Source organism: Enteroscipio rubneri (assembly GCF_963929405.1).
Lineage (GTDB): Bacteria > Actinomycetota > Coriobacteriia > Coriobacteriales > Eggerthellaceae > Enteroscipio > Enteroscipio rubneri.
Window position 1 is genome coordinate 1 of sequence record NZ_CAWVIN010000001.1, and the last position, 230686, is coordinate 230686.

Here is a 230686-nt window from a genome sequence, read left to right on the forward strand (position 1 = left end):
ACGCGCTATCTCAGAGTTGTTCGAGATTCGTGAAAATGAAGGCTGCAACGCCGCGTGCATCGCCAAAGCGATGAACATCGATAAGAGCTACCTGAGCCGCATCATCGCAGCGCATGAGAAAAGCGGCTACCTCGTCAAAACGGCATCCAGCGTTGACAAGCGTTCGTACGAGTTGCACCTGACCGACAAAGGCTCCAGACGGGCGGAGGAGTTCGTCAAGATGTCCAACGAGGATGTAGCAAGGATTCTCGCCCCGTTGGCCCCTGACGAGCGAGCGCGCGTGGCAGACGCTTTGAATACGATAATAGAACTGCTCGGCAAAGGAGACGATGTACAATGAAGATAATCCCCTATTCTCCCGAATACAGAGACGAGTTCGTCGAGTTGAACCGGGCTTGGATATCGAAAATGTTCGTCATGGAGCCCGAAGATGAACGAGAGTTGAGCAACATCGAAGGATACATCCAGGCTGGTGGACAGATATTCTTTGCGCTCGATGACGACGGTGCCGTTATGGCTTGCTGCATGATCGGCCCTCGGGAGGATGGCGATTGGGAGATCATGAAGTTCGCTGCTAAGGGGATGTACACCGGAACCGGAGCGGGGAGTGCCTGCTTGAGAGCGTGCATCGATTACGCCCGGGAAAGAGGGGTCGACAGGGTTATTATCGTGACCAATACGAATTGTGTGCAGGCAATCCATTTGTATAGGAAGTTCGGTTTCGTGGAAATGCCCGTGGACAAGGAGAAGTTTCCCTTCGATCGAGCGAACATCGCATTCGAGCGTCGTTTCTAGCCCGTCAGGCGTCCTTGCGGAGGTGCACCATGTCTCGGAGTTGGATGCCGTCTTCGAATAAGGGATGGTCTCGTTGCGGTGCGAGGTGTGGGAGCTGCGTCGCTTGTGCTCGACGACCCGCCCTCACGCGCTTTCCAGTATAACCCCCCCGGGGGGGGGGTTAATGCGGGCTTTCGGATGGCCCCTATGCGCGCTTCTTGCGGAACTTGGCGGCGGCCAAGACGAAGAAGAGCGCGATGAATCCCCAGATCATAGCAAGGTCGAAGCCGACGCTGGCGAAATCGGCGCCGCGCAGCATGATGGCGCGCAGCGCGTCCACGCCGTAGGTGATGGGGAAGCATTGGCTGAGCACCTGCATCCACTCCGGCGCGCTTGCGAGGTCGAACAGCCCTGACAGCAGGATCTGCGGGACCACGAACAGCAGCATGAGCTGGATGACTTGGAACCCACTTTTGGCTAGGCCCGACACCAGCAGCCCCAGCGTGACCGAGGCGAGTGCCATCGACACCACCACGAACGCGACGAGCCAGACGGGTCCCTCGTTGGGGAAGCCGATGAACGCGAGCGCGATGAACAGGACGACCGCGGCCTGCGCGAGCGCCAGCAGGCCGAAGCCCGCGGTGTAGCCGCCGAGGATCTGCGCCGGCTTCACGGGCGTGGCCAGAAAGCGCGTCATGGTGCCCGCTCCGCGCTCGTTCACGAGCGACATGCCGCTGGTCAGGAACACGAAAGCGAACACGAAGATGCCGATGAACACGGGGCCGTAGAAGTCGAACATCTTCCAATCCTCGGTGCCGTGGAGATACGTCGTCTCGACGTCCTGCACGGGAAGGTGGGCCGCCATGTCGAAGTCGAGGCCGTCGAGCTTTTCAGCCAGCGGGCTTGCGGCGGCTCCCTGGACTGCAAGTGCCTCCTCGATGGCCGCCTTTCGCTCCTCGACGTCGGCTTCCATCTCGTCGGCCGCTTCCTGCTGCGCCTCGCTCAGCGCTTTCGCCACGACGTTCGCCGCTGCGGCCGTCTTCGCGGAGTCGCTCCCCTCGGCCCACAGCTCCAGCGTGGCGTCGTCGCGCATTCGCAGCACGGCGTCGGCTTCGTTCGCGCGCAGCAGGCGCTCGGCTTCGGCCTCGGTGGTGTCGACGATGCGGGCGTCCTGGCCTTCGAGCGCTGTTTGGAAGCTGGCCGGCAGGTCCACGGTGGCCAGCCGCGGCTCGTAGGCGTCGGAGCCCAGCAGCACCGACAGCAGCCACAGCACCACGATAGGAGCCACGAACAGCAGGGCGAGCGTGCGCTTGTCGTGCGCGAACTGCGACAGGACGCGCCGCGCGATGGCGAAAGCGTTACGCATGGGAGGCCTCCTTTCGCTCGCCGCCAGCCAACGCGAGGAACGCGTCCTCTAGGTTCTCGGCGCCGGTCTGCGCGAGCAGCGCGGACGGCGTGTCGTAGGCGATGACGCGTCCGTTGCGCAGCATCGCGACATCGTCGCACTGGAGGGCCTCGTCCATGATGTGCGTGGTCACGAGCAGCGTGACGCCTCCGGCGGCGAGCTCGCGGAAGCGCTCCCAGATGCGCCGACGGTGCTCGGGATCGAGGCCTACCGTAGGCTTGTCCAGCACGAGCAGGTCGGGGCGGTGCAGCATGGCCACGCCCAGCGACAGACGTCGCTTCATGCCGCCCGAGAACGCTCCCACCAGCCTGTTTCGATCGGAGTCGAGCCGCGTGAAGGCCAGCATGTCGTCGATGGCATCGGCCAGCTCGGGCGCGCGCAAGCCGTTGAGCGTGCCGAAGAAGCGCAGGTTCTCCACGGCGGTCACGTCCTCGTACAGCGCCGTGTCCTGCGGCATGAAGCCGATGCGTCGGCGTGCCGTGGGGTAGGGCGCCTGCTCGCCCAGCACCTGCACGGTGCCTGCGGTGGGAACCAGGATGCCCATGACGAGGTTGACCATCGTGGTCTTGCCGCAACCCGACGGCCCTAGCAGGCAGACGATGCGTCCTGCTGGAACGTCGAGATTCACCTGGTCGAGCACTGTCTTTCGCCCATCGCCTAGCGGTGTTTTGCGCCCGAAGCGCATGGTCGCGTCGGAGAACGCTATCATCGGCTGCTCGTGTTCCATGAAGGGTCCTTTGCGGTCGTTTGTCCGTTTCTGCTATCATAAATCAAACAGGTTGTTGGAAAAAAGGAACAAGGGCGGAAGGCCTGTCGGATTATCGCGCCGCCGCACGTCGGAAAGGGGCGCCCATGGCCCGACCTCGCAAGGATTCGCCCGGCCCTTCGGCGGAGGAGCGCCTGCAGAAAGCGTTCTGGGAACTCATCGAAGAGCAGCCGCTCGAGCGCATGACGGTGGGCGACCTGACGGCGCGCGCGGGATGCAACCGCGGCACCTTCTACTATTATTACGATGATATGTACGAGATGCTCGACGTCATGATCGACCGGAACCTGCCTAAGCAGCTGCCGTCGTTCCTGTTGCAGCATTTCACGGGCGAAGCCCCGTCGGCGGATCACGATCGAGAGCTCGCGATGGCCCTGCGCACGTTCCAACCCATGATCGACCGGCTGTGCCTGCTGCTGGCGAACGCGTCGTCTGCCCTTGTCGCTCGGCGCGTGAAAGGAGCCATCATGGAGTTGTGGGCGGCAGAGCTCGGCGCGGGCGCCGAAGCCGCGCTCGCGGGCGACGCTCGCATCGTGCTCGAGTTCGTGGTCAACGGCATCCTCGGGCTCATGGCGTATCGGGCTGAAACGGGGATGCGCATATCCGTCGAGGAGATCGCGCGCGTTCTGGTTCCCGCGTTGCCCGACGCCCTCGCGCCTATACTCAGGCGCATCGTGGAGGCCGACGCGTCCCTGCCTGAGTTCGTCGGCGTTACAGCCGCTTCGCGAAGCAGATGAGGCGGTTCGCTTCCTCGAACCCCGCGTGGAGGTGAAACGCCAGGCTGGCCGCGTTGTCCAACTCGCAGTCGCTGGCGAATTCGGTGCAGCCGCGCTCCTTCGCCCACGCTTCGCAGGCGCGCAGCAGCTCGCGCGCGTGCCCCCGATGCCGGCGCGCCTCGTCGACGTAGATGCCCTCCAAGTACCCGACGGGGCTCGAGGACGTGCCTTCCACGTAGTCACGGCGCAGCTGGCACTGGGCGAAGCCGCAGGCGTCGCCCTCGTCGTGGCAGTCATCGCCGAACAGCAGGAACACCGCCGCCTCGTCGCCCTCGATCAACTCGGAGAACTCCGGCTCCAGGTCGGCGGGCGCGTGCTCGGGCCACAGGCGGGAGGCGAGCCGGGCTGCGGCTGCCAGGTCGGACGGCTGCGCTTCGCGAATCATGGGTGCCTCGCTTTCGACGTGCGCCGCACGGGCGCGGCAACAAGGGTATGATGGTCGTCGTCGGATACGGTAGCAGAAACGCAGGTGACTTGTCTTGGATGGTTCGGTGCTGGTGCAGGGGTTCACCATGGGGCTTGCGTACGTCGCGCCCATCGATATCGGGTGATCGGGCTGCAACGGCCTGCCAACGAATGCGCGGCGTCGCACGCCTGCGCGTCACGTGCCCGCGGGCCGTTCGCTAGGATGGGCGGCATTGTTCCCTGGTCGTTTTGATCGGGCCCGATCGGCTCCGGTCGGAAAGGACGCTGCCATGCTCACCATCGGATGCCATCTCTCGGACAAGGACGGATACCTTGGCATGGCCAAGGCCGCCGTGTCCATCGGGGCCAACACATTCCAGTTCTTCACGCGCAACCCGCGCGGCGGTGCGCAGAAGGCGCTCGACCCGCAGGATATCGCCGCGTTCGAGGACTATGCGCCCGAACACGGCATCGAGGTCATCCTGGGATATGCGCCCTACACGGCGAACCCGGCCAGCGCCGACCAGCGCGAGCACGATTTCACGATGATGGTGCTGGCCGAAGACCTCGCGCGCATGGCCGAGACGCCGCAAGCGATGTACACGCTGCAACCTGGCAGCGCGCTCGGCAAGCCGGTGGACGAAGCACTGGCAAGGGTTGCCGCAGCGCTCAACGACGTGATCACGCCGTCGCAGGAGACGCTCGTGCTCGTGCAGACCATGGCGGGCGAGGGCACGCAGGTGGGCAGCACGTTCGAGCAGCTGGCGCGTATCCTCGACCAGGTTAAGTTCGACGACCACGCGGGCGTGCTCTTCGACGCCTGCCGCGCGTGGGGCGCCGGCTACGACCTCGCCGGCGACCTCGACGGCGTGGTGGAGGAGTTCGACCGCGTCATCGGCCTCGACCGGTTGCGCGCCATCCACCTCAACGACTCGAAGGACGCTCTCGGCTCTCACAAGGACCGCCATGCGCCTATCGGCGAGGGCGAGATCGGCTTCGACGCCCTGGCGGCGCTCGCGAACCATCCGAAACTGCGCGACGTGCCGTTCTACCTGGAGGTGCCCGACGCGACGCTCAAGGAGTACGGCGAGGCCATAGAGAAGTTCCAGAAGGCCCGCGCCTCGGCCTGAGCTCGCCGCTCCATATGCTACTATAAGCGTCACGATTAAACCACCGGAAAGGATGCGGCCAATGTTCACCATCGGATGCCACCTCTCGAGCGCCAAGGGCTACCTCCACATGGCGAAGGACGCCGTGTCCATCGATGCCAACACGTTCCAGTTCTTCACGCGCAACCCGCGCGGCGGGCGGGCGAAGGCCATCGACCCGAAGGACGTGGCGGCGTATGCGGCCTACGCGCCGGAGCACGGCATCACGCGCATTCTGGCGCACGCGCCCTACACGCTGAACCCCGCGTCCGACAAGCAGCAGACGCGCGACTTCGCGCTCATGGTGCTGGCCGAGGACCTGGGGCGCATGGAGGAGACGCCGCACCAGCTGTACAACATGCACCCCGGCAGCGCCACGGGCCAGACGCACGAGGCGGCCATCGCGAAGATCGCCGACGCGCTCAACCAGTCGCTTCTGCCGCACCAGACCACCACGTTGCTGCTCGAGACGATGGCGGGGAAGGGCAGCGAGGTGGGCGGCACGTTCGAGGAGCTGGCGGCCATCATCGCGCAGGTTGACCTGGCCGACCACGTGGGCGTGTGCCTCGACACGTGCCATGTGTGGGATGCGGGCTACGACATCGCAGGCGACCTCGACGGCGTGGTGGAGGAGTTCGACTGCGTCATCGGCCTCGACCGGTTGCGCGCCATCCACCTCAACGACTCCCAGAACGCGCGCGGCTCGCGCAAGGACCGCCACGCGCGCATCGGCGAGGGGCAGATCGGCCTCGAGGCGCTCGCCGCCGTCACGAACCATCCGAAGCTGCGGGACCTGCCGTTCTACCTGGAAACCCCCAACCCCGAGCTGTCCGGCTTTGCCGAGGAGATAGCGCTTCTGCGCGAGATGCATGTGGGGTAGAGGCTTGGAAGCGTTTTAAACCTTTCTCGGGCGAATGCTCGCATCGTCGCATGCGTGTGCGAGATCCGCTGCTGTTCGGGCGGTGCCCGCTCATGCGCTGTCAAGCGAAACTCACGTTCGCGTATTTTTTCAGAGAAACCCTCTTGACCCTCCCCGTGCAGGAGGCTGTTGAATGCGATGAGAAGGAGGTGAGAACCATGTTCTACATAGGAGAGTTCTCGAAGATGGGCAAGACCACCGTCAAGACGCTGCACCACTACGACCACATCGGGCTTTTGCGTCCCGCCGCCGTGGACGGCGCGACGGGCTACCGCCTGTACACCACGTCCCAGCTCGTCGACCTGCACCGCATCCAAGCGCTGCGGCAGGCGGGCCTATCGGTGGACGAGGTAGCCGCCATCGAGGACGGCGCCGACCCGCGTCCCATCCTCTCACGGCGCCGTGAGCTCGTCGAACGGGAACTCGCCGCGCGCCAGGAACGCCTCGCGCGCATCGCATTCATGCTCTCAGACGAAGGAAAGGGGTTTTCCATGAACCACCAAGCCACCATCAAGGATCTGCCCAGCTGCATTGTGTTCTCCAAAACCATGACCGTGCCCGACTTCTCCGCGTACTTCGAGGTGATCCCCGCCCTCGGCCGCGCCGTGAAGGCGGCGAACCCGAACCTCAAATGCGCCACGCCCGAATACTGCTTCATCACCTACCTCGACGGCGAGTACAAGGAGCGCGACATCACCATCAAGTACAGCGAGGCCGTGGAGGAGTACGGCGTGGAGTCGGACGGCATCGTGTTCGAGGAGGCGCCGGCCGTCACCGTCGCGTCCGTGATGCACCGCGGCCCCTACGCCGATCTGCCGCGCGCCTACGCGTTCGCGATGAACTGGATCGAGCAGAACGGCTACCGTGTGTCCGACCTCGCCCGCGAGAGCTACATCGACGGCATCTGGAACTGCGCCGACGAGTCCCAGTGGCTCACCGAGATCCAGGTTCCGGTGGAGAAGAGGTAGCGTGCGGCTGATCGGGGGGGGGTGCGTCGCCCCCCGATCAGCTAGTCTTCGAGGATCCCGAACCCGTAGTGCCGACGGGGTGCCTACCTCCTATTTCATCAGCATCTTCAGCAGCCTCATCTTCGTATCGTCGAAGGGCGGGTTGCGGATGGGCAGCTCCAGCCAGGTGCCTTTCTTGAGCGTCGATTTGTAGTGCGTGAAGCAGTCGAATCCCGCTTTGCCATGGTAGGCGCCCATACCGGAGTTGCCCACGCCGCCGAAGCCCATGTGGTTGTTCGCCAGGTGGATCACCACGTCGTTCACCGTGGCGCCGCCGAAGGGCAGACGGGTGAGCACACGGTGCTGCACCTGCTTGTCGTCGGAGAACACGTAGCAGGCGAGCGGCTTCTCGAAGGTGCGCACGATGTCGAAGGCCTGGTCAAGCGAGCGGTACGTGAGTACGGGCAGCACGGGTCCGAAGATTTCCTCGCCCATGACGGGGTCGTCGAGCGTCACGCCCCGCAGGCACGTGGGCTCGATGCGCAGCGTCTCGGGGTCGCCGTGGCCGCCGAACGCCACTGTCGCGTCCGGGTTACGGTTCTCGATGAGCCCCATAACGCGCTCGAAGTGGCGCTGCGAGATCATGTGCGGCCACTGCTCGCACGCCAGGATGTCCTGCCCGTAGTACTGATGGAAGCACGCGTCGAGCTGCGACACGAAGTCGTCCACGACGTTCTCATGCACGAGGAAGTAGTCGGGAGCCACGCACGTCTGCCCTGAGTTGATGCCCTTGCCCCAGGCCACGCGCTGCGCCGCGCGCTTCACGTTGGCGGTCTCGTCCACGATGCAGGGGCTCTTCCCGCCCAACTCCAGCGTGACGCGCGTGAGGAACCGTGCGCCGGCCTGCATCACGGCGTGGCCGACGCGCGGGCTGCCGGTGAAGAACAGCTTGTCCCAGCGAACGTCGAGCAGCCAATCGTTCATATCGCTCGAACCGGGGAATCCGAAAACGTATTCGGGGGGAAACAGGCTGGCTACCATCTCCAGCAGGAACCCGCTCGTGGCAACGGATGTTCGCGAGGGTTTGAGCGCGACGCAGTTGCCGGCGGCGATGGCATCCACCATCGGCACGAGCGCAAGCTGAACGGGGTAGTTCCACGGCGAGAGCACGAGGGCCACGCCGAGCGGGCTGGGGTAGACCTTCGACGTGGAGCGAAAATGCACGATGGGCGTGCGTACGCGACGGGGGCGCGCCCATCGACCGAGATGCTTCAGGCACGTATTGATCTCCTCGTATACGAGGCCGAGTTCGGTGGCGTAGCCTTCGAACGACGACTTTCCCAGATCTTCGGCGAGTGCGTCGAGCGCGCGCTGCTCGTTCGCTTTGAGGTAGGCCTTCAGCTTCACGAGGGCCTGACGGCGGTAGTCGATCTGCATCGTGGCGCCCGTCGCGAAGAAATCTCGCATGCGCTGCGCCTGGGCTTCGACGTCGGCGATGCTTTCAAAGGTGGAGGAGGTGGTCATGATCTCGCCTTTCTATCAGTCCGCATGCGCTACCGAGCAGACGCGCCGAACGCCGCATCCAGTATTTCCAGGGCGTCTTCCAGGGTGATCTCGGTTACGTTGTACAGCGCGGCGCCGTCATAGCGGGCCTGCTTGGCCACGGCGGGCAGCTGATCGCGCGCAACGCCCAGCTCGGACAGCGTAAGCGGCACGCCGTAGCGCTCGTGGTACAGGTCGTTCAGCGAGAACAGGTGCTCGCTGAACGCGCGGTCTCGCTCTTCGCCAGATGCGTCCGGACTCAGGCCTGCCGCGCGGGCGGGTGCGAGGTGCGGCAGCAGCTCGCCGTAGAGCCCTTTGTGGATGCCGCGCTTCACGTTGAATGCCACGCAGTGGGGAAGGAGCATCATCATGGCCTGGCCGTGCGGGATGTGGCAGAGGCCGCCGAGCGAGTGCCCGAGCGCATGCACGATGCCCACCATGGCGTTGCTGAACGCCGCCCCCGCCATGAGCGATCCGAGCGCGAGGCTCGTGCGCGCATCGACGTTCGCGCCGTCGCGGCAGGCCGTGGGCAGGTTGGCCGCGATGAGCTCGATGGCCTTCACCGCGAACGCGTCGGACACGGGGTTCTTCTGGATGGACGTGTACGCCTCCACGGCGTGCGTGAGCGCGTCCATACCGGTGGTGGCCGTGAGCTTGGGCGGCAGCGACGCCGTGAGCGCCGGATCGAGGATGGCCGTGTGTGGCACCAGCTTGTAGGAGGTGAACGAGAGCTTCGCATGCTTCTTCGTGTCGGCCACCACGGCCACGAGCGTCACCTCGCTGCCGGTGCCGGCCGTCGTGGGCACGGCGACGAGTGGCGGCAGGTCGGCGTGGAGGATCTCGGAGCCCTGCAACGTGGCGAAGTCCACGCCCTCGCAGGCGAGCGAGGCGGCCGCGCCCTTCGTAGTGTCGATGACCGAGCCGCCTCCGATGGCTACGAACCCGTCGCAGCCGCGCTCGGCGTAGAGGCGCGCCACCTCGTTCACCACGTCCATGGACGAGTCGGGCGGCACCTGGTCGAACACCTCGTAGGCCACGCCGGCCGCGTCCAGCACGTCGGTGAGCTTGGCGGCCACGCCCAGCTTCACCAAGCCCGCGTCCGTCATGACCAGCGGGTGTGCCACGCCGCGGTCCGCCAGTTCGTCGGGCAGCTTGTCGAGCGCATGCGCTCCGCAGACGATCTTGGTGGGGCAGCAGAATTCGAAAGCGTTCACCGGGTTGTTCCTTTCTCGATAAGGCTCAGCTTCGCGGGGCGGCGACGGCGCCGCGACGGTACGCCGCGCGCCAGCCGAAGAAAATTTTCAGCAGCGCTGTGAACAGATAGGTGAGGGCCACGCCCATGTCGTTTGGGCCGCGCGTGGAGAACGCGCGCTGGGCGAGGGCATCTTTGAGCGTCATGTTGCCCGAGAAGCACGCGAATGCATACGCGAGGGAGCGGAACGCGATGACGTAGTCGATGGTGACGGCGTCGCCCGACGTGGTCAACCCGCTCCCCGGCTCCACATCGTAGGCTACGATATCGGGCGGCACGCGCCTGAACGTGCCGCGAGCGGTTCGTTCGCAGAAGGCCGCCAGATTCGTGCCGTTTACGGCCAGCATGAACGTGCAGCCGGAGGTTACGTAGCCGATCTCCGCCCGAATGCTCGGCGACACATGTCTGAACAGGTTGACCAAGTGCGGAAGAAGGCGCAAGAGTACGCGCACGTAGAGCGTTTGGAAGCGATGGGCTGCGCCGAGCGGGCGGGTCGAAGGTTCGGACATGGCATGCTCCTTGCGTACGAGATAACGGCAGTATGATAGCGCTGCGACGATCCGACGACGTGAAAGCGCGCGGTAAAAGCAGACGGCGCTTCGACGTGCGGGCATGGTCGGCAGGCGATCGGAGTGCGCGGGGAGTACGGAGCAGGGATGCGCGTACACCAAACGGTGTAATTCCATGACGCGAAGATGACAATTGAGCACAGGGCCAGCAGATCAAAAGTCGCCGTGATACAGTTGCGCCATCAATTTCGAGCAGTGATCCGATCATAGACCACCACGATTCCAAGGAGCGTGAACCACATGACCGATATGCACGGAACCAATCCCGGCGGCAGTCCTGTGCCCCCGCCGAGCGATGAGCATGCTCAGCATACGACGCAGCCGGACCAACAGACGTACGGGCAGCAGCCATACTATCAGCAGCCGCATCCGGCGGGTGCCGTCACGGTGCAGAAGAAATCGCACGGGCTGCGCACGTTCCTGCTCGCGTTCTGCGGCGCCGCGCTCGCGTGCGTGATCGGTCTCGGCGGCTTCGCCGTGTGGCAGTCTGTGTCAGGCGCCTCGAATGGCGGCGGCAACGATTCGGGCGGATCATCCACCCAGCTTGGCTCGTCCACGTCGAGTTCGATTGACGCCAAAGACGCTCAAGCCGATCAAACGCTGGCCGAAGCGGTGGCGAGCAAGTCCCTGCCGTCCGTTGCCGCTATCGACGTGTATGCGAACCAGTCCAGCATGTCGGGCATGTACGGCTTCGGAGCAGGCAACGGATCCGGCTCCGACACGCTTACGCAATCGTCGCTCGGCAGCGGCGTCGTGCTCACCGACGACGGCTACATCATCACGAACTACCATGTCATATCCGGCGGCGACGCCTTCAAGGTGACTATCGAAGGCGACACCTACGACGCGGAGGTTGTAGGCAGCGATCCCAGCTCCGACATCGCGGTCATCAAGGCCAAGGATGCGAGCGGCCTCAAGGCCATCGAGATCGGCAACTCCGACGACCTCGTCATCGGAGAATGGGTCATGACCATCGGCAGCCCGTTCGGCCTCGAGCAGTCCGTGGCCACCGGCATCGTGTCGGCTACGAGCCGCTCGCAGATCATGGATGCCGGCACCGACGAATACGGTCAGAGCTCCGGCGAGACCACTATCTACCCGAACATGATCCAGACTGACGCAGCCATCAACCCCGGCAACTCGGGCGGTGCGCTCGTCGACGCAGACGGCAAGCTCATCGGCATCAACACGCTGATCACGTCCTACTCCGGCAACTACTCCGGCGTCGGCTTCGCCATTCCGGTGAACTACGCGGTGAATCTCGCGCAGCAGATCATCGATGGCAAGACACCGACCCACGCGCAGCTCGGCGTGTCCCTGTCCACGGTGAACGCCCAGAACGCCCAGCGCTACGGCCTGGCCGCTGACAGCGGCGCGTACGTCGCAGCCGTGAGCGAGGGTTCCGGCGCAGCCCAGGCCGGCATCCAGGTCGGCGACATCATTACGAAGTTCGACGGCCAGAACGTGGAATCCGCAAGCGACCTCATGCTGGATGTTCGTTCCAAGAACCCCGGCGACAAGGTGACGCTCGACGTCAACCGCAACGGCGAGACCAAGCAGGTCGAGGTCACGCTCGGCTCCGACGAGAGCGCGCAGAGCGCCTCCACTCAGCAGAACAGCGGTAATGGGTCGATGCTCGAGCGCCTGTTCGGCGGTGGAGCATCGAACGATAAGGCGGCGTAAGCGCGCGACCGCATCGGTTCAGCACGCAACGCGAAGGCCCTGGATCATGCGTCCGGGGCCTTCGTTCGCTTCGGATCCGTCACGATCGATGGCGTCATGAGCATGGAGCAGCGCAGCGTCTGGTCATTGCGTGGAATGACCGAAAAGGGAGGCCGAGGGCGAGCCGCCTTTTCCATTTTTCGGGTAAGATGATCGGCGCAAGAACGAAGCGATCGTCGAAGGGGTTGGTCGGATGTCAGAAGACTGCCGGTACAAGCGCGTGCTGCTCAAGCTGTCGGGAGAAGCGCTGGCGGGTGATGTGGGCTATGGCATCGATCCGAAGGTGGTCGACGATCTGGCCGATCAGATCGCCGAGATCGTGCGCGGTGGCGTGCAGCTGGCAGTCGTCGTGGGCGGCGGCAACATTTTCCGCGGTCTGGCCGGAAGCGCCGAAGGCATGGATCGTGCGCAGGCCGATTACATCGGCATGCTGGCAACTGTTATGAATGCGCTGGCTCTTCAGGACGCTTTCGAGCGCCACGGCGTCTTCTCCCGCGTGCAGAGTGCCATCAACATGCAGGAAGTGTCCGAGCCCTACATCCGGCGTCGCGCTATCCGCCATATGGAGAAGGGGCGCGTCGTCATTCTGGCCGCCGGCACCGGCAACCCCTATTTCACCACCGACACGACGGCCGCCCTGCGCGCCTGCGAACTCGATGTCGACGTGCTCATGAAGGCCACGAAAGTCGACGGGGTATACGACAGCGATCCCGAGAAGAACCCGAACGCCAAGCGGTTCGACCGCATCAGCTACATGGACGTGCTTTCGAAGAGCCTTAACGTCATGGACTCTACTGCGACATCGCTGTGCATGGACAACAATGTTCCTATGATCGTGTTCGATCTGACCGTGAAGGGCAACATTTCACGCGCTTTGAAGGGCGAAAACGTCGGAACCACGGTAGAATAGGGTCGTCGGCTCGCGTCCCCGGGGCGGGCGCAAGGCAGGGTCTAGGGCGAAAGGAATCGGAATGATCGACGATATTATGCTGCAGGCCGAAGAACGCATGCAGGGCGCGCTCCACTCGCTGGGCAACAACTTTTCTTCCGTGCGCACGGGACGTGCGAACGCCATGGTGCTCGATCGCATCAGAGTGGATTACTACGGCGTGCCCACGCCAGTGAACCAGATGGCAGGCATCAAGACGCCGGATGCGCACATGCTGGTCATCGAGCCGTGGGACAAGGGCGTGCTCGGCGCAATCGAGCAGGCCATCCTTGCGAGCGACTTGGGCGTGACGCCGTCCAACGACGGATCCGTCATTCGTCTCCCGTTCCCTACGCTCACCGAGGAACGCCGTCGTGATCTGGTAAAGCAGTGCAAGGGCTACGCCGAGGAGGCGCGCGTCGCCGTTCGCAAGGCGCGCCAGGAGGCTAATGCTGCCATCGAGCGCGCAGTCAAAGAGGACAGCCTTCCCGAGGACGATGAGCGTCGTGCCCAGTCCGAGGTGCAGAAGCTCACGGACAAGTACGTGGCCGAAATAGACGAGGCTTTCAAGAAGAAGGAAGCCGAAGTCATGGAGATCTAGGGGTTCTGCGGGCCTCCGGCCCGCGGAATTGCTCGACGCTGCGAAGCGTCGGGGCTTCCCATCTCGCGGCGAAGGCGATAGCTCGCGTACCGAAGTACGCTTCGCCATCGCCTTCGCCGCGATCTGGGGCACCGCGGCGCTTCTCGCTGACTTACTGCGCCGACCTGCAACTGCAAGATCAACCTGGGTGCTCGACGTGCGACCTGAAAGCAGTGCTTCCTTGAACAAGCCGCTCGACTACATATTCCCGAACCCTCCCGCCGGCCTTGATCCGACGCGGCTCGACCCTGCGGCGGTGCCCGAGCACGTAGCCGTCATCATGGATGGCAACGGTCGCTGGGCCAAAGAGCGCGGCAAGAACCGCCTGTTCGGCCACAAGGCCGGCATTGAAGCGGTGCGCGAGACCATCCGGTGCGCGTCCGACGTGGGCGTGCGCTACCTGACCATCTACTCGTTCTCGTCCGAGAACTGGAAGCGGCCCCAAGACGAGGTCATCGGCCTCATGAACCTGTTTGCCACCACGATGCTCGCCGAGGTGGACGGCCTGCACGAGGAGCACGTGCGCGTGATGACCATCGGGCGCACCGACGAGCTGCCGAAGAAGACGCGCGACGCGTTCGCGGAGGCGTGGGAGAAGACGAAGGACAACGACGGCATGACGCTCGTGGTGGCCGTGAACTACGGCGGCCGCGTGGAGATGCTGGACGCCATGCGCTCGCTCATGGACGAGGCCCATGCCGCGGTGCGTGCCGGCCGCGCGCCCGAGGAGCTGACCGAGGAGTCGTTCGCCCGCCACCTGTACACCGCGGACATTCCCGACCCCGACCTGCTCATCCGCACGAGCGGTGAGATGCGCGTGTCGAACTTCCTGCTGTGGCAGATCGCCTATTCCGAGTTCGTGTGCACCGACGTGCTGTGGCCCGACTTCGACCGCTACGAGCTCCTGCGAGCGCTCTTGGAGTTCCAGGGGCGCGACCGCCGGTTCGGGGCGGTGAAGTAAGTGGCTCAGCGGCCCTCACGTCATCCCAAGCGAAGGCCGCAGGTCGGCGGTGAAGGGTCCCGCTCTGCACCGGTCGAGGATCCCGCTGCGGGCGATGATCCCAAGCGCACGGGGCGCATCAAGGATTTCGCCTACGAGAAAACGCCTAAGAAGCTGAAGAACGCCACCGACTTGCAGGTGCGCTTTCGCACGGGCTTCGTGTACGTTGCCCTGTCGGTGCTGTGCATTCTTGTCAGCGATTGGACTACGGTGGCGTTCCTCGTGGTTACGGCCGGCATCACGGCCGGTGAGTTCTACTACATGCTGCGGTCCGACGCGAAGCTGCCCAACGAGATGCTCGGCATCATCGCGGCCATGCTGTATCCGCTCAGCGTGTTCCTCTTAGGGCTGGACGGCGCACTGTACGTGAGCCTCGCGCTGCTGCTGGCGCTCATCATGTGGTACGTGTTCTGGATGCGGGCACGCGTCCCCGACGTGGGCGTGAGCTTCTTCGGCGCCGCGTACTGCGGCATGCTGCTGTCGGGCCTTGTCGTTGTTCGCACGGCGCTGCCCCAGCCGTGGGGCGGGGTGCTGGCGCTCGGCATCTTCTTCAGCGTGTGGGCGAACGATTCGTTCGCGTATCTCGTGGGCAGCAAGTTCGGCAAGCATAAGCTGGCGCCGCGCACGAGTCCGAAGAAGAGCTGGGAGGGCTTCATCGCCGGGCTCGTCGGGTCGGCGGCGTTCTGGTGCCTGATGACCCTCATCCCGGGCGTGACGATGTCCATTCCGCAGGCGCTGCTGTTCGGTTTGATCAGCGGGCTTATGGGCGTGCTCGGCGATTTGGCCGAAAGCCGCATCAAGCGCAACTCGGGCTTCAAGGACTCCGGCACCATCATGCCGGGTCACGGCGGGCTGCTCGATCGTTGCGACTCGCTGTTTTTGGTGGCCGTCACCTCGGCCATCCTGCTGCTCGGCTTCGGCTGCATACCGTATCCGGTTCCGCTGGTCTGACGGAATGCGATGCTGCTGCGGCTGTCCTCGTCGACGTAAGGACGACTTGTTGAACGTGCGTATATGTAGGAGGCGCGCATGAGGCGCATCGTTGTGTTGGGCTCCACGGGTTCCATCGGCACGCAGACGCTCGACGTGGCGCGCCGCCATTCCGACAAGCTGAAGGTGGTGGGACTCGCCGTGAACGCGCGGGCCGACGACCTGTTGACGCAGGCGCGGGCGTTCGGTGTGCGCCACCTCGCGGTGGGCGATACGCGCCTGGCGGGCGAGCCGATTGCCGACGACCTGTTGGCGCAGGCGCGCAGCGGCGCGGCACCGGTCGCGGATGCGCCGTCGTCGCTGGCCCAGGCTGTGGCGCGTCGCAACGCGGGCGGGGAGGGGTCGCTCGGGTTCGGTGCCGACGCGGTGGTCGGACTCGTGCGCCTCCCCGAGGCCGACATCGTGGTGAACGCGCTCGTGGGCGCCGCCGGCCTCCGTGCCAGCTACGAGACGCTTGCGGCGGGCAAGGTGCTCGCGCTGGCGAACAAGGAGTCGCTCGTGGTGGGCGGCGACCTCATCATGCCGTTGGCCGCCCAGGTCGATGCGCAGCGCCGTGCGGCCGGCTTTGCTCCCGATGCCGGCCCGGCCGGCGCCCTCATGCCTATTGATTCGGAGCACGGGGCCATCTACCAGTGCCTGATCGGCGAAGATGCGCGGGAGGCGAGCCGCCTGTGGGTGACCGCTTCCGGCGGTCCGTTCCGCGGGCGCACACGCGACGATCTTCGGGACATCACGCCGGCCCAAGCGCTTGCACACCCGACATGGAACATGGGGGCGAAGATATCCATTGATTCCTCGACGTTGATGAACAAGGGACTCGAGGTCATCGAGGCACACCATCTGTTCGCCATGCCCTATGACAAGATCACTGTGGTCGTGCAGCCGCAGAGCGCTATCCACTCCATGGTGGAGTTCGCCGATGGCAGCGTGAAAGCGCACCTGGGCACAACCGATATGCGCATTCCCATCCAGTATGCGCTCAGCTACCCCGAGCGTTGGGACGCGCCGGTTGCGCCCCTCGATTTCCGTGCGCTCGGTTCGCTCGAGTTCGCTGCACCGGACGAGGATACGTTCCGCTGTCTGGCGCTTGCACGCCATGCGGGTGCGGAAGGCGGGACGCTGCCGTGCGTCATGAACGCCGCAAACGAGGTTGCCGTTGCGGCGTTTCTTGCCGAAGAGGGCAGCTATCTGGGTATCGCGGCATGCGTGGAGGCCGTCATGGAGGCGCATGAGCGCGAGGGCGTTCAGCGCGTGGAGAGCCTCGACCAGCTTGAACAGATCGACGGTTGGGCCCGTTCATGCGCCCGCGCTTGGATTGCCGATCATTGAGGCGCGTTGGCTCCGGGCGTATGTCGGCGCGTCTGCCCTTCGTTGTGGAGCGCGCCCTTTGGCTGCGGGGCCTTGGCGCAACGATCCAGTGTGGCGGTTTCGTCTCCCACTTGTAGGTTTTTCCCGAACGCCGGTTCGCGCCTGACGGCCTTCCGTATAATGGCGCCATGCGCGCTGCGAACGCGTGCGGGACATGTTTTCCTCGCATTCGAAAGGATACGAGTATATGGATATCGTTTTGATGATTCTCTGCGCTACGGCGGTGCTCGGCTTCCTCGTGTTCATCCACGAGGGCGGCCACTACCTGGCGTCGCGTGCGTTCGGCGTGCGCGTGACCGAGTTCATGCTCGGTTTGCCCGGCCCGTCCATCGGCTTCACAAAGTGGGGAACCAAATTCGGCGTGACGCCCATTCTGTTGGGCGGGTATGCGAAGGTGTGCGGCATGGAGCCCGGCGAGATGAGTCCGCACCTCGAGGCGGCGCTCGCATCCCTGCACCGACGCGGCACCGCGAATATGGAGGACGTAGCGCGTGACTGCGGCATCACCGATGATGAGGCGTACGAGGCTCTCGAAGAGCTGGTCGAGTGGGGAAGCGCGACAGGACCCACGAAGAAAGATCAGTTCAACACGTATCGGGCTCCAGCATTCCAGCCAAGCAGAAGGCAGATCAAGGCCGCGCAGGATGCGGGCGAGCCCTTGCCCGAACCATACGCGCTCGGTCAGGCGCGTTCCGTAGCGGATCCGCATGCCCTGTTCGAGAGCGAGTACAAGCAGCAGTACCGCAGCTTGCCGTTCTGGAAGCGCTCGGTCATTCTCGTGGCGGGCGTGGGCGTGAACCTTCTGTTCGCCATCCTAGTGTTCGTGGTGCTGTACTCGGTGCTTGGCTTCGACGTGCAGAACCCGGAGACGGGCGAGATTGCCCATATGGCTTTGGATCCTGTGCGTTCCGTCGAGATGGGCTTCATGTACATTGGCATGGTCGTGCAGGCGGTGGCGGGGCTGTTCAATCCTGCCACGGCGGCCGAGACGGTGTCGAATTCAGCGTCCATCGTGGGCATCGCCGTGATGTCGAAGGATGCGGCCATGCTCGGTTTCGAGAGCTTTCTACTGTTCACAGCAATGATCTCGGTGTCGCTCGGCATCATGAATCTGTTGCCCATCCCGCCGCTTGACGGCGGGCGCTTCGTCATCGAGGTGTTCCAGAAGCTGTCGCGCAAGATGGTGTCCATGAGGGCGCTGAACTATCTGTCGGCGGCGGGCATGGTGCTGTTCCTCGGCTTTTTTCTCGTCATGGTCAACCAGGACATCCAAAGGTTCGTATTCGGCAACTGGTAAAGCTTCGGCATTCCGCAGCCGCTGCATTCCAGGCGAGCTGACGGCAGGTTCGTTGCGGGCCGTTCCGCCGCGCCGCCGTTCGGACGCGCTTCTGCCCGAGTTCGCGTTCGGACGTTTTTGGGGCAGACTTCGTGAACAGAGTTCGGTGCGGGCCGTTTCGGCGGTACAATAGTCCGGCATGCGCTTCAAGTGCATGTCAGACGAACCGAACGGGGAGCCGCAATGGGCAAGCCAAACGAACATACTCGCCAGGTCATGGTGGGCGATGTGCCGCTGGGAGGCGGCGCGCCTGTTGTCGTGCAGTCCATGCTCAATGCGCCCGCTGACGATGCGGCTGCCAATCTCGCGCAGATTGAGGAGCTTGACGCTGCAGGCTGCGAGATCGTGCGCATGGCCATTCCGCACCGGCGCGATATCGACGTCTTCGCCCAGGTCTGTTCCGCGTCGCCCTTGCCCGTGGTGGCCGATATCCACTTCGACGCGCACATCGCCGTGGAGGCTGCTCGCCGCGGGGCCGCGAAACTGCGTATTAACCCCGGCAATATCGGAGGCCTCGACAAGACGCGCGCCGTGCTCGATGCGGCGGGCGAGGCGGGCATTCCGATCCGTATTGGCGTGAACGCCGGATCGCTCGATGGGGCGCTTGCCGCGCGCGACGATCTGACGCTACCGCAGAAGCTGGCGCGGTCGGCCGCCGACTACGTGCGCTTCTGCGAGGACGAAGGCTTCCGCGATCTTGTCGTGAGCGCGAAGGCGCACGACGTCATGACCACGGTGCGCACCTACCGCCTACTCGCCGAGGAGCTGCCGCACGTGCCTTTGCACATCGGCGTCACGGAGGCGGGCACGGCCTTCCAGGGGGCCATCAAGAGCGCCTGCGGCCTTGGGATTCTGCTTGAGGAGGGTATCGGCGACACGCTGCGCATCTCGCTCACGGACGATCCCGTGCAGGAGATTCGCGCGTGCTGGACGCTGCTTGCGTCGCTCGACCTGCGTCGACGAGCCCCCGAACTGGTTAGCTGTCCGACGTGCGGGCGTTGCCAGGTGGATCTCATCGGGTTGGCCCGGGAGGTGGAAGATCGCATCGCGCATCTCGACAAGCCGCTCAAAGTGGCGGTGATGGGGTGTGTGGTTAACGGCCCGGGTGAAGCTGCCGACGCCGATATAGGCGTGGCTTGCGGTGCGGGTTCGGGCGTGGTGTTTGTGCAGGGAACCGTCGTTCGCAAGGTGGGGGAGACCGCCATTGCGGACGCTTTGATGGAGGAGATAGGAAGGCTATGACGAACGCGACCAATATCATGCGCATGAGCGAGCTGTACGTGCCCACGCTCAAGGAGGATCCTGCCGATGCCGAGATTGCCAGTCACCGTCTGCTTTTGCGCGCTGGCATGATCCGCAAGACGGCGTCGGGGGTGTACACCTTTCTGCCGCTCGGCAAACGGGTCCTCGCCAAGGTGGAAAATATCGTTCGCGAGGAGATGGACGCCATCGGCGCGCAGGAGATCATGATGCCGGCGCTTCAGCCGGCGGAGCTTTGGTACGAGTCGGGTCGCTGGAACGACTACGGGCCCGAGCTTATGCGCCTTGCCGATCGCCATGGCCACGAATTCTGCCTCGGGCCCACCCATGAGGAGCTGCTCACCGCTACGATGCGCAACGAGCTGCGCTCTTACAAGGAGCTGCCGCTTGCGCTCTACCAGATTCAGGTGAAGTTCCGAGACGAGATTCGCCCGCGCTTCGGTCTTCTGCGCAGCCGCGAGTTCATCATGAAGGACGCCTACAGCTTCCATGCCGACCAGGAGTCGCTCCAGAAGACCTACGACGACATGAGCGCCGCCTACGAGCGTATCTGCAAGCGCATGGGCCTTGACTTCCGTCCGGTCGAAGCCGATTCGGGCCAGATTGGCGGCAGCGTGACCTGCGAGTACATGGCGCTCGCCGAAGCGGGCGAGGCGGAGCTTGTGCACTGCGCGTGCGGCTATGCGGCCAATGCCGAGGCTGGCGACTGCCTAGCGCGCCCGACCGTCTACGATGTGTCGAAGATGGAGAAGATCGCCACGCCTGACGTGCACACCATAGCCGAGCTGGCCGCATTCCTCGACATTCCCGAGTCGTCCACCGTCAAAGCGCTGTCCGGAAAGAACGCCGAAGGCCAGCTCGTCGTCTTGTTCGTTCCTGGCGACCACGACCTCAACGAGCTGAAAGCCGCTCGCGCAGCCGGTGGTTTCGAGCTGCTCACGGATGAGGACATGGAGGCCTTCGGGCTGCATAAGGGCTCGATGGGACCCGTGGGCCTGCCGCAGGAGGCTCGCGTGATCGCTGCGCGCAGCTTGCAGGCGGTTCCCAAGTGGGTGGTCGGAGCCAACGAGGAGGGATTCCACTATGTAGGCGCCCGTCTGGGCGAGGATTTCGATGTGGATGAGTGGGCGGATCTCTGCACCGTCCAGCCGGGCGACAGCTGTCCGGAGTGCGGGCTGCCGCTCGAAGGCGCTCGTGGTATCGAGGTCTCGCAGGTGTTCCAACTTGGCGACAAGTACTCGCGCGCGATGGGTGCCACGTTCATGGATGAGGACGGCGAGGAGCGACCGTTCCTTATGGGCTGCTACGGTGTGGGCATCTCGCGTTCGATGGCTGCCATCGTCGAACAGCACAACGACGAGAACGGCATTTCCTGGCCGCTGCCCGTCGCGCCGGCGCACGTGTGCGTCGTGCCGCTCGTCGTAGGGGACGACTTCGTGCATCCGGCTGCGGAGAAGCTGGCGGCGGAGCTGTCGAAACTGGGTCTAGAAGTGGTCATCGACGATCGCAAAGAGCGCGCGGGCGTGAAGTTCGCCGACGCCGATCTGATCGGCTGGCCGTTGCAGGTGATCGTCGGCAAGCGCAGCTTGTCCGAGGGCAAGGTGGAAATCAAGCGCCGCAGCACCGGCGCTCGACGCGACATCGATCTCGTCGCGCTGCGGGACGGCCTCGCTTTCACGCTGCGCAACGCGAAAACCTGGGGCAACGAGCTGAGCCTGTTCGGCCAGCTGTTCGAATAGGAAGACATCAAGCCGGTACCTGGTGAAAGGGGAGAGAACCTCGTGCAGCGCGACATCAACGCTGTCCTGTTCGATTTGGATGGGACGCTCGTTGACACCTACGATCTGATCTTGGCTTCGTTCCGACATGCGACGAAGACGGTGCTGGATAAGGTCATCCCCGATCAGGAGCTCATGTGCAAGGTAGGTCAGCCCCTTGTCATGCAGATGTGGGATTTTACCACCGACCAGGCTGTGCACGACGAGCTCATGGCGTCCTACCGCGCTCATAACGCACGTGTGCACGATGACCTCATCAAGATATTTCCCGGCACCGCGCCTGCGCTCGGGCGCCTGAAAGAAGCGGGCGTGCCGCTTGGGGTGGTCACGTCGAAGCGGCACGAGGCCGCTATGCAGGCGCTTGAGCGCTTCGATTTGGCTGGGTATTTCGAATTTGTCGTGAGTCCAGACGATTGGCCTGAGTACAAGCCCGCTCCCGGTCCCGTGCTGCATGGCTGCGAGCTCCTTGGGCGTGCGCCGCAAGAGTGCCTCTACGTGGGCGACAGTCCTTTTGACATGCAGGCGGGCAACGGAGCGGGATGTCCGACGGCTGCAGCGCTTTGGGGTATGTTCCCGCCTGCGGCATTGCACGCCGAGCGTCCCGTCTTCATGTGCGCGGATATCGCCGAAATCCCCTTGCTGGTGCACTAGCCTACTGCACGGCTTCAAGTGCTCGTGAGTGGTTTCCGTTCGCCGCTCTGCTCCTGCCGCTCGATCGATGGGCTTCGACGCTCGTGTCCGTTCGTCGGGAAATGACGCCTCGGCTGCATGGTCTTCAGGAGAAACAGCCTGTTCGTCTTTTAAAGTAGGGTCGGTAAGGGACTACGTACGCAGCACCAGCAAGAATCGCGCAGCTGCTGCGGATGATGGCATCCGCACGCTTCAGCGCACTTGAACGGAAGGTTGATCGCCGTGTTGGATTCCAGTCGACTCTCAGACGAGGAAGCGAGCGCCATGTTCGAACAGCTCGGCATACCAGAAAAGGCACAAGCAAGGAAAGAGCCCCAGCCTTCTCCGCGAGCCGCATCGAACGATTCCGAAGTTGCCCGTTTGCTCAGGGAGCTCTATCGCTCCGATGTCGGAAAACACCCCACCCGCAACGTGTAGCGGAGAGCGGTCGGCATGCCGCGAGCCAGTATCGGCATCATTTCGCGTGCAGCCGCGAGTTCCTGCTTCAGCGCCAGGTGAAGCGCAGGTTGCGAATGCTCTGAAACGGAAGAGCTGCCGCGCTTTGTGACGAGCCGGTCATGGGTCGTCTCTCTTTCGCCCACATCATGCCGTGCGCATTGCCCTTTGCGCCGATTTAGTGCATCATGGTTTCAGGGCCGGCTGCAGCGCGGACGGCTATCTTCGGCAAAAGGAGGCTCTCATGGCGAATTTCGGCGATGGTTTCAAGAATATCTTCTTGGCCGGCATCGGAGCGATGGCCATTACCGGCGAGAAGACCAAGGAACTGGTGGATCAGCTCGTTGCGAAAGGCGAGCTGACGGTCGATCAGGGAAAAGAGATCAATAGCGAGCTCAAGCACAAGGCGGAGGACGCCTTCGGTACGGCACGCGAAAACGCGCTCGAGGCGTTCATGGCGACGCTCACGCCCGAGCAGCGCGCCGAATTCGCGGCGAAGGCGGCCGAGCTTGCCAAGAAGACGGATGTAGAACAGGCTGAGCAGGCTGAGGTGGGCGATGCGTCTCCCGTGGTCACAGGCGAAGGCGATGGCTCCTCCGCAGCGCCGACGAGCGCAGCCGATTCCCAGACGACTGGCGCATAGCGTTTAGCGCCGTACGCAGAGCAGGCATTCATGGGGGAGAACACGCTGCTCAAATACTTCTTCAGCTCCGGCGCGGATATCGATCCCGAGGATCGGTTCCACCTCAATCGCAGAACGAGGACGCGCCGGCTGAAGGAGATATACTCCATCCTTCAGAAACATCGCTTTCTCAAAGGCTTCACGCCCGAGGAGTTCCGCGCCATGCTGGAGGACTTGGGCCCGAGCTTCGTCAAGATCGGGCAGACGCTTTCGACGCGCTCCGAGATACTGCCGAAGGCGTACTGCGACGAGCTGGCGAAGCTTCAAATGGAATGCGATCCGCTTCCGTTCGACCAGATACTGGCCGCCATCGACGACATTTACGGCGATGCGCGCAGCGAGCTGTTTTCGCACATCGATCCGACGCCGCTTGGCAGCGCTTCGCTTGCGCAAGTGCACAAGGCGCGCCTCGCGAGTGGCGAGACAGTGGCTGTGAAGATACAGCGCCCTGGCGTCAAGGCGACCATGGCGCAGGATATCGACATCATGCGCATGGTGGCGCGCCTCGCGTCGCGCTACATGAAGGACGAGCAGATGCTCGACATGCGCGATGTGGTGGAGGAGCTGTGGGCGACGTTTCTCGAGGAGACCGATTTCGCGCGCGAGGCGGCCAACCTGCAGGAGTTCGCCCAGAACAACGGACAGGTTGCCTTTATCGACTGCCCCAAGGTCTATCCGGAGCTGTGCAGCGAGTACGTGCTTGTCATGGAGTACATCGATGGCATTCCTATCGTCGCCGCCGATCGTCTGCGCGCCGCCGGCTACGATCTGGAGGAAATCGGCACGAAGATCCTCGACAACTACGCCACCCAGATTCTCGACCACGGGTTCTTCCATGCCGACCCGCACCCGGGGAATCTCCTGATCCGAAACGGCAAGATCGTCTACATCGATCTCGGCATCATGGGCAGGCTCTCCCCTCGCGACCGAGCGGGGTTCGGAAACATCATCCAGGCCGTTGGCATGGAGAACGCCAAAGAGCTCAAAGACGCGCTTATGTCTTTCGCTATCGCGCGCGACAACGGTGCGATCGACCACCCGCGGTTCTTAGCCGATCTGGATCTACTGCTCAAAGACTACGGGTCGTGCGACGTCGCCGACATTGATGTCGGCCAGTTTCTGAGCGATGTGCTCACGCTTACGCGTGCGAGCAAAGTCACGCTTCCTTCATCCATCACGAGCGTGTCGCGCGGCATTGTTACCCTCGAGGGCACCATCGCGCCCTTCATCCCCAACGAAAATGTCGTGTCCATCATCAACGCGCATATCCGTCACTCGAAAAGCTCCCAGGACAAGCTGGTTGAGGCGATGGAGGAGCTTGCGCTTGCACTGCGCTCGTCATCGAAAGGCGCGTTCGAGGCAGCCCAATATTCGGGCGAGTCGCTCAAAATGCTCTCCCGCGGTCAGTTGAAAATGAACATGGAAGTGATCGGTTCCGACGCTCCGTTGTCGCGCCTCGGGATGATCATGAACCGTTTGACAATGGGCATCATCATCGCCGGTCTGTTCATTGGCTCGAGCATGCTCTCGTTGTCGACCATGGAGCCGCGCCTGCTTGGCGTGCCTATCCTTGCGTTCTTCGGCTATCTGGGTGCCGCCGTGCTGTCCATATGGGTGGTTGTGGATATCTACCGACGGAAATAGCATCCGAGCCCGGTTCTGCTTAGTTCGGTATAACAGCAGATCAGATATATGAAAATGCTTGTGATCGATCCGTCGCAACCAAAAGTTGCCGAAAATTCCAACTGAAAGCGGTCGCGGCTCGTTTCTCGCAACCGTAGTCTTTGGGGTAGGCTATGATGAACGGAACGAGAAAGGGCTCGCACCATGAACGTCGAGATCGCACAGCGCCTATCGGCGCGCCGCAAGCAAGCAGGGCTATCCCAGGAGGCGCTGGCCGAACGGTTGGGAGTGTCGCGGCAAGCCGTGTCAAAGTGGGAGCGCTCCGAATCGTCTCCCGACACAGACAATCTTATCGCGCTCGCGCAGCTGTATGGAGTGTCGCTTGACGACCTGTTGTATGTGGACGACGAGATGCGCGACGACGTGGCGTTCGAGGCCGCGGACCGCGCTGCCGGCCGGGAGACCGAAGCGGGAGCTCCCGCTTCGGGCAACGCGACGTCCCCTCCCGCGTCGTCGGCCGCCGTGCCGGAAGCTTCCGACGGTGCGGAGGATGCAGCCACGATGGACGGCAAAGCGCAGAAGGTGCGCATCGGCTTGGGCGGCATCCACGTGCTCGATGGCGACGACTACGTGCACGTGTCATGGCGCGACGGCGTGCACGTGAAGGATTCGAAGAAGGGCGACGAGGTCCACGTCGGGTGGAACGGTATCCATGTGAAGGAGGGTGCCGGCGCGAGCGCAGACGGCGCTCGCGAGGAGGACGGTGCCGAGGGCGACGCGGATGGCAAGCCCGGCAGCCGGTGCACGCTCGAGGACGACGAGGGCAGCCAGGTGGTCATCGACGGCGACGGCGTGGTGGTCAACGGTGAGCGCTTCGACAGCTGGCGCGACGCGCACGAGCGCTACGGTCACGGCCATATCCACGAGGAGCGCTGGAACGAGCCGTGCGGCTACACGGTGAACGGCGAGCGTTTCGACACGCTCGAAGAGGCGAGAGCGAAGTTCGGCCCCGAGGTGGGCGCATCCATTCCCGTGCGCAAGCATTACCTGCGTGCGTTCGAGAAGGAATGGGTGAAGTTCCCGTATCCGCTCGTGGTGATTGTCGTGTATCTCTTGCTGGGCATCCTGAACGGCGCATGGGCGATGGGGCTCTTCCTGTTCCTCACCATACCGTTGTACTACATGGTGGGCCATGCGATCGGTCGCAAGCGCATTGCGCCGCTCGTATCGGGAGCGTATCCCATCCTGGTGGTGGCCTGGTTCTGCTGGATGGCGTTCGTGGAGAACGCCCCGCACCCGGCTTGGGTGGCGTTCCTCACCATTCCGCTGGTTGAATGGCTCGTGCACAGCCTTTCGCGCTGGTGGCGCGACCGCAAGCGCGAGAAGGCAGCCGAGAAAGACGCTCCCATCGACGTCGAGGCGAAGTAGCGGTCGACTGCGTTCCGCTCCATGGCGTGCCTGGTGCAATGCGAGACAACTCTCACCAGTTCCCTTTCTGTGGGTGCGTTGCCAAAAAACAGGCCGGTTTGGCACGGTTTCCACCAGCGTCGGCGGGCTTTGGATGCTAAGTTTTTTCGTGACCTGGGAAAACAGCTGTCAGTTTTCTCGATGGCAGCTGCTGTCTCGGACCGTCGCAGGCGATTTGTGCCAAACCGGCCTGTTTTTTGGCAGTGGGTCCGATCGCGCTTTAGTCGGCTAAAGCATGCGGCCCTGCTTCGCTGGCCCGATTTCGCGGACTTGCTTGCAGCAGAGGTCCTTTGTACCCGAGCATAAAGGAAGCGGTCGAGGGCCTACCGGATAGCAGGTTGGGCGCGCGGTGCTCGAATGGCGTACAATGGCCTGCATCGGGCGTGCGACTGGGGGGGGGTGCGCGGTATGGTGAGTTCCTACATTGCCTGGTACCTGTTCCTGGCCGGGGCGGGCGGCGGCGCCTATGCTATCGGGGCGACGGTCGATCTTCTGCTTCGGTTCCGTAGTGGCTCATGGCTGAGCCGGGCAAGCGCCATCACCGATGCGGGTCTGCTTGCCGGTCCCGTGCTCGTGGCGATCAGTGCGGTGTTCCTGATGCTCGATCTGGGGTCGCCGCAGTTGGCCTTCCAGGTGTTTCTTGCACCCACAGGCAGCCTGCTATCGGCTGGTGCGTGGTCTATCGCGCTGTTCTGCCTGACGGCGGTGGCGGCGCTTTTTGCTGGTGCGGTGGACGGAGGCAGGGTGATCAGAACCGCCGAGGCTGCACTCAGCGTGATCTCCGCCCTGCTTTCGGCGTTCGTCATTGTGTACGCTGGCATATTTCTGTCTCTGTACCCGACAGTGCCGTTTTTGAACACGCCGCTCATCCCCGTGCTTTTCGTCGCTTCAGCGCTGGCTACGGGAGCCGCCGTTCTTATCACGATCGGATTCGTCCGCTCGGCGCGCGATGACGTGTCTGACGGGTTAGGCAGTTTGGTCAAACTCGACGCCGCGCTGGTGGCTGTGGAAGCGATCGTTCTCGCGCTTTTTATCGGATGCGCCTGGGAAGCGGGCGACGCACAGATCCGATCGGTCTTCGAGCTCGTTTCGGGTTCATGTTCGCTGTTCTTCTGGTTCGGTGTGGTGCTCGCTGGACTCGTCGTTCCGCTTTCGGTGGACATTATCGTCGCGGGTACGTCCTCGACTCCGATGCTTGCGATGGGGGCGGCATGCACTCTTGTGGGCGGACTCTGCCTTCGGTTCGCCCTTCTTTTCGCTGCGCAGAGACTCTGCCTCGTGGACATGAGCGCCCTCGTCTACTGGATGTAGTGTTCAGGCACTTCTGTCATTGCGATATGTGATACTATGACAATCACTATGATAAAGCAATCACTGGAAAAAAGAGAAGTTGCGGCCGACGCTATGGGAGCGTTCCAGGTGGACGAGAAGAGCGGCGTGCCCCTGTGGATTCAGATCCGCAAGCGGCTCGTGTTCCTTATCGCCTCCGGGAAGTACGAGCGTGGCGAGCGGCTGCCCTCGGTACGCGAACTGTCCGTGCGCCTGGGCGTGAATTACAACACTATCAACAAAGTGTATCAGGACCTCGAGCGTGACGGGTACATACTTACGAAGCGTGGACGTGGCACATACGTGTCGGATCTCAAGAGCGTGGAGCTCTCAGCGGTCGATGGGGACGTCGAGGCATTGGCGGCGGACTTCGTGCAGCAGGCGCTTGCTCGGGGTATGACGTCGGAGGACATTCACGATCTGGTGAGCGAGCAGATACTGCTGCTGGGAGCCGATGCTCGGACGTAGGACAGTCGAAGGACGAGGGGAGCTGCCGTGCGCAGCAAAACGAAGCGGGAGGGCCAGAAGCAGGTCGATCAGGCGGTCGCGCCCAAGAGCGTAGCCGCGTCGGCCGGGCGCAGGACATCGCGCAACAGCGTGTACGTGTTCGCTGCGGCCCTGTTTCTTATCGTTGCTGGGACCATGCTGGCGATAGGATGGAGTGTGCTCTCCTCGGGGTTGGTGATAGCCGCATTGGCTATCGGCGCCCTGGTTGCCTTCAGCGTCCGCATCGCGCCCCAGTGGGAACGCGTCGTCATCCTTCGCTTGGGCAGGTTTCACCGTGTCGCAGGGCCGGGGCCTTACTTCGTTATTCCGGTTATCGAACATGCGGCTTCGCATGTGGATCAGCGCATGGTCACCACGCCGTTTTCGGCTGAGGAGGCGCTGACGGCAGACCTCGTGCCGCTCGATATCGACTCCGTGTTGTTCTGGCTGGTGTGGAATCCCAAGGACGCCTGCGTGGAAGTGGAGGATTACGCATCCGCCGTATGGTGGGCCGCGCAAACGGCGCTGCGCGACGCCGTTGGGCGCATCAACCTGGCCGAGGTAGCCACACGGCGCGAGCAGCTGGACAACGAGATCAAGGAGATACTCGACGAAAAGACGCGATCATGGGGTATCACCGTGGTGTCCGTGGAGATTCGCGATATCGCCATCCCGAAGGATTTGCAGGATGCCCTGTCCAAAGAAGCTCAAGCTGAGCGCGAGCGCAACGCTCGTCTGCTGTTGGCCGAAATAGAGAAGGACATATCGGAGATGTTCGTGGATGCGGCGGCCGTATATGATCGAAACGACAAGGCGCTGCAGTTGCGTACGATGAATCTCATCTACGAGAGCGTGAAGGAGAAGGGCGGCCTCGTGATAGCTCCGAGTGCATTCGGCGAGGCGTTTAACAATATCGAGGGCTTTTTGAAGTAATGTATTGCCGCGGTTCAAGCACGCGGGCTGTGGCGCTTCGCACGCCGGCTGACGAAAGGCCGAGCACATCGTTTCCCTCCCACGCAACAAGGGTTTGCGCGAATCGCGTGCTCATTCTTCATGCTCAAGTTAGAACAATCGAAGTGATTGACTGTTATACTACCATAGTGTACCTTGACAGTAGACACTAGTGCGGTGTCGGAGGGGCATCCGCATATCGTCGGATGCCGAACGAGTGCAAAGGGGGTAGCACTATGAGCGCAGACGGCACAACGATCACACGCAGAGGCTTCGTGGCAGGGGCGGGAGCTGCCGCGATAGGCGCAGGCCTGGCTGGAAGCATGGCAGGATGCGCGCCCAGCGGATCGAAGGAGGAAGAGCAGGCTTCGGGCATAGGCCAGATCGCCTACGACCCAGAAGCGGGCGACTGGATTCCCACAGTCTGCAACATGTGCTTCAATGCATGCAGCATCTTGGCTCATGTGATCGACGGCGTGGTGGTGGAGTTGAAGGGCAATCCCGATAGCCCCATCGGTCGAGGGCATATCTGCGCCAAAGGTGCTGCGGGCATCATGACGCTCTACGATCCCAACCGAATCACGAAGCCTATGAAGCGCACCAATCCGAAGAAGGGCTTCGACGAGGATCCGGGCTGGGAAGAGATCAGCTGGGACGATGCCTGGACCGAAATCGATGGAAAGTTTAAAGAGGCTGCGGCAGCGGATCCGAAGTCGATAGGCGGCAGTTCAATGGTCGCCAGCCTCAACGGCAGCACCTGGCGAGGCATGGCTATGGGATGCTCTTATGGGGCCTCCGAAGGGTTCCTCTCGGATATTTGCGGGGCGGGCATCCATGTGGTCGAGAACATGTTTACCGCGACTGGAAACGCCATGCCCGACTACCAGTATTGCCGCTATCTGATCCAGTTCGGCACCCAGGCGGGGACGGCGACGCGTCACGGCTTCAATATGACGGCAGAGCGCTTCGCCAAGCTGCGCTCGGAAGAGGGCCTGCGCTTGGTAAGCTTCGATCCGCACATGAGCGCCGGCGCCGAAAAGGCGGATCTATGGGTTCCCGTGCGTCCCGGCTCGGATGCCGCTGCAGCCTTGGCCATGGCAAACGTCTTGGTGGAAAAGGGCCTCATCGATCGCGACTATCTAATCGAGCGCACCAATGCTCCCGCATTGGTCGACCCTGCCACTCAGCGCATCCTGCGCGCCAAGGATACTAACAAGGCGCTATTCTGGGATGAGGTGGCCAACGCCGCAAAGCCTTACGACGAGTGTGAAAAGCCTGTTCTCGAAGGGGACTTCGAAGTGGACGGCGTGTCGTGCCGCACAGCCTTCAGCGTGTACGAAGAGCATATCAAGGATATGACGCCCGAATGGGCCGAGGAGATCACCACCGTTCCCGCCGCAACGCTGCGCCAGGTAGCGGAGGAGTTCGGCAACGCTGCGAGAAGCGGCGACACGATCGAGCTCGATGGCAAGACGTTCCGTCACCGCCCCGCCGCCGTCGATATCTTCTCCGGCATCTCCCGTCACAAGCATGCCATTTTAAGCACCTGGAGTTGCTTGATGCTTAACGTATTGGTTGGATCCTCTAACTCCGTCGGCGGCCACCTCGGCTACGCGCCGGCCAACCATGGTTGGAAAGAGGGCAACCCCACGGCGGGGTTCGCGCCGAGCATCTGGGCTGAAGATGGATTCATCGAGGGCACGAGCTTCTATCCGGCAACGCGGTCTTCGTTCTATGACCATATTCGCAACAACGATTACTCGCCCACGACCATGGGCTTGATGGAGCTTCAGCCGCTGTCCGAAGACGGGCATTTCGTCCATGTTTGCCAGAGCGATCCGGATCGCTATCACACGACGCCCATCAAGAACCTCTTCTGGTACGCATGCAACCCCATCAAATGGTGGGGCAACGCCGATGAACAGGCTGAGGTCTTCAAAAAGATGGACTTCGTCGTTGGCTGCGATATCTACCTCAACGATATGTCTCTGTTCACGGACATCATGCTGCCGGAGGCGTGCTATCTCGAGCGTTATGACGTGCTGCCTCAATGGTGGCTCAACCACCGTCAGCCGGGCGGCCTTGATGTGCCATGGGGTATCGAATTCTGGCAGCCCGTGGTTCCAGCCAAAGACGACGCTCCTGGTTACATGGATATCTTCGGCGAGATGTGCTATCGCGCCGGTGCTGAGTCCAATGCTGCGTTCATCGGCACGCTCAACGGGATGTACCGACTGAAAGAGGAGTATGCGCTGCCCTTGGATCAGAAACTCGACCCCGAGAAGCTCATCGACAGCATCTTCAAGTCCTACATTGATGAGGAACACGGCATCGATTGGTTCCGCGAGCACGGCGTGTACACCCGCGACCGCGCTGTTGACGAGGTCTATATTTGGGATTCGGAGACCCCGGGCCGTATACCGTTTTACTGGGACTTCATGTTGGAGGCCAAGGATAAAGTCGAGGCGAAGGTTGCCGAACTCGGCATTCCCTGGGAGACGGAGGACTACATCCCGCTTCCTGAATGGAGGCCGGGTGTGGATTTCTATGCCGACGACCCAGCTTACGACGTTTTTCCCGTGTACTACACCAACGCCTCGAACACCGACAGCTGGAGCGTCGAAAACGCGTGGCTCAATGAGGTGAACGAGGGCGACGGCGCCACCTACTGCATCGAGATGAATACCGCCACCGCTGCGGCCAAGGGCCTTGCGAGCGGCGACGAGGTGAGGCTCACCAGTACAGCTGGCTATCAGGTGGAGGGCAAGCTTGTGGTGACCGAGGGTATCCACCCCGAGTGCGTCTCGTCTGTTGTGGGCACCTGGGATTGCAAGTCCAAGTCCATGACTATCGCCCAAGGGAAGGGAGTCAATCTCGTGAGCTTGATTCCAGGAACGACGGCGGAGCGGCTTGACCATGTTTGTTCTGCGTTCGATCAGCTCATCCGTGCCAAAATCGAGAAGATCGCGTAAGGAGGGAGTGAATTATGGCTTATGGAATGCTCATTGACTTGAAGAAGTGCATCGGCTGCCATGCATGCGCCGTGGCGTGCAAGGAGGCGCACGGCACTCCTCCTGCGGTGACGCGCTCGCATGTGAAGCGCGAGTTCGAGGGGACGTATCCCAACGTGCGCAAAACGGCGGTCCCCATGCTTTGCAACCATTGCGAAACCACGCCGTGCATCGAGGCGTGTGCGGTGGAAGGCGCTACGTACAAGCGCGACGATGGCATTGTGGTCATCGATAAGGAGAAGTGCATCGGCTGCAAGGCTTGCGTCGCGGCCTGCCCCTACGGCTCGCGCTACTACATCGAGAGTGCGGACGGTTACTTCGGATCCGACCTCAACGAGTACGAGCAGGTGGTGTACCCCTCGATGCCCCAGGGCACTGTCGACAAGTGCACATTCTGTGTCGAGCGTATTGATGCCGGCAACGGTGAGCCGCAAGCGTGCGTGGCTGCTTGTCCGGCGGGGGCTCGCGTGTTCGGCGATTTGGACGAGCTACGCAAGCAGGCCGAAGCGGAAGATGGCTTTCAGCTGCTTCCTGACGAGGGTACGAACCCATCGGTGTGGTACCTGCCGGCCAAGGTGAACGAGTAGACTTCCCCCTCCCGACGGCGGCCCGCCTCCCGGGCCGCCGTCATCTAGATTGTGCTTCGCTGCTCGTTCTGCGGTGGGGAAGCGAACCCGTTCGTTGAAGGAGGCGCGCCATGCCGTGCACATCTGTTGTGGAGCCGGGTTCGAAGGCGGCTGCATGCGTGCAGATGCCGGTTCGCAGGTTCGACGGAGGCACCGGTCGTTTCATTGACCGCTCCGACGCCGTTATTCAGGAAGCTTACCTGTCTGTGCAGGTGGACGGCGTTTTTCATCATGAGACGACGTGCTCGCCTTGGGATATAAAGGAACTGGTGGTGGGAGGTCTGTTCGCGGACGGCACGATCGACGGCGCCGAAGAGGTGCTCGGCGTTGCGGTTGACATTGATGCTGGCGTCGCTTCGGTGCGTCTCTCGCAAGGCTCGCTCGGCGCGCCCGATCGGGCCATAGCGGAGAAGCCTGCAGAACGGCAAGGGCGTGCATTGGCGATGACGGTAACGCCTGTTGAGGTCAACCGGCGCATCGAGCTGTTGGAGGATCGCTCACTGCTGTTCCGGCGCACGGGCGGCGTCCACAGCGCCGTGCTCACCGACGAGCGCGGCATCATCGCCTGGTTCGAGGACATCGGGCGGCATAGCGCCTTTGACAAATTGGCAGGATGGTGCCTGCTTAACCGGATGGATGTGGCGGATAAGGTGCTGCTGTTCTCCGGGCGCATTCCTCGGGAGATCGTGGTCAAAGCGGTGCGGCTCGGCTGCCCGGTCGTCGTGTCACCGGGCGCGCCGACCGACCTCTCCATAGCCCTCGCTGAGCGCGGCGGACTTACGCTCATCGGGTTCGGCAAAAACGGCTCGTTCAACGTATACTCCCATTCCGAGCGCATCGCTTTCTGAGCGGGGTAGGCTTCGAGCGATCCTCGCAGCTGCCCGGCCCGGCAAAGCGAGCCCGGTCGCAGTTCCGATGCGGCGGAGTGTAAACGACCCCGCACTCCTCGTGAAGTGCGGGGTCGTTTGTTCGATCATGTTGGACCGGCCGGCCCTGTGCTTACTTGGCAAAGCGGCTGTAGTCGTAACCCTCACCTTGGCGAACGGTCTTCTTGCCGGCGTCGACGCTCTTCTGCTGCGCGCCGTTGCTCTTACTGCGGGGGGCGCTGGAGCGCTGGGCGCCCTTTCTCTCGAGGCGCAGCTTAGCGCTTTCAGCGTTGCGGCTGCGACCGCCCTCGCGCTTGTCGTTCTCGAAGCGACGTCCCTCGGCGCGGCTGCCGCGGCCGGGTCGGTTGTCCTGCGAGCGCTTGTCCGTGCTCTTGCCGGCGGAAGCCGTATGCCCGGCGCGCGCAGAGTCGCTCCGCGGCCCCTTCCCGTACTTCGGCTTCGAGCCCTTGTAGCCGCCCTTGCCACCCTTTTTGGGCTTCTGCAGCACCGACGCGTCCAGCTTGTAGTTCTCCAGATCCATGAATGGTATGTCCTTGCCGATGAGCCGCTCGATGTCCTTGAGCGTGCGCGTCGACTCGCGCGTGACGAACGAAATGGCATAGCCCTGCTCGCCCGCACGGCCCGTACGGCCGATGCGGTGCACGTAGTCCTCGGGCATGTCGGGCAGATCGAAGTTGATCACGTGGTCGACTTCCGGCACGTCGATGCCGCGCGCCAGCACGTCGGTGGCCACGAGCACCGACGTCTTGCCGCGACGGAAGTTCTCGAGCGCACGACGGCGCTGTCCCTGCGACTTGTCGGAGTGGATGGACTCGGCCTTGTAGCCGGCACGGCACAAGGTCTCTGCGCATTCCTCGGTGCGGAACTTGGTGCGGGCGAAAACAATGATACGCTCCGAGCCCTTCTCTTCAAGTACGGCTTGCAGAAGCTCGGGCTTCTTGTGGTTCAAGACGGGCATCACGAACTGTTCGACCGTCTTGGCCGTTTCGCCCTTGTGCGCAATCTCCACCACGGCAGGGTCGCGCAGCAGCGAACCGAGGTTCTTCTCGATGGAGCGGTCGATGGTGGCGGAAAACAGCAGCGTCTGGCGGCATTCCGGCGTGGCGTTTACGATGGTGGTGACATCGGGAAGAAAGCCCATGTCAAGCATGCGGTCGGCCTCGTCCAGCACGAGCGTTTCCACGCTGCCCAGATCGATAACGCCGCGATCCATGAGGTCGTTCAAGCGTCCGGGCGTGGCGATGAGCACATCGGTGCCGCCGCGGATCTCCTTGATCTGCGGACCGTAGGGCGTACCGCCGAACACGGTGGTCACAAAGTGGCCGGTCTTGCGGGAGATCTGCATGGCCGTACGGGCGATCTGCTGGGCGAGCTCGCGGGTGGGGCTGACCACCAATACGCGCGGAGCGCGGTTGCGGCCGCGCACGCGAGGCAGCGTGCTCAGCGTGGGCAGCAAGAACGCAGCGGTCTTGCCGGTGCCGGTGCTGGCGGCGGCGATGAGGTCGCGGCCCTCCAAGACCAGGGGGATGGACTGCTCCTGCACGGGGGTGGGCTGGTCGTATCCCAGCTTCTCGACGGCAAGAAGCGCGTCTTTGGACAAGCCGAGGTCGGCGAATGCGGTCATATTCGTTTCCGTTTCTCTTCGACGGGCATCCGCCCTCTGCGGCATGCCTCGTGGTTGCACCCGCTCCTGCGGCGTGCTTGCGCTTGACTCGAGCCGCTTTCTGCCATCCGTAAGCGTCATAGGCGCGCATAAGAGAAACGAGAAAGAATTTCGCGTGAAGCGGTTGTCCAGTATGAAGGTTGGCGGAGGCCGCGTCGCCTAGAACGCTCGAAAGGACGCAGCTTGTGCGCGAAACTCCACAACTGCGGCGATGTTCGCGATGTGCATGGGCGGCCCATGCACATCGCGAACATCGTGCGAGTATTGCTCTCGTCCGGTTCTCGTTCGCCGTCCGGCCTGACCGCACGCATCGTGCATGGCGAATCGCTGAAGATGGGCGCCGTCGTCATCCGACGAGCGCGGCATCTGCCATAATGACCCCGACGACGAAACCATTGCCGGCTCGCCCCCCCTCACGGTGCGGCGGCCGCCGAATCACGAGGACAACATGGCAGACTACATAGAGGGCAAGCGCCCCATCATTGAAGCGCTGCGCACGCAGGTGCCCATCAAGTGCGTATTGCTGGCGGACAATGCAAAGCGCGATAGCCTGGTGGAGGACATCCTGCGCAAGGCGAAGCGCTTCGACGTGCCGGTAAAAACCGTGCCCCGCAAGCTACTCGACGAGGTGTCGGATCGCGGTAGCCACCAAGGCGTTATGGCGGAGACGAAGCCCTACGTCTATGTGGACATTACCGAAATCGAGCGCGCGGCCGCATCCTACGCCGACGAGCACGGCGGTCGGGCGCTCGTCGTCATCCTCGATCACCTCACCGACGCCGGCAACCTGGGGGCCATCGCGCGCAGCGCCGAGTCCGTGGGCGCCTGCGGCCTGGTCATCCCCAATAAGCGCAGCGCGCGCGTGGAGGCTTCGACGTACAAGAGTTCTGCCGGCGCCATCGCGCACATGCCGGTCGCGCGCGTGCCGAACCTCATCCAGGTCATGGCGCGCCTCAAAGAGCGCGGCTTTTGGATAGCCGGGGCGAGCGAGCAGGCCGACGACATCATCTGGCAGGCGAACCTCAAAGGTAAAATCGCGCTCGTTATGGGCAACGAGGCCGAAGGCCTGTCCCGCGTGGTGAAGGAGAGCTGCGACTTTCTGGTGAAGCTGCCCCAGGAGGGCGAGGTGGCCTCGCTCAACGTCGCCCAGGCCTCCACGGCGTGCATGTACGAGTGGCTGCGGCAAAATTCGTAGGTTGAACTCGTGGCGAAGCAACGAAAAAAACTGTTGATCGTAGACGGGTACAACGTGCTGCGCTCGGGTAGCCGCTATCGCGACATAACAGGACCCGATTACACCGACGACTCGTTCAACACAGCCCGCGAGGAGCTCGTCAACGACGTGATCGGATACGCGGGGCGCGACTGGCGCGCCATCATCGTGTTCGACGGCGGCCGCAACGAATTCTCTACCGGCGAAGCCGAGAGCGTGGGCGGCGTGCGCATCATGTTCAGCCCGTCCGGCCAGTCGGCCGACAAGGTGATCGAGAAGCTCGCCCACGACGCACGTGAGCGCCAGGTGGAGACGCTCGTCGTCACGAGCGACGCCACCGTCCAGGACACTGTGTTCGGTGGCGGCGTCGATCGCATGAGCGCGGACGGGTTCTCGCACGAGGTGTCCATGCTCTACGAGGAGGCGCGTCTCGACGAGACGCCCAAGGTGGCCGAGAAGAACACCGTAGCCGCTCGCATCGACGCGGACACGCTCGCCAAGCTGAAGGCGCTGCGCGACGAGGCGTAGCCGGTCGGGCCACGAGCGGGTTGCGGTCCCGTGCCGGTTTCGTGAATTCCAGACACATCTGCAATAACTGTCGGGTTACGGTCAGCTTGTCCCGAACTGTCGGTTGTTCCACAACACTGTGTTGGTTATCATGCGGAAGGGGAGAGTCGCACAGTGTGACATGGCCGAGCTGGACGGAGCGTGCGAACGGGCGATGGATCGATTCATCCACTTCATCATAGCCAAGCGCAAAGCGGTGGTCGCCTTCTTTCTTCTCGCCGCGGTAGGCTGCGCCGCTCTCATCCCCTTCGTTAAGGTCAACTACGACATGGCGGACTACCTTCCTCCCAGCGCGCAGTCTACCAAAGCGGTCGCCATCATGGAGGAGCAGTTCGCGCAGGACATGCCGAATGCGAACGTGCTCGTGCGGGATGTGGACGTGCCTCGCGCACTCGCGCTGAAAGACAAGATTGCCGCAGTGGAGGGCGTTGAATCCGTCCTGTGGCTCGATGACGCGGCCGATGTCGCCGTGCCGCTCCCCATGCTCGATGCGAGCACGGTGGAAACCTACTATCGGAACGGCAATGCGCTGTTCCAGGTCACGGTTGCCGAGGGGGCCGAGAGCGACGCCGTTCCCGCACTGCGCGCGCTCGTCGACGAGGAGGGCGCAGGCAACGCCGTTTCGGGCGATGCAGCCGATACTGCGCAGATGCGCGCGAGCATGATCGAGCAGGTGCTCGTTGCCGTGGCCATCCTCGTGCCCGTCATCGTGCTGCTCCTGGTGCTATCCACGTTGTCGTGGATCGAGCCGGTCCTGTTCATCGCAGCCATCGGCGTATCCATCCTCATCAACATGGGAACGAATATCGCGTTCGGCGAGGTGTCCTTCGTCACGTTCTCGGTGAGCCCCATCCTCCAGCTTGCAGTGTCGCTCGATTACGCCATTTTCCTCCTGCACGCGTTCGCAGCCGAGAGGGGCCGCACCTCCGATGTCGCGGAGGCGATGGCGCGCGCCATGCGCGCTTCCATGCCCACCATCGCGGCGAGCGCTACCACTACGCTGTTCGGCTTCGCAGCGCTCGCGTTCATGCAGTTCCAGATCGGCGCCGATCTGGGCATCAACTTGGTCAAGGGCATCGTGCTCAGCTTCGTCACGGTCATGGCCCTGCTGCCGGCGCTCACGCTTCTGCTCTACAGGATTATCGACAAGACGGCCCATCGGCCCTTGCTGCCGTCGTTTCGCAATGTGGATCGCGGACTGCGCAAAGTGCGCATTCCGGCTTTGCTCGTCGTGCTCGTACTGCTCGTGCCCGCGTTCCTTGGACAATCGCACACAGTGTTCAGCTATCAGAACAGCGTTCCCGATCCGAGCCTGCGCGCCGGTGCCGACGTACAGGCGGTGAACGAGGTCTTCGGGAAGCAGAACGCGATCGCCGTGCTCGTGCCACGCGGTGATGTCGCGGCTGAAGCGGCTCTGTCGGACAACCTTGCGCAACTCGACCATGTGACCTCGGTCCTCTCGTACGTGTCGGTTGTGGGCGCTGCCGTGCCTGAAGAGTTCCTCGATCCGAGTGTGACCGAGCAGTTCTATTCGACGGACTTCGCGCGCATCATCGCCTATGTGGATACCGAGGTGGAGGGGGATACGGCCTTCAGCACCGTCGAGGCTGTCCAGCATGCTGCCGCCCAACACTACGACGAGTTCTACACGGCAGGGCAATCCGCGAACCTCTACGATATGAAGAACATCGTGGCCGTGGACAACGTGGTGGTGAGCCTCGTGGCCATCGTGGCCATCTTCTTCGTCGTGATGATCACATTCAAATCCCTTGCGCTGCCCTTCGTGCTGCTGCTTGCCATCGAGGCCGGCATCTGGATCAATCTGGCTATCCCGTATTTCACGGGAACCGAGGTGAACTTCATCGGATACCTCGTCATCAATACGGTGCAGCTGGGCGCCACGATCGATTACGGTATTCTGCTGACCACGCATTATCTCTCCCACCGCCGCGTTGCGCCCGCACGCGAGGCGGTGAAGCGCGCGCTTGGCGAGACGTTCCCATCGCTGCTTGTGTCGGCCGGCATATTGGCTACCGCGGGATTCGCGCTCGCCTTCTCTTCGTCGATCTCGGCCGTGTCCAGCTTGGGGCTGCTGCTCGGACGCGGGGCTTTATTGTCGCTCGCTCTGGTCACGTGCCTTCTGCCCGGGTTGCTTATCTACCTCGATCCCGTCATCCGCCGCGCCACCTGGCATGCGAGCTTCTTTAAGCCGGATGCGGCGCCTACCCTGCCTTCGAGTGAAGGAGATGCCTCATGAAGAATCGTCGCTTTGCGTGCACCGCCCTCGTCGCGTGTTTGACCGCCGCTCTTTCGATCACGTGCATTCCTGGCGCGTTCGCGCTCGCGCGCGACGGCGTCGCCGAGGGAGCGAACGCCGCCTCCGACGCGAATGCTGTCTCGGAAGCGAGTGACGCCTCGGAATATGCTGCATCGTTCGAGAAGTCCGAGGTGGTGTACGCGAATCTGGCAACGGACGGCGCGCCGCAGGCGGTCTATATCGTCAACCGCTTCGACGTATCCTCGCCCGGCATGATCGTCGACTACGGGGACTATTCCTCGGTCCAGAACCTGACGGCTGAGGCCGAATTAGAGCGCACGGGCGAACGGACGGCGTTCGAAGCCGAGGAGGGCGCATTCGCCTACCAGGGCAACGCTGCCCAGACGACGCTTCCGTGGAATGTTTCGCTGAGCTACGAGCTTGACGGACGCTCCGTTCCGGCCGCAGAGTTGGCCGGTGCGTCGGGTGAGCTTTCTATCCATGCGTCCACGGCGCGCGCCGACGAGGCAGACCCCGCATTCTACGACAGCTTCATGCTGCAGATTACGTTCACGCTTCCGGACGAGTCGTGCTTTGACGTGGCCGCTGAAGGCGCGACGATCGCGTGCGCCGGCCAGAGCACGACGGTGGCGTTCACGGTCCTTCCCGGCCACGACGGGGACTTCGAATTGACGGCGCACGTCGACGGCTTCTCCATGGACGGGGTGCAGATCGTCGCGTTGCCGTACTCCTCGGTAATGGAGCTGCCCGACGCGGAGGGGATGGCGTCGGATATGGAGGGCCTTTCGGATGCGGTGAGCAGGCTGTCGGAGGGCACGGAATCGCTCGCGGCAGGCGTCGAGGAGCTTTCGGGCGGCGTTCGCGGCCTGTCGTCGGGCGCGGGCGAGATCGGCGCAGCGCTGACGGCGCTCGACGGGTCGTCGGCCGATATCGTGACGGCTTCGGGTGCGATCGGGGATGCTCTGGCCGATGCTGCGAACGGTCTTTCCAATGCGGATTTCTCGCAGCTCGACCAGCTGGGCATGCTGCCGGATGTGCTACGCGGGCTGGCCGACGGCTTGGACGCGCTGCAAGTGAGCGCGAGCAGTCTGAAGGGCGGCTACGATGCGGCGCTCGCGGCGCTAGATTCGGCCGTGTCGGCCATCCCCGGTGATGTGACCGAGGCCGAGCTTGCGAGCCTGCGAAGCGCCGCCTCGTCTGGCGGGACGGCCTCCGATGTCGCCACCGTGGACAAGCTCGCGGAGGCATACGCCGCGGCGCAGGCCGTCAAGGCTTCCTATGGCGATGGTGCGGCGTTCGCAGGCGCCGGGCAGCTGGTGGGTGCCCTGGCTGCCGACGCTTCGGTCGAGGGATCCCTGGCCCAGCAGGCCGCGCGCCTCCGCGCGCTCGCTTCCCAAATGGAAGGCTCCTTCGATCCGGCCCAGTTCGAACAGCTCGCTCAGCTGGCGGACGGCCTCGAACGGTTGTCGGGCGAGTACGGCGCGTTCCACGACGGCCTCGCCCGATACGCAGCGGGTCTTTCGACGCTCTCGAGCGCGTATGCGCAGTTCCAGTCGGGTGCTTCATCGCTGGCCGGAGGCTCCGATCGGCTTGTGGGGGGAGCCTCCGAGGTGGCCGGCGGCATGGCGGAGCTGAACGAGGCCACAATCGACCTTCCTGAGACCATGCGCCAGCAGATCGAGGAGGCGATGGCCGACTACGATTTCCCGGAATTCGATCCGGTGTCGTTCGCATCGAGCGAGAACCCGAACGTGAGCGCCGTCCAATTCGTCATGGCCACGCCTCCCATCGAGGCGCCGGAGGCGGAGCCGAAAGAGGAGCCCGAGGCTGAGCTTTCGATCTGGGATCGCTTTATTGCGCTTTTTCAAGGATAATCAAGAAAGTATACTCATATGGTCACTATATCGCTATTTTCTTGAGCCGCACCCGTAAGGCTGGATGTGTAGTGACGCTGTCGGGTGTGTTTGCATAGTCTTCTTGGTTCGGCGGCGATTTGGGGCCCCTTTAGGCTCCGACATCTACTTTCCAGCTGAGGTTGGCTGGACAATGCAGAGCGGCACGAAAACGGATGCGTCATTTCGTGGCACAGATTCGAAGGTATGCAAATTCTTCTAAGCTCATTGACAAGAGGGAAAGGAGGGTGGGCGGCAAAACACTAGGTCAGAATTTCAGGAGTTGTGAAAAACTGAAGTTAACGTTAGATGGGTTTTGCATAAGCCCATATTTGTGCCGCGTTCTTCTCCATCCGCTGGTAAGCCACCATTGATTTGACGCAGGATGTCGTGACGCGCTGTTCTACGCCATGCCAATCCTGGTATGACGGCGGGCTTCCTCATCGACATGAATTGTTCGTGGCGGCTGGGATAGTATTAGGCGCGTTCCTCGATGCCGTGCTGGATGATGCGCAGCAGCAGATCCGACATCTCGTCGGGCGACTGCGGCGTGCCTTTCTCCAGCCAGTGCGACAGCATACCGAGCGCTCCCGACACGGCAAACAGGTACATATACTCCAAGCTGTCGGGAGTGCTCACGCCCTGCCTATCCGAAGGCTGAAGGTCGACGAGGTGCGCCAGCTCCATAATCTGCCGCTGGAATCCGCCGTCGCTCTCCTCGAGGAGCATGAGGAACACCTCGGCGTTGTCTTGTGCGTACTCGAGCACTTTGACCACGCTCGCCGTACGCGGCTTGTCGTCGGCCAGAAGATGCGCTTTCAGATCGGCAAGCGCATCGTTCTCGATACTCTGAAGCAGGTCATGAGGGTTGCGGAAGTGGGCGTAGAAGGTGCTTCGGTTCACGTCGGCCCGCTCGCAGAGCTCCTTGACGGAGATCTTGGAGACGGGGCGCTCCTGCACGAGCTGAACGAGCGCTTGGGTGAGTGCGCGCTTCGTGTACCGCACGCGGCGATCGACCTTCTCTGCGGCCACAACACACCTCCTAGTCGTCCTCGCCGTACATACAGCAGCGCGCTTTGCCGCTGTGTTTGGCGCGATAGAGCGCACGGTCGCTGCGTTTGACCAGTTCGTCAATGGGAAGGCAGGGGTCATCCGTCGTCGCGATGCCCGCGCTGCCGGAAAGCGCGACGGTGATCTCGCTGTGCGCGGATTCCAGCTGCAGCCGTTCGAGCGCTTCCTCAACCCGCTCGCGGGCATGCTCGGCTGCCGACCCGGCCAGCACCACGGCGAACTCGTCGCCGCCCCAGCGAATGACCTGGCCGTCGTCGAATGCATCTTTCAGCAAGTCGGCTGCGAACATCAGGGTGCGATCTCCCGCGTCGTGACCGTAACGGTCGTTAACCTCTTTGAACCCGTCGAGGTCGATCGTCGCGACCGCCAGCGGCGTGCGCTGCATGCCCGCCATGTCGCGCCCTGCGAACTGTTCATGGAAGAAGCGCCGATTGAACAGGCCTGTCATGTAGTCGGTTCGGGCGGCTTCGAGCACGCGTCGTTCCAGTTTCCGCTCGAGGGTGGTCTCGCGCGCGATGCGCATCTTTCCGGTCTTGTTGCCGAACACGTCCACAATGGGCGATTCGGCAGAAACGAATGTGCGCACCTTGCCGCCGATGCGCGCGGCGAATTCGCTCGTGCCGGGTCGTGCGATGTTGGAAGGATCCTCGCGCGCGACCAGTTCGACCGGCCAGGATTCCACGCGTTTTCCCACGACGAGTTCGGGGCGGATGCCGAACTGCTCCTCGGTGGCACGGTTCACATTGAGGACGATGCCGTCGGCATCCTCGATGGTCACGGCAAAGGGGATGGCGTTCAGCACGATGTCTAGCTCGTTGGCGATGTTGCCCAAAGCTGTGACGTCGTGGGCTATGCCCACGGTGCCCATGACGGTGCCATCCTCGTCGAAAAGGGGCGTCTTGTACGTTTTGAACTGGCGCATGCCCCGGGGCGTCTTCACCTGCTCGTCGAACAGACACGTGCGTCCGGCGCGCATCGTCTCTTCCTCCGACTCCAGGCACACGTACTCTCCGGTAGTGTATTCTTCTGGGCTGATATCCCAAATGTAGTAGTGGCCACGACCTTCGACCTGCTGCTTTGTCTTGTCGACGACGGAGCAGAAGGCGTCGTTCACCTTGAGATGCGATCCTGCGGCGTCTTTGAACCACACGAGATCGGGGATGGAGTCGATGGCGGTATCAAGGTAGGTGCGCGCGAGGTTCAGATCCGCGGCGGTTTCGGCGGCCTGCTGCAAGCGTCCGAATTCAAAGGCCAAGCGGGCCTCGTCGAGGGGGGTTGTCCATAGTGCGTCGATGAAGGTGAAGTCTTCGGACGTCCACGCGGCCGCATCAGAGGCGTCTGCGATGACGGCGACGGTCCCGAACCGGTCCATACGCTCGGCACGTCGCCGCTCTTGAAGTGCGCTGAGATCTGCGGCTGGGCGGAAGGCCTGCGGGTCATTTTCCGCGTCATGGGGCGCAAGCGAGCGCGCATCGACAACGGCGATGGAGCAGGAGCAGAATGCAGCGGCATCCAGCGCATCGCGACGTAAAACCTCGTGCTCGAATCGGTCGAGGGGCTTGATGCGCGCTATCGCTTCTGCGGTTTGGTCGTCGCAGCCGAACAGGCAAATACGCAGCGTTTTGCGATACACGATACCCCCCCCCTTCTATTTGAGCGGTTTACCCATTGTATCGCACGATCACTCTCGAAGGGGCCCGCATGCGCCGGTTTCGGGCCCATCTGTTTTCGATTCGACACGATATCCGATGCTTCGCAAGTGGATGCAACCGTCGGTTGCGTAAAATGAATACCGGACATGCTGGTGCAACGGGCGATGCAACCGTAGCCTGGGGGAGAGAGGAACGCATGACAGAGAAACCGAGAAAGGGATCGTTCATGAACGTCGAGATCGCCCAGCGCCTCGCAACGATGCGGCGCGAGAAGGGGTATAGCCAAGAGGAGCTTGCAGCGCAGTTGGGACTGTCGCGGCAGGCGATTTCGAAATGGGAGCGAGCTGAGTCGTCTCCCGACACGGGCAATCTTGTGGCGCTTGCCAAGCTCTACGGCGTGACCGTGGACGAGCTTCTGCGCGTGGAGGAGGACATCGAGGACGACGTGCGCTTCGAGGAGCGCGACCGAGATGCCGTCGAAGCGGGAGCGACGAGGGGTGCGCAGATTCAGGCGCAAGAGGCGGCCGTGCGCGCCAACGAGGCGGCGGTGCGGGCTGCCCAGGCTGCCGTGGCTGCTGCCCAGGCGCGTGCGACGGCAGAGCAAGCGCAGACGGAGTCCCTCGAGCAGGCGACGTCCTCCGGCAGATGTCGGCGACCGCCTGCCCACCTCCGCCATCCGGTCAGCCCGTCCAACCGCAGCCTCAGCAGCCGTATCGTGCGCAGCAGCCCGGCGCCGAGCACGACGCGGGCGGCCATCGAAAGCGCGGGCCGTGGACGACCTTCCCCTATCCGGTGCTGTGCGTCATCATATTCCTTGCGCTCGGCTTCCTGTGCGGCGTGTGGCATCCAGCGTGGATCGTGTTCCTCACCATTCCGCTGTACTACTGGATCGCCCACATCATCGAGAACGACCCGAACTATCGGGCCGATCAGCGCTAACGGAAGGCGGGGGCGGACATGACAAGGCTGACAAGGGAATCGACGACGAAGATAGCGCTGATCATCGTGCTCGGAGCGCTGGCGATCGGGCTTGTGGGGCTTGGCGGCTGGAGCGGCTGCTCGGCGTTCGGGGCACGGTTCGGAACGGCGACCGCGCAGGGGAGCGCGAGCATCGACGCTCAGGAGGTGGAAAGCCTCGACATCGGGTGGGGGGCGGGCGACGCGCGCGTGGTCGTGGTCGACGACGCCGATGCGAACGGCCGCATCGAACTGGTGGAGACGCTGGTGGGCAGCGCACCGCGCGGGCAGCAGATGCGCTGGGGTGTCTCGGGCGGCACACTGCATGTGGAGCAGGGCTCGGGATTCTCGTGCAGCGCGCTGTTTGGGCGGCGGGACCTCGAGGTGCGCATACCGAAGAGCGCGGCGGAGCGGTTCGACGCCGTCCGGCTCTCGGGCGCGTCGGGGTCGTTCTCGGCGGAGGGCATCGGCTGCCGCACGCTTGACGTGGAGCTGGCTTCGGGCGAGATGGATGTGCGCGGCATGCGGGCTGAGGATCTTGCGGTTGATGTGGCGAGCGGAAGGATGAACGTAGCAGGCGAGTTCGGCCGAAGCGTCCGCTTGAAGACGGCTTCGGGGGAGGCACGCGTATCGTGCGAGGGGGCGTGCCCACAGGATCTCGTGACCGAGGTGGCCAGCGGATCGGTCGTCGTGGCCTTGCCCGAAGACAGCGGGTTCACGGCGCGCGTCGACAAGGCGTCGGGGTCATTCAGAAGCGATTTCCCGTCATCGCAGGGCGGGGGCGTCGTGGGCGACGGTTCTGCCTCGTTCGACATCTTCATCGCGAGCGGCAGCTTCGCGATCGAGAAGAGCTAGGGGTTCAGCGCGGCCCGGCGTGCGGGCGGGCGCGGCGCGTGCGCACCGGGGCGCCCGACGGCGCAGACCGCGCGCATGCCGCATCCGCGCGGTTTCCGGCTGCGCGCCCGTCCCGCGCGGGGAGCGCGTGCAGGGGATCACCGTTCCCATGCGACGCACGAGGGCCGAGGGACGGCGATGCGCATCTCCTCGATCGGCCGGCCGTTCGCAGTGAGCGCGAACAGGACCACCTCGTCGCTGTCCTGGTTCGCCACGGCCAAGCGATCGCCGGCGGGGGAAAGCGAGATGTGGCGCGGCCCGCGCCCGCCCGATGGGTAGTCGGCCCGCGCCGATGCGCTCCCGCTCCCGTCGATGTCGAACAGCGCGATCCGGTCGCTGCCCCGCACCGATACGTACAGGCGGCTCCCGTCTGGCGAGAACGCAGGATGGGCCGCCAGAACCGCGCGGCCGCTTCGCGACGCGTCGCCGCGCGCCGTCGGCAGCTCCAGACGACCGATCCGCTTCCAGTTCAGCCCAGTCCGATCGAACCGGAACAGCAGTACGTCGTTCGCGAGTTCGTTCACGAGGGCGGCCACCGGAAGGCGCGGATGGAACGCGAGCATGCGCGGCCCCGAACCGCCGGGCACCCTCACGACCTCGGCCGGGGGCATGTCGAGCGCGCCCGCGGTCCCCGCTCGGTAGAGCGTGACGGTGTCGCAGCCCAGATCGACGACGGCGAGCAGGTCCGTTCCCGGGACGAAGCTCGCAGAATGCACGTGCGGCGCGCTCTGCCGCTCGCGATTCGGCCCGCCGCCCGCATGGTGCACGGACGGCAGTCCTCCGCGCGGATTTCCGTCGGATGCGAGCAGGCACAGGCCGACCGATCCGCTCTGGTAGTTCGCACCGTACAGGCAGCGCCCGTCCGGGTGGACGGCGACGAAGCACGTCCCGGCATCCGCCGGCGAAGAGCACGCGCCGCGGCAGACGAGCGATCCGTCGCCTTCGATCGCATAGGCGGCAAGGCAGCTCCGATCGTCCAGTTCGTGTGCGGCGTAGAGATGCCGTCCACGCTGTGCGACGAACGAGGGGTTCGGCGCCTTCCCCGCCTCGCGCACGATGCGCAGCGAGCCCGCCTCCTCGTTGAAGGCGAGCTCGAAGATGCCGCCGGCCCTGCCGTCCGTGTACGTTCCCGCGAACAGCGCCTGCTCAGACCTCTGCGCCGTCATGCCGCCTCCTGCGCGAGCTCCTGCTTGTCGAGTACCTTGAATCGCCGGTATAGGCGCAGCGTTGCCACCTTGTTCCACATCGTGATGAGCGGCCCCGTGAAGAACGCGGCGATGATGGTGAACACGCCGATGGGCCCGCCGGCTATGATGGCGATGATGGCCACCGTGATGTCCTGCGTCATGCGCACGGGCGTGTAGGTGAAGCGCGTGCGCGCCACGATGACGGGTGCGATGGCGTCGATGGGCGCCACGCCCATGCGCGTCTTGAGGTACAACGATACGCCCAACGTGAAGAAGAGCGTTCCGACTACGAGGTATACGCCTGCGCTCACGAACCCCGAGGGTTGCCAGGGAAGCAGGTGGTAGGCCCAGGTGAAGAACTCGATCAGATAGCCGACGGCCACCATGTTGATGATGGTGCCCAATCCAAGTTGGTATTTGTCGAACCTGAATACGGCTACGAGGATGATCAGGTTCACGATGAGCTGGAACGTACCGAAATCCATCCCGATGCGCGCGCTCAGCCCCAGGTTCATGGCCGTGAACGGATCGACGCCGACCCCTCCCACGCGGCAGATGGACGTGCCCAGCGCGATGCACACGATGCCCAGGCACGAGAACAGGAGCTTGCCCTTCAGGTTGTACGTGTGCTTCAAATCCAGCCACTTCGCCATGGCGCGGCGCTCCTCTCGTATCCGGTTCCCGCCGTTGCCCGAAGCCGATGCGAAGGCAGGTGCGATCGAGTCTCGCATAGGGCCCGGGGCTCGCAAGCTGCCCCTCGGCCCTCCGTTGCGCAGTTGTTAGCGGCTGGTGACGCGAACGTGCCGCTGCATGTGTCGTCTCGCCGTGCGCGTTAGAAGCGCTTCGCCCTTCCTGCACTCGGGTTCCGGGCATCTCGATCTCGCCTGGGCGCGCACGCCCTTCGGCGCGTCGGCACGCGTCTCGGTGGACGAGGCCTCGCCGGTGGAGTGCACGATCTCGTTCGGCCTGCTGGCAGGTCTGGCCGCACTCGTGCTGGGCTGCGCTGTTCCTACTGTTCGACCTGGGGCGCATCGACCGGGTGGAGGCTCTGTTCCTGCGTCCGTCGCCGACGTATCTGACGGTCGGTTCCTATGCGCTGGCGGCTTTGGCGCTTCTCGGAGCGTTTTTGGCGGCGGTGCGGTTCGCGTATCTGCCGTCCATCGTGCGTTCCGTCATGCGGGCGGCCGAAGCACTTTCGGTGTTGGTGGACATCGTGGTCATGCTGTACACGGGGTTGCTGCTGCAGGATGCGGCCGGTGTGGTGTTCTGGCATTCGCCCCTCGTCCCGGTGCTGTTCGCGCTGCCGTCGCTCTCGTGCGGTGCGGCCGTCCTGCCGATCGCCGCGTTCTTCGCGGAGCCGGACGAGCGGGTGAACCGCATGGCGCGAAGTAGCGCTGCCCTGCCTGCTATTGTTGTAGCTGATCACATGCCGTGCGCTCGTTTGCGACGTGCCGCTTCGCGGTACACCTCATCGTCGGTTCGCATCCCGATGACGATTACCAGCATCACCCCGTCGCGCTCTTCGAGCTTGTAGACGATGCGCACGCCATCGCGTTTGAGCTTCGCCTTGAGCAGGCCGGTGAGGTCGGTTCCTCCTTTGCTGCCGAGGGGCTTGCCGTAGCCGGGTTCGCTTCCGCTTGACGGGCGCGGGTTGGCTGCGATCTTGTCCAACGCTTTCAGGACGCGAAGGCGTACCGAGCCGTCGAGGCGACGAAGGTCGTCGAGCGCCTCGGGCAGGTACTCCCGGGCCCACGGCATTATTCGAGCTCCACGTCAGGAAGGGTATCGACGTCGACCTGCGTCACACCGAGCTCCTGCAGTAGCTGTTCATGCGTGAGGCGAGGCTCGCCTTCGTTTTTCGCAAGCCGTCCAAGCGCCTCCTGCAGGAGGTAGAGATTCTCCGAGTCCTCGGAGAGCCGGTCGTACTCTTCGGGAGAGACCATGACGGCGGCGGGAACGTTGTTCCTCACCACGATGACCGGCGCGCCTGTCCGCACCTGGTTGAAAGCGTGCCCTGCCTTACCTCGTGTGAAGTCACTGATGGGGATTATGTTGTTGAGAATGTCTGCTGCGTATCCCATACTGAACCCTTTCAAGATTTATGAATGAAAAAAAGATAGCAGATTTTCATCTATACTGCAACTTTGCGAAAAGGCGGTCGACCGTAGTTGAAACGAGAGTGTGTGCGAAGCGGGCAGTACCTTGATGGTGCCGAGCGACTTCAACGAGGCCTTCGTACCAGAGACGTCCGACAGGGAAGGCGGGCGCGAAGGCGAAGCCGGTTGAAGCAAAGGCGGAGTAGTCGAAGACCGCATCTTCTGGAATCCAACCCTCTCTTTAACGCGGGATCTCTTCGTCATGGCAAAAAATTCTCGGATTCGGAAGATCTGGGTTGCCCCACGGCGGTGTTCGAGAAGGCTCTCTAGCAAAGGACCAGGTCGCCCGAAAGAGCTTTATGCAAAGGTCGGGCGATTCTTCCGAATTCGAAGATTAGTTGCCATTCGTTGCACGATTCGGCGCGCACTGATGGCAGCACGCCCGCTCCTGGATGCCCCGCTTCGCGAAGCGCGTGGCCGAGAAGGCCCGCGAGCCCTTCTACCGCGACGCTGCTGCCTACCTGGGTGCGATCGTCACCGTAGGCTTGCGGCTTTCGCCGGCTGGATGACGCACGAGGGTTGGGAAATGGCGATGCTTGCCGCTTCGCGCAGAGCGCCGGACCCTTCGGCGCGTGCGACGGCCGTCCCGCAGGTCCGAAACCCCCTCCGCAACCAAAAATTTTCCGCCTCATCGTCCCAGCTAAACACAAGAATCAACAGCAAATCCCCACAGTTCGTAAAAATTTTTCTTGACTTGGCCTCGCTCCGCGTGTATTTTCGGAACTTGCGACTTTTTCGCAATTTTGCGGGTGCACATGAAGGAGGAAAAGCCTCGTGGCTCAAGGAAAAACGACTGATCAGACCAGGCTTTACAGGGATCGACGCTCGTTCGCGAAGATTCCGGACGTCATGGACGTCCCCAACCTGATCGCCATCCAGACGGACAGCTTCGAGTTCTTCAAGGGCGAAGGTTTAGCGCAAGCGTTCCAGGACATCAGCCCCATCGAGAACAACACCAAGGACATGTGCGTGGAGTTCGGCAAGCACGAGTTCGGCGAGCCGAAGTACACGGTGGACGAATGCAAGGAGAAGGACGTCTCCTACCAGGCGCCGCTCTTCGTCGAGATACGCTTCATCAACCGCGAGACGGGCGAGATCAAGGAGCAGGACGTCTTCATGGGCGACTTCCCGCTCATGACTCCGCGCGGCACGTTCATCATCAACGGCACGGAGCGTGTCGTCGTCTCCCAGCTCGTGCGCTCGCCGGGCGTCTACTTCGCCTCCGAGCGTGACAAGGCGTCCGACAAGACCCTGTACAACGCCAAGGTCATCCCCAGCCGTGGCGCATGGCTCGAGTTCGAAACCGACAAGCGCGACATCCTGTCGGTGCGCATCGACCGCAAGCGCAAGCAGCCGGCAACACTGCTCGTGCGCGCCCTCGGCCTGGCCGAGACGCGTGAGGAGATCATCGAGCTCCTTGGCAACTCCGAGATGGTGCTGCGCACGCTCGACCGCGATCCGGCCACCACGAAGGAAGAGTCGCTCATCGAGCTGTACAAGCGCTTCCGTCCCGGCGAGCCGCCCACCATCGACTCCGCCCGGACGCTGCTCGAGGGCCTGTTCTTCAACCCGCAGCGCTACGACCTGGCGAAGGTTGGCCGCTACAAGATCAACAAGAAGCTCGGCTTCGACCCGGATTACGAGGCGTCCACGCTCACCGACGAGGACATCGTGCGCACGATGCAGTACATCGTTGCGCTTCACGAAGGCGACGAGGGCGTCCAGACCGACGACATCGACCACTTCGGCAACCGTCGCATCCGCACGGTGGGCGAGCTCATCCAGAACCAGTTCCGCATCGGCCTGTCCCGCATGGAGCGCGTCGTGCGCGAGCGCATGAGTATGCAGGAGCCCGACGAGATCACGCCGCAGAGCCTCGTGAACATCCGCCCCATCGTGGCGGCCATCAAGGAGTTCTTCGGCTCCTCGCAGCTGTCCCAGTTCATGGACCAGACGAACCCCGCCGCTGGCATCACGCACAAGCGCCGCCTGTCAGCCCTGGGCCCCGGCGGCCTGTCCCGCGAGCGCGCCGGCTTCGAGGTGCGAGACGTCCACACGTCCCACTACGGCCGCATGTGCCCCATTGAGACGCCTGAAGGTCCGAACATCGGCCTCATCGGCTCGCTGGCAACCTACGCCCGCATCAACCCCTACGGCTTCATCGAGACGCCGTACCGCCGCGTCGTGGACGGCAAGGTGACCGACGAGATCGACTACCTCACCGCCGACGAGGAGGAGAACTACACGATCGCGCAGGCCAACGACCTGTTCAACCTCGAAACGCGCGAGTTCGGCACGTTCGACGAGAACGGCGAGTTCCACAAGGCGGCGCGCGTGCTGTGCCGCACGAAGGACGCATCCGGCACATTCGGAGAACCCGACGAGGTGCCGCCCGTGCAGGTGGACTACATGGACGTCTCCCCGCGCCAGATGACGTCGGTCGCGACTTCGCTCATCCCGTTCCTCGAGCACGACGATGCGAACCGCGCCCTCATGGGCTCGAACATGCAGCGTCAGGCCGTGCCGCTGCTGCGGCCGAACGCGCCGCTTGTGGGCACCGGCATCGAGCATCGCATCGCGGTCGACTCCGGCGAGATCCTCGTCGCCCAGAACTCGGGCATCGTGGACTACGTGGACGGCCAGACCATCATCATCTTGAACGACGACGGCGAATACGACGAGTATCTTATCCCGAAGTTCCAGCGTTCGAACCAGTCGGGCTGCATCAACCATCGTCCCATCGTTCGCAAGGGCGACGAAGTGCAGGCCGGAGACGTGCTTGCCGACGGCCCCAGCTGCGACGGCGGCGAGCTTGCGCTGGGCCAGAACCTCATGGTCGCCTACATGCCGTGGGAGGGCTTCAACTACGAGGACGCCATCATCGTGTCCGAGCGCGTGGTTGCCGAGGACCTGCTCACGTCCATCCACATCTCCGAGTACGAGGTGGATGCGCGCGACACGAAGCTGGGGCCCGAAGAGATCACCCGCGAGATCCCCAACATCTCCGACGACATGATCTCCGACCTCGACGCCGACGGCATCATCCGCGTGGGCGCCGAGGTGTTCCCGGGCGACGTGCTGGTGGGCAAGGTCACGCCGAAGGGCGAGACGGAGCTCACGGCCGAGGAGCGCCTGCTGCGCGCCATCTTCGGCGAGAAGGCCCGCGAGGTGCGCGACACGTCGCTCAAGGTGCCCCACGGCTCCGGCGGCCGCGTCATCGGCATGAGCCGCTTCAGCCGCGATGCCGGCGACGAGCTGGCCCCGGGCGTCAACGAGCTCGTGCGCATCTACGTGGCTCAGAAGCGCAAGGTGCAGCAGGGCGACAAGCTGTCCGGACGCCACGGTAACAAGGGCGTCATCTCCCGCGTGCTGCCGGTGGAGGACATGCCCTACCTCGCCGACGGCACCCCTATCGACGTCATCCTGAACCCGCTCGGCGTTCCGTCCCGTATGAACGTGGGACAGCTTTTGGAGAACCACCTGGGCTGGGCCGCGAAGTGGGGATGGTCCGACGAGGAGGAGACGGAAGAGGTTGTCGAAGGCCCCATGCATGTGGCCACGCCCGTGTTCGACGGCGCCACGGAAAAGGAGATCTCCGACGCCATCGAGAAGGCGAACCGTAATCTTATCAATTACAACCACTACAAGTATGGCGAGAAGGCGCGCGACGAGTTCGTGCCGCAGCTGTCCCGCACCGGCAAAACGTGGCTCTACGACGGCCGCACGGGCGAGAAGTTCCGCGAGCCCATCACGGTCGGCCAGAGCTACATCCTGAAGCTCGGCCACATGGTGGACGACAAGATCCACGCGCGCTCGACCGGTCCTTACAGCCTGATCACCCAGCAGCCGCTGGGCGGCAAGGCGCAGTTCGGCGGCCAGCGCTTCGGCGAGATGGAGGTGTGGGCGCTCTACGCCTACGGCGCCTCCAACGTGCTGCAGGAGATACTCACCGTGAAGTCCGACGACACCGCCGGCCGCGTCAAGTCCTACGAGTCCATCGTCAAGGGCGAGAACATCCCGGCCGCCGAGGTGCCCGAGTCCTTCAAGGTGCTGGTGAAGGAAATGAAGTCGCTCTGCCTGAATGTGGAGCTCGAGGGCCACGATCATCAGGCGATCGACGTGACGCGCGAGATCGACGGGCAGGAGGACGCCGACCGGGCGCTCTTCGAGGCCATCGCCGCCGACGCGCGCAAGACCGAAGAAGACGACGCGGCGAACGCGCTCGACAACATCGCCGCCGAGCTGGGAGAATTGATGGGCGATACCACGAACGAAACGAACGACCTCATCGGAGAAGGGGAGGAGCTGTAAATGACGACGGAATTCGACGTCACTAATTTCGACGCCCTGCGCATCTCCCTCGCCAACGCCGAGGACGTGCGCGGCTGGTCGCGCGGCGAGGTGAAGAAGCCCGAGACCATCAACTACCGCACGCTCAAGCCCGAGAAGGACGGCCTGTTCTGCGAAAAAATCTTCGGCCCGACGAAGGACTGGGAGTGCGCCTGCGGCAAGTACAAGCGCGTGCGCTTCAAGGGCATCGTGTGCGAGCGCTGCGGCGTGGAGGTCACGCGCAGCAAGGTGCGCCGCGAGCGCATGGGCCACATCGAACTGGCCGCGCCGGTCAGCCACATCTGGTACTTCAAGGGCTCGCCCTCGCGCCTGGGCTACCTGCTGGACATCCCGCCGAAGGAGCTGGAGAAAGTCCTGTACTTCGCGAGTTCGATCATCACGTCGGTGGACAAGGAGGCCCGCGAGGAGGATGCCGATGAGCTGCGCGACGAGCTGGCCGCCGACCTTGAGGAGCTGGACGCCGAGCGTGACCGCCTCATCGAGGCCACGCGTAAGCTGTCCGCGGACTACGTGCCCGAGGACGACGACTTCGTCGACGACGTGGACGAGGACGAGCGCATGAGCCCCGAGGAGGTCGACGAAGAGATCGCCGACATCTACGAGGAGTTCAACGAGCGCAAGGCCCTGCGCCAGGACGCGTTCGACGCCTTTATGAAGATCGAGCCGAAGCAGCTCGTGCCCGACGAGGCCCTGTACCGCGAGATGCGCCTGAACTACCGCGACTACTTCACGGGCGGCATGGGCGCCGAGTCCGTGCGCGATCTGCTGGACGCCATGGACCTGGCCGCGACGGCCGACGAGCTGCGCGACGTCATCGCCAACGGCAAAGGCCAGAAGCGCGCCAAGGCCATCAAGCGCCTCAAGGTGGTCGACGCGTTCCTGAAGTCCACGAACAAGCCCACGGATATGATCCTCGACGTCATCCCGGTGATCCCGCCCGACCTGCGCCCCATGGTGCAGCTCGACGGCGGCCGCTTCGCAACGTCGGACCTCAATGACCTGTACCGTCGCGTCATCAACCGCAACAACCGCCTCAAGCGCCTGCTGGACCTGGGCGCGCCCGAGATCATCGTCAACAACGAGAAGCGCATGCTGCAGGAGGCTGTCGACAGCCTGTTCGACAACGGCCGCCGCGGCCGTCCCGTCACGGGTCCGGGCAACCGTCCGCTGAAGTCGCTTTCCGACATGCTCAAGGGCAAGCAGGGCCGCTTCCGCCAGAACCTGCTGGGCAAGCGCGTCGACTACTCCGGCCGATCGGTCATCGTCGTCGGCCCGCAGCTCAAGCTGCACCAGTGCGGCCTGCCGTCGCAGATGGCGCTCGAGCTGTTCAAGCCCTTCGTCATGAAGCGCCTGGTGGAGCTTGAGTACGCCGCCAACATCAAAGCCGCCAAGCGCGCCGTCGACCGCGGCGCCAGCTACGTGTGGGACGTGCTGGAAGAGGTCATCACCGAGCACCCTGTGCTGCTGAACCGTGCCCCCACGCTGCACCGTCTGGGCATCCAGGCCTTCGAGCCGGTGCTCGTCGAGGGCAAGGCCATCAAGCTGCACCCGCTCGTGTGCACCGCCTTCAACGCAGACTTCGACGGCGACCAGATGGCCGTGCACGTGCCGCTGGGCGCCGAGGCGCAGGCCGAGGCCCGCGTACTCATGCTGTCCGCCAACAACATCAAGTCGCCGGCACACGGCCGTCCGCTGACCGTGCCCACCCAGGACATGATTATCGGCCTGTACTACCTCACGGCCGCTCGCGACGGTTTCGAGGGGGAGGGCCGCGCGTTCATCGACTTCGACGACGCCATGAACGCCTACGACGCCCGCGCCGAGCTCGACCTGCAGGCCAAGATCTGGGTGCGCCTTGCCAGGGACACGCAGGTGGCCACGGCCTACAACGTGTTCGAAGAGCACAAGGCCGGCGAGCGCATCGAGACGACTATCGGCCGCATCACGTTCAACAACGTGCTGCCCGAGGACTACCCGTACCTCAACTACGAGATGAACAAGAAGGAGATCAGCCGTCTCGTGGAGGACGTGTGCAACCGTTACGAGCTTTCCCGGGTGCCGGCAATTCTCGACGGCCTCAAGGACGCGGGCTTCCACTACGCCACGCGCGCCGGCGTCACCGTGTCGGTGTACGATGCCACCGTGCCGCCGAACAAGGCCGAGATCTTGGCGAAGGCTGATGCGAAAGTCGCCGCCATCGACGAGGACTACGAGATGGGTCTTATGAGCCCCGACGAGCGCCATAAGCAGGTCGTCGACATCTGGAACGCCGCCAACGAAGAAGTTGGCGATGCTATGGCCGAGAACTTCGACAAGTTCAACCCCATCTACATGATGGCGTTCTCCGGCGCTCGAGGCAACATCAAGCAGATCCGCCAGCTTGCCGGCATGCGCGGCCTGATGTCCGACCCGAAGGGCGAGATCATCGACCGACCCATCAAGGCGAACTTCCGCGAGGGCCTGTCGGTGCTGGAGTACTTCATCTCCACGCACGGCGCCCGCAAGGGTCTGGCCGACACCGCGCTGCGCACCGCCGACTCGGGCTACTTGACCCGCCGCCTGGTGGACGTGGCCCAGGACGTCATCATCCGCGAGATCGACTGCGGCACCGCCGATGGCGTGCCCTACCCGCTGCACAACGAGAAAGGCGATCTCGACGAGAACCTTATCGGGCGCTGCCTGCTCGAAGACGCCGTGGGCACGAATGGCGATGTCGTGTTGGCTGGTGACGAATACATCACTGCGATGAGCCAGCTTCAGGCTATGGAGGATGCCGGCGTGACCGAGGTCGTCATCCGCACGGTCATGACCTGCCACGCTGACCACGGCATCTGCCAGAAGTGCTACGGCTGGGATCTGGCCACGTCGCGTCCGGTGAACATCGGCACGGCGGTGGGCATCATCGCCGCTCAGTCCATCGGCGAGCCGGGCACGCAGCTCACCATGCGCACGTTCCACACCGGCGGCGTCGCCGGCGAGGACATCACCCACGGTCTGCCCCGCGTCCAGGAGCTCTTCGAAGCCCGCAAGCCCAAGGGCCTCGCCGTCCTCGCGGAGATCTCCGGCACGCTGCAGATCGCAGGCGACAAGCAGTCCAAGACCCTCACGATCCACGACCAGCAGGGCAACTACCGCGAGTACGTGGTGAGCGCCCGTGCCCAGATGGTGCCGGGTGTCGTGGACGGCTGCGAAGTGAAGGTGGGCCAGCAGCTCACCAAGGGCTCGGTGAACCCGCACGATCTCTTGCGCCTCACCGATCCGAACACGACGCTGCGCTACATCGTGAGCCAGGTTCAGGGCGTGTATGTGAGCCAGGGCGTGGACATCAACGACAAACACATCGAGGTCATCGCGCGCCAGATGCTGCGCAAGGTGGCCGTGCTCGACGCTGGCGATTCCGACTACTTGCCCGGCCGTCAGGTCAACCGCTTCGAGTTCGACAAGGCGGCGAACGAGCTTATCTCGGAGGGCAAGGAGCCGCCCGTGGGCCAGCCGCTGCTGTTGGGTATCACGAAGGCGTCGCTGGCCACCGACTCGTTCCTGTCGGCAGCTTCGTTCCAGGAGACGACAAAGGTTCTTACCGACGCCGCTATCGAGGGCAAGATCGACCATTTGGCCGGCCTCAAGGAGAACGTTATCATCGGCAAGCCCATCCCGGCTGGTACGGGTCTTGCGCGCTACCACGAGGTGGGGCTCACCTATAAGGGTCGTCCGGTCGCGGGCGTGCAGGGCGAGACGCTGCCCGACTTCGCCCCGGAGGCGCTTCGCGAGATCGAAGACCTGCTGCCGCAGCCGCAGGATTGGTCGCTCGACGACGGCTACCTCAACATGGGTTCGAACTATGGCAGCTACTACAGCGGGCTTTCGCTCGGACGCCGCGGACCGCAGCTGTCCGACGAGGATGCGCGCCTGTACATCTACGACGATCTGGGCGTGTCGCAGCGGTGGGCCAACAAGTTCAGCGAGGCGGGTATCGAGACGGTGGCCGACCTCGTGGGCCATACCGAAGAGGATCTGCTGCGAATCGAGGGCATCGGCGTGAAAGCCATCGAGGAGCTGAAGGAGGGTCTGGCCGAGCATGATCTTTCGTACATGATTGAAGACGACTTGGCCGCCACGAGCGACGATATGTCGCAGCTGCTCGACATGGTGTTTAGCCCAGACGACACCATCCTGATCGGCGGCGACGAGCCCCCTACCTTCAACACGGAGGGCGAGGACATGCTGGGCGAGGCCCTGCCGCCCCGCTCTTACCAGCGCAACCTGGAAGAGCTCGACGCGCTTCTGGGCTCGGTGGGGTCGCTCGGCTTCGGCCTGACCACGAAGGAGTCCGAGGAAGCGGCCAACGCCTCCGAAGACGACGAGATCGAGGAATAGCGGAAACTGGGGGCGCGCTGAGGCGCGCCCCTCTCTGTTGGGAGCCTTCGGAGCGGGGCTCGCCGGGCAACGCCCAGTCGCTCGGACGGTCCTGAGCTCGCGCGAACAGCCCGCCGGGCTGTTCGGCTCGTGCGGAACTCGCTTGGTGGGCACTGTCCGGCGAGCCCCTTCGCGAGTCTTCTGCAATCCTGGTCGGAGGCGGCACAAGCCGCCGAAACCGAAGGATCCCATGCGGCGACAGCAGGACGTGGCCCCCAACCTGCGAGAGGCGGTCAGGCCGGCTTTTGCTGGGCAGGGTTCAACTTGGAAGGGATAGCATGTCCGATAAAACCTATATACCCTCGGGCGAGGAGGCGCCTGCTTCGCAGATCGGGTCCACGCTCGAGGCGCTTGCGGCCACTATCGCGGGCCGGCGCGGAGCAGGAGAGGAAAGCTACACGTATCGCTTGCTTACGAGTTCGCCCGACGAGGTGCTGAAGAAGGTCATGGAGGAGGCGGGCGAGGTGGCGCTTGCGGCCAAGGACGTGGAGGCCTGGGCAACGTCGTCTTTGGCAGCGGCGCTTGCGGCGGCAGGAGCCGACGGCGCGGCCGACGAGTTGGCCGTACAGCTGCCGCCCGAATACGATGCAGCCATCGACCATTTGCGCTATGAGGCGGCCGACATGGTGTACCACCTGCTCGTCGTGCTTGAGCGCTACGGCATTGATCTCGATGAGTTCGCGGCGGAGCTCAACAACCGCATGACAGACGCCGAGCGTCCCAACGGCGGCGTCCGTTTGCATGAAGAGCATGTTGAGAGAGGAAAGTAACATGGCACGACTTTTCGGAACCGACGGGGTTCGCGGTGTGGCCAACACGCAGCTCACGTGCGACCTCGCGTTCAAACTTGGCCAGGCGGCCGTGGCGTTCCAGGGGACCACCATCCTCATCGGCAAGGACACGCGGCTTTCGGGCGATATGCTGGAGTCGTCCGTGGCGGCCGGCATCATGTCGATGGGCGGCACGGCGCTTCTGGCCGGCATCATCCCGACGCCGGCCATCGCCCTTCTGGTGCGCGAGCTGCATTGCGACGGCGGCATCGTGATCTCCGCTTCGCACAATCCGCCGGAGTACAACGGCATCAAGCTGTTCGACGGGCAGGGTTTCAAACTGCCTGACGCGGTGGAGGACGAGATCGAGGCCTTCGTCGCGCGCGGCGGCGCGGCGGCCGACGAGCTGCCGGCCGGCGACGCCGTGGGCGTGGCCCTGCCGGTCGAGGATGCGTGCGAGCTCTACGTCGCGCATGCCGTGTCCACGGTGGCCGACGAAGGCATCGATTTCGCGGGCCTCAAAGTTGCGCTCGATGTGGGTCATGGCGCATCGTGCATGACGAGTCCCGAGGCGCTACGTCGCCTCGGAGCCGAAGTCGCGGTCATCAACGAGGAGTTCGACGGCACCGATATCAACGTGCGGTGCGGTTCCACCCATCTCGAGCCCCTGCGCGAGCTGGTTGCCGCGACTGGCGCGGATGTGGGCATCGCGCACGATGGCGACGCCGACCGCGTGATGCTGGTGGATGCCGAGGGCAACGAGATCGACGGCGACGTGGTGGAGGCCGTGTGCGCTCTCGACCTCAAGGAACGTGGACTCCTTGCCGGCAACACCGCCGTGTCCACGGTCATGTGCAATCTCGGCCTCGCCCATGCGATGCGCGACGCGGGCATCGAGCTCGTCCAAACGAAGGTGGGCGACCGCTATGTGCTTGAGGCCATGCGTGCGGGCGGGTTCGTGCTGGGAGGCGAGCAGAGCGGCCACATGATCTTCCTTGAATACAACTCCACCGGCGACGGCCTGGTCACAGCTTTGCAGTTCCTGGCTGCATGCAGGCGCAGGGGGAAGTCCATCGCCGAAGCCGCCGCGGTCATGACGCGCTTCCCGCAGACGCTCGTCAACGTTCACGTGAATGACAAGCATGCCGTCGACGGCAACGCAGCCGTTCAAGCCGCCGTCAGCGCGGCCGAGGCCGAGCTGGGCGATTCCGGTCGCGTACTATTGCGCCCCTCCGGCACCGAACCCGTTGTTCGCGTTATGGTGGAGGCTGCGAGTGCCGAGGAGGCCGACCGCCACGCGCGCGCCATCGCCGACGTGGTCGAGCGCGAGGTCTAGCAAGGCGTCCCTCGCCATGCTCTCTGCCTCTTCGGAGGGCGGGTCTCGAGCGAATGCTTGCTATTTGCGCTCCAGCGAGCAGCCCTCGAAAAATCCGGAGGGCTGCTCGCCGTGACGTGTAAATCCGCGACGCGTCCTCAAAAGCGCGGGGCGCGCCGCGAAGATCCTCGTTGCATGACTGGTCGATCCGTTCGGCTATCCGAGCTGATGCTTTTACGTATCTCCGAGCGCAGAGGCTGCGTGGGACGAGGGGATAGGAGGTGTCGGACGGCGCTCCCATCACCTCGCAAGGAACCCTAGCGCACGAACTTTGCCAACAGGCGCACGAGCAGGCTCGGTTTGCGGCTTTTGGCCCCTGGGGCGGGATGCTTCGCGAGCGTCTGCTCTGGAGCGCTGGCCGGGATCGTGCCCGTTCGGGGCGGCTCGATCTCGTCGGCTTCGAGCGCCGGATGCGTTGCGGGCTGTGATGCATTCTGTGCACGAGGCGCCTTGGGCGACTGCGTCGCGGGCGATGCTGCACTCTGCACCGATACGCGCGCCGCCTCGGCCGCCCGCGCTGCCGCAAGCGCCGCCGCCTCGGCCGCGGCGGCGGCATCCAGCGCTGCAACTTCGGGCTCCGTGCTTGAAACCGCCAGGGTATCCTCGGCAGCCTCGTTCGCTGCCATGAGCTGAGCTGCGCGCCGACGCGCAGCGTCGCGGGAAGCCTCTTCTTCCGCAGCCTCAAGCCTGCGCTGTTGTGCGCGCCTGATCAGGAACTCCTGTGACTCGAACAGCTCTGTGACGCCGTCGTCGCTTTCTTCGGCGAACGCACCAAGAGGCGTGTAACTCTTGTCCGGCATGAGCTCGCGCAGTTTGGCGGTGTCGCGCATGCACAGATCCAGGTAGCCGACGATCTGGTCACGTAGCTCGTCGTCGAGGATAGGCCAGGCTATCTCGATGCGCTTGTCCATATTGCGCGTCATGAGGTCGGCGCTTGACAGGTACAGCTTCATGTTCTCGCGCGGACCGAATCCGTAGATGCGGCTGTGCTCGAGCAGCCTGCCCACGATGGAGATCACCCGCACGTTGTCGGTGAAGCCCTCAAGCCTCGGCACGATGCACGAGATGCCGCGAACAAACAGCGTCACCGGCACGCCTGCCTGCGACGCTTCGACGATCTTCTCGATCACATCTTTGTCGGTGACGGAGTTCGTCTTGAAGTAGAGCCCGCACGGCTCTCCTGCCCGTGCTCTCTCGATCTCATGGTCGATGCCTGCGATGATCATTGGCTTGATCTGCAGCGGAGCAACCCAGAGGATGTCATAGTTATCGGAGGTATTCTCCAGTCCCATATTGCGGAAGAACTCGGTCGCGTCACGGCCGAACGTCTCGTCGGTCGTGATGAACGACAGGTCGGTGTAGAGCTTCGCTGTCTTCTCGTTGTAGTTGCCCGTGCCCAGCTGCGTGATGTGCTGCAAGCCGCGCTCTGTCTGGCGCGTGATGCAGCAGATCTTCGAGTGCACCTTGAAGTCGCGGAAGCCGTAGATGACGTTGCAGCCGGCCTCTTCGAAACGCTGCGACCACTCGATGTTGTTGCTCTCGTCGAATCGCGCGCGCAGTTCGAACAGCGCAGTCACCTCCTTGCCGTTCTCGGCTGCAGCGATAAGCGCTTCGGCGAGGTGCGACTGGCTGGCTAGGCGGTACAGCGTGATCTTGATGGAGATGACCGACGGGTCGCTTGCCGCCTCCCGCAGAAGCTGCACGAAGGGATCCATGCTCTCGTAGGGGTACGACAGCAACACTTCCTTCTCGAGCACCTGGTCGATGACGGGACGGTTATGGTCGAGGCAGGCGGGCCATTGTGGCGAGAACGGCACGTTTGTCAGTGGTGCGCGCTTCTTTTCCGGCAGGCGTCCGGGAAGCCCGAACGTGTAGCTCATGTCGAGCGGGACCGTGGTTGAGTACACCTGATGCGGCTTGAGGTTCAGCCGCTTGAGCAGGAGCTTGCCGACGGTTGACGAGAGCGGTCGCTCGCTTTCTAGCCTCACGGGCGCCAGACGAGCGCGCTTCTTGAGGATGCGCTTCATGTGCTCGCGGTAGTCCTCGTCGCTTTCGTCGGTGCCCTCGGTGGCGTCGAGGTCGGCATTACGCGTGACGCAAATGACGTTGGTGTGCTTGACCGTGTACATCGAGAATATTTCGGCGGCCACCATCTCGATGGCATGTTCGAGCAGGATGAACTGCATGCCGGACCCTGGCAGCGCGATAACGCGATCGCACTGCCGCGGCATGGGCACGAGGCCCAGCGTCACGCCTTCGGCGCCGAGATTCTTGGCCTTGTCGGTTTTGGCCGGCTTCTCAACCCCTTTGCTCTTCTTGGCGCTCTCTTCTTCGTTGAGGCGCACGACAACGTAAAGCGCGCCGTTCTCAAGGTGGGGGAACGGGTGACGCGCATTGATGATCTGCGGCGAGAGGAACGGCATGACATTTTTGCGCACGTGTTCGGCAAGGAAGGCGCGCTGCTCTTCGGTCAAATCCTCGGGGCGCAGGTGATTCACGCCGTGCTCGGCGAGCAGGTGGCGCACCTGCTCGAACGTGCGCTCTTGGATGGGGTAGAGCTCGTGGCATCGTGCGTAGATGGCGTCGAGTTGCTCGGAGGGGATCATGCCGGACTTCGAGTCGATGATCTGCTTCTTTACAAGCGACAGGTCGGTCAGGCTGCCGACGCGCACCATGAAGAACTCCTGCAGGTTGCTCCAGAAGATGGAGATGAAGTTCAGGCGCTCAAGCAAAGGCACCGTCTCGTCGGCACCCTGGTCGAGCACGCGCTCGTTGAACGTGAGCCATGATAGCTCGCGGTTCTGCATGTAAGGGGCAGCCTTCTGCGCCCCAGCGCTTTCGATGTCTTCGGGCGATCGCCCATCGGGTTCGGCCTGCCGTTCGACGCCAGTGGCGCTTCCAAGGCTGTTCGATGCGTTATCCGATGATGCTGCCGATTCCGAGCCGATCGATGATTGCTTGGCTTCCATGGGCGCTCCCTTCCCGTGCTCTCCCCGTGCCCCTTCGGACCCTCTCGTGCTAGCTCAGCATGCGCTCAATGAGATACCCCTCGCGCACGCCGTATTTGCAGATCTCAAGACGCTCGGCGCCCAGCTCCTCGAAGAGGGCGAGGAGGATGACGCAGCCCGGTACGAGCGTGTGTATGCGCTCCGCTGATGCCTTGAGCGCGGTGTGCGCGAACGTGTCGGGATCCTCATGACACCATTCCAGTATCGCACGAATCTCGTCCGCCGTCATGGATTTCGGCCGGACGATGTCGCCTGCGGCCTGCGCCTGCATCTTGGCGGCGGCGCGAACGCTGCCGCCGATGCCGTAGAGAACCGATGCGCGATAGGCCCGCGCATCCGGAAGCGCTCCCAAACGCGCGCGCAGGCGGCAGGCAATGGCCTCCGACTCTGTAGCGGTCGGCAAGATGCCTCGCACGTAGCGTGCGAATGACGAAAGCGACCCTTGGCCCATGCTTGCGTTGTCGAAGTCGCGTCCTCCGTCAATGCGCGTGAGCTCCGTCGAGCCGCCGCCGATATCCACGAGAGTCCCCCGCTCCACCGTGCGGTCCCACGTTGCGCCCACGAAGCCGAGATGCGCTTCGTCCTGCGCGGATAGCAGCGCGATGGAGAGCCCGGAGCGCTTCTCGATGGCGTCCACGGCCTCCTGGCAGTTCGAAGCATTGCGCAGCACGGCAGTGGCGAAGACATCGAGTCTTCTGCAGTCGAAGTACCGCGCGCGCTTCGCATGGCCCCGCAGCACGCTCGCCGCCTTCTCGATGCCTGCTTCCGTGAAGACGCCGTCGGACACGTAAGCAGCCAGGCCCGCCATTACCTTGTCGTTGATAAGGCTTTTGAAGCTCTTGGGCGCACAGTCTCCGGGGCCGTTCCCCTTCACCTCGTACACGACGAGGCGGATCGAGTTCGATCCAAGGTCTATCACTCCGTAGTTCGGCATAGCGCCATCCTGTCCGGCCGGTCGTATCGGCGTGGCGAGTCGGGTTCGCTTCCTTTCCATTGTAGACAAAAGCGGCCTTCGCCGGTCAGGGTTTTCGAATCCGACGATTATGTTTTACCGAATTTTGACGAAAGCCGCCGAAGTGCGCATTGCCGACGTGCTGCAAACCTGATCCGGTCCGGGATTCTGCGACGAGGGAAGGCGAGCTTGGGCGCATCTCGATGAGGAGGCCGATATCCGCACGTGATCGTAAGGATGCGCTGGGTTGGCCTCAAGCATCTACGTGCAGGAGGCCCGCAAGGCTGTGCTATGATGGGGTCTTGATCTCGGAAGAGGGGAGACCGACCCATGCTGGAAACCGTGGATTTCTCGCTGGAACCGTTGGCGAAAGAGGAGTACAAGGTTCGTCGCGACAAGCTCATGGAGCAGCTCGTGGTTCTGCAGCAGCAGGCGCGGCAGCAGGGCGTGGGTCTCGTTGTCTTGTTCGAGGGCTGGAACGGCGCCGGCAAGGGCAGCCGCATCTCCGACCTCATGTTCAATCTCGATGCGCGTGCGACGTCCGTGGCCGTGACGGAGGATCTCGATATCGAAGCGGCCCGCACGTTCGCCGGCGCACCCTACGGCGTGACGGGCTTTTATCCGGTCATGCAGAAGTTCTGGGAGGAACTCGGTCCGCGGGGCAACATCACATTCTACGATCGCGGCTGGTACACGGCCGCGACGCAGCACATGCTCTACACCGAATTCGGGGACCTGTCCCTCGACGAGGTACGCGAGAAGCATAAGGGCGCGGACGACACCCGGAAGGACAAGCGCGAGAAGAAGGGACCGGCGGCGCTCGTCGCCCAGGCGCGCGATGAACGGCAAAGCGACGCGCTGCGTCGCTATCTCACATCCGTTGCGGATTTCGAGCAGCAGCTTGTCGACGACGGGTACCTGGTGGTGAAGTTCTTCGTCCATGTGACGCAGGAAGCCCAGGAGAAGCGTCTTTTGCGCTTGCGCAACGATCCGGCGACGCGCTGGCGCGTCAGCAAAGAGAAGCTTGCGAGTGCGCGCAACTACGCCCAGGCCTATCGGCTCTACGACAACCTGTTGGAGGGCAGCGACTTCTCGTACGCCCCTTGGCATCTGCTCAATGGCGAAGACAAGCGCCGCGCCAATCTCGAGATCGCTGAAACCTTGGTGCTGGAATTGGAGAAAGCGCTCTCGGCCCAACCCGACGAGGATGCCTCCGCGGCTGCGGCCAAGGCGCAGGCGAACTCCTCGGGCGCGATCGAGGAAGCGCCGCTGTTTGGCCGTCCGTCCGAGGAAGAGGCGCGCATTCGGAAAGAGGCCGAGCGCGAAGCCGCCGAGGCGAGCGCCCGCGCTCCGCGCGCCTCGAAGTTCCGCCTGATCGAGAAGCCTCCTCGGCTCGACGAGGTGGACCACTCCCTTATCCTCGATCCCGATGCGTACAAGGTCGCACTTAAACGAGAGCAAAAGCGGCTGAACCGGCTTGAGATGGAGATGTACCAGAAGCGCATTCCTCTTATGATCATGTACGAGGGCTGGGACGCTGCTGGCAAAGGCGGCAGCATCAAGCGCGTGGCGCAGGCGCTCGATGCGCGCGCCTACACGATCTTCCCGAGTCCCGCGCCTACAAAGCCCGAGCTCATGCACCCCCACCTGTGGCGCTATTGGACACGCCTGCCAAAGGCGGGGCACGTGGGCATATACGATCGCAGCTGGTATGGGCGCGTGCTGGTTGAACGCGTGGAGGGTTTTGCTGCGCCTTCCGAATGGGCGCGCGCCTACGACGAGATAAACGAGTTCGAGCTTGAACTTGTGCGTTGGGGAGCCATCCTCTTGAAGTTCTGGGTGGACGTGAGTCCTGAGGAGCAGCTGCAGCGTTTCCATGATCGACAGAACGATCCGGCCAAGCGGTGGAAGATAACCGATGAGGATTGGCGCAACCGCGATAAGTATCCCCAGTACAAAGCAGCAGTAGAGGATATGTTCCGCCTTACATCCACACCGTTCGCCCCCTGGATCGTGCTCGAAAGCGATGACAAGCGTCATGCGCGGGTCAAAGCGCTCAAAATAATCAACGAGGCCCTAGAAGCGCGCTTGCGCGAAAACTGAGATCGCGTTACTATGGGCTGCAACACTTGAGCGACCGTGCGCTTTCGAGCGCTTGAACAAAAAGGGGTAATCAGCATGTCGATATTTGGATTCGATGTTCCCATGGAGGCCATCTGGATTATCGTGGCCGTCATCGTGCTCATCATCATCGCGTTCATTGCGAAGGGATTCATCGACGAGATGAAGAAGTAGGCGTACGGGCCCTGTCGGTCGCGATAATTGCGCTTTTGTTTGCATTACGCCCCCTTTCCGGGGGCGTTTGTTTATTATGATACCGATCCGGCAAGGTGAGCCTGCAGAGGCAAGGAACGTCTCGCGGCATCCCTTCCACGACGATCGTTCGAAAGGTGGATATGGTCGAATCTCGACAGCATCCCGATCCTCCCCGGCGTGAACGTCCGGCGCGGGATCGTTCTGACGCGAGAGCCGGCGCCCCGGCGCCGCGCAGCGTGCGGCCTGCGGCTGGTCCTGCGAAGCCTGGGCATGTGGCAGGCGGAGCCGGTGCGAGTCGTTCTGCAGCGGGCCGACAAAGCGCGACGCGGCCCGTCGCTCGCCAGGGGGCGCATCGGGCCGCAGAATCACCGCAGGGAGCATTCCGCGCAGTGCAGCCGGGCAGTAGGAGGGGAATGGGCGCAAGCCGGCATTCCTCGGGAGCGCCTCGTAAGAAGGGCGGTCCGTGGCGTGTCGTATTCTGGATTGCGCTCGTTGTGCTCGTGGCGTCGCTTGCATCGCTTGGCGCTCTTATCTTCAGCTACTGGCAGGGGCAAAGCTCCTATGAAGAACTAGCCGAACAGGAGTTCACGGCGCCCGACGACATCGAAGGCGCGAGTCTGGCTGATTTTTCCGTCGACTGGGATGCATTGCGCGCGATTAATCCTGATATTGTGGGTTGGGTGTTCGTGCCCGGTTCGGAGATAAACTATCCCATCGTGCATACGGCCGACAACGAATACTATCTTACGCACGACTTCAAAGGGACCGAGGGCTTTCTTGCCAAGCACGGCGCCATCTTCCTCGCGGCTGAGAACGAGGGCGATTTCTCCGATCCGAACAACCTCGTCTACGGCCACAACATGCGCGACGGCTCCATGTTCGCCTCCATCACCGGCATGACCGACCAAGCGCGTTTCGACGAGCTTCGCACCGTGTACATCCTCACGCCACAGGGAAACTACCGTCTGCGGACGTTTTCGCTCGTGCATTGCGCGGCCGACGATCCGCTCGCTCAAATGACGTTTTCGAGCGAGGAAGAGCGCGTGTCGTACGTCCAGGACAAGATGGACCGGTCGGTGGTCCAGGCCTCTGACATTCCAGCTGCCTCTGACACGACGAAGACCTTCGCATTCTCCACATGCGACAGCCTTCCCACTGACGGGCGCTACGTGCTGTTCGCATCCGTTGTAGAGAGTACGTTCGCTGCTTCCGCAGATGGGGGCGCAGCTCCTGTCGACCCTGACGACCCTGCAGCCGTCGACGGCGCGTCGAAGGAGGCGACTTCGTGAGCGGATCGGTGCTACCAGGTGGGCGTCCCGACCGCCCGGAAGAGGAGTGTGCCGTGTTCGGCGTGTTCGCCCCCGGCGAGGACGTTGCCCGCATGGCCTGCTTCGGGCTGCAGGCGCTGCAGCACCGCGGGCAGGAGAGCGCCGGCATCGCCGTGGGCGACGGCGAGACCGTGATGGCGGCGAAGGACCTGGGCCTGGTGACGCAGGTGTTCGACGAGGCTACCCTCGCGGCGCTCGAGGGCTTTGTGGCCGTGGGCCATGCCCGTTACTCCACGAGTGGCGGTGCCGCGTCGTGGGAGGCTGCCCAGCCGCACATCTCGGCTATCGACGACGTGCTCATTGCGCTGGCGCACAACGGCACGCTTGTGAACACGAGCCGCCTGCGCGCCCGCCTCGTGGACGAGGGCGTGCAGTTCCGCTCGAACACCGACAGCGAAGTGGCCGCGAAGGTTATCGGCCAGGTGACGCGGGCCACGCACCACCTGCGCAACGGCATCCGCCGCGCCATGGAGGATCTGTCGGGCGCCTACGCCATGGTGCTGGCCAGCCCCGACTCGCTCTACGCGTTCCGCGACCCGAACGGCATCCGCCCGCTGTGCATCGGCGAGCTGCCGGACGGCCGCGGCTGGGTGGTGTCCAGCGAGACGTGCGGGCTGGACATCGTGGGCGCGCGCTACGTGCGCGACGTCGCCCCGGGCGAGATCGTGCGTTTCAACGAGGACGGCATGCACGCTGAGCAGGGCGTTCCCGCAGGCAGGCCGGCCGCGTGCATCTTCGAGTACGTGTACTTCGCCCGCCCCGACAGCGTGATCGACGGGCAGAGCGTGTACCAGGCCCGCCGCAGCATGGGGCGCATCCTGGCGCAGGAGGCGCCCGTGGAGGCCGACCTCGTGCTGGGCGTGCCCGACTCGGGCGTGCCGCCGGCCCTCGGGTTCGCGGCCGAGAGCGGCATCCCGTATGCCGACGGCATCGTGAAGAACCGCTACGTGGGCCGCACGTTCATCGAGCCCACCCAGGCCATGCGGCAGCTGGGCATTCGCCTGAAGCTGAACCCGCTGCGCTCGGTGATCGAGGGGCAGCGCCTCGTGGTCATCGACGACAGCATCGTGCGCGGCAACACTTCCAAGAAGCTCGTGCAGATGCTGCGCGACGCGGGGGCGGCGGAGGTGCACCTGCGCATTGTGAGCCCGGAGGTCAGGTGGCCGTGCTTCTACGGCATCGACACCGACACGCGCGACCAGCTTATCGCGGCGAACATGACGCTTGACGAGATGAACGCGTGGATCGGCTCGGATACGCTCGCGTTCATCTCGCTCGCGGGTCTGCGAGCCGCCGTGCCCGACGCGCGGTGCCAGGGGTTCTGCGATGCCTGCTTCACCGGGGACTATCCGGTGGCCGTTCCCGAGGCGGCGGCTCGCAAGAGTGGTGCGACGATGAGGCGTGACGCGAGCGAGGATGCCTGATAAGGTGTGCCAAGTGCGTTGCGCATACATGGACACTGTGGAAAAGACGGCACTCGTTTTTGGGTAGCCGAGCGAATGAAGGGGGCGGCAGCACGCCAGCCCAGGATGCAAGGAGCAAGAATGACCGAAAGAATAACCGTGAGCCCGGCCGATGCAGACGATGCTCCCGCGATGCCCAGCTGGATGGACGAGGAGGCCACGACCTACGCGCAGGCGGGCGTAGACACGGCCGAGGGCGCGCGTGCCGTGGACGCCATCAAGGGCGTCGTGCACGACACGTACCGGCCCGAGGTGGTGGGCGACATCGGCGGTTTCGGCGGACTGTTCTCCATCGCAGCGGCCAAGGACATGGACGACCCGCTGCTGGTGAGCGGAACCGACGGCGTGGGCACGAAGCTCAAGGTGGCCCAGCTGGCCGGCAAGCACGACACGGTGGGCATCGACCTCGTGGCCATGTGCGCGAACGACATCCTGGCCACGGGCGCCGAGCCGCTGTTCTTCCTGGACTACGTGGCCATCGGTAAGCTCAAGGCCGAGAACGTGGCCGAGATCGTGGCGGGCATCGGCGAGGGCTGCAAGCAGGCCGGCTGCGCGCTCATCGGCGGCGAGATGGCCGAGCACCCTGGCGTGATGGATCCGGACGACTACGACCTGTCCGGCTTCTGCGTGGGCGTGGTGGATCGCGCCAAGATGCTCGATCCGACGGCTGTGCGCGAGGGCGACGTGCTGATCGGCCTGGCGTCGAGCGGCCTGCACTCCAACGGCTACTCGCTGGCGCGCAAGGTGTGCGTGGAGGGCAAGACCCACTACGAGCTGCGCATCGAGCGCGAGGAGCTGGGCGGCGCCAGCCTGCAGGACGCGCTTCTGGTGCCCACGCGCATCTACGTGAAGCCCGTGCGTGCCGTGCTGGACGCGTGCCCCGGCGCCGTGCGCGCACTTGCGCACATCACGGGCGGCGGCATTTCCGAGAACCTCGACCGCGCGCTGCCGAAGACCTGCGACGCCGAGGTGGACCTGGGCACGTGGCCGGTGCCTGCCATCGCGTCGTTCGTGTGCGATGCGGCGCATCTCGACGAGGCCGAGGCGCTCAAGACGTTTAACATGGGTCTCGGCATGGTCTTGATCGTCGACCCCGAGCGCGCCGGCGAGGTGGAGGCTGCCCTGGCCAAGGCCGGCGAGGCCACGTACCGCGTGGGCCGCATCGTGGCCGGCGAGGGCAAGGTCCGCTACGCGAACGACGGCGCGCTGTACGGGTACGAGGAGTAAGGCCCAAAGAGGGCAACGGTTCGGAGATTCCGTACAGGCGCCCTCCGCGCCGATGCGGCATGAAACCATCGGAAGTCTTGAGCCGTCTCACGGCGAGGATCGAGGAGGACTTTTCGCAAAAGGCCAGGTCGTTTCGAGGGACTTTACGCTGAGGCCAAGCGATTCTTCCGAATTCGATGATTTTCTGCCACCTTCGGTCTATGGGCGTTAACGGGGATCGATCGGCTCCTCTTAGAAGCCGTGGTGGAGCTTGGGCCTGACAGCCTTCCGAACGCGGCAGAACCTAGGCTCGGCAGTCTGCCCGAATGAGGTGAGGGGGCGGGTCGAAGCGAAGGAGATGAGCATGGAGAAGCTTAAGATCGGGGTGCTGCTTTCCGGCGGCGGCACGAACCTGCAGGCCATTATCGACGCGATTGCGGACGACGGACTGCCGGTGGAGGTCGTGCGGGCAGTATCGTCGCGGCCGGACGCTTACGGCATCGAGCGCGCGAAGGCGGCGGGCATTCCCGTGACCGTGCTCAACCGCGACGTGTACGCCGACCCGGAGGCGGCCGACGCGTGCATCGTGGCTGAACTGCGCGAGGCGGGGACGGAATACGTGGTCATGGCGGGTTACATGCGCAAGGTCACGCCGGTCATGCTGGGCGCGTTCCCGAACCGGGTGCTCAATCTGCATCCGGCGTTGCTGCCCTCGTTCAAGGGTGCGCATGCTATTCGCGAAGCCTTCGATGCGGGCGTGAAGGTGACGGGCATCACGGTCCACTTCGCGAACGAGGACTACGACAAGGGCCCCATCGTGGCGCAGCGCGCCGTGGAGGTGCGCGAGGACGACACGCTTGAGTCCCTCGAGGCGCGCATCCACGATGCCGAGCACGCGCTGTACCCCGAGGTGCTGCGCCTCGTGGCCGAGGGCCGCGTGAGCGTGGGTGAGGACCGCAAAGTGCATATCGCCCCTGCCTGACGTTCGCTTTCCCTGTCCGGTCGTGCGAATGCGCGTCTGACGTGTAGGTCCCCTCTTCCGGCGCGCGGGGAGGGGCATGCGGTATTCGGCCGTGTCCAGCGCGCAGCTTGCAATCGTGTTTGTCGATCGTAAGGAGCCCTGCTCATGAACAAGGAAACGCTGCAAATCATTGTCGACGACCTGCGGGCGGGGCGTACGCCCCGGCTCTCGCTCGAGGATTTCCCGTGCTTCTCGGCCGAGGCGCTCGAGGGCAACCAGCATGTGGACCCGTCGTACCTTGACGTGGTTGCCGCGAGCTTGACTGCAGCCGATGCCCCCACGTTCGAGCGCGCTCTGCGCGCGATGGAGGAGGGCGACCTCGCCTGGCTTGGCTTCAAGGTGGTCTACGACGCTGCCGAGGCCCAGGCCAACACCGACAACGAGGTGACGAAGAAGTACGGCGACGTGGGCTCTGCCGATGGCGAGCCGCTCGTGTTCTTCTGCAACGACGCCAAGGAAATCGTGGCCTCGCGCCCGTTCAGCCCGCGCGATACGTTCCAGATGAAGGACGCCACGCGCGGTCCCTCGATGCATAACGAGCAGTTCGAGGGCCTTACCTGGCTCTCCGTGCCGTTGTTCGACCAGGTGCAGGTGTGGCTGCTCGGCGCGTCGGACGCCGCGAGCGAAGTGGCGGCGCTTGCCGACCACGTGGGCTTCTCGGTCACTGTGGTGGACTACGATCCCGCCTATCTGAGCGAGGCACGCTTTCCGCGGGCGCGCCGCATCGTGCTGCCCGGCGGCACCTTCGACGGGCTGGCCGGGCTCGCCTGCGCGCCGGAGGACTACGTGTGCGTGCTCACGCGCGGCCACATGTTCGACCCCGAGGGCTGCGTGTGGGCAACCAGGCATCGCGCGCACTATGTGGGCATGATGGGCTGCAAAGGCAAGAACGATACCGTGCACGGCCTTGTGCTGGCCAAGGGCGGCACCGAGGAGGACTGGCAGCGCGTGAAGCGCCCCATCGGCCTCGAGTTCGGCGCGAAGACGCCCGCCGAGCTGGCCATCGCCATCGTCGCCGAGCTGGTGGACGTGCGCTACCGCGAGCGCTACGGCGAGGAAGCGCGCGAGCGCCACGAGAAAAGCCTGGGCCGGTAGGAATCGGGGTCACCCGGCTGCTTCGGAGTATTTTCCGCAGCTCATCGCCTTGCAGAGCAGATCGTTGGCGCGGCGTGACGTTTCGACCAGCTGCCGCCGCTCTTGGTCGGTGAGCGCTTGCAGTTCCTGGGAAATGCGCTGGTCGACGAAATCGAAGTAGTCGAGCAACAGTCGGGTTCCCGCACAGGTGAGCGACACGGTGACGGTGCGGCGATTCTCCTCGTTATGGCGGCGCTCCACATATCCGGCTTTCACCAGAGGCTGCACCGCCCGGGTTGCCTGCTCTCGCGAAACGGCGATGCGCTGGGCCAGCTCGCCCATGTTGGCGGCCCCCAGCTCGTTGATGGTGCACATGATCATGATTTGCGACTTGGTGAGATCCGCTTGTCCGGAAAACAGCGTATGCTTTATGAGTCCTTGATACGCGAAGAAGGCGCCGATGATCTCCCCGTGTTCCTCGCGCTGGGTGAGGGTGTCGCTGCCATCGTCTCTCGAATCCCTTGAACCGCGCTTCGAAGCAATCATGGAATTTTCCTCCGTGGCCGTTGCCATATCGAAGATGTCTACTATAATAGCGGAACATCAATATTTGATTTATATCAAGTATAGCACGGATAGAGACAGGTTGCTTGCAACAGCCGAGAAACACATTGCAAGCATTGCCGAACTATCGAAGGCTGCCAAACCAGGCAGCCTTTCTGTATCGGAAACCGTATCCGGTCGGGCGGCCGGACGGAGGGAGAGCGCACTTCATGGGTCTTACAAGAAAACAAGCGGTCATGGTGGCGGTGATGTTGGGCGGTACGTTTCTTGCCGTCTTGAACCAGACGCTGCTGTCGCCTGCGATTCCGTCCATCATGGCCGATTTCGGCATTTCGGCGCCCACGGCGCAATGGCTGATGTCGGGCTATTCGTTGGTGGAAGCCATCATCATCCCGCTGTCGGCGTACTTGATCGGGCGATTCTCCACCCGCAAACTGTTTATCACGAGTTTCGCGCTGTTCGCCGCGGGTAGCGCGCTGGCTGCCTGGGGCCCGGACTTCGTCGTGGTCATGGCGGGTCGCATCCTACAGGCCGCGGGCACAGGCGTGGTCATGCCCATGGTGTTCACCGTGATCATTCTGCTGTTCCCGCGCGAGAAGCGCGGCGTCGCCATGGGCCTGATCGGCCTGTTGATCGGCTTCGCGCCTGCCATAGGGCCTGCAGTTTCGGGCTTGCTGGTGGACTCTGTGGGCTGGCATGTGCTGTTCATGATCGTGACGGTGCTGGCCGTGGTCGTGCTGGTGCTAGGCGTATTCGCGCTGGAGAACTACGGCGACTTCGAGCGCACGACACTCGATGTGCCGTCGGTGCTGATGAGCTCGGTTGGCCTGGTGTGCTTGCTCTACGGCCTGTCGTCGTTCTCGTCGGCTGGCAACCTTGCCGTCCCGGCGGCGTTGATCGTGGCCGGTGCGGCGGTGCTGGCGCTGTTCGTCCGTCGTCAGACGAAGCTCGACAACCCCATGCTGCAGGTGGGCGTGTTGGGGACCGTGCGATACCGCATCGCCGTCATCTGCATCGTGACGCTGCAAGCCGTGCTTATCGGCCTTTCGTCGGCCCTGCCGCTGTTCATCCAGAACGTGTGCGGCTATTCCGCCACCGTCAGCGGCTTTATCGTGCTGCCAGGCGCGCTGTTCGGCGCGGTGATGTCGATGTTCGCCGGGCGCATCTTCGACAAGCGCGGCGTTCGCGGCGTGGTGGTAGGCGGCAGCTTGGTGATGCTGGCGGGCGCGGTATGTCTGTTCCTTCTGCCGGCCGCCGCGGGCGTGCTGTTCATCGCGGGCGCGAACGCCGTGCTCATCTTGGGCTTGCAGGCGTCTATGACCCCGCTCAACACCTGGGGCATCAATTCGCTCGACAACCGCGTCATCCAGCATGCGAACGCGCTTTCCAACACGTTGAACCAGGTGGCGGCTTCGTTCGGCACGGCACTGCTCATATCGGTGTCGGCCATGGGCTCCGTCGTGGCCCCGCAGGCGGGCGCGGCCGAGCAGCTGTACGCGGGCTATCACCTGTCGTTCGCCGTCGTCATGGTTCTGGCCGTCTGCTTGCTGCTGGTGGTGCTGGCGTTCGTGCGCGACAAGCGGAGCGCGCCCGCGAAAGCGGCGCCTCAAGCCGTTGCGGCCCAAGACGATGATGCGATTCTGGTGAAAGCTGCGATGAATCGCGACGCAAGCTGGATTTCTCAGACGGCTTCCGTCCGCGAGGCGCTGCTTGAAATCGCGAAGGCTGATACGAGCGGGCTGCCCGTGGTGGACGCCCGCCAGCGCGTGGTCGGCTTTATCTCCGACGGAGATATCATGAACTACCTGGGAAAAGACGATAGAAGTGTGGACACGGCGCTGTTCATGTACCGCTTCGTCGACGACGAGAAGCTCCAGTCGCGCCTGGCGTCGCTGCTCGACAAGAACGTGATGGAGCTTGCCACCAAGCGCGTCGTCACGGTCGAAAGCTCGATGGACTTGGGCGAAGCCTGCCGCGTGCTGGCTGAGCGTCGCATCAAGAAGGTGCCCGTGGTGGACGGCGGCAGGCTGGTCGGGGCGCTCAGCCGTCGCAACATCGTCCGGAACGTGGTCGAGGGTCTCTCGTAAGGGGGGGATCCGCCTGCGGATCGGCATCGTGTCGCGCGCAAGCCGCAGGCGTCGCGGGCATTGCGGTAGCCGATGAAGCTACGAGCGTCGCGCGAATGCGGGAATCGTGTCCGGTGTCGGGATTATTCCGAACCGCCCTTCTCGGGCAGGCGGCTGTCATGGTATTCTGCGCAACAGAGAGACGCGTCGTGACTGACGGGCTAACGTGGGGCACCACGGGGAAGCGGCGCGCACATACAAGCCGACCGTCTGGGCAAGCCGTTCGAATAGGAGCAGCTTGCCTTTTTTCATGCATGGGCGGCGGACGGAGCGGACGGCTGGCGAACGCGAAAGACAAGGAGAGCTGATGCACAAACTCATCGAACTGTTGGAAGGCAACCCGTACCCCGGACGGGGCATCGTGGTCGGCAAGGACCGCGTATACTATTTCATCATGGGCCGCAGCCGGAACAGCCGCAACCGCATCTTCGTGGAAACGGACGACGGCATCCGCACCGAAGCCCACGACCCGGCCCTGCTGGAGGATCCCAGCCTCATCATCTACCACCCGGTGCGCGCAATGGGCGATGCGCTCGTGGTCACCAACGGCGATCAGACCGACACCATCGTGGATGCCGGCGATTTCCGCGCCGGCTGCATGGCGCGCGAATTCGAGCCGGACGCGCCCAACTTCACGCCGCGGATCTCGTCGATCGTCTACGCGGACGGCTCGTTCGAGCTCTCCATCCTGAAGCACCAGCCATCGGGCCGCTGCCTGCGCGAGTTCTTCGCCTACGAGGGCTGCGACGAGGGTACAGGCTACTTCATCAGTACGTACCAGGGCGACGGCGATCCCCTTCCCACCTTCGCAGGCGAGCCGGTGGAAGTGGTTCTCCCCGAACCCGACGCGATATGGCGCGCGCTTGACCCAGACAACAAGGTGTCGCTGTATGCCAACGTGGCAGGTAGCGTGACCTTGTACAACAAGAACCTCGGCGACTAACGAAGGAGACGCAAACCCTATGAACGAGCTGGAATTGAAGTACGGCTGCAATCCCAACCAGAAGCCCTCGCGCATATTCATGAAGGATGGCTCCGATCTGCCCATCGAGGTGCTGAACGGCAAGCCAGGCTACATCAACTTTCTGGATGCCTTCAACTCCTGGCAGCTGGTGCGCGAGCTCGCGCAGGCCACGGGTTTGCCGTCGGCTGCATCATTCAAGCACGTGTCGCCGGCAGGTGCGGCGGTGGGCCGGCCGCTCTCTGATGTCGAGCGGCAGGTGTACTTCGTGGACGAAAGGGGCGACCTCAGTCCCATCGCCTGCGCCTACATTCGCGCGCGCGGCGCCGACCGTTTGTGCTCGTACGGCGATTGGGCGGCCTTGAGCGAGGTGTGCGACGCCGACGTGGCCCGTTACCTGAAGACGGAGGTGTCCGACGGCATCATTGCCCCCGGCTATACCGACGAGGCGCTCGAGATTCTCAGGACCAAGAAGGGCGGCAAGTACAATGTCGTGCGCATCGATGCGGACTACGTTCCCGTCGAAGCCGAGCGCAAGGACGTGTTCGGCATCACCTTCGAACAAGGTCGCAACAACTTCGAGATCAACGAAGCGCTGCTGGAGAATGTGGTGACCGAAAACAAGGACGTGCCCGCATCCGCCAAGATCGACATGATGGTGGCGCTCATCACGCTGAAGTACACGCAGTCTAACTCCGTGTGCTATGTGAAGGACGGCCAGGCCATCGGCGTGGGCGCCGGGCAGCAGAGTCGCATCCACTGCACGCGCCTGGCGGGGAACAAGGCCGACAATTGGTGGCTGCGCCAGCATCCGAAGGTGCTCGGCCTGCAGTTCGTCGACGGCATTCGCCGGCCCGATCGCGACAACGCCATCGACGTGTACACCTCCGACGAGTGGGAGGACGTGCTGCGCGAGGGAGAATGGCAGCGGGTGTTCGCCGTGAAGCCCGAGCCACTGACCGCTGCGGAGAAGAAGGAATGGGCTGCCACGTTGGAGGACGTGACGGTGGGATCCGACGCGTTCTTTCCGTTCGGTGATAACGTGGAACGCGCGCGCAAGTCGGGCGCGGCCTACATCGTCGAGCCGGGCGGCTCCATCCGCGATGACAACGTGATCGAGGCGGCGAACAAGTACGGCATTGCCATGGCCTTCACGGGCATGAGGCTGTTCCATCACTAGGCTGCTTGCGGGTGCAGGAGCCCGCGTTCGCCGGAGCCCCTTGCGCCTTTGGCAGTCGGGGCTCCGGCGGAGAGGTTTATGGTTGTTCTTTGACGGGAAGGCAACGCGCCTGTCCTGCCTTCCGTCACCCCGTTGCCGTTTTGTATAGTGGCCCCATGAAGAAATCCGAAGCGCTCAAAATTCTTGGGCTAGTCGACGGCGCAACCGACGACGAGGTTAAGCAGGCCCATCGCAAGCTGGTGATCGCGCATCATCCCGACAAGTTCCCTCTTGAATCAAAGGAGCGCGCCGATGCCGAGGAGTTGACCAAGCGCATCAACGAAGCGCGCGATGTGCTGCTCAACCGCTCATGGACGCCTGAGTTCGATCCGCGCCGCGACCCGCGGCCCTATGCGGGCAATCCGTTCGCGCATCCGACCGCCGCGCCACAGCCCGGTGCGCCTCGGGACGGATGGGATCCGTTTGCCGACTGGCCGTTCGGCCAAGGGCAGCCGACCTCTTCCCAAGGGGGCCGTACCGCTTATGTGTGGACCTCGTGGGACGGCAGTCGGACGGCGGACGGCGGAACCCCGGGCAACATGCCGTTTGACTTCGACCCATTCGATCCGTTCGCGCCTTTCCGAGCTGCGCGCGAGCAGCAGAAGACGCCGCAGGAGCGGCTCGATGAGGCGCGAACCGCCCTCGGGCGCGAGGTCGGCATCGTCGTGGCGAAGGCGGCGGCCCTCGTCGTGCTCGCGCTTGTCGGCTCGGCGGCAACAGGGTTGTTCCTGTACGTGGTCGCATCGTTTGTCTACGGTCTGTGGAAACGGTTCGGTTCATGCCTCATCGGGCTGCTGCTGCCTATTGCCCTGTTTGCGATGCCGTTCGTGTTCCTCATCGCGCCGCGTCAGGGGGCCGTCACCATCGGCTTGGCCGTGTTCTTCCTCGTGGCCGTGCTGTTCGATGCGTCGAATCTACGCGATCTCGTGCGCTCCTATCGGACGGCCCGCTCGGCCATTCGATAGCAGATCTCGCTGAAAAGGCGTGCGTGCTGCTTCACATGCGCCGCTTTCGAATGCGCGCTCGCGTCCCGTTGCACCCGCACTGGGCGAATCCATGTTTGCGGCGGTTTCTTGCGCCTCCGCTGCGCCTTCGTCGCTTGCGTTCGCGCCCGCTTGTTGCGTCCGGCCTTCTGCTGGCCGGTGAGCGCATCGCCTCAGATCGGCCGCGCGTGCGATCGTGCTATACTGACCTCTGCTCAATGCCGTTTGCCTACCACGGAAAACGGGTTGGGAACAACCCGCCGGGAAAGACGCGGAAATTCGTTGAATTTCCGAGTGAAAGGGTATACTGCCTGTGGCGAACCGTCGTCGCGCACGAACGCGGCCCCGCCTACCCCGTGCTCCCGAAGGAGGAGGCAAACGATGATAGTGCTCGAAGAGCCGTACGTGTCCGAACCGCTGGCTGCTTGGCTGGAGGAATCACAGCATCCGGTGCTCGATAATGCCGTCTCTCGCGAGCAGGGAGAGGGCAGGGCGCTCAACATCGTGGCGGAGGACGAGGCCGTTCGCCGGATCGACGGGGGCGAGCGCGTGTACACGAACTCTGAGAACGCCCTCGCGTGGATCATGGACAACGTTCACAACGAGAGTCTTGTGCGCGGCATCGGACTGTTCAAGGACAAGGCGGCTATGCGTGCGGCACTGGCACCGCTCGATCCCGACCTGTTTTTCAAAACCTGCTCGGTGGACGAACTGTTCAAACTCGACTATGCCCGGCTTGATCCGCCGTTCGTTTTGAAGCCTTCCGTCGGATTCTGCAGTGTGGGCGTGTACGCTGTGCAGAGCAGGGAGGATTGGGAACGGGCGCTCGCCGATATCGCTCAGAACGCCTCCGCCTGGCACGACTTGTATCCCGAGAGCGTCATCGGCGCCGGGTCGTTCATTCTCGAAGGCTATATCGACGGCACCGAATACGCCCTCGATGCCTTTTTCGATGAAACAGGCGCTCCTCATGTCCTCAACGTGCTGCGCCACGATTTCGCCTCGTCAGAGGACACGAGCGATCGTCTGTACATGACAAGTCCGTCCATCGTGCGGGAGACGACCTCCCTGTTCACCTCGTGGCTCAACCGCGTAAACGCGCTCGTGGGCGTTCGCAACTTCCCGGTGCACGTCGAGGTGCGCGTTGCGGACGGGCATGTGTGCCCCATCGAATTCAATCCTCTGCGGTTCGCAGGACTCGGCGGCACCGATCTGAGCCTGTACGCTTACGGTTTTCGCACCTACCAGGCATTTCTCGAGGATGATGTACCCGATTTCGATGTAGCGTTCGCCGACAAGGAGGGAAAGGTGTACTCCATGTCGTTGCTGAATCCCCCGCAGAATGCGACGGGCGGCGAACGGTTCGACTATGACGCGTTTCTCGGCCGGTTCTCGCACGTGCTGGACATGCGTCCGTTCGATCTGAACCGTGTCGGCAACTACGGCTTTCTCTTCCTCGAAACCGACGCAGACACTGCCGATGAGTTGACGTTCCTGCAGCACTCCGACCTGGAAGAGTTCCTCCGCTAGCGCGGAGGACGCGACGGGTCGGAGAAGACCGTGAAGCTTTCCATACGCAATCTGCTGATCGGCCTTGTCATCGTCATCGTGCTAGCGGTGGTGCTGTTGCGCGGTGACCAGCTGGTTGAGCTGGTGGAGACGATGAAAAAAGGTGCGGCCATCCCGCTTATCGCGGCATTGTGCACGCAGCTGGGCAAGTACTTCGCGCAGAGCTTCGCCTATTCGTTCGCATTCGAGGCGGTCGACGAGCATATGGATCCTCGCTCGACGCTGCCGCTCGTGTTCGGCACGTTCTTCATGAACACCATCGCGCCCTCGCTCAACCTCGCTGGCACCACGCTCGTGGTAGACGACGCTCGCCGTCGCGGCATCGCGCCGGGAAAGGCGACGTCGGCGGCGTTGCTCATGCAGATAACCGTGGACTCCGGGTTCGCCACCATCATGCTCATCGGATTCGCCATCCTGGCGGCTACAGTTGGTCTATCGCCGCTGTGGTTTCTGCTTGGACTGGTGGTTATAGCCCTGGTCAGCGTTATGGTACTCATCCTCGTGCTCGGCAGGAAGCGTCCCGCGCTCGTGCTGCGCATACTGCGACCGATCGAGCGGCTCGTCGACCGTATTCGCGCGCGCTTCAAGAAGCCGCCGCTCGATTCGTGGGTGGAGCGGGCTGTAGCTTCGTTCTCGGATGCGGCAGGGCTCATCGGGCACAATCCGAAGACGACGGCCAAGGTGTTCGGCTGCTCGATCGTGGCAAGTTCGTGTGAGCTCGCCTGCTTCTGTCTGGTGGGCGTCGCCTTCGGCGTTACGTACCCCGAGGCTCTCATCTGCGGTTACGTTGTCGCGACCCTGTTTGCCATGATCTCGATCACCCCGCAGGGTGTGGGCGTGGTCGAGGCGGCCGTGGTGGTGGCGTTCACCTCGTTCGGCGCGTCGAGCGCCGCAGGACTTTCGATCGCGCTTGTGTACCGGGGCATCGTGTTCTGGATGCCGTTTCTTATTGGGGCAGTGCTCATCCAGACGACGAAGACGTTCCGCCATGATGCGAAGCGCACGGCGCGCAATCAGAAGAGCAAGGATCGCCTGAGCGGGACTGTAGCCGCCGCCAAGCAGATCGATGCCCATGTCGAAGGACCTCGGGACGCAACGGGCGGTCCTCAGGCCGCTGCGGGCGGCCCCGAGGCGCAGCGACCGTCTGCGGCCGAAGCGGATTCCGGTGCGAGCTCTGTTGCCGATCCGTCTAAAAGCGCCGCTCCGCACGCTCGGTGACGTTTCCCGGCGTCGCATAAGGCTCATATAACAGTCCTTGACCGATTTCGTATCGCATCGAACGACTCAATGGCAAGTTCATGGTTCGCGGGTTGGAATCATGAACTACAATGGGCAGGTTAATGCACGGCGGTGCGTACGGTTGGACCGCTTCGACAGGAAAGAGTGGGTGAGGGACGTGGGGATTCGCACGATCATGCGCGCATGCGTGCCATGCGTGTTTGCAGGCTTGATGGCGTTGACCGGCTGTTCGGCCGGGTCGAACGAATCGAGCGATGCAGAGCCTGCTTCGGCGCTCGATCCATCCAGCCCGGTGCAGATAGAGCTGTGGACGTATTACAACGGCACGCAGCAGCAGGCGTTCGAGGATTTGGTCAAGGAGTTCAACGAGGGACGTGGCAAAGAACTGGGCGTTGTTGTGACAAGCTCGAGCCAAGGCGGTGTGAACGATCTTGCCGCTGCCGTGACCGATTCGGCGCAAGAGCTCGTCGGCTCCGAGGCGATGCCCGATGCCTTCCTTTCGTATTCGGACACCGCGTCGGTCATTGACGGCCTCGGCCGCGTGGCGGATTTGGCGGGTTATCTGACCGATGAGGAGAAGGCGCTCTACGTCGAGTCCTTCCTTGATGAGGGCGATATCGACGGCAACGGATCCTTGAAGGTATTCCCGGTGGCGAAGTCCACCGAGACGCTTCAGATCAACGCCACCGACTGGCAGGTTTTCGCCGATGCGACGGGCTCCACGCTCGAGGAGCTTTCGACGATCGAAGGCATCACGGAGGTGGCGCAGCGCTACTGCGAGTGGACCGATGCCCAGACGCCGGATGTTGCAGGCGACGGCAAGCCGTTTTTCGGTCGAGATGCGATGGCAAACTATTTGATCACCGGCTCCAAGCAGCTCGGACACGAGCTGTTCGATGTGGAGGGCGGGGTCTGCACGTTCGATATCGACCGTGATACGATGAAGGCGCTGTGGGACAACTACTACGTTCCCATGGTGCAGGGCTGGTTCTCGGCTGAGGGCAAGTTCCGCTCGGATGCCGTGAAGACGGGCGACCTCCTCTGCTATGTGGGCTCGTCATCATCGGTTGTCTACTTCCCGCAGACCGTCACGTTGGACGACGAGACCAGCTATCCCATCGAGTTGGCTGCGCTTCCCGCTCCGACATTCGCCGATGGGGAGCCGTGTGCACCTCAGCAGGGTGCAGGGTTCGTCGTGACGAAGTCTGATGAGAAGCGTGAGACGGCCTGCGTGGAATTCCTGAAATGGTTCACCGCCAAAGAGCAGAACACCGGCTTCTCTGTGAGCGCGGGGTACATGCCCGTGACGAAGGAGGCGCTAACGCTTGAGAACCTCGAGGCTGCCGCATCCGGTTCGGATGGTTCTGAGAATTACTCGATCAACCTTCCGGCTACGCTCGAGACGATTGAAACAGGCGTGTATGCGAACCGTCCATTCGACGGCGGGGTGGATGCTCGCGCCGTGCTCGAGAGCGCTCTGTCCGACAAGGCGACAGCCGATCGCGAGGCTGTCGTGAGCGCCGTCGCTGCGGGTGCAAGCCCGGAGGAGGCTGCGGCGCCGTTTTTGGAGGATCGCGTGTTCGATGAGTGGTTGGAGGATCTTACGGCGCGCTTGAAGGCGACGACCGCCTAACGGAGGGGTGCGTTTGTGCGAGGAAGGGGCCGGGGCGACGACATGATCTGGGGTTCTCGGCACGGCGAAGGCTCACGGCACGGATTGACCTTTAAGGTCCTTGTCGTCGTGCCCTTCTGCATCGCGCTAGCAATCCAGGTCGTCGTGTGCGCGTTCGTCCTTGCGCGAAGCGAGATGCTCGGCCAAATGGAAGACGACGCCTACGATCTGTTCTCGGAGCGCGTCGCGAGCAGTGCGGGCTACCTGGAGAACGACATGATCTTCCGCTGGTCGGACTTCGAAGAAGCGTCCGATCAGATAGCCTCGAAGATCGATGTCGAGCTGGCGGCGCGCGGCGCGACGGCGTCTGACATCAAAGCTGGCGGCGACCTTGCCATTTCGCTTGTTGGCACCGTGAGCGACGATATGCTGCTGTTCGCGCAGCGGGCCGAGGTGGACGGCGTGTTTTTGGTGCTGGCGAACGGAGAGGCCGAAGGGCGGCAAGATGCGCGCACGGCCTTGTATGTGCGCGACTCGAACCCGAAGGTCAGCGTCGCGAATCGTTCCGATCTGCTGTTGGCCGCCTGCCCTATCAGCATCGGCCGAGAATCGGGGGTGGCGCTCGACAGCCAGTGGTCGGCTACGTTTCCTCTTGCGGCCGAAGGGGACGACCGCAGCGCGTTTTACTACAAACCCTTGCGAGCGGCTGAGCAGCACCCGGATGCCGATGTGAATGATCTTGGCTATTGGGGGCGGCCGGTGGACTTTGGCTGGGTGGGCACGTCGTCGATCACCTATAGCCTGCCGATCAAGGACGCGCAGGGCGGCATCGTCGGCGTGCTGGGCGTGGAGGTCCGCCTCGATCGCGTCGAGTCCTTCTTCCCCTATGTCAATTTGAACGCCGAGGGCGAGGGCTCGTATCTGCTGACAGTCACCGACGAGGAGGGCTTCACGCGCGATGACGGGGTAGAGCCCGCCGAGAGCGTCGAACGTTCCTATGAAGTGCTGGCGGCAACAGGCGCGACTCAAAGCCTGTACGTGGAGGACGGCTCGTTTACGGCACTGCTCGACGAGCAGAAGCGTATGGTAATCGATGCGCCGTCCGATCCGTCGCCCGACATGCGTGCCGCGGCGAGCGCCGCCGAGATCATGCTCTACGACAGCACTTCGCCGTTTGCCTCGGAGCATTGGGCGCTCGTGGGGCTCGAACGGCAGAACGACCTGTTCGTTGCTTCGCACTCGCTCGCAAAAAGCCTGATCGAAGTGTTCGCCGCCTCGCTGCTTATTGGGCTGGCGGTGGCCGCGCTCACGGCATGGCTGTCATCGTCGCGCCTGCGCCACCTTATGGCCGAAGTGCGCAAAACGAAGCCCGAACAGCCCATCTCTTTTACGCCGACCGGTATCGTGGAGGTGGACGAGCTTTCGGATTCCATCGCCGCGCTTGGCGCGGAAGTGGCGTTGTCCGCATCGCGCCTCTCGCAGATACTGCGGCTGTCTGATCGCGGCATTGGAGCGCTTGAGTACAGCCAAGAAACCGGTTCGATCACCTATACTGACGGCTTCTTCTCCACGCTCGCGGTGCTCGAACCGCCCGACAGCCCCCGTTTCAACCCGCGCCGCATGGCCGAAAATCCACCCTCGGCTGAAGAGTTCGAGACACTTATGAGGGGTTATGTTCCCTATATCGAATCCGAGGCCGAGGGGCGCTATCTTATTTCCGGCCCTCATCGGGCAGCATGGGTGCGTCTCGTTGTGGTGGTCGACGACGAGAGGAAGCGGACCTACGGCCTCGCAGAGGACGTGACGCAGGAGATCGAGACCCGCCGGCGCATAGAGCACGAGCGCGATCACGATATTCTTACCGGGTTGGCGAACAGACGTGCGTTCGAACAGTCCGTCAAGGAGCTGCTCGATCAGAATCCGCCTTCATTCGGTGCCATGCTCATGCTCGACCTCGATAACCTCAAGTTCATCAACGACACCTATGGCCATGATTGGGGAGACCAGTACATCAAAGCGGCCGGCCGAGCCGTCGAGGTTGTGTTCAGCGGGAAAGGCTGCTTTGCGCGCATATCCGGCGATGAGTTCCTCGTATTCGTGGACGCGTGCGCCGATCGGGACGAGGCTGAGGCGCTGCTCGGAGAATTCCGTCGCGCCCTCGATGCGAGCCTTCTCGAGGCGCCCGACGGCAAGGTGCTCAAGGTTCGCGCATCCACCGGAGTTGCCTACTACCCCTCCGACGCTTGCGAGTACGTGCAATTGCGCGAGTACGCCGACTTCGCCATGTATTTGGCGAAGAACAGCCGCAAGGGCGAGCTCATCTCCTTCGATCGTCAAACCTACGAAAAGCAATCGATCATGGTGAACGGTCGCGAGGAGCTTAACAGGCTGCTCGACGAGGAGCTGGTTGACTACCATTTCCAGCCCATCGTGGATGCGCGGGCGGGCGAGGTGGCCGCGTATGAGGCGCTCATGCGCCCGCTGCTCGACACCATACCGACACCCGATCTCGTGCTCGCACTCGCCCGCTCTCAGTCGAAGCTCTACCGCGTCGAGCATATGACGTTCTTCGGAGCGCTCGAGGCATATGCGCGCTGCAAGGGAGACCGCAGTGCCACGCTGTTCGTCAACAGTATCGCCACTCAGCGCCTTTCGGCCGATGACGAAGCTGAGCTGGTTGAACGGTTTGACGGTTTGCTCTCGCGCGTAGTGATCGAGATCACCGAAAATGACTACAGCCGCGAAATGGCCATGTACAAGGAGGCGCTTGCGCATCGTTTCGGCGCCCGCCTGGCCATCGATGATTTTGGCAGCGGCTACAACGGCGAGACATCGCTGCTTGATTATCAGGCCGACTACGTAAAGCTCGACATGGAGATCGTCCGGGATATCGATACGGTCAGGGATCGCTGCGATATCGCCAAAAATCTCATCAGCTTTGCGCACGATCGCGGGATCCGCGTCATTGCCGAAGGTGTCGAGACCGAAGGCGAACTGCGCGCGCTCATAGCGCTCGGTGCTGATTACCTGCAAGGGTACCTGCTTGCGCGTCCGGCCCCGGAGCTGCGCGACATTCCCGAGGACATCAAACGCCTCATCCGCTCGCTCGTCCGAACAGGCTGACGGATGGGGGCGTTCGAGAAAGAGGGACGCGAGCCGCATGCTGTCCGGTGATGCGCTCGGAGGGTTGGGGTATACTCAAATGCGGAATCGCGCGCCCGCCGGCAGACGGGCTGACCGAGGAGGATCGCATGTCGCTGGTTGAAACCCTGCATATGTCCACCGTTTCCAAGACGCCGCAGCGCGTGGAGGTGGTTTTGCCAATAACCCCCGATCTTTATCAGCCGCACGGCTTTCTGCACGGGGGCGTTACCATCGCCCTGCTCGAATCTGCGGCCAGCTACGGCGCCGAATGCCACACTGACTTCAGCAAGGAGCTTCCTTTCGGCATCGAAGTGACCGTGCGCCATCGCAAGAGCGGCAAGGAGGGCATGCTGCGCGGCGTGGCCGAGCTGGACCGAGTGGAGACGTCCGGACATACTGGTTCTGTCAAGCAGTTTTGGAACGTGGCCGCCTACGATGACGTGGGGGACGTGGTGTCCGACGGCGTTATCGTGACGAAAGTTGTCAGTCTTGAGCGCCTAGCCCAGAAGGAGCGCGAGCTCGCGGCGGCCAAAGAACGCTAAGAAGGCCGGCTGGAGCGGGCCTCGGCTCGGGGGCCGTAGCGATTGATGGGGTGCGACTGGATGGCGGCGTAGAGCGATTCGTGGACGATATTCCAGAAAGGGTTCGCCTTGTCGTTGAGCAGCGTCTCGCGCTCATCGCTCTCCAGGCAGAACGCGACGGTCGACAGTAGGTGGCGCGTGCACAGGGAGGCGAGCATGCCCCTCGTCGCGTCCGGCATGTAGCGCCCGCCCAAGATGAACTCGATATCGCCTTCGACGGCCGGATAGTACAGGTCCGTCAGACAGTGCCAGAACTCGAGTTCGCGGATATCGAACAGCTTGCGGTAGAAATCCTGCCGCCCAAGGGTGCAGCGCGCAAACGCTTTGAGAAACTTCGAACAATCGAGCGTCCGAGCGCCGGTTTCCACGTGCGCATAGTACGCGAGCGGCGTCTCGATGCACCGCTTCGACTCGAGGGGCAGGCACACCAGCTCGTTGTCCGGCAATGCGGCGCGCAGCTCCGCATCGAGATCGGTGCGGAGCACCCAGAGCGCAACGTCGTACTTGCTGGAGAAATGGTAGTAGAACGTGTTTCGGTTTATGTCGAGCCTCGCGATTATGTCGGCGATGCGCACGCGGGCAAGCGATGTTTCCTCGACCATGGAAACGAAGGCGTCAGCAATGGTCTGTCGCATATTCCGTTTCATAGAGCCTCCTTGGGGCAGCCATGCGTTTCCATTATAGACAAAAACCGAATCCATATGAGATCGGAAGACGTTGATCTTCGTTTCGTTTGATTCGCTCACTTCGATCGAGTGCGTCGATCGATTTATTCTCGTGCCAAATAGATAAAAACAAATTTTGACTATTAAATGGCCGCTTGTAAGAAATCATACTCTTCCTATAACCGATGGGATCATCGGCGAATCGCACTTTGCAATTCGATTGAGGAGGTACGTATGGAGGATGTCAAGCGTCCGCTGGACGGGGTCAAGGTCGTCGAGATGGCGACGTTTATCGCTGTTCCCGCCGTGGGCCGCATCTTGGCCGACATGGGAGCGGAAGTGATCAAGATCGAGTCCTCAAAAGGCGATAATCTGCGCTTCACGGCGCCGAACGAGGGTCGTCCGAGCGATCCGTTCGAAGACACGAACTTCGATTTGGAGAATGCCAACAAGAAGGGCATCGTCTTGGATATGCGCAGCGAAAAGGGCAAGGAAGTGCTGTTCAAGCTGCTTGATGAGGCTGACGTGTTCCTGACCAACTGGCGTCCGCAGGCGCTTGCCCGCCAGAACCTCACCTACGAGAGTCTCAAGGAGCGCTTTCCCGGCTTGGTGTACGCGAGCCTGACGGGCTATGGCGACAAGGGTCCCGATAAAGATCTGCCCGGGTTCGACTATACCGCGTTCTTCGCGCGCTCCGGCTGGGCAGGCTCGCTGTATCAGAAGGGCACCGTGCCCACCAACCTCATCCCCGCGCTCGGTGATCATCAGGCTGCGCTCGCGCTGACCGCCGGCGTGCTGGCGGCGCTGCTGCGCGCCTCCAAAACCGGTCAAGGCGAGAAGGTTTCCGCAAACCTGCTGCATACCGCGGTGTGGGTCCAGTCGTTCCAGATTCAGGGTGCTCAGTACGGCACGGAGTTCAACGGCGTGCACTATCCGTTCGATCGTCGCGACAATCCGCTTCCCTACCAGCCCGCCGTCAAGACCAAGGACGATCGCTTCCTGCAGGTCATGGGTCCCAACTACGGCATCTACTTCCCGCTGATCATGAAAGCCATTGGTCGCGAGGACCTCATCGACGACCCGGTCCTGAGCAATCAGAAGAAGATGCAGGACGAGGGCCGGGTCGGCGAGATGTACGACATCGTGCAAGAGGGCTTCCAGCAGAAAACCGCCGCGGAATGGGCCCCTATCCTCACCGAACTCGATATTCCCTTCGCGCTGTGCAAGACCTACGAAGAGGTTGTGGACGACGAGCAGGCGTGGGCAAACGACGTGTTCTACAAGATGGACTATCCGCGCGGCCCCAAAGCCCTCGTGCGCACGCCCATCGATCTGGAAGAGACGCCGCTTCCGCCCTATGAGAAGGCTCCGCTTCTGGGCGAGGACACCGAAGACGTGCTCAAGGAGCTCGGCTATTCCGACGCGGACATTTCGGCAATGGCTAAAGAGGGCGTCGTGATGCAGGGCGCACGCAAGTAACGGCATCGACGCAAACGAAAGGGGGACCAATGATCACTGAGCAAAGCACTGCCGAGGAGAAGCTGCCGGCGAAGAAGGTGCTGGCAAACATCGCCGATCGGGTGTACGAGGACGCGATCGAGGCGAAGGCCCGCGGGGAAAAGGTCGGCTGGATATCCTCGAATTTCCCTCAGGAGATTCCCGAAACACTGGGCTTGCACTGTGTCTATCCGGAAAGCCAGGCGGCCGCCATATCAGCGAAGGGCGGGAGCCTTCCCCTGCTCGAGCATACCGAGGGGGACCTGGGCTACTCCAACGACCTGTGCGCGTACGCCCGCATCAGCCTGGCGTATGCCGATCTGGGGGCTTGCCCGAACGGCGAGCGCGAAATGCCGCTTCCCGATTTCGTCCTGTGCTGCAACAACATATGCAATTGCATGATGAACTGGTACGAGAACATCGGGCGCATGCTGAACATCCCCGTCATAATGATCGACGTGCCGTTCAACGACAAGTACGACGTGGACCAGAAGCGCGTCGATTATATGAAAGGCCAGTTCGACGACTGCATTCGCCAGCTGGAGGAGATCACCGGCAAAACCTGGGACGAGAAAACGTTCCTGAAGGTATGCGAGCGCTCCGTCAAAGTGGGCGAGGCCTGGCTCGAGGCCACCACGTACATGTGCTACAAGCCCTCGCCGCTCAACGGTTTCGAGCTGTTCAACCATATGGCTGTGGCGACGATGGCGCGCGGCAAGCAGGAATCGCTCGACGGGTTCTTGCAGCTTATCGAGGAGTACAAGCAGTTCGTCTCGGAGCACAGGTCCACCTTCAAGGTGGAAGAGACAAACCGCGTCATGTTCGAGGGCATTGCGTGCTGGCCGTTTTTGCGCGCCACGTTCAGCCCGCTTAAGAACTCCGGGACGAACGTCACCGCATGCGTGTACGGGCCCTCGTTCGCCTTCACCTACGACAACACCGACGAGATGATGAAGGCGTATGCGGGCGTGCCGAACGCCATCAACCTCGAACGCGCCACCGAGCTGCGCAAGAAGCTGTGCCTTGACGGCAAGGTGGATGGCGGGCTGGTGCACATCAACCGTTCGTGCAAGATGTGGTCGGGCATCGCCCCTGAAATGGGTCGCCGCATATCTCAGGACCTCGACATCCCCATCGTCACCTTCGATGGCGACCAGTCGGATCCGCGCAACTTCAGCGAGGCTCAGTACGACACGCGCGTCCAAGGCCTGGTCGAGGTCATGGAAAGCAACAAGAGGGGAGCGTAAAAGACATGGCATGTATCGATACTCTCCTAGCCGCCTTCGCCGAGGTGGCCGTCGATCCCGACGCCCAGCTTGAGAAGCACCTGGCAGCGGGCAAGCGCGTTGTCGGCGTCGGCCCGTACCATGTGCCCGAGGAGCTAGTGCACGCCGCCGGCGCCGTGCCGTTCGGCGTGTGGGGGTGCGTGGGATCCTCTGTCGAGGCGAAGAAGTACTTCCCGCCGTTCTACTGCTCGCTGTGCCAGATGACGCTGGAGATGGGTTTGACCGGCACGCTCGACAAGCTGTCGGGCATGATGATCACCGGACTATGCGACACGCTGCGCGCGTTCTCGCAGAACTGGAAGGCCGGCATGGGCAGCAAGGTTCCCATGATCTACGTCACCAATGCGCAGAACCGGTTCATCGAAGCGGGCCGCCGCTACACCGTAGAGGCGTATGCCGAGGTCAAGCGTCGTGTTGAAGAGTGCTGCGACGCGCTTGTCACCGACGAGGCCCTGGCGCGCTCCATCAAGCTGTACAACGAATGGCGCGCGACGATGCGCGAGTTCGTCGCGCTGGCCGGCCAGCATCCGGCCGAGGTGAGCGTGTCCGCCCGTTCGTCTGTTATCAACGCTGGGTACTATATGGACAAGGCCGAGCATATGTCGATGGTACAAGAGCTCAACGCAGCGCTTGCCGCAGCACCCGTTTCGCTCTCCGGCTATAAGCCCATCGTGCTCTCTGGCATCTATGAGGACATTCCGGCCATCACGGCCATCCTCGAGGAAAACGGGTTCGCGATCGTCGCCGACGACATGGCCAAGGAGTCCCGAGCGTTCTCGCGCCAAGTGCCCGAGACGGGCGATCCCCTTGAGGCGCTGGCCGACGGCTGGTGTGCGCTCAGAGCCGACACCGAGCTGTTCGACCCGAGGAAAGAGCATATCGAACAGGTGGTCGAGCTCGCCAAGGACAACGCCGCCGCCGGCGTCGTCATCCTACTGGCGAAGTTCTGCGATCCCGAGGAATTTGAGGCTCCGCTCGTGAAGAAGGCGCTTGGGAAGGCGGGCATTCCTGCGGTGACCATCGAAGTGGACCAGTCGACCGAAAGCTACGAACAGGCCCGCACGCAACTGGAAACGTTTGCGGATTTGCTGGGGTAAGCACGATGGAAGGCACTTCGCCCCCGCGCGGTTTGCGCCGGGGCGAAGCGGAAGAACCGCTGCAAAGCCGCGGTGGAAGATATCTTTGCAGCCATCGTTCATCGTCCGCTTGGGGGCGAACTGACTGAAAGGAGAGCACTATGTCTTCTGGTTCTGTCAAAGATGGAAAGGGCGGATTCCATTACGCCTACCTGATTGTGGCGGCGGGCATCGCCATCACGTGCATACCTTGCGCGCTCGTTCTCAGCTGCGCGGGTATCTACTTCACGCCGGTCAGCTCGTATTTCGGCGTTTCGAAAGCCGAATTCACGCTGTATTTCAGCTTGCTAAACCTGGCGATGATGGTCATGCTGCCCATTGGGGGAAAGCTCATGTCGAGGTTCGACGTGCGAGCGGTTCTTTCCGTCTGCGTCGCGATCGACGGGCTTACGCTCATCGCCATGTCGTTCTTTTCGGCGGTGTGGCAGTTCTATCTTGCGGGCATTCTGCTGGGCATCGGCACGGCGCCGCTCATCTACCTGGCGGTTCCTTCGCTCATTAACGCTTGGTGCAAGAAGAAGGTCGGCTTTTTCGTCGGCCTGTGCATGGCGTTCACCGGTATCGGCGGCGTCATCTTCAACCCGGTGGGAACGGCGTTCATCGCTGCGGGGCCCGAAGGGTGGCGCACCGGATACCTGGTATTCGGCATCATCGTCCTGGTGGCCACGCTGCCGTTCACGATCTTCGTCGTGCGCTCGAAGCCGGCCGACAAAGGGCTCTCGCCGTACGGCGCGCAAGAGGCTTCCGCGGCAGAGGGTGCACCGAATCCTGCCCCAGTCGAGTTGGGCGTATCGGCCGGCAAGGCCATGAAGACCACGGCGTTCTTTGCCATCGCGGCGTTCGGTTTCCTGATCACGGTGAACCAGACCGTCTATCAGTTCCTCCCCTCGTATTGTCAGTCTTTCGAAGGCACGCTGCCTCAGATCGCCGCGCTATCCGGAATGATCGCTTCGGCATGCATGGCCGGCCAGGCTATCGGCAAGGTTATCTTGGGCCTGGTGAACGATAGAAGCTGCAAGGGGGGAATGGCGCTGGGCATTTGTTCGGGCGTCGTGGGTGTCGCGCTCATGTGGTTCTTGCCGGCACAGGCGGCCGTCCTGCTTGTAGGCGCGTTCCTATTCGGGTTCGTGTACGCCTGCACAACCGTGCAGACGCCGCTGCTCACCCGCACGGTATTCGGTTCGCGCGACTACACCAACATCTATTCGCGCGTGTCCATGGCCGGCGCGTTGGGCGGCGTAGTGGCTGCCACGTTCTGGGGCTGGATCGTCGATTTGCCGAACGGCTTCTCCATCATGTTCGCTATGAGCCTGGCAATCATGGTCGTGAGCTTCCTTTTGGGCCTGTTCGCACTGACGCGAAGCAAGAAATTGGAAAAGACGGCCGACTAGGCCGGGTGCGAGGCGTCTCGCTGGTCGTGCGCCTCGCAGGTACACCTGCCGCGACCTGCACCGATGCAGGCACGGCTCTGACAAGAAAGGCACGCAATGGACTTCTCCCTCACCGACGAGCAGGAGCTTCTGATCGAAAGCATCCAAGAGTTCTGCGAGCGCAATCTCGACGAAGACAAGATTTCGGCCATGTTCGAGAACCATGGCATGAGCGACGAGCTGATCAAAGCCTATCTGGAGGCCGGTTTCGGGCTCATGGGCATTCCTGAAGAGCTAGGCGGCGTGCCCTGCGACCGGGTGACGTTAGGTATCCTCACCGAGGAGTTCGCCCATTGCGCCGGCACCATCACGCCATTTCTCAACAACACGCTGGCCATGTGCGACATGATCGATTTCGGAAGCCCCGAGCAAGTTCGGATGTGCATGGACGCCTATCTGGAAACAGGCAAGCCTATCTTCTCCCTCGGCTTTTCCGAGCCGGGTGCCGGATCCGACAACGCATCCATGACCTCGGTCACCAGGAAGCAGGCCGACGGCACCTATGTCCTTTCTGGGCAAAAGACGTGGGTGACGCAGGGCGAGGTGTTCCCCTACGTGTTCGTGGTGTCCAAGGATGAGGATCCCTCCCCCGAGAACCGCTCCATGTCCATGTGGCTGGTGCCGCTGGAGTCCGAAGGGCTGTCCACCGCGCCGCTTGAGAAGCGCGGCCAGCAGATCATGCCGTTTTGCGAGATGTATTTCGACGACGTGGTGCTGACCGAGGACATGCGCGTAGGCGAGGAGGGCGCCGGCTTTAAGAACCTCATGAAGAACTTCGAGATGGAGCGTTCGCTCATCGTGGCGCAGTGTCTCGGCTGCGCGCAGGCCTGTATGGACGATGCCGCTGCGTACGCGAGCGATCGCATCGTGTTCGGCAAGCCTATCGCATCCTACGAGCTGATCCAGCAGAAGCTCACCGATATGGAGATCGCACTGGAGAACACGCGCAACATGCTGTACAAAACGCTGTGGAAGATGGACCGAGGCGAATCTATCCGCATCGACTCCGCGCTGCTCAAGCGCTACGGGGCCATGCAATGCGCCTGGGTATGCAGCGAGGCTGTCCAGATATTCGGGGGCCTGGGATACACCACCGAGACGCGCGTGGGCCGCATTGCGAACGATGTGCGCGGCATGCAGATCGCCGGCGGCACCGACGAGATCATGGTCTACATCGCGGGACGCCAGCTGGCCAAGAAATACGCCCGCAAGTAGCGCGCGACCGGTTTCGCCCGTTCGAACAGGAAGGCATGCCATGGGATGCTCACCGCTGTACTTGGGAATCGATGCGGGATCCACCGCTTCGAAGTGCGTAATCGTCGACGGGGCGGGAACGGCGGTCGCTTCGGCCCTGCACACCTCAGGGGCCGGAACCGTCGGGCCCCAGGTGGCGCTCGACAAGGCGCTTGCACAGGCGGGCGCCGGGCAATCCGAGGTGCGCTTCGCGTGCGCCACGGGTTACGGGCGGCATCTGCTGCCATGGACCGATATGCAGATGTCGGAGCTTTCATGCCATGCGAAAGGCGCGACTCGATTGTTTCCCGCCGTCCGTACGGTAGTGGATATCGGAGGGCAGGATGCCAAGGTCCTGCGCATCGACGAGCGGGGCCGGCTGGAGAACTTCGTCATGAACGACAAGTGCGCGGCAGGAACGGGCCGTTTCCTCGATGTGATGGCCTCGGTGTTCGGGTGTACGGTGTCCAAGCTGTCGGAATACGATGCGCAAGCCCAAAACATCGCGTCCATTTCATCGACATGCACGGTGTTCGCCGAATCGGAAGTCATCTCCAAGATGGCCGCCGGCGAGCCCATCCCCGATATCGTGGCGGGCATCCATGCGTCGGTGGTGGAGCGTACCTACGGCCTGATGCGCCGCTTGGGCGTCGAGCCCGACGTGGCCATGACGGGCGGCGTGGCGCTTAATGACGGGCTGCGCAAACGGCTTGAGGCGCGCATCGGCCGCCCGGTGCGCACATCCACCCTATCACAATTCAACGGTGCTTTCGGCGCAGCTCTTTACGCGCTCGAGAAGTGCAAGGACAAGTGATTCGGCCATGGTGGCGAGCTGCGATCGGATATCGGGCGAGGCCATGGAGCTGGCGAATAAGAGTTTCCCCCCGCTCACGCTCGCGCGCGCCCTGTTCGAGGGATACGCGCGCAATCCGCATAAGCCGATGGCCATCGGGGCGAACGAGAGCGCGACCTATGCCGACGCCTACCTCATGACGAACGATTTGGCCTGGCGGCTGCGTTGCGAATGCGGTGTCGAGCCTGGGGACACCGTGGTGCTGGCGGCGCCGAACCTCATTGCTGTGCCGTGCATCATGGCCGCCTCGCAGATGTGCGGCGCGCGGCTGGTGCACCTATCGCCGACGCTTGAGCGCGACGATTTCGAACGCTGCACGAACATGGTGGATCCTCGCGTGGTCGTCGCCTCGAATGAGGCGCACTGCGCCTATGCGCGCGAGCTCTTTCCGAATGCGAAAGTGCTGTCGCTGGGCGGCTTGGATGCTTCGGTCTTCCGCATCGAAGATGCGCCGAGGATGGCGTCGCTCAGCAAGGCCTGGGAGTTCCCCGGCTATCCGGGCGAGACCGAGATCGTGCTCTTCTCGTCCGGTTCCACCGGCGCGCCGAAGGCCATAGTCAACCGGGCCTCGTCGTTCTCGCGCAACGCCTGCGCGCTTCAAGAGGCCTTGTCCCTGTCGGAGGACGACGTGCTGTACGTGCCGGTGCCCTTCGCCCACGTGTTCGGCATCGTGGGCGTGTACGCAGCCCTGCTTGCCGGCGCGACGATCGTGACGAGCGCAAAGTACCGGCCCGAAACCGCCTTGTCGCTCATTGCGGACACCTGCGCGACGGTTCATTTCGGTGTATCGACCATGTTTCTGCGCGAGTTGCGCGCGAACCAGGATGACGACTGGGATCTGTCGACGCTGCGGACTGGCCTTGTCGGCGGCGCCAGTTGCCCCGAATCGGTGTTGCATGAATTCGAACGCCGGTGGGGGTGCCGCCTTATGCAATCGTACGGCATGACCGAGACCGCCGCTACGTTGACGGTCACTCCGCTCGAACTGCCCGTGTCCGTCCGTGCTCGCACCGTGGGTGCGGGGGTAGACGGCGTTCGGATCGAGCTGGCTCCCGACACCCGCGAGATACTGGTGAAGACCCCGACGCTCATGGTGGGCGTTATCCAGGACGACGGTGGGTATCGGCTCGATCTCGACGAGGAGGGGTGGCTGCACACGGGCGATGTGGGCGCGTTCGATGAACATGGGCTTCTGTCCATCGTCGGGCGCATCAAGGAGATGATCATCCGCGGTGGCGTGAACATCTTTCCGGCGGAAGTAGAGGCCGTCTATCAGGCGAATCGCGACGTGTCGGAATGCTGCCTTGTCGGTTACGACGATCCCGAATTGGGGGAGCGCACATGCTTGTGCGCCATCGCGAGGCCCGGCTCCGACGCGTCGACGCGCGAACTGAGGTCGTATGCGGTCGGGCGTATCGAGAAGTGCAAGATCCCAGATACCGTTCTGAAGATGGATCGGCTCCCTCATTTGGCAAATGGTAAAATCGACAGGATCGCATTGATGAACCACGTGAAGGGCGCGCTTGAGCGCGCAAACCGAGCGACGCGCGAGCGCGAGCGATAAACGGCAATGGGGCGGACCATGGATATCTCAGAATCGTATAGCCAAGTTATCAAACTCGTCGACGAATTCTGCGACGAGCATTTCAACGAGGAGCGTATCCGTCAATGGATTGAGTCGCGGGGCGTACCCAACTCGCTCTACGACGCGTTCTTCGGAAGCGAGCTGGGATCCTATGTGATGCCCGTCAATGCAGGAGGGCGTGCATGTCCGTTCGACGAGCGCGTCGCGGTGACCATGCAGCTTACCCGCCGTGCCGGAGCGACGCTGCCGTTCCTGTCCGATATGATCTCCATGGCGTTGCTGTCCACCATGAGATCGCTCTCGCAGCGCGAGATCGCCGAAGACCTTCTTCCACGCAGCGGCCGCGTGACGTTCTCGCAGGCGTTTTCCGAAGAGGCTGCCGGCAGCGACGCGTCCGCCGTGAAGACCGTCGTGTCGCTCGAGAGCGACGAGATCGTGCTGGACGGCCGGAAAACGTTCGTATCGAACGGGCAGTTCGCATCCGATACCCTCGTGCTGGCATCCGATCCCATCTTCGGGCGCGCCGACGGGGGCCTATCGCTTTGGCTCGTGCCCCTCGATACTCAGGGCGTGTCCACGTTTCCGCTCAATACCGTGGGGCAGGAGATGCTGGCTCCGGCGATGATCTCGTTCGATCGGGTCGTGCTCGATCCGAAGTGGCAGATCCAGTCTGAGGGCAAGCTTGCCTCCATGCTCAAACGCCAATACGAGCTCGGACGCATCCTCGTGTGCGCATCCAGCCTTGGGCTGGCGCGCGCGGCGATGGACGATGCCCTGGGCCATGCAGCCTCCCACATGGTAAAGGGCCGGCGTCTGAGCAGCCTGCCGCAAATCCAGGAGAAGCTCGCCGATATGGAGGTTCGGCTGCGTTCAATGGAGTCCCTCGTGTACCATGCCGCCAAGCTGGCCGGCGACGGAGGGGACGAGGCGCGTCTTGCCTGCGCGCTCATGAAACGCTTCGTGCCGAAGGCCGCCACTGATGTCGCATCCGAAGCGCTGCAGATATTCGGCGGAGCCGGCTACACCGATGAGACGCGCGTCGGGCGCATCTGGCAGGATTGTCGAGGTAACCAGATCGCGCAGGGCACCGACGAGATCATGGTAGGCCTGATCGCGAAGCTCCTCGTCTCCGAGGCTGTGCGCGACGGCGCGTAGCGCCCAGGCGGGACGGCTTTCGGATTGACGGATGCCCGTTTCCTAGGGGCGCTCGCCTACGACGAAGGCCAGGGAAACGTGCTCGTCGTGGGAAATCGAGACGTGCACGCTCGTATCGGCGGGCAGTGCGTTTGCAAGGGCGCCCCGCATGCGCACGTGCGGCTGCCCGCTGTCGTCGGAGAGCGTTTCGATGTCGATCATGCTCGCGGTTTCCGCCCAGCCGTTAAACGCCTTGATGGCGGCCTCCTTTGCGCAGAAGCGCCCCGCGAAATAGTGCAGAGGGTTCGCCGATGCCAGCGCCTCGTCGCGTTCGGCTTGCGTGAACGTCCTACGGAAGAACGCATCGTCCCAGGCTCCATCAAGCGCCGCCAGCCGCTCGTGCTCCAATATGTCCGTGCCTATACCGATGATCATCCGCATGCCTTTCTGCTGCCGTAGCGGCTCGTACCGCCATCCCGAAAGCGCGCAGAGTCGCTCTGCCCGAGTTCCGTGTTCTGCCCGAGACGAACATGCGGCCGAGCCCGATCGATCGATTCTCTCATGCTTTCGTGCGCGTGATCAGCTTATCGAACCGGTCTTGGATGCGCAGCACATGAAACGTCATCTGGATGCAAGCGATAGTCTCGGCATCCTTGAAGTCGCGTCCCATGATCTCGCGGATCTTGCCCAGCCGATAGTACAGCGTATTCTTGTGGATGAACAGTTTCTGGGCCACGGCTTCGGGATCGGTGGGGTTCTGCAGGTATTCGTAGAGGGTGAGCGTGAGATGCGTGTCGTTTTCCCGGTCCGTGTCGATCACGTGGACGAGCGGTGGATAGCGGTAAGAATACAGAAGCGGCCCGTCCATGACGTTCGCCACGATGTCGAGCAGGCGGTACCGCGGGAACGGGTACACATGCAGGTCCGGATCTACTCTACGGCCGGTGGTTATGGAGCGGCGCGCTTCGGCGATGTAGCTCGGGGTGCGCTCAGGATTCAGGTAGATGCTGCTGATGCCCACGTCGATGGCGGAATCGGCGAGCGCGCGCCTGAGGGCGCCTTGGTCGCACAGGCTCTCTTCGTGGATCTCGTCATCGCTCGAGAGGAACACGATGTCGGCTTCGTCGACGACGTATATGCTGTTCGGGACGAGCGGGTGCAGCCGCCGTGCCAAGGCGTTCACGCGTTCTGCGGGAATATAGTCGTGCGAGAGGTCCACGAACAGGATGTGCAGGTACTTTTTCAGACGATATCCGAAGAATGAGAACCGCAGGCGCAGCTGGTCGGCGTCTTCTGGGTACGTGCCCTCTTCGAGCTGGCGGAACAGATGCGTGTAGTACAGCGATTTGTTCAGCAGGTACGCGTTGCTCTTCTGCATCTCGATGCTGACGATCTGGGCGATGGCGGGGATCATGTCGATGCGGCTTTGACGCAGGCGCTCGTTTTTCGTGAAGAAGCTGATCGACCCGATGATATGGTCGCGGCTGTGTATGAACGAGAAATAATTTGTGTGCACGTTTCCCTCGTCGTCGTGCCAGTCGAACACTTCGAGGTCGCTGGGCTGATCGGGCGTGATGAGGTTCTTGCGCTTCATAAGGTCGAGGGCGTCTTCGGGAAGCCATCCCGACGTTTTGTCCGCATCGTCCGCAACCCAAGCGGGAAAGTCGTCCGAACTTGCGAGGAAAGAAAGCGACGTGTCGAGGATGGATGCCGGCGTACCGATGATGCTTGCCGCCGCATTGACGATCCGCGTGAGCGAACTTCCGCTGTTCACGAGCGCGGTGAGCTCGAGCACGGCCTCCTTCTTGCGCTGAAGCTCGCGAAACTCGCGCGCGATAAGCTCGAAACCGTCGAGCCATTCGTCGTGGCGCCTCATGAGCACGACCGACGACCGGGGCGTCAGCGGCTTCAGGGGCTCGTCGACATGCAGGAAGAACAGGCGGTCGTCGATAAACTCGTCAGGCAGCTCGTTGAAGGATGACACCGCCGCGAAGAACGCGACGTCTTTGTCATGCAGTGTCATCTTCATGGGAACGGAAAGCAAGGCTATGCCGACGAAACGACGATGAATAATCGAGACGCCTTTCAATTCTATTGTGCTCGAGTCCAATAGCGAAACGATCTCTTGAGCTTCCATAGATCCCCCCCAAAAGCCTGCAAATATCCAAAGAATCTTTCATAATATCCTAGCAAACACGGCCGTTCGCTCTGTCCGCAAACGGGAAACATGTGAAGAAAAACGTCCTTGATTTGTGCTTGAATCCAATGACACTGCCTGCACGGGAGCGCATGATGCACGGAGAGAAAGCCTCGGCCTCTCAGCGGCTTATTCTGTAGGGGAGCGAGAGGGATCGGGGAAGTATGCAAGGAAGGAGTTCGAGTATGGCTGAACAAAAAGCTCCGGGCGTCGTCAAGTCGATCGAATACGATGGAGAGACGTTCGAAGTCCCTTTCGCCAAGGGCAACCCCGGCAAGTCTCGCGAGGAGCTTGACGAGATCAAGCGTGAGCTACGCGAATCGGGCGAGTCGAGCGATGGCGAGATGGTGGCGACGATGGGTTTCTGTGCGCCGTACCAGCCGCGCACGTACCTGACCGAGTTGCCCGGCGTGATTTGCGAGCGCGACCAGGCGTGCGTGCTGCGTGACGGCATGATCATCTACGCAGACATCTACCGTCCGGCCGCTACCGCCGAAAAGGTGCCGGTTATCTGCGCTTTCGGGCCATTCGGCAAGAACCCGAGCGAGGGCATGGATTCGTGGCAGCTCATGGGCGTACCGCCAAAGACGGTGTCGCAGTATTCCAAGTTCGAGTCCCCCGACCCGGGCTACTGGTGTCGCAACGGCTACGCGGTGGCCAACGTCGATCCGCGCGGTGTGGGCAATTCCGAGGGCGACGTGTACCTGTGGGGGCGCCAGGACGCGCAGGACGGGTACGACTTCATCGAGTGGGTCTCTCAGCAGGAATGGTGCAATGGCAAGGCGACCATGCTCGGTAACTCCGGCGTGTGCATGAGCCATTGGCGCATCGCCGCCCAGCGTCCGCCCCATCTGGCCTGCCTGGCCGCATGGGAGGGCCAAGGCGACCTGTACCGCGAGTCCTACTTTTGCGGCGGCATCCCGAACCCGGACTACGAGACGCACATCATCGAAGCGCTGGCAGTGAACAACTACATCGAGGACACGCCGGCGATGGTGGCGAAGTATCCCCTGATGAACAATTACTACCGCGACAAGATCGTCGATTGGAACAAGATCCGCATCCCCACGTACGTGACAGCCGGCTGGGTGCACCATCACCTGCGCGGGGCATTCGAGGGCTTCCGTCGCATCCGCTCGCCCAAGAAGTGGATGCGCGCCCATCGCGATTTCGAGTGGCCTGACAGCTACAACCCCGAGAGCCTCGAGGATCTCAAGCGCTTCTTCGATCGCTATCTCAAAGACATCAACAACGGCTGGGAGTTCACGCCGCGCGTGCGCATCGACGTGATGGACGCCTACGACTACGACTACGCGTCCAAGCGCCCGGAAGAGAGCTTCCCGCTCAAGCGCACTGAGTACAAGAAGCTGTACTTGAACGCCGCCGACGGCGATGCGGGTTACGAGCCGTTCGCTGACGAGTCCGAAGTGGTGTACGACCCGAAGACGGAGACGACGAGCTTCAACTTCCGCTTCGAGGAAGATACCGAGATCACGGGTTTCATGAAGCTGCACCTCAACGTTGAATGTCGCGGCCACGACAACATGGACCTGTTCCCGTGGATCATAAAGCTGGACCAGGACGGCAACTATGTGCCCATCCGCGTCATGGGCGCTCCGTTCCGCGGCGCATGGGGCTTCTTGCGCTGCAGCCATCGCGAGCTCGACCCGCAGTACGCGAGCGACTTCCAGCCCGTGCACGCGCACACGAAGGAGGAGCGCATGAAGCCTGGCGAGATCGTGCCGGTGGACATCGAGTTCTATCCGCATTCCCGCATATGGCACAAGGGCGAGCAGCTGTCCGTGGTGGTAGCCGGCCGCTTCGTTAAGACCGAATGGTTCCACGATACCGACATGAACCATGAGACGGACAACGGTGACGGCATGCACGTCATCCATACGGGCGGCCGGTACGACTCGTACCTGCAGATCCCGGTCGCGCCGCCGAAGTACCGGGTCGGCGATTACGTGTACCGCGGTTAGCGGCTTGCCGGCATGCGGCGGGGCTCAGGGAGCTTCGCTGCATGCCTGGCGGATCCGGGGCGCATTTCGAAAGGGTGATGCGCCCGGAGCGTCTATCGGCGCGGCCCGTGCAGGCGGGCGCGCCCTCAAAACTTGGAGGAAACAATGACAGAAGGCAAGAAGTTCAACGCCTGGATCCCGAATTTCGGGGCGAAGGGTTGGGGTATCACTCTCACGTGTTTTGTGTTCTTCATCTTTTACACATTCTGGAATTCGGTGACCAACACGCTGTTCGGCATGTTCACCGAGCAGTACGGTTGGCAGCAGACCGACATGTCCTACGTCATCACCATCGCCGGCTGGATATCGCTGCTCGCCGTCGTGCTGTTCGGCGCGCTCGGCCGCAAGATTGGCGCGAAGATGGTGAGCGTCATCGGGCTGGTCGGCAGCGCTGTCGGCTTCATCATCCTGGCGAACATGACAAGCTTCGGAATGTTCGCTGCAGGCGTTATCGTGTTCTACTTCTGCATGGTCGCCTATGCGACCATCGGTGTGGGCATGCTGGGCTCAAGCTGGTTCCCGCGCACGAAGGGCGCCTTCATGGGCATCGCCACCATCGGCATGACGTTCTGCTCCGCCGCCCTGAACCCGATCATCCTCGGCTTCGTGGGCGCCGGCCTGGGCGTGTCGGGCTTCTTCTGGGCTTGCGCCGTCGTCCTGATCGTCATGGCCGCGGTCGTGCTGTTGTTCGTGAAGAACAATCCCGAAGAGGCGGGCGCCTATCCCGACAACGACAAGTCCATCGGCCGCGAGGAGCTCGATGCCGAGTTCAAGGCCGCCATGGAATACAAGAAGACGAGTCCCTGGACCACCGTGAAGGTGCTTAAGACCCCGCAGACCTGGCTTATCGGCCTGGGCACCGGCATTCCTATGATGGTGGGCGCCGGCGTCATTGCCTTGCTCGTTCCCACGCTGGCCGCATACGGCCAGGATCCGATGTTCGGCGTGGTGCTGCTCAGCTCCATGTGGCCTATCGGCCTGCTCGGCCATTACCTGATCGGCGTCCTCGACCAGAAGATCGGCACGAAGAAGACTACGCTCACTGTGATCTGTATTTTGGGCTTGGGCGGACTGCTGTGCTTCCTCGGTGGTACGAATGCGATGGTCTGTGGTGTTGCCACCGGCATGTTCATGTTCGGCCTGTCCGGCGCAGCGAACGTGTGCATGTCCATGACAACCTCGATCTTCGGCCGCGCCGACTTCGAGGTGGCGTACACCCCCATCCAGGTCATCTTCAACGTGCTGAACTTCGCTGGCGTGTCTGTCATGTCCACCGTGGCCGCCATCTTCGGGCCAACCACGGTCATGCTGGCCGTGTTTCTCATGTGCATCGTGGCCTTCGCGATCGCCTTTGCGATCCCGTATCGCCAGATCGCCTCCAAGATTCGCGGCGATGAAGAAGTTGCTTACGCGGCACCCGCCAAGTAGGGTCGCGCGACCATCGATGAGTCGCCCGCCCTAGCAGCTGCACGGCACTAGGCGGCTCATGTCAACCCCCTTATGGAATTCCCGCAACGGGACACCGATTCGAAAGGAACGATCATGAACGAATTTCAGGAAGAAGTCGTGGGCATCCTTAAAGACAAGGCCGCCGAGATCTTCGGCTCCGACCCCTCCGCACTGTCCGCCGACACGCGTTTCGTCGAAGATCTGCACTGCAAGTCGGTGAACATCGTGCAGTTCGCCTCGACGCTTGAGGACGAGTACGAGGTGGAGGTGCCTTTCATGGAACTCAACAAGGCGAAGACCTTCGGCGAGGCTGCCAAACTCATCGACGACAAGCTTTCCATGTAGCGAAATCCCTACCCTGATTGAAAGCGCGCGTTGCGCCGGCCCGTCCTTCTGGCGGGCCGGCGTACGGACGGCCCCTGCGCACGTACGCCCGCCGCCGCAGCCTCCGCGCACCCGGCACGACGCGGGCCGGCGCGCTCCCCGAAGAAAGGAATCCCCATGACGGCGTTAATCGAGAAGCTCATTGAGGACGCGAAGGGCGCTCCCAAGCGCGTGGCACTGCCCGAGTGCGAGGCCGACAACACCCTGCTTGCCGCCCGGCGGGTGCTCGACGAGGGCGTCGGCATCCCGGTGCTCATCAGCCCACGCGGCGTGATCGAGGAGACCGCTGCGCGCGCGGGCGTTTCCCTCGACGGCATGGAGATCGTCGACAGCGCCGACGAATCCGCAGCTGATGCGCTGGCTGAGCGCTATATGGCGGGCGGTGCGCGCCTCGTCTCCGCCAAGGGCGCGCGGCGCAAGATCAAGGACCCGATGCACTACGCTATGATGATGGAAGAGCTGGGCGATATGGACTGCACGTTCTGCGGCCACACCAACACCACCGGCGATGTGCTCATGGCCGCGCAGACGATCATCGGCTTGCAGGAGGGTGTCGACGTTCCCAGCATTCTGGCCTTGGTTGAAACTCCAGGCTTCGAGGGTCCCGAGGGCGACGTGGTCTGCTTTTCCGACTGCGGCTTGAACCCCGAGCCGTCCGCTAGCGAGCTCGCCTCCATCGCGATCGCCGCGGCGGACGGGGCCCGCTCACTCATGGGCTGGGAGCCGCGCGTCGGCTTTCTGTCGTTTTCCACCACCGGGTCCGGCGTCGGTGAAAGCGTCGATCGGATCGAGGAGGCGCTGCGGCTGGTGCACGAGCGTCGCCCCGACATCTCGGCCGACGGCGAGTTCCAGCTGGATGCTGCCATCGATCCTGTGGTGGCGGCAAAGAAGGTCAAGCACGAAAGCGAGGTGGCCGGTCGCGCCAACGTTTTCATCTTCCCTGATCTGAACTCGGCTAACATCGCCGTGAAGCTGATCCAGCGCTTTGCACATGGCGCTGCATACGGTCACAACCTGTCGGGCTTCAGGCGCCCTGTGGCCGACTCCTCGCGTGGCGCGACCGTGCAGGAGATCGTCGGCGACATCGCGATGCTCGTGCTGTCCGCGCGCTAGACGTTCGGAGGTAGCCGGTTATGCGCGAGGTGGATACCGAATTGATGAAACAGGTGGTGTTATATCTGCGCAAAGGTACGGCGCGTGCTTTGAGCGGGCGCATGCTGTCCGGCATGGAAGTGCCGCCCGATGCGGCAGAAGGCCGCCATGCTCCCTACTGGGTGCACGAGGCGCGCGTCGGGGGCGCCAGACCGGTGCTCTTCGAGGTGCACGGAGGCGGGTTCGCGCTCGGCGATGCCCGTAAGGAGGACGCCCTGCGCGCCTGGGTGCGCGACAGCTTCGACATCCATGTGGTGGGCGTCGAGTACCGGCTGGCGCCGGAGCATCCCGCACCGGCTGCGCTACAGGATGTCGTGGCGACCATGGCCCATATCGCGCGCGGGAGCGTGTGCGATGCGGATGCGTCGAGGTTCTACCTGCTGGGATACAGTGCGGGCGCGAACCTGGCGCTGGCCACTGCCTTCGTCGCTCAGGCGCGCGCCGATTTCAAGGTGGCCGGCTTGGCGTTGCACTACCCGTTCCTCGACGCCTGCACGCCGCCCGATTCCGTCAAAGGCCGCGCGATCGACCTGCCGTACGAAATGATGGTCGCCTTCAACGATTGGTACGTGGCGGACGGCGACGCTCGCGACCCGCTCGTGTCGCCCGTGTTCGCAAGCGATGCCCAGCTGGCCGCGCTGCCCCCGGTGGCGCTGTATCCAGTCGTGGGCGATCCTTTGCAGGGGCAGGCCGAGGCGTTGCGGGAGCGCATGGAACGGCTGGGATGCCGTATGTCGTACCGCCCGGTGGAGGGTGTGTACCACGGATACATCGAGGACGCGGCCGATCTGGAGACGTATCGGGCGACGTCAATGCCGGCCACCGTGGCCGCTCGGCCTGCCGATTTTGCGCGAGCCGCAGGTGTGCGGTTGAAAGCGAGCCTGGAAGACGTGTTGGGGCCTGCCGTGGCCGATGTGCCGATTCCGGGTATTGATGAAAAGGGGGATTCGCTGTGACGCGCTGGTCGGTGGGGGTCATTCTGTGCGATGCGGTGCTTGCATTGGTCATCAACACGTCGGCTATGCTGCTGACGAACGCGCCCATTACGTTCGCCTCGTGGTATCCGGGAGTGGCGAGTGCGTTTTTTACGAACGTGCTGCTGCAGCTGATCCTGCCGGTGCCCTCAGCAGGGCAGCTGCTCAGCCGCCCGCTTGCCGGCAATAGAACACGATTCGTGATGTCGGTGTTCGTGGAGAACCTCGTCTACGTGACGTGCATCTCGTTCACGATGGCCGTGCTGCAGGCGGAAGGCCGCCCCGTCGTCGACGTCTGGCTGCAAACGTACGCTCAGCTCGTGGCGATTGGCTACGTTGCGTCGCTCGTATTATGGCTGGTTTCAAATCACAGGACGCTCGCCGATCACCCTGAGGTCGTATCCGAATAGAAGAAATCGGCGAGACGCCGAAGCAAATGGAAAGGAAACTCTTGACATGGGTTATAAGATTCTGACACTCTCTCCGGGATCCACGTCCACGAAGGTGGCCGTGTTCGACGGGGCCGAGGCGCTGTTCCGCTTGAACGTAACGCATCCGGCCGAGGAGCTGGCACGGTTCGACCAGGCGGCCGACCAGTTCGACTACCGCAAGCAGACCATCCTTGACGCGCTTGCCGAACAGGGTATTATGTTGTCCGACATCGACGCGTTTTCCGGCTACTGCGGATCCATGGGCCCTACGGTGGGCGGCATCTTCGCCATCGACGACACGGTGTGCGACCATGTGATGAACGCAGGTGTGAACCATCCCGCCATCTTGGGCGCACCGCTGCTGCATGCGTTCGCCCAGGAAGCGGGCAAGCCGGCCTACGCCGTGAACCAGCCCGACACCGACGAGCTTGAAGACGTCGCGCGCATCACGGGATACCCCGGGGTGTACCGCAAAAGCCACGTCCATTGTCTGAACCAGAAGGAATGCGCCATCCGCTGCGCGACCGAGCTGGGCACGACCTATGAAGACGGCGCGTTCATCGTAGCGCACGTGGGCGGCGGCCTATCGGTGGCCTGTCATGACCATGGTCGCATGGTGGACGCGAACGACGTACTGGAAGGTTCCGGCCCCTTCGCTCCGAACCGCTCCGGCGACGCGCCGCTGAAGTCCGTCGTGAAGCTGGCGTTCTCCGGCGAACATGACAAGAAGGAGATCGACGGGGTGATCGGCAAAACCGGCGGGCTGGTGGGCTTGTGTGGTACGGACGACGCGCGCATTATATGCGAGCGCATCGAGCAGGGTGACGAGTGGGCGCGCGTGGTCTACGACGCGATGGCTTACCAGGTGGCCAAGGCCATCGGCGGCTTCGCAGCCGTGCTGAAGGGCAAGGTGGACGGCATCGTGCTGACCGGCGGCGTCTCCCATGACCCGCGCTTCGTGAACTACGTGACCGAGCGCACGGGTTGGATCGCCTCCATTAAAGTGTACGCCGGCGATTTTGAAATGGACGCTCTGGCCGCAGGGGCCATTCGTGCCCTCGATAACTTGGAGGAAGTTATGACCTACACCGGCGAGCCTTCTTGGAAGGGCTTCACCATGCCTGGTGCCATTCCCGAAGTGTAAAGCCCATGCGGCGCCGCCTACCGCCGCGTACCCGCCGCCCGAGCGGGCAAAGGTTCGCCGGATGTCTGTGCGATGTCGAAAGCGAGCCGTCCCCTACGCCTTCCCAGGCGGGAGGCGAAAAAGCGGCCTTGCGGAAAGGGTCGGCCCTGGAGGATCCAGAGGCTGGCCCTTCGTACTATCTCCTTTTCCATGCTCCGGCCGCGTGTCGGACCGTCCCGTTCGCGGAAAACCCTTCTTTTCGCCCTTGCCGCGCTATACTGGCTTTGACCTGCATTTCGATACCACGGGTTGACAGGCGATACGCAAAAAAGAAGCCGCAAGTTGGTTGAGCGGCGGCTCGCGCGCCCCCAGTATGGAGGCGTCGGCGCACCGGGGCCGACTGATGCGCCGGCCGTAGGGGCGGGCGTGCACGATCGAAGGACGGACCTATGAGCTTCCGCGACAACCTGCAGCACCTGCGCGCCGCGCGCAACATGACCCAGGAGCAGCTGGCGATGCTTTTGGGTGTGAGTCGCCAGTCGGTTTCCAAGTGGGAGGCCGAGCGCGCCTACCCGGAGATGGACAAGCTGCTGCGCCTGTGTGCCCTGTTCGAGTGCACGCTCGACGATCTGGTGTGCGGCGATCTGACCGAGCGCCCGGCCGCCCCGACTGCAAGCCTGCCCATTGCGCAGCCTCCCCAAGACGTAACCGGCTACGACGAGGCCATGCGTGCATTCGCATGGAAGCTGCCGCTTGGCGTGGCTGTCGTCATCTTGGGATTCGCGCTGGCCATGTTCTTAACGGACGCAACGCTGATGCCGGGAAGCTCCTACCAGAGCTATTCGAGCGTGCTCATGCTGGTGGGCGCCGTGGCCGGGCTGGCCATCATCCTGCCGGCCTCGTTCGAGCGGAACGGATTTCGCGTAGCCCATCCTTTTGTCGAGGATTTCTACACCGCCGAGCAGAAAACCGAGGCCCGACGCGCCCTGTCCATCGGTTTGGTGGTGGGCATCGGCTTGATCGTGGCCGGGCTGGCGGCGACCATCGTGCTGCCTGCGGCGCCGTCGCTTTCGAGCGCCGTCTGCCTGCTGCTTGCTGCGGCGGGCACGTTCTGCATCCTGCGCGGGTGGCTGCTCGCGTCGCGCTGCAATGTGGAGAAATACAACTTGCGATCGCTGCATGTCGTGGACGAGGCGCGCATCGACGATCTCGACGAGAATCTGGCAAAACGCGCGCGTCGAGCCAAAAGCGATCATCGCCTGTATGTTGCCATTATGTGCGCCGCCACGGCTGTCGCTCTCGTGCTGCTGTTCGTGCCCGCGTTGGGCGGGCAGTGGTGGTTCTGGCTGGCCTGGCCTCTCGGGGGTCTGATCAGCGCCGCCGTCAAGGCGCTCCGTCCCTAGACGAGGGCGGTACGTTCCTGCGTTCCGATCGAGCCTCGCACAGCTGCGCTGTGACGTTCTCGAACGGCGCGAGCGGCATGCTCCCGGTCGTCGTCCGGACATAGCCCCTTCCAGTCCCCATACCGTGCCGATAAAAGCGAAGCGCGCTTCGCTCCGGCAGTCCTGTGCCGAAAACCATTCAAAGGAGATCGTATGAGCTGTACCGTTGTCGCACGCGAAGTGTGCAAATCATTCGTTATCGGACGCGGAAGCAAACGGCGTGCAACCGACGTGCTGCGCGGCGTCAGCCTGCACGTCGCTGCCGGCGAGATGGTGGCAATCGTAGGGCCGAGCGGCTCGGGCAAATCGACGCTACTGTATTGCCTGTCCGGGTTGGAGGCAGCGGATGCGGGCTCCGTCGAGGTGATGGGCCGGCAGGTGGTGGGCGCCGGTCGCAACGATCTGTTCAAGACGAGGCGCGACCATGTGGGCTTCATTTTCCAGTCGTACAACCTCATCCCCTCGCTCACGGCGGGCGAAAACGTGTCGCTGCCTGCGCGCCTGGCCGGGCGGCCGCTTACGGCCGCGCAGGTGCGCGAGGTGCTTGCGGGTGTGGGCCTCGAAGGGCGCGAGAAGAGCCGCCCCGCTGATATGTCCGGCGGCGAGCAGCAGCGAGTGGCCATCGCACGGGCGCTTGCGGGCGGCGCGGACGTCGTGTTCGCCGACGAGCCGACCGGTGCGCTCGATTCGAAGAACGGGCGCGAGGCGCTCGGGCTTCTGCGCGGCATCGCGGACGATCCGGCGCGCTCGGTAGTCATGGTGACCCACGACTTGGAGGCGGCCTCGATGGCCGACCGCATCCTCGTGCTGAAGGACGGTCGGGTGGTTCGCGAGTTGGGGCGATCGAATCCGACGGACATCCTCAAGGCACTGGAGGCGGCGCGATGATGCGCCTTGTGTTCCTCGATCTGCGCGACCATGCCGCCACATGGGTAGGCGCGTTTTGCGTGGCCGTGGCCTGCGGATTCATCGGTGGCTTCGCGGCGTCGTTGATGGCCACGGCGAAGTCGTACCCGAACATGGAATCGCTTGCGGTCACCATGCTCATGTTCTCTGCAATGGCAGCTATGGCGGTGCTCGCGTCGGCGGCGAATCTTACGGTGGCGATGCAGCGGCGAAGCTACGCCCTGTGGCAACTGGCAAACGTGAGCCCGCGGAGGGTGGCTGCAGTCGTGCTCGCGCAGCTGGCCGTGGTGGCGGTGCTCGGCGCGGTGGTCGGCACGCTTGTTGAAGCAGCCTCGTTTGTCCCGCTGTTCCCGCTCGTGTTTAGTTCGCCCTTCTACCTGCCCATCGACCAGGTGGTTCTCGACGCTGGACTGCCGTTTATGCCCTTGGTATGGCTTTCGGTGGCGGGCGTGTTTCTCGTCGGGGGCTTGAAGGGCGTCCGCGGCGCGGGGAGGACGTCACCCATGACCGTCCTGCGCGCGCCGGATCAGCCCCGCAAGGGCATGACATGGCTGCGCGTCGTACTGTTCGCAGGGTTGGTATTCGGCACCTGGCAGCTTGCTTCCTCCCTGTTCGGAAAAGACCTGGATGCTTTGGGTAATTCGCTGTTCCTCCCGCTTCTTATGGCGGCAGCGCTTGTGTCCGTGGCTCCGGCGGTGTTCTCGGCATTGCTGAGCGCGTGGACGTCGCTCGTGTCGCAGAACCGCTGGAATGCGTGGTACATAGCGCGCCATATCGCCCGCCATGGCCTTTCGGTTAGCACCTCGGTTGAGACGCCCATCATGGTAGGATTTGGACTGGTTGCTGGTATTTTCTCGCTTAGCAGCTTATTGGAGACCGTCATACAACAGTATGGCTTGACCCTCAACGCGACGCTCGACTTCACCACGTCTGTCCTGCTGCTCGGCGGCCCCATTCTGCTGTGCGCGGTGGGAGCGGCAGTGAGCGTGGTCATGTCGTCGCGCACCCGCACCCGCGACGTGGCGCTTCTTATCGCGAGCGGCGCGCGCCCGGAAACGCTCGTCGCGGCCGCGGGGTTCGAGGCGCTTATCCACGCTGCTACTGCCACGCTCGCCGGCATGGCGGTCGCAGCGGCATCCAACGCTGTAGTGGCCGCTGCGGTGGAATTTCCTCTGTTCAGCGGCCTAGCGTTCGGCGAGGGCCTCGTGGTGTCGATCGCTGGCTTTGTCCTGGTGCTGGCCGCCACGCTCGTTCCTACTCTGTCGGCTCTGCGCAAACAACCCGCTCTCGTACTGGCCGTAGAGGAGTAGCAGGGGGGAGGTTTCCGGAGCATCATTTTTGAAAGATACTCTTGTCGACGCATTGGGAGAAAGGAAGGTCGACCATGATAAAGCTTGTGTTCTGTGATCTGCGCGACCATGCCGCCACATGGGTAGGCGCGTTCTGCGTGGCCGTGGCCTGCGGGTACGTCGGCGGGTGGGCGGCGTCGCTCGAAGAGACGGCGGCGACGTTCTCAGGCATGCGCTACATCGGCTCCGTGGTGCTGGCGTTCTCGTCGGTGGCCGCGGTTGCGGTGCTCGTTTCGGCGTCGAACCTGACCGTGTCCGCACAGCGGCGCTCCTACGCCTTGTGGCGGTTGGCTAACGTGAGCCCGCGCCGGGTGAGCTGCGTGGTGCTGGCCCAGCTGGTCGTTGTGGCCGTGCTCGGCGCGATCGTCGGAACCCTGCTCGAGGCGGCGACGTTCGTCCCGCTTTTCCCGATGGTGTTCGGCGCGAAGGAGGCGCTTGCTCAAGCGACGCCCCACGTGAGCTTCTCGATGATGCCGACGGTGTGGCTTGCGGTGGCGGGCGTGTTCTTCTGCGGCGGGTTTAAAGGCGCCCGCAGCGCGGGAAACACGCCGCCCCTCATGGCTTTGCGTGAATCGGAGCCGAAGCGCAGGGGGATGACGTGTTTGCGTATCGCGCTGTTCGCAGTCCTGACCGCGTGCACGGGCTGGACGGTCTTCCTCATGGTCGGCGCTGCGCCGGACGTCGTGATGAACTGGTCGCTGTACCTGCCCATTCTCGCAGTTGCGGTGCTGGCCTGCATCTCCCCTCTGGCGTTGTCGGCGGCGATGGACGCGTGGACGTCGCTTGTGCCGGGAACGCGTTGGAATGCCTGGTTCGTGGCGCGGCGCACCGCACGCTACGGATTGGGCTCCAGCACGTCGGTTCAGACGCTAGTCATGGTGGGCTTTGGGCTGGTGGCGGGTATCTTTTCGGTCATGGGAGTGTGGGCGGACTACAACGCGCTCCACGGCCTGCGCTTCACCGGCCTCGATTGGACAGAAGCGCTCATCCTGTTCGGAGGCCCGGTGCTCCTGTGCGCCGTTGGCGCAGCGGTGAGCGTGGTGATGACGTCGAAGTCCCGCACGCGCGATACGGCGTTGCTCATTGCCGCCGGCGCGCGCCCGGAGACGCTCGTAGCAGCGGCCGCATGCGAAGCGCTCATCCATGCCGTCACTGCCACGCTTGTCGCCGCGCTCGCCGCGCTCGCCTCGAACGCGGTCGTAGCTTCTGCGGTGGGCATGCCGCTGCTTACCGGGCTCGCTTTCGGCGAGGGGCTTCTCGTGTCGCTCGTGGGCTTCGTCTTGCTGCTGGCCGCCACTCTCATTCCAACCTGCTCCGCCCTTCGCCGGGAGCCTGCGCGGGTTCTGGCTGTGGGGGAGTAGGCTGGTCAGGCTTCCTTGCTGCCGCTCTCTCATTGCCGCCGATCGCCGACCGGAATGCGCGGCGGACGCCTGTCGGCACCGTGCGTTTCTGCCGAGGATCGGACTCCTGCTCGGCACGTTCTCCTTTCCGGTGAAGATGCGGTGAAAGCGAAAATGTCGAGGCATTTTCTTTTGCTTTTCAATCCGTTGTGCTATCATAACCGTCGCTGCATTAAGCGGCATCGGGATGTGGCTCAGCTTGGTAGAGCGCTGCGTTCGGGACGCAGAGGCCGCAGGTTCAAATCCTGTCATCCCGACCATGGAGCTGAAAGGGATGTGCTTTCGACATAAAGAACATCCCTTTTTTGCATAGAAGTGCTACTCTGGCGAGGCTGGAGTGGGCGGGCCTGCGAAGGCGGGCTCCGCACGAGCAACTTGGAGGGCTGTATGAAAATCCTTGGAATGGGAATGCCGGAGCTTCTCATCATCCTCGCGGTGATTCTGCTCATCTTCGGGCCGAAGAACCTTCCGAAGCTTGGCAGCGCGCTCGGCAAGACCGTCAAGAACCTCCGCGAAGGCATCGGCGGTGGCGACAAGGCCATCGAAGAGGCCGACGAAGACGATGTGGAAGAGGTCGTCGAGGAAGAAGAGGAGCCGGTCAAGAAGAAGACCACGGCTGCCAGGAAGACCACGGTGGCCAAGAAGAAGGCCGAGTAGTCTAAGCGGGTTTTGTTTGGTGTGCGGTATGTGCAGACGGCTCGCGTCTTGCGCATACCGCTTTTTTCATATAGCGCCAGCGCACGGTGCGGGTGCTTTTCTACCACCAGCATAGGATATCGGATTGCACGCTTGCATGTGCGGGCGTGCCTGTTTTGCACTTGGATAGGCGGCGGAATATGGCTGACAGCAATTTCATCCTCACTCAGGAGGGCAAGGATAAGCTCGAGGAAGAACTGCATTTTCTCGAGACGGAGAAACGCGCTGAGATCGGCGAGCGCATCAAAGTGGCGCGCGAGTTCGGCGATATCTCCGAGAATTCGGAGTACGACGACGCGAAGAACGAGCAGGGTATGATGGAGGCGCGCATCGCCGAGATCAGCCGCATCCTGTCGGAGGCTACGGTGGTCAATACGCCGAAGCGCTCGAACAACGTGCACATCGGCTCGACGGTGACCGTCGACATGGGCGGCCGTGAACGCGTGTTCACCATCGTGGGCGGCGCCGAGAGCGATGCCGCCGCCGGCAGAATATCGAACGAATCGCCGGTGGGCTCGGCGCTTTTGGGCCACAAAAAGGGCGACAAGGTGGAAACGACCGGCCCGACCGGTCGCGAGATTGTCATGACCATTACTAAGATCGAGCACTAGGGTTTCGTCGGCCTGACGGCCGCCGGAACTTCTTGACGCTGCGGCCCGCCGTCGCACCCGATCTTCGCGCGATGCTGCGGGCTTGCGTACCCAGGTACGCAACGCCTGCGCCATCTCCCGAATTTCGGGTGCGACGGCGGGCCTCGCTGACTTACTACGCCAACCTGCGCGGTTGGTTTTCGCGCTTCGCGCGAAGGGCTTGGCCCTGGCGGGCAAGCCTCGCTATGCGGGCTGTACGAGATTGAGGGGCTGAACAATGAGCGACATCAACGACACGACCACCACCGGACAGATCATCGAGGACGATCCCGTCGCAGTGCGCCTGGCCAAGCGCGATGCGCTGCTGGCGGCTGGCAAGGATCCGTACGGTCACGCGTTCAAGTACTCGCACCACCTGGCGGACCTGGCCGCCCAGTACGAGGGCCTGGAGGACGGCGCATCAACCGAAGACGAGGTGCAGGTTGCCGGTCGCATCATGGCGAAGCGAGACCAGGGTAAGATCGCTTTCCTCGAACTGCGCGACTCGACGGGCGATATCCAGCTGTTCTGCCGCATCAATGCGCTCGACGAAGACGCATTCGCCGAGCTCAAGAACCTCGATGTGGGCGACTGGATCGGCGTCGCGGGCACTATGATGCGCACGAAGCGCGGGCAGCTGTCTGTGGCTATCCAGTCCTTCGAGCTGCTGTCCAAGAGCCTTCGTCCGCTTCCCGAGAAGTTCCACGGCCTGGCTGACAAGGAGACGCGCTACCGTCAGCGCTATGTCGACCTCGTCATGAACCCCGAGGTCAAGGATACGTTCGAGAAGCGCTTCAAGATCGTTGCCGCCATCCGCCGTTATATGGAGGATCAGGGTTTTTACGAGGTGGAAACGCCCTTTCTGCATCCTATCCTAGGCGGTGCGAACGCCAAGCCGTTCGTCACACATTTCAATGCGCTCGACCGCGACTACTACCTGCGCATCGCTACGGAACTGCCCCTCAAGCGCTTGCTTGTGGGCGGGTTCGAAAAGGTGTTCGAGATCGGGCGCCAGTTCCGCAACGAGGGCATGGACCCGTTCCACAACCCGGAGTTCACCACCATGGAGGCTTATCAGGCGTTCTCCGATCTCGAGGGCATGATGGAGCTCACGCAGGGCTACATCCAAGCCGCGGCGCAGGCTGCGTGCGGTACGTTGCAGATCACCTACCAGGGACAGGACATCGACCTGTCGGGCGAGTGGCGCCGCGCATCCATGATCGAGCTGGCCACCGAAGGAGCAGGCGAGCAAGTGAACTTCGAGCGCACGCGCGACGAGCTTGCGTCTATCCTCGAGCGTAACGGCGGGCATGCCGATGCGACGTGGGGCAAGGGCAAGCTGATCGCCGAGATTTTCGAGGCTGTGGCCGAGGAGAAACTCATTCAGCCCACCTTCGTTATCGACCATCCACTTGAGGTGTCGCCGCTGGCCAAGAAGAAAGCGGGCAATCCGGACCTCACCGAGCGCTTCGAGCTGTTCATCTGCGGGCACGAGTACGCCAACGCTTTCGGCGAGCTGAACGATCCAGTTGACCAGGCCGAGCGTTTTCGTGCGCAGGTGGAGGCGAAGGATCTCGGCGACGATGAGGCCATGGGATACGACGACGACTACGTGCGCGCGCTCGAGTACGGAATGCCGCCCGCCGGAGGCGTGGGCTTGGGCATCGACCGTCTGGTGATGCTGCTCGCCGACGCGCCGTCCATTCGCGACGTGTTGCTTTTTCCTCACATGCGCGATGAGGCGCCTGCGGGCGGGCATCCGCGCGGCGGTGCCGCGCCGGCGGCTTCGGCCCAGGCCGCAGCGATCGCTCCTATCAGGCCGGCCGTTCCCATCGATTTCTCGAAGGTGGTCGTCGAGCCGCTGTTCGAGGACGAGGTCGATTTCGACACGTTCAGCAAGTCGGACTTCCGCGCCGTGAAGGTGAAGGAGTGCGTGGCCGTTCCCAAGAGCAAGAAGCTGCTGCAGTTCACGCTCGACGACGGCACGGGCGCCGACCGCGTCATCCTGTCCGGCATCCATGCCTACTACGAGCCGGAGGAGCTGGTGGGCCGCACGCTTATCGCCATCACCAACCTCCCGCCGCGCACTATGATGGGTGTCGACTCGTGCGGCATGTTGCTTTCGGCCATCCATGAGGAGCCGGGCGAGGACGGCGAACCCGAGGAACGCCTCAATCTACTGATGGTGGACGACCGCATCCCCGCCGGCGCGAAGCTGTACTAGCTTCCTGTCAAGAAGCGACCTCGATGAAGGAAGCTGCCCGTCGAAAGAGGTGCAGTCGAGGGGGTCCAGCATAGCAGCGTGGTTCATGATGCCTCCTCCGTGCAGGCACGGAGGCTTCGCGGGTCCGACTCGGGTCCCTGCACGTGTGCAAATGCGGAACCTGCTGCTCTGCGCTGGAGGGCGGATCGGGCCGTCCTTGCGCCGCGACCGTCTCGAGTCCTGTCCAGGCGCTGATTCGCGAACGGCACGCGTTACGCATCTTCTGCGAATGCCTCGCGCGAGGGCGGGGCCGTCCGAGGACGAGACTCCTCCGCCAGCGAACGGGTTCTCGACATTCGCCTACGTTTCGGCTCCTCGTCAAAAGCGAGCACGTTCGGAGTCATCCGCCCGCTCGAACGCGCGCCGTGCGAGGTCGTGGTACGATGGCTCCGTCGCGCGTGAGCGCAAGTTATGGAGCACGCGTGTGCGGCAGCCACCGCGTTGGCACTCTCTTGACGAGAGTGCTAGCATGTACTACGAAACACAAGAAGCTCCGCGAGAATCGAGGCTTTAGATGTCATTCGAGAAATTCACGGACAAAGCGCGTAAAGTGCTTGTCCTTGCTCAGGATGAGGCACGATCGCTTCATCAACCCTATGTGGGCACCGAGCACATTCTGCTCGGTCTTATCCAGGAGAAAGACGGTTTGGCCGCCCAAGCGCTCGAGCGCCTGAACGTCAAGTACGACGCCGTGGTGCAGGCCATCCGTCAAGTTGTGACCATCGACGAGGATACCGACGTGTCCGGGCACCTCTCCTTCACGCCGCGCGTGAAGCGCGTGCTTGAGAACAGCCTGCGCGAGGCCATGCAGATGGGCCAATCCTACATATCCACCGAGCATTTGCTGTTGGGCATCGTGCGCGAGGGCGACGGAACGGCGCTCGAGGTGCTCACGCGCCTGGGCGTCTCGGGCGACGATGTGCGCTCGGCGCTCAACGACCTGGTGGGGCAGAGCCCGGTGTACGCCGGCCGCAACCCGTTCGACCCGAACGCTGGGTCGTCGGACAGCGTGCTCAAGGAGTTCGGCACCGATCTCACACAGAAGGCGCGCGACGGCAAGCTCGACCCGGTCATCGGCCGTGCAGGCGAGATCGAGCGGGTCATGCAGGTGCTCTCCCGCCGCCAGAAGAACAATCCGCTGCTTATCGGCGAGCCGGGCGTGGGCAAGACCGCCGTCGTCGAGGGCCTGGCGCAGCTCATCGTATCGAACCAGGTGCCTGACATCCTGCGAGGCAAACGTCTGTTCACACTTGATGTGAGTGCGCTCGTTGCGGGCTCCAAGTATCGCGGCGAGTTCGAGGAGCGCCTGAAAAAATGCATCAAAGAGGTTATGGATGCGGGCGACATCATCCTGTTCATCGACGAGATGCACACGCTCATCGGGGCCGGTTCGGCCGAGGGCTCGATCGACGCCGCTGCCATCCTCAAGCCGCCGTTGTCGCGCGGTGAGATCCAGGTGATCGGCGCCACCACCATCGACGAGTACCGCAAGCACCTGGAGAAGGACTCCGCGCTCGAGCGGCGCTTCCAGCCCATCACCGTGGGTGAGCCGAACGAGGAGCAGGCGCTGCGCATCATGGAAGGCCTTCGCGACCGGTACGAAGCGCATCACCAGGTGCACTTCACCGACGAGGCCCTACAGGCGGCCGTGGCGCTGGCCGACCGCTACATCCAGGACCGCTTCCTGCCCGACAAGGCCATCGACGTGCTTGACGAGGCCGGCGCGCGCATGCTCATTCGCAACATGACGCTGCCGAAAGAACTGCGCGACCTTGACGACGAGCTGCGCAAGCTTCGCGGAGAGAAGGATACCGCCATCGCTGCGCAAGACTTCGAGCGCGCCGCCCAGCTGCGCGATCAGGAGTCCGAGCTCAAGTCCAAGCGCGAAGAAGCCGAGAAGAAGTGGGAGGAGGACGCTCAGAAATCCATCCACCAGGTGACGGTGGAGGATATCGCTGACGTGGTGTCCATGACCACGGGCGTGCCGGTGTCGAATCTCACCGAGGCTGAGACCGAGAAGCTTCTGCGCATGGAAGCCGTGCTTCACGAGCGCGTGGTGGGCCAGGAAGAGGCCGTGACGGCGCTCTCGAAGGCTATCCGCCGTTCGCGCTCGGGTCTGAAGGACCCGAAGCGCCCCGCTGGTTCGTTCATTTTCCTCGGCCCTTCAGGTGTGGGTAAGACGGAGCTTTCCAAGGCGCTGGCCGAGTTCCTGTTCAACTCCGAGGACGCGCTCTTGAGCTTCGATATGTCCGAGTACATGGAGAAGCATAGTGTCTCGCGTCTCGTGGGTTCGCCTCCGGGCTACGTGGGCTTCGATGAGGGCGGCCAGTTGACGAAGGCCGTGCGTCAGCGTCCTTACTCGGTCGTGCTGTTCGACGAGATCGAGAAGGCCCACCCCGATGTGTTCAACATCCTGCTCCAGATCTTGGAGGAAGGCCGCTTGACCGACGCGCAGGGGCGCACGGTGGACTTCCGCAATGCGGTCATCATCATGACGTCGAACGTGGGCGCCCGCGAGATCGCGGAGCCGACGACCCTGGGCTTTTCGGTCGAGGAGCATGCTGGCCTCTCCGACAAGGAGATCAAGAGTCGCGTCATGGCGGAGATGAAGAAGCTGTTCCGGCCCGAGTTCCTAAACCGCATCGACGAGATCATCGTGTTTAAGTCGCTCAACGACGAGCAGATCGAGAAGATCGTCGAGCTCATGGTGGCCGATTTGCGCGAACGCTTGATCGAGCAGAATATGACCATCAACTTGACCGAGGCGGCGCGCAAGCTCATCGCGAAGGAAGGCACCGACGCGACGTTCGGCGCGCGGCCTCTGCGCCGGGCCATCCAGCGTTTGCTGGAGGATCCTCTGTCCGAGGAGATTCTCGAGGGCATGTGGACGAGCGGTTCGGTCATCGACGTGGATGCCGTGGACGGCGAGCTGGTGTTCTCGGCGGGTTCGGGATCAATTCCTGCGCCGCGCAAGCGCGACAGCATCGCCCGGGAAGCGGAGCTTCTGCTGACGAACTACGATTTGGGCCATGCCGGTGTGACCGGTGGTGGCTCGATGTCCGGTGGAGCCGCCGACTAGGCATCCGAGCGTTCGCGAGGGCCGTCCGAGAGGGCGGCCCTCGTCGCTTTCAGGGGATGATCGGCATAGCATATGGCTCGCCAAGCCGCCAAACGAGATTTGTCGTATACTAATGCGCATCGCAAAACGACCCGAGAAGGACGATCATGCCGAAAACAATCGATCCCGTTTTCTCCCCCGAGGTGCTGGGCGCTGCCGAGCTGGCCATGGGCGATTTCGACTTCGATGCGCTCACGCAGACGATTGGCGGGCTTAAGGGGGAGGTCGACAAACATCCGCAGACGGCGGCTATCATCTTGGCGGGGGGCACGGGAGAGCGTTTCGGCAAAGAGGGCGGCAAGCAGTTGGTCGAGATTGCAGGCAAGCCTATTCTCACCTGGTCGGCCGAGGCCTTCGATGCGGTGGGGGATATCGGCCTCATCGTTATCGTGTGCCCTGAGGACCGCCAGGCGGAGTACTTGAAGCACGCGATCGATCCGTTCCCGTTCGTCACGCCGGTGGTGATGGCCCCTTCGGGTCCGAGTCGCCAGGAATCGGCATTTTCCGGTCTCGAGTTCGTTCCTGAGGACTACGAATACGTCGTTCTGCACGACGGTGCCCGGCCTCTTATATCGCCCGATCTCATCGCTCACACCATTGCGACCCTCAAGGGCAACATTGATTGCGATGGCGCAATCGTGGCTCATCCGGCCGTCGACACGCTCAAGGTGGTCGAGAACGGGGTGATCGTGGGCACGCCCGATCGCAGTGTGTTTTGGAACGCGCAGACGCCGCAAGTGTTTCGCGCGGGCATTTACCGGCGCGCACACGCCTCGGCGCTTTCAGACGGTTTTGTTGGCACCGACGACTCGTCGCTTATCGAGCGGCTGGGCGGGCGCGTGCTCGTGGTTGAAGGCAAGCGCGACAACATCAAGCTCACCGTGCCCGAGGACTACCTCATGCTGGCTGCCGCTGTTCGGACCATGTACATGAAGGGCGGGGAAGAATGAGCATCCGCGGAAGGCGATGCGGCAATATCCCGCCGCTCGGACGGTCCTGCTCGCACGAAACGCCCGCTGGACGTTTCGGCTCGTGCGGAACTCGCTTGGCGGACGTTGCCGCATCGTCTGCGCATGCTGAGATCGGAGGAAGCGAATGATGCAGCCTGCGACGTTCGATCCGACTTCGCTGCGCGTCGGGCAGGGGTACGACGTGCACGCGTTCGCCGAGGGGCGCAAGCTCATCTTGGGTGGCGTGAACGTTCCCCATGTCCGCGGGCTGCTGGGCCACTCCGACGCCGACGTGCTGGCGCATGCCGTTGCCGATGCGCTGCTCGGCGGCATACGCGGGGGTGATATCGGCAAACTGTTTCCCGATACCGATCCGGCCTATGCGGGCGCCGACTCGCTCAAGCTGCTGGCTTCTGTGGCGGGGAAGGTGCGCGCCGAAGGCTTTCAGATACTCGACGTGGATTCCGTCATTGCCGCCCAGGCCCCCAAGCTTGCGCCGTATCGTGAGGCCATGCGCGAGAACCTTGCGCGCGCTATGGGCGTTGCGGTGGAAAACGTGGGCGTGAAAGCCACCACCACCGAGCAGCTGGGCTTCGAGGGCCGCGAAGAAGGCATATCGGCGACGGCGGTCTGCCTGCTTTGTCGATGTCGCGAGTTCTGAAACGCGATCCTGCAGCCCGTCCACGCTCCTCGCTTTCCACCGAACGAATCAGCCGAAAGGTACAGCCACCATGATACGACTCTACGATACCAAGACGCGCACCAAGACCGACCTCGTTACACTCGAGCCGGGCAAGGTGGGTATGTACGTGTGCGGACCCACCGTGTACAACTACATCCACGTGGGAAATGCACGCACGTTCATCTCCTTCGATAACATCCGTCGCTACCTCATGTGGCGGGGCTTTGATGTGACGTTCGTGCAGAACGTCACCGACGTCGACGACAAGATTATCGCGAAGTCGCTCGAAGAAGGACGTACGGCTGCTGAAGTGGCCGCCGAGTACACGGAGGCGTTTATCGAGGATATGCGCAAGGTGAACGTGCTCGACCCCGATGTGCGCCCGAAGGCCACCGAGGAGATCCCCGCCATGTTGGAGCTCATCCAGGAGCTCATCGATAGCGACCACGCCTACGAAGTGGAGGGGGACGTGTACTTCAGCGTGCGCTCGTACCCTGCCTACGGCGAGCTGTCGGGCCGCAACATCGACGAGATGGAGGGCGGTCACCGCGAGCTGCGCGCCGACGGCAAGGGCATCGAGGACCGCAAGCGCGATCCGCTCGACTTCGCCTTGTGGAAGGCCGCCAAGCCCGGCGAGCCGGCGTGGGAGTCTCCCTGGGGCCAGGGGCGCCCGGGCTGGCACATCGAGTGTTCGGCCATGTCGCGCACGTACCTGGGGCTGCCGTTCGATATCCACGGCGGTGGCGGCGACCTGGTGTTCCCGCACCATGAGAACGAGCGTGCCCAGAGCGAGGCGGCGTGCGGCTGCACGTTCGCGAACTATTGGATGCACGGCGGCATGCTGCAGATCAACTCCGAGAAGATGAGCAAGTCGCTCGACAATTTCAAGCTGCTGCGCGACATCCTGAAAACCACCGATCCGGCCGTGCTGCGCTTCCTCATGCTGCAGACGCACTATCGCTCGCCGCTCGACTTTTCCGAGGAACGTGTGGCTGAGGCGTCCGTCGCGCTCTGCCGTATTGGCAACGCGGTGAAAAACCTCAACTGGCTTCTAAAGAACGCTGAGGATGGCCCGTCCGTGCTCGATGCCGCTGCGCTATCCGTCCGCACGGAACAGGCGAAAGAAGCCTTCATCCAGGCGATGGACGACGACTTCAACACGTGCAAGGCGCTCGGTGAGGTGTTCGAGCTCATCGCTGAGGCGAACGGGATGACGGCCGAAAAGACGCTTTCGCGCGAGGATGCGGATGCAGTGCAAGGCGTGCGGGATCTCGTCGTGGAGCTCATGGGCGTGTTCGGCATCGACGTTGCTGCAGGGTCGGGCGCCTGCGCCGCGAACACATATCCGACCGAGGTCGTGGCGCTGGCCGCCGATCTTGCCGGCTACGACGGCGCCGATGCCGTCGAGGCCATGGATGCGCTTTTGAATGCTCGCTCCGAAGCACGCGCTGCCAAGGACTGGGCCTGCGCCGACGCCGTGCGCGACGGTTTGTGCGGTCTCGGCTTCGTCATCGAGGACACCCCACAAGGTCCGAGGGTTGCGCTGGCCTGACGGTCGGTGCAACGCCAACCCGCGTCTTTTCCGAAACCTGCGCTACAATACGGCGCATGCGAAACCGAGAGACATCTTCACCTGAACTCCTCGCGCCGGTCGGCGGGCGGGCGCAGCTGGAGGCGGCCGTGCGCTTCGGCGCGGATGCGGTGTACTTCGCCTGCGACCGCTTCGGGCTGCGCCAGCGCGCCTCGAACTTCGCGCTCGACGACGTGCCCGCGGCCGTGGTCTGCGCGCATACGGCCGGTGCGAAGGCCTACGTGGCCGTGAACGCGCTCATGGACGCCGACGACGTGGCGGCGCTGCCCGCGTACCTGGAGGTCCTCGACGCCGCGGGCGCCGACGCGCTCATCGTGAGCGATCTCGGCGCGTTCTCGCTCGCGCGTCGACATGCGCCGCACGTTGATCTGCACGTGAGTACCCAGGCCGGCGTGATGAACGCCGAGGCCGCCCGCATGTGGTACGAGCTGGGCGCGAGCCGAGTGGTGTGCGCCCGCGAGATGAGTGTGGAGGACGTCGCGCGGATGCGCGCCGACGCGCCGCGCGGGCTGGAGCTGGAGGCGTTCGTGCACGGGGCCATGTGCATGGCCGTGTCGGGGCGCTGTCTCTTGAGCTCGGCGATGGCCGGCCGCTCGGGCAACAAGGGGCACTGCGCCCAGCCGTGCCGGTGGAGCTACGCGCTTGTGGAGGAGCAGCGCCCCGGCGAGTTCTACCCGGTGGAGGAAGATGTGCGCGGCACCTACGTCATGAACGCGCAGGACCTGTGCATGGTGGAGCACTTGGATGACCTGATCGCGGCTGGCGTGGACTCGCTTAAGATAGAAGGCCGCAACAAGAAGGCGTTCTATGTGGCCACGGTCGTGCACGCTTACCGCCGCGTGCTCGACGGGGCTGACCCGGCCGAGGGCGCGGCCGAGCTCGCGTGCGTGTCGCACCGTCCCTATTCCACCGGCTTCTACTACGGGCCCGCCGAGCAGTCGTCCGAGCGCGACGGCTACATAAGGGAGTGCCTGCACGCGGCCGACGTGCGCGCATGCGAGCCGGCCGGCCCGGGCGCGTGGCGCGTGGAGGCCATGTGTCGCAACCGCTTTTGCGAGGGCGACGAGCTGGAGGCGCTCTGTCCTCATCGCTCTGTCGTGCCGGTGCGGGTCCGCAATTTGGTCTGGTTGCCGGAGGCCGATGAGGATGACCCGCATCCCGCGCCCGTTGCTGTGTCCGCGGCGAACCGCTCGGCCGAACGCTATGCCTTCGAGACGGAAGAACCCCTCTCCCCGGGCGGCTACCTGCGCATCCGCGCCGACTGACACGGTCAAGACGCTTTGCGCGGGGCGTGCTCTTGTGCGGGCTGTTTTCCGCAGCTTACTCGATATGCGGCGTGGTGGAAAAAGAGCCAACAGGCACGATGCCGAGATCGGCGCGAACGTTGGAGTTGGCTAAAACTAACAGCCCGCACAGGCAGAAATCCCGCGCATGGGACTGAGGGGAAAGGTGTTCGTCGATGCTTCCGCGGTTGGCTGCCTTAGGGTGATTTTGTGTCTCATCGTTGATGATGGGGCCTGTGAACTGCGTCGAAGCGATGGAGTTCTGCAAAGAGGCCGTTATCGCGCTTGTGATCCGGCGCGTTACACTGGGCTGCACTTTACGAAAAGGAACGACATCATCGCTCCAAGGAAAGCGAGGTGCATCATGCCCAACCATGTCTATCGCTCGACGGCGGCTCCCGGCGTCGCCCAGCGAGTCCGCAGCACGAAGACGGGCCGGAAGCTCGAGCGCGGCGGCTATCTCACGCCCGAGACCGTCACGCTCTGGATCGTCTACGCCCTCACGCTGCTCGGCAACGTCATCATCGAAGCCGGCCAAGTGGGCGGGAATACGTCGGCCACGGTCGCATACGGCGTGTTCACGTGGTTCACGCCGGCCGGCTACGTCTTCTCCATCTGGTCGCTCATCTACGTTGCGCTCATCGGCTGGCTCGTCTCCTACACGCGCGAGGCGCCTACTCGGCCGAAGCGTTTCAGCTTCACGTCCGTGCTGTTCATCGCGAGCTGCGTTCTGAACGTGCTGTGGCTGGCGCTCTGGCATTTCGAGCTGGTGGGCATCTCACTCATCGTCATCGTCGCCGAGTGGGTGGTGCTCGCGTCCCTGTACCTGAACGTGCGCCGCACGGCGCGGACGGGATGGGGCTGGGTGCCCATCTCAATCTACACGGCCTGGGTGACCGTGGCGACGCTCGCGAACCTGGCCATCCTCATCACGCGCGCCCTCGACGGCGGCGTTCCGTTCTTCAACGGCCTCTCGGTGGTGCTGCTCACCGCGGGCGTGCTGGTGCTGGGCTACGTCATGAGGAAGCGCTACCAGGACATCGCCTTCCCGCTCGTGTTCTTCTGGGCGCTTATCGGCGTCGCCGTGAACGTGGGCGAGGTGTCGGGCTTCACGGCGGCTCTCGTGTACATCATGCTCGTCGTGGCCGCGATCGCCACGTTCGTGCCGGTCTCCAAGGTGCTGGCCGCGATGCGGGGCTAGGCTTGCGCCGGGTTTCGCGCCCGCCCGGCACCCAGGCGGGCGCAGCCGTCTTCCGGGCGAGCGCGGCTGCCTTCTTCCGGTTGTCCTCCGGGTAAGGCGGCCCTGCGCGGCGCCGTGCGCACCATGCCCTGCACGGCGTGCAGCAGCGCGGCGAATCTGCTTTTCCCGATGCAACCGCCGGTACTTCTTGCTATGATAAGCGGCAAGGAAACCCGGACGAAAGGGGTCGCTATGGGAACGAAGGCAGCGGAGGCACTCGACGTATCCCTCGACGAGCTCCCAACCTACCTGCACGCGAAGCATTCCGTGTACATGGAGGTTGACGGAGCGACGTATTACCTCACCGACGTGAACGACCGGTACTGGCGGGTGCAGGACACGACCCGTTTGAACGAAAAGGGTCATTACGTCGATGCGAGCGAACTCGTGCCCACGGTGAGTGAGTTCTTGACGCTCCCCTTCGCCGACGGGAAATCGATCTCCGATCTCTTCGGCCAAGCGACGTTCTACGCGTCCGAGAAAACCGAATAGCAGCGATGGCGGCCGTGCAAGCGGCCGCTTCCGATTCAAGGGCGCAACGGCCGCGATTGGCGGGGGCTCGTCTGAAGCAGCCGCGTGCGGTCGTTTCTCGTGCAAGGGAGTGGGCAAGGTGAGCAAGCTGTTCGAGAAATTCGAGATTGGGACGCTACGGGCCAAGAACCGGTTCGTGCGCGCCGCCACCTATGAGGCGCTCGCCGATGACGCCGGGCGGCCGACGTCGGCGCTGCAGGCTGTGTACGAAAGGCTCGCAGAAGGAGGCGTCGGCACGATCATCACCGGGTATGCGCACGTCATGGCAGACGAGCAGCCCAATCCCCGCATGCTGGGCATGCACGACGACGCGCTCGTCCCCGCGTATCGCGCTCTGGTCGAGGCCGTGCATGCACGAGGAGCGCGCATCGTGGCGCAGATCGTCTACGGGGGTTCGGCGACGCGGCTCGATCCCCCCAGCGCGCGCATTCTCGGGCCGTCCGCCATCGCGGAGCCGAGCACGGGCATTATCCCGGAGGAAGCCTCGCAGCAAGACATCGACGACGTGGTGGAAGCGTTCGCCCGCGCCGCCCGAAGGGCGCGCGACGCCGGGTTCGACGGCGTCGAGGTGCATGCCGCCCATGGCTACCTGCTCAGCCAGTTTCTGAGTTCCCGCATGAACCAGCGCACCGATGCCTATGGAGGGTCGATCGAGAACCGTGCTCGCATCGTCGTCGAAGTTATCGAAGCAGCGCGCAGGGAGGTGGGGCTGGCGTTTCCGCTCATGATCAAACTGAACAGCAGCGACGGTGCGGGCGGGGGACTCACCGAGGACGATAGCCTTCAAGCGGCGAAGTTGTTCGTGCGCGGCGGCATCGATGCCGTCGAGGCGAGCGGGGTCTGGCGAGCCTGCAAGACGCGCGCGTTTGCGGGGGAGCCATACTTCGGCGCCTACGCACGGCGTTTGGCGCGCGAGGTGGACGTGCCGGTGGTGGTGACGGGCGGGAACAGGAGCTTCGAAGTAATGGAGCGCATGGTGGCCGAAGACGGGATTGCCGCGTTCGGTTTGAGCCGTCCGCTGCTCTGCGAGCCCGATCTTGTCGCTCGGTGGAAGGAGGATCCTGCGTATTCGGTGCGTTGCGTATCCTGCAATAAATGCGTCGCGTCTCCCGATCGCCGTTGCATCCTGAGAAAGCGCGACGAAGCGGCGGAGTGCCGAGTCGATCCGGGTGAGGGCATAGGGCATTCCTGATCGTGCCCGGGATTGTGCCGAACGTGCACAGCGCGCTCTTACGGCACGGTTCTGAAGCTGAAAAACGAAACAAGCCGTCGGCTTTATACCGACGGCTTGCGAATTCATGGTGGAGCCTAGGGGGATCGAACCCCTGACCTCATGGCTGCCAGCCATGCGCTCTCCCAGCTGAGCTAAGGCCCCGAAAAGTGCGAGCTTTAGTATAACGCAAGCGCACATCCGGTCAAGAGGTTTTTTTGGAAATCTACGATCCCCGGTATCAGGGTCGCTGCCAGTTGATTGCATTCGCAACCTGGACACTGCAATAGCAAGCTGGACGTTCGGGGCATCAAAGCACATCATGAATGAGAATAGTCCTTAGGCCGTCCAGTTTGCTTTCAATTTTGCAATCGAAGGGTCGGTTCGAGGGCGCTCTGAACGGATGATTCGGGCAGGCGGTCGAACGAGGGCATGCTGGCGCAGGCCTCCGTACAAGTTTTGCAAAAGCAATCCGGACGCCCGATACAAATAGATATGCAGACCCTCGCCCCGGCCCTGATGAATCAATTAGAATGGAATCGCTAAAGCCCGAGCAGCTTGGGCGTCATGATCACGTCGTCTGGCGGGACGGCATGGACACCGAGGCTCTCGAGCAGGTTTGCAGGCAGGGTCAGGGAGGCGAGCCGAATGGGCGCCGCCCCCTGGCCGGGCCTGGGATACGAGTTCACGTGCGAGCACGCCTCGGCAACGTCGTTGAACGTGAGGGCATCGAAGTCGGTCCCCTTCGGCAGTATCTTCCTCAGCTCCACATGGTTCTTCTCGCACGCCCCCTTCTGGCCCGGCTTCACCGGATCGCAGTAGAACATCCGGGTGCGGCGCGATCCGCCCGCGCCGGTCTCGATCTTCGCGAAGTCCAGGAACTCCGAGCCGCGATCTCCCAGCATCACCGGGAAGACGTCTTCGAAAACGCCTTCGCAATAGGCCTCCACCGCGTCGAGGGCGGCCTTCACGTGGGCCTGGTCCTTGTTCTCGAGCAGGATGAAAAGCTGGAAGAACAGGCGGACGAAGTGGAGCGTGAGGATGCACTTCGAGTTGCGGCGGAGGCCTTCCACGCAGTCCACCTGGACGGTGAGCAGCTTGAGGTCGTCGGGCAGGGCGAGCCAGTCGGCGTAGGTCCTGCCGGCAAGGTCCATCTTGGGCTTGCCGTCCGCCCACTCCTTGCGAGGGGCGTACTTGACCTTCTTGGGCAGCTCGATGTTGGCTAGCCCCATCACGCCCTTGTCCATGTAGTTGTAGAAGGTGCGCTCGCACACCGGGAACTCGGATCTATGGGTGAGCCAGATGGCCTGAAGGCTCTGCCCTTGGGAAAGGAGCCCCTTCACCTTGCCCACCATGTCTTCCAACTCGCCCGGCTCGCAGGCGATGCCGGCATGGGCCGCGCTCAAGCGGGCGTCGTGGGCTGCCTGTGCCTTCGAGGCGACGTAGCGCGCTTTCTCAAAGGTGCAGTAGGCGCGTTTGCCGCACTTCGAGCAGACGAACGGCGCGCGCTCGCGGCGCGCGCAGGTGTGCGGGTCGAACTCCCTGCAGATGTCCCAGCAGCGCTTCATGCCGCAGCGCTTGCAGGCTGCGGCGCGGGAGGAGCACAAGGGGCAGAGCGCGACCTTGGTGCAGCCGCGGTACTTCGCACACCTTGCCTGGGCCTTCTGCGGCATCGCCTTGGGCTTGAAGAGCACCCTGTTGAGCCTCACCTCGTTGGATACCGTCGTGGGCGACACCTCGAGCTTCCGGGCGATCTCCCGAAAGGACGCGCCCTCTTTGAGCATGTCCTCTATCTCGCACCTGTCGTCGAAGCCCAGGTGCGCTCCCTTCTTCTTGGGCATGGCATCCTCCTTCCCTGGGCCGGGAGAAGGGCTTGTCCATGGTAGAGAAACAGCTCGAAGAAGAAAAGCGGCCCATGCTCGGGCCAGAAGGCCTTCGCACAGGGCAAGGGCTTACGCTATCCGATTGCAAGTTCAAACTGGACAGGTGTCCAGCTTGCGAATTCAATTAAGGCAGGGTCGCTGCCGGCTGAGGAGGGAGCACCCGAGCCTGCGTGCGGCGCCTGCGATTGCGAGCCGCTTGCCCCTGCGCGCGAGCGACTGCCCTGAAAGGTTGGTATACTGGATGCCTTCGATGGGCGATTGCCCGGGTCGGGTCCTCGGCGGCTCGGTTTCGGCGCGTGCTGCTGAGGTGGGAGACAATGGCTGAAAATGCAGGTGCGGCCGCACGGCCACGCACGATGGGGGACGACGGCGCGCCGATGACGCGTTGGCAGCGGTGGCTCCACAGCTTGTGCGTGCTCATGGTCGCATGGGCGCTGGTCGAACTTGTGGGAGGATCTGCCCTGTGGGCGGCCTATGCGGTCGATATGCCGCTGCTCGGTTCGGTTGGCCGCGATCTCGTCGTGCCCCAGACGGGCGCTATGGCGTTTTTGGGGGCTCTTCTCAACTTGGCCATAGGTGCGCTCGGCATGCGCGGGGCGAAGAACCCGCGCAGGATCACGCTTTTCTTTTGGATCGTGTTCGCGGATGCCATGCTGACGGCGTGGGCCCTAGCCAGTAGTATATCGTATGGCAGATGCGACCTTACCTCGCTCGTGAGCGGCCTATTCGTCATCGCGCTCGCCGTATGCGCTTGGCAGGTGCGCGGCCAGACGGGGTACTTCGACGAGCATCCCTGAGCAAGGACGCCCCGATGCGCATCCGAAGGCGCCGGAGGCTGTGCGCGGCACCGCGATGCGCGTCATACGGAAGATGCTCGGCGGCTCGCCCTAGGCCGGAGTTCGGGCGCATGCGAAGAGCGCGAGTTCCTCGATGAGCAGGTTGAGCTCGGCGTCGCGTGAGGAGTCGGCGTTCGTCGTCATGCGCAGTTCCGCTCCTGCCGAGTCGGGCCGCCGCCCCGGCACGCCGATCCATCCGCGCAGTGCGGGCTTCAGGGCCTCGCAAAGCTCCGCGAAGCGCGTGACCGACTCAGGATGCGCAATGCGGTACGAGCATCCGTAGCCGGTCGCCTGGTCGAGCGCCTTCAGGCGGCGCGGCGAGTACAGGGGATGCCGATCAGGATACCGAAGGAACAGGTACACGCAAGCCGTATAGTAGTTCCCGTGGGACGACCGTCGAGGGACCGCGTTCGCAACGAGGGCGCGGTGTTGCTCGAACAGGCGTGCTGTCTCGGCCTCGAATCGACAGATGCGCTCGATGAGCGGCTCCTTCTCGTCGAAGAGCGATCGGAGAGCATGCCTCGTCGCTTCTGGCTCCGCCTGGGCAAACGCGAGCATCTCTTTGTGAGGGTTGAAGAAGTATCCCTTGAACAGCAGATGATGGCTCTCTGCAAGCGCGTCGGACAGCATGGCTGCAACATCGTCCGCTTCCTCGTTCCATCGAGCTTGAAAACATCGGACAGCCCGGCGGGTCCGATCGTCGCGATCGTGCTGCAACAGGTGTGCGCCGTATGCATCGAGCAGCTTCGCCGTCTTTTTCGGATCGAGCACGGGAGTCTCGGGTGTGCAGGCGCGTGGCGGCGGGAACGCATCGGGCCGCACCCATGACAGGACGATGGGCAACACGGTTCGGCCCGGCAGGCGCAGGTTCTCCACCTGCGCCTGCACCCGCTTCATCCCAGCCTCGTCCGAATCGCGTTCCATGGCGACGGCGAACAGGTTCCAGAGCGCCTCGATCTGAAGCGGCTCGGCCGCGCCGCGGCCAAAGAGGCGCGCCTGCCGGTCCTGGACGAGGGCGAGCCCTTCGAAGGACTCCGGCGGGCGGACGTCGAGAAGGCCGAGCGCATCGCATAGGCAGGTGAAAAGACGAACGCGCCGATTATCGTCCAGTGGACGACAGAAGGCGGCGAAGATCGTGAACGGGCAAATGTCGTTCAGATCCTCGCCATTTTCGATAATAGGCAGCGAGACGCAGCTCTCTTCGAGCGCATAGGCGAGCGCATCGATGAGCGCACCGCGATCACGCCTTCGCTCCAGCACCGCAGTTGCGAGCCGCTTATGTGCGGCAAGCCACGGGTACGATTCGATTCGATTCTGCATAGCGAAACCTCACTGCCGCTCGAACGTGCGGGCACCGCCGGGAGGGAGGGTAGCGGCGCCCGCGTTCGAGGGAATCGTTCTAGATGTCGATGCTCGGTATCTGCTCGTGGGCGTTGCCGCCTGCGGCGTTGATGCCTGCCATGCGCCCGAAGGTCACGCAGCGCCCGTGCCCGATGCCGGCCACGAAGGTGGGGTAGTCGCCCGCACCGAAGAAGTCGCCGGCCGACGAGCCTGCCACGTACAGGCCCTCGATGGGCTGGTCGTCGATGTCGAGAACGCGGCATTCCAGATCTTGGCGTAGCCCGCCGCACATGGTGAGCAGGCAGGCCTGCAGGTGTCCCGCGTAGAAGGGGGGCTGCACGATCGGTGCAAGGATCTCGGCGCGCTTGCCGAAGTCCACATCGTCGCCCTGCACACACAATTCGTTGTAGCGCTCCACGGTGGCGACGAACACCGCCGGGTCGCAGCCGATCTGCTCAGCCAGGCCTTCGAGCGTGTCGGACTCGAACGTGAGGCCCTGCTCCACCTCGCCTTCGAGCACCGCCTGCTGCGCCTCGAGGCTGTACTCGCCGCCGATACGTTGGGTGAGCTGGCCCCATTGCAAACCGCCGCCGATGCCGGCGTCCACCTGGCGCTTGACCTCCGCCAGCCCGTTCGCGTCGTAGATTGTGTAGGCCTGCTTCGTCGGCTGGAACGCCTTAGTGATGCTCTTGGACTGGGTGTTCACGTCCTCGTTCTTGAAGCGCTGGCCCAAGCCGTTCACATGGAGGAACCCGTAGCTGGCCGCGCCGAAGTCGAGGTGCGTGACCGAGGCGTGGGGCTCGGACTTCTGCATGGCCGCGCCGACCCACATCGCCTGCTGGTGCAGCTCGCCCTGGTTCGCCTCGGGCGGGATGTACACGTACATGTCGGTGGAGAAGTTCTGGAACGGGGCGTAGCACTGGATCATTTCCTTGTTCGAGCCGTAGTCGCCCGCGGCGATGACCACGCTGCCCGCCTCGTAGCGCGTGAGCGCGCCGTCGTCGGATTCGGTGACGGCTCCGGCGATGGGCCCGTCGCCGTCGCGCAGCAGGCGCACGCATTTCTGGCTCCAGCGCAGGTCGACGCCCTTGTCAGCCAGCACCTCGTAGAGGCGCGGCATGAGGACGATGTTGCCGAAGGTGTTGTCCTCGCCGTAGAACGTGAAGTTGAACGTCTGCTCCTCGGTGCCCGTGATGTAGAACGCGTGGGTGACCGGGTACTCGGTGTAGTCGGGGCCCTTGTAGTAGCCGTCCCAGACGTAGGTGGTCAGATCCTTCGGCTCCACGAGGTCTGCGAGCCAGTCGAAGCACGCTCCGCTCTTGCGCGACCACTCCCACAAGAGCGGCTCCTTCACACGGCCCTGCGCCCAGTAGATCCACCGGCGGATGAGCTGGCGGTAGTCTGGCTCCTCCATGAGGCCTTCCGCCACGAGCTCCTGCTGCTTCTTCGTGTGGAACGCCGCGATGTCTAGCCCGCGACCGCAGACGGTGTCGGTGGGGCTCTTCTCCACCACGATGACGCGCGCCCCCTCTTCGGCCGCGGCGATGGCCGCGCAGCAGCCCGCCAGTCCCGCGCCGATGACGAGCACGTCGCACTTCGCCGTCTCCGCGATGTCACCTTCCGGAATGTCCTCGGGCGGCGTGCTCCAGCTCCACGTGCCCTGCGTCATGCTCTTCGAGTCGAGGTCGAATATCTCGTGCTCGGCCGAAGCGGCGGCGCTCTCCGAAGCCGGAGCGCCGCCCTGGCTTGCGGGCGCGCATCCTGCGAGCGCGCCCCCGGCGATGCCCGCGCCTGCGAGCGTCGACCCGATAAGGAACTGCCTGCGCGACAACGACCTCTTCTGCGTGTTCTTCCCTATGCTCATGGTGCCCTCCTGTTCCGGGCCGGCGCTTGCGCGCTCCGGCTCCCCTGCGAATGGGGCCGCCGTTCGCAGCCGTTCCCGAACATGGTGGCCCGTGTTCCCCAATGCGCACCCTTGCCGGACGCGCCTGCGCTCCGCTTCGTCGCGAGGAGCGCGTCCGATCGCCCACGAGGGCGGCGGACGCCTCGACTATAGGATGGCGAGGCGGCGGCGCGTCACCCATCAGCCGGGTAGTTTGGGCGATTTTGGGAAAATCCCCCAGCTAGGGGGAGGGATTCGGACGGCCTCTCGGCGCATGATGGGCCTGCTTCGCGCCGAGCCCGCATCGCCCGCGTCCGCGCGGCCGCTCGATGCGCTTATAATGCAACAAGGGGAGGGTTGCTATGCGCAGGACATCGGGTGGCAGGGGATCGCGTTCGTGGCGACGACTCGTCGCCTCCGTCGCTGAGCGTCCTCTGCTATGCGTGGCGATGACGTTCTACTGGCTGTGGATCAATCTGGGGTTCCAGATGCCCGTCGTGTTCCGCCCGGTGGTGATGGGCGCGGGGATCTCGGTGCCCTCGCAGCTCGGGCCGTTGTTCGCGAGCGCCGCGGCCTACCTTGCCATCAGCGTCTGGTTCGCCCGTTCGCGCAGGACGTTCAAGAGTGGGTCGTTCGTCACGGCGGTGTGCGTCGCCATGTCCGTGTCCTCGGCGTTCATCGTGTCGTGGCTGGCATTCACGATGGTCCCTTCGGGAACGGGCGGCACGATGATCTTGCTGCACGAGTCGATGGCGGGTGCGAGCGCGCTTCTGTACGCCACCGGCTCGGTCTTGTTCGGCGCCTCGTCAGCATTTCTCTGCATAGAGCTGCAGCGCATATTCGGCAGCCTGGGGTCCGAGCACGTGCTGTTCCATGGGTCGGTCGCCATGCTCGTGTCCGTTTCGGCCATCCTCGTGCTCTCGTTCGTCCCCGAGGCTGTGCAGCGTGCGGTGTTCGTGCTCGCGCCTTTGCCCATCGCGCCGTGCCTGCTGCGCGTGCGCCGGGGCTTCACGAAGCAAGAGCTGTTCGGCCGCGGGGTGGACGCGGAGTTGAACGTTCCGTACAAGCTGCTGGTGACCGCCCTGCTCCACGGCGTGTCCCTGGGCGTGCTGCTGGGAAACCCCCTGTTCCAGAGCGGTAACCGCGCTCTTTTGGCTTGCGCTGTGCTGGGATATGCCGTTGCGGCGGCGCTCATCCTGGCCGCGGCCATCTCGGCGCGATTGAGCTTCAATACGCTGATCTACCAGATCGGGTTCCCCATCATCGCCGTGGGCATCTACCTTATTGCAACGGTCGACGACGCGGCGCTCGTGGGCGTGTCGGTGCAGCTTGCGGGGTTCTGCTTCCTCCATCTGGTGATGTGGGGCGCGTGCGCGTTCCTCATCAAGAGCTTCGATATGCCGGCCTCATGGGTCATCGGCACCTCGACGTGCTTGTTCATGCTCGGGCAGCTTGTCGGAGGCGTGGTGAGCGCGGCGGCCGGTCAGTTTGCGGACGCCTCCGACATGCTCGACCGCGTTAACGTCACGATGCTCCTTATCGTGCTCGGCGCGGCGCTGTGCATGATGAGCAGTCATAATCTGCGCACCGGGTGGGGGCTTGCGAAACCCGACACGGAATCGGGTCTCGACGATGCGTTCGGGCGAGCCGTGGCAATGCTCGCCTCGGATGCGGGGCTCACCAAGCGCGAGGGGGTGGTGCTCGCCCATGTCGCGCGCGGCAAGAACCGCCAGACCGTAAGCGAGGAGCTGTGTATCTCGAAGGAGACGGCGAAAAGCCATATGCAGAGCATCTACCGGAAGGTGGGCGTGCATTCCCAGCAGGAGCTCATCTCGTATCTAGAAGAGCGCGCCCGCCGCGCCGACGACGGGTGAGCGGGCGCGCCCCTTGATCGCTTGCGGCCTCCGCTAGTTCGCGGCCGTCTTCTCAAGCTGGGCGACGATGGCGTTGAGCGCGCCGTCCACGTCGTAGTCCTCCACGCGCCCGGCGTCGCACAGGCGGGCGAACGCGGGGTCGATGGGCAGTGTGGCGTAGGCGGGGATGCCATAGCGCTCAGCCACGGCCGCGCCCTGGGGCTCGCCGAAGATATGGTGCTTCTTGCCGCAGTCGTCGCAGACGAAGTACGCCATGTTCTCCACGAGGCCCAGCAGCTCCACGTTCATACTGTGCGCCAGGTTCACGGCCTTGCCTACGATCATGGCCACGAGCTCCTGCGGGGCCGACACGGTGACGATGCCGTCCACCGGCAGCGACTGGAACACGGTGAGTAGCACGTCGGAGGTTCCCGGAGGCATGTCAACGAACAGGTAGTCGATGTCGCCCCAGTTCGTCTCGCAGTAGAACTGCTTGATGGCGTTGGACACCACGGGGCCGCGCCAGGCGACGGGCACGTCTTCCTTCGGCAGCATGAGGTTCGTCGACATGATTTTGATGCCGCTGGCGGTGGAGGCGGGCACTACGCCGTCGGCATCGGCGGTCAGCGGGGCGTTTATGCCAAACGTCTTGGGTATGGACGGGCCCGTGACGTCCGCGTCGAGGATGCCCACCGAACAGCCGCGCTTCTGCATCTCGCTGGCCAGAAGGCTCGTCACGAGCGACTTGCCCACGCCGCCCTTGCCCGAGACGATCCCGATGACGTGCTTGATGTTCGACCGTGCGTTTGCGTCAAGCGTCAACGGCCCCTGCGTCGTTCGGTCTCCGCAGCCGGACACGCCGCAGCTCCCGCATTCATGCGTGCAATCTTCTGCCATGATTCCCTCTTTCCGGATTTTCAGCGTCCGCTCTCCGCGGGCGCGCCGCTCGTCATATGGGGCATGATAGCATAGTGGCCCGACGGCGCACGGTGCGCCCGAAAGCGCGCTGACGAAAAGGAGCGGAGCATGCTGTTCGCGAACATTGACCTTCTGGACGAGAACCTCGACCATCGAAGCGGCCAGTGGGTCGGCGTGCGCGACGGGCGCATCGCCTACCTGGGCGCCGAGCCGCCGGCGGGCGAGGAGGCCGCGGCGTACGGCGAGGTGTATGACGGGCGCGGCAGGCTGCTCATGCCGGCGTTCTTCAACGCGCACTCCCATGCGCCTATGACCCTTCTGCGCGGCTATGCGGAGAACCTGCCGCTACAGGCATGGCTCAACGACGCCGTGTTTCCTTTCGAGGCAAAAATCACGCCCGAGGACTGCTACTGGGCCGCGCTTCTGGCCTGCGCCGAGATGGCGCGCTACGGCTGCGTGGCCTTCTCGGACATGTACTACCACATGGACCAGGTGGCCCGCGCGGCGCTCGACGCGGGGCTGAAGCTCAACCTGTCCGACTCGCTTCTGGCGTTCAACGGTGAGGGGCTCGCCGGCCTGCCGGTGGACGGGGAGAACCGGCGGCTGCTGCGCGATCTGCAGGGTGCGGGCGACGGGCGCATCGTGGTGGACTGCAACATCCACGCCGAGTACACCTCCAACCCGCGCGCCGTGGCCGACCTCGCGGCATTCGCCCGCGAAGAGGGCCTGCGCGTGCAGGTGCACGTCAGCGAGACGCGCCTGGAGCACGAGGAGTGCAAAGAGCGCCATGGCGGCCTGACGCCGGTGCGCTACTTCGACAGACTGGGCCTGTTCGACGTGCCCGTGACGGCGGCGCACTGCGTGTGGGTGGACGACGGCGACATCGACATCCTGGCCGAGCGCGGCGTGTTCGTGGCGGTCAATCCCGCCTCCAACATGAAGCTGGGCAGCGGGTTCGCGCCCGTGCCGAAGATGCTCGAGCGCGGCGTGGAGGTGTGCCTGGGCACAGACGGCATGGCCTCGAACAACAACCACGATCTGATGCAGGACCTCTACCTGCTGGCGCTTCTGTACAAGGGATCGACGGGCGATCCGGCCGCGGTCGAGCCGAAGCAGGCTTTGCGCGCCGCCACGCGCGCAGGCGCGCTCTCGCAGGGGCGCGAGGACTGCGGGTTGGTGGCGGTCGGGGCAAAGGCCGATCTCTGCGTGCTCGACGTTACCGGCCCCTCGTGGGCGCCCATGACGAACCCGCTGGTGAACGTCGTGTACGCGGGCCACGGCGCGGACGTGCGCCTCACGATGTGCGACGGGCGGACGGTCTACCGCGACGGCGCGTGGCCCACGCTCGACGTGGAGCGCGCGAAAGCCGAGGTGGACGCCCGCACCTGCCGCATCATGAGCGAGCTGTAGGGGGCCTAGTCGCAGTCTTGGCTGCTCGGTATGAGCTCCCGCTCGACCGCCTCTTCGTAGAGCGAAGCGACATCGGGATGCTTCATGAGCGACCCGAGGACCGTGTCGGCTGCCAATCGCGCGACTTGGTGCTTCGAGAGCACCAAGGACCGGTTCCATATGCTCGTTTTCGGATTGTCGTTCGTGGCGAGGGCGCGGTGGTATTGGTGCTGCAGCCCTTCGGTCAACGAGAGGGCGACGCTGACGGTCAGGGCGGGGTCGGCTGAGGACAAGTCGCCGTCCTCGACTCCCTGGAGGACGATTTTCTCCATGGTCTCCCGAAGCGTCCGGTACGTTTCAAAGAAGCTTTCGAGCCGATCCGGATTGGCGAGGGCGGCTGCTTCAAGGTCGAAGTAGTCGACTGGGAGATCGCACATCATTATCACGTCGGAATAGACGATGGAATAGAGATACAGCGGCTTTTCCCCATGCAAGGCTGAAATGCGCGACGCGAGGAGCATGGAGCTTTGGCTTTTCTGCAGAATGGCCTCGAGCAGCTCCTCTTTGTTCTTGAACCAGTAGTAAAGGGATGACTGGTCGAGCCCCGCCGCTCGAGCGATGTCGCTCATCGTCGTATCGCGAAAGGGCTTGCGGGCGAACAGGGCTATGGCGGCGTCGATGATTTCCGCTTGCCGGGCCATCTTCTCCGACTCCGTTTTCCGGGGACGTCCCCTTCTGCGTTTTTGGGAAGTGCCGCTCATCTTGTCGGTCATGTGCGCTCCTTGCGTCTTGCATATCGATGCCGCCCGCCTGATCGCCTGTGCCGGCATGGGCGATCAGGCGGGCGTTTCATGCTCTGATCTCTCATTATGGCCGAAAAGGCGCGCGCAGGCGATGTTTGTGTGAAATCCGAGGAGGAGCCTTGTTTGCAATGCGCGGTTCGGGAGGGCTCATTCCCGGGTCGTCGCACGCGCGGACGGGGGCAGGTCGAGCCCTTCAAGCTGGCGAAGGATTCTGCCGTGGGTTATGCGGCCGCGCGTCACGGCCGTCCCGTCCGCCAGCGTGCACGAAGGGGAGATGTCGAGCAGCGGCGTGACGGTGAAATCGCGTTCCAGCAGGCGAGGGTGGGGTAGCGTCAGCCGTTCGTCGTCGCAGAGCGCGTCCTCGTAATCCAGAATATCCAGATCGAGCGGGCGGGGGGCGTTCGGGAAGGTGCGCATCCGCCCTTCTTCGCGTTCAATGCGCTGCAGCTGGTCGAGGAGCTCGTGCGGCGTCAAGGCGGTGCGGACTTCAAGCACGGCATTGGCGAAGGGCTCCTGCTCGGTGTGGTAGGCAGGCTCGCTTTCGTACAGGGGCGAAAGGACCGCAAGCTCGGTTTCGGGCAGGCGCGCGAGAGCTGCAAGGGCATGTTCGATGTGGTCCGCCCGGTCGCCTTGGTTCGACCCGAGGGCCAGGTAAGCACGCGCGTGCCTTCGCCCCGAAGGATCGCTTTCCCGGCAGGGCGTCGTGCTTTCAGCTTCGGTTTCGTCGTGCATGTCGGTTTCCTCGATTCCGCTTCCGAAAATCTGCGCCATGCAACGCATCCTAGCATATGCGATATGCAGCGGCGGAACCTCCGGGCGCGCCTGTGGGGCGCAAGCGCCTCAACGAAGGGGAGAAGTGCGGTTCGCTTTCCTCGCTTGCGATAGGGGAGGTCGATCAGTTGCGAACCGTTTCTGCAGTTCAAAGCTACCCTTCTGAAACCATTCAAGAAATCAATATAATATTGATAATAATATATTGAAAAAAATATGGGCGCATCGTACCATACAGGTGTCTTGAGGGCTGAAAGCTCGTTTCGCGAGAGGGGGCCGGGAACGGAAGAGGGTTCTTGACGATCGATGACGATCGGTCGAGGGCGGACGATGTCGCCTCCTGGACCTGGGCGAGTGGGTGCAAGGAATTTCTTGCGACAACGCCGACTCGCTTCCTTCGTTTCGCAGCACCGGTTCACGACGCCAGCGTTCTTGCCACAAGGCTGGGGCCCCGCGCTGCTTAGGAGACTCTTGGACGCTTGCGTCGCAAGCGCTCATGATGACGAGAAAGGATCCAGCATGGCGAAATACATTATGACGGACCCGAATTTCAGCGAAGGAACCGATCAGGCAGTCATCGAGGCGATTGCCGACTGCTTCCGCAACAAGCCCGGCATCAAGGTCATCGGCTACGAGCCCGATCCGGATTTCGGCCGCCTGCCCTTCGAGCTGCTGGGAACGATGGAGGCCCTCAAGCCAGCTTTGCTCGAGGCGTGCGGCGTGGCGTACAAGCTGATCGACATGAACAAATACACCGGGCGCCATCCCCAGATCGGCGCGGTCGACACCATCGAGTGCTACACGGTTGGCGACACCACGGTCGACGAGGTCAAGGCGTTCGCCGAGGATCTTGGCAAGACGATCTACGAGCAGTACGATGTGCCCATCTACTACACGGGCGAGAACGCGACCAAGCCGGAGAACAAGGGCCTGACGTTCATCCGCAAGGGCAATTACAAGGGCGCCAAAGACGACGTTCCCAACAATCCCGACCGCAAGCCCGATATCGGCCCGGCGAAGCTGCATCCGACGGCCGGCGCCACCATCGTGGGCTGCGTGACGGAGCATGACGCGTACTTCAACGTGCTTCTGGACACCGAAGAACTCGATATCGCCAAGAAGCTTGCGAACTACGTGCGCGGCCGCACGGGCGGATTCGCCAACATCCAGGGCGCGGTCGGCTTGCCGCAGACGCATCGCCGCACCGGCAAGCGTTGCGTGATGGTTTCCTGCGAGATCACCAATCCCGAGCAAACCGCCCTGCACCGCGTGTTCAACCTGCTGCGCGATGAGGCGGCCCGTTATGGCGTGCCGGTCATCTCCAGCCAGATTTGCGGCACGGTGAGCGCGGAGACCCTGGTCAGTGTTGCGGAATGGTATCTCCAGCTGGAGGCTATCAACGGTCCGTGGAACTACCAGCAGCAGATCATCGAGAACCATCTGATCGAGCTGGCCATGGAGGACAACGGCTAGAATCGCAGTCCAACGGGTCTGCGGAGGGGATGTTCCGACGAGAATGGCGGCGGGGATGCATGCGAAGGGTCCTTCGCCGCCGTTTCCAACCAACGCGCGTGTTCCATATTCGTTTGACGTTGCGCATACTGCTGCGTGGTGGGTCGTCGTGTCCCTTGTCTTCGCGAACCCTGCTGATGCATAAGGGGAGTTACTATGGCATTGAGCAAAACCACGGGCATAGCCCGAAAAGAAGAATCCCCGCTCTCCGATGGCGATTACGGCATGGTCCGCGCCGTTTCCTGGAAGCAGGTCGTGTTCCTGGCTCTAGGCGCTCCCGCCCTCGTCCTGTTCAACATGGGCGGCATATCTTCCATCATCGGCACGGCGGCGCCTCTGGCGTGGGGCTTGTCCGTGATCATCTCCGTTCTGCAATGCTTCGTGTATACCGAGATCGCCGGCATGCATCCTTCCAAGACGGGCGGCATGTCGGTGTACGGGGCGACGGCATGGATGAGGCACAGCCCGCTTGTCGGGGTCGTGTCGCCGTGGGCCCATTGGGTGGCGTGGATTCCCATTCTGCCCATCGGCGTCGCTTTGGCATCCGGCTATCTGATGTCGGTGTTTCTTCCGGCTGACAGCCCCATCGTGCTGTGGCAGCTCACGCTGCTGGATTTGAACTTCATCCAAGAGGGCCTGGTCCTGCGCATCAATCTGCAGTTCATCATCGCGCTCGTCATCATGGTCATCGTCGTGGGCATCCAGGTTTCGGGCGTGACGTCCACGGCCAAAGTGCAGATCGCGCTGGCGCTGGGCGGCATCCTTCCCCTGGTGTTCATCGTGGTCGTTCCCGTCCTGCTGGGCAACGTGAACCTGGATAACTTCAATCCCTTCGTGCCGCTGTCGGGAAGCTGGGACTTCAACGGATTCCACTTGCTGCTGGGCGCGATGTTCCTTGCGGCCTGGGCCGATTACGGATGCGAGACGTCGGCGTGCTACATGTGCGAGATGAAGAAGCCCCGCGACGCCACGAAGGCGGTGCTCGCCTCGGGCGTCATCTCCATCGTCCTCTACATTCTGGTGCCGACCGTGTTCCAAGGATGCCTGGGCACCGAGTACATGTTGCGCCCCGACATCAACGCTGGCACGGGCGTAGGCTTGGCGCTGGCCACCATGGTCACCGATTCGCCGCTGTTCCTGCGCATCGTCGTGGTCATGCTGATGTTCACGCTGGTGCTGGGAGCCATGACGGCCATGGCCGACACGGCGCGCACGATGTGCCAGGGCGGGCAGGACGGCATCTTCCCGAAGTTCTTAGGCAAGACGAACAAGAACCACGCCCCCAACCGCGCCACCTGGTTCAACTTCTGCGTGAACCTCGTGCTGCTCATGTTCAACGACTACCTGTTCCTGCTGGCGCTCACGTGCCTGAACTACGTGCTGTGCCACTTCATCGTGCTGACGGGCGCGGTGCTCCATCGCATCGACAACCCGGACGTGCCCCGACCCTACAAGGCGCCGAACTTCTTCATGGGGCTGGGCCTGCTCTTCGCGTTCTTCAACATGTTCCTCATAGGAGCGGGCGCGAACATATGGGGATCCTACGTCCTGCCGATAGGCTTGGGAATAGCGATGCTGGGAATACCGCTGTTCCTGTACCGGCATTACAAGACCGACAAGGGAACGTTCCCTGACAGCATGTACCAAGATCTCATTCCTCCCGGCCAGACCGAACCGTCTCCCGTGAGGGCCAAGAAGCTCCCATGGGTGTTCTTGGCGGGCGGCCTCGCGTGCTTGGCGGCCGGCTACCTCGTGTTCTACGTCCTGTTCTGATACGTGCGAAGAAAGGCCCGCATCATGCTTATCGAAATGGATCTCAAGGAATTCAATGCAACGCTCGGGTCGGACGCGCCGGCTCCGGGCGGCGGCAGCGTTGCCGCGCTCAGCGGCTCGCTGGGGGCCGAGCTCGTCTCGATGGTGTGCAATCTGAGCTTCGGGCGCGAGAATCTGGCCGCCCACCAAAGCGAGCTCGCGGCCGCGCAGGCCGAGGCCGCCGAGCTCGGCCGCGAGCTGCTGCTGCGCGTCGATGCCGATACCGATGCGTTCACGCTGGTCATGGATGCGTTCAGGATGCCGAAAGGCACGGACGAGGAAAAGGCCGCCCGCGCTGCCGCCATCCAGGTCGGCTACAAGGAGGCCGTGGAATCGCCTTTGACCACCGCTCGCCAGTGCCTTGCCGTGCTGCGCCTGGGCGCTTCGCTGCAAGGCGCGTTCAATGCCAACGCGATGAGCGATTTCGGCGTCGCCGCCCTCATGGCGCATGCGGGCCTTGAAGGCGCCGTCATGAACGTGCGCATCAACACGCCCGTGATCAAGGATCAGGATTTCGTGAATGCCGTCGAGGCCGAGGTCGCGCGCATGATGGACGAAGGAACCTCGCTCAAAGAAGAGATCTACCGCTACGTCTACGAGAACCTTTCATAACCTGCTGCCGTCCGCCCTGCTCCTCGCGCGAAGCGGAGTGGGCGACTCTGATCCGCATACACCCCGAGGAGGGAATTCCATGCCAAAGAGCGATATACAAATTGCGCAGGAAGCCGAGGTGCTTCCCATCGTCGAGGTGGCGAAGCTGGCCGGCATCGACGAGAGCATGCTTGAGCTGTACGGATCGTCCAAGGCCAAGGTGGACATCCACTCTCTGAAGGACGCGCCGGTCAAAGGCAAGCTCATCCTGGTGACCGCGATCAACCCCACGCCAGCCGGCGAAGGGAAGACCACCACGTCCGTCGGCTTGGCCGATGCGCTGCGTGCAGTGGGTGAACAGGCCATCCTGTGCTTGCGCGAGCCGTCGCTCGGCCCTGTGTTCGGCGTGAAGGGCGGTGCGGCCGGTGGAGGATATTCCCAGGTGGTTCCCATGGAAGACATCAATTTGCACTTCACGGGCGACTTCCATGCCATCGAGGCCGCGAACAATCTGTGCGCGGCCATGCTGGACAACCACATCAAGCAGGGTAACGAGCTTGGCGTCGACCCGCGGCGGGTGGTGTGGAAGCGCGTTTTGGACATGAACGACCGCCAGCTGCGAAACGTCATCGACGGATTGGGCGGCCCGGCCCACGGCATGCCGCGCCAGGACGGCTTCGACATCGTGGTGGCGTCCGAGATCATGGCGGTGCTGTGCCTGGCCTCCGATCTCGCCGACCTCAAGGAGCGGCTGGGCCGCATGGTGATAGCCTACGCGTTCGACGGCGCGCCGGTCACGGCGGCCGACATCAAGGCCCATGGCGCCATGACCGCATTGCTGAAGGACGCCATCAAGCCGAACATGGTGCAGACCCTGGAAGGAACGCCCGCGTTCGTCCACGGCGGCCCCTTCGCCAACATCGCGCATGGGTGCAACTCCATCGAGGCCACCATGACCGCCCTCAAGCTGGCCGATTACGTGGTCACGGAAGCCGGCTTCGGCGCCGATCTGGGCGCGGAGAAGTTCCTCGATATCAAGTGCCGCGCCGCGGGCATCCGCCCGAGCGCTGTCGTGCTGGTGGCCACCGTGCGCGCCCTCAAGTACAACGGCGGCGTGGCGAAAGAGGATCTTTCCAGCGAGAACCTCGACGCCCTCGAAGCCGGCCTTTCCAACCTGCTGCAGCATGTGGGCAACGTGCGGGACGTGTATGGATTGCCGGTGGTGGTCGCCATCAACGCGTTTCCCACCGACACGCCGGCGGAGTTGGCCTTGGTGGAGCGGCGGTGCCAGGAGCTGGGCGTGAACGTGGCTTTGTCGGAGGTATGGGCGCGCGGGGGCGAAGGGGGCCGAGAGCTTGCCGAGGAGGTTCTTCGCCTGGTCGAACAGCCAAACGATTTCGCGTTCGCGTACGATGCGGGCGATCCCATCGAGAAGAAGATACACGCCATCGCCACGAAGGTGTACCACGCGGACGGCGCGGATTTCACGCCCGAGGCCCGCAGGCAGATGGAGGAGCTCACGTCGCTGGGCTTCGGCGGACTGCCCATCTGCATGGCGAAGACCCAGTACTCCTTCAGCGACGACCCCGCGAAGCTCGGCGCCCCGAGCGGCTTCCGTATCACGGTGCGCGCCCTCAAGGTGGCCGCTGGCGCCGGCTTCGTGGTGGCGCTCACGGGCGACATCATGACGATGCCGGGCCTTCCGAAGGTTCCTGCCGCCGAGAAGATCGACATTGACGAAGACGGCAAGATAACGGGTTTGTTCTAGAGGCTGCGCTCGGCGACGGCCGGCGGGGGCATGCGGGGTTTTCAGCCGGCCTCGTCGGCTGCGCGGGGCCGGGAGGTGGATGGATGTCTGAGCGATTGATGCGGAAAAGCTGCGTGGAGTTCGCAGCCGATCTGGCGGCGAAGCGGTCGGTGCCGGGCGGCGGCGCCGCTGCCGCCCTGGCGGGGGCGTTGGCGGCGGCCCTGTGCTCCATGGCGGGCAACTTCACCGTCGGGAAGGAGCGCTACGCCGATGCGGAAGCCGACGTCGCGCGTTTGCTGGCGGATGCCGATTCCGCCCGCCTGCGGATGCTCGAGCTTGCCGAAGAGGATGCGCGAGCCTTCAAGCCGCTTGCCCGCGCCTACGGCATTCCAAAGGACGACCCGGAGCGCTCCGAGGCGCTTGAGAAGGCGACCAAGGAAGCCGTCGAGGCTCCCCTTCGCATGATGCGCGAGCTTTGCGGGATCATCGAGCTTTTGGAGGAGATGGGGCAGAAGGGTTCGAAGATGCTGCTTTCCGACGTCGGCTGCGGGGCTTCGCTGGCTCGAGCAGCGCTTGAGATGGCGGGTTTCAACGTGTTCGTAAACACGGCATCGCTGCAAGACCGCGCCTTTGCCCGCGCAATCGAAGAGGAATGCGACGGGTTGCTGCGGGGGCATCTCCCGCGGACGGATGCGGTGGCGAGGGCTGTTTTGGATTCGATGCGAGGAGGTGCCTGACATGGCTGCGGATTCGATGGGGACGGGCGCTGCGATGCTTCTTGCCGAGCTGGACCGGGAGGACGTCGTCGTCCGCCGCGCGTTCGACCGGCGGCGCATCGAGGCCGCGGTTCGAGAGCTGCTTTTGGGGATCGGCGAGGATCCTAATCGCGAGGGTTTGGTGGATACGCCGAACCGCGTCGCCCGCGCATGCGCGGAGATATTCGGGGGCATCGACGAAGATCCCGCCGCGCATTTGATGAAGCAGTTCCATGAAGACCATCACGAGGAGATGATCATCGTCAAGGACATCCCCTTCGCCTCCATGTGCGAGCACCATCTGCTGCCGTTCGTGGGCAAGGCGCATGTGGCCTACATTCCGCGGCAAGGACGCATCACCGGGCTCTCGAAGATCGCCCGGTGCGTGGAGGGCTTCGCGCATCGGCCGCAGCTGCAGGAGCGCCTGACGGCCGAGGTCGCCGACGCGATGATGCAGGCCCTCGATCCGCGCGGGGTGCTCGTGGTCATCGAGGCGGAGCACAGCTGCATGACCGTTCGGGGCATAAAGAAGCCCGGGTCGAAGACGGTCTCCTCCTCGGTGCGCGGGGTGTTCAAAAGCGATTTGAAAACCAGGGAGGAAGCCCTGCGCTTGCTGAGATTCTAGCTTTGGAAAGGTCGCGATTCACATGTCCTTCGATCCCATAGCCTATCTGAGCGAGCCGCGGTGGCGCGAGTCCCGCCTGGGGCTTGGCCGCATGCGCGCGCTGCTCGACCGCGTGGGCGCGCCCGAGCGGGGCTTGTCGTTCACGCACGTCGCCGGCACGAACGGCAAAGGGTCCGTGTGCGCCTGCCTGGGCTCCATCCTGCAGGCCGCGGGATACAGGACTGGGCTGTTCACAAGCCCGTTCATCGATGGGATGGACGAGAGCATTCGCGTGGACGGCGAGAACATCTCGTTTGCAGAGCTTCGGGACGCTGCACAGCTCGTGCGCGAGGCGGCCGATGCCATGGACGACCATCCGACCGAGTTCGAGCTTTTGTGCGCGGTCGCGATGCTGCATTTCGCCCGGCGCGCGTGCGACATCGTCGTGTTAGAAGTGGGCTTGGGCGGACGTTTCGATGCCACGAACGTCATCGAGGATCCCGAAGTCTGCGTCATCGCGCGCATAGGGCTGGACCATACGGATGTGCTGGGGGATACGCTGGGCGCGGTTGCCCGGGAGAAGGCCGGCATCGTGAAGGACGGCTCGAGGGTAGTTTCGTGGCCGCAGGAGCCGCAGGCCCGGGCGGCGGTGGAAGAGGCGTGCGGGGAGCGGCGCGCGCGTGTGTCGTTTGCGGATTTCGCGCAGCTTGCCGTGGAGCCGCTCGTGCTGAGAGCCGAAGGCGCGGATGCCGCAGCGATGGGCGAAGGGCCGATGGCCGATGCGCCGATGCGCCGTTTCGCCTATCGAGGTTTGCCGTGCGAGACGAGGCTGCTCGCGTCATACCAGCCGCGCAACGCCGCGCTCGCGATCGATGCGGCGCTGGCGCTGCGCGAGCGGGGGTGGGACATCCCGGCGGCTGCGATTCAGGCCGGGATAGCTGCCGCCCGATGGCCGGGGCGCTTCGAGGTGGTTGCCCGCAGGCCGTTGACGATACTCGACGGAGGGCACAACCCGCAGGGCGCCCAGGTGCTGGCGGAAACGCTGGGCGAAGTGCTTCCCGGAGCGCGGCCGGCGTTCGTCGTGGGCGTGCTGTCGGATAAGGACTACGCCTCCATGCTGGAGGCCATCGCGCCTCTCGGCTGCGCCTTCGTTGCCTATGCGCCGAGTAGTCCGCGCGCCCTGCCCGGACGCGAGCTGGCTGAGGCGATCAGGGCCGCCGTTGGGAAAACGAGCGCAGGCGACGGACCGGGCGGGCGCGCGGGCGGCCCTTCTTGGATTCCGGTTTGCGAGGCGGATGGAGCGGTGGAGGCTTGGAGGCTCGCGCGGAGCATCGTCGGTCCGCAGGGGGCGGTGTGCGCGTTCGGCAGTTTGTATTCCATGGGAGAGATGAGACGGGCAGTCGCGCGCGATGCGATGAGCGACTCGAGCGAAAGGCGGGTACGGACATGTACGGATTGAAAACGGAGAGCAGCTTCGATGCCGCCCATTTCCTGACCGATTACGATGGAGCGTGCGAGAACCTGCATGGGCATCGGTGGCGGGTGGTGGCACGCATCGAGCAGGAGATTTTGCAGTGCGAGGCGGAAACCAAGGACATGGTGGTCGATTTCGCCGACTTCAAGCACGCCCTTCGCTCGTTGACCGATGATTTGGACCATACGTTCATCGTCGAGGAGGGCTCTCTTGCCCCGGAGACGATCGCGTGCCTTGAAGAGGAGACGTTCTGCCTGTTCTTCATGCCCTTTCGCACGACCTCGGAGAACCTGGCGCGCTTCTTCTACGAGCGGCTGGAGAGCGAGGGCTTTCCGGTGACGTGCGTGGAAGTGTACGAGACGCCGCTCAATTGCGCGTATTACCGCAAAGAGCGGTGAGGCGAGATGGCCCGGGAAAGCCCTTGCGACGAGAATGCTTTTTGGAGGATGGATGCCATGACTTGTTCGGATAGTTCGCAGGCGCGCCTGCTTCGGCCCGACGCGCGCACGCCTGCGGAGGTCGAGGACGAGATTCAGGCGGCCGCGGTGGCGAAAGCCGGGATGGCGGCGGGGCGGATGTTTGCGCTTGCCCTGCTCGCAGGCATGTTCATCGCGTTCGGGGCGATGTTTTTCTGCACGGTTCTGGGCGATGCCTCCCTTCCGTTCGCCGTTCAACGGATCGTCGGGGGAGCGTGCTTTTGCCTGGGCCTCGCCCTTGTCCTGTGCTGCGGCGCCGAGTTGTTCACCGGCAACGTGCTCATGGTCGACGGGGTGGCGAGCGGGAGCGTGGCCCTGAAGGACATGCTCAGGAACTGGGGCATCGTGTGGATCGGCAATCTGATCGGATCGCTTATGGTCGTGTTCCTGGTGCTCATGGCGCATGTGCCCGATATGAACGGGGGCGCCGTGGGCTCGGCGATGGTCGATGTCGCGGTGGGCAAGGTCGTCCCGGATTGGTCGACTTTGTTCTTCAAAGGCGTTCTGTGTAACATCCTCGTGTGCTTGGCGTTGCGGATCGGGTTCTCCGCTCGCAGCGTGGGCGACAAGATCGTCGGCTTGCTGCTTCCCATCACGGCATTCGTCGCATGCGGTTTCGAGCACTGCGTCGCGAACATGTTCTTCCTCCCCGCAGCCCTCACGCTCCAGTTTGCAGGATTCGCCGCCGGAACCGTCTGCCTGGACTTGGGCTCCATCGCGTACAACCTGTCTGCGGCCACGCTGGGCAACGTGGCGGGGGGAGCGCTTTTCGCGGGCCTGTTGTACTGGTACGCGTTTCGGATGCGCTGACGCTGCGCGAGCGGGCGGAAGGCGCGGTTTTCGAGGAAAGGATTTCCCATGGCGCTCATCATGACGGGCGAGGAGGTTGCCGCTGGCATCGACGCGCAGACGAGGGCGAGGGCCTCGAAGCTCAAGGCCCGCGGCATCGATCCGGTGCTCGCCATCGTCCGTGCGGGCGCGCGCGATGCGGATGCGGCTTACGAGCGGGGCGCGTCGGCGCGTTGCAGGCAGGTGGGCGTTTCCGTGAAGAAGGTCGCGCTGCCCGAAAATGTGGACCAGCATGCGATCGAGGCGACCGTCGCGGCGCTGAGCGATGACGCGAACGTCCACGGAGTGCTGCTGCTCAGCCCGCTGCCGGCCCATCTGGCGCAACGGGAGGTGAAGGAGAGGATCGACCTGGCCAAGGACGTTGATGGGGCCACGGGCGCCTCGTTCGCCATGGTGTATGCAGGCTACGGGGAGGGGTTCGCGCCCTGCACGGCTGAAGCCTGCATGAGGATGCTCGAGCACTACGGGGTCGAGCTTGCCGGCAAGCGTGCGGCCATCATCGGGAACAGTTTGGTCGTGGGACGGCCGGCTGCCATGATGCTCATGGCAGCCGATGCGACGCCGACCATATGCCATGCCAGGACGACGGATGTTCCCGCCATCGCAAGGAGGGCTGACATCGTCATCGTGGCGGCCGGCCTCACGCAGGCTGTCGGCGCGGAGTACTTCCGCGCTGGCCAAGTCGTCATAGACGTGGGCATCGGCTCGGCTGCAGGCGGGCGGGGATTGCGCGGGGACGTCATCATGGAGGAGGTCGAGCCGCTAGTCGATGCCATAACGCCGGTTCCCGGAGGGGTGGGCGTCGTCACCTCGAGCGTGCTTGCGATCCATGTGGTGCAGGCTGCCGAAAAGCTCTCGGCGCCCATGCGGTGACGCGCAGCGAGCTGCAGGGGGGGGGCGGGCGCTTCGTCGGGGGGGGGTGGGCTATTTGCCGATGAGTTTCTTCACGCCGTTGGCGGCGATGAGCGCGCCTCCTCCGATGGCGAGCAGGCCGGGTCCTGGAAGAATGAGCATGGGTACGCCGACGAGCATGATGGCTCCGCCTGCCGCCGTCTGCACGGCCCCGGCGATCTTGCTCGGCTTCTTGCCGGATTGCCCCTTACCGTCGATGATCGTGGCGGCGACGTCGTGCGTGGCTTGTTTGGCGGCGCCCGCCGCCTTCGGCGCGGCTGCGGCCGCCCGGGTGGCCTTCTTGCCGAACGACGGGGCTTGGAACGCATCGGCCGCGGTTGCGGCCGCGTCCTTTGCCTTGGCGCTCGCGCTGGCGATGGGGGCGATGTCGATGATGGGCTCGTGCTTGCTCATGGATGCTCCTCGCTCGCGTTCGAGCCGGGATTGTTCGACTTCCCGGTTGTCAACGTTTCGTTTCGTTCTGTGCGTACCCTTCGATTATACGGGGAGCCGGGAACTCTGTGAGCTGATGCATGGATGCATGCATGCGAATCGTCACCGTTCGGTAACGCAGCTTCCGCGAGTTCTACAAACGTTGCGCGGAAAGGGCGATGCGTGTCTGCACGGTTCGAGGTTCTCTGCGATCGGTACGCTGTCCAGTTTGCGCCCTGCCGTTGTGTGCTGCTGCTTCGGCAGGGTAGTTCGGCTCCCTGGACAGACCGTGATGTTCAGGTTCGCGCTTCTTCCCGTCCGGACGACGAGCGAAATCCTCCGTTTTCCAACGCTCTGCGAGTCATATGCGATACACTGTGAGCCATGAAGTTACCGCTTGCTTCTATGAGGACGTTGGTAAGGCTCGACTGTGGTTCGCGCCTGAGGCTCTTCGGCGACGGCGCAGGACCACGCGACAGGAAAGTTGGTGGTCAACATGGCAGCTCCTGCTACCGAACACGTGCGAAACATTGTGCTGGTCGGCCAAGACGGCGCCGGCAAGACATCGCTCGCCGAGGCGATGCTGCACGTCTCCGGCCGCACGCCCCGCATGGGCACGACCCACGACGGGAAATCCTATCTCGATTACGACGATGAGGAGATCCGGCGCAAGTTCACCATCGGCACGTCCATCGCCCCCATTCCCTACAAAGACTATAAGATCAACTTGCTCGATACCTCAGGCCATCCCGATTTCATCGGCGATACCCTAGCTACCATGCAGGCTGCCGAGATGGCGTTGTTCGTGGTCGACGCAGTTGCAGGACCGCAGGTTATGACGACGAAGCTGTGGCGCGAGGCCGAGGATATGCGCCTGTCTCGCGCCGTGTTCATCAACCACATCGACCGCGAGAACGCCGACTTCGACACGGCTATGGCGCTTCTGCATGCGCGCTTCGGCTCGCGTCTGGGTCCGGTGACCATTCCTATTGGCGTCGATGCGGACTTCAAGGGCGTTATCGACGTTATCCGCATGAAGGCGCGCTACTTCGAGGGGGGCTCCGAGCGCGTCGAAGACATCCCCGCCGACTACGCCGACGCTGCGCAGGCCGCGCGCGACAAGCTATGCGACCTTGTGGCCGAGGCCGACGACGATCTCATGATGAAGTATCTCGACGGCGAGGAGCAGCTCACGCAGGAGGAGCTTGAGTCGCTGCTGGACAAGGCAATCGCGCAGGAGCTGTTCATACCTGTGTTCGTGGGTTCTACGATCATCGAGCAAGGCATCCAGGGCGTCATGGAAGATATCGCCACCTACTTCCCGCATCCGCGCCATCACGGTCGCTTCCGTCTGGCCAACGGCGAGGAAACGCTCGTCGACGAGACGGGTGAACCCGCAGCCTTCGTGTTCAAGACTGTCTCCGATCCCTTCGTGGGACGTCTGAGCTTCTTTAAGGTCATCTCGGGCGTGCTCGAGCCCGGCATGGAGCTCCTCAACGCGCGCACGCGCAAAAAGGAGCGCCTGGGGCATCTCTACGTCATGATGGGCAAGGAGAACACCGACGTGAAGAGCGCCAAGGCAGGCGACATCATCGTGGTGCCGAAGCTCAACGAGACGCGTACCGGTGACACGCTGTCGAAGTCGGGCGAAGTGGCCATCGATCCGCTGCCGCTGCCCGTGCCGCAGTATCCGGTGGCAATCGAGGCGGAGAACAAGAACGACGAGGACAAACTGGGCACCTTCCTGGCCCGCGCCGCCGAGAACGATCCGACGCTCTCGATCAGCCGCAGCGAAGAAACTCATCAAACGGTCATTACTGCCATGGGCGAAGCGCAGGTGGAAACGCTGCTTGCGCGCCTCAAGGAGCAGACGGGGGTCACGGCCAAACTCGTGCCCGTGCGCATCCCGTACCGCGAGACCATTCGCAAAAAAGCAGAGGCGCAGGGCCGCCATAAGAAGCAGACGGGCGGCGCCGGCCAGTTCGGCGACTGCTGGCTGCGCATCGAGCCGAATCCGGGCGGCGGCTACGAGTTCCTCGACGAAGTCGTGGGCGGCAGAATCCCGCGCGGCTTCATCCCCGCCATCGACAAGGGCGTGCAGGACGCCATGGCGGAGGGTTTCCTGGCAGGCTATCCTATGGAGGACATCAAGTGCGCCGTGTACGACGGCTCCTACCACTCGGTCGACTCCAACGAAATGGCATTCAAGACTGCGGCGCGCATCGGTTTTCGGGCCGCATGCGAGAAGGCTGATCCTATACTGCTCGAGCCCATGGCCAACCTCGACGTGACAGTGGGCGAGGAATACGCCGGCGCCGTGATGGGTGACATCTCCACAAGGCGCGGCCGCATCGTGGGCACCGACTCCAACGATGCAGGAGAAACGGTCATCATGGTACGCGTGCCGTACGCCGAGGTGGTCACGTACACGAAGGATCTGCGCGCCATCACGCGCGGTTCGGGTTCGTACTCGCTTTCGCTCGAAGGGTACGAGCCTGCTCCGGTGGATGTGACGAAAAAGCTTGTCGAAGCCTACCAGGCTGCGCGCGCTGCAGGCAACTGAACACTCGGGGTTCCGTCGCCTCTGCGGGCGACGGATGAAGACGGGAGGGCGGCCGATACGGCCGTCCTCCCGTCGTCTCTCGACCGGAAAGCTTCGGGGACGCCGAAACAGGACCCGAAGCCGAGGGTGCAGCATCAAAGGGCGGCAGCTCGCTCCACGGCAAATGCGAGCACGCGCTGCGCTCCGCCGGGCATGCAGGTGACGAGCGTCGTGACCCCGTCCGCCTCTTCCGTTGCCTGTGCATCGAGCACCATCGCCGCCTTTCCGACCTGTTCGGAAAGCCAGGCGCGCAATGCCGCCTCGGATGCGAAGGCTGTGCGCTTGGCCGGTTCGCTGCCGTCGATAATGCGCGCCGCCACGACTTCGAATACGTGCGCGCCGTTCGGCTCGCTCACGACGATCGTGCGATGGTCGGCAGCAAACGACGCATCCAGGTAGCCGCGCACGGGCGCGAACATGGAACCATCCGCCATGTTGTGGCCCAAGATGATACGATGAGGGCTGTTCAGCCCTTCGGGGCAGGAAGCGTCGAGGTAGAAACAGCCGCTTGCCGAAGGCTTCCGGTAGACGTCGTGTTTCAGGTAGTATTCGGGGTCCTCGACGGGCGCCTGCGCGATCGGCCCATCGATCGAGGTGCCCGGCACCTCGATCCAACCGATCACATCGGGGTTGACGGACGTCCAGTACGCCCAGTCGATATTCGACGCACGGACGTCGCACACACCTCCCTTCTCGAGCGAAACACCGGAGACGATGCCGTTTTCGCTGTCGTATGCCGGCAACGCGGCGAGGATCGCCGCCGTCAGCGCGCAGACGGCGAGGGCGCGCATCGCACGACAAGTGTACCTTCCTCGAGGGTCGCCGCGGCGCGCCCTTCCGGCGAACCGCCTTCGCTTGCGGTTCCGGAGCGACTTGATCAACCGAGCCCGCCGATGCCGGACGATCCGGCTTCGCCGACGATCTCGTGCGATCCGCGTCTGGCTTGGAGCACCCCGCCGCTGCGCCGTTCCGAACACGGGGATTATCCCGCGAACCGCAGGCGTCGCCATGCCGCCGCTCCTGCACAAGCTGTGGCAAGCGCGATGAAGGCAGCTGCGGCGAAACTCGGGGGAAGTTCGGCCCCGGTGCGGCCGTACAAAGACCCTTCCGCCTTGTCGGCCATGGTCACCGTATGTGCTGCACCAGTCGGCTCGACCGTGAAAGCTACGGCTTCCGCTCCAAGATAACCTGTAGGTGCTTCGATCTCCACCAGGTGCAGCTCGGATTCCGCCAGGCCTTCGAAGCGCACCGGCCCATCTTCGGACACCCATCCGATCGCCTTCCCTCCATCCTGGGAAGTCCAGTCGGGGCCGAGTTCGTGCACTTCGACTTCGGCGGGGCTTGTCAGGTGGTTCCGCGGATCGATGCAGGCGCCTTTCGCGTCGACGAGAGCGAGCACGGCACCAGGCAGCGGATCGCCGGTTGCGGCATCCACTTTTACGATGTCGGCTTTCGTGCAGTCGTCCTCAAGCTCGACATGTTGCTCCTCGGTGGTCGCTTCAACTGCGAATACAAGGTCTTCGGCCGGCAGGTACCCATCGGGGGCCTGCTCTTCGTGCAATGCATAGTCGCCCGGGGGAAGCGCCTCGATAGCATGGGGCTCCGACTCGGACGTCCATCGTTCGACCAGAGCGTGGAGCGGCTCGCCGTCTTCTCCCTCCGTGAGCGCGTATAGCTCGAGCGTTGCACCCTCAAGCGGTTGGCCCGTCGTGGCGGCCGTCTTGGAGACCAGCACCTTGGTGCAATCGTTCTCGAATCGAAGGATGCCTGCGGCCTCGCCGTCGATCAGGCCGTCTTTCCCGATAGTGACGTATTGCACCGACCCGTCTGCCAAGTAGCCAGGAGGGGCTTCGACTTCGGCGAATCCGTACGTGCCAGGTGGCAGGCGGCATACGATAAGCCTGCCGTCGGCATCGGTCGTACCGGAGGAGACGCGGTCCTCGTCCACTCGGTCGAGCGGCGAGAGCGCACCATCCGGATTCTCCGCGTGCTCGGAATCGTCAATGAGGTCGGGCGCATTCTCCTCGCGCTCGTCGGCGACGTTCCACCAGGCGAACCGCGCGCCCTCGACGGGCGCGCCATCGCCCGCGCGCGCCTTGTTCACCTCGATGCGCGTTGATGCATCGGTCACGTCGAGCGCCGCAGTTGTCACGGCGACGGACTGTCCCGCGTAGTTAAGCGTCACAGGGTGCGGCTCTGCGTCCAGGAGATAGCCGTCGGCCTGCTGCGTCTCGGCTACAACGTATGAACCCAGGTACAGCTCGTCGGTTTGCGCCGCTCCGTCCGCGCCAGTCTCGATGCAGGCCACCGGCTCGCCGGCCACGGCATGTACCGTTCCGTCGCCCGTCACGATATCCGATGCAGCTCGTACCTCGTAGATGCAGTGCGCGACGGGGCCGCCGCGTTCGGCGTCGGTTTTCGAGACGACAATCCTTCCTTTCTGTGGCATGTCGGGCATCGTGACCGTAAGAGGATCCGCCCATGTCCAGCCGGCGGAACCGTCGACCGTGAACGGGATGGGGTCCGGGCCGAGCACGTAGCCCTCGGGGGCTGCGATCTCCTGAAGAAAGTAGGTCTTTCCGCCGTTGAGCTTTTCCGGCAGCATGCAGGTGCCTCGGGTGTCGGTGGTGAAGGCGGTCAGATGCGATAGGGCGGGGTAGTGACGCGTAAACGAAACCACCTGCCCGTGCTCGTCCAGGATGCGGAACGTCATCTGCCCGGCGATTGCCTTGCCGGTTTCGGCATCCACCTTGACTACGCGCAGCGGGGTACCCGTTTCGTCTTCGAGCACGTAGTAGAGTTCCTGTCCGTTGTCGGTCACGGTTATACCGAAGTCCTCCACGGTCGCGTAACCGGCTGGCACGGTGCTCGCAACCTCGCGGACGATGTAGGAGCCGAAGGGGAGCGCACCCTCTGCCGTGGAGGCGTAGCCGCGGTCGTCGGTCGTAATCGTCGTGACGACTTCCCCGCGAGTCGCAAGCGTGCCGTCTGTTCGAACCACGGCGCCGTCGTTATCGTTGACGATCTGGAAATCGACGCCGACAAGCGTGTCCTTGATGCCGCCGTCGCCTTGGGATGGCTCTGCGCTTGCAATCTTGGTAAGCGCCACATCGCCGCGCGCCACCTGCTCGGGATCGACGGGGGCTACATAGGTGCGCACGGTTTCGGATGGGCCGCCGCCTGTTACCTGCCGTACATGGACGCGTCCGCCTTCGGGAAGAAGGTAGCCCTCGGGCGCCGTTGTCTCTCGCACGGTCACCGTGCCGAACGGCAACACGATGCGCCCGCGAGCGTTGTGATAGAAGTCGTCTCCCGCCACCTTGTAAGGATATTCGCGTCCTTCTGAGTCCGCGAACGTGCCGTCGGCTCCGGCAAGCGGGATGGTTCCCCGTTCGTCGGTCTGCATGATCCAGGTACGCTGGGGTTTTGTGCTCTCGATCCAACTCAAGTCGGTGGTCGAATGGAGGCCTGCGTAGAAGCCGATCTCGTATCGCGCTCGCGCAAGTGAGGCTCCAGCCTGGGGCCGCGCGCCATCCGCATCAGGCTCGAGTTCGGCGTCGCGCTTTTCGAGGAGGATGTCCGCGGTGTCGACCTGCGGTTCGTCTGCGACTGTGCTCGCGTTGACGCGGACGTACCGGTCGGCGTCGACGACAACCCGGTAGGTCGTGCCGTCGAGCGCGTAGCCGGCAGGAGGAGTGGCCTCTTTGATCCAATAGGTTCCCACCGGCACGTCGAGTGCGGTCTTCCAGCGGCCCGCACCGTCGGTTGACATGGTGAAGCGACGGTCGGAGCACGCGGCGTCGCCGTATACGCCATACGAGGCCCCAGCCAGCGAGTAGCAGGGGTTGTTGCCGGATAGTTGCTCGTCATTGCTTGTTTTGACGAGTTCGATGCCGCCAGCGAAGCTGCGCGAAACGCGCACGGTCCCGCCCACGCGCTGGTAGCCGATCAGGCCGTGCTCGTTCTTCGAGACGCCGTCGGTCACGCCCGGCGGGGTGATGCGCACACTGTATTCCACCCATCCCGCCCGCACGTCGACCGCCGACACGGCGGCCTCGTAAGAGGCGCTCGTATACGTTGGGGCGGCTGCAGTATGGTTGAGGCATTCGAGCGGCGAAACGGCCCATGCTCCCGAAAGTTCTCCCGAAAACCCGCTCACATTGAAGTAGGTTTGGCCGTTCGTGCGCCAAGAATTCTCGATGTAGCAGGTTCCGCTCGTCTTCGTGCCGAGGGCGGGGGCGGATGCTGCGTGAGCCTCCTGCATCTGCGACCCTGCGATGGGCGCGATCCCCGCTGCGAGCAGCACGACCAGGAGTGGCGCGGCGCATCTGCGCCTCGTCTTCCCGCAGGGGCGATGCGCGGGTTTCGCCCCGTGTGTCGTATGAGGCCGTGCGCTTGTCCGTGCCTTCGGACGCGTGTTGCGCGCGGCTTGCGACGTTCTTGTGCATCCCTGCGCGCCGGGATGCTCCGCCGCGCTTCGCGTTCTCTTCGCGATGAGGGACAGCCCGCAGCGGGCGATTCCGGTGCTTCCGCCCTCGCGTCCGCTGCGGGCTTCGATACATGCGCGATGCCGTTCCATGGCAGCTCCCTCCCTGGCCGATGGCGGCATCTGCGCGATGCCGTGAACCCATCATAATCAGCAGAGCTGGCGTCGCGATGGCGCACGTCTTGCCCCTCGCCGCCGCCTGTCGTTCGCAGGGGAGACCGATCGTCGAGCTTTCTGCGTCGCATTCCGGCCAGGCATCCGCCCGATCTCCAACGCGTATGCGACGCGCGTCCGACGTCGTTCTAGCGCGCCTGATGGGCATGGGGAGAGCGCTGTTGAGTGCAGCCGCGCCGCAGAGCGACGCTGCGCAATGGGCGAGCTTATCGGGCGGAGGTGTAGCGCTCGCGGAAGGCGGCGAGGGGCATCGGGCGGGCGAAGTAGTAGCCCTGTCCGATGTCGCATTCGAGGCTGCGCAGCAGAGCGGCCTGCTCGGCCGTCTCGATTCCCTCGCACACCGTGTCTATGCCGAGGGCGTTTGCGAGGGCGATCACGTATTCGAGCACGCGGCGAGAACGCGCGTCGTCCTCGCTTGCCGAAAGGAAGCCGCGATCAATTTTCAGGACGTCGATGGGCATGCTTTTGAGAAGGGACAACGACGAATACCCAGTACCGAAGTCGTCCATGGCGATGGGAAAACCGCGTTCCTGCAGATCGGCGATGATATCGATGATCACCTTCTCGTCGGCCGAGAACGCGCTTTCCGTGATCTCGACGTGCAGGAAGGATGCGGGTATGTCGAAGCGCCTCACCACGCTATCGAACCGCTCGACGAAATCATTTTGCAGCATGGTGACGCGTGAGAAGTTGACCGCCAGATGGACGGGGGTGCCGTCGGACTTTGGATGGTCGACAAGCGGGTAGAGGCTGCAGGCCTGCTCCATCATGTAGAAGTCCAGCTCGGAGATGAATCCGTTCCGCTCGAACTGGGGGATGAACCGGTCGGGCGCCAAGAACCCCAGTTCGGGCGAATCCCACCGGCAGAGCAGCTCGGCGCCGACGAGCGATCCGTCCTCGAGAGAGAACTGCGGCTGCAGATAGATGGCGTACTCGCCGTTGGTCAAGGCATCGCGCATGTGTTGTTCGATGCTGCGCTCGAATGCGAGCTTCGACTTGAACTCGTCATCATAGCGGGCGATCAGATTGTCGACGACGCCCTCCTTCAAAACGACCGCCGCGTTGCTGACCGCTGTGGCGATGTCCTCATGCGCATCGGTCAGCTCGAAGACGCCGTAGCCGCAGACGATTCGGTCCGAGAACGGCAGCGTCTCGTTCGCACGCAAGCGCGCGGCCGTCAGCGCGGCAAGCTGCTCGGCGCGCGTCTTTCCGTTGCGAAGCAGCAGCACGAAGTGATCGGCGTTGGCATGCGCGACGAACTCGCCTGGCTCGCAGGCGAGTTCGAACAGCGATTGAAGCGTGCGGATCACGTCGTCGCCTGCTGAACGGCCGAACGACTCGTTGATGGCGCGGAAGCCGACGACATTGGTGTATACCACGAGATACGCTCCCGGTTCGCTCGCCTGCACGAGCCGGGCGGCTTCCTCTTCGAACGCGTAGAGGTTGCGCCCGCGAGTCAGCTGATCCGTGGTGAGGGCTTTTCTCATCTTGAGGCGATGCTGCCGTTCGAGGAGCGAGAAGAAGAGCGCAGAGCTGAGAATGAGCGCGATGCCGATGGCTGTGATCCATATGAAGTCGCTCTCGGCGCGTCGCTGCGCCAAGAGTACCGTTTCGTCAGCCAGCTTGAAATGCTCTTCGCTTAAAGTCAGCAGTCGCTCCGAGGATTTCTCCGCATCGGGTGCATCGAACTGCTGCTTGATGCTATCCCACTTATCCTGCACGCGCAACAGCGCGTCCATGAATTCCCCAGTGTCCTGGTTCACGACCGGGCGCTGCTCCTCGCGGTCGAAAAGCGAGGCGAGCGTCTCGTCGACGCGCTCCACAACCTCGTCGTTCGGAAGATTCGCTATCTCGAGCTTCACGGCCCGCTGCGTGGCACCCCGAACGATGCCGGCGTCGTTGATGATGCTTGCGTAGTTCTGCGTCTGCACCATGATGAACACGAGCATGCAGACGCCGAGGAGCAGCATGATAACGGTTGCGACGACCTTCGACCGCATGGGAGCCTTTCGCACAGAGGGGTATATGGTTCCTACTGCATAGTACCATGTTACAACCGTTTCCCATGTAAAAGACGATGTTCGTCCGCTAGTTGTCGCGCGAAAGCCGCCGGTAGAGGAGCGCGAATGCGACGACCGAGATGACCATCCAGGCGAGCGTTACAAGGAGCGGCTGGAGGGCGTCGTCAGTGTAGAGGCTGCCCTGCGCCGACAGTTCGATGAGCTCGCTTGCCCCGCCTGTGGGGAAGAAGGGTGCCAGCTTTTCGAGCGTGTCGTTCGCCATAGAGAACGAGGGCAAAAACGCGACGAGCACGATGGGCAGGCTGTAGAGCCCGGCCGTCATCTGATCGCGCGCCGCCAGGCCGAGAAGCAATGCGATCATTACGATGGGAACGCTGCCCAAAAGGCTGATCAGCAGGTAGGAACCCATCTGATCGGCGGGAACGTCCAGCACGGCGAAGCAGACGGCGTCCACGACTGCAATGGAGGCAAACGCGACGATGCCCCTTGACGCGAGAATGTGCCCGGCGCTCACGTTCGCCAGCATGAGCGTGCGCAGCGTGTTCTTCTCCTTTTCTTCGGCGATGGCGGTGAGGACCGTCATGCTGCCTACCATGCCTGCGGTGATGCAGAACGCCATGGAAACCAAATACCGCGACAGCATCTCGGATTCTTCAGGGGATCCGCCCGACATCTGCGCGTACAGAAGAACGAAGGCGATGGGCAGCAGCGTGCAGATGAGCATGGTGGGGTTCTTCACCAGATCCTTGAGGTCTTTGCCCAAAAGAGCCCCCGTTTTACGCAGCGTTGTCTCCATTTAAAACTCCCTTCCTGTCAGCTCTAAGAACACTTCCTCCAGGTTCGGCTCCACCGAATGGATAGACAGGCAGGCGCCCGAGGCCAGCGCCTCGGCCACGGCGGGGGCGCCTGCAGAGTCTTTCGACGCATGCACCACGCGCCCGTCGGCCAAGCGCATAAGCACCTCGTTCTTGGCGAAGCGTAGGCGCAACTCCTCCGGGGCATCGCAGGCGATAAGACGGCCCATGTCAAGGATGCCCACGCGCTGGCATAGGTCTTCGGCCTCGGCCATATCGTGCGTGGTGAGGAATATCGTGGTGCCTGCTACGTTCAGCTCGCGCAGCATCTTGTGCACCTCGGCGCGCGCTGCGGGATCGAGTCCGCTCGTGGGCTCGTCGAGGAACAGCAGCTCGGGTCCGTGCACGAGTGCGGCCAAAAGCGCGGCGCGCTGGCGCATGCCCTTCGAGCAGTTCTTGACGAGCGTCTTCTTATCCGCATCCAGGTTCATGCGCTCGAGCAGCGCGGGAATGTTGTTCCCCGTCACGCCGCGGATCTTCGCGTAGAAGCGCAGGTTCTCATCGATGGTCATGCGCTCGTAGAGTGCGCTCGTGTCGGAGAGGATGCCGATGCGCTCGTAGTCGCTGCTCGCAGCGTGCTCGATGGCGCGCCCGAACAGCATGATGCGGCCGGAATCCTTGACGAGCTGACGCGTGAGCAGTTTGATGGTAGTGGTCTTGCCGGCGCCCGAGGGACCCAGGAAGCCGAAGCACTCGCCGCGTTCCACCTCGAAGGTAAGGTGGTTCAGCACGCGTTTCGCCTTGAAGCTGAGGGACACGTCGTCCATGGACAGCAGGGGGCTCATGTAGATGCTCCTTTCGTTTTCGACGGGGAGCAGTTTCCTCCGACGCAAGCTCCTGAACAAGGAAAACGCGACGTCGGGAGCACGCCGCGCGACGAGAGGAGCGTGAGGTGCGACGACAGGAGCACGCGTCAAGGGCATGGGCGCGGGCGCGGCGGCCGGGTTGGGGAGGGAGCCGCCTGCGCTACTCGTCGCAGGGGATGCGCGGCGCGACGATGATGAACGCGACGAGGCTCACGACGATCCATGCGAGCTGCGCAAGCGCGGGCACGATGGACGAGGAGGCGGATAGCATGCCTTCCGCCAGCGCGTAGATGAGCGCGAACCCGCCGCCGGTGGGCAGGAGGGGCAGGGCCGAAAACGTGGATTCGGCGTATATGAAAAACAAGGGCGCGATGCCGATGAGGATGATGGGCAGGCTGGAGAAGCTGGCCGCCATCTGGTTGCGTGAGGCGAGACCCAGCGCCAGCGACAGCGCGATCAGCGGGACGCCGGCCAGCACGGTGATCGCCATGAAGGGGGGCATCGAATCGAAGGAGGCTCCCGACACCAGGAAGCAGGCCGCTCCCGCGAGCGCGGTGTACAGCGTGCCGACGATGCCATGCGCGGCGATTATCTGGGCGCGGCCGACGCCGGCCAGCTCCATCGTGCGCAGCGTGTGCTTTTCGCGCGCCTCGGCCATAGGGTAGACGATCGTCGTGCCGGGCACCATGCTGGTGGAGAACAGCATGCCCATGACGAGCAGGAACATGCTCGCGTCGTCATGGGTGACGGGCTCGATGATGATGAATCGGAACACGAGCAGGAACAGCGGAGGGAACAGGCAGCATGCGAGTAGCCCGGGGCTTTTCGCCACGTTCATGAAGTATTTCCGCACGAGCACGTTCAGGATGCCCGGGCGGGCAGCGACCTGCTTCACGTTTACCATCGGTAGCGCTCCCGCATCTGTTCGGCACGCCCCTTCGCTAGCGGGATGGACGTGTGCGCGGCGTCGCCCAGCGTGAGGTTGAAGCTGTTGCGCGTGTAGCGTTCCACCTTCGCCACCTTCTGCACGTTCACGAGGAACGATCGATGGCAGCGGAAGAACCCGGCGCGCGACAGCTCGTGCTCCAGCTCGTCCATCGTGCGCGGCGTTTGGTAGCGCTCGCCGCGCACGACGAGGTACGTAGCCTTGTTCATGCTCTCGGCGAAGTCGATGTCGCGCGGGTCGAACAGCAGCGTGGCAGTCTCGGTGCGCGCGGGAATCTTGAGCACGTGCACCTCGTCGCCTTCGTACGCGGTGCCCCCGTCCTCGTCTTCGTCGTCGTCCTGGTCCACCGCGATGAAGCGTCCCTCTTCGTGCCAGCAGGCCACGCCGGGCATGAGCAGCGCCTCGCGCAGCGGCTCGACCGTCGTGATGAAACGGCAGCCCTGCTCCATCCGATCGGCGATCCAGGCGAGCGCGATGGAACGCCCTTCGGCGTCGAGGTCGGACAGCGGGCGTTCGAGGAAGCACATCTCCGGCTCGAAGAGGCTCGCGCGCGCCAGGTTCACGAGCGCGAGCGCCGAGGGGGAGAGGCCGCCCATCTTGCGTTTCGCGACGCCGCGCAGGTTGAAGTGCGAGATGGCGTCCTCGTAATGCACCGAGCTGCGCGCGATGCTGCCATAGAAGCGCAGGTGCGAGGCCACGGAGTCGCGCTCGAAGCCGCGGTCGGTCTCCAGGACGAACGCGCAGCGCTGCGTGCGGTAGCGTGCGCGCACGACCGCCAACAGGGCGGCGGACGTCTCGCGGCTGCACTCGATGTGCACGCTGCGATCGTCGACTGCCAGTTCTTCGATGGAGGAGAATTCGGCCACGGGATGCTACTCCGTGCGCATCGCCGGAAGAATCTCGAGCCAGCACCCGTCGGGATCCTCGATGAAGTAGATGCCCATGCGCTCGTTCACGAAGCACACGCAGCCCATGTCTTCGTGCAGGGCGCGCGCCGCGTCGATGTCGTCCACTTCGAACGCAAGGTGTGTGTCGCGTCCACCGTTGTCGTAGGGCTCGGTGCGCCCGCGGTTCCACGTGAGCTCCAGCTGAAAGTCGGTCTCGTCGTTGCCGATGAACACGTTCTCCCACGAGCCATCGTCGGGCCCCATGCGACGCTGCACCTTAAGACCGAGCGCGCGCTCGTAGAATGCAAGCGATTTCTCTTGATCGAGGACGTGAATGCACTCGTGTATCATCTTGGCTTTCATGGTAGCCTCCTTCAGCGTGCCCCTGCGCTTTCTCGAAGGCAGTATACCCGACGCTACGGCCGCGCGCCATGGGCTCCCTTCGCCTCGGCCGAATGTGCGGCCGCCGTCTGCTAGACTGGGTTGCGGAGAAAACCAGCAGGTGATCGGGCAGCCGCCCTTCGCCGCTCAGATGGCGACACGGTGGCGCAGCTGCGCACTGGAGGGACGATGAGCTTCGAAACCATGTTCTCGCCTATCGAGATAGGCTCTATGACCGTGAAGAATCGCTTCGTGGTGCCGCCGATGGGCAATAATTTTGCAAACACGGATGGCACCTGGTCGGAACAGTCCATCGCCTACTATGCCGAGCGTGCCCGGGGAGGATTCGGGCTAGTCACGGTTGAGGCGACCGTTGTGCATGAGGGAGCGAAAGGCGGCCCGCGCAAGCCGTGCCTTTACGACGACGGTTCAGTCGCCAGCCTGTCCCGTATCGCCGAGGCGTGCCACGCGCATGGCGCGAAGGTGTCGGTGCAGCTGCAGAACGCCGGTCCCGAGGGCAATGCCAAGAATGCCGGTGCGCCTCTGCAGGCCGCTTCGCCCATCCCCTCCGCCTGCGGGCGCGACGTGCCCCGGGAGGTACCTGCCGAAAAGGTGTACGAATTGGTACGGGGCTACGGCGATGCGGCCGAGCGCGCTCTCCGTGCTGGTGTTGACGCGGTTGAAATCCACATGGCGCACGGATATCTGGTGGGTTCGTTCATCTCCCAGCGCACGAATAAGCGCATTGACGAGTTCGGCGGCAGCTTCGAGAACCGCATGCGGTTTCCGCGCCTCATCGTCGAGGAAGTTCGCCGCCGCGTAGGCGACCGGGCAGCCGTCATCGCCCGCATCAACGCGAGCGATGAGATGCTTGGCGGCCTGGATGTGCACGATGCAGCCGCCGTCGCCTCGTATCTGGAGGCCTGCGGCGTAGCGTGCTTGCATGTCTCTCGCGCCGTCCACATCAAGGACGAATACATGTGGGCACCTACCGCCGTCCATGGCGGCTTCAATGCCGACTTGGTGAGCGAGATCAAGCGCGCAGTGCATGTCCCCGTCATCGCGGTGGGTCGCTTCACCGATCCTTATTATGCAGAGCTTCTGGTCAGAGAAGGACGTGCCGATCTTGTCGCCTTCGGCCGCCAGTCGTTGGCTGATCCGCATCTCCCATTGAAAACAAAGAAGGGATGCTCGGAGGACGTTGTCCCCTGCATCGCATGCCTGCAGGGCTGCGTGGCCCGCATGTATCGCGGTGAGCCCATACGCTGCCTGGCCAACCCGCTTCTGGGCCATGAGGCGGATCCTCCGTTGCAGGCAGCCTCCCCGAAGCGCGTTGTGGTGGTCGGCGGGGGCCCCGGCGGCCTGTGCGCCGCGTTCACTGCGGCCGAGCGCGGCCATAGCGTCGTGCTGTACGAGCGGCGGTCGACGCTGGGCGGTGGCATGCATACGGCCGCCTATCCCCCCGGAAAAGGCGATATCGCCGGCATGATCCGCTCCTACATCGTTCGTTGTGGCAAAGCCGGCGTGACGTTCAAGATGGGCTGCGAGGCCGATGCAGCCGTCGTGAGCCGAGAGCGTCCCGACGTGGTCGTCGTGGCCACCGGCTCCCGTCCGCTCGTGCCTCCCATCGAGGGCGCCGACAATCCTGCCGTCATCGCGGCCGAGGATCTGCTGGAGGGCAGATGCACGGCGGGGAGGAAGGTGCTCGTCGTCGGAGGGGGCATGGTTGGCTGCGAGACAGCCGATTTCCTCGCCGAACTCCAACATGAGGTGGCCGTCGTCGAATACCGTGACTCCCTGGGCGCCGATATGGCGGAGGAGCATCGCAAGCTCCTCATGCGGGATTTTGCCGAATACGGGGTGCAGCAGGTCGTCGGGGCGAAGGTGCGCGCGTTTCTCGCTGACGGCGTTGCGTTCGAGACGTCGGATGGGCGGCGATGCGAGCTGCGCGGGTTCGACTCGGTCGTGCTCGCCATGGGCTATGTCGGATACGATCCGCTGTCTGCCGAGCTCGTCCGAGCGGGTTTCGATGTTCGCATCGTGGGAGATGCCGTCGAGGCGCGCCGCGCTCTCGATGCAACCAGCGAGGCGTTCGAGGTTGCCGCATACGACGCGGTGCTCGCGTAAGGGCGTGCGGAGGGAGCGCCTTGTCTTCGGCGCCCTCTTCCGTGCCCGTTTCCCAACGGTTTCGCTGCGGTTCGTCGTCGGATTCGCGGCATGCCGTGCTTTCCGTATACAACCTAACAGACAGGCGGTTGCCGCTTTCGCGGCCGCGTCGCCTCTTCGGCGCTCGATACGAACGCGGTGTGTTCGCGTGCGTTTGTTCGCCGCTGTAACCCGTTGTGCAGGGAAAGGATGCTATGGAATCCGAGCATGCGCGTGCCGAATGCACGCCCTATATCAGTGCGCGGGGCCTTGGGCTTCGAACCTACGCTGGATACGTGTACCGAGACGTCGACGTGGACGCACGTAAAAGCGAGGTTACCGCGGTGCGGGGACGAAACGGAAGCGGGAAAACGGCGCTTCTGCTCACCCTGGCGGGACGCATGAAGCCTACGGCGGGAACGCTTCGCGTGGGCGGCTTCGAGCTGCCGCGCGAGCGCGCCAAAGCCGAGCGCCACGTGGGCCTCGGTCTGTTCAAGGGGCTCAACGACCTGCAGGAGAACCTGAGTGCGGCCCGCGCGGCGCAAGCGGAGTTCGAGCTGCACGGGCTGGACTCGCGCCGCGAGTCGGCGGACTATCTTCGAGCCTGGGGCCTGGCGGATGTCATGGAGATTCGAGTCAAGGACCTCACCTCGGAGAAGCTGGCGCAGCTGGGCATCGCGCTCGCGTTCGTCGGCGAACCCGATGCCGTGGCGGTCGACGATGTGGAGGACCAGTTGACCACGTCACAGTCTCGGGGATTGATGGAGCTGCTCTCCCGTGCGGCGCGCGAACATGATGCGGCCGTAGTGGTGGGCGTGGTGGAACGCGAACTGGCCTGTCGAGCGGATGCGTGCGTGTACGTGGCGAAGGAGGGCGAGTGACCATGGCGTTCAAAGGCCTGCGATTCGCCGGCTTGGAATGGAGCAATCTTGCGGCGTCGAAGGTGATGTGGGTGGTCATCGGGGCGATCGCCATCATCCCGCTTCTGTACGGTGCGCTGTACTTGGCTGCGTTCCAAGACCCGTACGGCCGTTTGGACTCGCTTCCCGTCGCGGTGGTGAACGAAGACGAAGGCGCGGTCATCGCGGCCGAGAACCGAAACCTCGGCGATGACGTGGTGGATGATCTCAAGCGCACCGACAATGGGCTAGGCTGGCATTTCGTGTCGGCCGACGAGGCGCGGGCGGGTCTTGAGGACGGCACATACTTTATGACATGCACGATTCCGTCCGATTTCTCCGCGAGCGCGGCATCGGTCGATGGTGACGCGCCGCGCCGGGCGCAGCTCAAAGTGACGTACAACGAGAGCGAGAACATGCTGGCCTCCCAGATCGGGCAGACGGTATGGAAAGAGGTGCGCAAGCAGGTGAGCGATACGGTGGCTGCCGAGTACTGGACGACAGTCCTGAGCCGCGTGGCCGCCTCGGGCAGGGAGATACGGACGGCCGCCGGCGGGGCGGCCGATCTGGAACGGGGCCTCGCAACGGCGCAGGAGGGCGGTCTGACGATCGCGACGGGACTCGGCGTGCTGGACGACGGCGCGCTTGCGCTCGAGCGCGGCCTCAACGTATTGGCAAACGGCGCGCTCGAGCTTTCGTCGAAGGGTGGCCGGCTGGCGAGCGGGGCCAACGATCTCGCGTCCGGCACAGCTGCGCTCGAGCACGGCGCAGATGCGCTTGTTGCGGGCACGGCAGGGAACTCGGCGCTCGGCAGCGGGGCTTCGGATCTGTCGGCCGGACTCAATGCGCTCGAAGCCGGGACGGTCGGGCTTCCGGGCGAGACGAAGAAGCTGCGCGACGGGGTGGCCGACCTCGTCGGCTCGCTGCGGGGCGCATTGGACGGCGATGGCACCGCGGCGAACCCGGGTCTCGTGGCGGGCTCGCAGGATGTTGCAGCCGGCGTCGCCGCTCTGGCCGATGATGCTGCGGGATTGCCCGCAGCCAGCAGAGGCGTGTCGTCGGCTGCGCGCGCATCGGGCGACCTTTCGGATGCTCTCGCCGGGCTCCAGGCTCAGGCGCAGGAAGCTGCGCGATCGGGCGATCAAGCGGCGATGGAAGCCGCGCTGGACGAGATCGGCACCGCGCTTGGAACGGCCGGTCGGGAGGCCGACTCGATCAGGATCGGTCTCGATGCGGTCGAGGGATCGACGCAGAGCGGATCGGGCCTTGCTGCAGCCGCCGCTTCCATCGGCGCGCTTTCGTCGGGCGCATCGGATGTGAGCGGCGGTTTGGCCCGCATGCAGCAATCGCTTTCGGCGGACGATCCGGCTGTCGACGGCTCGGTCGCCCAGCTGCTGCGCGGCATGGATGCGCTGGTGGCCTCATCGCAAGAGCTGGCCGATGGCATAGGCGCTGCGGCGACGGGTGCCGATCGGGTGCGAGGAGGCGTTCGGGAAGCGAACGCAGGCGCTTCGAGCCTTTCTCAGGGCGCGGCCACGGCCGCTGCAGGTGCATCCGAGTTGGCTGATGGTGCGTCGGCCGCCGTCGACGGCGCGGGGCGGCTGGCCTTAGGCGCGCAGTCGGCCGACGAGGGGTCGGCGCGGCTCGCATCAGGCGCCGGTCAGCTTCAGGAGGGTTCCTCCGCGCTCGTCACGGGGTTATCCGATGCCGTGGACGGCTCGGGTGAGCTGGCCGCGAAGCTCTCGGAAGGGGCCGATGAGGCCGCGCGTCAAACGACGGGTATTCCCGCGAAGGCTGCGGCTATGAGCGACCCGGTAGAGCTCGCAAACGACTACTACACGTTCGTCGAAAACTACGGAACCGGCTTCGCTCCGTACTTCATGGCGTTGGGCCTGTGGGTGGGTGCGCTTGTCGCGGGCTTCGTGTTCAAGCCGCTCAACGGCAGACTCCTTCTTGCGGGTGCGAATCCTGTCTCCGCCGCGTTTGCGAACTATCTACCAATGGCGGTCTTCTCGCTGATCCAGGCCACGCTGCTCATGGTGGTGCTGCAATACGGGCTGCAGCTGCAGATCGACAACGTGCCAGCGTTTTACGCGGTGGGCTATCTCACCTCGCTCGTGTTCGCGGCCATCATGCAGCTGCTCATGGCGGCGTTCGGTTTCCCCGGCAGGTTTCTGGCCATCATCCTGCTCATGCTGCAGCTTACAACCTGTGCCGGCACGTTCCCCATCCAAACGACCCCAGGTTTTTTCCAGGCGGTGAATCCCTATCTGCCCATGACGTATGTGGTCGAGGCCATGCGCCAGATCATGACGGGGCTCGATTACGGCGTCGTGGCCTTCGCCTGTCTTGTGCTTGCTAGTTTTGGTGCGGCGTGCTTCGCGCTTACGAGCATGGTCGCGTGGCGGAAACGCACCGTGCGCATGGATGATCTGCACCCCGTGCTGCGACTGGGGTAGGGTGCGCCTGCCGCTTGCTCCGAGGTGTCGGCAAAGATGCATTTATTGAGCGGATTCGCGACTTCATAGGACGTACGGCCGGACGCTTCGGCTTGTTGTTTTACTATGGTATCGCCTGCAGAACGAACGGACGGCGTACGGTTGCGCGGCGGATTTCCGCTGATCTCCCAGCTGGGTCTGGACGGTCTTCTTTTCGGTACGGGCCCGCTTCTCCTGCCCCGTCCGCGTCCGGATGCGACGAGCACGTGTACGCAGATGAAGCCAACGACGCGAAGGAACTCACTATGTGCGGTATCGTCGGATATACAGGATCGCGCCCTGTGAAGGATATTCTCATTTCTGGTCTCGAGCGGCTCGAGTATCGTGGCTACGATTCGGCCGGAATAGCGGTCGAAGAAGAAGATGGGCTGCAGATCGTCCATCGTAAGGGCAAGGTGGCGAGCCTTGCGCACACCGTCGACCATTTCGATTTTGCGGGCACGTGCGGCATCGGCCATACGCGCTGGGCCACCCACGGACGACCGAGCGAGGCGAATGCCCATCCTCACGCGTCCTGCGACGGGCACATCGCGGTCGTCCATAACGGCATCATCGAGAATTTCACCGAACTGCGCGAGGAGCTTGAGGCCGAAGGCCACGCCTTCACGAGCGATACGGATACCGAGACCATCGCCCATCTGGTTGAGGAGCTGTACGAGGATGATTTGCTTGAGGCCGTGCGCGAGGCTACACAGCGGTTGATCGGCGCGTACGCCATCGCGGTGATCAGTGATCGGGAGCCGGGTACCATCATCGCGGCCCGCAAGGATTCTCCGCTTGTGGTGGGGCGGGGGACTGACGGCTCGTTCGTGGCGTCGGATATCATCGCGCTGATCGACGACACCCGCGACGTCGTGATGCTTGGAGACGGCGAGATCGCCAAGCTCCGACCGGATTTCATCGATTACTACAATGCGTACGGTGAGCGGTTCGTTCCGCAGACGACGCATATCGACTGGGATGTCGATGTTGCCGAGAAGGGCGGTTACCCCGACTTCATGATGAAGGAGATTCATGAGCAGCCGCGCGTCATACGCGATACCCTGTCGGGCCGTCTTGCGGACGGTCGCCTGTCCATCGACGAGTTGGATCTCACTCACGAGGAACTCAACCTCATCGACCGCGTGTACGTTATCGCCTGCGGCACAAGCTACCATGCCGGGCTCATAGCGAAGAACCTCATCGAAGGATGGGCGCGTATCCCCTGTGAGGTGGAGGTGGCGAGCGAGTTCCGCTACCGCAACCCCATCATCACGCCTACGACGCTCGTGGTGGCTGTGTCGCAGTCCGGCGAGACGGCCGATACGCTGGCTGCCATACGCGATGCGCGTGTAAAGGGTGCCAAGGTGTTCGGCATTACCAACGTGGTGGGCTCGCCCGTGGCGCGCGAGTCGGATGGCGTGATCTACACGAAGGCAAATAAGGAGATCGCGGTCGCATCCACGAAATCGTTTTTGGGGCAGGTGGTGTCACTTACCCTGTTGGCGTTGCTGCTCGCCCAGGTCAAAGGGAAATTCAAAACAAACCAGGTGCGCCTCTTGTTCCGCGAGCTGGCGGACACAGCGGAGCAGGTTGAGCACATCCTATCGGATACGGCCGCCATCGACGAGGCAGCTTGCGCATGCAAGGATGCGAAGAGCGCGCTGTTCGTAGGCCGCGGCATGGGAGCGGCCATCGCGAACGAGGGCGCGCTCAAGCTCAAGGAGATCAGCTACCTGCACGCCGAGGCCTATCCAGCCGGCGAGATGAAACACGGCCCCATTGCGCTCATCGATGAGGGTTTCCCGGTGATTGCCGTGGCCACCAAGAGTCCCGTCTACGACAAGCTTGTGTCGAACCTTCAGGAGGCGAAAGCGCGCGGCGCGATGGTGGTGGCTGTTGCGACCGAGGGCGACGAAGATATCCGCGCCCATGCCGACCACATCATCTACATTCCAAAGGTGCGCGATGCGTTCAGCGCCATCACGGCAAGCGTGCCGCTGCAGCTGTTCGCGCGCGCCATCGCCATCGAGCGCGGCTGCGACGTGGATCAGCCGCGCAACCTGGCGAAATCGGTGACGGTAGAGTAACGCGCTTCAACGTGCGAGTGCGCAACTGCTCCGGAAGTGTCCGGCCGCTCGGGCGGTCCCGGGCTCGCACGGAAGCTCCGCAGGAGATTCCGACTCGTGCGGCACTCGTTTGGCGGGCGCTTCCGGTGTTGAGGATTTCGCCGGATTGGACAGGGAGAAGAGAGAGGGTTTGCCTGTGAGCGAGAATGTCATCCCAGGCATTCGGCTGTCCGCCGGACCGCCGAATGCCGAGCACCACGAAGCGGGGCACAGGGGGCTGCCGTTAAGCGGCAGCGGATCTAAGGACCTGGGGACGGGCGAGGACTCGCAGGAGGGCAGTGCGGAGGGCCTCGGTGCCGAAGCGTTTCCTGCCGCCGAGGGGCAGGTGGGGCTGGGGGTGGACATCGTGGAGATCGCGCGGATGAGGCGCATCCTCGAGCGCACGCCGAGCTTCCGCACACGCGTGTTCTCGGAGAGCGAACGCGCGTATTGCGACGGCACGGCTAATCCTGAGGTGCACTACGCCACCCGCTTCGCGGCCAGAGAGGCCGTGCTCAAGGCGCTCGGCACGGGCTTCGCGGAGGGCATCGGCGTGCGCGATGTCGAGGTGCGGCGCAACGCGAAAGGGCGCCCCTATGCGGTGCTCACGGGTCGCGCGAAGGCGATCGCGGCGGAGCGGGGGGTACGGGAGCTTCCGCTTTCGCTATCCTATACGCATACCGACGCGGTGGCATGCGCCATGGCCATCACCGAAGACTCCGTGCGCGCCTCGGAGGGGCGCGTCGACCCCATGGAGGAACTCGCGCGCAGGTTTAAGGAAGCCCGCAGTCTTCTCGACGAGATGGAAGCCCCCAAGCCCGCCGTCGACTGACCGACGGCGGGCGGCGGCTTTGGCCTTCTGAGCGAGCGCATGTTCGATCTCGGATCGAGTTCGAACATGCGCCTCTCGCAGGTCCAAGCGTCCTCGACCTTCAAGCGCCCTTCAAACGCCCTTGCCCCAGCCGTGCCCCCCCGATCACGTCGCTCGCCTGCCGGCCGAGCAGCTTCGGCCAACTGGGCGCACGCAAGCGCAGCTCCAACCCCTCATTCTGCAAGAAAAACGAGGTATGGGAAGCCATGCGGAGGAAGAGTTGTGTTTCTTGCGCAAGTGAAAGCTTCTGAACTGGGCTTATGCCGAACGGTTGCCGGCGGCTTGCGCTCGAACCTCATGTTTTCAATCTCGGATCTTCCCATACCACTGTTTTCTAGCAGAAAACGCAATTTCAGCCGCGCCGGTCCCGGAGTATCGTCCTTGTTGCGGTCAAGTGCGGGGTTTGCAAGGTCCGAGCAGGATGGCGCGCAGCTCGAGTTGTCGTTCGGTGAACTTCTTATCGCGCTTGGGAAGGCGTTCGCCTAGATGTCGCGCTATGACTCTGGCGAGCTTGTCGAATTCGCGCAGGTTGTAAACTTGGGATGCCGTGACGGTGATGACGGTCACGCCCATCGCAGTCAGCTCGTCGCGCCTCTTCGAGTCCTTCGACAATCGATGCGCGCCCGTATGGCAGAGGTTGCTCTCGTACTCGACGGCGAGATGCGCCTTTTCCCAGTACAAATCGCATTTGTAGAACGACTGGCTCGCGAGGCCCCTCGTGCGCCTGGTCGGATCGATGCGCTTATTGAGCTGCGGAAACGAAAGCGAGTTCCCGCCCATCATGGCGGGCAGGTCCAAGAGCATGGCAAGAGTCGTCTCCATTGATGACGCGGAGTCGGGCAGCACGTAGCGCAGCGCCCTCCTCGTTTGGACGATACCGTCCATGCCGGCCGCTCGTTGTGCGTATGCCTTCAGCTTCGCGACGGTGGTGAGAGGCGGAAGGTCGTAGCCTTTGCCGATGCGGTATGACCCGCAGAGTTCATGTCCTATGCTCACCTGGTCGGGAAGGGGATGGGAGGCTGCCAGCTGGGTGAAGCAGAGCTCCGGCGATGCGACGAAGAGCTCAGTGCCGGCGTGCAAGAACGAGCCTCGCGGCAGCGGGGCGTTGCGCGTGTGGTATACGGCCCAGCCAGTGCTCGGGCGCTTCTCCAGCCGGTCGATGAGCAGGTGTACGGGAAGCGATAGCCCGCATGACTTTCCGAGGCGCAGCGCCTGCTCGTAATCCGCGCAGTATCCTGCGACGAGCGATCGGGATGCCTGGGGGCGCGAAGATCGCTCCGCGCTGGTTGAACGCAGGTACTCGAGTGCGGTGTCGTGGCTGAGGACAAGTTTCATGGTGAGAATGTATCATAGGTTTGAACTGGGAACATATAGAATTTTCGAGTGCTGGATTCGCATCGGAGCCGCTTTTTGTCCTCATTGGATTTGCGCTGGAAACCCGCTTGGTTCCCACCGGATCGGCGTTTGGCTTTTGTCGGGAATCTGTCGGCTTCGCTCTGAAAACGAAAGAGGGTCCAGTCTTGTTTCTCCATGCAGCCTCCCCTCGACCGCGCTACAATAGCGCGAAACCACGACGAAGGGCGGTTTCCATGGCCGATGTTCGCTCATACACGTCTGACGAGTTGACGGCGCTTCTGCCTCTTCCGGAGCGCGAGGCAAACAAGTACACGCGAGGCGTGCTGTTCGCGGTGGTGGGGAGCGCTCAGTATCCGGGTGCGGCCTGCCTTGCGGGAACGGCCGGTCAGCGGACGGGCGCAGGATACACGCGTGTCACCACGGCGCCCGAAGCGGAGGATCTTGTGCGCTCGTGCAGCCCATCGCTCGTCGTGCGGTCGTTCGAAGGTCTGGCCGCCGCCGACCTTCCCGTCGCGCGGGACGGTCATCCGGCCGCGTGCGTTGTGGGTTGCGGCTTCGATCCCAACGACGAGAAAAGCGCGTCGCTGGTTCATTTGGTGCTCAAACATGCGGCTGCTCCCGTGCTCGTCGACGGTGGCGCGCTGCAGACGCTTGCGTCGTCGAAGGGACGACGGCTGCTCAGACGGCGGTTTGTCAACGGATGGCCAACGGTGGTCACGCCCCACGCCGGCGAAGCCGCACGGCTTGCGAAGCCCTTTGATTTACCCATGGACGATCATGCCGAACTTGCCCGCGCGATCGCACTCGCCTACGGCGTGATCGCCGCAGTGAAGGGTCCGGAGACGTTTGTATCCGATGGAGAGCAGATCGTGCGCATGGCCGAGGGTACGCCGGCGCTTGCGAAGGCCGGGACGGGGGACGTGCTGGCCGGCATGGTAGGCGCGCTGCTCGCGCAGGGGCTCGACCCGCTCGATGCTGCCGTGCTTGGCGCGACGCTCCATGCGCGGGCCGGCCGCGCTGCGGAAGCGCTCATGACGTCCATCGCGACGACGGCGGAGGACGTGATCGACGCCATCCCTGCCGCCCTCCGCTCGTTCTAGATGCGCGGTCGGCGAGCAGGATCCGTCGGTCGGCGCGCAGGCTGCGCCTGCGCGTTCTGGCGTGTAACAATGCGGAAACAGATCATTGTACGTCGGCGCGCGAACCGTCGGCGCGGTACAATCTCAGGATCGTTTCCCGACGGAACGCGGGCGGCAAAAGGAGCGCGCTATGGACATGACGAAGAAACATGACTGGGGCTTGATCATCGCAGGCATTCTGCTTGTGCTCTGCGCTTTGCTGTTCCTGATTGCGCCGAGTCTCACGCTCGTCACCATCACGGCCATCGCCGGGGCGGCGTTCCTCGTGTCCGGCATCTTCGACATCGCCAACTATGTGCGGTTCCGCTCCACCATGAGCCTTTCGGGCTGGGCGCTTGCGTACGCCATCCTCGACATCATCATCGGGCTCATGTTCCTGATCCACCCGCTCGCCTTTTCGGCGGTCATTCCCTGGGTCGTCGGTGCCTTCTTCATCGTGTTCGGCGTATTCGAAGCCATTGCCTCGTTTAAGATCAGGAATGCGGGCGCGCAGTTGTGGGGCTGGATGCTGTTCTCGGGCATCGTGAGTGCGCTGTGCGGCCTGACGTTCTTCATCGTGCCGGCGGCCTTCAGCATCTTCTTGTCGGTGTTTATTCTTATGCGCGGCGTGTCCATGCTGTTCTACGGTTGGAGTACGGGGCGTGCGATGATGGTGTAGCCGTGTGTTCTGACGGGCGCGAAGGGCTGGATCGTTCGCTGAACCATGATCCAGAGCGTTACATTCATCATGCTCGTGTTAGAATGCTCGCAAGACGACAGGCCCCGGATTCGGGGCCTTTTCCGGTAATCGAGATTCGATGGTGGAGAACATGGCAGACGAACAGCGAACCTTGCTCGACGAGCGGGCGCTCGCGGAAGCGACCAGCGATCCGGCCGCGCGCATCGAGGCGCTGCGGCGCGAGATCGAGCACCACAGCTACCTGTACTACGCCCAGGACGAGCCCGAGCTGTCCGACGCCGCGTTCGACTCGCTCATGCGCGAGCTGCGCGAGCTGGAAGCGGCCCATCCCGAGCTCATCGATCCGTCCAGTCCCACGCAGCGCGTCGGCGGCTACGTGGGCGAGCAGTTCGCCCCCGTGCGCCACGAGCGGCGGATGTATTCGCTCGACAACGCCATGGATCTCGAGGAGCTGGACGCGTGGATCGAGCGCGTGGTGGAGGCGTTCGGCCGCATGGTGCCCGTGGTATGCGAGCTCAAGATCGACGGCTCGTCCATCGCTTTGACCTATGAGGACGGCCGCCTCGTGCGCGCGGCGACGCGCGGCGACGGCACCACCGGCGAGGACGTCACCGCCAACATGCGCACGGTGAAGGACGTGCCGCTGCGCCTGCGCGAGGCGGCCCTCGACGGGCTGCGGGACGCGGAGGCGCCGGTTGAGCTGCGCGGCGAGGTGTACATGCCGAAGTCCAGCTTCGATGCCCTCAACGTTGCCGCCGAGGCCAATGGCAAGCAGGCGTTCGCGAACCCGCGCAACGCCGCAGCGGGGAGCCTCCGCCAGAAGGATCCCGCCATCACGGCGAACCGCGACCTGTCCACGTTCATCTACGCGGTGGCCGACGAGCGCGCCCTGGCCGTCGAGGGCCAGTGGGAGCTGTTGGCGTGGCTGCGCGAGGCGGGCTTCCACGTGAACCCCGACGTCGCGCTGTGCGAGACGCGCGAGGCGGTGCACGCGTTCTGCAAGCGCGCCATCGAGCGCCGCGAGGACTTGCCTTACGAGATTGATGGCGTGGTGGTGAAGGTGAACGCGTTCTCGCAGCAGGAGTCGATGGGCTACACGGCACGCGCGCCGCGCTGGGCCATCGCGTTCAAGTTCCCGCCCGAGGAGAAGACGACGCTCTTGTGCGACATTACCGTACAGGTGGGCCGCACCGGCAAGCTGACGCCGGTGGCGGAGCTTGAGCCTGTGGTGGTGGCCGGCTCCACCGTGGCCCGTGCGACGCTGCATAACGAGGACGAAGTGCAGCGCAAGGACGTGCGCGTGGGCGACACCGTCATCGTGCGCAAAGCGGGCGACGTCATCCCTGAGGTGCTGGGTCCCGTGCTGGCGCTGCGCCCTGCGGACGCCGAGCTCTGGCACATGCCGGCGACGTGTCCGTCGTGCGGCTCACCCGTCATCCGCGAGGAAGGCGAGGTGGACTTCCGCTGCATCTCCATCGACTGCCCGGCGCAGGCGTTGGAGCGGTTGCTGCACTGGGCCAGTCGGGGTGCCATGGATATCGACGGCATGGGCGAGGAGATCGTGTCGCGCCTGGTGGAGGACGGACGCCTGTCCGACGTGGCCGACTACTACACGCTTGATGAGGTGGAGCTGTCGCTGCTGGACATGGGCCGCGTGAACAAGGAAGGCGAGCCCATCCGCCTCGGGTCCACCGTGGCGAAGAAGCTCGTGGCCGCCATCGACGAGAGCCGCGCGCGCCCGTTCGCCCGCGCGCTGTTCGGCCTCGGCATACGCCACGTGGGCAAGACCATCGCCGAGCTGCTGGCGGCGGCCTACCCGTCCATCGAAGCGCTCATGGAGGCCTCGGAGGAAGACCTGGCCGCCATAGACGGCGTGGGCCCGAAGATCGCCCGCAGCGTGTACCTGTTCCTGCGCACGCCCGACAACGTGGCCGTCATCGAGCGCTTGCGCAAGCGCGGCGTGGCGATGGCCGACGAGGCGGGCGACCCTGCCGAGCAGCTGCCGCAGACGCTCGAGGGCCTCACGTTTGTGCTGACGGGGTCGCTCGTGGAAAGCGGGATGACCCGCGATGAGGCAGGCGCCGCCCTCAAGGCGCGCGGTGCGAAGGTGTCGGGCAGCGTGTCGAAGAAGACGAGCTTCGTCGTGGCCGGCGAGGCCGCCGGCTCCAAGTACGACAAGGCCGTGACGCTCGGCGTTCCGGTGCTGGATGAAGCGGCTCTGCTGCGCATCCTCGAAACCGGCGAGGCTCCCGAGCTACCGACGGTCGACTAGCGCAGCGGTTCGGCATGCCGAACCGCTTCTGTTTGTCGTCCGAACGTCGGATCGCCCCATCCGACGTTCGCTGCAGCGGCTCTGCTTCGACCGGCATCCTACTTCTCGTCTTCCAGATAGCCCATGCGTTCAAGGCGGTTCAGCTTGTTCTCAAGCCGCTCGACAGTTGCGTCGATGTGCTCGATGCGTGCCGTAGTGTCGGGCCGTGCGCTGCGTCCGTCTGCCGAAGCGCTCTGGACGCGCCGCGGATCGAGCAGCATCACGGCATGCTCTGCATCCATGGCGAATTGGTAGTTTGCCTGCAGTACGCGCTCGACATCTTCGAGCAGGCTCCGGTTTTCTTCCGCCCGCCGCCGCGCGCGCCTCGTCCGTTCACCCTCTTTGGTAAGCGATGCTGCAAGCTTCTCCATGAGCCCTGCGCTCATATGCAGGTAGTACAGCAGTTGCACGGTGCGCCACAGGTTCACCTGCCCGTGTTCGATACCTTGGTGTATGTTCTCGGCCAGACGCAGGTCGATACGCTCGATCTCGGCAACTTTCGTCCGAATCGTGGTCGAGCGACGCGTGTTCATGAACACGAAGATCACCGCCATCGCGCAGCTCACCCCGATGACCACGAGCGTGAACCGGCTGGTGGCCGAAGCCATGAGCGCCGTGCTGGAATGAAGCGCCATCATGGCCATCTGCGTGACCGCCGCCACGGACGCAATCTGGTGGAAATTCATCAGCACGATCAGGTAGCCGCCGATGACGATGACGGGCATGAAGATCGCGTCGGGCAGCACCTGGACAAGGATCGAGAAGACGCCAATGCCGATGAGCGTGCCCGCCGTCGTGTTGAGCGTGGCCTTCATCGTCTCATCGGCGTAGGTGTTCATGATTGCGAACGCAGTGATGGGTATCCAGATGCCGAATGCCGTGCCGGCGAAGCGGGTTAGAAGCAGATCCACCACCATGCCGAAACCCACGATGAGGGCGAGCTGGAGCGCGAACCGCGTCTGCGCGTGCTTGAGGCCGATGTTGTCCTTCATGAAGCGAGCGCGATACCGGATGCTCTTCAGAAGCGGCGTCGAATTGTCGCGCGAGAGGCGCACGTCTTCCAGGGTGCGCAGCATGGTTTCCAGCACGCCGCTCCACGATTCCTCGTGGCAGACGATATCGAGTTCGTGCGTCGCCAGGAAGCCGCGCAAGCGCTCGGCCATCTGCCGCACCGAGGATACCTTGTCGCGGCCGTAGTCGAAGAACACGTCGGCGAGATCCTCGAAGTAGCGCCGTTCGTCTTCGTCGATGCGGCGAACATTCTTGGCGCTGGCATGCGCCATGTCCGCAAGCTGTTCACAGCATAAAAGCAGGGCGAAGGTGTAACATTGCCGCCCCGAGAGCAGGCCTCCCTGGCGGAATACCGTGCCGTATTCGAGCTCGGCGTACTCCTGCGCGATACGGAAGGTTCGCTTGGGGTGGAGCGCCTCGGCGATACGCTCGGCATCGGCCCGCGTCGGTGCATCCACGGCATCCTGTGCCGCCGACGCGGCGCCCGCGGCTGCGAGCTTCGCGAGATCGGACAGCTGGCCGCCCACTTCGTCGAACGCGCGGCGCACGTACCCTCGATCGCGTGCAAGCACGTCGAGTTTGCCTGTTTTAACGCGGATGGCGCGCATCGCGTAGATGAACAGGGTTGCAAGCGCCATGGAAAGCAGCGTCGCCGCGATACGCGATCCGATGTCGTCCGGTCCGACAGGGTAAATGAGCAGCATCAAGTAGCCCATGCCCAACCAGAAGAAATTGCGGGGCAGGTAGTCGTCGGAGTGAAGGATCGTGATGACGAGCAGAAAGAGCATGCTTACCACGACCATGGATACGGGATGCAGCCCGGCCAGCGTCGCGATCATGCTCATAACGAAGAACCACGCGAGGCGGCGCAGGTAGTTCGCGAACGAGAGACCGGGTTCGCTCACGATGGTGCGAGAGAAGAACAAAAACACGATACCCAGCAGCGCGTCCGCGATGCCGAACAGAGCGTACTCCGTGAAGAAGAGGACGACGAAGAATGCAAGGAATGGCACGACGTCGACAAGCTTCTCGATGTGTCGCCATCGCTTGCTGCGCAGAAGAGCGCCGGTATTGTTAGCTGCCTGCATGGTGACCCCCCCCCTAGCTCTCGCATCCATGGTACTAAAAACAAGCGGCTTTGTGCGAGGTGAGCGGCTCCCGGGCGGAAGCCGGCGTGTGTCGAGCTTTCGCTCGCCGCTCGTTTCCGCCGTTCGCCTCGTGAAGTTACGGAAATGGAGATCGTAACACCACGGGGCGCTGTCGTATGCTATAGTGTGTTACGCAATGAAAAACCGTAACAACTCAGATGGTCGTGCGGTTCCGGTGCTTGCCGGAGCAGCGGCGAGGAGAGGTGAACATGGCTGTGATCACGCGACGCGATTTCGCGAAACTGGCAGGAGCGGGTGCGGCAACGCTTACGCTCGGCGGGCTGCTGTCCGGCTGCGCCAACAATTCGGAAAGCGAGGCGGTTCCGACCGCGACGGATTCCGGCGACGTCCCCAACGAGGTGATCGTGTCAATGACTCCCGGTTCCGAACCGGCCGCTGGCTTCGATCCGATGGTGTCGTGGGGCTGCGGCGAGCATGTGCACGAGCCGCTCATCCAGTCCACGCTCATCCGCACCACCGCCGAGCTTGCCTTCGAGAACGACCTGGCCACATCCTACGAATGTTCCGATGACGGTCTGACGTGGACGTTCACCATACGCGACGATGCGAGGTTCACCGATGGCGAGCCCCTCACGGCGCGCGACGTGGCCTTCACCATCAATGGCATCCGCAGCGCCGCAGCTTCCGAATGCGACCTCTCCATGGTGCGCGAGGCGACGGCGCCCGACGACGCTACGGTGGTCATCGCCATGGAGAAGCCGTTCAACGCCTTGCTCTATACCTTGGCCGTGGTGGGCATCGTGCCCGAGCACGCCTACGGCGAGGGCTACGGATCGAATCCCATCGGATCGGGTCGGTACATGCTCGACCAGTGGGACAAGGGCCAGCAGGTCATCTTGCGTGCCAACCCCGACTACTACGGAGAGGCGCCGAAGATGAAGCGTCTCGTCGCGGTGTTCATGGAAGAGGACGCCTCGCTCGCGGCTGCGCAGTCTGGCCAGGTGGACGTGGCCTATACTTCAGCCACATTCGCGGCGCAGCAGCCGGCGGGCTACGACTTGCTGAACTGCGCGTCGGTGGACTCGCGCGGCATATCCCTGCCCGTCGTCCCCGCAGGCGCGTCCAAGACCGACGAGAAGGGCGACGCCGTCGCCGGCAACGACGTGACGTGCGATGTGGCTGTGCGTCGAGCCATCAACTACGGCGTGGACCGCGAGCGCATGATCGACAACGTGCTGAACGGCTTCGGCACCGTGGCCTATAGCGTGGGGGACGGCATGCCGTGGTCCTCGCCTGACATGGCGTGCGTCACCGACAAGGAGCTTGCGAACAAGCTGCTCGACGAAGGCGGCTGGACTCCGGGTGCGGACGGCATCCGCGAAAAAGACGGCGTCCGCGCTTCCATGGATCTGTACTATTCGGCTGGCGACACCGTGCGCCAAGGCATTGCCGAGGAGTTTTCGAACCAGATGAAAGAGCTGGGACTCGAGTTTGCCGTTAAAGGCGTGAGCTGGGATGATCTGTATCCGCACCAGTTCAGCGATCCGGTGGTTTGGGGATGGGGGACGAACTCGCCCATCGAAACATATAACCTGTTCTACTCCAAAGGCTCAGGCAACTACGCCTGCTACGAGAACGCCTCGACCGATGCGTATCTCGATGAGGCGCTCGGCATGCCGCGTGTGGAGGATTCGTTCGAGCTGTGGAAGAAGGCGCAGTGGGACGGCTCGACCGGGTTTGCGCCGCAGGGCGACGCCCCGTGGGTATGGTTTGCGAACATCGACCATCTGTACTTCGCTAAGGAGAACCTGCGGGTGGCGGAGCAGAAGCCGCATCCGCACGGACATGGCTGGTCGCTCGTGAACAACGTCGACCAGTGGTCGTGGGCTTAGGGGTTCTGTTGCCGACGCGGAGGGGGCGGACGGCGCCCAGTCGCTCGGACAGTCCTGCTCGCGCGAACAGCCCGCTGGGCTGTTCGGCTCGTGCGGAACTCGCTTGGTGGGTGCCGTCCGCCCCCTCCGCTGACTGGCGCGAACCTGCGGCGCGGCGGGGTCGGTCGGCGTTTTCCCTCGTTGAGGGGTGTTGTCGTCAGGTTTTCGGACAGGTGAGGTTATAGTAGTTTCCATCATGCCTCGGTTCATCGCTCGGAACATAGTCAAATTCGTGCTGCTCCTGCTTGCGGTGAGCTTGGTCGCGTTTACGCTGGTGAGCGTATCTCCCATCGATCCGGTCCAGGCGAACGTGGGGCAGGCGGCGCTCGTGAACATGAGCGAGGCGAAGCGTGCGCAGCTCGCCGAGTACTGGGGCGCAAACACGCCGCTTTGGGAGCGCTATGCAAACTGGCTGACGGCGTTCGTGCAAGGCGATCTCGGTATGTCCTTGCGCTACAACGCGCCGGTTGCCGACGTCATCGCCGCGCGGGCGCTCAACTCGCTTGCGCTCATGGCGACGGCCTGGGCGGCGAGCGGTGTGCTGGGCTTTGCGCTCGGCATTCTGGCCGGTGCGAACCGCGGGCGTCTCGTCGATCGTATCGTGAAGGGGTACTGCTTTCTGCTGGCGTCCGTGCCCACGTTCTGGCTGGGACTCGTGTTCCTTGTCGTGTTCTCGGTGCAGCTCGGGTGGTTCCCGTTCGGCTTCTCCGTGCCCATCGGGGTGTCGGCCGCCGACGTGACGTTGGCCGACGCGCTGCACCATCTTGCGCTGCCGGCGCTCACGCTGTCGGTGGTGGGCGTGGCGAACATTGCGCTGCACACGCGCGAGAAGACCATCGACGTGCTGGAGAGCGACTACGTGCGCTTCGCCCGCGCCCGCGGGCTGTCCACCTGGGGCGTGCTGCGCCATCACGGACTGCGCAACCTTGCGCTGCCGGCCATCACGCTGCAGTTTGCGTCCATCTCCGAGATATTCGGCGGATCGGTGCTGGTGGAGCAGGTGTTCTCGTACCCCGGCCTCGGTCAGGCGGCCGTTACGGCGGGTCTCGGCGGCGATGTGGCGCTTTTGGCTGGCATCGCCGTATTCTCGGCAGCCTTCGTGTTCGCCGGTAACTTCATAGCGAACGTCCTGTACGGCGTCGTCGATCCGCGCATGCGGAAGGGGGCGGGCCGTGCGTAGCGAAAGAGAAATCTGTGAGACTTGCGACGGGGGCGCCTCCGCCTCCGTGCTTCATGCACCGCACGCAATCCGCATAGGCAACCGTCGGCTTACGCTGGGCGTGTTCGTGGCGGCCGTGGCGGCGCTGGCGGCGGTCGTTGCGGCGGGGATCGCGGCGGGGGATGCGGCAACGGCTACCGATTTTGCGCAGAAGAACCTTGCACCCAGCCTAGCTCACCCGTTCGGTACCGATTGGATGGGGCGGGACATGCTGCTGCGCACGCTCGCGGGCCTTTCCACGAGCGTGCTCGTGGGGCTGTTGGCCGCGACGGCATCGGCCCTGATCGCTCTCGTGCTGGGAACGGTGGCAGCACTCGGCGGCAAGCGCGCCGACGCTGCAGTCACCTGGCTCATCGACCTCATGATGGGTGTGCCGCATATCGTGCTGCTCATCTTGATCTCGTTCGCTCTCGGCAAAGGATTCTGGGGTGTTGCCATCGGCGTAGCCGTGACGCATTGGCCAAGCCTTGCGCGCGTCGTTCGCGCCGAGGTTCTCCAGTGCAAAGAGGCGGCGTTCGTGTCCGTGGCGCGCAAGCTTGGACAGGGACCGGTGCGCGTCGCGACGCGCCATATGCTTCCCTACGTGCTGCCTCAGTTCATCGTGGGACTCATCCTGCTATTCCCCCATGCCATCCTTCACGAAGCTGCCATCACGTTCCTCGGATTCGGCCTGCCGCCCGAGCAGCCAGCTATCGGCGTCATCCTGAGCGAGTCGATGGCGTATCTGTCGGCCGGTATGTGGTGGCTCGCGGTGTTCCCGGGACTTGCGCTCGTCGCCGTCGTACTCCTGTTCGATGCGGCCGGTTCGAATCTGCGCAAGCTTGTCGATCCGCACAGTTCGCAGGACTAGGAGGTTTCCGTGGGCGAAGCGAGCAAGACGAACCCTCTGTCTGCGATACCGGTCGGGCATGCGACGATCAAGCACGAGGATATGCAGGCGCATCACCACCATACGCACGCGCCGGTCTCGCGCCATGAGCACGGGCACCACGTGCTGCAGGTTGAGGATCTGAGCGTGGGTTTTCGCATGTACGAGGAAGATGTACCGTACTTTCGCGCGAAACAACGCGAAACGGAGGTCATCGATCGGCTGAACATCTCGGTGCATGTGGGCGAAATCGTGGCGGTGGTGGGCGCGTCGGGATCTGGCAAAACGCTTGTAGCCGACGCCGTTCTGGGGCTGTTCGAGCCGAACGCCACGGTGTACGGACGCATATGGTTCGACGGTGAGCTGCAGGACGCCGATTCTTTGCAGAAGCTGCGCGGACACGGCATCTCGCTGGTGCCGCAAAGCGTGAACAGCCTCGACCCGCTCATGAAGGTGGGCCGCCAGGTGGAAGGCTTCGCGCATCCAGACGAGTCGCACGCGGTGCGCCGGCGACGTCGCGAGAAGCTGTTTGCGCGCTACGGCCTTTCGGAGGCGGTGGCCGGCATGTACCCCTTCGAACTGTCGGGTGGCATGGCGCGCCGTGTGCTGGTGTGCTGTGCGCTTATGGACGACCCGCGCGTCATCGTAGCCGACGAACCCACGCCCGGACTTGATCTGGAGCTTGCGGTGCGTGCGCTCGGCGATCTGAGGACGTTCGCCGACGAGGGCGGCGGCGTGCTGCTTATCACGCATGATATCGAGCTGGCTCTCCAGGTGGCGGACCGCGTGGCCGTGTTTGAGAACGGCACCGTGGTAGAGGAGACGGCGGTTGCGAACTTCGCGTCGCCCGACCTCCTGGAACACCCTTTCTCCCGTGCGCTGTGGCACGCGTTGCCGGAACACGACTTCCAAACGGGAGGAGGTTCGCCATGCTAGAGGCGCGGGGCGTCTCGTTCAAGTACCCGGGGGCGAAGCGGCTGCTGTACGAGGGGTTCGATCTGGCGGTGGGGACCGACGAACGTGTGGCGCTTACCGCTCCGTCCGGATTCGGTAAGACCACGCTCTGTCGGATGCTTGCCGGATACGAGCGTCCGCAGGCAGGGAACGTGCTCGTCGATGGCGAGCCGCTACCGAGGCGCGGTACGTGCCCGGTGCAGCTGATCCTGCAGCATCCCGAAAAAGCCGTCGATCCGCGCATGCGCATGCGCGACACGCTGGCCGAAGCGGGGGAGGTGCCGCAGCGTCTGCTGGACGATCTGGGCATCCAGAAGCGATGGCTCGGGCGGTTTCCGCACGAACTGTCTGGGGGCGAGCTGCAACGTTTCTGCATCGCGCGGGCTTTAGCGGCGCACCCGCGCTATCTGGTTGCCGACGAGATATCAACGATGCTCGACGCCGTCACCCAAGCCCAGATCTGGCGATTTCTCGTGTCCGAGACGCAGGCCTGCGGCATCGGGGTCGTGTTCGTGTCGCATTCGCCGGCGCTCACCGAGCGCATAGCCACGCGCGTGGTGGATCTCGCACGAACCGAATAGCGCCGCTTTGAGGCAGGCCGCGAGTGCCGCGGGATCTCGTACGTCATCCGTCTGCATTATCTTTTGTTGACTATATACTAATAAAAGAATAATATAATGGGCAATTCGGACCAGTGCTGGCGGGGGATTCCCTCGGACGCATGCCGCGGCCCGATCAGGAGCGAGGGAAGGGATGTGCCCATGAAGAAAACGTACCGGATCGTGCTCGCTGCGATATGCGCGTTCGCATTGGCAGCCGCGTTCGGGATGGCCGGTTGCTCGTCTGAGAACAAGCCGGCCGAGGAGCCGTCGGGAGACGAGCCGTCTGACGTACAGGACCACGAGGCAGTCGAGCTGCAAATTTTTGCTGCGAACTCGCTATCGAAGGCCATGGAAGAGGTGCAGAATCTCTACCTAGAGGATCATGGCTGGGTTTCGTTCGCCGACACCCAGTACGAGGCGTCCGGCACGCTGAACGAGATGCTCGGAGCCGGATCGTCCGCCGATATTCTGATCACGGCATCGAAAGCCACCATGGATACGGCCGTCGAGGAAGGCTACGTTGATGCCGGAACCCGCTTCGACCTGTTCACCAACGAGCTGGTTATCGTGGCCGGCGAGAATTCCGAGCTGAGCAACGTGACGCTCGCCGATATGGCATCGGGTGATTACACGGTGGCCGTGGGCGACGCAAACGTGCCGGCCGGCAACTATGCCAAGCAGGCGCTTTCCACCACCGATCCGGCGTGTTGGGTGAGCGCCGACGGCGCCATCGGCAGGGAGAGCGCGGGCAAGGAGGGCACTTTCGAGGGAACGCCGCTTGAAGGCAAGGTTACCGAAGGCTCCAGCGTGGGCAACGTGTGCTCCTACGCCAACTCCGGCGATGTGGATCTGGCTATGGTCTACAGTTCCGACGTGTACCGGTTCGGCGGAGTGAAGATCGTCGGAACGGTTCCGGCTGACACGCACAAGAATATCGTATACCCCGCCGCTCTGTGCGCGGATTCAGAGAATGCCGAGGCCGCTCAGGAGTTCCTCGATTGGCTGTTCTCTGACGAGGACGCCATCAAGATTTGGCAGGAATGGGGTTTCGAGTTGGCCGCCTAGAATTCCGCCATAAATCTGCGCGCCTGCTCTTGTCGGGCGCAATGAAGGAGGATGGGAGGCCTGGCCTTTCCATCCTCCTTCATTGTGTATGATGGCATCGAACGTTGCTTTGCGCATCGGCTCCATACGGAAGGCGCGAGCCGGGTCTTGGGGGTATCGAGAGTGGGAACAACACCGGGAACACGTTTTGGCGCTCTGCTGCTGGCCTTGTTGCTGGCATGCGCCGTCCTATGCCCCGCGACAGCGTTCGCCGTTGAAGGCGGGGAGGGCAACGTCGCTGCGGAAGCCCCGCTCGAAGATGCGAAGGATGCTTCAGCGGCTGCCATTAAAACGGCCTCCTCCGACGGCGTGGCCGTTTCGGCCGATGGGGAGGCTGCGCGCATCGACGGGGCATCCTTTGCGGTCGATGCGTTCTCCCGCGCGCAGAAGGGCTCGAACCGCGAGCTGGACGGCCGTTACCTTGGGTACAGCTACTATCAGGGTAGTTCGCCCGACTATGCAGTTGCCATTGCCACCGAGGACTACGTGCTGGTTTTTGTCCCGCCTACGGCCCATGCCTTGTGCGACGCAGCCGATCCTGCTTCGCGAAACGACCTCAAGCGTTATTTCATCGCGCTCGACGCGGTGTCGCTTTCGGGCGGCGTCGTCATGGACGACGACGTGCCCTGGTACTTCACGAGTGAGTCGGGTTACGCGATGGGCGGCATCGTGTACGACTTTGCCGTGGAGGCCGGCGAAAACCGCTATTTCGTCACTGCCATCGGCGAGGACGGCAACGATGTGGTATCTGCCGCCGTCGAGGGCGTTGCGCGTCCGAGCCACGTCGATTTCCTGAAGATCGTCGCGCCTGGCGCCGTCGACATCGCGCCGCCGGCCGAGGGCGTGCGGGCATTCGGCGAGTTCTTGCAGGGCATCGATCTTTCGCCGCTCTGGGTGACGTTGCGCACCACCGGCACCGCCATCGTGATCATTTTCGTGCTGGGGCTCGCGGCTGCATACTTCGCCCTGCGCATCCCGAAGCGCGCGCAGGACGTCGCCGACGCTGTGTTCACTATCCCCATGGTGCTGCCGCCCACGGTCTGCGGCTTTCTGCTGCTGCTCGGCTTGGGAAACAACTCACCGGTGGGACGCTGGTTCATCGATGTGGGATTCCCGCTCATCTTCAGCTGGCCGGCTACGGTGATCGCCGCTGTCGTGGTTGCGTTTCCCCTCATGTACCGCAGCGCGCGCGGCGCCTTTGAAGGGCTCGATCCGAACATGCTCGATGCGGCGCGCACGTTGGGGTGGTCGAATCGGAAGATTTTCTTTAAGCTGATGCTTCCGCTGTCGTGGTCGTCCATCGCGGCGGGCACGGTGCTCTCCTTTGCTCGCGCACTCGGCGAGTTCGGCGCGACGCTGTTTTTGGCAGGCAACTATGCGGGTATTACGCGCACCGTTCCCATTGCCATCTACTTCGAATGGATGAGCGGCAATATCGACGTCGCGCTGTTCTGGACAGCCGTCATTCTCGTTTTCAGTTTCGTGGTCATACTGTTCATCAACCTCTGGGGTAGGCGCACGACGAAGTACCGCAGGAGGACCGAAGAATGATGGGCTTTTCTGGCGGGTGCTTGGGCGGTAGCCAGTTGCTCGAACAGCCCTGCTCGCGCGAACAGTCCGCTGGACTGTTCGGCTCGCGCGGAACTCGCTTGGCAGGTAGCGCCCAAGCACCCTTCGTTCGATCATCCTTGCCGACGCTTCTTGGGATTCGCCTGCGGGAGACTCATGTAAACCGGGATGGAGCACGCTGTGAGCTTGGAAGTTAACATTCGGAAGTCGTTTCCGTCGTTCGCGCTTGACGTGGAGTTTCAGGCGAGCGACGAAACGCTTGGGTTCCTCGGCGCGTCAGGATGCGGGAAAAGCTTGACCATGCGCTGCATTGCGGGCATCGAAACACCCGATGAAGGCCGCATCGTGGTAAATGGGAAGGTGTTCTACGATTCGGAGCGCAAGATCAATCTTAAGCCGCAGGAGCGCAAGACTGCGCTGCTGTTCCAGAACTATATGCTGTTCCCGAACTTCACGGCGGCCGAGAATGTGGGTGCGGGCATCGGGCGCGACGTTCCGAAGGCTGAGCGCAGAAGCATCGTGGAAGCGGAGCTTAAGCGCTTCGGGCTGGAGTCCTTCGCAAACCGCTTTCCCGCGCAGCTTTCCGGCGGGCAGCAGCAGCGCGTGGCGCTCGCCCGCATGCTGGCAGCCCGCCCCGGCATACTCATGCTCGACGAGCCGTTCAGCGCCCTTGACGCGCATTTGAAAAGCGTGCTCGAGCAGAACCTGGTCAGCCTGTTCGATGCGTTCCACGGCACGGTGCTCTACGTGAGCCATGACATCGACGAGGCGCTGCGCTTTTGCGACCGTATTGCGGTCGTCGAGAACGGCTCGATCATGGAGATCGAGACGGGCGACGATCTGGTGAACAGGCCGAAGTCGGTGGCGGGCGTCAAGCTGTCGGGCTGCAAGAATGCGACGGCGGCCGAGTACGTGGACGAGCATCGCGTCCGACTGCCGAAATGGGGTGTGGAAGCGAGCTCGGATGCCCAGGTGCCGCGCGACGTGGTGTGCCTGGGCGTCCGCGCGTTCTATCTCGAGCAGGTCGAAGGGCCGGGGGAGAACGTCTACCGCGTGCGCGTCGACCGGGTGAGCGATTCGCGCTTCGAGCGCACGGCGTTGCTGGGCTTTCTCGATCGCGACGAGACGTTCGCGCCGACGGTGAAGCGCACCGACGATGAGATGAAGTATCTGCACCAGCACCTGTTCTGGCGCATCGACAAGCTGGCCGTCTCCGCCAAGGACCTCCCCCAAGAGGGCGAGGAGCTCTGGATACGCATCCCGCCCGATAAGGTGTATCTCGTAACGCGCTAGCAGCCGGAAGCGCGCGGGAAGCGCACGTCCGCCGCCGCCGCAAGATACGTTTCGGCGCCGGTCGAACAGGCTGGGAAAGCGCACCGCATTCTCAGGCATCAGCATGACGCCAGAATGGCGCGCCGCTGCCAATTTCTTTGCCCCTCGTATTGACTGGGGGGTGGTGTAAACCTATTCTTGAAGGCGACCCGACGCGCTGTCCTCAAAACTATGCTTACGATCAGGTCATTTATAATAGTATTGGTCAATTGTGGGCAGTATCGCCCTCGGCGAGGATGAGGACGGCCGCGAAGAAGCATGTGCGACAACGTATAAGCATAGAGAAGGGTACCGCATGAAGGGGAAGAAACGGGCCGATCGGTCGATGGCGATCGTACTCGCCCTTGCACTGGCATTCACCATGAACGTTCCCGCAGCTGCGTGGGGCGACCATAGCAATAACGAAGATTCGCTTGGCAGCTTCGTTACGAGCGGGCAGGATGGGGTGTCGGAAGCCGATGGTTCGAGCGTGGCGGGATCCGAAGACGAAGGCGAGTCGTCCGGTCAGCCGTCTACCGACAAGCCGACAGACGGATCCGACGTGAATGCGTCCCGCAACGCCGATCATGACGACGGTATCTCAGGAGACGGCGGTCAGAGGTTCTCGATTGCAGGTGCGGGAGCGTTGGCGAATCGAAACGCCGTGGATTCGATCGGGCCGTTGCGCATCTTCTATGCGCTTGACGAGGGTATCGAGCAGGAAATCGGAAGCGGTTTGAACGGGGAAGAGCAGTGCGTTCTCGATGAGTTGGGTCTCGACCCAGCAGCATTCGGCGTGCTGCATCTCCGCATTTCCGCAGCAGAGGGCTATTCATTGAGCGCAGATGCCGATGTGCGCATAACGAACGTGTCGGTTTCCTGGCAGGCGGTAACAGCTGACGGCATGACTCTCTCGTACGGAATCGATCTACGCGAGGAGGGCGATGCCCTCGTGTGCGATATCCCATCGTCGCTCGTGCAGAACGTTTCCAACGGCGAGTACGAGCGTTTCGCCGTCTCATGGACCACGGATGGAGCGCCGCCGGAAATCCACGGATCGGCCTTCGGCTCATACCTGGGCTTCAACTTGTTCAAGGCGGCTGGAACGGCCAATTTCGAAACGGCCTCGCTCATGGGCGTCTATCGTGCCGAGAACGGAACGGCCATCGTGCTTGCGACCTCGGATGCCGGACGCACGATTGCGATTTCCGACGAGGTTGCATCTGACGGAAGCCCTGCGGTTTCCGCCTTCAAAGACGTGGCGATAGTCTGCGACCACGCAGGTAATCCGTATCGAACGGAAGTCGATGCAAACTACAGCGCGAATGCAAAGTTCGCAGTGGGCGAGGATGGCGCTGGCAATCGCACGCTCACATCGCTTGGAACCTGCACGTACCGCACCGCACAGGGCCCGAACATGGGATCGATTTCCGAAGGTCAGGTATTCACCCGCACGATGGTGGCGAGCGTGCACGGCGCGGCGTACTCGACGCTCCAAGAGGCTGTCGATGCGGCTCAAGCGGGCGAGACGGTCGTCCTGCTCGAGGACGTGCAGGAAAACGTCGTCGTGCCTGCGGGAAAGGATGTCGCGCTCGACCTCAACGGTAGAACCGTCGCGGGGCGGGCAAGCTCCGATGATTCGTACATAAACGACACGATCACCGTCGAAGGCAAGCTGGCGGTACGCGACACGACCGCCCCCGCGGCACCCGTCGTGAGCGATGACCGTCGTACGGTTTCGTATGTTGCAGGCAAGATCCTCGGCAAAGAGCCGACAGTCAGTCCTTATGCAAAGGCGCTCCACATTCAAAACGGAGGCTCGGCCACCATCGAAAGCGGTATCGTGGAATCGCAGGATAGCGATGCGGTGTTCGTGGGCAAAGGATCGATCCTCGCGGTCGAGGGCGGGTACATCCACGGTGCCGAGTTCGGCATCGGCGTGCAAGGCAAAGGTGCGACGCTCAAGATGAATGGCGGCGTTGTTGTCGCTGACGACAACGCCGCCATCGGAGGCAACGGTACCGAAGGGGACGACTATGGCGACACGTCGATTTCGATAAGCGGCGGCACCGTCATCGGCCGTATCGAAGCGGATGGGTACATCGCCTGCGGCATCTACCATCCCCAGCGTGGGAAGCTGAGCATCGCCGGTGGTACCGTCTATGCCGATGGGGGCGTCGGTATCCTCATGCGAGGCGGCACGCTGGAAATGACGGACGGTGCGGTGATCGCCAGCGGAACCGCGAGCGGCAAGGTGGGCGACAGCGCGATCGTGCAGAATTGCTACGGTGTGCACATCGACGGTGCAAGCGGCTACTACGACGGAGCGAACAGCAAGGCGACCGTATCGGGTGGTCTGGTCGAAGCCGATGCGGGCGTTCCCGCGCTCAACCTCGCGGCGCCCGGCACCATGACCGTTCGCGGCGGCACGTTCTCCAGCGACGTGACCGCATACCTGGAGACCGGACGAATCGTAACGGAAAACGCCGATGGCATGTACGTCGTGGAGAATGACCAGGTGGCGACTGTCACCAAGCCAAACGGGACTTCGGTGATGTATGACACCTTGAGCACGGCAGTGATCAAGGCGAGGAACGGCGATGTCGTCACATTGCATAAAGATGTTCCTGCGGGCAATGTCAAGTACGAGATCGGCTACTCGATCGTGCTCGATCTGAACGGCCACAGCATCGATGGCTCGAAGTACGCCACCGTATCCGTGAACAAGTACCAGGGCCCCATCAACGTCATTGTTAAAAACGGCACGATTTTGAATTCGACGGATGGCACCGGGGAGTTTCCGTTCGGAACCGCGATACAAGTGCGGCAGGACGTCGATCTGACGCTTGAGAACGTAGTCGTCGATACGTCTTCCGTTGCATCAGGCGTGCCTTCATATGGCGTTCGGGTAGGACTCGGAACGAACGATTCCCGCAATCCGCGCGTGACTATCAAAGGTGATTCGACGCATATCAAAGGGCCGGATGCGGGAATCGCCGTAATCGGCAGCAATGCGAGCGCGCCATCAAGCCTGACCGTCGAAGACGGCGTCATCGAAGGTAATAGTTTCGGTATTGTCGGCAACGGAGACTGCGACGGTACGAGCATTGCGATCAAGGGAGGCATCGTGCGTTCGACGGATGCGGATGGGTGCGCCGTATATCATCCGCAGAACGGCGACCTGACGATCTCGGAAGGCACGCTGACGGGCGCGAATGGTGTGCAGTTCTGCGGTGAGGGCAAGCTTGCCATCGAGGGCGGCAGTATCGAGGCGACGGCGAGTACGATTGAGACGCCTGACACGACGAAGACGGGTTCCTCGATTCCCGATGGCGCGGCGCTTTCCCTCGTTTCACGCGGCGGTGGATACGGAGCTTCGGGCACGGTGGAAGTGGGCATTTCGGGCGGCACGTTGACCAGCAAGAATAATGCCGCCATTCAAGAGTATGCCGCTGCCGATGCAGATTCGCTCGTCAAATCGCTTTCCATCGGGCAAGCCGAAGGCGCGACTCTTAGAGTTTCCGGCGGTGTTGGCAAACTCGCGGTCTCGTTGGCCGCTCTGTCCGGCGATGCTGCGAAAGCCATCACCGGAGGCACGTTCTCCAGCGACCCGCTGGCTTATCTGGCGGAGGGTTTCGTCGCTGTTGAGGGCGGCGACGGGATGTTCGAAGTGGCGGAGAACCAAGCGGTCGAAGTCATTGACGCGGATGGCATTTCGAAGGGCTCGTACAACACGCTCACGCGTGCTGTCGCGCAGGCTGAATCCGGCGACAAGGTGAAGCTGCTGGCGGACATAGAAGACGCGCAGCAGATCAACGTCAGAAAAGACATTACACTCGACCTGGGAGGAAAGACCTACCGGAACTCCAACGACTCGATGCCGTTCTCTGTTGTCAACAGCTCTTTGACTGTGGAGAACGGCACGATCGAGGCCGCCAATTCCGATTCCATCGCAATCTACGTGCAGAATGCGAAACTCGTTTTAAATAACGGCGCCGCCGTCAAGGCCGCAGGCTATGGCGTGCAAGTTGGAAATATGTACCAGACAACCGGATATCGCGGCGACGCGATTATCAACGAGGGTGCTTCTGTTGAGGCTGCTCATGGGCCCGGCATATACGTAGTCGGCTACTATCCGGCGGGCGAAGCCGAAGACGGGTCGTTGTCCGATGCTCAGACTATGCGCAATACGCTGACGCTGAACGGCGGTACCGTGGTGTCGCTGGAAGGCAACAAGTATGCTGCCATTTCGGGTAATGGGAACAAGCATGGCACGAGGATCGTCATCAACAGCGGCACCGTCCGGGCCGATAAGAACAACGCCGCCATCTATCATCCGCAGCTGGGATCGCTCGTCATCAACGGTGGCGACATCGAAGGCGGCACCGGCATCGAAATGCGTGCTGGTACGTTGGACCTGTCGGGTGACGCCGTTGTTGCAGGAGTTCTGAAACCGACGACGGTCAATCCGAACGGCAGCGGTGGCACGACCGAAGGCGCTGGCATTGCGGTCGCTCAACATACGACAAAGCTTCCGATCGCCGTGAATGTATCGGGTGGTACGATTTCCGGGTTCTCGGCGATCTACGAAAGCAACCCGCAAGACAACTCCGTCGACGACCTTGCAAAGGTTTCCCTTTCGGTGGCAGCCGGCACGTTCAAAGCTATCAACGACGGGAAGCTTGCGGTCTACAGCCAGGACAAGGAGGACTTCGTCACCGGCGGCACGTTCAACACGGTGCTCGATACCGCGTACTACGACGAAGGTATCTACCAGCAGAACGTTCAGGATGCGGTCGACGCTCCCGGTGCCGTAGTGCCGCGGGTCTTCGCGATCGACTACATTTTGGCCGGCGGAGCGTTCGCCGGCGGCGTGCAGGCGCCCGCCTCCTATACTGCATTCTCGGATGACATCGCGCTGCCGCAGCCGACAAGAACCGGGTACGACTTCGCTGGCTGGACGGGCACCGGCCTGACCGCTCCGACCGTAGATGCGGCCATCGCAAAGGGCTCCTCGGGCAATCGTTCCTATACGGCTGTGTGGACGCCGCGCTCCGACGCGTCCTATACCGTGCATTACTACCTGAAGGGTTCCTCGTCGGCCAAGATTTCCGAGGACGCAGTCGTATCGGGTCGAATCTTCGGCGAGACCTACTCGGAACGCGCGCCGAAGATCGACGGCTATGTGGTCAACGGGCTCGATTCCCAGACGGTGACCATCGATGCCTACGACAAGGAGCTTGCGTTCTTCTATGATACGGTCGCGGCCGTTCCTGATGCGAACGTGATCGTGCAGGTCGAGCAGCCGGCGGCCGACGAATTCGCCGCGCCCGACCAGACGGTGGCCGCAGCGGCTACAGCGGGAGCCGCAGCCGTGCAGGAGATCGCCTCCGGCGAAACGCCGGCCGGCATGTCTCCCGAAGAGGCTCAGGCTGTGCGTGACCTCATCGATGGTGCAAACGGAGCCGATGTGACCGTGGTCGTCTCCCTCAAGGCCGAACTAAAAGAAGAAAGCGTGGTCGATCCCGATGAGAAGGATGCGATCGAGGACGTTTCGGATGACGGAGAGACGGTCGCACTGTACTTCGAGCTGTCCGTGGAGATGACCGTCAAGGTGGACGGCGGCAGCGAGAAAACGGTCCTCATCGACGAAGTCGACGAGCCGCTGCTGTTTGAGCTCAAGGTGAAACCGGACGACATTGCAGGCAAGAGCGCGCGCATCGCGCACGTGCACGATGGCGCGACGGAGATCATCGTGCCTGAAAGCGTGGATTACGAGCAGGGCATCGTGAGATTCCACGCCAGCGCGTTTTCCACCTACGCGCTGCTGGCGGCCGATACGGTGACGGTCGGCTTCGAGTCCAACGGCGGTTCGGCGGTTGCTTCGCAGACGGTGGCGTTCGGCGGACGCGCAACCAAGCCGGCCGACCCGACGCGCGCAGGCTATACGTTCGGCGGGTGGTTCTCCGACGAGGGATTGACGAGCGTCTACGATTTCAATACATCGGTAGAGCGTCCGATAACGCTCTACGCGAAGTGGACTGCAGCCGGTTCGGGTAAACCGGATGATTCTGGCACTACAGGCGATCCGGGCAAGCCTGACGACACCAGCCAGCCTCCGGCTCACGTGGATTCGGGAGGAGATCAAGATTCGGCGAAGCGGCCTCCCGCTTCCGCGGCTCCGAACACGCTCGGCGGCTCGGCCTCCACCGGCGATCCGCTCGTGCTGTTCGGCACCGCGGCTGCCGTGCTTGCGGCGGCCGCGACTCTCGCTCTTGCTGCAGTCATGGTGCATCGTCGCCGTCGAGATCAGCGGTAGATGCTCGATACGGACCAACCGGTATGGTAAGCGGGGCGCTCTGCTGCGAAGCGGGGCGCCCCGCTGATTCCAAGCCGTCTGCCGCGGCATCAAGATAGTCGCTTGTTTCACTCCCTCCATGCTCTATTATATCCTCAGACGAGGAGGGAGGTGTCGCATGAAGGACACCCACGGTCGCACGATCGACTACCTGAGAATATCGCTCACGGATCGCTGCAACTTCCGATGCATCTACTGCATGCCCGAGGAGGGTGTGGATCAACTGTCCCATAAAGACATTCTGCGGTTCGGCGAAATCGTCGAGATCGCACACGTTGCGGCGCAGATGGGCATCAAGCGCCTGCGTCTGACCGGGGGCGAGCCGCTCGTACGCAAGGGCGTGGAGCGTCTCGTCAGAGAGCTCAAGGACATTCCCGGCATCGAGAGCATCGCCATGACCACGAACGGCGTGCTGCTTCCCCGGATGGCCGAAAGCCTCAGGCGGGCGGGGCTTTCACGCGTCAACATATCGCTTGACACGCTCGATCCGGACCAGTTCAAGCGCATCACCCGCCGTGGCGAGCTCGAGCAGACTCTCGACGGCATTGACGCTGCGCTCGAGGCGGGGTTCGATCCCGTCAAGATAAACGCGGTGACCGTGCGCAGCCTCGACCAGGACTATCTTGCCTTCGCGAAGCTTTCGCTCGATCGGCCGCTCCATGTGCGCTTTATCGAGTATATGCCGGTGGGAGAAAGCTCCGGCACCGACGGCTGCGGCTGGGGGAAGCAGGACGTCGTTCCCAGCGAGGAATTGCGTGCGATCATTGACGAGCGCGCCGTCGAAGAAGGGCTGGGTAGGCTGCGCCCTGCGGCCAAACACCGGCCAAGCGGCTGGGGGCCGGCGAGCTATTACGAGTTCGAGGGCGCGCAGGGTACGGTTGGCTTCATCAGCCCGTTGTCGCGGCACTTCTGCAGCGAGTGCAATCGACTGCGCCTGTCCGCAGACGGCAGGCTGAGGCCGTGTTTGTTCTCGGACGAGGAGTACGACGTAAAGACTGCGCTCGCAACCGGGCGCGAGGAAGACGTGCGTCGCGTGATAGCGCAAGCTATCGGCGCAAAGCCCGACGAGCATCACGACAAGGTGGGAACCGAGCGGGGTATGTCCCAGATAGGCGGCTAGCATGATCGAGCAGCACCTTACCCATATCGACGAGCGCGGCGACGTTCGCATGGTGGATGTGTCCGCGAAGCCGGATACCGAGCGTGTGGCCGTGGCCGAGGGCTTCATCAGCATGAAGCCCGAGACGCTGGCCCTTATCGTGGAAGGCGCGGCCGCGAAAGGCGACGTGCTTGCCTGCGCGCGCGTGGCGGGCGTCATGGCTGCCAAGCGCACGAGCGAGCTTATTCCCATGTGCCATCCGCTTAACATCACGAAGGCCAAAGTCGAATGCGCCCCCGTGGTTGCGAACGAGCGCCCAGACGGCCGCACGGGCATCCAAGTGACCTGCACCTGCGGAGTCACCGGTAAGACCGGCATCGAGATGGAAGCCCTCACCGCCGCGAGCGTGGCGTGCCTCACCGTCTACGACATGTGCAAGGCGGTTGATCGTGGCATGGAGATCATGGACATTCGTCTGCTGAAAAAGGACGGCGGCAAAACGGGGCTGTGGGAACGCGCATAGGAGAGCGTTCCCACAGCGGTGACGGTAGGGATATGGCCGAGAGCTTATTCGGCCGTATCGAGCGCGGTGTATAACAGAGCGTCCCTGGCGGCGAACGAGGTGCACGGCCGCAGAGCCCGACGGACCCTGCGGCCAGTGCTCGAGACGTCAACCGTTGACCACGGTGCCTCCGTTCACATGGATGACCTGGCCGGAAACGTAGCTAGAATCGTCGCAGGCCAGAAACACGTAGGCGGGAGCAAGTTCGTAGGGCTGTCCGGCGCGGCCCATAGGCACGCTCTCGCCGAAGTGGCGCACCTTCTCGCTGTCGGGGCCGTACGATGCGGGATTGAGCGGGGTCCAGATCGGGCCCGGCGCCACGGCGTTCACGCGAATGCCGCGCTTGACAAGTTCCTCGTTTTCGGAAAGAGAGCGCGTGAACGCGGTGATGGCGCCCTTGGTGGCCGAGTAATCCAGGAGGTCGGGCGAGCCCTGGTAGGCGGTGACCGAGGTCGTGTTGACGATGGCCCCGTCGCCCGGCAGATGGGGCAACGCGGCTTTCACCAGGAAGAACATGCTGAAGATGTTGGTCTGGAACGTGCGGACGATCTGCTCTTCGGTCAGATCGAGAATGCTCTTGCACGGTGTTTGCTCACCGGCGTTGTTCACAAGCACGTCGATGCGGCCCCACTCTCCTACGATGCTGTCGACCATGCTGCGGCAGAATTCCTCGTTGCCCACATCGCCTTTGAATACGAGCGCGTGCCGACCGAGCTGCCGGATGCGCTCGGCAATGCTTTGAGCGTCGTCGTCGGACGAGTAGTACGCGATGGCCACGTCAGCGCCCTCTTTCGCGAAGGCGATGGCCACGGCGGCCCCGATGCCGCTGTCTCCTCCGGTAACGAGAGCAGCCCGACCCTCAAGCTTGCCTGAAGGCCGATACGAATCGCTTTCCACCTGGGGTTTCGGATTGATGTTCTCGCGCGTGTCGTCCATTGCATAGCCAGCTTTGGGGGGCTGGGTCTCTAAAAGAGCGGAATCGGACATATATAGCTCCTTCCGTCGGTATCGGTTGCAGCGACTGCATGGTAGCCCGGCTGCGGAAGCTGCGCGGCGCGCGGTCGCGCGCGTTGCCGAGCGCTTGCCGCTCGGTAAGGCGGCTTCAATGTCGCACGTCCCTGGGGATCGGCGTCGTATCGCGCGGGAACACGCCGGTATCCGAGGCGCGGCACTGTGGTGTCCGGGCCCTGTCCGTGACGCGCTGCGGGCGCGCTATAATACTGATGCTGCGCCGCCGTTTATCGGCATGCAGTCGGTCTCCATGCCTCGGAAGGACGGTCCTAGCCAATGGACGAGGGAAAGATCCTGCTCATAGCAAATCCTGCGGCGCAGAACGGCGCCGGTTCCGCCGCTGCGGAGCGGGCGGCTTCGATCTTGCGCGCTTATTTCGGGGAGGACGCCGTCGTGCTTGCGCGAACGGCGGGGCCCCGCCACGCGAGCGAGATTGCCGAGCGCTCCAAAGGATGCTCGACCGTGATCGCCCTCGGTGGCGACGGCGTCATCCACGAGGCGGCGAACGGCATTATGCGTCGTGCGATCGAAGATAGACCTGCATTCGGTATTATTCCAGTGGGGTCGGGCAACGACTACGCCCGCGCTCTCGGCATCTCCGCCAACGTGGACGAGGCATGCGCGCAGCTGTTCAAGGCTGAGGCGCTCCCGACGGACGTGGGATGGGCGAACGGACGGTGGTTCGTGGAGACGCTGTCGTTCGGCCTGGATGCTGCCATTGCGCTCGATACCGTGGACCGCCGCGTGCGTACCGGTCGGACGGGCACGGTCCTGTACATGGAGGCGGGCATCGACCAGGTGCTCCATCATTTGGACGAGCGACGTTATGAGGCGTCGTTCGACGAAGGCGAGTCGGAACAGGGATGTTCCTACGCGTTCGCCGTGCAGGTGGGGCCGTTCTACGGCGGCGGCTTCGAGATCTGTCCTGAGGCGCATCTTGACGACGGCCTGCTCGATGCGTGCATCGCGCATCCGCCTTTGGGCACGGTGCGAGCCGTCTATCTATTCCTGCGCGCGAAGGGTGGCAAGCATACGGGATTCGAACAAATAGACATGCGGCGCTTTCGAACGTTGCACGTGGAGTTCGATGAGGTGCCGCCTGCCCAGATCGATGGAGAGCGCATCGAGGCGCGCACGTTCGATGTGAGCGTGGAGCCGAAAGCGCTCAACGTATTGCGCCCGTAAAGCAAGGTTTAAACAATCTGCGCTCGGTCTGCCAACATGAAGGCTTCGACGGGAGCACCTCGGCGCTCGTAGGGCGGTGGTTCGATCAAAGGCGAAGGCCATGGTCATAACGGCAACCGAAATGGAGTCCAACCTCGAACGCTATCTGGACCTCGCCGCGAGCGAAGAAGCGCGGCTATCGTATATCATCACGCGCGATGAGAGGGATGGCCGAGGCGGCGAAGTGCCGGTCATATCGCCGCGCGACTATCTTGCGCGGCTCGTTTCCGGATAATCGATCGATACGTGCAAGGCCGGCTTCGGGGAGGGGTTCCGAAGCCGGCCAATGTGCGCGACTCGCGGTTGCATTCGCAGGGCGAGTCGCCGAAACAGTTAGCTCGTGTATTCCGCCATCTGCATGCCGGCAAGGCGCCCGGAGCTGTAAGCCAGGCCCGAGCAGGTGCCTCCCACATCGTAGTACGGGCGGCTGTAGAGGCTGCCGTTCTCCACGCCGGCGATGTAGAGGCCCTCGATGGGGCTGAAGTCGGCGCGCAGCGCGCGCGTGAATTCGTCGGTACGGCATCCGCCGAACGTATTGAAGGCGCCTGGATTGTACTTGAACAGGTAGTATGGGCCTCCGTCTGCCACGGGAATCAGCATCTCGGCGCGCTTGCCGAACATCGTGTCCACACCGGCTGCCGCCATGTCGTCGTACGCTTCCACCGTCGTCTCCAGCTCGTCAAGGCCCGCCTGCGCGGCCACGTCGGCGATGGTGTCGCCCTTGAACACCCAGCCGGTGTCGATGGCGTCCTGCAGGCTCTGGTCCAGGTCTTCTAACGGCTGGCCATACAGCAGCATGCCCGATACCCAGAACTCGGGGCTGTCGATGATCTGGTAGTAACCCTGCTCCTTCAACGCGTCGATGACGCGCTGTCCGAAGATGGCGTAGTACTGCTTCACGTGCAGCGTGGCCTCGCCGCCGCCGGCCATGGACTCGTTGGCCAGCATGTACTCGTTCATGAAGCGCTTGCCGTGCTCGTCGACGATCAGCCCGCCGTAGAACGCGGCGCCTAGAAGCGGGTTGCCAAGGTTGAAGCCCAGCTCTTCGGTCGATCCGAAGATGTCGTTCATGCCTAAGCCATGCGTGCTCTCGCGGAAGGCTCCCGCCTCTTGGGCGATTTTGACGCCGAGCCCCTTCTGCCATTCGGTGGACGATGCCACGATGGTCATGTCGCCGTACACCTCTTTGAGCATATCGGGGTTGTCGATGTAGCCGCCGCATGCTAGCAATGTGGCCTTCGCCTTGAAGTCGATAACTTTTCCGTCCTCGTCTTCGGCCTGCACGCCCACGCAGGCGCCGTCCTCCATGAGCGCATGCTTCGCCTCGGTCGAGAAGCGGAACTGCACGCCGTAGGCATCCTCCAGATGCTTCTGGAACACGGCGCTCTTGTTTTCGGTGCCGAACAGGTGCACCTCTTCGAAGCCGATGCTGTAGCGGTCGGCGCCCAGCGTAAGCTCGATACCCAGCTCGTCGAAGATGTCGATGTTGCCTGGCAGCAGCTCCACGCAGGTCTTTAACAGCCGCGCGTTCACGGTCCAGTGAGCGAAATTGACCATGCGGTCGAACAGCTGCTCGATGGAGTAGTCCTGTCCGGCGGCCTCGGTGTAGGGCGTTTCGACGGCCGCCGTGCCGCTGACCATATTGCCGTTGTTCGCTTCGATGGACGGGCAGTTCGCTATGACAAGGATGTTCTCGGCACCTGCTTTGCCCGCCTCGTAGGCCGCCATGAGGCCCGCCGCGCCCGACCCGACGATGAGGATGTTCGACTCGACGGTCTCGTCGGCAGTTTTGATCTGGGCAGCTTCACCCTCGGTCGCGCTCTGCTCGGTCGTTGCCTGCGATCCGGGCGAGCATGAGGAAAGCAGCCCTGCGGCGACGAGTCCCGCCGCCCCGGCCATGCCCCCTCCGATGAAGCTGCGTCTCGAGATTCCCTTCGATGTTTCCATGGTCCCTCCTCCAAAACGTGATGGTCTTCGCGCTTCGGCCTTCTCCGCAGGTGGGGAAAGTCGATGCTCCGATGCCCTCAAGTGTAGGAAGAGGGAAGCGCCGTGTGAAATACCCGTTTCGCACGGCGTTATGCCGTTTGCTTATGATACCTGCTGGAAAGGCTTGCCGATGTCGCCCGAACCATGCGGCCGCGTCGCGTCACAGCCCTTCGCCGTCCAGCAGGTCGACGAACGCCTTCAGCGCGGGGTTCTCGTTGTCCTTGAGATAGACCCATGCCGTCTCGAGCGACCAGGTTATGCCCTCGATCTCAAGGGCGTGCACATCCTCCTGCTTGAACGAAACGACGCTTTCCGGAACCAGCTGTACGCCCAGCCCGAGCCGCATCATGAGCCAGGCGATGTCCTGATCCTCGGCGAACAGGATGCTCTCGGGAGCGGCATCTCCCAGTACCGGCGGGATCACCGATTCCGCATCGCGCCTGTCGTGTGCGGCGAATATGTTCGTGTAGCGGATGAGTTCTTCCGCGCGTATCGAGCTTTTGGACGCGAGCGGGTGGCTCTGATGGACGAGTAGGAAGGGTTTGTTCGATCTGCGGCCGGCGACGGCGATGCGCTCGTCGTCGCAGATGCTCCCTGCGGCGGTGAAGCATGTGTCAAACTGGCCTGCGACCAGCTGCTTGCGCTGCTCTTTGGAGAACGCGCGCCTGAAGCGCAGCCTGACGCCGGGGTGCTCGTGGTGGAACTGTTTGATAGCCTGCATGTCGGAGCTTTGCGAGCTGCCGAATACGCCGAAGCTCAACTCGCCCGAGTAGCCTTGCGCAATGGCCCTTCCCATGTCGCGCGCCGCCTCGAGTTCTTCCAGCACGGACAGGGCGTTCGGATAGTACGACCGTCCTGCGCGCGTGAGGACGACCTCTTGATGCGTGCGGTCGAACAGCTTGAATCCGAGCTCCTGCTCGAGCGCCTGAATCTGCTGGCTGACGGCCGGCTGCGCGATGTGCAGCTCCTCAGCGGCCTTCGTGAAGCTGCGATGGCACGCGACCGATGCGAAGCATTCCAGCTGCGTGGTTCTCATGGGGCCTCCGTCTCATAGGCGTCTTCAACGGATGCGGCCCCGCCGGATCATCCGACGGGGCCGCGAGGTCGTTGGGGTTTCAGCGGCCTTTTAGAGCACGCGCACGCGCCGCACGCCCGCGATGCCGCCGAGCTGCTTCTTCACGGCATCGTAGGGCATCTCCTGGTCAAGATCCAGGCAGGTGTAGGCGTATTCGCCGCGCGCCTTGTTCACCATGTTCCCGATGTTGACGTTTGCCTCGCCGAACGCGGTGGCTATCTGGCTGATCATGTTCGGCACGTTCTCGTGCAGCACGCAGACGCGGCTGCCGATCTCCGGCATGGGGCCGGGATCGCAAGCGGGGTAGTTCACGGAGTTGACGATGGCGCCGCGCTCCAGGTAGTCCATCATCTGGCGAACGGCCATCATCGCGCAGTTCTCTTCGGCTTCCTCAGTGGACGCGCCCAAGTGAGGAAGAACGACGGCCCCTTTCATCCGCATGACCTCGGGGGTGGCGAAATCGGTGATGTAGGCATGGACTTTGCCCGATTCGAGCGCGGCGGCCATGGCGTCGTTGTCCACGAGGGTGTCGCGCGAGAAGTTCAGGAACACCGCTCCGTCCTTCATGAGCGAGCAGGCGCGCTCATCGATCATGCCGATGGTCTCTTCGACGGCGGGCACGTGGATGGTGAAGTAGTCGCAGGTGCGCAGCAGCTCGTCGAGCTCGGTGACGTGGTGCACGGCGCTCGACATGCTCCACGCCGCGCCAAGGGAGACGTAAGGATCGTAGCCGTAGACGTCCATGCCCAGGTCGACGGCCGCGTTCGCCACCTGCGCGCCGATGGCGCCCAGGCCTATGACGCCCAGCTTCTTGCCCAGGATCTCGCGTCCGGCGAACTGTTTCTTGGCTTTCTCGACCGCCTTGGCGATGTTCGGGTCGTCGGCGTTGGCGCGGCACCACTCGATGCCTTCTACGATGCCGCGGCTGCCCAGCATGAGCGCGCCGATGACGAGCTCCTTTACAGCGTTCGCATTGGCGCCCGGCGTGTTGAATACGACAACTCCCTTCTGCGAGCAATGCTCGAGCGGAATGTTGTTCACGCCCGCGCCCGCGCGCGCGACGGCTCGCAGACACTTGGGAAGCTCCAGATCGTGCATGGCGGCGCTGCGGACGAGGATCCCTTCGGCCCGGGAAAGGTCGTCGGTGAGCTCGTAGGCGTCGGTGAGCAGGTCGGTGCCCTTGGCGGAGATGTTGTTCAGGCAGTGGATGTAGCGCATGTGGTCGGTCTCCTTCGGGATGGACGGCGGCAGCCGTGACGTTCGCCCGCGTCGCCGTCTCGCTCGTGTGCATTAGAACATGATGCGCCGGGCTTGTAGCGGTGTCAACAGAAACCCAGCCCACGGGCTTTTGCGCCGGCAAGCGCTTCGAGACGTATGCAGTTGGCTTAAGCCGTGCATTCCGCTCCCTCTTCCGCTCCCTCTTCCGCTCCCTCTTCCGCTCCCTCTTCCGCTCCCTCTTCCGCTCCCTCTTCCGCTCCCTCTTCCGCTCCCTCTTCCGCTCCCTCTTCCGCTCCCTCTTCCGCTCCCTCTTCCGCTCCCTCTTCCGCTCCCTGCGCTTTAGCATGCTAAAGCGCAGGGCAAGTTGCTGCCGAAAAAGACGCCGGTTTGGCACGAAATCTCATGATTGTTTTGGTAAATCAAAAAACGACCTGGGGAAATGCTTCTGAGATGCACGTAGAGGATGTCCAAGGGCGCAATTTCGTGCCAAACCGGCATCTTTTTCGGCAGTGCAGTCGTATGGAAGATGGTTCAGACGCGTGAAGCCGCGGAAAGCAGCAAGTGGCGTGCTGGCTTAAGGGGGATCAAGCAGCTGGCGGCGAAGTTCAATATGGTTTGCTCTCCAGGATCGATCAGGACGAAACCGCCTGTCAAGGCGATGTGCGACGCGGCGGGCCACCACCTCGAACTCGGCGGTATTGTGCATGTGGCGGTTGGCTACCGTCACCACCTCGAAGCCAAGATGAGTCAAGACAGTTCTGCGCGTTGCGTCGCTGGCTATCCGTTCAGAGCCGGTATGGTGGAGGTCGCTGTCGTATTCGATGGCCAGTTTTTCTTCCGGCCAAAGCAGATCGCATCGCAGCGAACGCCTTCCGGTTGCCTTGCGGGCGTTCTTGGGCAGAGGAATCGCATAATTCATTTTCGGTGGAGGGTCTCCGCAGCCACCTAGGCGAGCGGGCAGATCGAGCAAAAGAGCGACCATCGTTTCGCGCGGTGATTCCGATCCGTCTTCAACATATCGCAATGCGCGTTGAGCTTCGGCGATTCCTCGCTCGCCGGTGCAATTCTCGACGTATGACTTGAGGAAGGCTGTGTTCGTGATCGGAGCGCGTTTTCGCGCGCTTCTCGTTTCGCCAGCTGACAAGCTGTAGGCTCCGCAGAACTCAAGACCCAGTTGAGCTGCGTGTGGAAGAGACAGCTTGGAGGCATGGCGCAGAAAGCATAGCTCGGGCGAAAGCACGAATATGTCCTTTTCGATCTCGGAAAAAGAACGGGAAGGGAATGCGCCCGCATGGACGAAGCACCGGATTCCCTTGCAGCGGAGTCGGGCTTCGCCACTCGATACGAGAAGATGGAGCGGCTCGCGGGCGAGTGCGGGATATCTGCGCAGGAAGTATGCGATGCGATCGGGGCTTGGTTTGCCCGCGTTTCCGTTTCCCGGTGCGCGCATTGCACGCATGGCACGAGGAGGAGGGCCTGAGCCAGCTCCGACGGAGCGCCAATAGAGGAGTGCCGAGGCGTCGCATATGAGAAGAAGGGCCGGTTCCATAGGGTGAAAATATCACGTTCCTGAATTTTCATCAATATCAAAATAGCGTATTTGATCAGGTATTTTTTTGATATTACTCCCATTGACAACGTGCTTGATTTGCAACGGATCCGTGGTGGAAAGGGGTTGGAAGCGCGCGAGGGGACAGCGGGCAAGGCATCGACGGCCGCTGGGATCTGCGCTGGAAGCGCGTTGGGGATCATCCGGAGAGAAGGCTCGCGCCGCGAGCCATCCGGGCGTGCGGGGTGGGCGTTCCGGCCCGTTCGCTCGCCTCCGTCGCGCGTGTCCGTCCGATGGTTGCGAGTTTTCAGGTTCTGAGTCCAATCGGCTCCGAATTCGTTTCCGCGTTTTTGAAGACCATGCGAAAGCGACCGGGGGATTTGAAGGGGTATGCTAAAATAAACGGCTGGCAAAAGCACCAACGGAAGGGACGTATATGTCAGGGCACTCAAAGTGGGCTACAACCAAACATCGTAAGGCTGCTGTGGACGCGAAGCGCTCCGCTCTGTTCAGCAAGCTGTGCCGCAACATCACGGTGGCTGCGAAAGAAGGCGGCGATCCCAACCCCGACAACAACGCATCGCTCGCGGCCGCCATCGAGAAGGCCAAGGGCTACTCCCTGCCGAAGGACAAGATCAAAGTCGCTATCGACAAGGCGTTCGGCACCGGCAAGGACGCCGCCAACTACGAGACCGTGATCTACGAGGGCTACGGCCCGGCCGGCGTCGCCATCTACTGCGAGGCGCTCACGGACAACCGCAACCGCACCGCCGCCGATGTGCGCGCCGCATTCAGCCATGCTGGCGGCAACTTGGGCACGTCGGGCTCGGTAGCGTTCATGTTCGAGCGCAAGGGCCAGGTCATGGTTGCTAAGGAGATCGAGACCGGCGATAAGAAGAACCCCATCGGCCCCAACGGCGCCGCGGCGGACGAGGACGAGTTCATGATGGCCGTAGCCGAGGCCGGCGGCGACGACTATGAGGACGCCGAGGACGAGTGGATCGTCTACACCGCTCCGACCGACCTCATGGCCGTGAAGAAGGCTCTCGAGGAGCAGGGCATCGAGGTGAAGGGCGCCGAGATGACGATGGAGCCCACCACGCCCGCCCAGGTGAGCGTGGTCGACGCGAAGAAGGTCATGCGCCTCATCGACAGGCTGGAGGAGCTCGAAGATCTGCAAAACGTCTACCACGCCATGGACATCACCGATGAGATCGCCGAGGCGTTGGACGAATAGGGACCTCTTCGAACGACCACGCTGTTTTTCACGGGCGCGCCTTCGGGCGCGTCCGCTGCGTATCGGGCGGCTTACAGTCGAGCGATCACGACGGCCATGATCGCGGCGAACACGCCGACGACGAGAAGCGGCAGAGCACCCGCCACGAACGAGGGCAGGGGCTGCAACCGGAAGTACAGCAGGTAGCACGCCAGGCAGCCGACGAACACTGCGACCACCGCTGCCGCAAGTCCGACAGCCGCTGCGGCTGCGAGCGCCCCCGACCCGGCAAGGGCGTTCAGCACGGCGAACTCGAGCGCCGCCCACAGCACGAACAGCAGAAGCTCCGTGGTGACGGGCCTGCCGAAGATCCTCGTCGTGGCGAAAACGAGCGCGAAATACGCGCAGATCCCGCCTACGGCGAACGCCCAGACCGGAACCGGCAAACCGCCGCGTCCGCCTGCGCCGAGTCCCGCGAGGCCTGCGACGATGAGCGCGACCACTGCTATGCCCAGGATGACGGCGCCCACGATGAATCCCACGCCCGTCGCGTACAGCGCGCCCGTCGCCTTCGGCAGGCTCGGATTGAAGAACGTCCACCACCAGGCCAGATACAGCGCTGCGCACGCCGCCAGGCACGCGTGGCCCCACACAAGCGATCCAGGGATTGCCGCGCTCGTCTCCACCATGGCACGCTCCTATTCTTTAGAACCAGAATTAGTGCACGAGAACCCGCATTCCTCGAGAACTGCTGTCTTGCGAAATCAGACAGCTTGGCATCGAAGCGAGCATACCGCGTCCAAAGGTCTTTGTAGAGCGAGGACGGCGCAAGGTTCCGCGATCGTCACGGTTTGCACTATCCCGCCGCCAAGAACCGAAGCTTCCAACCTCTTTTGACGCGAAACCCGGCGAAGCCTGGCAAAACGAGCGAAACCCGGCGGATGCTGGCAAGCCCGGCGAAACCTGAAGAAGCCCCACCACGCGAAAAGCAGGAACATCGATGGGTCAGCGTTGCCGAGGTCGGGTGATTCCGAGCTAGTTCGAAACATGTCCGTTGTGCGACCGGGCATGACATCGGGAGCGCCAGTCGTGACATCAGTGTTGAAATGATGATCGAGATCTTTGAAAATCGTATATTTCCGATTCGGTAATCATGAAGAGGGGAGACGGTGCGGATGCAGAAAGCGATTGAAGCAAGCAGGCAGGCGGTTCGAATGGGATGCAGGTGCATTCTCGTGCTGATTCTTGCCTGTTCGACTATCCCTTTGTCTCCAAGATCCGCTCTCGCCGATGATGCGGAATCGGAGACTTTGTTCCCTGAGTCATTCATGGTCCGGGAAAGGCAGCTCGAAACGGTTCCGGATGGGTGGATCGGCATCTCTACTGCGGAAGAGCTGCGAACGATTTCGGACGGAGGCTGCTATATCCTTATCCGACAGTCAACCAGTGTAGGGATGAGGGCGTGCTCATCTAGCCGCCGCGGCAGGGTGGTACAATCACGCTGCCAAACGTAGATTTGCGCGGGTGCCCATCTGGCCCTATGTTTGGCGACGTCCCGGCCGGATGGGCGCCTGCGCGGATGGGACAACGCCAAATGAAGAGCCCGAACCCCTTCTCGGGCGGGGTCGACGCGCTTTCCGACGCGGACTTCGCCCTTCTGGTGGATGCCGTCGAGACCAGGAGGTGCCGCGAGCTCGTCGGCGCCGGGACCTACGACGAGGCGGCGCGGAAGTGGAGGCCGAGGCCGAGGTGCCCGTCGTGCTCGTACGAGGGCTGCGCCTCCGACGGCTCCACGCCCGCGGGCCACCGCGCCTGGTCGTGCGGCCGGTGCGGCCGGAAGTTCAACTCGCTCACTGGGACCGTCTTCGAGAACGCGAAGAGGGCGCTCTGGAGGTGGGTGGTCTTCATACGCCTCATGTGCTTCAACGTGCAGCTCGACGCCTGCGCCGAGCTCTGCGGCATCTCCCACCAGACGGCCTGGGAGTGGCGCCACCGGGTCATGGCCACCGTGGACGGCTACCAGGACCGGATCGTGCTGGGGGGCAAGGTGTGGATCGACGAGATGTACGTCACTGACTCCGACCTCAAGGGTGACCCCGGGTGGAGGCCGAAGAAGGGCCTCAGCAAGAACAAGATCTGCATCGCCGTGGCGATCGACGCGCGCAAGAACGTTGTCGCCGTCAGGTGCGGGCACGGCAAGCCGTCCGCGAAGCGCATAAAGGAGGCCCTGCTCCCGCACATCGCCGAGGGCTCGGAGATCTTCCACGACATGGAGAAGTCCCACAGGTCGCTGGTCGAGGCGGTGCGGGGCATCGACCGGCCCTGCAAGGCCGACACCAGGGACCCGGAGTACCTTGAGCACATGGCCATGGTCAACAACCTCTGCTCGTGGGTGAGGCGCTACCTGCGCGGCTACGTGGGCATGGACCTCAAGTACCTCCAGTCGTACCTCAACTGGTACGCCTACCTCTTCAGGGTCAAGCGCGACGACGAGAAGTGGCCCAAAGTGGAAAGGGTGCTCCGCCATTTGTTCATGGCCGACGCGAGTTTCCGCAGCTCGAGGAAGCGAGATAATCCCTATACTGGTTGACTGTCAAATATCCTTATGGAGGACATCGACCTTTCGGCTTGGGGTAATTGGGATCCGATAGCATTCCAGGGCGCATTCGATGGAAACGGCCATGTCGTGAAGAATATGGTCATCGACACGGCGCATGCCGATTCGCTCAGTCAGTCAAGTCGCTTGGGATTGTTCTCAACGCTGTCGAGCGGTTCGCGAATAATGAACCTTGGAGTTGAAAACTGTCAGATATCCGTCCCGGCGAATCGCGAGGTCTGGTCGATCGGCGGGATAGCAGGGTACGCGGAGGGGGAAGCAAGCGAGGGATCCGCGTTTTCCAACTGCTATGCAACCGGATCCATTGCGAGCGATTACGCCAGAACCGATGGTCTCGTCGGAACGATCCCGTTTGTAGGAGGCGTGTGCGGGCGTGCCGATCTGCGGGGCAGTGCATTCGACTCCTGCTACAACCTAGTGGATATCGCGGTGCAGGGCGGTTTGGCGGGAGGCGTGTGCGGGTATATCGGAAGCTCGCCCAGTGCCACGCGCGTAAACCGATGCGCGAACTTCGCTTTGGTGTCGAACGAGGCCGGCCCGGCTGGTGGGATTGCTGGCTATACCGAGTCGAGCTATTACGAGGGAACGCAGACCGAGGAATGCCTGAATGCGGGGCCTGTTCGCGGCTCCGGTCTGGCCGGGGGAGTGTTCGGGCACTTCGGAGGCAACTCGACGATCGCAAACTGCTTCAATGCCGCGAAGGTGACCGACAGTACCGCTCAAAGCGATGGAAGCACGCAAAGCTCGGCCGGTGGTCTGGCAGGCGAGAACCTGCTCTATACGAACTGCAAAAACTTTTACAACGTGGGGGATGTTATTGCTGAAGGAGGTGGCGGGCGCGCAGATCACGTCGTCCCCGATTGCGATAACCGCAGCGGACTTACCCAGTCCGGGGTGTATTGCTCAGACGCGGCGGATTTGCAAGGTCGGCCATATAAAGCGGTAGAGGCCTTGACCGATGCGGAAATGAGGATCGCCGACTCGTTCGCCGGGTTCGACTTCGAGAACGTTTGGCGCATGGGCTCCGGCACGTACGGATATCCTGTTTTGAAGTTCCTTCCGGTCGGCTTCGAACGGCATCTTGTCGCAGGAGGCGATCCCGAAAAGCCGGACATGGGAAGCGCGACGGTCTACTTTCATACGACCGTCGGCGTGGACAAAGACGCCCCGCTGTATGACGGAGTCGATCTCAAGGGGCAGAAGTGGCTGGATCGGGAGCTGTCGTTGGACTGGGGCGACACGCTGTTCCATGCACCGGCGACGAACTACGAGCATCGGCTGGCACGGCTTGGAATCGCGCTCAGCATGATGGAATATGCTGAAGGAAGGTTCGTCAATTCCGAGTATTCCGAAGTCGTCCCAAGGGTAGAGGGAGATAAAACCTGGCAGAGCGTGTACACCGAGGAGGATAAGGCCGCTTCGTACGCCTTTAGGACGCTGCGATCGATGGGGTTTGCCGATGAGGATATCGCCAACTACTTCTATCGGGATGAGCAGCGCGCGAATTCGTATGACACCTGCGCTTTCACGCTGGCTTACAAGGATATAGCACTGGCGGATGGAAGCACGGTTCCCCTCGTTATGGTCTTGGTGCGCGGCACGGCGGCGAATGCGGAATGGGTCGGTAACTTCAATGTTTCGAATGAGGAAAAAGACGATATCGGCTATCACGAAAGCTTTATGAAGGCATCTGGTGAGATCGCATTGGCCCTGCAAGACTTCTTGAAGGGGAGGAACATCGATTCTTCCGACGTAAGGTATTTTCTAACAGGTCATAGCCGCGGGGGCTCGGTAGCGAATATCCAAGCCGCCGCTCTTTCCAGGACGGTGGGCGGTGAGAACGTGTATGCGTACACGTTCGCCTCTCCGAACGGGGTGTCGCAAGACGTGATGGAAGGGGAAGACTTCGACAACATCATAAACATTGTGAACCCCGAAGATTTAGTGACAAAGGCGCCCCTGTCCAAGTGGGGCTATGCTCGCTACGGTGTGTCTTTATGCACGCCTTCAAAATCCAATTCCTCAGAGTATACTCGGCAATATCTTCCAGTGATGCGACAGTATTTTGCTCAGTATTCGAGTAACGAGACCTACCATCCATATTTCACGGGTGCGCTCGCTTCGAATGCGGCTGTTGAAGCGGTATTCTCGCTATCTCCCAGCATTGCCGGATTCTATGGACGGCTCTACGGCCTTCCGGGTTTCAATTTGATAGACAAGCATCAAACCGACGAGCTGGAATGGACGTCATTTCACGCGATGCTAGAAGCTTTTATGAAGTTGAAGTTCACCGGTTCGGAGAATCTGACGAGTGCCGATTGGGCGGCGCTTGTGTATTGCGCGGCACCTGCGGCAATCGGCATCGTGAAGGTCGTCGAAGCCATAGGATTGCACCCGATCGTCTCGACTGCGGGTGGAGCTGTGATCGGCATCGCTGCCGTCGACATCGCTTTAAACCTCGCCGATGCGCATTGTGGGGAGACGTATCTTGCATGGATGATGACCTCTGACACCGTGGCGATGTATAAGAATCGTTTCAAGGGAATAGCCGTCGCATGTCCTGTCGATGTGCATGTCAGGGATTCTGAGGGAAGGTTGGTCGCCAGTATCGAGGACGATAAGGTGGACGAGTCCATCATGCAGGATGGTCTCGCAGCTACCGTCGATGAAAATGGAGTCAAGAAGGTCGATATACCCGATGACGATACCTATTCCGTCGAGCTCGTCGCGACGGGCGATGGCGAGATGGATTATACCATCAGCGAATACGAAGGCGAAGGAGCCTCGCTTCGCCACGTGCAATTCCGCGACGTGCCTTTGTCCGAAGGGGAGCGGTTCGAGGGCGTGATATCCGAAGGGGAGGGCAACCTTGCTTCGACGTTTTCCATCCACAGCTCCTATGGGGAGACGATAGAGCCTGACGCAGAGTACGGCGGAGGCGACGTCGATAATCTGACAGTGACCGTCGAAGCACAAGGCCAGGGCAACGCCTGGGGCAACGCGCGCGTTACGAAAGGGTCGCCCGTCACCGTCGAAGCGCAGCCGCTTGGCGAGGCGGTCTTCGACGGATGGTACGAACACGGCAGTCTTGTGAGCGAAAGCGCGAGCTACTCGTTCCAGGTCGAGGATTCGCGAGCGTTGGTAGCGAAATTTAAGGATGCCGGCCAGGGCCCGGGGGAGGGTCCAAGCGAGTCCGAGGGCGGAGAGGGAGACGGACGATTCTCGGAAGGAGCTGATGAAAATGCAGGAGCGCGCGGCGTCTCGCCTTCCGTCGCGCGTTTGGCTTCGACGCGCGACGACAGTGCCGTGAACTTGGCGCCTGCCTGCGCGCTGCTGGCGCTGCTCGGATGGTCGATTGCGATTGCCATAAGAAGGCGCTTGCGATAGCGGGAAGATCCGGGCGTCGCTGAAGCGGAGCGAGCGCGTTCGGGCGTCTCTTGAGTGGGGGCGGACGTCGCTTGAGGGGCTCGCTTGATCGGTTCGGGCGTTGCTGGAACAACCGTCGGGGGTTGGAGGGATCGTAGAAAAGGCGCGCTTTCGAGCGCGTCTTTTTCGTTCTGTACGGCGAATTGTGGTACTATGCATGCGAACATTCGTTTGCAGAAGAAGTGAGGACGATGACGCTCGTCGAACGTACCATCTTGGGCATCGATCCCGGTCTGGCGAACACCGGCTGGGGCATCGTGGCGCAGCGCGGGCCGCACCTGACATGCCGCGCATATGGGTGTGTTTCCACATCGAAGGACGCGCCACTCGCCCAGCGGCTGCACAAGATCCATGAGCAGATGGCTGCCGTCGTCGCACGGTTCGAGCCTTCGTGCGCGGGCATCGAGACCGTGTGGTTCGGCGCGAATGTGCAGAGCGCCTTCGCTACGGGCCAAGCGCGCGGGGCCGCGCTCGTCGCGTGCGCCGATCGCGGGCTCGAGGTGCTCGAGTTCTCGCCCAGCCAGATCAAGCTGGCGGTGGTGGGCACGGGCTCGGCCGAGAAGGACCAGGTGCAGTACATGGTGCGCCAGCTGCTCGCGCTCGACGACGTGCCGCGGCCCGATCACGCGGCCGATGCACTAGCCGCGGCCATATGTTATACGACGCACGAGGGCTTTGCGCAGCGCACCGGGGCGGCGTGCGTGGCCTATGATTCCCCCAATTCGGGAAAGGACCTGCGATGATCGCGTTTCTGAAAGGCACCTTGGCGGGCAAGACGACCTCCTCCGCAGTCGTCGAGGTTGCTGGCGTAGGCTATGCCGTGGGAATGTCGCAAGCGGCCCTCTCGAAGCTGCCCGAGATGGGCGGCGCGGTGGAGGTGCACACGTATCTTCAGGTGAGCGATAGCGGAATCGCGCTGTACGGCTTCCTCACCTTGGAGGAGAAGGCGCTGTTCGAGCGCCTGATCGGCGTGGGCGGGGTGGGGCCGAAGGTGGCGCTCGCCGCACTCTCGGCGTTCTCGCCGGCGGCGCTCGTGGCCGCCGTGCAGGCGCAGGACGTGGCCGCCGTTCAGCGCATCCCCGGCGTGGGCAAGAAGACAGCCTCGCGTATCATCCTCGAACTCAAGGGCTCGTTCGACCAGGGAATCGCGGGGCTCTTCGAGGACGAAGCTCCGATCGCTGCCGTTATGGCGGAGCGGCTGGCCGGCGCACGGGAGGCGCTCCTGTCCATGGGCTTCACCTCCGCAGAGGCGGAGGTGGCCCTCAAGGGCGCGCCCGAGGACGGCGATGAGAGCGTGCTGGTACAATACGCTCTGAAACGACTGGGATCGAACGCGTAGGCGTACCGCGCCGATGAAACGGATAGGCGGCCATGGCTGACAACGGCATCGAAATAGAGGGGCTCGTGTTCGAGGCGGACGCCGCCACCGGCGACGCTCGTCCGGCTTCGCGCGGCGAAGCGCATGCGCGCACGGTCGGAGCCGAGCTCACCGAGGACGACCTCGCGCTCGATCGCAGCCTGCGCCCGAAGCGTCTCGGCGACTACCTGGGTCAGGCGAAGATCAAGGAGTCGCTCGCCATCCTCATCGAAGCGGCCCAGGCGCGCGGCGATGTGGTGGACCACATCCTGTTCTCTGGGCCTCCGGGGCTTGGCAAGACCACGCTCGCCACGGTGGTGGCCAACGAGCTGGGCGCCAACATCAAGACCACGAGCGGGCCCGCCATCGAGCGCACGGGCGACCTCGCTGCCATCCTCACGAATCTCGAGGAGGGCGACGTCCTGTTCATCGACGAGATCCACCGTCTGAACCGCATGGTGGAGGAGGTACTCTACCCTGCGCTCGAGGACTTCGCCCTCGACATCGTGGTGGGGAAGGGTCCGGCGGCGCGCTCCATCCGTCTCGATCTGCCGCATTTCACGCTCGTTGGCGCGACGACGCGCACAGGGCTGCTTACCGGCCCTTTGCGCGACCGTTTCGGCATCGTGTTCCGGCTGCAGTACTACACGCCCGAGGAGTTGGCCTCCATTGTGCGGCGTTCGGCGTCCATTTTGGGGGTGAGCATCGCCGAGGACGGGGCGCTTGAGATCGCACGGCGTAGTCGCGGTACTCCACGTTTGGCGAACCGCCTGCTCAAACGCGTGCGAGACTGGGCGCAGGTGCGCGGCGACGGTGACATCGACGAGGATGTGGCAGCCCAGGCCTTGAGCTTTTTTGAGGTTGACTCGCTCGGCCTCGACAACATGGACAACCGCATCCTCGAGCTGCTCGCGGTGCAGTTCGGCGGCCGGCCCGTCGGCCTCACCACGCTTGCTTCCGCGCTCTCGGAGGACACAGATACGCTCGAAGACGTGTACGAGCCTTATCTTATGCAACAGGGGCTCATGGTGCGCACGCCGAAGGGGCGCCAGGCAACCGAGCGGGCCTACGAGCACTTGGGAATCAGACAGGTCGACTCTCAGTGACCTGCTGTGCTCTATCGATCAGCAAGGGCCTCTCCGAAGCCTCGGAGCGCCGTATTGCTGGCCGGGCGCACGGCTCGCCGCGGTCGAGCGCAGAAGCGGCAAGGCGGAACATCGAAGAAGACTGCAGTGTCGGCGGAGTACTCCGTTCGACAGAACGGAGGACGAAGCATGCTCGAGCAAGACTACCTTATGCGGATCATCCTGCAATACGCCGAGATCCTGCGCCGCAGCTGGTTCAAGGCTCGGGAGGAGGGGGATCCGAAAGCGGCGGCTGCGATGCTGGAGGACGCTGTCGGCGAGGCGACCGATATCGACGGCACGACACTGCTGTCACTGTCACCTGATTCCGTCGCGCGTGTGCTCCAGGTGTCGGGGACCGATCCTCGCGTGATCGAATTCGTGGTGCGCAGCCTTGCGCTCGCTTCCGTATACTTGCGCGATGCCAACGAAGGATCGCTCGCCGATCTGCGCTTGCAGCAGGCGCGGTCGTTGGCGGACGCGTACGGGCTCTATCTGCCCGAGAATCCCGAGGACTTGGCCGACCTGCTCGACGACGAGGGGCTTCCGGGCGAGTCTGCCATCGTCGACATCGAAGCCGGATGCGGGCTCGATGCGTCGTTCGCGAGCGAGCAGCCAGACGATCCGAGCCAGGAAGACGGCGATTTCTGCCGATAGGCTTTCGCGGGCCCTTCAGCTGCGGAGGCCGCTGGTGTCGCGCTGCGGACGCTTTCTGGACCGCACGAAAGCTCTGCGGTCGCGCCGGCACGATATCCCGAGATGCTTGTCCGCCGTACAGGTGTGCGCTCGCTGTGCGCCGGAAACGTAAGAACCTCGAGCCCATTCTGACGAAAGGGTAAAAATCTCAGCAAAAGGAAGAATCCCGACCCTTTTCGCTTCGGTTTAGCGTATAGTGAACGTGTGCTCTCGAGGTGAGAGCGAGTGTTGCCGCCATGCAGCACGCAGTGTTACCTCCTTGAGGAGTCAAGGAGAGGAAAGAGGATTTAAAATGGCGGAAGGTACTGTGAAGTGGTTCAACCCCGAAAAAGGCTATGGGTTCATCTCCCAGAATGACGGCGAAGATCTCTTCGTTCATTTTTCTGAGATCAAGATGGACGGGTTCAAGACTCTCGACGAGGGACAGGCTGTCCAGTTCGACGTCACGACCGGCCAGAATGGCAAGCTCCAGGCAAGCAACGTGACGAAGGCGTAAGCACGATTCACAAAAACATGCCGAAATGGCCCCGCAGCGCGGGGTCATTTTTGTAGGTAGGCCGCAACGCCGAGGCTTTTCGATTCGCTCGGGCTGCGCAGTGCGCTGTGCGTCCCAATGTGAGGATGGGCAATGACGAACTCCATCAATCCCTACGAAGGCGCTTCATCTTACAATCGGTTCCTCATGCAGGAGGACCTGCCGGGCGTCTTCCATAGCAGCTATGCCATCGAGAACTTCTATTTCACGGATCGCCTTGACCTGTTTGCCGTTGTCGAGCCGGGTCGAAGAGCCCTGCTCATCGACACGGGCCACCCTGTCATGTGCGGTACCGAACCGATCGACCGCGCAGTGGAGGACAACGACGTTCCCTGGGAGAACGTCGAAGTGTTTTTGACGCACTTCCATGACGATCACGACGAGAACCTGCAGTACGTTCTCGATCGGGGCGCCGGAGCCTTCTACAGTGGACCGGCGGTTCCGTGGACCGAAGCGTCGCGCGAGGCTTTTCTTCGTCAAACAGGGGCGCTTCGCGCAGGCGATCGTGCTATCTCGGACTGGGCCGATATCCTCATGGGTCGTGATCATTTCACGCCTGCGCTGGAGGAGCGCGTGAGACAGCTGCCCGAGGGCGAAGCGCTGTCGATAGCAGGATACGACCTGGAGGTGCTGTACACGCCGGGCCATACCGTGGAGCATGCGAGCTTGCTCGAACGGAAGCACAGCTTCCTCTTCGCGGGCGACCATCTGCTCGATTCCGCTCCGGGGCTCATGCAGTTCGATGCGTCGAGCCGGTTGCTCGAACGCTTTTTCGAAAGCTTGCACGATATCCGCGCCATGCGCCTTCGTACCGCATTCATGAGTCATCGGGACTCGTTCACGAGCGCGGACGAAGTGAATGCCTTCATTGACAGTGTGTTCGCGAAGTATGAAAAGCCGCTCGACCGTGTTCGGGGGCTCGTGCGTGAGCTCGGACCGGTCAGCGTGTATGAACTGGCGCGCTCGTTTTACGCATATCTGCCCCAGGGCCTGGCCGGCGAACCCGAAAACCGCCGCGTACGCCGCGTCGCCATTCCGTTTGCCTACCTGGAGTATCTGGTCGAGCACGGCGAAGCGGAGCGTCATGAGGACGGCGACGGCTGCTTCCTGTACGAGGCGACGCGCTGAGGCCGTGGAGGGCGCGCGCCGCTTGCGGCCGCTGGCTTTCTAGCGGATGAACATCGCGTCGCCGAAGGAGAGCATGCGGTAGCGCTCTTTGACCGCATGCCGGTAGGCAGCCATGATGCGCTCGCGTGTGGAGAATGCGCTCACGAGCATCATGAGGGTCGAGCGCGGGACATGGAAGTTCGTGACCAAGGCATCCACCACGTGGAATTGGTATCCAGGTAGGATATATAGCGAGGTTGCTTCTCGCTCGCGCGACGCGAGGACGCCCGCTTCGGCGTCCCAAGCGCTTTCGAGGCTGCGAACGCTTGTCGTGCCGACGGCGATCACGCGCCCGCCGCGCTCGCGCGTCTCGGTAACGGCGTCGACGGTGCGCTGGGGCACGGTGTAGTACTCCGTATGGATGACGTGGCGCTCGGGGTCGTCCTCGTCCACGATGCGGAACGTGTCCAGGCCCACTTCGAGCTCCACCGTTTCCCAGCGCACGTGCCGTTCCTGGAGGCTCGCGATGAGCTCAGGCGTGAAATGGAGGCCTGCCGTGGGCGCCGCCGCTGAGCTTTCGCGACGGGAGTACACGGTTTGGTAGAGCTCCTCGTCGCCTGAGTAGTCCTTGATGTAGGGCGGGAGTGGCGTGTGGCCCACCGCGTGCAGCGCTTCGTCGAGGGAGGGCAGCTGCGTGGTGAGGCGCGCGATGCGCTCGCCTTTCTGCGCACCATCGGTCGATGCGGATTGGCTCGAGGGCGCGGCCCAATCCACGATCTCGGCCGACAGCGCTACGTTGCCCGCAGCGTCGGTGAAGTCCACGACTGCGCCCGTACCGGGTTTGAGGCGCTTGCCGGGGCGCACGAGCACCTCCCAGAGTGCGCTTCGGTTCTCCAGGGGCGTGCCATGCTGACGCAGCAGGAACACCTCGGCCGCTCCGCCCGTGCCCCGCTTCGCACCCAGAAGACGCGCCGGCATGACGCGGGTCTCATTAGCTATCAGAAGGTCGCCGGGGTGCAGATAGTCGGCGATGTCTCGGAAGATGCGATCTTCCAGCGCGCCGGTCGCACGATCCATGACGAGCATGCGGCAGCCGTCGCGCTCGGCGGCGGGCTTCTGCGCGATGAGTTCTTCGGGCAGGTCGTAGTCGAAGTCGGAGGTCTTCATGCGAGTGGATCCTTCGGGCGGTTCGCGGGTGGTCGTCGAACTGCCTATTATAGGCGTTCTCATGCCCGACAACAGGCAGGTATTCCTCGAGTTCCCTACCGCACGAGAAGGAAGCGGCTTCCAGACGGTCATCGAAGGATGACGCGCATTGCATTTGCTTCAGCCCTACCGGGGTCTGCGCTCGCTATCGAGCTCCCTATACGCTTGGGCGGGGACGGCTCCCCGTCCAAGCGCGTCTCGGGAGCCTGTACGGACGTTCTGTGGAAGAAATCCAAATTACGAGCCTATCCGTCCGAACGCTCCTGCTCGCGGAGGGCTTTCAGGGCGGCGCGCTTCTTCGCCTGCTTCTCGGCGTAGGCCTGGCGCTCGGCGCGCTTGGTCGCGCGGGCGGCCTCCTCTGCGGCGCGTTCGTCGGCGTGCGCGGCGGCCTTGGCCTCGCGCTCTGCGACGCGCTGGCGCTTGCGCTGGGCGCGCTCGGCGGCGGCTTCGGCTTCGGAGAAGCGACAGCCGCAGAAGTTCTGGCGGTACATGCCCATCGCGCGGCTGCGGCGGGCCGCCTCGTCGTAGAAGGGGCGGTAGTCCTCGAAGTGGGCGTCGACACCCGCATGCGCGGCGGCGCGCTCCAGCTCCTCGCGGATAACGTCGATGAACTGGTAGGGGCTCACCGACAGCGTGGTGCCCACGGCGTCGAAGCCCCGTTCGGCGGCGCTGCGGGCGGCCTCCTCGAAGCGTAGGCGGTAGCAGGCGCGGCAGCGGGCCTCGCGCAAGGGAGCCTCTGTCGCGCAGCGCAGTACGTCGCCGCCCGCCGCCTCGAGCGCGGACTCGCCAACTCTCCCGGCCGAGGCCTCCCAGGCGCCCGGGGCGTAGGGCCCTTCCAGCACGGGAAGGCCCTCGTTGCCGGCCCACGTGCGCAGCGTGCCCAGGCGGTGCGCGTACTCGCTCGCCGGCGCGATGTTCGAGTTCGTGTAATATAAGGCAAGGTCGTGCCCCGCCGCGCGCAGAATGCGCGTCGGCTCGAGCGAGCACGGTCCGCAGCAGGCATGAAGTAGCAATTTCATCGGGTTTCGCACGCTCCTTCGCATCGTCGCCTATACTACCATGACGACAACGACGCACGTCATCGAGCAAAGGAACAACGCAATGGACGAACGCACCGCCCCCTCGCCATCCCACACGGAAGACCTGCTGGACTCGTGGAACGCCCGGGCGGCCTCGAACGCGCCCGCAACGCCGGACGGGACCGGCTCGCGCGCCTACCGCGCGATCTTCTTCGACCTGGACGGCACGCTGCTGCCCATGGAGATAGAGGAGTTCCTAGGCGCGTACTTCAAGGCCATCGCGCGTTTCGTGGCTGAGCGGGGCCTCGACGCGCAGGCATTCTCCGCCGGCCTCAAGGCGGGCATCGGCGCCATGGCGGCCCACGATGACGGCCGCGCGAACGCCGAGGCGTACTGGGAGGCGTTCTTCCCGCATGTGGAAGGCGGCGAAGGGGAGTGGCTGCCCCTGCTCAACGAGTTCTACGAGCACGACTTCGGCGCCATCGGCGAAGGCGTGCAGGCGAACCCCGCCTGTGCCCGAGCCGTCGCGGCGCTGGCGGCCAAGGGCTACCCGCTCGTGCTGGCCACCATGCCCATGTTCCCGCGACGCGCCGTGGAGTGGCGCCTCGCTTGGGCCGGCGTCGATCCGGCGCACTTCTCGCGTCTGACGTCGTTCGAGAACTCCACGAGCGTGAAGCCGAAGCCGGCGTACTACGCCGAGAACCTGGCGGCTTGCGGCCTTGCCGGCGCCGACGTGCTCATGGTGGGGAACAACACGGTGGAGGATCTGGCTGCCTGCAGCTTGGGCGCCGACGCGTTTCTCGTCACGGACCACCTGCTCGACCCGACGGACGGCTTCGACCTCTCGTCCGTGAGGCACGGTGCCATGGAGGAGTTCGCCGTTTGGGCCGAGGCGCTGCCTCCGTGCGCGAACCCGGCCTGCGGCATCGAGGCGGGGGCCGTGGCGGCCGCTGCGCGCGAGGAGGCCCTAGCCGCCTGCGGATCGGAGGCCTAGCATGGCGCTGTTCGACTGCGCCTGCGAGGCGACGAGCGGCCACGCCCGCGCGCTCTCCTACGAGACGGCCCACGGGACGTTCCATACGCCCATGTTCATGCCCGTGGGCACGAGCGCCACAGTGAAGGGCGTTACCGCAGGCCAGCTGCGCGATCTGAACTCCCAGGTGGTGCTCGCGAACACCTACCACCTGTCGCTGCGCCCCGGCGCCGACGTGGTGGCCGAGGCCGGCGGGGTGCACCGCTTCATGAACTACGACGGCCCCATGCTCACCGACTCGGGCGGGTTCCAGGTGTTCAGCCTGGCCGACACGCTCAAGCTGGACGACGACGGCCTCACGTTCCGCTCCATCTACGACGGCTCGAAGATCCGCTGGACGCCCGAGTCCAACATGGCCATACAGGAAGAGCTCGGCGCCGATATCGCCATGCAGCTCGACCAGTGCACGCCGTACCCGGCCGAGCACGCGTTCGTGGCGAAGGCCGTGGACCTGTCGGCCAACTGGGCGCGCCGCTGCCTGGCTGCGCACGTCCGGCCCGACCAGACGCTCTTCGGCATCGTGCAGGGCGGCATGGAGCTGGACCTGCGGCTGGAATCCATCCGCCGCCTACGCGAGATCGAGGAGGAAAGCCTGGCTGCGGGCGGGCGCCGCTTCGGCGGCTTCGGCATCGGAGGCTACTCGGTGGGCGAGGACCACGAGGTGATGTTCGAGACGCTGGGCCCCGTGGCGCGCGCGTGCCCGGAGGACCGCCCGCGCTACCTCATGGGGGTGGGCAACCCCACCACGCTCGTGCGCGCGGTGCGCGAGGGCGTGGACATGTTCGACTGCGTGCTGCCTACCCGCACGGCTCGCATGGGAACGGCGTTCTCGTCCACGGGCCGCATGAACATGCGCAACGCGAAGTTCACGCGGGACTTCGGCCCGCTCGACGCCGCCTGCACGTGCCCCACGTGCCGAAACCACAGCCGCGCCTACATCCGGCACCTTGTGAAGCAGAACGAGATGCTCGGCGGCATCCTGCTCTCCATCCACAACCTGCACTACCTCATCGACCTCATGCGCCGCGTGCGCGAGGCGGTGCTGGCCGACGCCTACGAGGAGTTCTACGCGGCGTGGATGGCCAGCCCAGCGGCGAGCGATTACTAGCACCTGCCGCCCAATCGCCAGCCGGGAGGAGCATGGACTGCATCGGTTCCGGCTTTCGCGGAGATAATGAGCCCCCCGGTATCCCAGGCGGCCGTTTTGTGGCACAATGAATCGGTTATCGTGCGGGCGGTCGGATTGGCATGCCCGCGAAGTTCGAAGGTTGATCGGGGAGAACGTCGCATGGCGAAAGCGCAGAAAGCCAAGAAGCAAAAACGGCCAGGCCGGTCGATGGACCGGCGCAACGTCTGGCTGCTCATCATCACGACCCTGCTCGTCATCGGGTCTGTTTTCGCGTTCACCCCGCCGCAGGAGCGCATCAACCAGGGTCTTGACATTCAGGGCGGTCTGTCGGTGGTGCTCACTGCGAAGAGCACCGATGGTGCCGAGATCACTCCCGAGGAAATGGAGAGCAGCCGGGCAATCATCGAGAGCCGTGTCAATGCGCTCGGTGCATCGGAGGCCGTCGTGCAGGTGCAGGGTTCCGACCAGATCCTCGTGCAGATACCGGGCCTCACCAATACTGAAGACGCCCTTGAGACTATCGGCAAGACGGGCAAACTCGAGTTCGCCCGTCTCGATTCGTTCACCGACAATGATGTGAAGAAGAAGATAGAAGAGGGTCAGTACGCCGGCGAGAGAACCGTGAGCGACGACTTGGGCATTCTCACGCTCCCTTCGGGCGAGGTGCAGCACCTCGAGGTGGAGGACGGCACGTACACGCCCCTCGTCAGCGGCGCTGACATCACGAAGGTGACCATCGGCAAAGAGGGCGAGACGAGCGCCAACTACGCCGTGCTCGTGAACCTCGACAGCGAGGGCGCGGCGGCGTTCGCCGCGGCTACGAAAGAGCTTGCGCCTACGAAGGGCAGGATCGTCATCATCCTGGATAACGAGGTGCAGTCGGCGCCGGCGGTGCAGTCCGAGATACCCAATGGTGAGGTGAAGATCACCGGCCACTATACGCTGGAGGAAGCGCAATCGCTGCAAACCGTACTGGAGAGCGGTTCGCTGCCCGTAAGCTTCGAATACGCGCAGAGCCAAACGGTGGGGCCGACGCTCGGCCAGGACGCGCTGCGCTCCGGCGTGCTCGTGGCGCTTATAGGCCTTGCCGTGGTCATGCTCTACCTGCTGTTCTTCTATCGCGGCCTCGGCCTTATCACGGCGGCGGCAATGGGCATCTTCTCGGTGCTGTACCTGGGCATTTTGGCCGTGCTGTCTCATTTCGGCCTGTTCAGCCTGTCGCTTGCGGGCATTGCGGGCATCGTGCTGACCATCGGCATGGCGGCGGACTCTTCCATCCTCACGATGGAGCGCTTCCGCGAGGAAATCCGCATGGGCAGAAGCGTCCGTGCGGCTTCCATCACCGGCGTGAAGCACGCCATCGTCACGTCCATCGACGCGGACCTCGTCACGTTGGTTAGTGCGCTGTCCCTGTTCTTCCTGGCCAGCGCTTCGGTCAAGGGCTTCGGCCTGACGCTTGCACTCGGCATCTTCTGCGACATCGCCATGATGCTCCTGTTCAAGGCGCCGCTCATCCGCCTGCTTGCACCGGGCACGATCGTGAAGCATCCCGGGTTCTGGGGCGTGCGCGATGCCGAGCAGGCCGCCGGCGACTACAAGGCACTCGCCGCTGCCGAAGGCGCGAGCGTGTCTGCAGCTGAGGTGGGCGAGGCTATGAATCCTGCGGCTTCCGAGAAGGAGGCCGCGCGCAAGGCGGGCGCCGCAGGAGAGGCAGCTGCGAAGGCAGCGCGCAAACCGCGTGGCAAGTTCATCAAACGCGATATCAACTTTCTCGGCTATCGGCGCGTGTTCCTCACTGCGGCCGCCGTGCTTGTGGTGGCGGCTTTCGCCATCGTGGGCGTGCGCGGGTTGAACTTCGGCATCGAATTTATCGGCGGTACATCGGTGGCCTTCCATGGCACGGGCGATGTGACCACCGAGCAGATGCGCACCGCCTTCGACCAGGCAGGCGAGCCCGATGCCGTCATCCAGACGACAGAGGCCGATGGCGACGCGGGCTTCCTCGTGCGCACCACCACAACGAGTGCCGAAGAGGCGACGCAACGCGCCAATCAGGTTGCCGACGAACTGGGGCTTTCGACCGAGAGCTTCGAGGTGACCACCATCGGACCCGACTGGGGGGCGAGCGTCATCCAGTCGTCGCTCATAGCGTTCCTCGTGTCCATCGTGCTCATCATCATCTACATCGCCATTCGCTTCGAATACAAGATGGGCGTGACGGCCATCGTTGCGCTGCTGCACGACCTCATACTTGTGATGGGGGTATATGCGCTCGTCGGACGAGAGGTGAATCCGAACACCATCGCCGCGCTGCTCACCATCCTCGGTTACTCGCTCTACGATACGGTGGTCGTCTTCCACCGCGTGAGCGACAACATGAAGGCTGACGATGTGAAGTGCACGTTCATGACGATGGCAAACCATTCCATCAACCAGGTGTTCGTGCGCACGATCAACACGACGCTCACCTCGCTCATTCCCGTGCTCGCCATGCTCCTGTTCGGCGGCGAAACGTTGAAGGACTTCGCGTTCGCCATGGTTATCGGCCTGGTGTGCGGTTCGTACTCGTCCATCGCGGTAGCCACGCCGCTGTTCGCGCTTTGGAAAACGCGCGAGCCGCGCTATGCTAAGCTCCAGAAGAAGTTCGGACCGGAGATCGGCCGCTTCGAGTTTGGGAAGCCGAATGCGCTTGCAAGCGCGGCTGTGCCGAAGAAGGCGGCGGATCCTGCTTCGATCGCTGAGGAAGCGTCGAAGTCTTCCGTTGCGGCGGATTCGAGCGCGGCAACGTACGCGCAATCCGCTTCGGAAGGCTCGGAACGCGGCTCGAAGGGAGCGGTAAAACCGCCGAAGGCCAAACGAAAAAAGCGTCCTGACAAGAAGTAGACACCGGATCCCTCTTCGGGGTCCTGTGCGATACGAGCCGAAACTGCATCGCTGCCCGGAAGGAGCCGACCATGCGTGAAGGAAGTGCCCCGAATTTCTGCCCTCCTGTTGAAGAGGGTATCGTTATCGTGCTCGAGGACGATAACGGAGAGCGCCTCGAGTTCGAGTTCCTCGGTCTTATTCTGCACGGGCAACGACGCTACGGATTCTTCTTTCCGCTAACAGATGACGAACCGGTGGGTTCTTCTGGCGAAGTAGTCCTGCTCGAGGTGACCGAACTCGACGACGAGGGCCAGCCGTCTGCTTTCGAGTTGGTCGACGATGAGGCTGTCGCTGCAGAGGTGTACGCGGACTTCCGCGATGCGACCAAAGACCTCTATGACTTTTCAGATTAATGCCCGCATGGGGCGGCGACGCCCCGCTTTTCGGATTGCGCCCCTCTTTTCAAGGTAAAGGGAGGGGAAGCGGCGTACTGGAGGGGGCTAGCGGCCGAGCGGATCCCATCCGGACGGCGGCTTGACCTGTTCTGACTGCGCAATGGCTGCCTGGTACATGATTTCATGGTAGATGGACTGCTCGAAAGTGCAGACTTCCTCCTCGGTGTCCGCGAGTTCGAATATACGAGCTGCCGCCTGCTTGATCATGGTCATCAGGTGCTCGTATTCGCCTGTGTATGCGCTGTTCATGTCCTGCCTTCCTGCTCTCTCGCTTCGAGTGCATCGGCACCCGGTTATCCCCGACCGTAAACCTCTTGTTTTATTGGCGTTGTGTAAACTATAGTTTACGACTTTTCGTCCAAGCGAGGCTAGCCTTTAACGGGCATGGAGAACACTTCATTAAAAACCCAGCTTGGTGACAATATTGCGAGACTGCGGGTTGAGGCCGGCATCACGCAATGTTCTTTCGCGCTAATGGTTGGGGTAAGCCGCCAGTATCTGATCGACATCGAAAACGGGCGCGCCAATCCGACGGTCGACATGCTGGAGCGTATCGCAGGCGGCCTCGACACCCCGGTCGGCAAGCTGTTCCAAGGAGTGTAAACGAGGCGGACGGATGAATGGGCGCGGCCCCTCCGTTGAGTCTTCGCCATGCTCTCACGCTCGATCGCATGCGCGTTGCATGTCGACGGGATTCCAGCTTCCATCGATGTCGCATATCCAGGCTTCGGGCTCATCCACGGTGAAGAACGTCAATGTCTCATCGTCGGGACCATCGTAGCATTCTCCGAGACCGATCATATGGTCAAAGCCTGCACGTCGGACATCCGCGCTTGCCCGATCGGTCAGGTTCGCGCAGCCGCGCAAGACGACCCAGCCGTTCCCCGGTTTCCACGCGCTCAGTTCGAACTTGGGATTCGCCTGGAGTTCTCTATAGACGTCCTTCGTCGTGGCCGTGCAGAACCATATGTGGCCATCCTGCTCGGCTGCGAAGCTGAAGGGGCGCACGTGCGGCTGATCTCCATCGCAGGTGGCAAGGTACCAGGCCGGCACACTCGTAAGGTACTCGATGATGGTCTTCGTTCCGTTCATGGGCACTGCCTTTCTCGGAGTGGGCGCCGGAGCGCGACCGGCTCGGGGCTGCTGTTGTGCTCACAGGCGCTGGCGGGATCGGCCGGCGGCAAGGCAAGGCCGCTTTCCCGCACGCTGCGCTCAGAAAGCCACGGGTTTCCATTCGTCATGATTGCAGATCCATGCTTGCGGATTCTCAACCGAGAAGAACACGAGCGTCGGATCGTTCGGTCCTTCATAGTGCTCTCCCAATCCGGTGAGATGGTCGTAACCCGCTTGCCGGATGTCGTCGGACACCCGGTCGTCCAGCCCGGCCTCGCCGCGGAGGATGAGCCAGCCATGGCCGGGCCACCACGACGTGGCCTCGATGTTCCGGTTGATCGCGAGCTCCTCCCAGACGTCCTTCGTCGTAGCCGTGCAGAACCATATGCGGCCATCCTGCTCGGCGGCGAAGCTGAAGGGGCGCACATGCGGCTGGTCATTGACGCTTGTGGCGAGGTACCAGGCGGGAACGCTCGTGAGGTACTGGAGGATGGTCTCGTTTCCGTTCATTGTCGTGCTCCTAACAGATCGTGGTCGGATAACATTCTATCTATCGAACAGCCTCCGTCCCTCGGCGCTTCGAAAATGCTGCGCGGCGACAGGGGAAGTGACGCTACAGCAGCATGTTCGCCGCGACTATTCCGGCGGTCATGGCGACGAGCGCTCCGACTCCCGCCGCGTCGAGCACGGTGAAGCGCAACGGGTGCAGGCGAGTGCGTCCCGCGCTGCCGTGGTAGCATCGTGCGTCCATGGCGGCAGAAAGTGTTTCGGCGTGGCGAAAAGCGCTTGTGAAGAGCGGGATCATGAGCGACGACAGCATGCGCAGCCCCTTCACCGGGCTACCGTCCATACCGGCTCCGCGGCTGATCTGTGCATGATAGATGGTTGCCAGTTCGCTTGCGAACTGAGGCAGAAAGCGCAGGGCTATGCCCATGATCATTCCGAGTTCGTGGGCGGGCAGCCCGAAGCGTGCGAACGGCGAGAGGAGGCGCTCGAAGGCTTCCGTGAGATCGAGGGTCAAGGTAGTCATGGTGATAAGGCTCATCCCCATCATCATGAGCACGAGGCGGGTGGCGATGAACAGGCAAGAACCGACCCCTGCTTCTGAGATGCGGATGAAGCCCCATTCGAACAGCACGGCGCCGCCCTGCACGACAAAGAGGTTCAACAGCGATGCCACCACCACGATGAACATGAGCGGGGCGAGCGATTTCGCCGCATTGACAAGGGGAATGCGCGAGAGTAGGTAGAAGCCGGCTACGAATGCAGCCACCACGCCGAGCGCCGCTGCGTTGCGGGCGCACAGCGCGGCAATGATGAACGCGCAGCCCAGCAAGAGCTTGGCGCGCGGATCCATGCGATGTAGCGGACTCGAGCCGGGATAATAGCTGCCGAAGGAGAAGACGTTCATCGGACGCCCCCTGCTATGTCGGCAAGGACGCGCGCCAGCGTCTCGCCATCGTACAGGACGTTGCCGGGTATGGGAACGCCCGCCTCCCGCAGGCTGTTCGCCATGCGCTGGGCGGCGGGGATGCCCAGCCCGATATCGTTGAGCTCGCGCGCTTGCAAGAACACGTCGCGAGGAGTGCCCAGCGCGAACATCCTGCCCTCGTTCAACACGAGCACGCGGTCGCAGCACGCAGCCAAATCATCCATGCTGTGCGAGATCATGACGACGGTGCGGCCGGCTTGATGGAGTTCGGACACAAGCCCTAAAAACTCGCGGCGCGCCGCAGGATCAAGCCCGGCGACAGGCTCGTCGAGCACGAGGATGCTCGGGCGCATGGCCAACACCCCCGCGAATGCCACGCGGCGCTGCTGGCCGCCGGATAGGGCGAACGGACTCGAATCGCGCAGCTCATCGAAATCAAGCCGCACGAGTGCGAGCGACTCGCGCACGCGTGCGTCCACCTCTTCATCTGAAAGCTTCAGGTTGCGGGGGCCGAATGCCACGTCGTTGTACACGGTATCGGCGAACAGCTGGTTTTCCGGATACTGGAACACCACGCCCACGTCGGCGCGGATGCCGGCGGCCTGCTTTTTGTCGGACACGTCTCTGCCTTCGACGAGCACCCGTCCCTCAGTGGGCCGCAGGATGCCGTTCGTGTGCTGGATGAGCGTAGACTTGCCCGATCCGGTATGACCGGCGATACCGAAGAACTCGCCTTTTCGCACGGAGAAGTCGATATCGCGCAGCGCCCAAACGGCGTCCGGGTCATTACCCCACTTCGCCTGCTTGCCCGTCTTGGAGCCTTCTTTCTTGGCGCGCGTGCGCTTGCTCGGCGGATTATAGGTGAAAGATACCCCGCGCAATTCGATGGCGGGCTCGTCTGCTTCGTTCGCGGCGTTCGCTGCGCTCGCCGTCGTGTCCGCGTCCGTCGCATTTCCGGCCACGGTGGCCGGCGCCGCGCTTCCGCTTGCGAGTGCGCGCGGCAGCGCTTCGATAAGCTGCTCCTCGCGGACGCGCACGGGCACGTCCAGACCGGCGTCGCGCAGCTTGAGTGACAGGCTGCACGCGAATGGTACCTCCAAATTGAGGTCGGATAGGATGTCGGTGCGCACGAGCACTTCCTGCGGCGGGCCGCTCAACGCAACGGTCCCGCGGTCAAGCACGACCACGCGGTCGGCTTCGGCGGCTTCCTCCATGAAATGAGTGATCATGACGATGGTCATGCCGCGTTCATGCAGGCTTCTGCATACGCGCATGAGCCCTTTGCGGCCGCGCGGGTCGAGCATGGCTGACGCTTCGTCCAAGATGAGGATCTTCGGCTGCATGCTGAGTACGCCCGCGATGGCTACGCGCTGCTTCTGGCCTCCCGACAAAGCGAACGTCTCGTGCTTTTCGAAGCCGACGAGTCCGACCTCTTGCAACGCGTCGCGCACTCGGTGTGCCAACTCGGCAGTTTCCACCCCCAGGTTCTCCGGCCCAAACGCCACGTCGTCCTCTACGAGGGAGGCCACCAATTGGTCGTCGGGGTTCTGGAATACCATGCCGGCAGTGGAGCGGATGCGGTAGACATGGCGAGGCTCCGCCGTGTCGTTTCCGTCCACTACGACGCTCCCCTTATCGGGAACGAGCAGCGCGTTCAGGTGCTTTGCCAGCGTGCTCTTGCCGCTGCCGTTGCCGCCCAGCACGCAGACGAACTCGCCGGCATCGACCTTGAGGTCGATGCCGGCGAGCGCCTGGTGCTCTCCGTCGTATGTGAACTCGATCTCCATGCACTCGATCATGCGTGCGTTCCTTACTGCTTTTCGTGGGAGCCGACTCTCGTCAGCGGCCCTTGACTTGGGATTTCTTCGGGGTAACCAGGTTCGAGACCGCCTTGTACACGATCAGCGTCAATATGGCGTTCACGATGCCTTTTACCAGGTTGAACGGCAGGATGGCGGGCAATAGCATAGGGAGGATGACATCGACGCTGCCGTACCAGAACGCCACGCCGATGGTGAGGTTCGACACCACGGCGCCTGCGGTTGCGGCCAGCACGCCCACAAGCAGGCCGATGATGCCGCTCTTGAACGTGCGTTTGCGCCGGTAGATGGCTGCTGCCGGCCACACGAAGCACAGGGTGGCAACGATGTTCATAAGCGAGCCCACCCATTCTCCAAGGATGAGTCCGTGGATGACGGCCGCAATGGCGCCCACGGCGATGCCGGCGCCCGGGCCAAACGCAAAGCCGCACACCATGGCCGGCATGAGCGAGGGATCGTAGGTGAGAAACGTCACGCCCGGGATGAGCGGAAGCTGGACGAACGACAGCAGCGCGGCGATTGCGCACATGAGGGCCATCGTTACCAGCTGCCGGGTGTCCCAGGCGTTCGTGTTCGAGAATTCGAGATCGTCCAGATCTTTTGGCGTGGTTGCGGACATAGCGAGCCACCTTCCTTTCGCGAGACAACGATTGGTGCGGGTTCGCCTCTTGCCTCGCAAAAAGAAACGAGCCCGTACGAATTCCGCTCATTCCATACGGGCTCGTGATTCGCCATGCATATGCGGCGCTGCGCGCCGTCGACGGCGAACTCTGCCTCTTCCATCCGGACTATAACCGTTGGTCCCGGGATCTAACCGGAGTCAGCCTGCTCAGGCGCGCACCTCGCGCCGTTGCAGGGTCGCGGACTTTCGGCTCATGTGGCTGCACGCGCAGTCGGCCGTTCACCGCCAGTGAGGAATCACACCTCGCCCTGAAACAGAATCCATCGCCCCGCATTGTAACCATCTTGCATCCGTATGGCAACATCTGAAGCATTGGTCGGTGGCAAACGGCGTCTTCCGGATGCGGAGCACGTTGATCGGCGCCTGTGCTATGCGGGCGATTTCTCGACCTAGCCTCCGAGTTATGTGTCTGAGCTGCATTTAAGCCGTTCGCGGCTGGTTTCGGGTACAATGGCGAACCGCTATGATCGAAATTCTTGAAACAATCGACGCTCTCGTCTGGGGTCCGGCCATGATCGCGCTCCTGTTGGGGTCGCATCTGTTCTTCACGTTCAAGACGGGGTTCATCCAGCGCAAGCTGCCCCGCGCCATCAAGCTGTCGCTGTCGAGCGACCCGGAAGGCAAAGGCGACATCAGCCACTTCGGCGCCCTCGCAACGGCGCTTGCGGCCACTATCGGCACCGGTTCCATCGTGGGCGTGGCCACAGCCATCCTCGTGGGCGGCCCGGGCGCGGTGTTCTGGATGTGGATCACCGGCGTGTTCGGCATCGCCACAAAGTACGCCGAGGTGTACGCGGCCGTGAAGTACCGCGTGCGCGATCACAACGGAGCCATGCTCGGCGGCGCCATGTACATCTGGGAACGCGCGTTCAGGCGCAACGATCAAGGAGCGCGCGATCCCGGTCCTGACGGGCGCACCCCCTGGTGGGCGAAGTTCGGCGCTGTGGCATTCGCCGCGTTCGCCGCCGTCGCCGCTATCGGCACCGGCTCGGCCGTGCAAGCCTCCGCCATGTCCGGCATCATCACGTCCAATGCGGACGTTCCCGCATGGATCGTCGGCATCGTTATCGTGGTGCTTGTCTCGGCAGTCATCTTCGGCGGCGTACAGACCATCTCGAAGGTGTGCGAGAAGCTCGTGCCGTTCATGGCTGTGGCTTACGCTGCGGGCTGCATCGTCATACTCGTGCTCAACGGGTCGCTGCTCGGTGAGGCGCTCGGCCTGATCTTGGAATGCGCCTTCACGCCCAAGGCCGCGTTCGGCGGCGCGGTGGGATCGGGCCTGATGATGGCGCTCCAGTTTGGTTGCGCGCGCGGCCTGTTCTCCAACGAGTCGGGCCTGGGGTCCGCCCCCATCGTGGCCTCGGCGGCCTCCACGCGCAACCCGGCGCAGCAGGCGCTCGTGGCGATGACCGGCACGTTCTGGTCCACTGTGGTCATCTGCGCACTCACGGGCATCGTGCTCGTGTCCACGATGCTGGCGAACCCCGATATCGCATCGTCCATCATGGCGAACCCCACCGTCTATTCCGGCGCGATGCTGGCTAGCGAGGCGTTCGCGAAGATCCCCTACATCGGCACGCCCATCCTCGTGCTCGGCATGGTGGCGTTCTCGTACACCACCATCTTGGGCTGGTCGTACTACGGCAACCGCTGCATCACGTACCTGTTCGGTCGCTACGCCATCCGTCCGTACCAGGTGATCTACGTGGCCGTGGCGTTTCTCGGCGCCATCGGCGTGGGCGACATCGTGTGGACGATTTCGGACATTGGCAAC

General features: G+C 63.3%; 183 protein-coding genes, 2 tRNA genes and 2 riboswitches (1 of these 187 cut by a window edge). Of the genes, 133 read left to right on the forward strand and 52 right to left on the reverse strand.

The window, feature by feature from the left end; all coding sequences use genetic code 11:
- Together ABGT83_RS00005 and ABGT83_RS00010 are read left to right on the forward strand one after the other, a co-directional pair.
- Positions 1 to 340: MarR family winged helix-turn-helix transcriptional regulator (locus ABGT83_RS00005; protein ID WP_346685353.1), on the forward strand; the 340-nt coding region annotated here is incomplete at its 5' end.
- Positions 337 to 795: a GNAT family N-acetyltransferase gene (locus ABGT83_RS00010; RefSeq protein ID WP_346685355.1), complete on the forward strand. Its 459-nt coding sequence runs from the start codon at positions 337 to 339 to the stop codon at positions 793 to 795. The genes ABGT83_RS00005 and ABGT83_RS00010, both read left to right, overlap by 4 nt.
- Before the next feature lie 184 nt (positions 796 to 979).
- Here ABGT83_RS00010 and ABGT83_RS00015 read toward each other — a convergent pair whose 3' ends face one another.
- Both ABGT83_RS00015 and ABGT83_RS00020 read right to left on the reverse strand, forming a co-directional pair.
- Complete coding sequence (locus tag ABGT83_RS00015; protein WP_346685357.1) at positions 980 to 2140, reverse strand: ABC transporter permease; 1161 nt, start codon at positions 2138 to 2140, stop codon at positions 980 to 982.
- Positions 2133 to 2906, reverse strand: a complete 774-nt coding sequence (locus tag ABGT83_RS00020; protein ID WP_346685359.1) for an ABC transporter ATP-binding protein — start codon at positions 2904 to 2906, stop codon at positions 2133 to 2135. The genes ABGT83_RS00015 and ABGT83_RS00020 overlap by 8 nt, the downstream gene beginning before the upstream one ends.
- Before the next feature lie 125 nt (positions 2907 to 3031).
- On the opposite strand from ABGT83_RS00020, the gene ABGT83_RS00025 reads away from it, so the two are divergent.
- Entirely contained in the window at positions 3032 to 3682 is a 651-nt protein-coding gene (locus ABGT83_RS00025) for a TetR family transcriptional regulator (protein WP_346685361.1), read from the forward strand.
- On the opposite strand, the gene aac(6') is transcribed toward ABGT83_RS00025, so the two are convergent.
- On the reverse strand, positions 3657 to 4106 hold the full coding sequence (aac(6'), locus tag ABGT83_RS00030; RefSeq protein ID WP_346685362.1) for an aminoglycoside 6'-N-acetyltransferase: 450 nt from the start codon (positions 4104 to 4106) through the stop codon (positions 3657 to 3659). The two genes, ABGT83_RS00025 and aac(6'), sit on opposite strands and share 26 nt — an antisense overlap.
- Before the next feature lie 310 nt (positions 4107 to 4416).
- Between aac(6') and ABGT83_RS00035 the strand changes: the two genes are divergently transcribed.
- From ABGT83_RS00035 to ABGT83_RS00045, 3 genes are all read left to right on the forward strand, one after another.
- On the forward strand, positions 4417 to 5256 hold the full coding sequence (locus ABGT83_RS00035; RefSeq protein ID WP_346685363.1) for a deoxyribonuclease IV: 840 nt from the start codon (positions 4417 to 4419) through the stop codon (positions 5254 to 5256).
- A 61-nt stretch (positions 5257 to 5317) separates the two neighbouring features.
- Positions 5318 to 6154, forward strand: coding sequence for a deoxyribonuclease IV (locus ABGT83_RS00040; RefSeq protein ID WP_346685365.1), 837 nt, complete (start codon positions 5318 to 5320; stop codon positions 6152 to 6154).
- Positions 6155 to 6351: 197 nt separating this feature from the next.
- A complete protein-coding gene (locus tag ABGT83_RS00045; RefSeq protein ID WP_346685367.1) occupies positions 6352 to 7161 on the forward strand; it encodes a MerR family transcriptional regulator in 810 nt (269 codons plus the stop codon).
- A gap of 90 nt (positions 7162 to 7251) precedes the next feature.
- Here ABGT83_RS00045 and ABGT83_RS00050 read toward each other — a convergent pair whose 3' ends face one another.
- Genes ABGT83_RS00050 through ABGT83_RS00060 form a run of 3 tightly spaced genes read right to left on the reverse strand, consistent with a single transcriptional unit; the run spans position 7252 to position 10443 of the window.
- Positions 7252 to 8664 (reverse strand): aldehyde dehydrogenase, encoded by a 1413-nt coding sequence (locus tag ABGT83_RS00050; RefSeq protein WP_346685369.1) that lies wholly within the window; start codon positions 8662 to 8664, stop codon positions 7252 to 7254.
- 29 nt (positions 8665 to 8693) lie between these two features.
- A complete protein-coding gene (locus ABGT83_RS00055; protein ID WP_346685371.1) occupies positions 8694 to 9896 on the reverse strand; it encodes an iron-containing alcohol dehydrogenase in 1203 nt (400 codons plus the stop codon).
- Positions 9897 to 9921: 25 nt separating this feature from the next.
- Positions 9922 to 10443, reverse strand: coding sequence for a D-alanyl-D-alanine carboxypeptidase (locus ABGT83_RS00060; RefSeq protein ID WP_346685373.1), 522 nt, complete (start codon positions 10441 to 10443; stop codon positions 9922 to 9924).
- Positions 10444 to 10743: 300 nt separating this feature from the next.
- Here ABGT83_RS00060 and ABGT83_RS00065 point away from each other — a divergent pair, with 300 nt between their 5' ends.
- The 19 genes from ABGT83_RS00065 (at position 10744) to fdhD (ending at position 33673) form a co-directional block, all read left to right on the forward strand.
- A complete protein-coding gene (locus ABGT83_RS00065) occupies positions 10744 to 12186 on the forward strand; it encodes a S1C family serine protease (RefSeq protein WP_103264047.1) in 1443 nt (480 codons plus the stop codon).
- 232 nt (positions 12187 to 12418) lie between these two features.
- On the forward strand, positions 12419 to 13135 hold the full coding sequence (gene pyrH, locus ABGT83_RS00070; RefSeq protein WP_346685375.1) for a UMP kinase: 717 nt from the start codon (positions 12419 to 12421) through the stop codon (positions 13133 to 13135).
- A gap of 61 nt (positions 13136 to 13196) precedes the next feature.
- Positions 13197 to 13754 (forward strand): ribosome recycling factor, encoded by a 558-nt coding sequence (gene frr, locus ABGT83_RS00075; protein ID WP_103264049.1) that lies wholly within the window; start codon positions 13197 to 13199, stop codon positions 13752 to 13754.
- 220 nt (positions 13755 to 13974) lie between these two features.
- Positions 13975 to 14754, forward strand: coding sequence for an isoprenyl transferase (locus ABGT83_RS00080; RefSeq protein WP_346685377.1), 780 nt, complete (start codon positions 13975 to 13977; stop codon positions 14752 to 14754).
- 117 nt (positions 14755 to 14871) lie between these two features.
- Complete coding sequence (locus ABGT83_RS00085; RefSeq protein WP_103264247.1) at positions 14872 to 15744, forward strand: phosphatidate cytidylyltransferase; 873 nt, start codon at positions 14872 to 14874, stop codon at positions 15742 to 15744.
- A gap of 78 nt (positions 15745 to 15822) precedes the next feature.
- Positions 15823 to 17112: a 1-deoxy-D-xylulose-5-phosphate reductoisomerase gene (gene dxr, locus ABGT83_RS00090; RefSeq protein ID WP_346685379.1), complete on the forward strand. Its 1290-nt coding sequence runs from the start codon at positions 15823 to 15825 to the stop codon at positions 17110 to 17112.
- Positions 17113 to 17338: 226 nt separating this feature from the next.
- Positions 17339 to 18448 carry a site-2 protease family protein gene (locus tag ABGT83_RS00095; protein WP_103264051.1) on the forward strand — a complete coding sequence of 370 codons (1110 nt, stop codon included), beginning with the start codon at positions 17339 to 17341 and terminating at the stop codon, positions 18446 to 18448.
- Positions 18449 to 18670: 222 nt separating this feature from the next.
- Complete coding sequence (gene ispG, locus ABGT83_RS00100) at positions 18671 to 19729, forward strand: flavodoxin-dependent (E)-4-hydroxy-3-methylbut-2-enyl-diphosphate synthase (protein ID WP_346685381.1); 1059 nt, start codon at positions 18671 to 18673, stop codon at positions 19727 to 19729.
- Positions 19726 to 21486, forward strand: a complete 1761-nt coding sequence (locus ABGT83_RS00105; RefSeq protein WP_346685383.1) for a proline--tRNA ligase — start codon at positions 19726 to 19728, stop codon at positions 21484 to 21486. The genes ispG and ABGT83_RS00105 overlap by 4 nt, the downstream gene beginning before the upstream one ends.
- Before the next feature lie 42 nt (positions 21487 to 21528).
- Entirely contained in the window at positions 21529 to 22176 is a 648-nt protein-coding gene (locus ABGT83_RS00110; RefSeq protein WP_346685385.1) for an HAD family hydrolase, read from the forward strand.
- A 718-nt stretch (positions 22177 to 22894) separates the two neighbouring features.
- Positions 22895 to 23293 carry a phasin family protein gene (locus ABGT83_RS00115; RefSeq protein WP_103264055.1) on the forward strand — a complete coding sequence of 133 codons (399 nt, stop codon included), beginning with the start codon at positions 22895 to 22897 and terminating at the stop codon, positions 23291 to 23293.
- Positions 23294 to 23323: 30 nt separating this feature from the next.
- Positions 23324 to 24976 carry an ABC1 kinase family protein gene (locus ABGT83_RS00120; protein WP_346685386.1) on the forward strand — a complete coding sequence of 551 codons (1653 nt, stop codon included), beginning with the start codon at positions 23324 to 23326 and terminating at the stop codon, positions 24974 to 24976.
- Between the two features lie 183 nt (positions 24977 to 25159).
- Positions 25160 to 26383 carry a helix-turn-helix domain-containing protein gene (locus tag ABGT83_RS00125; RefSeq protein ID WP_346685388.1) on the forward strand — a complete coding sequence of 408 codons (1224 nt, stop codon included), beginning with the start codon at positions 25160 to 25162 and terminating at the stop codon, positions 26381 to 26383.
- A gap of 396 nt (positions 26384 to 26779) precedes the next feature.
- On the forward strand, positions 26780 to 27733 hold the full coding sequence (gene nrfD / locus ABGT83_RS00130; protein WP_346685390.1) for an NrfD/PsrC family molybdoenzyme membrane anchor subunit: 954 nt from the start codon (positions 26780 to 26782) through the stop codon (positions 27731 to 27733).
- A gap of 48 nt (positions 27734 to 27781) precedes the next feature.
- Entirely contained in the window at positions 27782 to 28219 is a 438-nt protein-coding gene (locus tag ABGT83_RS00135; protein WP_239926218.1) for a GntR family transcriptional regulator, read from the forward strand.
- Positions 28220 to 28246: 27 nt separating this feature from the next.
- Entirely contained in the window at positions 28247 to 29170 is a 924-nt protein-coding gene (locus tag ABGT83_RS00140) for a slipin family protein (protein ID WP_103264059.1), read from the forward strand.
- A 254-nt stretch (positions 29171 to 29424) separates the two neighbouring features.
- On the forward strand, positions 29425 to 32160 hold the full coding sequence (locus ABGT83_RS00145) for a molybdopterin-dependent oxidoreductase (protein WP_346685392.1): 2736 nt from the start codon (positions 29425 to 29427) through the stop codon (positions 32158 to 32160).
- A gap of 14 nt (positions 32161 to 32174) precedes the next feature.
- Positions 32175 to 32786 carry a 4Fe-4S dicluster domain-containing protein gene (locus ABGT83_RS00150; protein WP_346685394.1) on the forward strand — a complete coding sequence of 204 codons (612 nt, stop codon included), beginning with the start codon at positions 32175 to 32177 and terminating at the stop codon, positions 32784 to 32786.
- Positions 32787 to 32896: 110 nt separating this feature from the next.
- Positions 32897 to 33673 (forward strand): formate dehydrogenase accessory sulfurtransferase FdhD, encoded by a 777-nt coding sequence (gene fdhD / locus ABGT83_RS00155; protein WP_346685395.1) that lies wholly within the window; start codon positions 32897 to 32899, stop codon positions 33671 to 33673.
- 151 nt (positions 33674 to 33824) lie between these two features.
- Here fdhD and ABGT83_RS00160 read toward each other — a convergent pair whose 3' ends face one another.
- A complete protein-coding gene (locus tag ABGT83_RS00160; protein WP_346685396.1) occupies positions 33825 to 35336 on the reverse strand; it encodes a DEAD/DEAH box helicase in 1512 nt (503 codons plus the stop codon).
- Positions 35337 to 35823: 487 nt separating this feature from the next.
- Between ABGT83_RS00160 and rlmB the strand changes: the two genes are divergently transcribed.
- From rlmB to ABGT83_RS00180, 4 genes are all read left to right on the forward strand, one after another.
- Entirely contained in the window at positions 35824 to 36570 is a 747-nt protein-coding gene (rlmB, locus tag ABGT83_RS00165; RefSeq protein WP_103264065.1) for a 23S rRNA (guanosine(2251)-2'-O)-methyltransferase RlmB, read from the forward strand.
- A 9-nt stretch (positions 36571 to 36579) separates the two neighbouring features.
- Entirely contained in the window at positions 36580 to 37116 is a 537-nt protein-coding gene (locus ABGT83_RS00170; protein WP_346685398.1) for an NYN domain-containing protein, read from the forward strand.
- 160 nt (positions 37117 to 37276) lie between these two features.
- Complete coding sequence (locus ABGT83_RS00175) at positions 37277 to 39412, forward strand: efflux RND transporter permease subunit (RefSeq protein ID WP_346685400.1); 2136 nt, start codon at positions 37277 to 37279, stop codon at positions 39410 to 39412.
- Positions 39409 to 41307, forward strand: a complete 1899-nt coding sequence (locus ABGT83_RS00180; RefSeq protein ID WP_346685401.1) for a hypothetical protein — start codon at positions 39409 to 39411, stop codon at positions 41305 to 41307. The genes ABGT83_RS00175 and ABGT83_RS00180 overlap by 4 nt, the downstream gene beginning before the upstream one ends.
- A gap of 495 nt (positions 41308 to 41802) precedes the next feature.
- Here ABGT83_RS00180 and ABGT83_RS00185 read toward each other — a convergent pair whose 3' ends face one another.
- Positions 41803 to 42357 (reverse strand): TetR/AcrR family transcriptional regulator, encoded by a 555-nt coding sequence (locus ABGT83_RS00185; RefSeq protein WP_346685402.1) that lies wholly within the window; start codon positions 42355 to 42357, stop codon positions 41803 to 41805.
- A gap of 10 nt (positions 42358 to 42367) precedes the next feature.
- Positions 42368 to 44029, reverse strand: a complete 1662-nt coding sequence (locus ABGT83_RS00190; RefSeq protein ID WP_346685403.1) for a sensor domain-containing diguanylate cyclase — start codon at positions 44027 to 44029, stop codon at positions 42368 to 42370.
- A gap of 245 nt (positions 44030 to 44274) precedes the next feature.
- On the opposite strand from ABGT83_RS00190, the gene ABGT83_RS00195 reads away from it, so the two are divergent.
- Both ABGT83_RS00195 and ABGT83_RS00200 read left to right on the forward strand, forming a co-directional pair.
- Entirely contained in the window at positions 44275 to 45009 is a 735-nt protein-coding gene (locus ABGT83_RS00195; RefSeq protein WP_346685405.1) for a helix-turn-helix transcriptional regulator, read from the forward strand.
- Entirely contained in the window at positions 45006 to 45860 is an 855-nt protein-coding gene (locus ABGT83_RS00200) for a DUF4097 family beta strand repeat-containing protein (RefSeq protein ID WP_346685406.1), read from the forward strand. The genes ABGT83_RS00195 and ABGT83_RS00200 overlap by 4 nt, the downstream gene beginning before the upstream one ends.
- Before the next feature lie 137 nt (positions 45861 to 45997).
- Here ABGT83_RS00200 and ABGT83_RS00205 read toward each other — a convergent pair whose 3' ends face one another.
- Together ABGT83_RS00205 and ABGT83_RS00210 are read right to left on the reverse strand one after the other, a co-directional pair.
- Positions 45998 to 47065 carry a lactonase family protein gene (locus ABGT83_RS00205; protein WP_346685408.1) on the reverse strand — a complete coding sequence of 356 codons (1068 nt, stop codon included), beginning with the start codon at positions 47063 to 47065 and terminating at the stop codon, positions 45998 to 46000.
- On the reverse strand, positions 47062 to 47739 hold the full coding sequence (locus ABGT83_RS00210) for a YczE/YyaS/YitT family protein (protein WP_346685409.1): 678 nt from the start codon (positions 47737 to 47739) through the stop codon (positions 47062 to 47064). The genes ABGT83_RS00205 and ABGT83_RS00210 overlap by 4 nt, the downstream gene beginning before the upstream one ends.
- Before the next feature lie 386 nt (positions 47740 to 48125).
- Here ABGT83_RS00210 and nrfD (ABGT83_RS00215) point away from each other — a divergent pair, with 386 nt between their 5' ends.
- Positions 48126 to 48620, forward strand: a complete 495-nt coding sequence (gene nrfD, locus ABGT83_RS00215; RefSeq protein ID WP_346685411.1) for an NrfD/PsrC family molybdoenzyme membrane anchor subunit — start codon at positions 48126 to 48128, stop codon at positions 48618 to 48620.
- Here nrfD (ABGT83_RS00215) and ABGT83_RS00220 read toward each other — a convergent pair.
- Both ABGT83_RS00220 and ABGT83_RS00225 read right to left on the reverse strand, forming a co-directional pair.
- Complete coding sequence (locus ABGT83_RS00220; RefSeq protein ID WP_346685413.1) at positions 48509 to 48844, reverse strand: type II toxin-antitoxin system RelE family toxin; 336 nt, start codon at positions 48842 to 48844, stop codon at positions 48509 to 48511. The two genes, nrfD (ABGT83_RS00215) and ABGT83_RS00220, sit on opposite strands and share 112 nt — an antisense overlap.
- Positions 48844 to 49167 (reverse strand): type II toxin-antitoxin system prevent-host-death family antitoxin, encoded by a 324-nt coding sequence (locus ABGT83_RS00225; RefSeq protein WP_346685414.1) that lies wholly within the window; start codon positions 49165 to 49167, stop codon positions 48844 to 48846. Before ABGT83_RS00225 ends, ABGT83_RS00220 begins: the two co-directional genes overlap by 1 nt.
- An 849-nt stretch (positions 49168 to 50016) precedes the next feature.
- On the opposite strand from ABGT83_RS00225, the gene ABGT83_RS00230 reads away from it, so the two are divergent.
- From ABGT83_RS00230 to glmM, 4 genes are all read left to right on the forward strand, one after another.
- Positions 50017 to 53553 carry a DNA-directed RNA polymerase subunit beta gene (locus tag ABGT83_RS00230; protein ID WP_103264085.1) on the forward strand — a complete coding sequence of 1179 codons (3537 nt, stop codon included), beginning with the start codon at positions 50017 to 50019 and terminating at the stop codon, positions 53551 to 53553.
- Positions 53554 to 57969: a DNA-directed RNA polymerase subunit beta' gene (locus ABGT83_RS00235; protein WP_103264086.1), complete on the forward strand. Its 4416-nt coding sequence runs from the start codon at positions 53554 to 53556 to the stop codon at positions 57967 to 57969. It abuts the gene before it with no gap.
- Positions 57970 to 58286: 317 nt separating this feature from the next.
- The gene (locus ABGT83_RS00240) at positions 58287 to 58778 is read left to right on the forward strand and encodes a phosphoribosyl-ATP pyrophosphatase (protein WP_346685416.1); all 492 of its coding nucleotides are present in this window, start codon (positions 58287 to 58289) and stop codon (positions 58776 to 58778) included.
- Between the two features lies 1 nt (position 58779).
- A complete protein-coding gene (glmM, locus tag ABGT83_RS00245) occupies positions 58780 to 60114 on the forward strand; it encodes a phosphoglucosamine mutase (RefSeq protein ID WP_103264088.1) in 1335 nt (444 codons plus the stop codon).
- Between the two features lie 296 nt (positions 60115 to 60410).
- On the opposite strand, the gene ppk1 is transcribed toward glmM, so the two are convergent.
- Positions 60411 to 63122, reverse strand: a complete 2712-nt coding sequence (gene ppk1 / locus ABGT83_RS00250) for a polyphosphate kinase 1 (RefSeq protein ID WP_346685418.1) — start codon at positions 63120 to 63122, stop codon at positions 60411 to 60413.
- 49 nt (positions 63123 to 63171) lie between these two features.
- Positions 63172 to 64095 (reverse strand): exopolyphosphatase, encoded by a 924-nt coding sequence (locus tag ABGT83_RS00255; protein ID WP_346685420.1) that lies wholly within the window; start codon positions 64093 to 64095, stop codon positions 63172 to 63174.
- A gap of 348 nt (positions 64096 to 64443) precedes the next feature.
- Between ABGT83_RS00255 and ABGT83_RS00260 the strand changes: the two genes are divergently transcribed.
- From ABGT83_RS00260 to ABGT83_RS00285, 6 genes are all read left to right on the forward strand, one after another.
- Entirely contained in the window at positions 64444 to 66216 is a 1773-nt protein-coding gene (locus ABGT83_RS00260; protein WP_346685422.1) for a polyphosphate--AMP phosphotransferase, read from the forward strand.
- Between the two features lie 626 nt (positions 66217 to 66842).
- Complete coding sequence (gene srtB, locus ABGT83_RS00265; protein WP_346685424.1) at positions 66843 to 67718, forward strand: class B sortase; 876 nt, start codon at positions 66843 to 66845, stop codon at positions 67716 to 67718.
- Positions 67715 to 69181 (forward strand): amidophosphoribosyltransferase, encoded by a 1467-nt coding sequence (gene purF / locus ABGT83_RS00270; protein ID WP_103264093.1) that lies wholly within the window; start codon positions 67715 to 67717, stop codon positions 69179 to 69181. Before srtB ends, purF begins: the two co-directional genes overlap by 4 nt.
- A gap of 120 nt (positions 69182 to 69301) precedes the next feature.
- Positions 69302 to 70447: a phosphoribosylformylglycinamidine cyclo-ligase gene (gene purM / locus ABGT83_RS00275; RefSeq protein ID WP_103264094.1), complete on the forward strand. Its 1146-nt coding sequence runs from the start codon at positions 69302 to 69304 to the stop codon at positions 70445 to 70447.
- A gap of 343 nt (positions 70448 to 70790) precedes the next feature.
- The gene (purN, locus tag ABGT83_RS00280) at positions 70791 to 71408 is read left to right on the forward strand and encodes a phosphoribosylglycinamide formyltransferase (RefSeq protein ID WP_103264095.1); all 618 of its coding nucleotides are present in this window, start codon (positions 70791 to 70793) and stop codon (positions 71406 to 71408) included.
- Positions 71409 to 71552: 144 nt separating this feature from the next.
- Entirely contained in the window at positions 71553 to 72542 is a 990-nt protein-coding gene (locus ABGT83_RS00285) for an XdhC family protein (protein ID WP_346685427.1), read from the forward strand.
- 9 nt (positions 72543 to 72551) lie between these two features.
- Here the strand turns inward: ABGT83_RS00285 and ABGT83_RS00290 are convergent, their stop codons facing one another.
- Complete coding sequence (locus tag ABGT83_RS00290) at positions 72552 to 73067, reverse strand: MarR family winged helix-turn-helix transcriptional regulator (RefSeq protein WP_157938916.1); 516 nt, start codon at positions 73065 to 73067, stop codon at positions 72552 to 72554.
- Positions 73068 to 73294: 227 nt separating this feature from the next.
- On the opposite strand from ABGT83_RS00290, the gene ABGT83_RS00295 reads away from it, so the two are divergent.
- The 9 genes from ABGT83_RS00295 (at position 73295) to ABGT83_RS00335 (ending at position 86480) form a co-directional block, all read left to right on the forward strand.
- Entirely contained in the window at positions 73295 to 75172 is a 1878-nt protein-coding gene (locus ABGT83_RS00295; protein WP_346685429.1) for an MDR family MFS transporter, read from the forward strand.
- A 178-nt stretch (positions 75173 to 75350) separates the two neighbouring features.
- A riboswitch (ZMP/ZTP riboswitch) is annotated at positions 75351 to 75434 on the forward strand.
- A gap of 84 nt (positions 75435 to 75518) precedes the next feature.
- Positions 75519 to 76154: an IMP cyclohydrolase gene (locus ABGT83_RS00300; RefSeq protein ID WP_103264099.1), complete on the forward strand. Its 636-nt coding sequence runs from the start codon at positions 75519 to 75521 to the stop codon at positions 76152 to 76154.
- Positions 76155 to 76173: 19 nt separating this feature from the next.
- Positions 76174 to 77352: a phosphoribosylaminoimidazolecarboxamide formyltransferase gene (locus tag ABGT83_RS00305; protein WP_103264100.1), complete on the forward strand. Its 1179-nt coding sequence runs from the start codon at positions 76174 to 76176 to the stop codon at positions 77350 to 77352.
- Positions 77353 to 77507: 155 nt separating this feature from the next.
- A complete protein-coding gene (locus tag ABGT83_RS00310; RefSeq protein ID WP_103264101.1) occupies positions 77508 to 78356 on the forward strand; it encodes a J domain-containing protein in 849 nt (282 codons plus the stop codon).
- 399 nt (positions 78357 to 78755) lie between these two features.
- A complete protein-coding gene (locus ABGT83_RS00315; RefSeq protein ID WP_103264102.1) occupies positions 78756 to 79904 on the forward strand; it encodes an ATP-grasp domain-containing protein in 1149 nt (382 codons plus the stop codon).
- Between the two features lie 30 nt (positions 79905 to 79934).
- On the forward strand, positions 79935 to 81161 hold the full coding sequence (locus ABGT83_RS00320) for a lysylphosphatidylglycerol synthase transmembrane domain-containing protein (protein WP_239926226.1): 1227 nt from the start codon (positions 79935 to 79937) through the stop codon (positions 81159 to 81161).
- Positions 81162 to 81330: 169 nt separating this feature from the next.
- A complete protein-coding gene (locus ABGT83_RS00325) occupies positions 81331 to 82815 on the forward strand; it encodes an extracellular solute-binding protein (RefSeq protein WP_346685432.1) in 1485 nt (494 codons plus the stop codon).
- Positions 82816 to 82899: 84 nt separating this feature from the next.
- Positions 82900 to 85917: a bifunctional diguanylate cyclase/phosphodiesterase gene (locus ABGT83_RS00330; protein ID WP_346685434.1), complete on the forward strand. Its 3018-nt coding sequence runs from the start codon at positions 82900 to 82902 to the stop codon at positions 85915 to 85917.
- 128 nt (positions 85918 to 86045) lie between these two features.
- The gene (locus ABGT83_RS00335; RefSeq protein WP_346685436.1) at positions 86046 to 86480 is read left to right on the forward strand and encodes a PaaI family thioesterase; all 435 of its coding nucleotides are present in this window, start codon (positions 86046 to 86048) and stop codon (positions 86478 to 86480) included.
- On the opposite strand, the gene ABGT83_RS00340 is transcribed toward ABGT83_RS00335, so the two are convergent.
- Positions 86477 to 87166, reverse strand: coding sequence for a TetR family transcriptional regulator (locus ABGT83_RS00340; protein WP_346685437.1), 690 nt, complete (start codon positions 87164 to 87166; stop codon positions 86477 to 86479). The two genes, ABGT83_RS00335 and ABGT83_RS00340, sit on opposite strands and share 4 nt — an antisense overlap.
- A gap of 252 nt (positions 87167 to 87418) precedes the next feature.
- Here ABGT83_RS00340 and ABGT83_RS00345 point away from each other — a divergent pair, with 252 nt between their 5' ends.
- From ABGT83_RS00345 to ABGT83_RS00380, 8 genes are all read left to right on the forward strand, one after another.
- Positions 87419 to 88663, forward strand: coding sequence for a CaiB/BaiF CoA transferase family protein (locus ABGT83_RS00345; RefSeq protein ID WP_346685439.1), 1245 nt, complete (start codon positions 87419 to 87421; stop codon positions 88661 to 88663).
- 29 nt (positions 88664 to 88692) lie between these two features.
- Positions 88693 to 89928, forward strand: a complete 1236-nt coding sequence (locus ABGT83_RS00350; RefSeq protein ID WP_346685440.1) for a 2-hydroxyacyl-CoA dehydratase subunit D — start codon at positions 88693 to 88695, stop codon at positions 89926 to 89928.
- Positions 89929 to 89933: 5 nt separating this feature from the next.
- Positions 89934 to 91064: a 2-hydroxyacyl-CoA dehydratase subunit D gene (locus tag ABGT83_RS00355; RefSeq protein ID WP_346685441.1), complete on the forward strand. Its 1131-nt coding sequence runs from the start codon at positions 89934 to 89936 to the stop codon at positions 91062 to 91064.
- A gap of 140 nt (positions 91065 to 91204) precedes the next feature.
- The gene (locus tag ABGT83_RS00360; RefSeq protein ID WP_346685443.1) at positions 91205 to 92494 is read left to right on the forward strand and encodes an MFS transporter; all 1290 of its coding nucleotides are present in this window, start codon (positions 91205 to 91207) and stop codon (positions 92492 to 92494) included.
- A gap of 96 nt (positions 92495 to 92590) precedes the next feature.
- On the forward strand, positions 92591 to 93748 hold the full coding sequence (locus tag ABGT83_RS00365) for an acyl-CoA dehydrogenase family protein (RefSeq protein WP_346685444.1): 1158 nt from the start codon (positions 92591 to 92593) through the stop codon (positions 93746 to 93748).
- A gap of 40 nt (positions 93749 to 93788) precedes the next feature.
- A complete protein-coding gene (locus ABGT83_RS00370) occupies positions 93789 to 94580 on the forward strand; it encodes an acyl-CoA dehydratase activase (RefSeq protein ID WP_346685446.1) in 792 nt (263 codons plus the stop codon).
- A gap of 7 nt (positions 94581 to 94587) precedes the next feature.
- Positions 94588 to 96183 (forward strand): class I adenylate-forming enzyme family protein, encoded by a 1596-nt coding sequence (locus tag ABGT83_RS00375; RefSeq protein WP_346685448.1) that lies wholly within the window; start codon positions 94588 to 94590, stop codon positions 96181 to 96183.
- A gap of 18 nt (positions 96184 to 96201) precedes the next feature.
- Positions 96202 to 97359, forward strand: coding sequence for an acyl-CoA dehydrogenase family protein (locus ABGT83_RS00380; protein ID WP_346685450.1), 1158 nt, complete (start codon positions 96202 to 96204; stop codon positions 97357 to 97359).
- Positions 97360 to 97401: 42 nt separating this feature from the next.
- On the opposite strand, the gene acpS (ABGT83_RS00385) is transcribed toward ABGT83_RS00380, so the two are convergent.
- Together acpS (ABGT83_RS00385) and ABGT83_RS00390 are read right to left on the reverse strand one after the other, a co-directional pair.
- Positions 97402 to 97773, reverse strand: a complete 372-nt coding sequence (gene acpS, locus ABGT83_RS00385) for a holo-ACP synthase (RefSeq protein ID WP_346685452.1) — start codon at positions 97771 to 97773, stop codon at positions 97402 to 97404.
- Positions 97774 to 97897: 124 nt separating this feature from the next.
- Entirely contained in the window at positions 97898 to 99475 is a 1578-nt protein-coding gene (locus ABGT83_RS00390) for a PucR family transcriptional regulator (RefSeq protein ID WP_346685454.1), read from the reverse strand.
- Between the two features lie 245 nt (positions 99476 to 99720).
- On the opposite strand from ABGT83_RS00390, the gene ABGT83_RS00395 reads away from it, so the two are divergent.
- The 20 genes from ABGT83_RS00395 to ABGT83_RS00490 all read left to right on the forward strand — a co-directional run bounded on the left by ABGT83_RS00395 (position 99721) and on the right by ABGT83_RS00490 (position 123360).
- Entirely contained in the window at positions 99721 to 101517 is a 1797-nt protein-coding gene (locus ABGT83_RS00395) for a CocE/NonD family hydrolase (protein WP_346685456.1), read from the forward strand.
- A gap of 144 nt (positions 101518 to 101661) precedes the next feature.
- Positions 101662 to 102984 (forward strand): MFS transporter, encoded by a 1323-nt coding sequence (locus ABGT83_RS00400; protein ID WP_346685458.1) that lies wholly within the window; start codon positions 101662 to 101664, stop codon positions 102982 to 102984.
- Between the two features lie 114 nt (positions 102985 to 103098).
- Entirely contained in the window at positions 103099 to 103350 is a 252-nt protein-coding gene (locus tag ABGT83_RS00405; protein WP_346685459.1) for an acyl carrier protein, read from the forward strand.
- Positions 103351 to 103506: 156 nt separating this feature from the next.
- Complete coding sequence (locus ABGT83_RS00410; protein WP_346685461.1) at positions 103507 to 104502, forward strand: phosphate acyltransferase; 996 nt, start codon at positions 103507 to 103509, stop codon at positions 104500 to 104502.
- Positions 104503 to 104522: 20 nt separating this feature from the next.
- The gene (locus ABGT83_RS00415) at positions 104523 to 105497 is read left to right on the forward strand and encodes an alpha/beta hydrolase fold domain-containing protein (RefSeq protein ID WP_346685463.1); all 975 of its coding nucleotides are present in this window, start codon (positions 104523 to 104525) and stop codon (positions 105495 to 105497) included.
- The gene (locus tag ABGT83_RS00420) at positions 105494 to 105925 is read left to right on the forward strand and encodes an ABC transporter ATPase (protein ID WP_346685465.1); all 432 of its coding nucleotides are present in this window, start codon (positions 105494 to 105496) and stop codon (positions 105923 to 105925) included. Before ABGT83_RS00415 ends, ABGT83_RS00420 begins: the two co-directional genes overlap by 4 nt.
- A gap of 46 nt (positions 105926 to 105971) precedes the next feature.
- Entirely contained in the window at positions 105972 to 107090 is a 1119-nt protein-coding gene (gene buk / locus ABGT83_RS00425; protein WP_346685467.1) for a butyrate kinase, read from the forward strand.
- A 428-nt stretch (positions 107091 to 107518) separates the two neighbouring features.
- On the forward strand, positions 107519 to 108472 hold the full coding sequence (locus ABGT83_RS00430) for a helix-turn-helix transcriptional regulator (protein WP_103264104.1): 954 nt from the start codon (positions 107519 to 107521) through the stop codon (positions 108470 to 108472).
- Between the two features lie 192 nt (positions 108473 to 108664).
- Positions 108665 to 109399, forward strand: a complete 735-nt coding sequence (locus ABGT83_RS00435; RefSeq protein ID WP_103264105.1) for an ABC transporter ATP-binding protein — start codon at positions 108665 to 108667, stop codon at positions 109397 to 109399.
- The gene (locus ABGT83_RS00440; protein WP_346685469.1) at positions 109396 to 110727 is read left to right on the forward strand and encodes an FtsX-like permease family protein; all 1332 of its coding nucleotides are present in this window, start codon (positions 109396 to 109398) and stop codon (positions 110725 to 110727) included. The genes ABGT83_RS00435 and ABGT83_RS00440 overlap by 4 nt, the downstream gene beginning before the upstream one ends.
- A gap of 74 nt (positions 110728 to 110801) precedes the next feature.
- On the forward strand, positions 110802 to 112127 hold the full coding sequence (locus tag ABGT83_RS00445) for an FtsX-like permease family protein (RefSeq protein ID WP_346685471.1): 1326 nt from the start codon (positions 110802 to 110804) through the stop codon (positions 112125 to 112127).
- 222 nt (positions 112128 to 112349) lie between these two features.
- Positions 112350 to 112426 (forward strand) — tRNA-Pro (locus tag ABGT83_RS00450).
- A 127-nt stretch (positions 112427 to 112553) separates the two neighbouring features.
- Positions 112554 to 112823, forward strand: coding sequence for a twin-arginine translocase TatA/TatE family subunit (tatA, locus tag ABGT83_RS00455; protein ID WP_103264108.1), 270 nt, complete (start codon positions 112554 to 112556; stop codon positions 112821 to 112823).
- A gap of 179 nt (positions 112824 to 113002) precedes the next feature.
- Positions 113003 to 113473: a transcription elongation factor GreA gene (gene greA / locus ABGT83_RS00460; RefSeq protein WP_103264109.1), complete on the forward strand. Its 471-nt coding sequence runs from the start codon at positions 113003 to 113005 to the stop codon at positions 113471 to 113473.
- Positions 113474 to 113729: 256 nt separating this feature from the next.
- Positions 113730 to 115715, forward strand: coding sequence for a lysine--tRNA ligase (gene lysS / locus ABGT83_RS00465; protein WP_346685473.1), 1986 nt, complete (start codon positions 113730 to 113732; stop codon positions 115713 to 115715).
- A 553-nt stretch (positions 115716 to 116268) separates the two neighbouring features.
- Positions 116269 to 118833 carry an ATP-dependent Clp protease ATP-binding subunit gene (locus tag ABGT83_RS00470; protein WP_346685475.1) on the forward strand — a complete coding sequence of 855 codons (2565 nt, stop codon included), beginning with the start codon at positions 116269 to 116271 and terminating at the stop codon, positions 118831 to 118833.
- Between the two features lie 146 nt (positions 118834 to 118979).
- Positions 118980 to 119822, forward strand: a complete 843-nt coding sequence (gene ispD / locus ABGT83_RS00475; protein ID WP_103264112.1) for a 2-C-methyl-D-erythritol 4-phosphate cytidylyltransferase — start codon at positions 118980 to 118982, stop codon at positions 119820 to 119822.
- Between the two features lie 145 nt (positions 119823 to 119967).
- The gene (gene ispF, locus ABGT83_RS00480) at positions 119968 to 120483 is read left to right on the forward strand and encodes a 2-C-methyl-D-erythritol 2,4-cyclodiphosphate synthase (protein WP_103264113.1); all 516 of its coding nucleotides are present in this window, start codon (positions 119968 to 119970) and stop codon (positions 120481 to 120483) included.
- 70 nt (positions 120484 to 120553) lie between these two features.
- A complete protein-coding gene (gene cysS, locus ABGT83_RS00485; RefSeq protein ID WP_346685478.1) occupies positions 120554 to 122056 on the forward strand; it encodes a cysteine--tRNA ligase in 1503 nt (500 codons plus the stop codon).
- Positions 122057 to 122112: 56 nt separating this feature from the next.
- Entirely contained in the window at positions 122113 to 123360 is a 1248-nt protein-coding gene (locus tag ABGT83_RS00490; RefSeq protein ID WP_346685480.1) for a peptidase U32 family protein, read from the forward strand.
- Between the two features lie 55 nt (positions 123361 to 123415).
- On the opposite strand, the gene ABGT83_RS00495 is transcribed toward ABGT83_RS00490, so the two are convergent.
- Positions 123416 to 123754: a hypothetical protein gene (locus ABGT83_RS00495; protein ID WP_346685482.1), complete on the reverse strand. Its 339-nt coding sequence runs from the start codon at positions 123752 to 123754 to the stop codon at positions 123416 to 123418.
- On the opposite strand from ABGT83_RS00495, the gene ABGT83_RS00500 reads away from it, so the two are divergent.
- The 3 genes from ABGT83_RS00500 to ABGT83_RS00510 all read left to right on the forward strand — a co-directional run bounded on the left by ABGT83_RS00500 (position 123743) and on the right by ABGT83_RS00510 (position 126341).
- Positions 123743 to 124579 carry a TspO/MBR family protein gene (locus ABGT83_RS00500; RefSeq protein ID WP_103264116.1) on the forward strand — a complete coding sequence of 279 codons (837 nt, stop codon included), beginning with the start codon at positions 123743 to 123745 and terminating at the stop codon, positions 124577 to 124579. The two genes, ABGT83_RS00495 and ABGT83_RS00500, sit on opposite strands and share 12 nt — an antisense overlap.
- Positions 124580 to 124810: 231 nt before the next feature.
- Positions 124811 to 125110, forward strand: a complete 300-nt coding sequence (locus ABGT83_RS00505) for a CDP-alcohol phosphatidyltransferase (RefSeq protein WP_103264117.1) — start codon at positions 124811 to 124813, stop codon at positions 125108 to 125110.
- 118 nt (positions 125111 to 125228) lie between these two features.
- Positions 125229 to 126341 (forward strand): NADH:flavin oxidoreductase, encoded by a 1113-nt coding sequence (locus ABGT83_RS00510; RefSeq protein WP_346685485.1) that lies wholly within the window; start codon positions 125229 to 125231, stop codon positions 126339 to 126341.
- A 107-nt stretch (positions 126342 to 126448) separates the two neighbouring features.
- Here ABGT83_RS00510 and ABGT83_RS00515 read toward each other — a convergent pair.
- Positions 126449 to 126524 (reverse strand) — tRNA-Ala (locus tag ABGT83_RS00515).
- Between the two features lie 377 nt (positions 126525 to 126901).
- Positions 126902 to 128200 carry a helix-turn-helix domain-containing protein gene (locus ABGT83_RS00520; RefSeq protein ID WP_346685486.1) on the reverse strand — a complete coding sequence of 433 codons (1299 nt, stop codon included), beginning with the start codon at positions 128198 to 128200 and terminating at the stop codon, positions 126902 to 126904.
- Between the two features lie 359 nt (positions 128201 to 128559).
- On the opposite strand from ABGT83_RS00520, the gene ABGT83_RS00525 reads away from it, so the two are divergent.
- Positions 128560 to 129039, forward strand: a complete 480-nt coding sequence (locus ABGT83_RS00525; protein WP_346685488.1) for a hypothetical protein — start codon at positions 128560 to 128562, stop codon at positions 129037 to 129039.
- Positions 129040 to 129129: 90 nt separating this feature from the next.
- Here ABGT83_RS00525 and ABGT83_RS00530 read toward each other — a convergent pair whose 3' ends face one another.
- The gene (locus ABGT83_RS00530; RefSeq protein WP_346685490.1) at positions 129130 to 130398 is read right to left on the reverse strand and encodes a hypothetical protein; all 1269 of its coding nucleotides are present in this window, start codon (positions 130396 to 130398) and stop codon (positions 129130 to 129132) included.
- Between the two features lie 79 nt (positions 130399 to 130477).
- Positions 130478 to 132283, reverse strand: coding sequence for an FAD-dependent oxidoreductase (locus ABGT83_RS00535; protein ID WP_346685492.1), 1806 nt, complete (start codon positions 132281 to 132283; stop codon positions 130478 to 130480).
- A 380-nt stretch (positions 132284 to 132663) separates the two neighbouring features.
- Between ABGT83_RS00535 and ABGT83_RS00540 the strand changes: the two genes are divergently transcribed.
- Positions 132664 to 134175, forward strand: a complete 1512-nt coding sequence (locus ABGT83_RS00540; protein ID WP_346685494.1) for a helix-turn-helix transcriptional regulator — start codon at positions 132664 to 132666, stop codon at positions 134173 to 134175.
- 33 nt (positions 134176 to 134208) lie between these two features.
- Here the strand turns inward: ABGT83_RS00540 and ABGT83_RS00545 are convergent, their stop codons facing one another.
- A complete protein-coding gene (locus ABGT83_RS00545) occupies positions 134209 to 135051 on the reverse strand; it encodes an Mrp/NBP35 family ATP-binding protein (RefSeq protein WP_346685496.1) in 843 nt (280 codons plus the stop codon).
- A 129-nt stretch (positions 135052 to 135180) separates the two neighbouring features.
- Here ABGT83_RS00545 and ABGT83_RS00550 point away from each other — a divergent pair, with 129 nt between their 5' ends.
- Positions 135181 to 136482 carry an amidohydrolase family protein gene (locus ABGT83_RS00550; protein WP_346685498.1) on the forward strand — a complete coding sequence of 434 codons (1302 nt, stop codon included), beginning with the start codon at positions 135181 to 135183 and terminating at the stop codon, positions 136480 to 136482.
- Positions 136483 to 136487: 5 nt separating this feature from the next.
- Here ABGT83_RS00550 and ABGT83_RS00555 read toward each other — a convergent pair whose 3' ends face one another.
- Both ABGT83_RS00555 and folK read right to left on the reverse strand, forming a co-directional pair.
- Positions 136488 to 137162: a TetR/AcrR family transcriptional regulator gene (locus ABGT83_RS00555; RefSeq protein ID WP_346685500.1), complete on the reverse strand. Its 675-nt coding sequence runs from the start codon at positions 137160 to 137162 to the stop codon at positions 136488 to 136490.
- A 249-nt stretch (positions 137163 to 137411) separates the two neighbouring features.
- Positions 137412 to 137996: a 2-amino-4-hydroxy-6-hydroxymethyldihydropteridine diphosphokinase gene (gene folK, locus ABGT83_RS00560; protein ID WP_346685502.1), complete on the reverse strand. Its 585-nt coding sequence runs from the start codon at positions 137994 to 137996 to the stop codon at positions 137412 to 137414.
- A 558-nt stretch (positions 137997 to 138554) separates the two neighbouring features.
- Between folK and ftcD the strand changes: the two genes are divergently transcribed.
- From ftcD to ABGT83_RS00610, 10 genes are all read left to right on the forward strand, one after another.
- A complete protein-coding gene (gene ftcD / locus ABGT83_RS00565) occupies positions 138555 to 139508 on the forward strand; it encodes a glutamate formimidoyltransferase (protein WP_346685504.1) in 954 nt (317 codons plus the stop codon).
- Between the two features lie 195 nt (positions 139509 to 139703).
- Positions 139704 to 141320, forward strand: a complete 1617-nt coding sequence (locus tag ABGT83_RS00570) for an APC family permease (RefSeq protein ID WP_346685506.1) — start codon at positions 139704 to 139706, stop codon at positions 141318 to 141320.
- 24 nt (positions 141321 to 141344) lie between these two features.
- Positions 141345 to 141971 (forward strand): cyclodeaminase/cyclohydrolase family protein, encoded by a 627-nt coding sequence (locus ABGT83_RS00575; protein WP_346685508.1) that lies wholly within the window; start codon positions 141345 to 141347, stop codon positions 141969 to 141971.
- 79 nt (positions 141972 to 142050) lie between these two features.
- Positions 142051 to 143718, forward strand: coding sequence for a formate--tetrahydrofolate ligase (locus ABGT83_RS00580; RefSeq protein WP_346685509.1), 1668 nt, complete (start codon positions 142051 to 142053; stop codon positions 143716 to 143718).
- Between the two features lie 83 nt (positions 143719 to 143801).
- A complete protein-coding gene (locus ABGT83_RS00585; protein ID WP_346685511.1) occupies positions 143802 to 144434 on the forward strand; it encodes a cyclodeaminase/cyclohydrolase family protein in 633 nt (210 codons plus the stop codon).
- A 34-nt stretch (positions 144435 to 144468) separates the two neighbouring features.
- A complete protein-coding gene (folE, locus tag ABGT83_RS00590; protein ID WP_346685909.1) occupies positions 144469 to 145077 on the forward strand; it encodes a GTP cyclohydrolase I FolE in 609 nt (202 codons plus the stop codon).
- 22 nt (positions 145078 to 145099) lie between these two features.
- Complete coding sequence (locus tag ABGT83_RS00595; RefSeq protein WP_346685513.1) at positions 145100 to 146515, forward strand: bifunctional folylpolyglutamate synthase/dihydrofolate synthase; 1416 nt, start codon at positions 145100 to 145102, stop codon at positions 146513 to 146515.
- Positions 146503 to 146928: a 6-pyruvoyl trahydropterin synthase family protein gene (locus ABGT83_RS00600; RefSeq protein WP_346685515.1), complete on the forward strand. Its 426-nt coding sequence runs from the start codon at positions 146503 to 146505 to the stop codon at positions 146926 to 146928. The genes ABGT83_RS00595 and ABGT83_RS00600 overlap by 13 nt, the downstream gene beginning before the upstream one ends.
- A 57-nt stretch (positions 146929 to 146985) precedes the next feature.
- The gene (locus ABGT83_RS00605) at positions 146986 to 147816 is read left to right on the forward strand and encodes a formate/nitrite transporter family protein (protein ID WP_346685516.1); all 831 of its coding nucleotides are present in this window, start codon (positions 146986 to 146988) and stop codon (positions 147814 to 147816) included.
- 48 nt (positions 147817 to 147864) lie between these two features.
- Complete coding sequence (locus tag ABGT83_RS00610) at positions 147865 to 148728, forward strand: bifunctional 5,10-methylenetetrahydrofolate dehydrogenase/5,10-methenyltetrahydrofolate cyclohydrolase (RefSeq protein ID WP_346685518.1); 864 nt, start codon at positions 147865 to 147867, stop codon at positions 148726 to 148728.
- 51 nt (positions 148729 to 148779) lie between these two features.
- On the opposite strand, the gene ABGT83_RS00615 is transcribed toward ABGT83_RS00610, so the two are convergent.
- Positions 148780 to 149160, reverse strand: a complete 381-nt coding sequence (locus tag ABGT83_RS00615) for a hypothetical protein (protein ID WP_346685519.1) — start codon at positions 149158 to 149160, stop codon at positions 148780 to 148782.
- A 514-nt stretch (positions 149161 to 149674) separates the two neighbouring features.
- Here ABGT83_RS00615 and fusA point away from each other — a divergent pair.
- On the forward strand, positions 149675 to 151741 hold the full coding sequence (gene fusA / locus ABGT83_RS00620; protein ID WP_170042412.1) for an elongation factor G: 2067 nt from the start codon (positions 149675 to 149677) through the stop codon (positions 151739 to 151741).
- Positions 151742 to 151875: 134 nt separating this feature from the next.
- On the opposite strand, the gene ABGT83_RS00625 is transcribed toward fusA, so the two are convergent.
- The 8 genes from ABGT83_RS00625 to ABGT83_RS00660 form a co-directional block, all read right to left on the reverse strand.
- Positions 151876 to 152571 carry a class B sortase gene (locus ABGT83_RS00625; protein ID WP_346685520.1) on the reverse strand — a complete coding sequence of 232 codons (696 nt, stop codon included), beginning with the start codon at positions 152569 to 152571 and terminating at the stop codon, positions 151876 to 151878.
- Between the two features lie 191 nt (positions 152572 to 152762).
- Complete coding sequence (locus tag ABGT83_RS00630; RefSeq protein WP_346685522.1) at positions 152763 to 156044, reverse strand: SpaA isopeptide-forming pilin-related protein; 3282 nt, start codon at positions 156042 to 156044, stop codon at positions 152763 to 152765.
- Between the two features lie 602 nt (positions 156045 to 156646).
- Positions 156647 to 158440: a GGDEF domain-containing phosphodiesterase gene (locus ABGT83_RS00635; RefSeq protein ID WP_346685524.1), complete on the reverse strand. Its 1794-nt coding sequence runs from the start codon at positions 158438 to 158440 to the stop codon at positions 156647 to 156649.
- Between the two features lie 88 nt (positions 158441 to 158528).
- On the reverse strand, positions 158529 to 159257 hold the full coding sequence (locus ABGT83_RS00640; RefSeq protein WP_346685526.1) for an ABC transporter permease: 729 nt from the start codon (positions 159255 to 159257) through the stop codon (positions 158529 to 158531).
- Entirely contained in the window at positions 159258 to 160100 is an 843-nt protein-coding gene (locus tag ABGT83_RS00645) for an ABC transporter ATP-binding protein (RefSeq protein WP_346685528.1), read from the reverse strand.
- Between the two features lie 181 nt (positions 160101 to 160281).
- Entirely contained in the window at positions 160282 to 161025 is a 744-nt protein-coding gene (locus ABGT83_RS00650) for a hypothetical protein (RefSeq protein ID WP_346685530.1), read from the reverse strand.
- Positions 161019 to 161933 (reverse strand): LytTR family transcriptional regulator DNA-binding domain-containing protein, encoded by a 915-nt coding sequence (locus ABGT83_RS00655; RefSeq protein WP_346685532.1) that lies wholly within the window; start codon positions 161931 to 161933, stop codon positions 161019 to 161021. The genes ABGT83_RS00650 and ABGT83_RS00655 overlap by 7 nt, the downstream gene beginning before the upstream one ends.
- Positions 161934 to 161939: 6 nt before the next feature.
- Complete coding sequence (locus ABGT83_RS00660) at positions 161940 to 162317, reverse strand: VOC family protein (protein WP_346685534.1); 378 nt, start codon at positions 162315 to 162317, stop codon at positions 161940 to 161942.
- Positions 162318 to 162524: 207 nt separating this feature from the next.
- Between ABGT83_RS00660 and ABGT83_RS00665 the strand changes: the two genes are divergently transcribed.
- From ABGT83_RS00665 to acpS (ABGT83_RS00685), 5 genes are all read left to right on the forward strand, one after another.
- Positions 162525 to 164462: an FAD-dependent oxidoreductase gene (locus tag ABGT83_RS00665; protein ID WP_346685535.1), complete on the forward strand. Its 1938-nt coding sequence runs from the start codon at positions 162525 to 162527 to the stop codon at positions 164460 to 164462.
- Positions 164463 to 164695: 233 nt separating this feature from the next.
- Positions 164696 to 165361 carry an ATP-binding cassette domain-containing protein gene (locus ABGT83_RS00670; protein ID WP_346685536.1) on the forward strand — a complete coding sequence of 222 codons (666 nt, stop codon included), beginning with the start codon at positions 164696 to 164698 and terminating at the stop codon, positions 165359 to 165361.
- 2 nt (positions 165362 to 165363) lie between these two features.
- Positions 165364 to 167838, forward strand: a complete 2475-nt coding sequence (locus ABGT83_RS00675) for a YhgE/Pip domain-containing protein (RefSeq protein ID WP_346685538.1) — start codon at positions 165364 to 165366, stop codon at positions 167836 to 167838.
- A 284-nt stretch (positions 167839 to 168122) separates the two neighbouring features.
- The gene (glmS, locus tag ABGT83_RS00680) at positions 168123 to 169946 is read left to right on the forward strand and encodes a glutamine--fructose-6-phosphate transaminase (isomerizing) (RefSeq protein WP_346685539.1); all 1824 of its coding nucleotides are present in this window, start codon (positions 168123 to 168125) and stop codon (positions 169944 to 169946) included.
- A gap of 175 nt (positions 169947 to 170121) precedes the next feature.
- Entirely contained in the window at positions 170122 to 170796 is a 675-nt protein-coding gene (acpS, locus tag ABGT83_RS00685; RefSeq protein WP_346685541.1) for a holo-ACP synthase, read from the forward strand.
- A 429-nt stretch (positions 170797 to 171225) separates the two neighbouring features.
- Here acpS (ABGT83_RS00685) and ABGT83_RS00690 read toward each other — a convergent pair whose 3' ends face one another.
- Positions 171226 to 172170, reverse strand: a complete 945-nt coding sequence (locus ABGT83_RS00690; protein ID WP_346685543.1) for a hypothetical protein — start codon at positions 172168 to 172170, stop codon at positions 171226 to 171228.
- A 254-nt stretch (positions 172171 to 172424) separates the two neighbouring features.
- On the opposite strand from ABGT83_RS00690, the gene ABGT83_RS00695 reads away from it, so the two are divergent.
- The 3 genes from ABGT83_RS00695 (at position 172425) to ligA (ending at position 176281) form a co-directional block, all read left to right on the forward strand.
- Positions 172425 to 173291 carry an NAD(P)H-hydrate dehydratase gene (locus ABGT83_RS00695; protein ID WP_346685544.1) on the forward strand — a complete coding sequence of 289 codons (867 nt, stop codon included), beginning with the start codon at positions 172425 to 172427 and terminating at the stop codon, positions 173289 to 173291.
- A 169-nt stretch (positions 173292 to 173460) separates the two neighbouring features.
- Positions 173461 to 173988: an HdeD family acid-resistance protein gene (locus ABGT83_RS00700; protein ID WP_346685546.1), complete on the forward strand. Its 528-nt coding sequence runs from the start codon at positions 173461 to 173463 to the stop codon at positions 173986 to 173988.
- A 151-nt stretch (positions 173989 to 174139) separates the two neighbouring features.
- Complete coding sequence (gene ligA / locus ABGT83_RS00705) at positions 174140 to 176281, forward strand: NAD-dependent DNA ligase LigA (RefSeq protein ID WP_346685547.1); 2142 nt, start codon at positions 174140 to 174142, stop codon at positions 176279 to 176281.
- A 98-nt stretch (positions 176282 to 176379) separates the two neighbouring features.
- Here ligA and ABGT83_RS00710 read toward each other — a convergent pair whose 3' ends face one another.
- Positions 176380 to 178419, reverse strand: a complete 2040-nt coding sequence (locus ABGT83_RS00710) for an FUSC family protein (protein ID WP_346685548.1) — start codon at positions 178417 to 178419, stop codon at positions 176380 to 176382.
- Positions 178420 to 178688: 269 nt separating this feature from the next.
- On the opposite strand from ABGT83_RS00710, the gene ABGT83_RS00715 reads away from it, so the two are divergent.
- The 11 genes from ABGT83_RS00715 to moaC all read left to right on the forward strand — a co-directional run bounded on the left by ABGT83_RS00715 (position 178689) and on the right by moaC (position 195978).
- Positions 178689 to 180332 (forward strand): ABC transporter substrate-binding protein, encoded by a 1644-nt coding sequence (locus ABGT83_RS00715; RefSeq protein ID WP_103264142.1) that lies wholly within the window; start codon positions 178689 to 178691, stop codon positions 180330 to 180332.
- Between the two features lie 235 nt (positions 180333 to 180567).
- The gene (locus tag ABGT83_RS00720; RefSeq protein WP_103264143.1) at positions 180568 to 181551 is read left to right on the forward strand and encodes an ABC transporter permease; all 984 of its coding nucleotides are present in this window, start codon (positions 180568 to 180570) and stop codon (positions 181549 to 181551) included.
- A complete protein-coding gene (locus ABGT83_RS00725) occupies positions 181544 to 182440 on the forward strand; it encodes an ABC transporter permease (protein ID WP_204600442.1) in 897 nt (298 codons plus the stop codon). Before ABGT83_RS00720 ends, ABGT83_RS00725 begins: the two co-directional genes overlap by 8 nt.
- A gap of 9 nt (positions 182441 to 182449) precedes the next feature.
- On the forward strand, positions 182450 to 183394 hold the full coding sequence (locus ABGT83_RS00730) for an ATP-binding cassette domain-containing protein (RefSeq protein WP_346685549.1): 945 nt from the start codon (positions 182450 to 182452) through the stop codon (positions 183392 to 183394).
- Positions 183388 to 183993, forward strand: coding sequence for an ABC transporter ATP-binding protein (locus ABGT83_RS00735; protein ID WP_103264144.1), 606 nt, complete (start codon positions 183388 to 183390; stop codon positions 183991 to 183993). Before ABGT83_RS00730 ends, ABGT83_RS00735 begins: the two co-directional genes overlap by 7 nt.
- Positions 183994 to 184173: 180 nt before the next feature.
- Positions 184174 to 185079 carry a molybdate ABC transporter substrate-binding protein gene (modA, locus tag ABGT83_RS00740; protein ID WP_103264145.1) on the forward strand — a complete coding sequence of 302 codons (906 nt, stop codon included), beginning with the start codon at positions 184174 to 184176 and terminating at the stop codon, positions 185077 to 185079.
- 147 nt (positions 185080 to 185226) lie between these two features.
- Positions 185227 to 186669, forward strand: coding sequence for a molybdate ABC transporter permease subunit (modB, locus tag ABGT83_RS00745; RefSeq protein WP_346685550.1), 1443 nt, complete (start codon positions 185227 to 185229; stop codon positions 186667 to 186669).
- Positions 186670 to 186867: 198 nt separating this feature from the next.
- Complete coding sequence (locus ABGT83_RS00750) at positions 186868 to 187980, forward strand: sulfate/molybdate ABC transporter ATP-binding protein (protein WP_103264147.1); 1113 nt, start codon at positions 186868 to 186870, stop codon at positions 187978 to 187980.
- Positions 187981 to 188314: 334 nt separating this feature from the next.
- Positions 188315 to 194317, forward strand: coding sequence for an InlB B-repeat-containing protein (locus tag ABGT83_RS00755; protein WP_346685551.1), 6003 nt, complete (start codon positions 188315 to 188317; stop codon positions 194315 to 194317).
- A gap of 157 nt (positions 194318 to 194474) precedes the next feature.
- Positions 194475 to 195476: a GTP 3',8-cyclase MoaA gene (gene moaA / locus ABGT83_RS00760; protein ID WP_346685552.1), complete on the forward strand. Its 1002-nt coding sequence runs from the start codon at positions 194475 to 194477 to the stop codon at positions 195474 to 195476.
- A 1-nt stretch (position 195477) separates the two neighbouring features.
- Positions 195478 to 195978, forward strand: coding sequence for a cyclic pyranopterin monophosphate synthase MoaC (gene moaC, locus ABGT83_RS00765; RefSeq protein WP_346685553.1), 501 nt, complete (start codon positions 195478 to 195480; stop codon positions 195976 to 195978).
- 147 nt (positions 195979 to 196125) lie between these two features.
- Here moaC and ABGT83_RS00770 read toward each other — a convergent pair whose 3' ends face one another.
- Entirely contained in the window at positions 196126 to 197004 is an 879-nt protein-coding gene (locus ABGT83_RS00770; protein ID WP_103264151.1) for a glucose 1-dehydrogenase, read from the reverse strand.
- A 300-nt stretch (positions 197005 to 197304) separates the two neighbouring features.
- On the opposite strand from ABGT83_RS00770, the gene ABGT83_RS00775 reads away from it, so the two are divergent.
- Together ABGT83_RS00775 and ABGT83_RS00780 are read left to right on the forward strand one after the other, a co-directional pair.
- On the forward strand, positions 197305 to 198213 hold the full coding sequence (locus tag ABGT83_RS00775) for a diacylglycerol/lipid kinase family protein (RefSeq protein WP_346685554.1): 909 nt from the start codon (positions 197305 to 197307) through the stop codon (positions 198211 to 198213).
- Between the two features lie 100 nt (positions 198214 to 198313).
- The gene (locus ABGT83_RS00780; protein WP_157938918.1) at positions 198314 to 198487 is read left to right on the forward strand and encodes a hypothetical protein; all 174 of its coding nucleotides are present in this window, start codon (positions 198314 to 198316) and stop codon (positions 198485 to 198487) included.
- Between the two features lie 98 nt (positions 198488 to 198585).
- On the opposite strand, the gene ABGT83_RS00785 is transcribed toward ABGT83_RS00780, so the two are convergent.
- From ABGT83_RS00785 to ABGT83_RS00800, 4 genes are all read right to left on the reverse strand, one after another.
- The gene (locus tag ABGT83_RS00785; RefSeq protein WP_346685555.1) at positions 198586 to 200199 is read right to left on the reverse strand and encodes an FAD-dependent oxidoreductase; all 1614 of its coding nucleotides are present in this window, start codon (positions 200197 to 200199) and stop codon (positions 198586 to 198588) included.
- 199 nt (positions 200200 to 200398) lie between these two features.
- Positions 200399 to 201274 carry a LysR family transcriptional regulator gene (locus tag ABGT83_RS00790; protein ID WP_346685556.1) on the reverse strand — a complete coding sequence of 292 codons (876 nt, stop codon included), beginning with the start codon at positions 201272 to 201274 and terminating at the stop codon, positions 200399 to 200401.
- Between the two features lie 90 nt (positions 201275 to 201364).
- Positions 201365 to 202531, reverse strand: a complete 1167-nt coding sequence (locus ABGT83_RS00795) for a phosphoglycerate dehydrogenase (RefSeq protein WP_103264155.1) — start codon at positions 202529 to 202531, stop codon at positions 201365 to 201367.
- Between the two features lie 574 nt (positions 202532 to 203105).
- The gene (locus ABGT83_RS00800; RefSeq protein ID WP_346685557.1) at positions 203106 to 203771 is read right to left on the reverse strand and encodes a hypothetical protein; all 666 of its coding nucleotides are present in this window, start codon (positions 203769 to 203771) and stop codon (positions 203106 to 203108) included.
- Positions 203772 to 204516: 745 nt separating this feature from the next.
- On the opposite strand from ABGT83_RS00800, the gene ABGT83_RS00805 reads away from it, so the two are divergent.
- Positions 204517 to 205317 carry a YebC/PmpR family DNA-binding transcriptional regulator gene (locus ABGT83_RS00805; protein ID WP_103264158.1) on the forward strand — a complete coding sequence of 267 codons (801 nt, stop codon included), beginning with the start codon at positions 204517 to 204519 and terminating at the stop codon, positions 205315 to 205317.
- A gap of 71 nt (positions 205318 to 205388) precedes the next feature.
- Here the strand turns inward: ABGT83_RS00805 and ABGT83_RS00810 are convergent, their stop codons facing one another.
- Entirely contained in the window at positions 205389 to 205985 is a 597-nt protein-coding gene (locus tag ABGT83_RS00810) for a hypothetical protein (RefSeq protein ID WP_103264159.1), read from the reverse strand.
- A gap of 905 nt (positions 205986 to 206890) precedes the next feature.
- Here ABGT83_RS00810 and ABGT83_RS00815 point away from each other — a divergent pair.
- From ABGT83_RS00815 to ABGT83_RS00850, 8 genes are all read left to right on the forward strand, one after another.
- Positions 206891 to 207886 carry an IS1595 family transposase gene (locus tag ABGT83_RS00815; RefSeq protein WP_346685558.1) on the forward strand — a complete coding sequence of 332 codons (996 nt, stop codon included), beginning with the start codon at positions 206891 to 206893 and terminating at the stop codon, positions 207884 to 207886.
- A gap of 105 nt (positions 207887 to 207991) precedes the next feature.
- A complete protein-coding gene (locus tag ABGT83_RS00820; RefSeq protein WP_346685910.1) occupies positions 207992 to 211300 on the forward strand; it encodes a lipase family protein in 3309 nt (1102 codons plus the stop codon).
- Between the two features lie 230 nt (positions 211301 to 211530).
- Positions 211531 to 212082, forward strand: coding sequence for a crossover junction endodeoxyribonuclease RuvC (ruvC, locus tag ABGT83_RS00825; protein ID WP_103264161.1), 552 nt, complete (start codon positions 211531 to 211533; stop codon positions 212080 to 212082).
- Entirely contained in the window at positions 212079 to 212678 is a 600-nt protein-coding gene (gene ruvA / locus ABGT83_RS00830) for a Holliday junction branch migration protein RuvA (protein ID WP_103264162.1), read from the forward strand. The genes ruvC and ruvA overlap by 4 nt, the downstream gene beginning before the upstream one ends.
- 32 nt (positions 212679 to 212710) lie before the next feature.
- Positions 212711 to 213802 (forward strand): Holliday junction branch migration DNA helicase RuvB, encoded by a 1092-nt coding sequence (ruvB, locus tag ABGT83_RS00835; protein WP_346685559.1) that lies wholly within the window; start codon positions 212711 to 212713, stop codon positions 213800 to 213802.
- A gap of 168 nt (positions 213803 to 213970) precedes the next feature.
- On the forward strand, positions 213971 to 214477 hold the full coding sequence (locus ABGT83_RS00840; protein WP_346685560.1) for a hypothetical protein: 507 nt from the start codon (positions 213971 to 213973) through the stop codon (positions 214475 to 214477).
- A gap of 331 nt (positions 214478 to 214808) precedes the next feature.
- On the forward strand, positions 214809 to 215012 hold the full coding sequence (locus tag ABGT83_RS00845; RefSeq protein ID WP_015539962.1) for a cold-shock protein: 204 nt from the start codon (positions 214809 to 214811) through the stop codon (positions 215010 to 215012).
- A gap of 132 nt (positions 215013 to 215144) precedes the next feature.
- On the forward strand, positions 215145 to 216179 hold the full coding sequence (locus tag ABGT83_RS00850; RefSeq protein WP_346685561.1) for an MBL fold metallo-hydrolase: 1035 nt from the start codon (positions 215145 to 215147) through the stop codon (positions 216177 to 216179).
- Between the two features lie 39 nt (positions 216180 to 216218).
- Here ABGT83_RS00850 and queA read toward each other — a convergent pair whose 3' ends face one another.
- Positions 216219 to 217325 carry a tRNA preQ1(34) S-adenosylmethionine ribosyltransferase-isomerase QueA gene (gene queA / locus ABGT83_RS00855; RefSeq protein ID WP_346685562.1) on the reverse strand — a complete coding sequence of 369 codons (1107 nt, stop codon included), beginning with the start codon at positions 217323 to 217325 and terminating at the stop codon, positions 216219 to 216221.
- Between queA and ABGT83_RS00860 the strand changes: the two genes are divergently transcribed.
- A complete protein-coding gene (locus tag ABGT83_RS00860; protein WP_346685563.1) occupies positions 217324 to 217467 on the forward strand; it encodes a hypothetical protein in 144 nt (47 codons plus the stop codon). The two genes, queA and ABGT83_RS00860, sit on opposite strands and share 2 nt — an antisense overlap.
- A 142-nt stretch (positions 217468 to 217609) precedes the next feature.
- On the opposite strand, the gene ABGT83_RS00865 is transcribed toward ABGT83_RS00860, so the two are convergent.
- The gene (locus ABGT83_RS00865; RefSeq protein ID WP_346685564.1) at positions 217610 to 218383 is read right to left on the reverse strand and encodes an epoxyqueuosine reductase QueH; all 774 of its coding nucleotides are present in this window, start codon (positions 218381 to 218383) and stop codon (positions 217610 to 217612) included.
- Positions 218384 to 218465: 82 nt separating this feature from the next.
- On the opposite strand from ABGT83_RS00865, the gene ABGT83_RS00870 reads away from it, so the two are divergent.
- The 4 genes from ABGT83_RS00870 (at position 218466) to ABGT83_RS00885 (ending at position 223823) form a co-directional block, all read left to right on the forward strand.
- The gene (locus ABGT83_RS00870) at positions 218466 to 219377 is read left to right on the forward strand and encodes an HAD family hydrolase (protein ID WP_346685565.1); all 912 of its coding nucleotides are present in this window, start codon (positions 218466 to 218468) and stop codon (positions 219375 to 219377) included.
- Position 219378: 1 nt separating this feature from the next.
- Positions 219379 to 220524 carry a tRNA guanosine(34) transglycosylase Tgt gene (gene tgt, locus ABGT83_RS00875; RefSeq protein ID WP_346685566.1) on the forward strand — a complete coding sequence of 382 codons (1146 nt, stop codon included), beginning with the start codon at positions 219379 to 219381 and terminating at the stop codon, positions 220522 to 220524.
- A 180-nt stretch (positions 220525 to 220704) separates the two neighbouring features.
- Positions 220705 to 223428: a protein translocase subunit SecD gene (gene secD, locus ABGT83_RS00880; RefSeq protein ID WP_346685567.1), complete on the forward strand. Its 2724-nt coding sequence runs from the start codon at positions 220705 to 220707 to the stop codon at positions 223426 to 223428.
- 71 nt (positions 223429 to 223499) lie between these two features.
- Positions 223500 to 223823 carry a DUF1292 domain-containing protein gene (locus ABGT83_RS00885; RefSeq protein WP_103264169.1) on the forward strand — a complete coding sequence of 108 codons (324 nt, stop codon included), beginning with the start codon at positions 223500 to 223502 and terminating at the stop codon, positions 223821 to 223823.
- Positions 223824 to 223910: 87 nt separating this feature from the next.
- Here the strand turns inward: ABGT83_RS00885 and ABGT83_RS00890 are convergent, their stop codons facing one another.
- Entirely contained in the window at positions 223911 to 224114 is a 204-nt protein-coding gene (locus ABGT83_RS00890) for a hypothetical protein (RefSeq protein WP_103264170.1), read from the reverse strand.
- Between the two features lie 135 nt (positions 224115 to 224249).
- Between ABGT83_RS00890 and ABGT83_RS00895 the strand changes: the two genes are divergently transcribed.
- Positions 224250 to 224468 (forward strand): helix-turn-helix transcriptional regulator, encoded by a 219-nt coding sequence (locus tag ABGT83_RS00895; RefSeq protein ID WP_103264171.1) that lies wholly within the window; start codon positions 224250 to 224252, stop codon positions 224466 to 224468.
- Between the two features lie 54 nt (positions 224469 to 224522).
- On the opposite strand, the gene ABGT83_RS00900 is transcribed toward ABGT83_RS00895, so the two are convergent.
- The 5 genes from ABGT83_RS00900 to ABGT83_RS00920 all read right to left on the reverse strand — a co-directional run bounded on the left by ABGT83_RS00900 (position 224523) and on the right by ABGT83_RS00920 (position 228849).
- Entirely contained in the window at positions 224523 to 224957 is a 435-nt protein-coding gene (locus ABGT83_RS00900) for a pyridoxamine 5'-phosphate oxidase family protein (RefSeq protein ID WP_103264172.1), read from the reverse strand.
- Positions 224958 to 225077: 120 nt separating this feature from the next.
- Positions 225078 to 225488, reverse strand: a complete 411-nt coding sequence (locus tag ABGT83_RS00905; RefSeq protein ID WP_346685568.1) for a pyridoxamine 5'-phosphate oxidase family protein — start codon at positions 225486 to 225488, stop codon at positions 225078 to 225080.
- A 103-nt stretch (positions 225489 to 225591) separates the two neighbouring features.
- Entirely contained in the window at positions 225592 to 226389 is a 798-nt protein-coding gene (locus ABGT83_RS00910; RefSeq protein WP_103264174.1) for an energy-coupling factor transporter transmembrane component T family protein, read from the reverse strand.
- Positions 226386 to 228209: an energy-coupling factor transporter ATPase gene (locus ABGT83_RS00915; protein WP_346685569.1), complete on the reverse strand. Its 1824-nt coding sequence runs from the start codon at positions 228207 to 228209 to the stop codon at positions 226386 to 226388. Before ABGT83_RS00915 ends, ABGT83_RS00910 begins: the two co-directional genes overlap by 4 nt.
- 40 nt (positions 228210 to 228249) lie before the next feature.
- Positions 228250 to 228849 (reverse strand): ECF transporter S component, encoded by a 600-nt coding sequence (locus ABGT83_RS00920; RefSeq protein WP_346685570.1) that lies wholly within the window; start codon positions 228847 to 228849, stop codon positions 228250 to 228252.
- 148 nt (positions 228850 to 228997) lie between these two features.
- Positions 228998 to 229172: riboswitch (FMN riboswitch) on the reverse strand.
- 203 nt (positions 229173 to 229375) lie between these two features.
- Between ABGT83_RS00920 and ABGT83_RS00925 the strand changes: the two genes are divergently transcribed.
- Positions 229376 to 230686: the 5' portion of an alanine/glycine:cation symporter family protein gene (locus ABGT83_RS00925; protein ID WP_346685571.1), read on the forward strand. Its footprint extends 138 nt past the window's final position; the window shows 1311 of its 1449 coding nt (coding positions 1–1311); its start codon is at positions 229376 to 229378; its stop codon lies off the right edge, out of view.

Bases quoted from the DNA above. Each gene is read 5' to 3' on its own strand.
- ABGT83_RS00010 (WP_346685355.1), top strand. From the start codon at position 337: ATGAAGATAATCCCCTATTCTCCCGAATACAGAGACGAGTTCGTCGAG.
- ABGT83_RS00015 (WP_346685357.1), bottom strand. From the start codon at position 2,140: ATGCGTAACGCTTTCGCCATCGCGCGGCGCGTCCTGTCGCAGTTCGCG.
- ABGT83_RS00020 (WP_346685359.1), bottom strand. From the start codon at position 2,906: ATGGAACACGAGCAGCCGATGATAGCGTTCTCCGACGCGACCATGCGC.
- ABGT83_RS00025 (WP_346685361.1), top strand. From the start codon at position 3,032: ATGGCCCGACCTCGCAAGGATTCGCCCGGCCCTTCGGCGGAGGAGCGC.
- ABGT83_RS00035 (WP_346685363.1), top strand. From the start codon at position 4,417: ATGCTCACCATCGGATGCCATCTCTCGGACAAGGACGGATACCTTGGC.
- ABGT83_RS00040 (WP_346685365.1), top strand. From the start codon at position 5,318: ATGTTCACCATCGGATGCCACCTCTCGAGCGCCAAGGGCTACCTCCAC.
- ABGT83_RS00045 (WP_346685367.1), top strand. From the start codon at position 6,352: ATGTTCTACATAGGAGAGTTCTCGAAGATGGGCAAGACCACCGTCAAG.
- ABGT83_RS00050 (WP_346685369.1), bottom strand. From the start codon at position 8,664: ATGACCACCTCCTCCACCTTTGAAAGCATCGCCGACGTCGAAGCCCAG.
- ABGT83_RS00060 (WP_346685373.1), bottom strand. From the start codon at position 10,443: ATGTCCGAACCTTCGACCCGCCCGCTCGGCGCAGCCCATCGCTTCCAA.
- ABGT83_RS00065 (WP_103264047.1), top strand. From the start codon at position 10,744: ATGACCGATATGCACGGAACCAATCCCGGCGGCAGTCCTGTGCCCCCG.
- pyrH (WP_346685375.1), top strand. From the start codon at position 12,419: ATGTCAGAAGACTGCCGGTACAAGCGCGTGCTGCTCAAGCTGTCGGGA.
- frr (WP_103264049.1), top strand. From the start codon at position 13,197: ATGATCGACGATATTATGCTGCAGGCCGAAGAACGCATGCAGGGCGCG.
- dxr (WP_346685379.1), top strand. From the start codon at position 15,823: ATGAGGCGCATCGTTGTGTTGGGCTCCACGGGTTCCATCGGCACGCAG.
- ABGT83_RS00095 (WP_103264051.1), top strand. From the start codon at position 17,339: ATGGATATCGTTTTGATGATTCTCTGCGCTACGGCGGTGCTCGGCTTC.
- ispG (WP_346685381.1), top strand. From the start codon at position 18,671: ATGGGCAAGCCAAACGAACATACTCGCCAGGTCATGGTGGGCGATGTG.
- ABGT83_RS00105 (WP_346685383.1), top strand. From the start codon at position 19,726: ATGACGAACGCGACCAATATCATGCGCATGAGCGAGCTGTACGTGCCC.
- ABGT83_RS00115 (WP_103264055.1), top strand. From the start codon at position 22,895: ATGGCGAATTTCGGCGATGGTTTCAAGAATATCTTCTTGGCCGGCATC.
- ABGT83_RS00120 (WP_346685386.1), top strand. From the start codon at position 23,324: ATGGGGGAGAACACGCTGCTCAAATACTTCTTCAGCTCCGGCGCGGAT.
- ABGT83_RS00125 (WP_346685388.1), top strand. From the start codon at position 25,160: ATGAACGTCGAGATCGCACAGCGCCTATCGGCGCGCCGCAAGCAAGCA.
- nrfD (WP_346685390.1), top strand. From the start codon at position 26,780: ATGGCGTACAATGGCCTGCATCGGGCGTGCGACTGGGGGGGGGTGCGC.
- ABGT83_RS00135 (WP_239926218.1), top strand. From the start codon at position 27,782: ATGATAAAGCAATCACTGGAAAAAAGAGAAGTTGCGGCCGACGCTATG.
- ABGT83_RS00145 (WP_346685392.1), top strand. From the start codon at position 29,425: ATGAGCGCAGACGGCACAACGATCACACGCAGAGGCTTCGTGGCAGGG.
- ABGT83_RS00150 (WP_346685394.1), top strand. From the start codon at position 32,175: ATGGCTTATGGAATGCTCATTGACTTGAAGAAGTGCATCGGCTGCCAT.
- fdhD (WP_346685395.1), top strand. From the start codon at position 32,897: ATGCCGTGCACATCTGTTGTGGAGCCGGGTTCGAAGGCGGCTGCATGC.
- ABGT83_RS00160 (WP_346685396.1), bottom strand. From the start codon at position 35,336: ATGACCGCATTCGCCGACCTCGGCTTGTCCAAAGACGCGCTTCTTGCC.
- rlmB (WP_103264065.1), top strand. From the start codon at position 35,824: ATGGCAGACTACATAGAGGGCAAGCGCCCCATCATTGAAGCGCTGCGC.
- ABGT83_RS00175 (WP_346685400.1), top strand. From the start codon at position 37,277: ATGGCCGAGCTGGACGGAGCGTGCGAACGGGCGATGGATCGATTCATC.
- ABGT83_RS00180 (WP_346685401.1), top strand. From the start codon at position 39,409: ATGAAGAATCGTCGCTTTGCGTGCACCGCCCTCGTCGCGTGTTTGACC.
- ABGT83_RS00195 (WP_346685405.1), top strand. From the start codon at position 44,275: ATGAACGTCGAGATCGCCCAGCGCCTCGCAACGATGCGGCGCGAGAAG.
- ABGT83_RS00200 (WP_346685406.1), top strand. From the start codon at position 45,006: ATGACAAGGCTGACAAGGGAATCGACGACGAAGATAGCGCTGATCATC.
- ABGT83_RS00205 (WP_346685408.1), bottom strand. From the start codon at position 47,065: ATGACGGCGCAGAGGTCTGAGCAGGCGCTGTTCGCGGGAACGTACACG.
- ABGT83_RS00210 (WP_346685409.1), bottom strand. From the start codon at position 47,739: ATGGCGAAGTGGCTGGATTTGAAGCACACGTACAACCTGAAGGGCAAG.
- ABGT83_RS00220 (WP_346685413.1), bottom strand. From the start codon at position 48,844: ATGCCGTGGGCCCGGGAGTACCTGCCCGAGGCGCTCGACGACCTTCGT.
- ABGT83_RS00225 (WP_346685414.1), bottom strand. From the start codon at position 49,167: ATGGGATACGCAGCAGACATTCTCAACAACATAATCCCCATCAGTGAC.
- ABGT83_RS00235 (WP_103264086.1), top strand. From the start codon at position 53,554: ATGACGACGGAATTCGACGTCACTAATTTCGACGCCCTGCGCATCTCC.
- ABGT83_RS00240 (WP_346685416.1), top strand. From the start codon at position 58,287: ATGTCCGATAAAACCTATATACCCTCGGGCGAGGAGGCGCCTGCTTCG.
- glmM (WP_103264088.1), top strand. From the start codon at position 58,780: ATGGCACGACTTTTCGGAACCGACGGGGTTCGCGGTGTGGCCAACACG.
- ppk1 (WP_346685418.1), bottom strand. From the start codon at position 63,122: ATGGAAGCCAAGCAATCATCGATCGGCTCGGAATCGGCAGCATCATCG.
- ABGT83_RS00255 (WP_346685420.1), bottom strand. From the start codon at position 64,095: ATGCCGAACTACGGAGTGATAGACCTTGGATCGAACTCGATCCGCCTC.
- ABGT83_RS00260 (WP_346685422.1), top strand. From the start codon at position 64,444: ATGCTGGAAACCGTGGATTTCTCGCTGGAACCGTTGGCGAAAGAGGAG.
- srtB (WP_346685424.1), top strand. From the start codon at position 66,843: ATGGGCGCAAGCCGGCATTCCTCGGGAGCGCCTCGTAAGAAGGGCGGT.
- purM (WP_103264094.1), top strand. From the start codon at position 69,302: ATGACCGAAAGAATAACCGTGAGCCCGGCCGATGCAGACGATGCTCCC.
- purN (WP_103264095.1), top strand. From the start codon at position 70,791: ATGGAGAAGCTTAAGATCGGGGTGCTGCTTTCCGGCGGCGGCACGAAC.
- ABGT83_RS00285 (WP_346685427.1), top strand. From the start codon at position 71,553: ATGAACAAGGAAACGCTGCAAATCATTGTCGACGACCTGCGGGCGGGG.
- ABGT83_RS00290 (WP_157938916.1), bottom strand. From the start codon at position 73,067: ATGATTGCTTCGAAGCGCGGTTCAAGGGATTCGAGAGACGATGGCAGC.
- ABGT83_RS00295 (WP_346685429.1), top strand. From the start codon at position 73,295: ATGGGTCTTACAAGAAAACAAGCGGTCATGGTGGCGGTGATGTTGGGC.
- ABGT83_RS00300 (WP_103264099.1), top strand. From the start codon at position 75,519: ATGCACAAACTCATCGAACTGTTGGAAGGCAACCCGTACCCCGGACGG.
- ABGT83_RS00305 (WP_103264100.1), top strand. From the start codon at position 76,174: ATGAACGAGCTGGAATTGAAGTACGGCTGCAATCCCAACCAGAAGCCC.
- ABGT83_RS00310 (WP_103264101.1), top strand. From the start codon at position 77,508: ATGAAGAAATCCGAAGCGCTCAAAATTCTTGGGCTAGTCGACGGCGCA.
- ABGT83_RS00315 (WP_103264102.1), top strand. From the start codon at position 78,756: ATGATAGTGCTCGAAGAGCCGTACGTGTCCGAACCGCTGGCTGCTTGG.
- ABGT83_RS00335 (WP_346685436.1), top strand. From the start codon at position 86,046: ATGTCGCTGGTTGAAACCCTGCATATGTCCACCGTTTCCAAGACGCCG.
- ABGT83_RS00340 (WP_346685437.1), bottom strand. From the start codon at position 87,166: ATGAAACGGAATATGCGACAGACCATTGCTGACGCCTTCGTTTCCATG.
- ABGT83_RS00345 (WP_346685439.1), top strand. From the start codon at position 87,419: ATGGAGGATGTCAAGCGTCCGCTGGACGGGGTCAAGGTCGTCGAGATG.
- ABGT83_RS00350 (WP_346685440.1), top strand. From the start codon at position 88,693: ATGATCACTGAGCAAAGCACTGCCGAGGAGAAGCTGCCGGCGAAGAAG.
- ABGT83_RS00355 (WP_346685441.1), top strand. From the start codon at position 89,934: ATGGCATGTATCGATACTCTCCTAGCCGCCTTCGCCGAGGTGGCCGTC.
- ABGT83_RS00360 (WP_346685443.1), top strand. From the start codon at position 91,205: ATGTCTTCTGGTTCTGTCAAAGATGGAAAGGGCGGATTCCATTACGCC.
- ABGT83_RS00365 (WP_346685444.1), top strand. From the start codon at position 92,591: ATGGACTTCTCCCTCACCGACGAGCAGGAGCTTCTGATCGAAAGCATC.
- ABGT83_RS00370 (WP_346685446.1), top strand. From the start codon at position 93,789: ATGGGATGCTCACCGCTGTACTTGGGAATCGATGCGGGATCCACCGCT.
- ABGT83_RS00375 (WP_346685448.1), top strand. From the start codon at position 94,588: ATGGTGGCGAGCTGCGATCGGATATCGGGCGAGGCCATGGAGCTGGCG.
- ABGT83_RS00380 (WP_346685450.1), top strand. From the start codon at position 96,202: ATGGATATCTCAGAATCGTATAGCCAAGTTATCAAACTCGTCGACGAA.
- acpS (WP_346685452.1), bottom strand. From the start codon at position 97,773: ATGATCATCGGTATAGGCACGGACATATTGGAGCACGAGCGGCTGGCG.
- ABGT83_RS00390 (WP_346685454.1), bottom strand. From the start codon at position 99,475: ATGGAAGCTCAAGAGATCGTTTCGCTATTGGACTCGAGCACAATAGAA.
- ABGT83_RS00395 (WP_346685456.1), top strand. From the start codon at position 99,721: ATGGCTGAACAAAAAGCTCCGGGCGTCGTCAAGTCGATCGAATACGAT.
- ABGT83_RS00400 (WP_346685458.1), top strand. From the start codon at position 101,662: ATGACAGAAGGCAAGAAGTTCAACGCCTGGATCCCGAATTTCGGGGCG.
- ABGT83_RS00405 (WP_346685459.1), top strand. From the start codon at position 103,099: ATGAACGAATTTCAGGAAGAAGTCGTGGGCATCCTTAAAGACAAGGCC.
- ABGT83_RS00410 (WP_346685461.1), top strand. From the start codon at position 103,507: ATGACGGCGTTAATCGAGAAGCTCATTGAGGACGCGAAGGGCGCTCCC.
- ABGT83_RS00415 (WP_346685463.1), top strand. From the start codon at position 104,523: ATGCGCGAGGTGGATACCGAATTGATGAAACAGGTGGTGTTATATCTG.
- buk (WP_346685467.1), top strand. From the start codon at position 105,972: ATGGGTTATAAGATTCTGACACTCTCTCCGGGATCCACGTCCACGAAG.
- ABGT83_RS00430 (WP_103264104.1), top strand. From the start codon at position 107,519: ATGAGCTTCCGCGACAACCTGCAGCACCTGCGCGCCGCGCGCAACATG.
- ABGT83_RS00435 (WP_103264105.1), top strand. From the start codon at position 108,665: ATGAGCTGTACCGTTGTCGCACGCGAAGTGTGCAAATCATTCGTTATC.
- ABGT83_RS00440 (WP_346685469.1), top strand. From the start codon at position 109,396: ATGATGCGCCTTGTGTTCCTCGATCTGCGCGACCATGCCGCCACATGG.
- ABGT83_RS00445 (WP_346685471.1), top strand. From the start codon at position 110,802: ATGATAAAGCTTGTGTTCTGTGATCTGCGCGACCATGCCGCCACATGG.
- tatA (WP_103264108.1), top strand. From the start codon at position 112,554: ATGAAAATCCTTGGAATGGGAATGCCGGAGCTTCTCATCATCCTCGCG.
- greA (WP_103264109.1), top strand. From the start codon at position 113,003: ATGGCTGACAGCAATTTCATCCTCACTCAGGAGGGCAAGGATAAGCTC.
- lysS (WP_346685473.1), top strand. From the start codon at position 113,730: ATGAGCGACATCAACGACACGACCACCACCGGACAGATCATCGAGGAC.
- ABGT83_RS00470 (WP_346685475.1), top strand. From the start codon at position 116,269: ATGTCATTCGAGAAATTCACGGACAAAGCGCGTAAAGTGCTTGTCCTT.
- ispD (WP_103264112.1), top strand. From the start codon at position 118,980: ATGCCGAAAACAATCGATCCCGTTTTCTCCCCCGAGGTGCTGGGCGCT.
- ispF (WP_103264113.1), top strand. From the start codon at position 119,968: ATGATGCAGCCTGCGACGTTCGATCCGACTTCGCTGCGCGTCGGGCAG.
- cysS (WP_346685478.1), top strand. From the start codon at position 120,554: ATGATACGACTCTACGATACCAAGACGCGCACCAAGACCGACCTCGTT.
- ABGT83_RS00490 (WP_346685480.1), top strand. From the start codon at position 122,113: ATGCGAAACCGAGAGACATCTTCACCTGAACTCCTCGCGCCGGTCGGC.
- ABGT83_RS00500 (WP_103264116.1), top strand. From the start codon at position 123,743: ATGCCCAACCATGTCTATCGCTCGACGGCGGCTCCCGGCGTCGCCCAG.
- ABGT83_RS00495 (WP_346685482.1), bottom strand. From the start codon at position 123,754: ATGGTTGGGCATGATGCACCTCGCTTTCCTTGGAGCGATGATGTCGTT.
- ABGT83_RS00505 (WP_103264117.1), top strand. From the start codon at position 124,811: ATGGGAACGAAGGCAGCGGAGGCACTCGACGTATCCCTCGACGAGCTC.
- ABGT83_RS00520 (WP_346685486.1), bottom strand. From the start codon at position 128,200: ATGCCCAAGAAGAAGGGAGCGCACCTGGGCTTCGACGACAGGTGCGAG.
- ABGT83_RS00525 (WP_346685488.1), top strand. From the start codon at position 128,560: ATGGCTGAAAATGCAGGTGCGGCCGCACGGCCACGCACGATGGGGGAC.
- ABGT83_RS00530 (WP_346685490.1), bottom strand. From the start codon at position 130,398: ATGCAGAATCGAATCGAATCGTACCCGTGGCTTGCCGCACATAAGCGG.
- ABGT83_RS00535 (WP_346685492.1), bottom strand. From the start codon at position 132,283: ATGAGCATAGGGAAGAACACGCAGAAGAGGTCGTTGTCGCGCAGGCAG.
- ABGT83_RS00540 (WP_346685494.1), top strand. From the start codon at position 132,664: ATGCGCAGGACATCGGGTGGCAGGGGATCGCGTTCGTGGCGACGACTC.
- ABGT83_RS00545 (WP_346685496.1), bottom strand. From the start codon at position 135,051: ATGGCAGAAGATTGCACGCATGAATGCGGGAGCTGCGGCGTGTCCGGC.
- ABGT83_RS00550 (WP_346685498.1), top strand. From the start codon at position 135,181: ATGCTGTTCGCGAACATTGACCTTCTGGACGAGAACCTCGACCATCGA.
- ABGT83_RS00555 (WP_346685500.1), bottom strand. From the start codon at position 137,162: ATGGCCCGGCAAGCGGAAATCATCGACGCCGCCATAGCCCTGTTCGCC.
- folK (WP_346685502.1), bottom strand. From the start codon at position 137,996: ATGCACGACGAAACCGAAGCTGAAAGCACGACGCCCTGCCGGGAAAGC.
- ftcD (WP_346685504.1), top strand. From the start codon at position 138,555: ATGGCGAAATACATTATGACGGACCCGAATTTCAGCGAAGGAACCGAT.
- ABGT83_RS00570 (WP_346685506.1), top strand. From the start codon at position 139,704: ATGGCATTGAGCAAAACCACGGGCATAGCCCGAAAAGAAGAATCCCCG.
- ABGT83_RS00575 (WP_346685508.1), top strand. From the start codon at position 141,345: ATGCTTATCGAAATGGATCTCAAGGAATTCAATGCAACGCTCGGGTCG.
- ABGT83_RS00580 (WP_346685509.1), top strand. From the start codon at position 142,051: ATGCCAAAGAGCGATATACAAATTGCGCAGGAAGCCGAGGTGCTTCCC.
- ABGT83_RS00585 (WP_346685511.1), top strand. From the start codon at position 143,802: ATGTCTGAGCGATTGATGCGGAAAAGCTGCGTGGAGTTCGCAGCCGAT.
- folE (WP_346685909.1), top strand. From the start codon at position 144,469: ATGCTTCTTGCCGAGCTGGACCGGGAGGACGTCGTCGTCCGCCGCGCG.
- ABGT83_RS00595 (WP_346685513.1), top strand. From the start codon at position 145,100: ATGTCCTTCGATCCCATAGCCTATCTGAGCGAGCCGCGGTGGCGCGAG.
- ABGT83_RS00600 (WP_346685515.1), top strand. From the start codon at position 146,503: ATGTACGGATTGAAAACGGAGAGCAGCTTCGATGCCGCCCATTTCCTG.
- ABGT83_RS00605 (WP_346685516.1), top strand. From the start codon at position 146,986: ATGACTTGTTCGGATAGTTCGCAGGCGCGCCTGCTTCGGCCCGACGCG.
- ABGT83_RS00610 (WP_346685518.1), top strand. From the start codon at position 147,865: ATGGCGCTCATCATGACGGGCGAGGAGGTTGCCGCTGGCATCGACGCG.
- ABGT83_RS00615 (WP_346685519.1), bottom strand. From the start codon at position 149,160: ATGAGCAAGCACGAGCCCATCATCGACATCGCCCCCATCGCCAGCGCG.
- fusA (WP_170042412.1), top strand. From the start codon at position 149,675: ATGGCAGCTCCTGCTACCGAACACGTGCGAAACATTGTGCTGGTCGGC.
- ABGT83_RS00625 (WP_346685520.1), bottom strand. From the start codon at position 152,571: ATGCGCGCCCTCGCCGTCTGCGCGCTGACGGCGGCGATCCTCGCCGCG.
- ABGT83_RS00630 (WP_346685522.1), bottom strand. From the start codon at position 156,044: ATGCAGGAGGCTCACGCAGCATCCGCCCCCGCCCTCGGCACGAAGACG.
- ABGT83_RS00635 (WP_346685524.1), bottom strand. From the start codon at position 158,440: ATGCGGTCGAAGGTCGTCGCAACCGTTATCATGCTGCTCCTCGGCGTC.
- ABGT83_RS00640 (WP_346685526.1), bottom strand. From the start codon at position 159,257: ATGGAGACAACGCTGCGTAAAACGGGGGCTCTTTTGGGCAAAGACCTC.
- ABGT83_RS00645 (WP_346685528.1), bottom strand. From the start codon at position 160,100: ATGAGCCCCCTGCTGTCCATGGACGACGTGTCCCTCAGCTTCAAGGCG.
- ABGT83_RS00650 (WP_346685530.1), bottom strand. From the start codon at position 161,025: ATGGTAAACGTGAAGCAGGTCGCTGCCCGCCCGGGCATCCTGAACGTG.
- ABGT83_RS00660 (WP_346685534.1), bottom strand. From the start codon at position 162,317: ATGAAAGCCAAGATGATACACGAGTGCATTCACGTCCTCGATCAAGAG.
- ABGT83_RS00665 (WP_346685535.1), top strand. From the start codon at position 162,525: ATGAGCTTCGAAACCATGTTCTCGCCTATCGAGATAGGCTCTATGACC.
- ABGT83_RS00670 (WP_346685536.1), top strand. From the start codon at position 164,696: ATGGAATCCGAGCATGCGCGTGCCGAATGCACGCCCTATATCAGTGCG.
- ABGT83_RS00675 (WP_346685538.1), top strand. From the start codon at position 165,364: ATGGCGTTCAAAGGCCTGCGATTCGCCGGCTTGGAATGGAGCAATCTT.
- glmS (WP_346685539.1), top strand. From the start codon at position 168,123: ATGTGCGGTATCGTCGGATATACAGGATCGCGCCCTGTGAAGGATATT.
- ABGT83_RS00690 (WP_346685543.1), bottom strand. From the start codon at position 172,170: ATGAAACTTGTCCTCAGCCACGACACCGCACTCGAGTACCTGCGTTCA.
- ABGT83_RS00695 (WP_346685544.1), top strand. From the start codon at position 172,425: ATGGCCGATGTTCGCTCATACACGTCTGACGAGTTGACGGCGCTTCTG.
- ABGT83_RS00700 (WP_346685546.1), top strand. From the start codon at position 173,461: ATGGACATGACGAAGAAACATGACTGGGGCTTGATCATCGCAGGCATT.
- ligA (WP_346685547.1), top strand. From the start codon at position 174,140: ATGGCAGACGAACAGCGAACCTTGCTCGACGAGCGGGCGCTCGCGGAA.
- ABGT83_RS00710 (WP_346685548.1), bottom strand. From the start codon at position 178,419: ATGCAGGCAGCTAACAATACCGGCGCTCTTCTGCGCAGCAAGCGATGG.
- ABGT83_RS00715 (WP_103264142.1), top strand. From the start codon at position 178,689: ATGGCTGTGATCACGCGACGCGATTTCGCGAAACTGGCAGGAGCGGGT.
- ABGT83_RS00720 (WP_103264143.1), top strand. From the start codon at position 180,568: ATGCCTCGGTTCATCGCTCGGAACATAGTCAAATTCGTGCTGCTCCTG.
- ABGT83_RS00735 (WP_103264144.1), top strand. From the start codon at position 183,388: ATGCTAGAGGCGCGGGGCGTCTCGTTCAAGTACCCGGGGGCGAAGCGG.
- modA (WP_103264145.1), top strand. From the start codon at position 184,174: ATGAAGAAAACGTACCGGATCGTGCTCGCTGCGATATGCGCGTTCGCA.
- ABGT83_RS00755 (WP_346685551.1), top strand. From the start codon at position 188,315: ATGAAGGGGAAGAAACGGGCCGATCGGTCGATGGCGATCGTACTCGCC.
- moaA (WP_346685552.1), top strand. From the start codon at position 194,475: ATGAAGGACACCCACGGTCGCACGATCGACTACCTGAGAATATCGCTC.
- moaC (WP_346685553.1), top strand. From the start codon at position 195,478: ATGATCGAGCAGCACCTTACCCATATCGACGAGCGCGGCGACGTTCGC.
- ABGT83_RS00770 (WP_103264151.1), bottom strand. From the start codon at position 197,004: ATGTCCGATTCCGCTCTTTTAGAGACCCAGCCCCCCAAAGCTGGCTAT.
- ABGT83_RS00775 (WP_346685554.1), top strand. From the start codon at position 197,305: ATGGACGAGGGAAAGATCCTGCTCATAGCAAATCCTGCGGCGCAGAAC.
- ABGT83_RS00780 (WP_157938918.1), top strand. From the start codon at position 198,314: ATGGTCATAACGGCAACCGAAATGGAGTCCAACCTCGAACGCTATCTG.
- ABGT83_RS00785 (WP_346685555.1), bottom strand. From the start codon at position 200,199: ATGGAAACATCGAAGGGAATCTCGAGACGCAGCTTCATCGGAGGGGGC.
- ABGT83_RS00790 (WP_346685556.1), bottom strand. From the start codon at position 201,274: ATGAGAACCACGCAGCTGGAATGCTTCGCATCGGTCGCGTGCCATCGC.
- ABGT83_RS00795 (WP_103264155.1), bottom strand. From the start codon at position 202,531: ATGCGCTACATCCACTGCCTGAACAACATCTCCGCCAAGGGCACCGAC.
- ABGT83_RS00805 (WP_103264158.1), top strand. From the start codon at position 204,517: ATGTCAGGGCACTCAAAGTGGGCTACAACCAAACATCGTAAGGCTGCT.
- ABGT83_RS00810 (WP_103264159.1), bottom strand. From the start codon at position 205,985: ATGGTGGAGACGAGCGCGGCAATCCCTGGATCGCTTGTGTGGGGCCAC.
- ABGT83_RS00815 (WP_346685558.1), top strand. From the start codon at position 206,891: ATGAAGAGCCCGAACCCCTTCTCGGGCGGGGTCGACGCGCTTTCCGAC.
- ABGT83_RS00820 (WP_346685910.1), top strand. From the start codon at position 207,992: ATGGTCATCGACACGGCGCATGCCGATTCGCTCAGTCAGTCAAGTCGC.
- ruvC (WP_103264161.1), top strand. From the start codon at position 211,531: ATGACGCTCGTCGAACGTACCATCTTGGGCATCGATCCCGGTCTGGCG.
- ruvA (WP_103264162.1), top strand. From the start codon at position 212,079: ATGATCGCGTTTCTGAAAGGCACCTTGGCGGGCAAGACGACCTCCTCC.
- ruvB (WP_346685559.1), top strand. From the start codon at position 212,711: ATGGCTGACAACGGCATCGAAATAGAGGGGCTCGTGTTCGAGGCGGAC.
- ABGT83_RS00840 (WP_346685560.1), top strand. From the start codon at position 213,971: ATGCTCGAGCAAGACTACCTTATGCGGATCATCCTGCAATACGCCGAG.
- ABGT83_RS00845 (WP_015539962.1), top strand. From the start codon at position 214,809: ATGGCGGAAGGTACTGTGAAGTGGTTCAACCCCGAAAAAGGCTATGGG.
- ABGT83_RS00850 (WP_346685561.1), top strand. From the start codon at position 215,145: ATGACGAACTCCATCAATCCCTACGAAGGCGCTTCATCTTACAATCGG.
- ABGT83_RS00860 (WP_346685563.1), top strand. From the start codon at position 217,324: ATGCGAGTGGATCCTTCGGGCGGTTCGCGGGTGGTCGTCGAACTGCCT.
- queA (WP_346685562.1), bottom strand. From the start codon at position 217,325: ATGAAGACCTCCGACTTCGACTACGACCTGCCCGAAGAACTCATCGCG.
- ABGT83_RS00865 (WP_346685564.1), bottom strand. From the start codon at position 218,383: ATGAAATTGCTACTTCATGCCTGCTGCGGACCGTGCTCGCTCGAGCCG.
- ABGT83_RS00870 (WP_346685565.1), top strand. From the start codon at position 218,466: ATGGACGAACGCACCGCCCCCTCGCCATCCCACACGGAAGACCTGCTG.
- tgt (WP_346685566.1), top strand. From the start codon at position 219,379: ATGGCGCTGTTCGACTGCGCCTGCGAGGCGACGAGCGGCCACGCCCGC.
- secD (WP_346685567.1), top strand. From the start codon at position 220,705: ATGGCGAAAGCGCAGAAAGCCAAGAAGCAAAAACGGCCAGGCCGGTCG.
- ABGT83_RS00885 (WP_103264169.1), top strand. From the start codon at position 223,500: ATGCGTGAAGGAAGTGCCCCGAATTTCTGCCCTCCTGTTGAAGAGGGT.
- ABGT83_RS00890 (WP_103264170.1), bottom strand. From the start codon at position 224,114: ATGAACAGCGCATACACAGGCGAATACGAGCACCTGATGACCATGATC.
- ABGT83_RS00895 (WP_103264171.1), top strand. From the start codon at position 224,250: ATGGAGAACACTTCATTAAAAACCCAGCTTGGTGACAATATTGCGAGA.
- ABGT83_RS00900 (WP_103264172.1), bottom strand. From the start codon at position 224,957: ATGAACGGAACGAAGACCATCATCGAGTACCTTACGAGTGTGCCGGCC.
- ABGT83_RS00905 (WP_346685568.1), bottom strand. From the start codon at position 225,488: ATGAACGGAAACGAGACCATCCTCCAGTACCTCACGAGCGTTCCCGCC.
- ABGT83_RS00910 (WP_103264174.1), bottom strand. From the start codon at position 226,389: ATGAACGTCTTCTCCTTCGGCAGCTATTATCCCGGCTCGAGTCCGCTA.
- ABGT83_RS00915 (WP_346685569.1), bottom strand. From the start codon at position 228,209: ATGATCGAGTGCATGGAGATCGAGTTCACATACGACGGAGAGCACCAG.
- ABGT83_RS00920 (WP_346685570.1), bottom strand. From the start codon at position 228,849: ATGTCCGCAACCACGCCAAAAGATCTGGACGATCTCGAATTCTCGAAC.